This is a genomic window from Pseudomonas sp. S2_H10 (assembly GCF_054668285.1).
Map to the genome: position 1 here is coordinate 1,551,128 of NZ_CP162754.1, position 230,686 is coordinate 1,781,813.

174 protein-coding genes and 9 pseudogenes (2 of these 183 cut by a window edge) are annotated in these 230,686 nt (G+C 62.4%); 81 read left to right on the plus strand and 102 right to left on the minus strand.

Annotated elements, in window-relative coordinates:
• The 3 genes from AB4O16_RS06820 to AB4O16_RS06830 all read left to right on the plus strand — a co-directional run.
• Nucleotides 1–4 carry the 3' portion of a 2Fe-2S iron-sulfur cluster-binding protein gene (locus AB4O16_RS06820; protein ID WP_460157351.1) on the plus strand. Its footprint begins 1,079 nt before the window's first position, so 4 of the gene's 1,083 nt are visible here — the last part of the coding sequence; the start codon falls outside the window, past its left edge; the stop codon is at nucleotides 2–4.
• A gap of 207 nt (nucleotides 5–211) precedes the next feature.
• Complete coding sequence (locus tag AB4O16_RS06825) at nucleotides 212–958, plus strand: SDR family NAD(P)-dependent oxidoreductase (protein ID WP_460157352.1); 747 nt, start codon at nucleotides 212–214, stop codon at nucleotides 956–958.
• Nucleotides 959–1,030: 72 nt separating this feature from the next.
• The gene (locus AB4O16_RS06830; RefSeq protein ID WP_160389985.1) at nucleotides 1,031–2,611 is read left to right on the plus strand and encodes a FadD3 family acyl-CoA ligase; all 1,581 of its coding nucleotides are present in this window, start codon (nucleotides 1,031–1,033) and stop codon (nucleotides 2,609–2,611) included.
• Nucleotides 2,612–2,770: 159 nt separating this feature from the next.
• Here AB4O16_RS06830 and AB4O16_RS06835 read toward each other — a convergent pair whose 3' ends face one another.
• The gene (locus AB4O16_RS06835) at nucleotides 2,771–3,649 is read right to left on the minus strand and encodes an SDR family NAD(P)-dependent oxidoreductase (protein ID WP_460157353.1); all 879 of its coding nucleotides are present in this window, start codon (nucleotides 3,647–3,649) and stop codon (nucleotides 2,771–2,773) included.
• Complete coding sequence (locus tag AB4O16_RS06840; protein WP_460157354.1) at nucleotides 3,646–5,388, minus strand: FAD-binding protein; 1,743 nt, start codon at nucleotides 5,386–5,388, stop codon at nucleotides 3,646–3,648. Before AB4O16_RS06840 ends, AB4O16_RS06835 begins: the two co-directional genes overlap by 4 nt.
• 265 nt (nucleotides 5,389–5,653) lie before the next feature.
• On the opposite strand from AB4O16_RS06840, the gene AB4O16_RS06845 reads away from it, so the two are divergent.
• From AB4O16_RS06845 to surE, 3 genes are all read left to right on the plus strand, one after another.
• Nucleotides 5,654–7,231 (plus strand): DUF1302 domain-containing protein, encoded by a 1,578-nt coding sequence (locus tag AB4O16_RS06845; RefSeq protein ID WP_160389982.1) that lies wholly within the window; start codon nucleotides 5,654–5,656, stop codon nucleotides 7,229–7,231.
• A 23-nt stretch (nucleotides 7,232–7,254) separates the two neighbouring features.
• Nucleotides 7,255–8,634 (plus strand): DUF1329 domain-containing protein, encoded by a 1,380-nt coding sequence (locus AB4O16_RS06850; RefSeq protein WP_160389981.1) that lies wholly within the window; start codon nucleotides 7,255–7,257, stop codon nucleotides 8,632–8,634.
• A 79-nt stretch (nucleotides 8,635–8,713) separates the two neighbouring features.
• Complete coding sequence (surE, locus tag AB4O16_RS06855) at nucleotides 8,714–9,691, plus strand: 5'/3'-nucleotidase SurE (RefSeq protein WP_460157355.1); 978 nt, start codon at nucleotides 8,714–8,716, stop codon at nucleotides 9,689–9,691.
• Nucleotides 9,692–9,936: 245 nt separating this feature from the next.
• On the opposite strand, the gene AB4O16_RS06860 is transcribed toward surE, so the two are convergent.
• The 4 genes from AB4O16_RS06860 to AB4O16_RS06875 all read right to left on the minus strand — a co-directional run bounded on the left by AB4O16_RS06860 (nucleotide 9,937) and on the right by AB4O16_RS06875 (nucleotide 13,510).
• Nucleotides 9,937–10,395 (minus strand): REP-associated tyrosine transposase, encoded by a 459-nt coding sequence (locus tag AB4O16_RS06860; RefSeq protein ID WP_460157356.1) that lies wholly within the window; start codon nucleotides 10,393–10,395, stop codon nucleotides 9,937–9,939.
• 250 nt (nucleotides 10,396–10,645) lie between these two features.
• Nucleotides 10,646–11,761: a 3,4-dihydroxy-2-butanone-4-phosphate synthase gene (locus AB4O16_RS06865; protein ID WP_460157357.1), complete on the minus strand. Its 1,116-nt coding sequence runs from the start codon at nucleotides 11,759–11,761 to the stop codon at nucleotides 10,646–10,648.
• Nucleotides 11,758–12,684: an alpha/beta hydrolase gene (locus AB4O16_RS06870; protein ID WP_160389977.1), complete on the minus strand. Its 927-nt coding sequence runs from the start codon at nucleotides 12,682–12,684 to the stop codon at nucleotides 11,758–11,760. Before AB4O16_RS06870 ends, AB4O16_RS06865 begins: the two co-directional genes overlap by 4 nt.
• A complete protein-coding gene (locus AB4O16_RS06875; protein WP_160389976.1) occupies nucleotides 12,671–13,510 on the minus strand; it encodes an SDR family NAD(P)-dependent oxidoreductase in 840 nt (279 codons plus the stop codon). The genes AB4O16_RS06870 and AB4O16_RS06875 overlap by 14 nt, the downstream gene beginning before the upstream one ends.
• Nucleotides 13,511–13,656: 146 nt before the next feature.
• Here AB4O16_RS06875 and AB4O16_RS06880 point away from each other — a divergent pair, with 146 nt between their 5' ends.
• From AB4O16_RS06880 to AB4O16_RS06895, 4 genes are all read left to right on the plus strand, one after another.
• Entirely contained in the window at nucleotides 13,657–14,700 is a 1,044-nt protein-coding gene (locus tag AB4O16_RS06880) for a Rieske 2Fe-2S domain-containing protein (RefSeq protein WP_160389975.1), read from the plus strand.
• 135 nt (nucleotides 14,701–14,835) lie between these two features.
• Nucleotides 14,836–15,966, plus strand: a complete 1,131-nt coding sequence (locus tag AB4O16_RS06885; protein WP_160389974.1) for a helix-turn-helix transcriptional regulator — start codon at nucleotides 14,836–14,838, stop codon at nucleotides 15,964–15,966.
• A gap of 87 nt (nucleotides 15,967–16,053) precedes the next feature.
• Entirely contained in the window at nucleotides 16,054–16,602 is a 549-nt protein-coding gene (gene nudE, locus AB4O16_RS06890) for an ADP compounds hydrolase NudE (RefSeq protein ID WP_150715887.1), read from the plus strand.
• Nucleotides 16,603–16,824: 222 nt separating this feature from the next.
• The gene (locus AB4O16_RS06895; protein WP_178120803.1) at nucleotides 16,825–16,992 is read left to right on the plus strand and encodes a hypothetical protein; all 168 of its coding nucleotides are present in this window, start codon (nucleotides 16,825–16,827) and stop codon (nucleotides 16,990–16,992) included.
• Between the two features lie 64 nt (nucleotides 16,993–17,056).
• On the opposite strand, the gene dmpG is transcribed toward AB4O16_RS06895, so the two are convergent.
• From dmpG to AB4O16_RS06915, 4 genes are read right to left on the minus strand one after another with little or no spacing between them, the layout of a single operon-like run.
• On the minus strand, nucleotides 17,057–18,091 hold the full coding sequence (gene dmpG / locus AB4O16_RS06900; RefSeq protein WP_460157358.1) for a 4-hydroxy-2-oxovalerate aldolase: 1,035 nt from the start codon (nucleotides 18,089–18,091) through the stop codon (nucleotides 17,057–17,059).
• A 13-nt stretch (nucleotides 18,092–18,104) separates the two neighbouring features.
• Entirely contained in the window at nucleotides 18,105–19,013 is a 909-nt protein-coding gene (locus AB4O16_RS06905) for an acetaldehyde dehydrogenase (acetylating) (RefSeq protein ID WP_150715885.1), read from the minus strand.
• 18 nt (nucleotides 19,014–19,031) lie between these two features.
• Nucleotides 19,032–19,823 (minus strand): fumarylacetoacetate hydrolase family protein, encoded by a 792-nt coding sequence (locus AB4O16_RS06910; RefSeq protein ID WP_460157359.1) that lies wholly within the window; start codon nucleotides 19,821–19,823, stop codon nucleotides 19,032–19,034.
• The gene (locus AB4O16_RS06915) at nucleotides 19,820–20,650 is read right to left on the minus strand and encodes an alpha/beta fold hydrolase (protein WP_160389970.1); all 831 of its coding nucleotides are present in this window, start codon (nucleotides 20,648–20,650) and stop codon (nucleotides 19,820–19,822) included. Before AB4O16_RS06915 ends, AB4O16_RS06910 begins: the two co-directional genes overlap by 4 nt.
• A 292-nt stretch (nucleotides 20,651–20,942) precedes the next feature.
• Here AB4O16_RS06915 and AB4O16_RS06920 point away from each other — a divergent pair, with 292 nt between their 5' ends.
• Nucleotides 20,943–21,719 (plus strand): SDR family oxidoreductase, encoded by a 777-nt coding sequence (locus tag AB4O16_RS06920; protein WP_460157360.1) that lies wholly within the window; start codon nucleotides 20,943–20,945, stop codon nucleotides 21,717–21,719.
• 13 nt (nucleotides 21,720–21,732) lie between these two features.
• Nucleotides 21,733–22,230, plus strand: coding sequence for an SRPBCC family protein (locus AB4O16_RS06925; RefSeq protein WP_460157361.1), 498 nt, complete (start codon nucleotides 21,733–21,735; stop codon nucleotides 22,228–22,230).
• A gap of 297 nt (nucleotides 22,231–22,527) precedes the next feature.
• Here the strand turns inward: AB4O16_RS06925 and AB4O16_RS06930 are convergent, their stop codons facing one another.
• The 7 genes from AB4O16_RS06930 to AB4O16_RS06960 are packed head-to-tail and all read right to left on the minus strand — an operon-like array spanning nucleotide 22,528 to nucleotide 28,202.
• Nucleotides 22,528–22,962, minus strand: a complete 435-nt coding sequence (locus AB4O16_RS06930; protein WP_160389967.1) for a nuclear transport factor 2 family protein — start codon at nucleotides 22,960–22,962, stop codon at nucleotides 22,528–22,530.
• Nucleotides 22,959–23,348, minus strand: a complete 390-nt coding sequence (locus AB4O16_RS06935) for a steroid Delta-isomerase (protein WP_160389966.1) — start codon at nucleotides 23,346–23,348, stop codon at nucleotides 22,959–22,961. Before AB4O16_RS06935 ends, AB4O16_RS06930 begins: the two co-directional genes overlap by 4 nt.
• Entirely contained in the window at nucleotides 23,349–24,551 is a 1,203-nt protein-coding gene (locus AB4O16_RS06940) for an acetyl-CoA C-acyltransferase (RefSeq protein WP_160389965.1), read from the minus strand.
• Between the two features lie 31 nt (nucleotides 24,552–24,582).
• A complete protein-coding gene (locus tag AB4O16_RS06945) occupies nucleotides 24,583–25,041 on the minus strand; it encodes a MaoC family dehydratase (RefSeq protein WP_160389964.1) in 459 nt (152 codons plus the stop codon).
• Between the two features lie 2 nt (nucleotides 25,042–25,043).
• Nucleotides 25,044–25,826: an SDR family oxidoreductase gene (locus AB4O16_RS06950; protein ID WP_460157362.1), complete on the minus strand. Its 783-nt coding sequence runs from the start codon at nucleotides 25,824–25,826 to the stop codon at nucleotides 25,044–25,046.
• A gap of 13 nt (nucleotides 25,827–25,839) precedes the next feature.
• Entirely contained in the window at nucleotides 25,840–27,033 is a 1,194-nt protein-coding gene (locus AB4O16_RS06955; RefSeq protein WP_460157363.1) for an acyl-CoA dehydrogenase family protein, read from the minus strand.
• Nucleotides 27,030–28,202 (minus strand): acyl-CoA dehydrogenase family protein, encoded by a 1,173-nt coding sequence (locus AB4O16_RS06960; protein ID WP_460157364.1) that lies wholly within the window; start codon nucleotides 28,200–28,202, stop codon nucleotides 27,030–27,032. Before AB4O16_RS06960 ends, AB4O16_RS06955 begins: the two co-directional genes overlap by 4 nt.
• Before the next feature lie 171 nt (nucleotides 28,203–28,373).
• On the opposite strand from AB4O16_RS06960, the gene AB4O16_RS06965 reads away from it, so the two are divergent.
• A complete protein-coding gene (locus AB4O16_RS06965) occupies nucleotides 28,374–29,018 on the plus strand; it encodes a YceH family protein (protein WP_150715873.1) in 645 nt (214 codons plus the stop codon).
• Nucleotides 29,019–29,181: 163 nt separating this feature from the next.
• Here AB4O16_RS06965 and AB4O16_RS06970 read toward each other — a convergent pair.
• Nucleotides 29,182–29,367 (minus strand): annotated as a pseudogene (locus AB4O16_RS06970) (cupin domain-containing protein); the annotation flags it as partial.
• 14 nt (nucleotides 29,368–29,381) lie between these two features.
• Nucleotides 29,382–30,200 carry a shikimate 5-dehydrogenase gene (locus AB4O16_RS06975; protein ID WP_160389960.1) on the minus strand — a complete coding sequence of 273 codons (819 nt, stop codon included), beginning with the start codon at nucleotides 30,198–30,200 and terminating at the stop codon, nucleotides 29,382–29,384.
• A 246-nt stretch (nucleotides 30,201–30,446) separates the two neighbouring features.
• On the opposite strand from AB4O16_RS06975, the gene AB4O16_RS06980 reads away from it, so the two are divergent.
• The 3 genes from AB4O16_RS06980 to AB4O16_RS06990 all read left to right on the plus strand — a co-directional run bounded on the left by AB4O16_RS06980 (nucleotide 30,447) and on the right by AB4O16_RS06990 (nucleotide 31,963).
• Nucleotides 30,447–30,812, plus strand: a complete 366-nt coding sequence (locus tag AB4O16_RS06980; RefSeq protein WP_160389959.1) for a hypothetical protein — start codon at nucleotides 30,447–30,449, stop codon at nucleotides 30,810–30,812.
• A gap of 649 nt (nucleotides 30,813–31,461) precedes the next feature.
• Complete coding sequence (locus tag AB4O16_RS06985) at nucleotides 31,462–31,656, plus strand: hypothetical protein (protein ID WP_007988042.1); 195 nt, start codon at nucleotides 31,462–31,464, stop codon at nucleotides 31,654–31,656.
• Between the two features lie 115 nt (nucleotides 31,657–31,771).
• Nucleotides 31,772–31,963, plus strand: a complete 192-nt coding sequence (locus AB4O16_RS06990; protein ID WP_150715869.1) for a hypothetical protein — start codon at nucleotides 31,772–31,774, stop codon at nucleotides 31,961–31,963.
• Here the strand turns inward: AB4O16_RS06990 and AB4O16_RS06995 are convergent.
• Nucleotides 31,960–33,021, minus strand: a complete 1,062-nt coding sequence (locus tag AB4O16_RS06995; protein ID WP_160389958.1) for an AI-2E family transporter — start codon at nucleotides 33,019–33,021, stop codon at nucleotides 31,960–31,962. The genes AB4O16_RS06990 and AB4O16_RS06995 overlap by 4 nt on opposite strands.
• 159 nt (nucleotides 33,022–33,180) lie before the next feature.
• Between AB4O16_RS06995 and AB4O16_RS07000 the strand changes: the two are divergent.
• Nucleotides 33,181–33,285, plus strand: a pseudogene (locus AB4O16_RS07000) (hypothetical protein); the annotation flags it as partial.
• Between the two features lie 43 nt (nucleotides 33,286–33,328).
• Here the strand turns inward: AB4O16_RS07000 and AB4O16_RS07005 are convergent.
• On the minus strand, nucleotides 33,329–34,192 hold the full coding sequence (locus AB4O16_RS07005) for a LysR family transcriptional regulator (RefSeq protein ID WP_160389957.1): 864 nt from the start codon (nucleotides 34,190–34,192) through the stop codon (nucleotides 33,329–33,331).
• 96 nt (nucleotides 34,193–34,288) lie between these two features.
• Here AB4O16_RS07005 and AB4O16_RS07010 point away from each other — a divergent pair, with 96 nt between their 5' ends.
• Complete coding sequence (locus AB4O16_RS07010; RefSeq protein WP_460157365.1) at nucleotides 34,289–35,200, plus strand: DMT family transporter; 912 nt, start codon at nucleotides 34,289–34,291, stop codon at nucleotides 35,198–35,200.
• A 670-nt stretch (nucleotides 35,201–35,870) separates the two neighbouring features.
• Here AB4O16_RS07010 and AB4O16_RS07015 read toward each other — a convergent pair.
• Nucleotides 35,871–36,581: a FadR/GntR family transcriptional regulator gene (locus tag AB4O16_RS07015; RefSeq protein WP_150715864.1), complete on the minus strand. Its 711-nt coding sequence runs from the start codon at nucleotides 36,579–36,581 to the stop codon at nucleotides 35,871–35,873.
• Between the two features lie 279 nt (nucleotides 36,582–36,860).
• Here AB4O16_RS07015 and AB4O16_RS07020 point away from each other — a divergent pair, with 279 nt between their 5' ends.
• The 3 genes from AB4O16_RS07020 to ampC all read left to right on the plus strand — a co-directional run bounded on the left by AB4O16_RS07020 (nucleotide 36,861) and on the right by ampC (nucleotide 40,816).
• Nucleotides 36,861–38,207 (plus strand): MFS transporter, encoded by a 1,347-nt coding sequence (locus tag AB4O16_RS07020; protein WP_460157366.1) that lies wholly within the window; start codon nucleotides 36,861–36,863, stop codon nucleotides 38,205–38,207.
• A gap of 12 nt (nucleotides 38,208–38,219) precedes the next feature.
• Nucleotides 38,220–39,563: a glucarate dehydratase gene (gudD, locus tag AB4O16_RS07025; protein WP_460157367.1), complete on the plus strand. Its 1,344-nt coding sequence runs from the start codon at nucleotides 38,220–38,222 to the stop codon at nucleotides 39,561–39,563.
• Nucleotides 39,564–39,706: 143 nt separating this feature from the next.
• Entirely contained in the window at nucleotides 39,707–40,816 is a 1,110-nt protein-coding gene (gene ampC, locus AB4O16_RS07030; RefSeq protein WP_460158039.1) for a class C beta-lactamase, read from the plus strand.
• Nucleotides 40,817–41,007: 191 nt separating this feature from the next.
• Here ampC and AB4O16_RS07035 read toward each other — a convergent pair whose 3' ends face one another.
• Nucleotides 41,008–41,559, minus strand: a complete 552-nt coding sequence (locus AB4O16_RS07035; RefSeq protein ID WP_460157368.1) for a DUF4174 domain-containing protein — start codon at nucleotides 41,557–41,559, stop codon at nucleotides 41,008–41,010.
• Nucleotides 41,560–41,691: 132 nt separating this feature from the next.
• Between AB4O16_RS07035 and AB4O16_RS07040 the strand changes: the two are divergent.
• A pseudogene (locus AB4O16_RS07040) lies at nucleotides 41,692–41,769 on the plus strand (VOC family protein); the annotation flags it as partial.
• 20 nt (nucleotides 41,770–41,789) lie between these two features.
• Here the strand turns inward: AB4O16_RS07040 and AB4O16_RS07045 are convergent.
• Together AB4O16_RS07045 and AB4O16_RS07050 are read right to left on the minus strand one after the other, a co-directional pair.
• Nucleotides 41,790–42,575 carry a sulfite exporter TauE/SafE family protein gene (locus tag AB4O16_RS07045; protein ID WP_110659362.1) on the minus strand — a complete coding sequence of 262 codons (786 nt, stop codon included), beginning with the start codon at nucleotides 42,573–42,575 and terminating at the stop codon, nucleotides 41,790–41,792.
• A 99-nt stretch (nucleotides 42,576–42,674) separates the two neighbouring features.
• Nucleotides 42,675–43,424 (minus strand): hypothetical protein, encoded by a 750-nt coding sequence (locus tag AB4O16_RS07050; protein WP_460157369.1) that lies wholly within the window; start codon nucleotides 43,422–43,424, stop codon nucleotides 42,675–42,677.
• A gap of 205 nt (nucleotides 43,425–43,629) precedes the next feature.
• Here AB4O16_RS07050 and AB4O16_RS07055 point away from each other — a divergent pair, with 205 nt between their 5' ends.
• Together AB4O16_RS07055 and AB4O16_RS07060 are read left to right on the plus strand one after the other, a co-directional pair.
• Complete coding sequence (locus AB4O16_RS07055) at nucleotides 43,630–44,451, plus strand: aldo/keto reductase (RefSeq protein ID WP_460157370.1); 822 nt, start codon at nucleotides 43,630–43,632, stop codon at nucleotides 44,449–44,451.
• Nucleotides 44,452–44,480: 29 nt separating this feature from the next.
• A complete protein-coding gene (locus AB4O16_RS07060) occupies nucleotides 44,481–44,951 on the plus strand; it encodes a DUF1810 domain-containing protein (RefSeq protein ID WP_460157371.1) in 471 nt (156 codons plus the stop codon).
• Here the strand turns inward: AB4O16_RS07060 and AB4O16_RS07065 are convergent.
• On the minus strand, nucleotides 44,916–47,276 hold the full coding sequence (locus AB4O16_RS07065) for a DNA polymerase II (protein ID WP_460157372.1): 2,361 nt from the start codon (nucleotides 47,274–47,276) through the stop codon (nucleotides 44,916–44,918). The genes AB4O16_RS07060 and AB4O16_RS07065 overlap by 36 nt on opposite strands.
• A gap of 227 nt (nucleotides 47,277–47,503) precedes the next feature.
• Here AB4O16_RS07065 and AB4O16_RS07070 point away from each other — a divergent pair, with 227 nt between their 5' ends.
• Entirely contained in the window at nucleotides 47,504–47,944 is a 441-nt protein-coding gene (locus AB4O16_RS07070; RefSeq protein WP_046042792.1) for a CBS domain-containing protein, read from the plus strand.
• Nucleotides 47,945–48,137: 193 nt separating this feature from the next.
• On the opposite strand, the gene AB4O16_RS07075 is transcribed toward AB4O16_RS07070, so the two are convergent.
• Nucleotides 48,138–48,761 (minus strand): glutathione S-transferase family protein, encoded by a 624-nt coding sequence (locus AB4O16_RS07075; protein WP_460157373.1) that lies wholly within the window; start codon nucleotides 48,759–48,761, stop codon nucleotides 48,138–48,140.
• Between the two features lie 244 nt (nucleotides 48,762–49,005).
• On the opposite strand from AB4O16_RS07075, the gene AB4O16_RS07080 reads away from it, so the two are divergent.
• The gene (locus AB4O16_RS07080; RefSeq protein ID WP_460157374.1) at nucleotides 49,006–49,485 is read left to right on the plus strand and encodes a phage infection protein; all 480 of its coding nucleotides are present in this window, start codon (nucleotides 49,006–49,008) and stop codon (nucleotides 49,483–49,485) included.
• A 678-nt stretch (nucleotides 49,486–50,163) separates the two neighbouring features.
• Here AB4O16_RS07080 and AB4O16_RS07085 read toward each other — a convergent pair.
• Complete coding sequence (locus tag AB4O16_RS07085) at nucleotides 50,164–51,258, minus strand: DUF1615 domain-containing protein (protein WP_460157375.1); 1,095 nt, start codon at nucleotides 51,256–51,258, stop codon at nucleotides 50,164–50,166.
• Between the two features lie 281 nt (nucleotides 51,259–51,539).
• On the opposite strand from AB4O16_RS07085, the gene AB4O16_RS07090 reads away from it, so the two are divergent.
• Both AB4O16_RS07090 and AB4O16_RS07095 read left to right on the plus strand, forming a co-directional pair.
• Nucleotides 51,540–53,750: a TonB-dependent receptor gene (locus AB4O16_RS07090; protein ID WP_460157376.1), complete on the plus strand. Its 2,211-nt coding sequence runs from the start codon at nucleotides 51,540–51,542 to the stop codon at nucleotides 53,748–53,750.
• Nucleotides 53,751–53,941: 191 nt separating this feature from the next.
• Nucleotides 53,942–55,477, plus strand: coding sequence for an FAD-dependent oxidoreductase (locus AB4O16_RS07095; RefSeq protein WP_460157377.1), 1,536 nt, complete (start codon nucleotides 53,942–53,944; stop codon nucleotides 55,475–55,477).
• A gap of 52 nt (nucleotides 55,478–55,529) precedes the next feature.
• Here AB4O16_RS07095 and AB4O16_RS07100 read toward each other — a convergent pair whose 3' ends face one another.
• The gene (locus AB4O16_RS07100) at nucleotides 55,530–56,240 is read right to left on the minus strand and encodes a glutathione S-transferase family protein (protein WP_460157378.1); all 711 of its coding nucleotides are present in this window, start codon (nucleotides 56,238–56,240) and stop codon (nucleotides 55,530–55,532) included.
• Between the two features lie 368 nt (nucleotides 56,241–56,608).
• On the opposite strand from AB4O16_RS07100, the gene AB4O16_RS07105 reads away from it, so the two are divergent.
• Nucleotides 56,609–57,280 (plus strand): histidine phosphatase family protein, encoded by a 672-nt coding sequence (locus AB4O16_RS07105; protein WP_460157379.1) that lies wholly within the window; start codon nucleotides 56,609–56,611, stop codon nucleotides 57,278–57,280.
• Between the two features lie 138 nt (nucleotides 57,281–57,418).
• Here AB4O16_RS07105 and mnmH read toward each other — a convergent pair whose 3' ends face one another.
• The 4 genes from mnmH to AB4O16_RS07125 all read right to left on the minus strand — a co-directional run bounded on the left by mnmH (nucleotide 57,419) and on the right by AB4O16_RS07125 (nucleotide 61,495).
• On the minus strand, nucleotides 57,419–58,522 hold the full coding sequence (gene mnmH, locus AB4O16_RS07110) for a tRNA 2-selenouridine(34) synthase MnmH (protein WP_460157380.1): 1,104 nt from the start codon (nucleotides 58,520–58,522) through the stop codon (nucleotides 57,419–57,421).
• A complete protein-coding gene (gene selD, locus AB4O16_RS07115; RefSeq protein WP_460157381.1) occupies nucleotides 58,522–59,556 on the minus strand; it encodes a selenide, water dikinase SelD in 1,035 nt (344 codons plus the stop codon). The genes mnmH and selD overlap by 1 nt, the downstream gene beginning before the upstream one ends.
• Before the next feature lie 97 nt (nucleotides 59,557–59,653).
• Nucleotides 59,654–60,610: a quinone oxidoreductase family protein gene (locus AB4O16_RS07120; protein ID WP_460157382.1), complete on the minus strand. Its 957-nt coding sequence runs from the start codon at nucleotides 60,608–60,610 to the stop codon at nucleotides 59,654–59,656.
• A 105-nt stretch (nucleotides 60,611–60,715) separates the two neighbouring features.
• Nucleotides 60,716–61,495, minus strand: a complete 780-nt coding sequence (locus AB4O16_RS07125) for an AraC family transcriptional regulator (RefSeq protein ID WP_460157383.1) — start codon at nucleotides 61,493–61,495, stop codon at nucleotides 60,716–60,718.
• Nucleotides 61,496–61,642: 147 nt separating this feature from the next.
• On the opposite strand from AB4O16_RS07125, the gene AB4O16_RS07130 reads away from it, so the two are divergent.
• Together AB4O16_RS07130 and AB4O16_RS07135 are read left to right on the plus strand one after the other, a co-directional pair.
• Nucleotides 61,643–61,870: a DUF6555 family protein gene (locus AB4O16_RS07130; RefSeq protein ID WP_253559699.1), complete on the plus strand. Its 228-nt coding sequence runs from the start codon at nucleotides 61,643–61,645 to the stop codon at nucleotides 61,868–61,870.
• 33 nt (nucleotides 61,871–61,903) lie between these two features.
• Complete coding sequence (locus AB4O16_RS07135; RefSeq protein ID WP_460157384.1) at nucleotides 61,904–62,182, plus strand: hypothetical protein; 279 nt, start codon at nucleotides 61,904–61,906, stop codon at nucleotides 62,180–62,182.
• 41 nt (nucleotides 62,183–62,223) lie between these two features.
• Here AB4O16_RS07135 and AB4O16_RS07140 read toward each other — a convergent pair whose 3' ends face one another.
• The 5 genes and pseudogenes from AB4O16_RS07140 to AB4O16_RS07160 form a co-directional block, all read right to left on the minus strand.
• Nucleotides 62,224–62,379, minus strand: coding sequence for a metallothionein (locus tag AB4O16_RS07140; protein WP_460157385.1), 156 nt, complete (start codon nucleotides 62,377–62,379; stop codon nucleotides 62,224–62,226).
• 94 nt (nucleotides 62,380–62,473) lie between these two features.
• Nucleotides 62,474–63,139: a C1 family peptidase gene (locus AB4O16_RS07145; protein ID WP_460157386.1), complete on the minus strand. Its 666-nt coding sequence runs from the start codon at nucleotides 63,137–63,139 to the stop codon at nucleotides 62,474–62,476.
• A gap of 242 nt (nucleotides 63,140–63,381) precedes the next feature.
• Nucleotides 63,382–64,203, minus strand: a complete 822-nt coding sequence (locus AB4O16_RS07150) for a methyl-accepting chemotaxis protein (protein ID WP_411741588.1) — start codon at nucleotides 64,201–64,203, stop codon at nucleotides 63,382–63,384.
• A gap of 36 nt (nucleotides 64,204–64,239) precedes the next feature.
• A pseudogene (locus AB4O16_RS07155) lies at nucleotides 64,240–65,064 on the minus strand (cache domain-containing protein); the annotation flags it as partial.
• Nucleotides 65,065–65,199: 135 nt separating this feature from the next.
• Nucleotides 65,200–66,516 carry a Na+/H+ antiporter family protein gene (locus AB4O16_RS07160; RefSeq protein ID WP_460157387.1) on the minus strand — a complete coding sequence of 439 codons (1,317 nt, stop codon included), beginning with the start codon at nucleotides 66,514–66,516 and terminating at the stop codon, nucleotides 65,200–65,202.
• A gap of 533 nt (nucleotides 66,517–67,049) precedes the next feature.
• Between AB4O16_RS07160 and AB4O16_RS07165 the strand changes: the two are divergent.
• From AB4O16_RS07165 to AB4O16_RS07175, 3 genes and pseudogenes are all read left to right on the plus strand, one after another.
• Nucleotides 67,050–68,120, plus strand: a pseudogene (locus tag AB4O16_RS07165) (methyl-accepting chemotaxis protein); the annotation flags it as partial.
• 264 nt (nucleotides 68,121–68,384) lie between these two features.
• Nucleotides 68,385–68,978, plus strand: a pseudogene (locus AB4O16_RS07170) (methyl-accepting chemotaxis protein); the annotation flags it as partial.
• A 315-nt stretch (nucleotides 68,979–69,293) separates the two neighbouring features.
• Nucleotides 69,294–70,967 (plus strand): MFS transporter, encoded by a 1,674-nt coding sequence (locus tag AB4O16_RS07175; RefSeq protein WP_460157388.1) that lies wholly within the window; start codon nucleotides 69,294–69,296, stop codon nucleotides 70,965–70,967.
• 128 nt (nucleotides 70,968–71,095) lie between these two features.
• Here AB4O16_RS07175 and AB4O16_RS07180 read toward each other — a convergent pair whose 3' ends face one another.
• Genes AB4O16_RS07180 through AB4O16_RS07195 form a run of 4 tightly spaced genes read right to left on the minus strand, consistent with a single transcriptional unit; the run spans nucleotide 71,096 to nucleotide 73,706 of the window.
• Nucleotides 71,096–72,409, minus strand: a complete 1,314-nt coding sequence (locus AB4O16_RS07180; RefSeq protein WP_460157389.1) for a sensor histidine kinase — start codon at nucleotides 72,407–72,409, stop codon at nucleotides 71,096–71,098.
• The gene (locus AB4O16_RS07185; RefSeq protein WP_150715834.1) at nucleotides 72,406–73,074 is read right to left on the minus strand and encodes a response regulator transcription factor; all 669 of its coding nucleotides are present in this window, start codon (nucleotides 73,072–73,074) and stop codon (nucleotides 72,406–72,408) included. The genes AB4O16_RS07180 and AB4O16_RS07185 overlap by 4 nt, the downstream gene beginning before the upstream one ends.
• A 3-nt stretch (nucleotides 73,075–73,077) precedes the next feature.
• On the minus strand, nucleotides 73,078–73,398 hold the full coding sequence (locus tag AB4O16_RS07190) for a PepSY domain-containing protein (RefSeq protein ID WP_460157390.1): 321 nt from the start codon (nucleotides 73,396–73,398) through the stop codon (nucleotides 73,078–73,080).
• Nucleotides 73,398–73,706: a PepSY domain-containing protein gene (locus AB4O16_RS07195; RefSeq protein WP_160387601.1), complete on the minus strand. Its 309-nt coding sequence runs from the start codon at nucleotides 73,704–73,706 to the stop codon at nucleotides 73,398–73,400. Before AB4O16_RS07195 ends, AB4O16_RS07190 begins: the two co-directional genes overlap by 1 nt.
• Nucleotides 73,707–73,932: 226 nt before the next feature.
• On the opposite strand from AB4O16_RS07195, the gene AB4O16_RS07200 reads away from it, so the two are divergent.
• The 4 genes from AB4O16_RS07200 to codA all read left to right on the plus strand — a co-directional run bounded on the left by AB4O16_RS07200 (nucleotide 73,933) and on the right by codA (nucleotide 77,802).
• Entirely contained in the window at nucleotides 73,933–75,012 is a 1,080-nt protein-coding gene (locus AB4O16_RS07200; RefSeq protein ID WP_460157391.1) for a patatin-like phospholipase family protein, read from the plus strand.
• A 75-nt stretch (nucleotides 75,013–75,087) separates the two neighbouring features.
• Nucleotides 75,088–75,444 (plus strand): 6-carboxytetrahydropterin synthase QueD, encoded by a 357-nt coding sequence (queD, locus tag AB4O16_RS07205; protein ID WP_003223505.1) that lies wholly within the window; start codon nucleotides 75,088–75,090, stop codon nucleotides 75,442–75,444.
• A gap of 207 nt (nucleotides 75,445–75,651) precedes the next feature.
• The gene (locus AB4O16_RS07210; protein WP_460157392.1) at nucleotides 75,652–76,485 is read left to right on the plus strand and encodes an alpha/beta fold hydrolase; all 834 of its coding nucleotides are present in this window, start codon (nucleotides 75,652–75,654) and stop codon (nucleotides 76,483–76,485) included.
• Nucleotides 76,486–76,557: 72 nt separating this feature from the next.
• Nucleotides 76,558–77,802, plus strand: coding sequence for a cytosine deaminase (gene codA / locus AB4O16_RS07215; protein WP_460157393.1), 1,245 nt, complete (start codon nucleotides 76,558–76,560; stop codon nucleotides 77,800–77,802).
• Nucleotides 77,803–77,930: 128 nt separating this feature from the next.
• Here codA and AB4O16_RS07220 read toward each other — a convergent pair whose 3' ends face one another.
• Nucleotides 77,931–78,923 (minus strand): diaminopimelate epimerase, encoded by a 993-nt coding sequence (locus AB4O16_RS07220; RefSeq protein WP_460157394.1) that lies wholly within the window; start codon nucleotides 78,921–78,923, stop codon nucleotides 77,931–77,933.
• Nucleotides 78,924–79,088: 165 nt separating this feature from the next.
• Between AB4O16_RS07220 and AB4O16_RS07225 the strand changes: the two genes are divergently transcribed.
• On the plus strand, nucleotides 79,089–80,240 hold the full coding sequence (locus AB4O16_RS07225) for an MFS transporter (RefSeq protein WP_160387611.1): 1,152 nt from the start codon (nucleotides 79,089–79,091) through the stop codon (nucleotides 80,238–80,240).
• Between the two features lie 113 nt (nucleotides 80,241–80,353).
• On the opposite strand, the gene AB4O16_RS07230 is transcribed toward AB4O16_RS07225, so the two are convergent.
• The 3 genes from AB4O16_RS07230 to AB4O16_RS07240 all read right to left on the minus strand — a co-directional run bounded on the left by AB4O16_RS07230 (nucleotide 80,354) and on the right by AB4O16_RS07240 (nucleotide 84,403).
• Nucleotides 80,354–82,780 (minus strand): TonB-dependent siderophore receptor, encoded by a 2,427-nt coding sequence (locus AB4O16_RS07230; RefSeq protein ID WP_460157395.1) that lies wholly within the window; start codon nucleotides 82,778–82,780, stop codon nucleotides 80,354–80,356.
• Nucleotides 82,781–82,878: 98 nt separating this feature from the next.
• On the minus strand, nucleotides 82,879–83,862 hold the full coding sequence (locus AB4O16_RS07235; RefSeq protein ID WP_460157396.1) for a FecR family protein: 984 nt from the start codon (nucleotides 83,860–83,862) through the stop codon (nucleotides 82,879–82,881).
• 40 nt (nucleotides 83,863–83,902) lie between these two features.
• Nucleotides 83,903–84,403, minus strand: coding sequence for a sigma-70 family RNA polymerase sigma factor (locus AB4O16_RS07240; RefSeq protein WP_008049809.1), 501 nt, complete (start codon nucleotides 84,401–84,403; stop codon nucleotides 83,903–83,905).
• Nucleotides 84,404–84,638: 235 nt separating this feature from the next.
• Here AB4O16_RS07240 and tynA point away from each other — a divergent pair, with 235 nt between their 5' ends.
• The 3 genes and pseudogenes from tynA to AB4O16_RS07255 all read left to right on the plus strand — a co-directional run.
• Nucleotides 84,639–86,927, plus strand: a complete 2,289-nt coding sequence (gene tynA, locus AB4O16_RS07245; protein WP_460157397.1) for a primary-amine oxidase — start codon at nucleotides 84,639–84,641, stop codon at nucleotides 86,925–86,927.
• A 179-nt stretch (nucleotides 86,928–87,106) separates the two neighbouring features.
• A pseudogene (locus AB4O16_RS07250) lies at nucleotides 87,107–87,343 on the plus strand (copper amine oxidase); the annotation flags it as partial.
• Nucleotides 87,344–87,516: 173 nt separating this feature from the next.
• Nucleotides 87,517–87,753: pseudogene (locus tag AB4O16_RS07255) on the plus strand (copper amine oxidase); the annotation flags it as partial.
• A gap of 135 nt (nucleotides 87,754–87,888) precedes the next feature.
• Here AB4O16_RS07255 and feaR read toward each other — a convergent pair.
• The 3 genes from feaR to paaY all read right to left on the minus strand — a co-directional run bounded on the left by feaR (nucleotide 87,889) and on the right by paaY (nucleotide 90,566).
• The gene (gene feaR, locus AB4O16_RS07260) at nucleotides 87,889–88,803 is read right to left on the minus strand and encodes a transcriptional regulator FeaR (protein ID WP_460157398.1); all 915 of its coding nucleotides are present in this window, start codon (nucleotides 88,801–88,803) and stop codon (nucleotides 87,889–87,891) included.
• A gap of 86 nt (nucleotides 88,804–88,889) precedes the next feature.
• On the minus strand, nucleotides 88,890–89,813 hold the full coding sequence (gene paaX / locus AB4O16_RS07265; RefSeq protein WP_150715821.1) for a phenylacetic acid degradation operon negative regulatory protein PaaX: 924 nt from the start codon (nucleotides 89,811–89,813) through the stop codon (nucleotides 88,890–88,892).
• Nucleotides 89,814–89,969: 156 nt separating this feature from the next.
• Entirely contained in the window at nucleotides 89,970–90,566 is a 597-nt protein-coding gene (paaY, locus tag AB4O16_RS07270) for a phenylacetic acid degradation protein PaaY (protein ID WP_160387621.1), read from the minus strand.
• A gap of 348 nt (nucleotides 90,567–90,914) precedes the next feature.
• Here paaY and paaF point away from each other — a divergent pair, with 348 nt between their 5' ends.
• From paaF to paaZ, 15 genes are all read left to right on the plus strand, one after another.
• Nucleotides 90,915–91,688 (plus strand): 2,3-dehydroadipyl-CoA hydratase PaaF, encoded by a 774-nt coding sequence (gene paaF / locus AB4O16_RS07275; RefSeq protein ID WP_460157399.1) that lies wholly within the window; start codon nucleotides 90,915–90,917, stop codon nucleotides 91,686–91,688.
• Nucleotides 91,689–91,727: 39 nt separating this feature from the next.
• Entirely contained in the window at nucleotides 91,728–92,519 is a 792-nt protein-coding gene (gene paaG, locus AB4O16_RS07280) for a 2-(1,2-epoxy-1,2-dihydrophenyl)acetyl-CoA isomerase PaaG (RefSeq protein ID WP_160387625.1), read from the plus strand.
• 3 nt (nucleotides 92,520–92,522) lie between these two features.
• Nucleotides 92,523–94,040, plus strand: coding sequence for a 3-hydroxyacyl-CoA dehydrogenase PaaH (paaH, locus tag AB4O16_RS07285; RefSeq protein WP_460157400.1), 1,518 nt, complete (start codon nucleotides 92,523–92,525; stop codon nucleotides 94,038–94,040).
• Entirely contained in the window at nucleotides 94,033–94,482 is a 450-nt protein-coding gene (paaI, locus tag AB4O16_RS07290; RefSeq protein ID WP_160387629.1) for a hydroxyphenylacetyl-CoA thioesterase PaaI, read from the plus strand. The genes paaH and paaI overlap by 8 nt, the downstream gene beginning before the upstream one ends.
• Nucleotides 94,475–95,686 carry a 3-oxoadipyl-CoA thiolase gene (pcaF, locus tag AB4O16_RS07295; protein ID WP_160387631.1) on the plus strand — a complete coding sequence of 404 codons (1,212 nt, stop codon included), beginning with the start codon at nucleotides 94,475–94,477 and terminating at the stop codon, nucleotides 95,684–95,686. The genes paaI and pcaF overlap by 8 nt, the downstream gene beginning before the upstream one ends.
• A gap of 99 nt (nucleotides 95,687–95,785) precedes the next feature.
• A complete protein-coding gene (gene paaK / locus AB4O16_RS07300) occupies nucleotides 95,786–97,111 on the plus strand; it encodes a phenylacetate--CoA ligase PaaK (protein WP_460157401.1) in 1,326 nt (441 codons plus the stop codon).
• A gap of 1,508 nt (nucleotides 97,112–98,619) precedes the next feature.
• On the plus strand, nucleotides 98,620–99,609 hold the full coding sequence (gene paaA / locus AB4O16_RS07305; RefSeq protein ID WP_160387636.1) for a 1,2-phenylacetyl-CoA epoxidase subunit PaaA: 990 nt from the start codon (nucleotides 98,620–98,622) through the stop codon (nucleotides 99,607–99,609).
• Between the two features lie 28 nt (nucleotides 99,610–99,637).
• Entirely contained in the window at nucleotides 99,638–99,919 is a 282-nt protein-coding gene (gene paaB, locus AB4O16_RS07310) for a 1,2-phenylacetyl-CoA epoxidase subunit PaaB (protein ID WP_007943393.1), read from the plus strand.
• Between the two features lie 8 nt (nucleotides 99,920–99,927).
• Entirely contained in the window at nucleotides 99,928–100,689 is a 762-nt protein-coding gene (paaC, locus tag AB4O16_RS07315; protein ID WP_160387637.1) for a 1,2-phenylacetyl-CoA epoxidase subunit PaaC, read from the plus strand.
• Nucleotides 100,676–101,209 (plus strand): 1,2-phenylacetyl-CoA epoxidase subunit PaaD, encoded by a 534-nt coding sequence (gene paaD, locus AB4O16_RS07320; protein WP_160387639.1) that lies wholly within the window; start codon nucleotides 100,676–100,678, stop codon nucleotides 101,207–101,209. The genes paaC and paaD overlap by 14 nt, the downstream gene beginning before the upstream one ends.
• Before the next feature lie 34 nt (nucleotides 101,210–101,243).
• A complete protein-coding gene (paaE, locus tag AB4O16_RS07325) occupies nucleotides 101,244–102,320 on the plus strand; it encodes a 1,2-phenylacetyl-CoA epoxidase subunit PaaE (RefSeq protein ID WP_460157402.1) in 1,077 nt (358 codons plus the stop codon).
• A 181-nt stretch (nucleotides 102,321–102,501) separates the two neighbouring features.
• The gene (locus AB4O16_RS07330) at nucleotides 102,502–102,810 is read left to right on the plus strand and encodes a DUF485 domain-containing protein (RefSeq protein WP_160387643.1); all 309 of its coding nucleotides are present in this window, start codon (nucleotides 102,502–102,504) and stop codon (nucleotides 102,808–102,810) included.
• Entirely contained in the window at nucleotides 102,807–104,453 is a 1,647-nt protein-coding gene (locus AB4O16_RS07335; RefSeq protein WP_460157403.1) for a cation acetate symporter, read from the plus strand. Before AB4O16_RS07330 ends, AB4O16_RS07335 begins: the two co-directional genes overlap by 4 nt.
• 33 nt (nucleotides 104,454–104,486) lie before the next feature.
• Nucleotides 104,487–105,740, plus strand: a complete 1,254-nt coding sequence (locus tag AB4O16_RS07340; RefSeq protein WP_460157404.1) for an OprD family porin — start codon at nucleotides 104,487–104,489, stop codon at nucleotides 105,738–105,740.
• A 58-nt stretch (nucleotides 105,741–105,798) separates the two neighbouring features.
• Nucleotides 105,799–107,853, plus strand: coding sequence for a phenylacetic acid degradation bifunctional protein PaaZ (gene paaZ, locus AB4O16_RS07345; RefSeq protein ID WP_460157405.1), 2,055 nt, complete (start codon nucleotides 105,799–105,801; stop codon nucleotides 107,851–107,853).
• A 221-nt stretch (nucleotides 107,854–108,074) separates the two neighbouring features.
• On the opposite strand, the gene AB4O16_RS07350 is transcribed toward paaZ, so the two are convergent.
• The 3 genes from AB4O16_RS07350 to AB4O16_RS07360 are packed head-to-tail and all read right to left on the minus strand — an operon-like array spanning nucleotide 108,075 to nucleotide 111,546.
• Entirely contained in the window at nucleotides 108,075–108,983 is a 909-nt protein-coding gene (locus AB4O16_RS07350) for a helix-turn-helix domain-containing protein (protein ID WP_460157406.1), read from the minus strand.
• Nucleotides 108,980–110,398 carry an aminotransferase gene (locus AB4O16_RS07355; protein ID WP_460157407.1) on the minus strand — a complete coding sequence of 473 codons (1,419 nt, stop codon included), beginning with the start codon at nucleotides 110,396–110,398 and terminating at the stop codon, nucleotides 108,980–108,982. Before AB4O16_RS07355 ends, AB4O16_RS07350 begins: the two co-directional genes overlap by 4 nt.
• Nucleotides 110,399–110,439: 41 nt before the next feature.
• Nucleotides 110,440–111,546 (minus strand): polyamine ABC transporter substrate-binding protein, encoded by a 1,107-nt coding sequence (locus tag AB4O16_RS07360; RefSeq protein WP_160387655.1) that lies wholly within the window; start codon nucleotides 111,544–111,546, stop codon nucleotides 110,440–110,442.
• A 214-nt stretch (nucleotides 111,547–111,760) separates the two neighbouring features.
• Here AB4O16_RS07360 and AB4O16_RS07365 point away from each other — a divergent pair, with 214 nt between their 5' ends.
• On the plus strand, nucleotides 111,761–112,543 hold the full coding sequence (locus tag AB4O16_RS07365) for an enoyl-CoA hydratase-related protein (protein WP_460157408.1): 783 nt from the start codon (nucleotides 111,761–111,763) through the stop codon (nucleotides 112,541–112,543).
• Nucleotides 112,540–113,721 carry an acetyl-CoA C-acyltransferase family protein gene (locus AB4O16_RS07370; RefSeq protein WP_008049801.1) on the plus strand — a complete coding sequence of 394 codons (1,182 nt, stop codon included), beginning with the start codon at nucleotides 112,540–112,542 and terminating at the stop codon, nucleotides 113,719–113,721. The genes AB4O16_RS07365 and AB4O16_RS07370 overlap by 4 nt, the downstream gene beginning before the upstream one ends.
• 151 nt (nucleotides 113,722–113,872) lie before the next feature.
• Here AB4O16_RS07370 and AB4O16_RS07375 read toward each other — a convergent pair whose 3' ends face one another.
• Nucleotides 113,873–114,994, minus strand: coding sequence for an MFS transporter (locus AB4O16_RS07375; protein WP_460157409.1), 1,122 nt, complete (start codon nucleotides 114,992–114,994; stop codon nucleotides 113,873–113,875).
• A 99-nt stretch (nucleotides 114,995–115,093) separates the two neighbouring features.
• Between AB4O16_RS07375 and AB4O16_RS07380 the strand changes: the two genes are divergently transcribed.
• Genes AB4O16_RS07380 through AB4O16_RS07390 form a run of 3 tightly spaced genes read left to right on the plus strand, consistent with a single transcriptional unit; the run spans nucleotide 115,094 to nucleotide 118,667 of the window.
• Complete coding sequence (locus AB4O16_RS07380; protein WP_160387664.1) at nucleotides 115,094–115,918, plus strand: AraC family transcriptional regulator; 825 nt, start codon at nucleotides 115,094–115,096, stop codon at nucleotides 115,916–115,918.
• Between the two features lie 38 nt (nucleotides 115,919–115,956).
• Entirely contained in the window at nucleotides 115,957–117,078 is a 1,122-nt protein-coding gene (locus tag AB4O16_RS07385) for an HlyD family secretion protein (RefSeq protein WP_460157410.1), read from the plus strand.
• Nucleotides 117,075–118,667 carry a DHA2 family efflux MFS transporter permease subunit gene (locus AB4O16_RS07390; protein WP_460157411.1) on the plus strand — a complete coding sequence of 531 codons (1,593 nt, stop codon included), beginning with the start codon at nucleotides 117,075–117,077 and terminating at the stop codon, nucleotides 118,665–118,667. The genes AB4O16_RS07385 and AB4O16_RS07390 overlap by 4 nt, the downstream gene beginning before the upstream one ends.
• A 12-nt stretch (nucleotides 118,668–118,679) precedes the next feature.
• Here AB4O16_RS07390 and AB4O16_RS07395 read toward each other — a convergent pair whose 3' ends face one another.
• From AB4O16_RS07395 to AB4O16_RS07415, 5 genes are all read right to left on the minus strand, one after another.
• Nucleotides 118,680–119,120 (minus strand): carboxymuconolactone decarboxylase family protein, encoded by a 441-nt coding sequence (locus AB4O16_RS07395; protein WP_046043133.1) that lies wholly within the window; start codon nucleotides 119,118–119,120, stop codon nucleotides 118,680–118,682.
• Nucleotides 119,121–119,212: 92 nt separating this feature from the next.
• Entirely contained in the window at nucleotides 119,213–120,655 is a 1,443-nt protein-coding gene (locus AB4O16_RS07400) for a mechanosensitive ion channel domain-containing protein (protein ID WP_460157412.1), read from the minus strand.
• 199 nt (nucleotides 120,656–120,854) lie between these two features.
• Nucleotides 120,855–121,481 carry an isochorismate family cysteine hydrolase YcaC gene (gene ycaC, locus AB4O16_RS07405; protein WP_460157413.1) on the minus strand — a complete coding sequence of 209 codons (627 nt, stop codon included), beginning with the start codon at nucleotides 121,479–121,481 and terminating at the stop codon, nucleotides 120,855–120,857.
• A 56-nt stretch (nucleotides 121,482–121,537) separates the two neighbouring features.
• The gene (locus AB4O16_RS07410; RefSeq protein ID WP_460157414.1) at nucleotides 121,538–122,221 is read right to left on the minus strand and encodes an isochorismatase family protein; all 684 of its coding nucleotides are present in this window, start codon (nucleotides 122,219–122,221) and stop codon (nucleotides 121,538–121,540) included.
• Between the two features lie 92 nt (nucleotides 122,222–122,313).
• Nucleotides 122,314–123,165 carry a pirin family protein gene (locus AB4O16_RS07415; protein WP_460157415.1) on the minus strand — a complete coding sequence of 284 codons (852 nt, stop codon included), beginning with the start codon at nucleotides 123,163–123,165 and terminating at the stop codon, nucleotides 122,314–122,316.
• Between the two features lie 104 nt (nucleotides 123,166–123,269).
• On the opposite strand from AB4O16_RS07415, the gene AB4O16_RS07420 reads away from it, so the two are divergent.
• Both AB4O16_RS07420 and dkgB read left to right on the plus strand, forming a co-directional pair.
• Complete coding sequence (locus AB4O16_RS07420; RefSeq protein ID WP_160387676.1) at nucleotides 123,270–124,178, plus strand: LysR family transcriptional regulator; 909 nt, start codon at nucleotides 123,270–123,272, stop codon at nucleotides 124,176–124,178.
• 267 nt (nucleotides 124,179–124,445) lie between these two features.
• On the plus strand, nucleotides 124,446–125,249 hold the full coding sequence (dkgB, locus tag AB4O16_RS07425) for a 2,5-didehydrogluconate reductase DkgB (RefSeq protein ID WP_460157416.1): 804 nt from the start codon (nucleotides 124,446–124,448) through the stop codon (nucleotides 125,247–125,249).
• A gap of 3 nt (nucleotides 125,250–125,252) precedes the next feature.
• Here dkgB and AB4O16_RS07430 read toward each other — a convergent pair whose 3' ends face one another.
• From AB4O16_RS07430 to AB4O16_RS07455, 6 genes are all read right to left on the minus strand, one after another.
• A complete protein-coding gene (locus tag AB4O16_RS07430; protein ID WP_460157417.1) occupies nucleotides 125,253–128,480 on the minus strand; it encodes a transporter substrate-binding domain-containing protein in 3,228 nt (1,075 codons plus the stop codon).
• A complete protein-coding gene (locus AB4O16_RS07435) occupies nucleotides 128,481–129,107 on the minus strand; it encodes a response regulator transcription factor (protein ID WP_160387682.1) in 627 nt (208 codons plus the stop codon). It abuts the gene before it with no gap.
• 109 nt (nucleotides 129,108–129,216) lie between these two features.
• Entirely contained in the window at nucleotides 129,217–129,618 is a 402-nt protein-coding gene (locus tag AB4O16_RS07440) for a chemotaxis protein CheY (protein WP_460157418.1), read from the minus strand.
• A 188-nt stretch (nucleotides 129,619–129,806) separates the two neighbouring features.
• Nucleotides 129,807–132,521 carry a magnesium-translocating P-type ATPase gene (gene mgtA, locus AB4O16_RS07445; RefSeq protein WP_460157419.1) on the minus strand — a complete coding sequence of 905 codons (2,715 nt, stop codon included), beginning with the start codon at nucleotides 132,519–132,521 and terminating at the stop codon, nucleotides 129,807–129,809.
• A 561-nt stretch (nucleotides 132,522–133,082) separates the two neighbouring features.
• Nucleotides 133,083–134,420 carry a lysine N(6)-hydroxylase/L-ornithine N(5)-oxygenase family protein gene (locus AB4O16_RS07450; protein ID WP_160387688.1) on the minus strand — a complete coding sequence of 446 codons (1,338 nt, stop codon included), beginning with the start codon at nucleotides 134,418–134,420 and terminating at the stop codon, nucleotides 133,083–133,085.
• 147 nt (nucleotides 134,421–134,567) lie between these two features.
• The gene (locus AB4O16_RS07455; RefSeq protein WP_460157420.1) at nucleotides 134,568–135,050 is read right to left on the minus strand and encodes a sigma-70 family RNA polymerase sigma factor; all 483 of its coding nucleotides are present in this window, start codon (nucleotides 135,048–135,050) and stop codon (nucleotides 134,568–134,570) included.
• Nucleotides 135,051–135,437: 387 nt separating this feature from the next.
• Between AB4O16_RS07455 and AB4O16_RS07460 the strand changes: the two genes are divergently transcribed.
• Genes AB4O16_RS07460 through AB4O16_RS07470 form a run of 3 tightly spaced genes read left to right on the plus strand, consistent with a single transcriptional unit; the run spans nucleotide 135,438 to nucleotide 139,989 of the window.
• Nucleotides 135,438–136,613 (plus strand): efflux RND transporter periplasmic adaptor subunit, encoded by a 1,176-nt coding sequence (locus AB4O16_RS07460; protein ID WP_460157421.1) that lies wholly within the window; start codon nucleotides 135,438–135,440, stop codon nucleotides 136,611–136,613.
• On the plus strand, nucleotides 136,614–138,587 hold the full coding sequence (locus AB4O16_RS07465; protein WP_460157422.1) for a MacB family efflux pump subunit: 1,974 nt from the start codon (nucleotides 136,614–136,616) through the stop codon (nucleotides 138,585–138,587). It abuts the gene before it with no gap.
• Between the two features lie 7 nt (nucleotides 138,588–138,594).
• Entirely contained in the window at nucleotides 138,595–139,989 is a 1,395-nt protein-coding gene (locus AB4O16_RS07470) for an efflux transporter outer membrane subunit (RefSeq protein WP_460157423.1), read from the plus strand.
• 433 nt (nucleotides 139,990–140,422) lie between these two features.
• Here AB4O16_RS07470 and pvdP read toward each other — a convergent pair whose 3' ends face one another.
• Complete coding sequence (gene pvdP, locus AB4O16_RS07475; RefSeq protein WP_160387716.1) at nucleotides 140,423–142,042, minus strand: pyoverdine maturation tyrosinase PvdP; 1,620 nt, start codon at nucleotides 142,040–142,042, stop codon at nucleotides 140,423–140,425.
• A 252-nt stretch (nucleotides 142,043–142,294) separates the two neighbouring features.
• Between pvdP and pvdM the strand changes: the two genes are divergently transcribed.
• The 5 genes from pvdM (at nucleotide 142,295) to AB4O16_RS07500 (ending at nucleotide 150,277) form a co-directional block, all read left to right on the plus strand.
• The gene (gene pvdM / locus AB4O16_RS07480; protein ID WP_160387718.1) at nucleotides 142,295–143,644 is read left to right on the plus strand and encodes a pyoverdine-tailoring dipeptidase-like protein PvdM; all 1,350 of its coding nucleotides are present in this window, start codon (nucleotides 142,295–142,297) and stop codon (nucleotides 143,642–143,644) included.
• A gap of 31 nt (nucleotides 143,645–143,675) precedes the next feature.
• Nucleotides 143,676–144,956, plus strand: a complete 1,281-nt coding sequence (gene pvdN, locus AB4O16_RS07485; protein WP_460157424.1) for a pyoverdine-tailoring periplasmic protein PvdN — start codon at nucleotides 143,676–143,678, stop codon at nucleotides 144,954–144,956.
• A gap of 30 nt (nucleotides 144,957–144,986) precedes the next feature.
• Entirely contained in the window at nucleotides 144,987–145,871 is an 885-nt protein-coding gene (gene pvdO / locus AB4O16_RS07490) for a dihydropyoverdine dehydrogenase (protein WP_160387722.1), read from the plus strand.
• A gap of 211 nt (nucleotides 145,872–146,082) precedes the next feature.
• The gene (locus AB4O16_RS07495; RefSeq protein ID WP_160387724.1) at nucleotides 146,083–147,732 is read left to right on the plus strand and encodes a cyclic peptide export ABC transporter; all 1,650 of its coding nucleotides are present in this window, start codon (nucleotides 146,083–146,085) and stop codon (nucleotides 147,730–147,732) included.
• A gap of 127 nt (nucleotides 147,733–147,859) precedes the next feature.
• Nucleotides 147,860–150,277: a TonB-dependent siderophore receptor gene (locus AB4O16_RS07500; protein ID WP_460157425.1), complete on the plus strand. Its 2,418-nt coding sequence runs from the start codon at nucleotides 147,860–147,862 to the stop codon at nucleotides 150,275–150,277.
• A 318-nt stretch (nucleotides 150,278–150,595) separates the two neighbouring features.
• Here AB4O16_RS07500 and AB4O16_RS07505 read toward each other — a convergent pair whose 3' ends face one another.
• Nucleotides 150,596–152,530 carry a hypothetical protein gene (locus AB4O16_RS07505; RefSeq protein WP_460157426.1) on the minus strand — a complete coding sequence of 645 codons (1,935 nt, stop codon included), beginning with the start codon at nucleotides 152,528–152,530 and terminating at the stop codon, nucleotides 150,596–150,598.
• 362 nt (nucleotides 152,531–152,892) lie between these two features.
• Here AB4O16_RS07505 and AB4O16_RS07510 point away from each other — a divergent pair, with 362 nt between their 5' ends.
• The gene (locus AB4O16_RS07510) at nucleotides 152,893–154,506 is read left to right on the plus strand and encodes a sensor domain-containing diguanylate cyclase (protein WP_460157427.1); all 1,614 of its coding nucleotides are present in this window, start codon (nucleotides 152,893–152,895) and stop codon (nucleotides 154,504–154,506) included.
• Between the two features lie 30 nt (nucleotides 154,507–154,536).
• Here the strand turns inward: AB4O16_RS07510 and AB4O16_RS07515 are convergent, their stop codons facing one another.
• From AB4O16_RS07515 to relB, 6 genes are all read right to left on the minus strand, one after another.
• Entirely contained in the window at nucleotides 154,537–154,815 is a 279-nt protein-coding gene (locus tag AB4O16_RS07515) for a hypothetical protein (RefSeq protein ID WP_160387755.1), read from the minus strand.
• Nucleotides 154,816–154,904: 89 nt separating this feature from the next.
• Nucleotides 154,905–155,411 carry a PaaI family thioesterase gene (locus AB4O16_RS07520; protein WP_460157428.1) on the minus strand — a complete coding sequence of 169 codons (507 nt, stop codon included), beginning with the start codon at nucleotides 155,409–155,411 and terminating at the stop codon, nucleotides 154,905–154,907.
• A 66-nt stretch (nucleotides 155,412–155,477) separates the two neighbouring features.
• The gene (locus AB4O16_RS07525) at nucleotides 155,478–156,014 is read right to left on the minus strand and encodes a glyoxalase superfamily protein (RefSeq protein WP_160387734.1); all 537 of its coding nucleotides are present in this window, start codon (nucleotides 156,012–156,014) and stop codon (nucleotides 155,478–155,480) included.
• Between the two features lie 206 nt (nucleotides 156,015–156,220).
• Entirely contained in the window at nucleotides 156,221–156,670 is a 450-nt protein-coding gene (locus AB4O16_RS07530) for a hypothetical protein (RefSeq protein WP_460157429.1), read from the minus strand.
• 268 nt (nucleotides 156,671–156,938) lie between these two features.
• A complete protein-coding gene (locus tag AB4O16_RS07535) occupies nucleotides 156,939–157,388 on the minus strand; it encodes a GNAT family N-acetyltransferase (RefSeq protein WP_160387738.1) in 450 nt (149 codons plus the stop codon).
• Nucleotides 157,366–157,566 (minus strand): type II toxin-antitoxin system RelB family antitoxin, encoded by a 201-nt coding sequence (relB, locus tag AB4O16_RS07540; protein ID WP_110663123.1) that lies wholly within the window; start codon nucleotides 157,564–157,566, stop codon nucleotides 157,366–157,368. The genes AB4O16_RS07535 and relB overlap by 23 nt, the downstream gene beginning before the upstream one ends.
• Before the next feature lie 536 nt (nucleotides 157,567–158,102).
• Here relB and AB4O16_RS07545 point away from each other — a divergent pair.
• Nucleotides 158,103–158,384, plus strand: coding sequence for a DUF6124 family protein (locus tag AB4O16_RS07545; protein ID WP_460157430.1), 282 nt, complete (start codon nucleotides 158,103–158,105; stop codon nucleotides 158,382–158,384).
• Between the two features lie 64 nt (nucleotides 158,385–158,448).
• Here the strand turns inward: AB4O16_RS07545 and AB4O16_RS07550 are convergent, their stop codons facing one another.
• The 8 genes and pseudogenes from AB4O16_RS07550 to AB4O16_RS07585 all read right to left on the minus strand — a co-directional run bounded on the left by AB4O16_RS07550 (nucleotide 158,449) and on the right by AB4O16_RS07585 (nucleotide 187,158).
• Complete coding sequence (locus tag AB4O16_RS07550) at nucleotides 158,449–159,414, minus strand: alpha/beta hydrolase (RefSeq protein WP_460157431.1); 966 nt, start codon at nucleotides 159,412–159,414, stop codon at nucleotides 158,449–158,451.
• Nucleotides 159,415–159,555: 141 nt separating this feature from the next.
• On the minus strand, nucleotides 159,556–160,986 hold the full coding sequence (locus tag AB4O16_RS07555) for an alpha/beta fold hydrolase (RefSeq protein WP_460158040.1): 1,431 nt from the start codon (nucleotides 160,984–160,986) through the stop codon (nucleotides 159,556–159,558).
• Between the two features lie 144 nt (nucleotides 160,987–161,130).
• A pseudogene (locus tag AB4O16_RS07560) lies at nucleotides 161,131–171,359 on the minus strand (amino acid adenylation domain-containing protein); the annotation flags it as partial.
• Nucleotides 171,356–174,454 (minus strand): non-ribosomal peptide synthetase, encoded by a 3,099-nt coding sequence (locus tag AB4O16_RS07565; RefSeq protein ID WP_460157432.1) that lies wholly within the window; start codon nucleotides 174,452–174,454, stop codon nucleotides 171,356–171,358. The pseudogene AB4O16_RS07560 and the gene AB4O16_RS07565, both read right to left, overlap by 4 nt.
• An 11-nt stretch (nucleotides 174,455–174,465) precedes the next feature.
• Complete coding sequence (locus AB4O16_RS07570; RefSeq protein WP_160387748.1) at nucleotides 174,466–175,524, minus strand: TauD/TfdA family dioxygenase; 1,059 nt, start codon at nucleotides 175,522–175,524, stop codon at nucleotides 174,466–174,468.
• Between the two features lie 52 nt (nucleotides 175,525–175,576).
• Nucleotides 175,577–184,810 carry an amino acid adenylation domain-containing protein gene (locus AB4O16_RS07575; protein ID WP_460157433.1) on the minus strand — a complete coding sequence of 3,078 codons (9,234 nt, stop codon included), beginning with the start codon at nucleotides 184,808–184,810 and terminating at the stop codon, nucleotides 175,577–175,579.
• 243 nt (nucleotides 184,811–185,053) lie between these two features.
• Entirely contained in the window at nucleotides 185,054–185,788 is a 735-nt protein-coding gene (locus AB4O16_RS07580; RefSeq protein WP_460157434.1) for a thioesterase II family protein, read from the minus strand.
• 197 nt (nucleotides 185,789–185,985) lie between these two features.
• A complete protein-coding gene (locus AB4O16_RS07585; RefSeq protein ID WP_160388302.1) occupies nucleotides 185,986–187,158 on the minus strand; it encodes an MFS transporter in 1,173 nt (390 codons plus the stop codon).
• Between the two features lie 254 nt (nucleotides 187,159–187,412).
• Here AB4O16_RS07585 and AB4O16_RS07590 point away from each other — a divergent pair, with 254 nt between their 5' ends.
• On the plus strand, nucleotides 187,413–189,236 hold the full coding sequence (locus AB4O16_RS07590; protein ID WP_160388303.1) for a glycoside hydrolase family 15 protein: 1,824 nt from the start codon (nucleotides 187,413–187,415) through the stop codon (nucleotides 189,234–189,236).
• Nucleotides 189,237–189,640: 404 nt separating this feature from the next.
• Entirely contained in the window at nucleotides 189,641–190,540 is a 900-nt protein-coding gene (locus AB4O16_RS07595) for an alpha/beta fold hydrolase (protein ID WP_460157435.1), read from the plus strand.
• Here AB4O16_RS07595 and AB4O16_RS07600 read toward each other — a convergent pair.
• Entirely contained in the window at nucleotides 190,509–191,492 is a 984-nt protein-coding gene (locus AB4O16_RS07600; RefSeq protein ID WP_460157436.1) for a GlxA family transcriptional regulator, read from the minus strand. The genes AB4O16_RS07595 and AB4O16_RS07600 overlap by 32 nt on opposite strands.
• An 88-nt stretch (nucleotides 191,493–191,580) precedes the next feature.
• Here AB4O16_RS07600 and inhA point away from each other — a divergent pair, with 88 nt between their 5' ends.
• Entirely contained in the window at nucleotides 191,581–192,267 is a 687-nt protein-coding gene (gene inhA, locus AB4O16_RS07605; protein ID WP_160388306.1) for an isonitrile hydratase, read from the plus strand.
• A gap of 270 nt (nucleotides 192,268–192,537) precedes the next feature.
• On the opposite strand, the gene AB4O16_RS07610 is transcribed toward inhA, so the two are convergent.
• Together AB4O16_RS07610 and AB4O16_RS07615 are read right to left on the minus strand one after the other, a co-directional pair.
• Nucleotides 192,538–193,353 carry an aminoglycoside phosphotransferase family protein gene (locus tag AB4O16_RS07610; RefSeq protein ID WP_460157437.1) on the minus strand — a complete coding sequence of 272 codons (816 nt, stop codon included), beginning with the start codon at nucleotides 193,351–193,353 and terminating at the stop codon, nucleotides 192,538–192,540.
• Nucleotides 193,346–193,834: an SRPBCC family protein gene (locus AB4O16_RS07615; protein WP_160388307.1), complete on the minus strand. Its 489-nt coding sequence runs from the start codon at nucleotides 193,832–193,834 to the stop codon at nucleotides 193,346–193,348. The genes AB4O16_RS07610 and AB4O16_RS07615 overlap by 8 nt, the downstream gene beginning before the upstream one ends.
• Before the next feature lie 198 nt (nucleotides 193,835–194,032).
• On the opposite strand from AB4O16_RS07615, the gene AB4O16_RS07620 reads away from it, so the two are divergent.
• Both AB4O16_RS07620 and AB4O16_RS07625 read left to right on the plus strand, forming a co-directional pair.
• Nucleotides 194,033–194,431, plus strand: coding sequence for a GFA family protein (locus tag AB4O16_RS07620; RefSeq protein ID WP_160388308.1), 399 nt, complete (start codon nucleotides 194,033–194,035; stop codon nucleotides 194,429–194,431).
• 63 nt (nucleotides 194,432–194,494) lie between these two features.
• A complete protein-coding gene (locus AB4O16_RS07625; RefSeq protein WP_160388309.1) occupies nucleotides 194,495–194,896 on the plus strand; it encodes a lysozyme inhibitor LprI family protein in 402 nt (133 codons plus the stop codon).
• A gap of 138 nt (nucleotides 194,897–195,034) precedes the next feature.
• Here the strand turns inward: AB4O16_RS07625 and peaD are convergent, their stop codons facing one another.
• The 4 genes from peaD to peaA form a co-directional block, all read right to left on the minus strand.
• On the minus strand, nucleotides 195,035–196,153 hold the full coding sequence (gene peaD, locus AB4O16_RS07630; RefSeq protein WP_460157438.1) for a quinohemoprotein amine dehydrogenase subunit beta: 1,119 nt from the start codon (nucleotides 196,151–196,153) through the stop codon (nucleotides 195,035–195,037).
• Nucleotides 196,154–196,177: 24 nt separating this feature from the next.
• A complete protein-coding gene (qhpC, locus tag AB4O16_RS07635) occupies nucleotides 196,178–196,501 on the minus strand; it encodes a quinohemoprotein amine dehydrogenase subunit gamma (RefSeq protein WP_008016081.1) in 324 nt (107 codons plus the stop codon).
• A gap of 1 nt (nucleotide 196,502) precedes the next feature.
• Nucleotides 196,503–197,933: a quinohemoprotein amine dehydrogenase maturation protein gene (peaB, locus tag AB4O16_RS07640; RefSeq protein ID WP_460157439.1), complete on the minus strand. Its 1,431-nt coding sequence runs from the start codon at nucleotides 197,931–197,933 to the stop codon at nucleotides 196,503–196,505.
• Between the two features lie 83 nt (nucleotides 197,934–198,016).
• A complete protein-coding gene (gene peaA / locus AB4O16_RS07645; RefSeq protein WP_460157440.1) occupies nucleotides 198,017–199,597 on the minus strand; it encodes a quinohemoprotein amine dehydrogenase subunit alpha in 1,581 nt (526 codons plus the stop codon).
• A gap of 528 nt (nucleotides 199,598–200,125) precedes the next feature.
• On the opposite strand from peaA, the gene AB4O16_RS07650 reads away from it, so the two are divergent.
• Complete coding sequence (locus AB4O16_RS07650; RefSeq protein ID WP_057713922.1) at nucleotides 200,126–201,616, plus strand: aldehyde dehydrogenase family protein; 1,491 nt, start codon at nucleotides 200,126–200,128, stop codon at nucleotides 201,614–201,616.
• A gap of 13 nt (nucleotides 201,617–201,629) precedes the next feature.
• On the opposite strand, the gene AB4O16_RS07655 is transcribed toward AB4O16_RS07650, so the two are convergent.
• From AB4O16_RS07655 to AB4O16_RS07700, 10 genes are all read right to left on the minus strand, one after another.
• Nucleotides 201,630–202,613 carry an acyltransferase family protein gene (locus tag AB4O16_RS07655; RefSeq protein ID WP_460157441.1) on the minus strand — a complete coding sequence of 328 codons (984 nt, stop codon included), beginning with the start codon at nucleotides 202,611–202,613 and terminating at the stop codon, nucleotides 201,630–201,632.
• Between the two features lie 93 nt (nucleotides 202,614–202,706).
• The gene (gene qhpG / locus AB4O16_RS07660; protein ID WP_460157442.1) at nucleotides 202,707–204,002 is read right to left on the minus strand and encodes a flavin-dependent monooxygenase QhpG; all 1,296 of its coding nucleotides are present in this window, start codon (nucleotides 204,000–204,002) and stop codon (nucleotides 202,707–202,709) included.
• Nucleotides 203,999–204,676 (minus strand): subtilisin-like serine protease QhpE, encoded by a 678-nt coding sequence (gene qhpE, locus AB4O16_RS07665; protein WP_460157443.1) that lies wholly within the window; start codon nucleotides 204,674–204,676, stop codon nucleotides 203,999–204,001. The genes qhpG and qhpE overlap by 4 nt, the downstream gene beginning before the upstream one ends.
• Nucleotides 204,666–206,384 (minus strand): ABC transporter ATP-binding protein, encoded by a 1,719-nt coding sequence (locus AB4O16_RS07670; RefSeq protein WP_460157444.1) that lies wholly within the window; start codon nucleotides 206,382–206,384, stop codon nucleotides 204,666–204,668. Before AB4O16_RS07670 ends, qhpE begins: the two co-directional genes overlap by 11 nt.
• Complete coding sequence (locus AB4O16_RS07675; RefSeq protein WP_460157445.1) at nucleotides 206,384–208,288, minus strand: sigma-54-dependent Fis family transcriptional regulator; 1,905 nt, start codon at nucleotides 208,286–208,288, stop codon at nucleotides 206,384–206,386. The genes AB4O16_RS07670 and AB4O16_RS07675 overlap by 1 nt, the downstream gene beginning before the upstream one ends.
• A gap of 232 nt (nucleotides 208,289–208,520) precedes the next feature.
• A complete protein-coding gene (locus AB4O16_RS07680) occupies nucleotides 208,521–209,546 on the minus strand; it encodes a histone deacetylase family protein (protein ID WP_460157446.1) in 1,026 nt (341 codons plus the stop codon).
• Between the two features lie 120 nt (nucleotides 209,547–209,666).
• Complete coding sequence (locus AB4O16_RS07685) at nucleotides 209,667–210,896, minus strand: Zn-dependent hydrolase (protein WP_460157447.1); 1,230 nt, start codon at nucleotides 210,894–210,896, stop codon at nucleotides 209,667–209,669.
• A 126-nt stretch (nucleotides 210,897–211,022) separates the two neighbouring features.
• Nucleotides 211,023–212,333: an MFS transporter gene (locus AB4O16_RS07690; protein ID WP_460157448.1), complete on the minus strand. Its 1,311-nt coding sequence runs from the start codon at nucleotides 212,331–212,333 to the stop codon at nucleotides 211,023–211,025.
• Between the two features lie 284 nt (nucleotides 212,334–212,617).
• Nucleotides 212,618–223,567, minus strand: coding sequence for a peroxidase family protein (locus AB4O16_RS07695; RefSeq protein ID WP_460157449.1), 10,950 nt, complete (start codon nucleotides 223,565–223,567; stop codon nucleotides 212,618–212,620).
• 221 nt (nucleotides 223,568–223,788) lie between these two features.
• Complete coding sequence (locus AB4O16_RS07700; protein ID WP_460157450.1) at nucleotides 223,789–224,118, minus strand: hypothetical protein; 330 nt, start codon at nucleotides 224,116–224,118, stop codon at nucleotides 223,789–223,791.
• Nucleotides 224,119–224,190: 72 nt separating this feature from the next.
• On the opposite strand from AB4O16_RS07700, the gene AB4O16_RS07705 reads away from it, so the two are divergent.
• The gene (locus AB4O16_RS07705) at nucleotides 224,191–225,699 is read left to right on the plus strand and encodes a sensor histidine kinase (protein WP_460157451.1); all 1,509 of its coding nucleotides are present in this window, start codon (nucleotides 224,191–224,193) and stop codon (nucleotides 225,697–225,699) included.
• 59 nt (nucleotides 225,700–225,758) lie between these two features.
• Here AB4O16_RS07705 and AB4O16_RS07710 read toward each other — a convergent pair whose 3' ends face one another.
• The 5 genes from AB4O16_RS07710 to AB4O16_RS07730 form a co-directional block, all read right to left on the minus strand.
• Nucleotides 225,759–226,454, minus strand: a complete 696-nt coding sequence (locus AB4O16_RS07710; protein WP_160385435.1) for a response regulator — start codon at nucleotides 226,452–226,454, stop codon at nucleotides 225,759–225,761.
• A 386-nt stretch (nucleotides 226,455–226,840) separates the two neighbouring features.
• Entirely contained in the window at nucleotides 226,841–227,674 is an 834-nt protein-coding gene (locus tag AB4O16_RS07715; RefSeq protein WP_460157452.1) for a class I SAM-dependent methyltransferase, read from the minus strand.
• Entirely contained in the window at nucleotides 227,668–228,825 is a 1,158-nt protein-coding gene (locus AB4O16_RS07720; RefSeq protein ID WP_460157453.1) for an acyltransferase family protein, read from the minus strand. Before AB4O16_RS07720 ends, AB4O16_RS07715 begins: the two co-directional genes overlap by 7 nt.
• Nucleotides 228,822–229,688 carry a class I SAM-dependent methyltransferase gene (locus tag AB4O16_RS07725; protein WP_460157454.1) on the minus strand — a complete coding sequence of 289 codons (867 nt, stop codon included), beginning with the start codon at nucleotides 229,686–229,688 and terminating at the stop codon, nucleotides 228,822–228,824. The genes AB4O16_RS07720 and AB4O16_RS07725 overlap by 4 nt, the downstream gene beginning before the upstream one ends.
• Nucleotides 229,685–230,686, minus strand: the 3' portion of a protein-coding gene (locus tag AB4O16_RS07730; protein WP_460157455.1) for a glycosyltransferase. Its footprint extends 303 nt past the window's final position; only the last 1,002 of its 1,305 coding nucleotides appear in the window; its start codon lies off the right edge, out of view — the gene reads right to left on this strand; it ends in the stop codon at nucleotides 229,685–229,687. The genes AB4O16_RS07725 and AB4O16_RS07730 overlap by 4 nt, the downstream gene beginning before the upstream one ends.

Genomic DNA, 230,686 nt, shown 5'->3' on the forward strand with positions numbered 1-230,686 from the left:
CTAATGTTCATTGTAGGAGCGAGCCTGCTCGCGATGGACGTCAACGATAACGCGCCCTGTCTGAATGAACGCGGTGCCCAGGCGTTTTTCGCGAGCAGGCTCGCTCCTACAGGGGGCTTTGTCGCCTTAGTCTCAACGGACGATCACCCAGGCCCGGTCTGCGGTTAGACTCGGCCACAGCATTAGCCCACAACAATAAAGAGGTGCAGTTATGGCTCGTTTGCAGAATAAGGTCGCGGTGGTCACCGGCGGCGCTTCGGGGATCGGTCTGGCCTGCGTGCGCAGTTTCGCCGAGGAAGGCGCGCAAGTGGTCGGGCTGGACATCGGCAGCGCACCGGCAGACTTTCCCGGCCTGTTCATGACCCTGGACGTGCGCGACGAAGCGCAGGTGCAGCAGGTCATGCAAGAAGTCATCAGCCGCTTCGCTCGCATCGATATATTGGTCAACGCCGCCGGCGTCGCCGACCAGGGCAGCGTGACCCAGACCACCACCGCCAACTGGCAACGGGTGATGGACATCAACCTGACCGGCAGCATGCTCACCAGCAAATACGCACTGGCGTCGATGGTGGAACAACGCGGCGGTTCGATCATCAACGTCGGTTCGATCTTCGGCCTGCAAGGCTGCGACGGCAACGTGGCATACAACGTGTCCAAGGGCGGCATCAACCAGCTGACCCGCTCGATGGCCATCGACTACGGCTACGCCAACGTGCGCGTCAACGGCCTGTGCCCGGGCCTGATCGAAACACCGATGACCAGCATGGTCCGTGACAATGATGCGTTCCACGCGTTTTTCGCCTCGCAGCACATGCTCAGCCGCTCCGGGCAACCGGAAGAAGTGGCCAACGTCGCGCTGTTCCTGGCCTCGGACGAAGCCTCTTTTGTCAGCGGCCAGATGATCGCCGTGGACGGTGGTTTCTCCGCCGGCCGACGTTTCGCCCCGCCCGCCCAGTAATTCGCATTCCGGCCGGGCGCCCTGCCCGGCCTACTCCCTTTTTCGCAACTGTCTTCTAACCGGGGAGGCCCCATGCCGCCTGTCGCCACCGCACTGACCTTCGCTCAACTGTTTGCCAACGCTGCCCAGGCCTACGGCGATCGCCCGGCCATCGAGGACGCGGGCCACACCATCAGCTACCGACAACTCGACCAGTTGCGCCGCCAGGCCGCCCGCGCACTGCTGGCCCTCGACGTCCAGGTCGGGGACCGCGTGGCGATCTGGGCGCCCAACGTGTGGGAATGGATCGTCGCCGCCGGCGCCCTGCAAAGCGTAGGCGCCGCGCTGGTGCCGCTCAATACACGGATGAAGGGCAGCGAGGCCGGCTACATCCTGCGCGAAAGCGGTACCTGCGTGCTGTTTGCCATCGGCCAGTTCCTCGGCGCGGACTACCCCGGCATGCTGGCGGCGGAAGACCTGCCTGAGCTGCGTCACATCGTCAGCCTGCGCGGCGCCAACCCGGGCACCCTGGCGTGGGAGCGGTTCATGGACCTGGCGGCCGACGTGCCGCAACTGGCGTTGCGCACCCGCGAGCAGAGCGTTGGCCCGCAGGCCCTGTCCGACGTGTTGTTTACCTCGGGCACCACCGGCAAACCCAAAGGCGTGATGACCAGCCACGGCCAGAACCTGCGCATCGTGCGCGACTGGAGCGATATCGTCGGGCTGCGCGAGAGCGATCGCTACCTGATCGTCAATCCGTTCTTCCATTCGTTCGGCTACAAGGCCGGCTGGCTGGCAGCGCTGATGCGCGGCTGCACCATCCTGCCGCAGCAGGTGTTCGACGTGCAGGCCGTGCTCGAATGCGTGCAGCGCGAACGCATCACCGTGTTGCCTGGACCGCCGACGCTGTATCAATCGTTGCTGGCCCATCCGCAACGCAACGAGTTCGACTTGAGTTCCTTGCGCGTGGCGGTGACCGGGGCGGCGGCGATTCCGGTGGAGATGATCCACCGCATGCGCGATGAACTCGGCTTCGCCACCATCGTCACCGCGTATGGCCTGACGGAAGTCTGCGGCTTCGCCACGATCTGCCGCGCCGGTGACTCGGCGGAGCTGGTCGCCAATACCAGCGGCCGGGCCATGCCTGGGGTAGAAGTGCGCTGTGTCGGCAACAACGGTCGCAGCCAGCCGGCGAACATCCCCGGTGAAGTGCAGATCCGCGGCTACAACCTGATGCAGGGTTATCTCAACAACCCCGAAGCCAGCCAGGAGATTCTCGACGCCGACGGCTGGCTGCACACCGGCGACATCGGCATGCTCGACGAACAGGGTTACCTGCGCATCACCGACCGCCTCAAGGACATGTTCATCACCGGTGGCTTCAACGTGTACCCGGCGGAGATCGAACAGTGCCTGCTGACCTATCCGGGCGTGGCCCAGGCAGCGGTGATCGGCATCCCCGACGAGCGCATGGGTGAAGTGGCGATGGCGTTCCTGCTGCCCGCGCCGGGCATCGAGATCGAGCAGGCGGGCTTCCTCGCCTGGTGCCGTGAGCAGATGGCCAACTACAAGGTGCCGCGCCGGGTGCAGGTGCTGCAGAAGATGCCGATCAATGCGGCGGGCAAGGTGACCAAGAATGTGTTGCGCGAGTGGGCGCTGCAGCCCGCTGACTAAACGCAATCCCTGTGGGAGCGGGCTTGCCCCGGGCGGCGTTCCGACGATGGCGGAGTGTCAGCCAACATCAATGTTGAAGCTGATGCCCTCATCGTCGGAACGCCGCCCGGGGCAAGCCCGCTCCCACAGGTTCTTGTGTATGCCTTGACGATTGTGAACTCAGACCACCCGCGCCGGATGTTGCTGGCGTGGATCGCCGAGCATGGCGCGATGGGACGGTGGTTGGCGGCCTTCGGCTTCGCTGATGCCGTAGCCGGGAGCGATTTCGGCGGTGATCAGGGTCTGCCCGGACAGCGCCATCAACTGCGGATCATTGAGCAAGGCATGAATCACCCGCCCGTTGAATTGCGGGGTTTCGGCGTGGGCCAGGAACGCCTGGTACTGCTCGCCATGCTGCTCGCCGGCAATCTTCGTGCGCTCGGTCAGTTGCGGGCCGAGCCATAGCGATAACGCCGCCACGCCCTGCCCTTCGAAATCGATCGCCATGTCCGCCGCCAGCTTGTCGACACCGGCCTTTTGCGCGCCGTACGCCGGGCCATGCATGTAGCAGCCGGCGCCGAACGACGAGGTAAAGCAAATCAGCCCTTGGGCACTTTTCAGCAACAACGGCGCAGCGTAGAAGCTGGCGATATAGGCCGAACGCAGACCGACGTCGAGAATGCGCACCAGCTCCAGCGGCTTGGCCCAGAACGGCCCCGGTTCGATCAATTGGTCATGGATGAACGCGGCGTTGTTCACCAGCAGATCCAGATGCCCGCACTCCGCCTCGACTTGTGCAAACAAAGCCTGAACCTGCGCATCATCGGCATGATCACAGACCACCGCGATACCGCGCCCACCGGCGGCGGTGATCGCGGCGGCGGTGTCCTCCAGCGAACCGCTCAAGGCATGCCCGTACAAATTCGACCCGCCCTGCGCCGGGGCACGACCGGTGACGTACACCGTCATGCCCGCCGCCCCGAGAGCCAGGGCAATGCCCTGCCCCACTCCGCGACTGGCGCCGGTAACGACTGCGATTTGTTGACGTGGCTGATTCATTCGACACTCCCGAACAAGGTTTTGACCGAAGCGGTTTCGCTCTGGCGCTTGATGTGATTGGCCGCCAGGTAACCGAAGGTCATGGCCGGGCCGATGGTCGAACCGGCACCCGGATAGGTGCGGCCCATCATCGAGGCGGCGCTGTTGCCGATGGCGTACAGGCCGTTGATCGGTTCACCGTCTTCATGCAATACGCGGGCGTGCACGTCGGTCAGCAGGCCACCCTTGGTGCCGATGTCGCCGGCGTCGATGCGCACGGCGTAGAACGGGCCCTTGAGCAACGGCGCCAGGCACGGATTGGGTTGCACGTTCGGGTCGCCGTAGTAGCGGTCGAACAGCGAGTCGCCTTTGTGGAAATCCTCGTCGACGCCCTGCACGGCCATGCCGTTGAAACGCTGCACGGTGCGCAGCAGTCCGGCGCCGTCGACGCCGATTTGCGTCGCCAGCTCTTCAAGACTCGATGCTTTGTGGAAGTAGTCGCGCAGATGCTCGGGCAACTGCCAATCGCGCTGGGCATAACCGGGCAGCAAGGCGCCGCACGGGTATTTGCGGCGGAACTCGGCGTCGAACACCATCCAGCACGGCACGCTCGCGGCGCCTTCGCGATTGTTGGCGTACATCGCGTAAACGATATCGGTATAGGGTGCGGCTTCGTTGACGAAACGCTCGCCCGCCGCGTTGACCATCACGCACCCCGGCAAGGTGCGTTCGACGAACAAGGCGCGCTGTTTTTCTTCCCCGCGCACGTGAGTGGTCGGCGCCCACCAGCTGTGCTCCATCAGCGCGGTCCGCGCGCCGATTGCCTGGCCGGCGCGGATGCCGTCGCCGGTATTGTTCGGCGGCGTGGCACTCCAATCCGCTTTGGACGGTTGCGGCAAATACTGCTCGCGCATCGCCTGGTTTCGCTCGAAACCACCCGCAGCGATGATCACGCCGTAACGCGCCTTGACGTTGAGCAACTGACCGTTGCGATTGACCCGAGCACCGCCAACCCGGTCACCGACCAGCAGCAATTCTTCCAGCGCACAGTTGAGCCACAGCGACTTGCCACGATCCTGCAACGAACAGCGCAAGGCACCGATCAAGGCGTTGCCCAACGTCAGGAAACGGTCGCGACGGGACAAGCGCCGGCCTTCGCGGTCCTTCCAATAACGCCACATCACCCGCAGGGTCAGGCGCAACCAGCCGGGGCCACGACACAGCAGCACCTGCGCCTCTTTCATGGTCATCGCCATGCGCCCCATCATCAGGGTGCCGGGGGACGGTGCGCGCATGCGCAAAAATTCTTCACCCAGCTCGGCGGCATCGAACGGTTGCGGATCCATCGAGCGATAGCCCGGTTTACCGCCCTCGACTTCCGGGTAGTAATCGGCGTAGCGCGGTTGCGCCTCGAAGCGTACGCGGGAATGTTTTTCCAGGTACTCGACCATCTCCCGGCCGTGTTCGACATAGGCTTCGATGCGCCCGTCGTCGATTTCGCCGTGGGTCACGGCGCGGATGTAGGCAATCGCTTCGGCCGCCGAATCGCTGCCGCCGAGGGCCTTGATCCGGTGGTTGTTCGGGATCCAGATGCCGCCGCCGGACACCGCCGAAGTGCCGCCATATTCGCCGCTCTTTTCGATCAACAGCGCATTCAGGCCCAGGTCATGGGCACGCAGCGCAGCGGTCATGCCCCCGGCTCCCGAGCCAATCACCAATACATCACAGCACTCGTCCCATTTGATCCCGGCAGCGTTCATGCGATCACCCTTGTTCAGCGCCCATCAGGCAGAAACCGCCACCGCCGGATCTTCGCCCGGTGCAGTCGGTCTCGGGATTGTTCGCCGCGCACGCCGGGTGTTCATCGTCCGATAAGACTAAGGCCAGGACAGTGGTCGCCCCGTACAAATCGCTTAGTCCGCTTGGACGATGTTGCGCGCAAGTCGTGACTCCATAGTCGCCCACAGCACTAACCCCCCCCTGAAATGCAGGTCGGGCAGGTCTGACCTGGGCCATGAGGACGACATGATAAAAACAATAATCGCCCCACCAACACAGCACCCTCGTGTACAACTCGCATTGCTGTTGCTGGCTGGCGGACTAAGCGCTCACGTTAACGCGATGAGCTTTCAGCCAAGCGAAGACTTGAGCATCGACTGGGACACCACACTGACGTACAGCCTCGCCTGGCGGACCGAGGCTCGCGATCACAAACTGACCGCCAATGCCGACGGCAACGATGGCGACAACGCGTTCGACAAAGGCAGCCTGATCAACAACCGCAGCGGCTTTCTCACCGAAGCCAACATCAAGTGGCAAGACAACTACGGCGTGTTTGTCCGGGCGACGGGCTTCTACGACAACGTCTACGATCAGGACAACGACAACACCACCGGCACTTCCAACTGCTTCGCCGGCGGTCATTGCAGCCAGCCCGACCGTTTCTCCCAGGACACCATCGATCAGCATCGCAATGAATTGCGCATGCTCGATTACTACGCCTATGGCACCTGGGACGTGGGCGGCCATGCCCTCAACGCGCGCCTGGGCAACCAGGTGGTGAGCTGGGGCGAGAGCCTGTTCTACCCGGGCATTTCCGCGGCCCAGAGCCCGGTGGACGCGACCAAGTCGACCACCCCGGGTGTCGAGGTCAAGGAAATCCTGCTGCCGGTCGGCCAACTGTTCACCCAGTTCGCCCTGACCGAAAGCCTGGGCATCCAGGCCTACTACCAATACAAGTGGGAAAAGACCGAGCTGTTCGGCGTGGGTAGCTACTTCTCCACCACCGACTTCATCGACGAAGGCGGCTTCAACGACGCCTCCGGTTTCGTCACCCGCCTGAAGGACGACAAGCCGAGCGACAGCGGCCAGTACGGTCTGGCCTTCACCTACGCCGCCGAATCGTTGAACAACACCGAGTTCGGCATCTACTACTCGCGTTATCACGACAAGACCCCGTCGCTGGACTTCGCCTCGACCCTGGGCCGTTACCAGGTGCGCTACTTCGACAACATCGACCTGTTCGGCGCGAGCTTCGCCACCGTGCTGGGCGATGTCAGCTGGGCCGGTGAAGTCAGCTACCGCGACGGTGCGCCGGTGATGGTCAACAACGGGTTCTCGAGCCCGGTGCGCGGCAAAACCCTGCAGGCGCAGACGTCGATGATCTACGTGGTCGGCCCGACGTCCTTCGCCGACAACACCACCCTGACCGGCGAGCTGGTCTACAACACCGTGATCAGCAACGACAAGTCGCAGCCGGTAACCCTGGCGCCGGGCTTCTCGCTGCCGGGCACCGACAGCCTGGTCTATGACCAGGATGCCTGGGGCTACACGGTGCAGGCGAGCTTCGACTACAACGACGTGTTCAGCGGCTGGGACATGTCGGTGCCGATCACCTACAGCGCTGCCGCCAACGGTGACAGCTCGACGGTTGGCTCGATCAACTCTGGCCAACACGACGACCGCGCCAGCATCGGCAGCTCGTGGCGCTACCTCGGCAACTTCACCGTAGAAGCCCGCTACAACGCCTACCTCGGCAATGCCAACAACAGCCCGTTGGCTGACCGCGACAACGTCGCGCTCAACTTCAAGTACCGGTTCTGATTCCCCAATCGGAGGAGCACAGCATGTCCAGATTCACCCAAACATTATTGAGCACCGCGCTGACCGTCGGCCTGCTCGGCAGTGGCCTGGCCTACGCCAAGGTCAGCCCCGAAGAAGCCGCCCGCCTGGGCCAGGACCTGACCCCGATGGGCGCGGAAAAGGCCGGCAACGCCGATGGCAGCATCCCGGCCTGGAGCGGCAAATGGCTCGGCCTGCCGCCGGGCCTCAAGTTCGACGGCCCCGGCACACCGTACCCGGACCCGTATGCGGCGGAAAAACCGCTGTTCGTGATCGATTCGAAGAACATGGACAAGTACGCCGACAACCTCACCGATGGCCAGAAGGCGTTGCTCAAACGCTACCCAGACACCTTCAAGATCCCGGTGTACCCGAGCCACCGTGACTTCCGCGTTGATCCGAAACTGGTCGAGGCGGTCAAGCACAACGCCGTAAATGCCGAACTGGCCAACGATAACAACGACACGAAAAACGCCTGGGCCGGTTCGCCGTTCCCGATTCCCAAGAACGGCAGCGAGTTGATGTTCAACCACACCCTCGCCGGCCGTGCCGCCGCCGAAGAGGCCAACTACCGGCAGGCCGTGGTGTACTCCAACAAGGAGCGAGTGCTCGAAGAGGTCAACTACAAGATCTTCTCGATCTGGTCCAACCCGGACAGAACCCTGGAGACATCCAACGGCATTCTCACCAACTTCCTGATCACCACGCTGGAACCGGTGCGCAAGAAAGGCGAGATCGTCGTCGGTCACGAGTTCATCAACCCGACCGCCTCCCCGCGCCAGGCCTGGCAGTACAGCCCGGGTCAACGCCGGGTGCGTCGCGCGCCGACCGTGGGCTACGACTCGCCGACCGGTGCCGGTGGTTTCCGTGTGTACGACGAAGACCGTTTGTTCAACGGTGCGCCGGACCGCTACAACTGGACCATCGTCGGCAAAAAGGAAATCTACATTCCTTATCACAACTACAAGATCGATGATCCGAGCGTGAGCACCGATCAGATCCTGGCCACCACCGGCCACATCGATCCGCAGTACATGCGCTATGAAAAACACCGCGTCTGGGTGCTGCAAGCCACCCTCAAGGAAGGTGCCCGCCACGTGTACGCCAAGCGTGTGATGTACCTGGACGAGGACACCTGGGCCGCAACCCTGGCCGACAACTACGACAGCCGTGGCCAACTGTGGCGCACCAACATGCAGACGTCGATCTACGCCTACGAGATGCAGCGCTACCACGCCCGCCTCGGGATCTATCACGACCTGATCGCCGGTTCGTATCTGGTTGACCGGATGCTGATCGATCAGAAACCGGCCAAGCTCAACGCCACCGCCTTCACCGAAGACGAATTCACCCCTGGCAACCTGCGCAAACTCGGCACCCGCTAAACTCACCGCGCCCCGACCGAATCATTCGGTCGGGGCGTCGTGCTTTGTAAAATCCGCTCCTTCCACGGAAGACTCCGCCATGAACAAACTCCTCACCGGCGTCATCGCCATGGCCAGCGTTGGCCTGTCGATGCAAGCCAACGCCCTGAACATCCTGCTGACCAACGACGATGGCTGCCGCGCGCCCGGCATCGATGCGATGTACCGCGCCCTGACCGCCGCCGGGCACAAGGTCACCCTGGTCGGCCCGTTGAACGACAGCAGCGGCATCAGCGCCGCCAGCGTGGTCGTGCCCGGCCAGGCGCTGGCAGTGACCGAACTGGCACCGGGGAGGTTTTGCGTCGGGCCGCCTGAAGGCTACACCCCGCCTGCCGGCAAGACCTCTGCCATCGGCACGCCGGTGGATGCAGTCAACGTCGGCCTCGACGTGATCCTCAAGGACACGCCGCCAGACCTGGTGGTATCGGGCAGCAACTTTGGCGAAAACGTCGGCCCGCTGACGCAGATGTCCGGCACCCTCAACGCGGCCGTACGTGCGATGTTCAAAGGGATTCCGGCGGTGGCCGTGTCCACGGGTATCGACATGGACCTGATCATCCGCGACCAGCAGGCAGGTTTTCGCAAGACCCTTGGCGCCATGGACGACACGGCGCGCTTTGCCGTGAAGGTGATCGAGCAGGCAAGCCTGGCCTGCGCCGAAGCCCGACAGGCCTGCGCCAAAAGCAAACACTCGTGCGAGCTGAACGTGCTCGGCCTGCCGGGCGTCAACGGCCTGAACCTCAACTACCCGCCCCTGCCACCCAGCGAAGTCAAAGGCGTGAGTTTCGCCCCGATCGGCAACTGGGACCGGGTGAATTTCACTTCACAGCGCGGCACCGACGGCGTGGTCCATGTCAACCTGGCCCCGCCTTCGACACCGACCGAAATCCAGCAAAAGGCCGATGCCTACCAACTGTGGCAAGGCCATGCGGTGATCACCGTGATCGACGGCAACATGACGGCACCCGAGGCGGTGCAGGATCAGGCGAAGAAGATGTTGCGCGACATCAAGCCTTAAGCCAATGCAGCCCTCGCAGGTGTACGCAACATCTACGGGTATCCAACAATCATTGTGGGAGCGAGCTTGCTCGCGATAAGGCCGGCACATTCAAAATAGATGTCGACCGACACTCCGCCATCGCGAGCAAGCTCGCTCCCACAGAGCTAGCGGGTGTAAGCAATCTCTGCGGATATCCAACAATCATTGTGGGAGTGAGCTTGCTCCGGGCGGCGTTCCGACGATGGTGGCAACGCGGTTACGGATCAAACCCATATCGCGTCCCACAGCGGATAATCGCCCAGCTTCCCCACCAATCCCGCGCGCAGCGGGTTGGCGACGACATATCGAGCAAGCTTTACCAGGTCGTCATCCCGCCTCAACGCCCGATCGTGATAGCCCTGCTGCCAAAGACTGCCTTTACGCCCGACGGACATGTTCACGGCTCGCGTACTCAATGATTTGGTTTTTTGCATCAGTTGACTGAGTGAGCACCGCTGCAGTTCGATCAACCAATGAAAATGGTCGGGCATGACGACCCAGGCTAAAGAGTTCGCCCGGTATTGTTCCTGTGCATATTGAAATTGCTTGACGACCAGCCTGCCCAAACCGAAATCCTTGAAAACCGGTTCTCGGCCCAGCGTGTTGCTCGTCAGCAGGTAAATCCTGTTGGGTTCAGGATAGCGGCCTGTGCGCAGGCGATGTGAGGCGGGTAAATCCGGCATTCCTTTGCCCTCTACATGGTGAGTTCAGGAGGAAGGCTAGACCGGTGGATGCTTGAGAGTTGGGTCAGTTTTTGACTGGATGTGTCTGATAGATCGCCATCGCGAGCAAGCTCGCTCCCACAGGGTTCGTGGGTGCACACAAAATATGCAACCAACCGAAATTACTGTGGGAGCGAGCTTGCTCGCGATGAGGCCGGCACATTCAACATCGATGACGCCTGACACTCCGCCTTCGCGGGCAAGCCCGCTCCTACAGTGCCGGTTGAAACGGCACGAATTCCGTCACTTCCAGATCAAACCCGGACACGGCCTTGTACGGTACCGGCGAACTCATCAGGCGCATTTTGCGTACGTTCTGATCGCGCAGGATCTGTGCGCCGACGCCCAGGGTTCGTTGTGGAAACTGCGGTGTGCGCTGCTTGCCGCCACTGCGCTGGCGCAACTGTTCAAGCACCCCGTCGGCGCTTTCCTTTTGGGCCAGCAGCACCAGTACGCCGTTACCGGCGGCGGCGATGCTCGCCAGTGAGCGATCCAGGCTCCACTGCTGCGCCCCGCTCTCGCTTTCACACCCCAGCACATCGCGCAGCGTCTCGATGCCTTGCACCCGCACCAGCACCGGTTGCGTGCTGTCGATCCGGCCCTTGACCAGCGCCAGGTGCAGCGAGCCCTGGTAGGTGTCCTGATAGGTCGTCACGCGGAACTCGCCATGACGGGTATGCAAGGGGTATTCGCCGCCGCGCTCGATCGTGCCTTCATGCAGGATGCGGTAGTGAATCAGGTCGGCGATGGTGCCGATCCGCAGGCCATGCCGGTGGGCAAATTCATGCAACTCGGCACCACGGGCCAGTTCACCGTCCTCGTTGAGAATGCCCACCAGGGTTGCCGCCGGTTGCAGTCCCGCCAGGCGTGTCAGGTCGCACGCGGCCTCGACATGGCCGGCCCGCTGCATCACGCCACCGGGCAAGGCCTGCACCGGGAAGATATGCCCGGGCTGCACCAGGTCCGCCGGGCCGCTGGCCGGGTCGACCGCGACCTGGATCGAACGCGCCCGGTCCGCCGCCGAGATGCCGGTGGACACCCCGGTGGCGGCTTCGATCGAGCGGGTGAACCCCACGCCATGCTGCGCCCGGGAGTTGGGCACCATCAGGTCCAGGCCCAGCGCACGGCAGCGCTGCTCGGTCAGGGCCAGGCAAATCAGCCCGCGCGCCTGCACCGCCATGAAGGTGACCGCCTCGGCGCCGGCCTGTTCGGCAGCCATCAACAGCGAGCCTTCGCCGTTGTGTTCGTCGTCGGTGATCACCACCATCCGACCGGCGCCGATGGCTTCGATCAGTTGCGGTACCGTATTGAACGCCAGGCCGCTCATTGGAGTGCCCCGCGCAGGTCGGCCGCCGCATCGGTCAGGGCTTGTGCCGCCCCTTCGACAAACGGCGCCATGCTGATAAACCCGTGGATCATGCCTTCGCAACGTTGCAACCGCACCGGCACACCGGCCTCGCGCAACGCCTGGGCAAACGCCTCGCCTTCGTCACGCAACGGGTCGAACCCGGCAGTGATCAGGGTGGTCGGCGGCAAACCGTCCAGCGTCTCTGCGCGCATTGGCGAGGCCAACGGGTCATCCGCCTGCCCGGTCTCTTGCAGATATTGTTGCCAGAACCAGCGCATCATTCCCGCGGACAGCAAATAACCGTCGGCGAATGCTTCGAACGAAGGGCTGTCGCAGCCCGCGTCGGTCACCGGGTAAAACAGGCACTGATGACGGATCTTCGGGCCCCGGTGCTGTGCCGCCAACTGACTGACCGCCAGCGCCAGGTTGCCCCCGGCACTGTCCCCGGCCAGGGCCAGGCGACTGCCATCGACCCCAAGGCTGGCGGCATGCTCGACCAGCCAGCAGGTGGCCGCATAACAATCGAGAGGCGCTGCCGGGAACGGGTGTTCCGGCGCCAGTCGATAGGCGACCGACACCACCACCGCCTCGGTCTGGCGCGCCAGAGAGCGGCAAAGATTGTCATGGGTATCGAGATTGCCCATGACAAAGCCGCCGCCATGGAAAAACACCAGCAACGGCAGGTCGAGGTCTTCCGATGGCCGGTACAGCCGCGCATCCAGATCGCCGTCCGCGCCGGCCACTTTCAGGTCACGAACCTCGCTCATCGGGTCGCCCGGAATGGCCGGCAGCAGGTTGTCGGAGAACTGCCGGTATTGCGCGGCGTCGACCTGGCTGAAATCGGGTTCCGGGAGGTCGCGAAACTGCTGGAGCACCCCAGCGATCTGTTTATCGAGCGGCATGGGCATCGTCCTCTACGTCGACCATTTGGAACTGCGGATTGGTCTCGCCCAGGATGCTTTGCACCCGGCGCTCCAGAGCCGGTTTGAAACCTTTGTGCGGCAGGATCCAGAAGCGTTTTTCGGCGACGGCGGCGAACACCTGCGCGGCCAGTTCGGCCGGGGTCATGCCCTGGCGAATGGTGCTGTCGAGCAGTTGACTGAAGTCGGATCCAGCGCTGTCGACCACCTGGTTCGAGGCCATGATTTCACTGGCCACCGGCCCCGGGCACAGCACCGAAACCGACACCGGTGCACCGATCATCGCCAGTTCGTAATGCAGGGTTTCCGAGAGCGCGACCACGGCCTGCTTGGTCACGTTGTACGGCGCCATCAACGGGCTGCTGACCAGACCGGCAAGGGATGCGGTGTTGATCACGTGGGCTGGCCGGCCCTGACTGAGCAACAAAGGGACAAAGCTGCGAATGCCGTTGATCACACCGTTGAGGTTGACGTCGAGCATGCGCTGCCATTGCGCGTCAGTGATTTCCCAGCTGAAACCGGTTTGCATCACCCCGGCGTTGTTGAACAGCAGGTCGACCCCGCCGAAGTGCTCGACAGCCTGGTCACGCAGGCGCTCGACCTGCTTCACATCACCCACATCGGTGGCGCAGGCGATCGCTTGCACGCCGCGGGCTTTCAATTCGTCGCACAGACCTTGCAGGCCCGCCGCATCCCGATCGGCCAGCACCAGGCGCATGCCCAGCGTCGCCGCGTGTTCGGCCAGGCCTCGGCCAATACCACTGGCCGCCCCGGTAATCACCGCTACCGGCCCTAGTTCATCATTCATCGCCAACTCCTGCCATGGGTCCAATGGCGCCAGTAGAGCGGGCCTGTTTAAACCGGCCATCGTCCATTCAGACGATGCCCGCTTTTACAGGGGCGGCAGAATCCGTTACATGCGCCAAACCCGTGATCCCTTGGGAGAATAATAAGATGAGTACCCTGCACCGCATCGAAGCCAAACTGCTGGAAGACCGCTACGCCCGTGGCTGGCATTGCCTGGGCCTGGCCGCGCAATACCGCGACGGCAAAGCCCACCGCCTGGAGGTGTTCGGCACCCGTCTGGTGGCGTTCCAGGGTGAAGACGGCGACCTGCATATCCTCGATGGCTACTGCCCGCACATGGGCGCCGACCTCAGCACCGGTTGCGTCGAAGGCAACTCGATCCGCTGCCCGTTCCACGCCTGGCGCTGGGGCGCCGACGGCGTGTGCGATGACATCCCTTATGCCAAGCGCATTCCGCCACGGGCCAAAATCAAAAGCTGGCCGATCATGGAAGAGAACCAGCTGCTGTTCGTCTGGAACGACCCCGAAGGCAATCCGCCGCTGCCCGAACAACGCATCCCGCGCATCGACGCCTGCTACAGCGACGAATGGGCAGCCTGGGAAGTCGCCGAACTGCAGATTGGCACCAACTGCCGCGAACTGATCGACAACATCGCCGACATGGCGCACTTCGGCACCGTACACGGCGCGCCGGTCGATGAGTTCATCAACATTTTCGAAGGCCACCTGGCGACGCAGATCATGCGTGCCCGCAGTGAGCGCCTGTCCGGCGACAGCGTGCTGAGCACCGAAGCCACCTACTTCGGCCCGGCTTATCAGATCACTGACATGAAAGGTGCGATGAACGGCCAGCCAATCCATTCGATCCTGCTCAACTGCCACGTGCCGATCGATCTCGACAGCTTCACCCTGCGCTACGGCGTGCTGGTGAAAAAGATCCCGGGCTTGAGCGAAGAGCAAAACCAGGAAATGGCCAAGGCCTACGTGGCGCAAGCCCAGGCAGCCTTCTACGAAGACGTGGCGATCTGGCACAGCAAGACCCGCGTCGACAACCCGCTGCTGTGTGACGGCGACGGTCCGGTCTATCAGTTGCGCCGTTGGTACGAGCAGTTCTACACAGACGTCCAGGCGCTGTCGGCGGACGTCGGCGAACACAAGAAGTTTGTCGTGCGCGCCAGCGAACGGGTCTGACGCCAGCGGCCTTTCGCCCGCCCCGGGCCTGAGCGGCAGCCGCCGGTCAGGCCCGGAGCCCGAGCGTTGCAAGGAGTCGATACCGGCGCTTATCCTCGGCCACCGCCAACGCTAATAATAAAAACGGTTTTCCCTATGCAGCAGAGCCTCAGCCTCGATACGTTCAGTGATTTGATCGGCAACCTCTATCAGGGTCCGCTGGAAAACATTCCCTGGGCCACTTTCCTCAATCAGCTCAACGTGCACCTGAACAGCAAGTACGTGACCTTCATCCTGCGTCCGCCCAGCGCTCATGTGGACGGCTTGATGGTCAACACCACCGGCACCTCGACCGAGGCGACCGCGTCGTACAACACACATTTTTTCAGCCTCGACCCCTTTGTCGACCTGCCCAACCGCCAGGTCGTGACCCTCGCCGAGTTCGTCTCCAACGACGACTGGCAGCATTCCGAGTTCTACAAGAACTTCCTTGAACCGGTGGACGTGTTCCACATCCTGGGTGCCGACATCAACACCGTCGATGGCGCCCAGTGCCGCATTCGCATCAGCCGCGGACGTGATGACAAAGCCTTCGGCGCCGAAGAAAAAGAGCTGCTGACGCACTTCATTCCGCATCTGGAACGCTCGATCAAGATCCACATGCAGCTCAACCGCATCGAAGCCGAGCGCAACCTGTACGCCGGTGCGGTGAATCAGATGGCGGTCGGGACGATCATCCTCGACGAGGCCGGCAAGGTGCTGCAAACCAACCAGGTCGCCGACCGACTGATCCAGGAAAAGGACGGGATCAAGCTCGTCAACGATGGCCTGCAGGTCGGTACGGCTCGCGACACCCAGGAGTTCCGGCGTCTGGTCAAGCAGTCGCTGCTGTCGCAAAAGAGCGGCAATCCGTCGGTGGTCGAGGCCCTGCGTGTACAACGGCCGTCCGGCAAATCGGATCTCGGGATCATCGTGCGTTCGGTACCCTTGAGCGACTGGAGCGAAGGCAAGCAGTGCCCCACCGTGGTGATTTTCATCAGCGACCCGGAGCAGCAATCCACCGCGCCCCAGGACATCGTCCGCGCACTGTTCGATTTCACCCCGGCGGAAACCCAGCTGGCGATGCTGTTGGCCAACGGTCTGACCCTCGACGAAGCCTCTGAAGAACTGGGCATCAGCCGCAACACCTCGCGGGCCCACCTGCGCTCGACCTTCTCCAAGACCGGCGTGACCCGCCAGACCATGCTGGTGCGCCTGATCCTGCGCAGCGTGGCGACCCTCGGTTAACCCTCATTGCCGCCCTCGTCCGCTCGGACGATGGCGGCGCCCGTTGTACAGCGCACAGTGACTTAATCCCAAACAGGGGACTGCCCCATGCGCAACTGCCCAACCATCCTCAAGACTGAACTGCTGGCGCAAAGCGGCCACTTTCAGATCGAAGCCCTGCACCTGCAATTCAGCAACGGCCAGCAGCGGGTCTACGAACGCCTGCGCGGCACCGGTTATCGCTCGGTGATGCTGGTGGCGATGCCGGATCCCGCGCATGTGTTGCTGGTGCGCGAATACGCGGTCGGAGTGGAAAAAACCATCCTCGGCCTGCCCAAGGGCGGCGCCGAACCCGATGAAGACTATTTGCAGGCGGCCCAGCGCGAGCTGAGCGAAGAAGTCGGCATGCGCGCCGAACGCCTCACCGAACTGGGCGAGCTGACCCTGGCACCGGGGCATTTGTGCCACCGCTACCGGGTGGTGTTGGCTGAACAATTGAGCCCCTGCCAACTCGAAGGCGACGAACCCGAACCCCTGGAATGCCTGCGCGTACCGATGGCGCAGATTCCCGAACTGGTGGCGCGTGGTGAACTGCATGAAGCGCGGGCGATTGCTGCGCTGTTCATGGCAATAGCCGCCCTCGCCCAACGAACCTGACACCACACAATACCTGTAGGAGCGAGCCTGCTCGCGAAGAACACAAGGACACCGCGTTTCTCCAGAGTTCACGCGTTATCGTTGACGACCATCGCGAGCAGGCTCGCTCCTACAGGGGGTTGTTGAATATCCAATTCATCACCTAGTCCATTCGGACGAAGCCACTCGCGAGCCACCGCCATAACCTGTCTCTACAACAATAAAACCGTGTCGAGACCCATCATGCGCAAATCTACTTGTGCTCTGTTCATCATCCTCTGTGCCGGCAGCACCGCCAGCCTCTGCCAACTGTTCAAGAACGAAGCCTACCGACCGACCACGGCCTACTTCAGCTGTTCGAACGCGGCGATCAATTGCTATCCGCCCGTGGTGCGCAATCTGCTGCCTTGAGCACGGTTTCCACGGCCATAAAAAAACCACCGAATCATCGGTGGTTTTTTCGTTGCCGCAATAATCAGGTCGGCAGTACACCCCTGGCCCGGGACAAGGTCAACGCCAGGTCTTCGATCATATCCTCCTGACCACCCACGGTTCCGCGCCGGCCCAGTTCCACCAGCAATTCACGAGCGGCAATCCCGTACTTCTGCTCTGCCCGCTTGGCAAACAGCAGGAACGAGCTGTACACCCCGGCATACCCCAACGTCAGCGCATCGCGGTCGAGACGGATCGGCTGGTCCATCATCGGCACCACCAGGTCTTCGGCCACGTCCATGATCTTGTACAGGTCGACGCCGCTGTTGACGCCCATGCGCTCCAGCACCGCGACGAACACTTCCAGCGGCGTGTTGCCCGCCCCAGCGCCCAGGCCCGCAACCGAACCATCGATGCGCGCAGCACCGGCCTCGATCGCGGCCAGAGAGTTGGCGATGGCCATGCCCATGTTGTGGTGACCGTGGAAACCGACTTCAGTCCCGGCATTCAACCCCGCACGCAGGGCTCCGATCTTTTGCGTCACTTCATCGGGCAGCATGTAGCCGGCCGAGTCGGTGCAGTAGATGCAGTTGGCGCCGTAGCTTTCCATCAGGCGCGCCTGCTCCAGCAGTTTCTCCGGGCTGACCATGTGCGCCATCATCAGGAAGCCGACGGTGTCCAGGCCCATCTTCGCCGACATGCCGATGTGCTGGCCGGACACGTCCGCCTCGGTGCAGTGGGTCGCCACGCGAATGGTCGACACGCCGTGTTCGTGAGCCATCCTCAGATGGTCGAGAGTGCCGATCCCCGGCAACAACAGGGCCGAGACCCTGGCCTGTTTCATCTGCGGGATCACCGCAGAGAAATACTCCTCGTCGCTGTGGGCCGGGAAGCCGTAGTTCAGCGACGCCCCGCCGAGGCCATCGCCATGGGTGATCTCGATCAGCGGCACGCCGGCCGCATCGAGGCCGGTGGCCACCGAGACCATTTGTTGAATGCTGATCTGGTGCTGTTTGGCGTGCATGCCGTCGCGCAGGCTCATGTCGTGCAGACGGACGCTCTTACCTTGTAGATTCATCGGGATTCTCCACTCAACGGACGGGCAGTTGCAGGGCGCCCTTGTGGGCTTCTTCGGCGAACATCTCGGCCGTGCGCAAACCGGCGGCGGTCATGATGTCGAGGTTGCCGGCGGACTTGGGCAGGAAATCGCCGAGGCCTTCGACCTCGATGAAAATCGACACCTTGCGCCCGTCGAACACCGGCCCGTTGATCAGCTTGTAGCCGGGCACATAGCGCTGCACTTCGCGGACCATCTCCAGCACCGAGGTGCGGATCGCGTCCTGGTTTGGCTCGTCATCGGTCAGGCAATGGATGGTGTCGCGCATCATCAACGGCGGCTCGGCCGGGTTGATCACGATGATCGCCTTGCCGCGCCGGGCGCCGCCGATCTTCTCCACCGCACCGGCGGTGGTGCGGGTGAATTCATCGATGTTCTGTCGAGTGCCCGGGCCGACCGAGCCCGAGGACACGGTGGCGACGATTTCGCCGTAGCTCACCGGTTGCACCCGCGACACCGCCGCCACCATCGGGATGGTCGCCTGGCCACCGCAGGTGACCATGTTGACGTTCATCGCCAGGCTCGAGGCGTGCTCCTTGAGGTTGACCGGCGGCACGCAGTACGGGCCGATGGCCGCCGGCGTGAGGTCGATCATGATCACCCCGAGTTCGTTGAGCTTGCGGCTGTTTTCCGCGTGCACATAGGCCGAGGTGGCATCGAAGGCGATGCGAATGTCATCGTCGAGCACGTGCGGCAGCAAGCCGTCGACACCACCGGCAGTGGTTTTGATGCCCATTTCCCGGGCACGCTTCAGGCCTTCGGATTCAGGGTCGACGCCGACCATCCACACCGGCTCGATCCACTCCGATCGGCACATCTTCATCAGCAGATCGGTGCCGATGTTGCCCGGGCCGATAATGGCCGCTCTGAGTTTTTTGCTCATGGGGTCAAACTCCAAAAGTCAGGCGCAGAAAGACACCCGGGCACTGCCCAGGCCATCGATAGTCAGCGAAAAATGGTCGCCGGCACGGGCCGGTTCCAGCGGTACCAGGGATCCGGACAGGATGATTTCCCCGGCCTTGAACGGAATGCCGAAGGCGCCCAGGGTGTTGGCCAGCCAGGCCACGGCGGTCAGCGGATTGCCTTGCACCGCCGAACCCAGGCCTTCGCTCAGGGGCTCGCCGTTCTTGGACACGCGCATGCGCAGGTTCGGCAGGTCCAGCTCACGCGGATCGACCTGGCTGTCGCCCAACACGAACACGCCGCAGGAGGCGTTGTCGGCCACGGTGTCCTGGATGCGGATGCGCCAGTCGTGAATCCGCGAGTCGACGATCTCGAAGCACGGCATCACGTATTCGGTGGCAGCCAGTACGTCGGCTTCGGTGATGCCGGGGCCGACCAGATCATGCTTGAGCTTGAAGGCGATCTCGCCCTCGGCGCGGGGCTGGATCAGTTTGTTGGCCGACAGGGAAATCTGCGCATCGTCAGCGAACGACATCTGCCGCGTGATGAAGCCGAAATCCGGCTGATGCACGTTGAGCATCTGCTGCACCGCCGCCGAGGTCACGCCGATTTTCTTGCCGACGATCTGGTCGCCGGCCGCCACCCGACGCTCAATCGCGTAGAGGGAAATGTGGTAGGCGTCTTCGATGCTGATCGACGGCCAGCGTTCGGTCAGCGGTGCCAGGGTGGAGCCGCTGAGCAGCGCCTGATAAAGCTCTTCGCCGAACTCACGGCGCAATTGCACGCTCATCCGCGGGCCTCCTGAAGGAATGCCAGACACTGGCTATTGAAGAAGTCACGGTGTTCGACCTGGACCCAATGCCCGCACTCGCTGAGCATCACGAAACGGATACCGGAGCAGTTTTCGAGCATGGTCCGGGCTCCGGAGGACGGGCAGAACTTGTCGTTCATGCCCCAGAAACCGAGGATCGGGCATTGCAGTTCGGCCAGGCGCGACGTCATGTTCGGCACCTGCATGGTCGACAGCACACACACCGGCTGCTGCTGCACCACGGCCACGCGCTCGTTGACCGTTTCGTCGCTGATCAGGCTTTCATCGAACAGTTGCAGAGCCAGCAGGCGACGCATGCCCGCTGCATCGTTCAGCTCACCTTTGGCGAAGGCCGCGCCCATTTTCTGGATGCCTTCCATCTGCAGGTAGTACTGCTCCTTTTCCATCAGGCCACCGGGGGCCATCAGCACCAGACGGCTGACACGCTGCGGTTGGTCGAGGGTCAGCTTGATCGCGATCGCACCGCCCAGGGAGTTGCCGACCAGCACGCAGCGCTGGATGTCCAGGGCATCGAGCAGACCGCTCAGCGCGGCGACGAAGAAATCCAGGGTGTAGAGGGTCTCGGGTTTGTCCGAAGCGCCGTAGCCCGGCAGGTCGGGAACGATGACCCGGTAACCGGCCTCGGCGAACACCGGGTAGTTCTGCTTGAAGTTGCTGTGACCGCTGGCGCCCGGCCCGCTGCCGTGAATGAAAATCACCGGTTCGCCGCTCCCGCCGGTGTCTTTATAGTGCAGCTGCAAACCATCCGGCAGCGTAACGAAGTGCCCTTGCGCTGAAGCGCCCATAAGGTGTCCTCCCGGCCTGTTGTTGTAGCTCGGATTATTCCGAGGGCCCGGGAAATCAACATCGTCCGACAAGACTACGCCTGCTCTCCTGAACTACGCCTCCTCTCCTGTAGGAGCGAGCCTGCTCGCGAAAAACGTCAGCACACCGCGGGGCATCAGGCTTTGCGCGTTATCGTTGACGTCCATCGCGAGCAGGCTCGCTCCCACAGTCTCTAGTCCCATCGGACGTTGGATTACACGGTCGGCAGACCTAGCATCGAAGGCATTCCCGAGCGACAAAAAGAGAACTCGAATGGCTGATCCAATGGACTTTCACGGCAAAGTGGTACTGGTCACAGGCGGCGGCAAAGGCGTCGGGCGCGGTATCACTCAGCGCTTTCTCGACTGCGGTGCCGAGGTGGTGATCTGCGGTCGCGAAGCCCCGCAGACCTTGCCTGCCAGCGGCGGACGCGAGGCATTGTTCGTGGCCTGTGACCTGCGCGATGTCGAGCAATCCGCAGGCCTGATCACGAAGATCGTCGAGCGCTTCGGTCGCCTCGATGTGCTGGTCAACAACGCCGGCGGTTCGCCGAATGCCAATGCCGCCACGGCCTCGCCGCGTTTCAGCGAAGCGATCATCCGCCTGAATCTGATCGCGCCGCTGAACCTGTGCCAGCAAGCCAACCAGGTGATGCAGGCCCAAGCCGACGGCGGCGCGATCATCAACATCTGCAGCGTCAGCGCCACCCGCCCTTCCCCCGGCACCGCTGCCTATGGCGCGGCCAAGGCCGGGCTGTTGAACCTGACCACCTCACTGGCGGTGGAATGGGCGCCGAAGGTGCGAGTCAACGCCGTGACCGCAGGGCTGATTCTCACCGAGCAGGCAGCCATGCATTATGGTGACGATGCCGGCATTGCCCGGGTGGCGGCGACCATCCCGCTGCAACGCCTGGCGAATCCGGAAGACATCGGCGATACCTGCCTGTACCTGGCCTCGAAACTGGCCCGTTACGTCAGCGGCGCGGACATCGCGGTGCATGGCGCGGGCGAACGCCCGGCGTTTCTCGATGCAGCCCAATCCCATTCATGACAGGAGCCCCGACATGTCCGCAATTGCCAGCCACAGCGTACGACTTGAGCTGTCTCCCCAGGTGGCGTGGGCCAAACTGCGCGACCTGAGCCTGGCCCCGCACTATGTGCCGGGGCTCACCGGTTGCCACTTTCACCCCGGCGCACACGAAGGCGTGGGCGCCAGTCGCCGAGTGCTGCGCAAGGGCGACCAGTATCTGGATGAAAGCGTGATGCAATGGCAGGAAGGCACCGGCTTCGAATTGCTTTTGCATAAAGGCACCAATGGCTCGCCCTTCCCGTTTCGCGAAGCCACGTTCAGCTACGCCTTGCAACCCGAAGGCAATGCGACCCGCATCACCCTGCAAATGCGCTACAGCCTGCGCGGTGGCAGGCTGTTTGAGAGGTTGTTGGCCAAGGCCTTCAACAAGGTCGTGCGGCAGATCACCGAGAACCTCAAGGCCTACTACGAAACCGGCCGGACGCAGAATCCGGATATGGCGTTGAGCACCTCCCGCATAGATGTCGCCTGACACACCGCCATCGCTGGCAAGCCCACAGGGAATCGGGTCGTCCGCAAATGCCAGGCTCACCACAAAAACTGTAGGAGCTGGCTTGCCGGCGATGAGGCCAGCACATCCAACATTGATGTTGCCTGACATGTCGCCATCGCTGGCAAGCCAGCTCCCACAGTGAATTGGGTCGTCCGCAAATTCCAGGCTCACCGCAAAAACTGTGGGAGCTGGCTTGCCGGCGATGAGGCCGGCACATTCAACATTGATGTTGCCTGACATGTCGCCATCGCTGGCAAGCCAGCTCCCACAGGTGCTTCAGGGACGCGCTACTTCCGAGTGAGCGGTAAAGCAGGTGGCGATGATCTTCCATTGGCCGGCGATGCGCTGGTAACGGTCCTGATAGAACCCGCCCAGCTGCCGCGTCGCCCCGCTCTCGCCATCCACATTGAAATACCACAGGGCCCAACGGCCCTGGGCCTGATCCTCGCTCAGCACTTCGATTTCCGGGTTGGCGCCGTGATGCAGGTCGATCACCCGCGCATGGCAGGCCAGTTCGCGGTACAGCGCGACAAAACTGTCGCGCTCGCGAAAGATCCCCAGCGGCCCGTAATCGATCAGCACTTCACCTTCGGCGAAGCAATCGGCAATCACCTCGACCTGCTTGAGGTCGCAGGCATTGAGGTAGCGATGCTTGAGCTGGCGGATGTCCTCCAGCGCTTCCAGGCGGGCGACCCGCTGCTCCAGATTCATGCTGCACCTCGCGCCGTCACGTTGACTTCACTCCAGAAGGCTTTCATCGAACGGATCTTGCCGTCGGCATCGAACTCCATCACATCGATCACGTGCAGCGAGCAGGGCTGCCCGCCCCACTCCATGTCGACCCGGAACGGCATCGCGCCGCAACCGTTGAGCGTCGCGCGCACCGGGCCGGTTTGGGTGGCGCAGACGTTCATCGCCCCCAACCCTTCACGGTAGAAACGCGCGATAGCGTCGATGCCCTGCAACGGCGCCTGGCCGACCGGGTCTTCCACGGTAGCGTTACTGGCGTAGAGCGCGAGAATGCCGTCGATGTCGCCGGCATCCACCAGCTCGACATAACGCGCCATGGTCGCCTGAATCTGCTGTGCGCTGATCATTCAGACCACCTCGAACAGGGCTGCCGCGCCCATGCCGCCACCGATGCACATGCTCACCACCACATAACGCAGACCGCGGCGCTGGCCTTCGATCAATGCGTGGCCGACCATCCGCGCCCCGGACATGCCGAACGGATGGCCGATGGAAATCGCCCCGCCGTTGACGTTCAGACGCTCGGCCGGAATGCCCAGGGTGTCGCGGCAGTACAGCACCTGACAGGCGAACGCTTCGTTCAACTCCCACAGGCCGATATGATCCATGGTCAGGCCGTGGCGCTTGAGCAGCTTGGGAATGGCGTAGATCGGGCCGATGCCCATCTCGTCGGAGTTGCAGCCGGCGACCGCCATGCCGCGATAAATGCCCAGCGGTTCCAGGCCACGTTTCTCGGCCATTTTCGCGCTCATCAACACTGACGCCGACGCACCGTCGGACAACTGCGAGGCATTGCCGGCAGTGATGAAACGCCCCTTTTCGCTCCACTGACCGCCCGGCCATACCGGCTCCAGCGCCTTCAGGCTCTCGAGGGTGGTGTCGATGCGGTTGCACTCGTCGCGCAGCAAGGTGAGAGTTTCATAACTGGTTTCACCGGTGGCCTTGTCGAACAGTGCCTTGCGGCTGGCCAGCGGTGCGAGCTCACGGTCGAAGCGCCCGGCGCTCTGGGCTTGTGCGGTACGCAGCTGGCTCTGGTAGCTGTATTCGTCCTGCTCGTCGCGGGAGATGCCATAACGCGCGGAGACGATCTCGGCGGTTTCGATCATCGGGATGTAAGCGTGTGGATCGAGGTCGAGCACCAGGCTGGACTGGTTGCGATACAGGTTTTTGTGCTTGTTCTGCACCAGGGAAATCGACTCCAGGCCACCGGCCACGGCGATGTCGATTTCGTCGCACATGATGCCTTTGGCGGCCATGGCGATGCTCATCAGGCCCGACGAGCACTGGCGCTCGACGGCCATCCCGGCGACGGAAGTCGGCAAGCCACCGGCAATCGCGCACAGGCGCCCCAGGTTATACGACTGGGTGCCCTGCTGCGCCGCGGCGCCGATGATCACGTCGTCCACTTCTCCCGGCTCGATGCCGGCACGACGCACGGCTTCGCGCACCACGTGGCCGCCCAGTTGTGGGGCTTCGGTGTCGTTGAAGGCTCCGCGAAAGGCCTTGCCGATCGGAGTACGGGCGGTCGAAACGATGACGGCTTCTTTCATGCTCAATTCCTCGAAAATTCTGCTGACAGGCTTAGGCTGGGTAGTAACGGCTGATGGTGTCGACCACACAGCCTGGACGTTCCTCGCCGTCGATTTCGACGCTGACGCGAATGGTCACCTGCACGCCGCCCTTCACTTCCTCGACCGCAGTCAATTGCGCACTGCCGCGCACCCGCGAACCGACGCGCACCACCGAAGGGAAGCGCACCCGCTCGCAGCCGTAATTGACGCCCATGGCCAGGCCACGGACCTCGACGATCTGCGGCAAGAACAGGTTCACCAGTGACAGGCTCAGATAGCCGTGGGCAATGCAGGCGCCAAACGGACCGCTGGCGGCCTTGACCGGATCGACGTGAATCCACTGGTGATCACCGGTGGCGTCGGCAAACAGATTGATTCGGGCCTGATCCAGCAGCAGCCAGTCGCTGACACCGAGCGCCTGCCCCACGGCGTCGAACAAGGCCATCGGCGTATCGAAAATACGTGGCATGGTCACGCCCTCTGGCTGGACACCGACAACACTTCGCCGGTCATGTAGGAGCTGTAGTCGCTGGCCAGGAACATCATCACGTTGGCCACTTCCCAGACTTCGGCGGCGCGGCCGAACGCTTCGTTGGCGGCGAGTTGATCGAGCACCGCCTGGGGCGCGGATTTGCGCAGGAAATCGTGCAGGGCAATGCTCGGGCTGACCGCGTTGATGCGGATGCCGTAGTCGGCGGCCTCGACCGCTGCACAGCGGGTCAGCGCCATCACGCCGGCCTTGGCGGCGGCGTAGTGCGCCTGTTCTTTCTGCGCGCGCCAGCCCAGCACCGAGGCATTGTTGACGATGACTCCAGCACGCCGCTCCATCATTTTCGGCAGCATGGCGCGGGTCATGCGCATGGTGCCGGTGAGCGTCACGTCGATGACCCGATTCCACTCTTCGTCGGCCATGTCCACCAGCAGGCGCGAGCCGCCGAGACCGGCGTTGTTGATCAACACATCGACCCCTTGCAGGTCGCGCTCGGCGCAGGCAATCAGGTTTTGCACCTGGGCTTCGTCGGCGACGTTGCAGACCTGGCCGAAGACCTGTTGCAGCCCGGTGGTTTCGCGGATTTTCAGCACCGCTTCGGCCAGCCGGCCTTCGTGGATATCGCTGATCATCAGCGCGCGGCAACCTTCTTCGGCGGCGCGCACGGCGGCGGAAAAACCGATCCCGGCGCCGGCGGCGGCGGTGATCAGCACCGACTTGCCGCGCAGCAGGCCGCGACCTTCAACATATTGAGGTACAGACATGAACTCTCTCCTTTCAGGCGCGCGGACGCGGCTCTTTGGGCATGCCCAGGGCACGCTCGGCGATGATGTTGCGCTGGATTTCGTTGCTGCCGCCGTACAGGGTGTCGGCGCGGCTGAACAGGTACAGCGACTGCAAACGGGTCAACTGGTAAGGCGCGGCTTCGAGCAGTTCCGCCTCGGCGCCAAGCACGTCCATCGCCAACTTGCCGAGGCTGGCGTGCCAGGTCGACCAGAACAGCTTGTAGATGGTCGCCTCTTTGCGCAGCGAACCGTCCTGGCTACCCGAGAGCATGCGCAGCGAGTTGTAGCGCATGATCCGCAGCCCGCTCCAGGCTTCGGCCAGGCGCTGACGCAGGATCGGATCGCGGTCGGCGCCGTTGGCCTTGGCAATGGCGATGATTTCGTTGAGTTCGTTCTGAAACTGCATCTGCTGGCCGAGGGTCGACACGCCCCGCTCGAAACCCAGCAGCGCCATGGCGATCTTCCAGCCATCGCCCGGCGCGCCGATGATGTTGGCGGCGTCGGTGCGGGCATCGTCGAAGAACACTTCGTTGAATTCCGAGGTGCCGGTCAGTTGCTCGATCGGGCGTACGCTGATTTCAGCCTGGGCCATCGGCACCAGCAGGAACGACAGGCCGCGATGGCCGACGCTGCCCGGTTCGGTGCGGGCGATGACAAAACACCAGTCCGATTCGTGGGCCAGGGAGGTCCAGACTTTCTGGCCATTGATAATCCAACTGCCGGTGGCTTCATCCAGCGTTGCGCGGGTCTTGACGTTGGCCAGGTCGGAACCGGCGCCCGGCTCTGAATAGCCCTGGCACCAGAACGACGTACCGCTGACGATCCCCGGCAAAAAGCGCTGTTGCTGCTCGACCGTGCCGAACGCGGCAATGGTCGGCCCGGCCAGGCCTTCGCCGATGTGGCCCATGCGACCGGGGCCGCCAGCGCGGGCATACTCTTCGTGGAAGATCACTTGCCGGGTGATCGACAGGCCACGCCCGCCATGCTCCGGCGCCCAGCCGACGCAAGTCCAGCCACCCTCGGCGAGTTTGCGCTCCCAGGCTTTGCGCTCTTCGGGAAACATGTGCTCGTCGCCCGGACCGCCGCGAAAACGCAGGGCTTCGAATTCGCCGCAGAGGTTGGCGCTCATCCAGTCGGCGACTTCCTGGCGGAAGCGTTCGTCTTGCTCGCTGAAACTGATTTTCATGGCTGCTCTCCCAGAATCACCGAAGCAATGCGCTCGCGATGCCAGGCCGGTAGCCCGAGGAAGCTCTCGCTGGCGCGGGCGCGCTTGAAGTAGAGGTGCGGGTCGTATTCCCAGGTGAAACCGACACCGCCGTGCAACTGGATGGATTCGGAGGCGCAGTGGAAATAGGTTTCCGAGCACTGCGCCTTGGCCAGCGCCGCCGCCAGCGGCAGTTCGGCCGCGACCTGCGGATCGCCCTGCGGGTCGAGGACTTCCTGGGCCACGCACGCGGCGTAGTAACTGGCCGAACGCGCACACTCGACTTGCAGCATCATGTCGGCGGCGCGGTGCTTGAGGGCCTGGAAGCTGGCAATCGGACGGCCGAATTGCTGGCGTTCCTGCATGTAGGCCACGCTGAGGTCGAGCACCTGTTGCGCGCCGCCGGTCTGCTCGGCAGCCAGCCCGATGCAGGCCAGTTGCAGGACCCGCTCGAGGTGCGGCCAGCCACTGCCGAATTCTCCCAGCAGGCAGTCGGCTTCAAGGTACAGGCCCTTGAGCTGGATCCGCGCCTGGCGTCGGGTCTGGTCCATGGTCGGCAGCATCTGCCGCTCGATGCCGGCCCGCTCGGCGCTGACGGCAAACAGGCTGATGCCGGTTTCACCGGTCGAGCCGGGTTGCCGCGCGGCAATGATCAACAGGTCAGCACCCTGCCCGTCGAGCACATGCTTGAGGGAGCCGTGGAGGACAAAACCGTCGCCCTCCGCCACCACCGTTGCCTGGACGTCGTCGGCGGACCAGCCATTGGCACTGCTGAACGCCAGGGTCGCGGTCACGCTGCCGTCGGCGATCGACGGCAACCAGCGCTGCTTCTGCTCATCATTGGCCGCCAGCAATAGCGCGGGCGTGGCCATGCAGGCGGTGGCAAAAAATGGCGAGCACAGCAAACGCCGGCCCATCTGCTCCAGCAGGATCGTCAGCTCGACATAGCCGAGGCCCAGACCGCCGTAGGTTTCGGGGATATGAATGGCCGGCCAGTACATTTCCTGGCACAACCGCTGCCAGAGGGCTTCGTCGAACCCCCGTTCGCTGACCATTGCCGCGCGCACGGCGGCAGAATCCGAGACATCGGCGAGGAATCCCTCGGCCGATGCGCGGATCATTTCCTGTTCGTCGCTGAATGCAAACTCCATCGCGGCGCCTTCTGCTCGTTTGGCGGGGCGCGCGTGGCGCAACACCCCTTTGAGCATGAAGTCTGGCGCCGCCCGGGCGCGGCAGAATCGTTAGCCTTGCCTAGTCCGAACGGGCGATGTCAAAGTGCGTCTACGCAAGTGAAAAACATGAATCGGCTAAGGACGCAGAACATGAGCACCGAGCAAGAGACGACGTTCGACGAGCCGCGGCTCAACAGCACGGAAATCCGCATTCTGGGGTCGTTGATCGAGAAACAGGCCACCAGCCCGGAAACCTATCCCCTGACCCTCAATGCCCTGGTGATCGCCTGCAACCAGAAAACCAGCCGCGAGCCGGTGATGAACCTGACGCCGGGCCAGGTCGGCCAGAGCCTGCGCGCCCTCGAAGGACGCGGCTTCGCCAGGCTGGTGATGGGCAGCCGCGCCGACCGCTGGGAGCACAAGGTCGACAAGGCGCTGGAACTGGTGCCGGCGCAGGTGATCCTGACCGGGCTGATGTTCCTGCGCGGCCCGCAGACCGTCAATGAACTGCTGACCCGCAGCGGCCGCATGCATGAATTCGAAGACGCCGAACAGGTGGTGCATCAACTCGAACGCCTGATTGCCCGGGGTCTGGCGGTGCTGATTCCACGTCAGGCCGGCCAGCGCGAAGACCGTTATACCCACGCTTTGGGTGATCCGGCGGATATCGAGGCGATCATGGCGGCCCGAGGGAACCCTTCCGAGCGCGGCAGCAGCGGGGTTTCGGTGGAACGGATCGAAGAGCTCGAAGCACGGATTGCGGCGCTGGAAGAGCGCTTGGCGCGGCTTGAATAAAGTGATCCGCCATTTACTTTGGTGTTGGATGTACTGTCGACATCGCGAGCAAGCTCGCTCCCACAGGGTTTTATGGCGTTCACAAATGCCATGTACCTTTACAAATTACTGTGGGAGCGAGCTTGCTCGCGATAGCGGTTTGTAAGGCACCTTGTAATGCGTGCTACTCACCATCCCAGTAATCCACCCCATCCGCCTGCCGGGCCACCGCAACAAAGCCTGACGCGTTACCCTCGGCATCCACCTTGAAGTCATCCATCACCGCATACTTGCCGGAATCCGGGTACTCGCAGATCTGCGGTGACTGCTGGGTGCTGACGGCCAGGTAGCGCAACTCGCCGTGACTGGATGCATGGACACCTCCTAGCTGCGGGCAAACTCGACGGCCTTGTGGAATTGCTCATCCGTCGGCCGCACACCGGTATAGAGCACAAATTGCTCCAGCGCCTGGATCGCGATCACTTCCAGCCCGGTGATGACCCGCTTGCCTTCGGCACGAGCTCGCACGATCAGTGGCGTTTCCGAGGGAATCGCCACCACATCGAACACGGTTTGCGCTTTTTCGATCACGTCAGGTTCAAAGGCCAGTTGCCCGGCCTCCGCTCCGCCCGTCATGCCGATCGGGGTGACGTTGACCAGCATCTGCGGGCGACGATTGCCCAGCTCCGCCTGCCATTCATACCCCAGCGACTGCGCCAGCGCCTGCCCGGCGCGTTCGTTGCGGGCGACGATCAGGCCGTTTTCATAGCCGCCATCGCGCAAGGCGCTCGCCACGGCCTTGGCCATGCCACCGCTGCCGCGCAGGGCAAAGGTCGAATCCCTGGGCACCTGGTGTTTTTCCAGCAACTGGGCAACGGCGATGTAATCGGTGTTGTAGGCCTTGAGATGGCCGTCGGTGTTGACGATGGTGTTGATCGATTGAATCGCGGCGGCAGAAGCGTCGAGTTCGTCCACCAGGGCAATGCAGGCTTCCTTGAACGGCATCGACACGCCACAGCCACGGATGCGCAGCGCGCGAATGCCGGCAACGGCGCCCGTCAGGTCCTGGCTGGCAAAGGCCTTGTAGTAAAAATTCAGGCCAAGCTGTTCATACAGATGATTGTGAAAACGCAGGCCAAAGTTCCCGGGACGCCCTGAAAGGGACATGCACAACTGGGTGTCTTTGTTGGGGTTCATCTGCATGGGCAAGCTCCTTCGAATGCACTTTTCGGATGGACGGGATTAGCCCCCCATCGGGTTCTGATCGATCATATAAGCCTGATTACACGGGCTTACACGGCTCGGTAAGAAAGTCGGTACAGACCTTACACAAAATTTACCCAACGGCCGTGCCGATTTTCAAAAAAACGCTGTCTTAGAAGTAACCCCGCGACAATCCCTGGGTCTATTGCAGGCACAGGCGCCGGGCTGAAGAACCGAGGAACTATCATGATCCGTAAAATCCCCACAGTAGCCTTGCTGATCGGCGCCCTCGCTATCGCAGGACAGGCGCAAGCCCATGGTGGTGGCAATTACTGGCAGGGCCCGGCGGTGTTTGGCGCAATCGTCGGTACGGCCATTGTCGGCTCGGCTCTGATCAACGCCAACCGCCCGGTCTATGTCGCACCGCAACCGGTGTACGCAGCACCGCCTCCGGTTTATTACGCACCGCCGCCTCCGGTTTACTACCAGCCGGCCCCGGTCTACGTGCAACAACCGATCTACTACCGTCCGGCCCCGGTCTACTACGGACCACCCCGTGGTTACTACGGCCCGCCACGCGGCTACTACGGCCCACCACACGGTCGCTGGTAACGAACCCATCAAGCCCCGCTGAATCAGCGGGGCTTTTTTGTCCGTCACGGATTCCCGAAAACCTGTAGGAGCCGGCTTGCCGGCGATGGTCGTTAACGAAAACGCGTGTAAACAGGATAAACGCGGCGCACTTGAGTCCATCGCCGGCAAGCCGGCTCCTACAGGTTTTGCGTGTTTCGACCAGGACGCGGTCCCTTGTAGGAGCTGGCTTGCCAGCGATGGTCGTCAACGATAACGCGTGTAAACCGGATAAACGCGGCGCACTTGAGTCCATCGCCAGCAAGCCGGCTCCTACAGGTTTTGCGTGTTTCGACCAGGACGCGGTCCCTTGTAGGAGCTGGCTTGCCAGCGATGGTCGTCAACGATAACGCGTGTAAACAGGATAAACGCGGCGCGTTTGAGTCCATCGCCAGCAAGCCGGCTCCTACAGGGATCGCATGAAGAGCCTTTTTCATGCCCGTCTGTCGACGCAGGTCTGGATAAATCTCGTCAAGGTCGCTATCGGGACAGTGCACGCGGCGAAAGCGGGCAAGATGGACTCGACCGGTTTTCTGCCGTGCGGCATCAAGCGGTCATATTTTTGTCATGACAGATGCCCAAGCTCGGTGCTGTCCGTCGAAAACAGGTTGATAACAACAAGGACGACCACATGCCAACGCAAAACCCGCACCGCATCGTCGGTCTGTGCACCTCCAGCAAGGTGTACAACGCACTGACCGAACTCAAGCACCTGGAAGGCCATCGCAGCGCCAAGTTTCTTTCGCTGCTCACGCAAAACCTGGTGCGCAAGGGCCTGCTCAACGAGCAGGAAGTGGTTCATATGCTCGATCAGGTGGTCAGCTGACCGACCAACGGTCGTTTGCCCCCGCTGGCATTAATGACCACTATTGAAAACGTTGATTACCCCTCAAGGTACCCGGACCTTACAGTAGCTCCACAGATTGATGGAGGTACTTGTCATGTCCCAGGTTCAGATCATGTCCGTTATCGGCAGCGCCGTCCCCGCACAGCTCAGAGAGCTGGGCATGCTCGCCTGCTGGTATCTGGTGCAGGACGGCGTGCAGATCAGCGGCCCGCTCACTTCGCTGCCCGCAGCAAAGGAGCTGTCGCAACGCATCGGCACCGGGCAGTCCGGCAGGCTCAGCGCCTAAGGCAGCTGCACCCGCGGTTTGGTTTCAATGAAAATGGCCCAGCTCGACATGAACAAGGCCGCGATCAACGGGCCGATGACAAAGCCGTTCAGGCCGAAAATCGCCAGGCCACCGAGGGTCGAGATCAGGATCATGTAGTCCGGCATCCTGGTGTCCTTGCCCACCAGCAATGGCCTGAGCAGGTTGTCCACCAGCCCGATCACGAAGACCCCGAACAACACCAGCACAACGCCCTGCCAGATTGCCCCGGTGAGCAGGAAAAACACCGCCACCGGCACCCAGACGATCCCCGCCCCCACCGCCGGCAGCAGCGACAGAAACGCCATCAACACCGCCCAGAGCAACACGCTGTGGATGTCCAGAAACCAGAAAATCAGGCCACCCAGCGCGCCCTGGGTGATCGCCACCACCAGGTTGCCTTTCACCGTGGCCCGTACCACACGATTGAACTTGAGCTGCAAACGGCGCTTCTGCTGCTCCTGCAATGGCACCGCCTGGCGCACCTTGCGCGCCAGCTCCGCACCGTCGCGCAGGAAGAAAAACAGCAGGTACAGCATGATGAAAAAACTGACGACGAACTCGAAGGTGCCCTGGCCGAAAATGAAGGCCTGCGCCGCCAGCTCCTGACCGCCGGTCATCGCGCTTTTGACGATTTTCTCTCGCAGCCCATTCAACTCGCCCATGCCGAAACGATCCAGCAGATGCTGGAAATACGGCGGCAGGCTGTGCTTGAACTGCGACACGTACCCGGCAATGTCGAGTTCGCCGCTCTCGATGCTTTTGTAGAGCGTCGCGCCTTCCTGAACCAGCAAGGCGCTGATGATGATCACCGGCAGAATCGCAATCACCAGGCAAATGCTCAACGTGCACAGCGACGTGAGGTTGCGTTGCCAGCCAAACTTCAGTTGCAACCGGGTCTGCAGCGGCGCAAAGAGGATGCCGAGGATCACCGCCCAGAACACCGCGCCGTAAAACGGCAGCAGGATCCAGATGAAGGCGGCGCTCACCAGCACCAGCAAAACCGTCAGCGATCTGTCTTGCAGGGTCGTTTCTTTCATGTCCGGTCCATGCCAGCGAGGACGAAAAACTTCCGCCTTGATGTTTAGTCCGCTACGGCTCGCGCGAGTGCCATCGCTTTGTTGAACTATCATGGATTCAGGTCAATAAACCTCGCCACCGAAGGTTTACCCTGCGCGGCTTTTGCGACCGACACCGCCATGCCCCCCAGCGCGCCAGAACTGCTCGCCCCCACCGGCACCCTGAAAAACATGCGTTATGCCTTCGCCTACGGCGGCCCGGGGGTCAAATACACACAAAAACCTGTGGGAGCGAGCTTGCTCCCACAGGTTTCCCACAGGTTCTGCGTCAGGCAAACTCTTCGCGCAGCATCGCCACGAACGCCTCACGCGCCGGGTGCACCCCGGCGTTTTCGTGCCAGTAGAACAGGCTCTCGATGGCCGTCAGTTCGGGAAACTCGAACGCCACGCACCCGGCGCCCTTGGCGTATTGATCGAACACCCCTTTCGTCACCAGCGCCACGCCGGCCCCGGCGCTGACGCAACCGACAATCGCGCCATAGCTGGCCAGGCTGACAATCGGCAGTGCCAATCCGTTGCGCCATAACCAGTGCTCCATCGCCGCCCGGTACGGACAGCCTTGGGGCCAAAGGAAAACGGTCTTGTCATGCAGGTCCGTCACGTCGCGCAGCGGCCCGAGGGAAGTCGAGGCGATCAGCAGCAACTCTTCGCGGTACATCGGCGTGCGCTTGAGATGCGAACGCTCGACGTCGACCGCGACGATTGCACCGTCGAGCTTGTGATTGAGCGTGTCGTCGAGCAACTGGGCCCAGGTGCCGGTGGTCAGCTCCAGCGCGACCTGCGGGAAACGCTTGTGGAATTTCGCCAGCAGGCGCGGCAAGCGCCCGGTGGCCGACGACTCGATGGCGCCGATGCGCAACGCGCCGGACGGTTCGGAGCCTGGATCAACCGCGCGCTTGGCTTCGGCGGTGAGGGCAAGAATTTTCGAAGCGTAGGCCAGGAAGGTCTGCCCGGAAGGGCTGATGCGCAGCCCGCGGCCCTCACGCAGGAACAGCGCGACGCCGAGTTCGGCCTCCAGGGCCTTGATCCGCGCGGTGATGTTCGACGGCACGCAATGCAACAGCTCGGCCGCGCGGGCGATGCTGCCGACCTCGGCCACGGTCTTGAACATGCGAATCTGTGCCAGCTCCATACATCACCCATAGTGAACGATCAGCACAGTATAAGTCAGTTGTGGTGAACGGTACGCTTTCTGATACTCGCTGCATCCGCCCACAGGTGCACGACCATGACGCCGCTCACGCCCTCCCCCGTTTCACCCTGGAAAATCATCCTGGCCATTTCCTTTGTCGTGGCCTGCTGGGGTTATTCCCCGACCGGCATTCATATCGGCCTGCTGGCCTACGACCCCGTGCACCTGGCGCTCCTGCGCTTCCTCCTGGCTTCGCTGTTCATGGCCGTGATCGCAGCATTCAAAGGCATACGCCTGCCGAGCCTGCGCGATCTGCCACTGATGTTCGGCCTGGGTTTCTTTGCGGTGAGCCTGCACCACGTGGCGATCAACTTCGGACAACAGGGTGTCAGCGCTGGCGCCTCGAGCGTCCTGGCCCAGACCACACCATTGTTCAGCACGCTGATCGCGCGCTTCGTGCTCAAGGATCAGGTGAGCCTGTGGCGCTGGGGTTGCGTGCTGCTCGGGTTGTTCGGCGTGGTGATTGTGGTGGCGGGCGATCATGGCCTGGGCAGCATCGACGCCCACGGCTTGCTGATCCTGCTGGCGGCGGTGTCCTGGAGTCTCTACTTCGCCCTGCAAAAACATCACACCGGGCGATACGACGGGCTGACGCTGGTGTGTTACACGGTGTGGTCCGGGACGGCGCTGTTGCTGGTTTTCCTGCCCGGCCTGGTGGACCAGATCGCCCAGGCGCCGCTGCGCGTGCAGCTCGCCGTGTTCACCCTGGGTGTATTCCCCAGTGCCCTGGCGTACCTGGCCTGGGCCTATGTGCTGGCGCACGTCGATTTGAGCCGGGCGACGATGACCCTGTACCTGACGCCGCCGACGGCAATGGTCATAGCGTCCTGCGCGCTCGGCGAGCGGCCGACGCTGATGATCGTGGTCGGCGGGCTGGTGGTGCTGGCGAGTGTGCTGGCGTTGAATCTGGAGCGGCGGATTGTGGTTGTTCAGGCTGTCAGGGTCTGATTCAGGTTTTTCGCTGTCAGGTCTGGCGCTATCGCGGGCAAGCCCGCTCCCACAGGATTCTTGGGTTGCCGCAGTTCTTGAGTACAGCCGCAGAACCTGTGGGAGCGCGGCTTGCCCGCGATGAACGATAACGCGGTATCCCTGACCATCAACTGGGCGAAAAGCGGTCGCGGCTATTGGTCAGGTGCAACCACATCGCCGCCCGCGCCACATCCGGGTCCTCCCACAGGGTTTTAGGGTTGCCGCAGTTCTTGAGTACAGCCGCAGAACCTGTGGGAGCGCGGCTTGCCCGCGATGAACGATAACGCGGTATCCCTGACCATCAACTGGGCGAAAAGCGGTCGCGGCTATTGGTCAGGTGCAACCACATCGCCGCCCGCGCCACATCCGGGTCCTCCCACAGGGTTTTAGGGTTGCCGCAGTTCTTGAGTACAGCCGCAGAACCTGTGGGAGCGCGGCTTGCCCGCGATGAACGATAACGCGGTATCCCTGACCATCAACTGGGCGAAAAGCGGTCACGGCTGTTGGTCAGGTGCAACCACATCGCCGCCCGCGCCGCATCCGGGTCCTCCCACAGGGTTTTAGGGTTGCCGCAGTTCTTGAGTACAGCCGCAGAACCTGTGGGAGCGCGGCTTGCCCGCGATGAACGATAACGCGGTATCCCTGACCATCAACTGGGCGCAAACCGGTCACGGCTGTTGGTCAGGTGCAACCACATCGCCGCCCGCGCCGCATCCGGGTCCTGGCGCTTGATGGCGTTGAGGATCGCCTCGTGTTCAAGGTTGGCCAACTGACCCAGCTTGCTCAAATCCACCGCGCCGCGCTCGGCGGCATTGACCCGGGTGCGCGGAATCATCGCATTGCCCAGGTGCTGCATGATCTCGGTGAAGCACAGGTTGCCGGTGGCTTCGGCGATCAACAGATGAAAACGCCGGTCGGCTTCGACGCAGCTGTCGTTGTTGGCCAGCAGGCTTTGATAGTCGTCCAGCGCTTCACGCATCTGCAACAGGTGCAGGTCGCTGCGACGGCTTGCCGCCAGCGCGGCCGCCTGGGTTTCCAGGCCCATGCGCAACTCCAGAATGCTGCGCACCCCCAACGCCGTGTCGACATTCAGGCGCAGCCCCTGCTCCGGCGCACGCTCGATCACGAACGTGCCAATGCCATGGCGGGTTTCCACCAGCCCCGAGGCCTGCAACTTCGAGATCGCCTCACGCACCACCGTGCGACTGACCCCGTGCTCTTGAACGATGGTGTTTTCCGACGGCAACTTGTCGCCGGGCAACATCTGCCCGAGCAGGATGCGCTGGGTCAGTTTCTCCACCAGGTCATGGGCCAGGTTATGGCTGCGCTTGCGAGCAGGTACTTCGAGGTCTTCTTGCATGAGGCTGTCCACCAATCAGGGCTACCGAATCGTAGCACCGCGCCTGGCGGGAATCCTGAAAAATCTCGCTCAACTTGTATGACAACACTCAAGATCAAGCCAATTTTGAGGCGAAAACACGCGAGCCAGCACTGACAAAAATATAAAAACACCCCTATAAAGCACCATTTTGTTGGATAAGCATGGTTGCGCGATGAAAAAATCTAGTTGTATGATGTCTATCAACAACGCAGCACTCAGCTTCACCCCGCATAAAAATAACGAGTGGGAGAAAACGCAGTGAATACATCCATCTCCGGGATGCGCGACGACGCCGATTCAGCGCTGAAGTCCGCCATCGCCAAAGTCAAACGTCACGTCTTGCCGCTGTTCGTCATCATGTTCATCGTCAATTACATTGATCGGGTGAACATCGGTTTCGTCCGCGCCCACATGGAACACGACCTGGGCATTGGCGCTGCCGCCTATGGCCTGGGTGCCGGTCTGTTCTTCATCGGTTACGCGCTGTTCGAAGTGCCTTCCAACATCCTTCTGCAAAAAGTCGGCGCGCGCATCTGGCTGACCCGGATCATGCTGACCTGGGGCCTGGTGGCCGCATGCATGGCATTCATCCAGAACGAAACCCACTTCTACATTCTGCGTTTTCTGCTGGGTGTGGCCGAAGCCGGGTTCTTCCCCGGGGTGATCTACTACTTCACCCGCTGGTTGCCTGGCGTGGAGCGCGGCAAGGCGATCGCCATCTTCCTCAGCGGTTCGGCAGTGGCCTCGCTGATCTCCGGTCCGCTGTCCGGCTTGCTCCTGCAAATCGAAGGGCTGGGCATGCACGGTTGGCAGTGGATGTACTTCATCGAGGGTATGTTTTCGGTGGGGTTGTGCGTGTTCGTCTGGTTCTGGCTGGACTCCAAACCCCACGACGCCAAATGGCTGAGCCGCGAAGAGCAGGACGCGCTGGTCAAGGCCATCGACGACGAACAACTGGCCCGAGAAGCCGCCACGCCGATCAAGCCATCACTGGGCAAGTTGCTCAAGGATCGCCAGATCATCCTGTTCTGCCTGATCTACTTCTTTATCCAGCTGACCATCTACGCCGCGACGTTCTGGCTGCCGAGCATCATCAAGAAGATGGGCGACCTGAGCGACGTCCAGGTCGGGCTGTTCAACTCGATTCCGTGGTTGCTGTCGATTGTCGGCATGTACGCCTTCGCAACCTTGTCGGCCAAATGGAAACACCAGCAGGCCTGGGTTGCCGCCGCGCTGCTGATTGCAGCCACCGGGATGTTCATGTCCACCACCGGCGGGCCGGTGTTCGCCTTCGTTGCGATCTGCTTTGCCGCGCTGGGCTTCAAATCGGCCTCGTCACTGTTCTGGCCGATTCCCCAGGCCTACCTGGATGCACGCATTGCCGCTGGCGTCATCGCGTTGATCAACTCGGTGGGCAACCTCGGTGGTTTCGTTGCGCCGACCACTTTCGGTCTGCTGGAAGAACGCACCGGCTCCATTCAGGGCGGGCTCTACGGCCTGGCCGCGACCTCGATCATCGCCGCCATCATCGTCTTCGCCGCCCGCAACACCCCCAAATCCGCGCCTGCCGTCGAATCGGCCAAAGCTGCGCCACGTCACGCCTGAAAGGATAAGAAAATGACCGCACAAGAAATCGCCAAGGCCCCGATCATCACCAGCATGCAGATTGTTCCGGTGGCCGGCCACGATGGCATGCTGCTCAACCTGAGCGGCGCCCACGGCCCGTTTTTCACCCGCAATATCGTGATCCTCAAGGACAACGCCGGCCACACCGGCGTCGGCGAAGTGCCGGGGGGCGAGCGCATTCGCCAGACCCTCGAAGACGCGCGCAGCCTGGTGGTCGGCAGCCCGATTGGCACTTATCAGAAGATTCTCAATCAGGTACGCCAGACCTTCGCCGACCGCGATGCCGGTGGCCGCGGTTTGCAGACCTTCGACCTGCGCATCACCATCCACGCCGTCACCGGCCTGGAAGCCGCCTTGCTCGACTTGCTCGGCCAGCACCTGGACGTGCCGGTGGCCGCCCTGCTCGGCGAAGGTCAGCAGCGCGATGAAGTGAAGATGCTGGGTTATCTGTTTTATGTCGGTGACCGCAACGAAACCGACCTCGCCTACCGCAGCGAACCGGACGCCGACAACGACTGGTTCCGCGTGCGCCATGAGCAAGCCATGACCGCCGACGCGGTGGTGCGCCTGGCCGAGGCAGCCCATGCCCGTTACGGTTTCAAGGATTTCAAACTCAAGGGCGGCGTGCTCAGCGGCGACGCCGAAATCGAAGCGGTCACCGCCCTCGCCGAACGTTTCCCCGATGCGCGCATCACCCTCGACCCCAACGGTGCCTGGTCACTGAAAGAAGCCATCCGCCTGTGCCGCGATCAGCACCGCGTGCTGGCCTATGCCGAAGACCCGTGCGGCGCGGAAAACGGTTACTCGGGACGCGAAGTCATGGCCGAGTTCCGCCGGGCCACAGGCCTGAAAACCGCGACCAACATGATCGCCACCGACTGGCGGGAGATGGGTCACGCGATCCAGTTGCAGTCGGTCGATATCCCCCTGGCCGACCCGCATTTCTGGACCATGCAGGGCTCAGTGCGCGTGGCGCAGATGTGCCACGAATGGGGCCTGACCTGGGGTTCGCATTCCAACAATCATTTCGACATCTCCCTGGCGATGTTCACCCATGTCGCGGCGGCCGCGCCGGGCGAAATCACCGCCATCGACACCCACTGGATCTGGCAGGACGGCCAGCGCCTGACCAAGGCCCCGCTGCAAATCGTCGACGGCTGCGTGCAGGTGCCGCAGAAACCGGGGCTGGGTGTCGAGCTGGACATGGATCAACTGACTAAGGCTCACGAACTGTACAAAGGCATGGGCCTGGGGGCGCGGGATGACAGCGTGGCAATGCAGTTCCTGATTCCTGGCTGGAAGTTCGATAACAAGCGGCCGTGCCTGGTGCGTTGAATCAACGGTTGCGCGTGGCCGCCTGTTGGCGGCCGATTTTAAAAAGCGCTCGGAGCATGGCGCTTAAGCCCCTAAAATGACGCGCTACTGAATCAACGACGGATGAAACCAACATGGACAGGCTGAAAACCATCGCCGCTTGCATGGCGATGCTCGCCGCTGGCCAATGCGTGGCGCAGGATCAAATCGAGACGGTTGTGAACGCCGCAGTACAACCGGTGATGCAGGCCGAGGGTATTCAAGGCATGGCCGTGGCAGTCACCGTCAACGGCCAGGCGCACTACTTCAACTATGGTGTCGCCTCGAAAGAAACCGGCAGCCCCGTCACACAGGACACGCTGTTCGAGATCGGCTCGGTCAGCAAAACCTTCACCGCCACCCTCGCCGCCTACGCCCAGGCCACGGGCAAGCTGTCGCTGTCGGACAAGGCCAGCCAGGTCCTGCCGGCCTTGCGCGGCAGTGCCTTCGACCACATCAGCGTGCTGCAATTGGGTACCTACAGTGCCGGCGGTTTGCCCCTGCAATTTCCTGCCGAGTCCGATTCGGCCGACAAAATGCTCGGCTACTACCAACAATGGAAACCGCTCTACGCCCCCGGCAGTCACCGACTGTATTCGAACCCCAGCCTGGGCCTGTTCGGCTACCTCGCCGCCCACAGCATGGGCCAGCCGTTCGATGAACTGATGGAGAAAACCCTGCTGCCGAAACTGGGCCTCAAGCACACCTACCTGCATGTTCCGCAGGACCGGATGGCGCTCTACGCCCAGGGCTACAACAAGGACGGCAAACCGGTACGGGTCACTCCGGGTGCGCTGGATTCCGAGGCGTATGGCGTAAAAACCAGTGCCGCTGACTTGCTCGCTTACGTCGAGGCCAACATGCACCCGGCGTCTCTGGAAAAGCCGTTGCAGCAAGCCATCGCCCTGACTCACAGCGGCTACTACACCGTCGGCGACATGACCCAGGGCCTCGGTTGGGAGATGTATCGCTACCCGATCACACTGGATCGCTTGCTGGACGGCAACTCCACGCCGATGGCCATGCAGGCGCATGAAGTCCAGTGGCTGAACCCGCCACAAGCGCAGCCGCAGGACGTGCTGATCAACAAGACCGGCTCGACCGGTGGTTTCGGTGCTTACGTGGCGTACGTGCCATCGAAGGACATCGGCATTGTGATTCTGGCTAACAAGAATTATCCGAATGCGGAGCGGGTCAAGATCGCTCATCAGGTTTTGAGTGCCCTTACTCGGTAAGCCTTGTTTGCTTTCCCAGAGAAAAAGACGACATCTAGAAGTTAATACTGATCATCTGATACACGAAACCTGTGGGAGCGAGCTTGCTCGCGATGACGGCCTGACATTCAGCATTTACATCGACTGTTACGGCGCCATCGCGAGCAAGCTCGCTCCCACAGAAAAACGTTCCATCGCCACAAGATTGAGGATCAATCATCCGGCATTTCCGGCGGCTTGGCCGGTTTGCCCGGTTTTGCAGGTTTGGCGCCCTTGGCACCTTTGACCGCCGGCTCGGCTTCCGTAACGGGAGCGGCCACGGTCGCCGTGAATTCTTTCTCGGCTGCCGGCAACTGATCGACCGCGCTGAAAATCTCGTCCAGCTTGATGGCGTCCGATTGATCAAGTTTCTTTTCGCCATCCTTGCCGACCAGGATCACCTTGGTCTTGGCGCCGGCGCCCAGCTTGAGCGAGCGGATCAGCGCCGCCGTGTCCTGGGGCCCGAGGTCCTTGCCGTCGCGCTGGCCCATCAGATTGAGCACGGTGTAGAGCACCATGTTGCGGTCGGTGAAGCCCTTGCGGTTGGCCGGCTCATCCAGCGCCTTTTTCAGGTTGACCCAAGCCGGATCAACAGTACTCGGAGCGATGACGATCAGAGGTCGGGCCCTGCCCTTGTCCATGTCCAGCGGTGAGTCGCCATCGGCGGCGAATAATGGGCCGGCAATCGCCAGCAAGGTAGCCAGGGTCAGTGACCTGATGAGCATGCGCATCTCCTTTTTGATATCCACGCTCTAATGATTGCGCATCGCGGCGATCGTTCCGGTTGACGTCCCGCAAATGTTTTCCGCCTTGCCCCAAGCTTAGGTCAGGGCGGTCATTGCGCAACAGGTCGGGCTAATCATCAGGCGGGAGGACGGCGGGTGTATTTCGATGACCCGGACGGGCATCTGTTGGAAATACTCACCCGCGAATGACGCTGGCGTGGCGGATGGAATCAGAACGCCAGCTTGTAACCGATCAACAACAGCATGGTCGCCAGGCAAGGGCGCAGCAGTTCGTCGGAGATGCGCCCGGTCAGGTGGCTGCCCAGGTAAATCCCCGGCAACGAGCCCACCAGCAAGTAACCCAATACGTGCCAATCCATGTTGCCCATGCTCGCATGGCCAAGGCCCGCGACCAGGGTCAGCGGCACGGCGTGGGCGATTTCGGTGCCGACCAGGCGGCGGGTCGGCAGCATCGGATAGAGAATGAACAGGGCCACGGTGCCCAGTGCACCGGCGCCGATGGACGTCAGCGCGACCATGGTGCCGAGGACCAGGCCAGTGATGACCGTCAGGACATTGAGGCGCGAGCCGCTGGGGTTGTAGTTGCCGCCCGCACGTTTGTGGGCGAAATCCAGCAGACGTTTCTTGAACAGAATCGCCAGCGCCGTGGCGAACAACACAAAGCCGAGAGCCTGCTTGATGATCGCGTTCATTGCATCGGGGCTGGAGTGCAAGCTGCTCAGGAACCACAACGTCAGCGCCACCGCGGGCACGCTGCCAAGGGTCAGCCAGCCGGTAATCGCCCAGTCGATGTTGTTGTTCTTGCGGTGCACCAGCACGCCGCTGGATTTGGTGATGGCAGCGTACAGCAGGTCGGTACCGACCGCGGTCGCCGGGTTGATGCCGAACCACAGCAGGATCGGGGTCATCAATGACCCGCCACCCACGCCAGTCATGCCGACGATAAAACCCACCACCAATCCGGCAACGACCAACCCGATGTTCACTAAATCCATGAATACGTCCACAACGATCGCAGGGAAAATCTGGCCCGCAGCATAGCGATATTTCTTATAACCAGTTATATCGATACGATCTATCTTTATGCCCTGAACTCACTGCACCGGCAGGAAATTCAGGAACAGCAGGCTCTGCGCATAATTCAGGCCGATGCGCCGGTAGCGCTCGTCGAGCATCTGGGTCAGCAGGTCCAGGCGGGCGACGATCTTGCCGAACTCGACGGCAAAGCTCAGGTTGCTGCCCTCCTCCGAGATTTCGTTGGAAAACAGCAAGGGCTGGCCTTCCCTGTTTTGGCGCTGGCTGAGGATCCAGGTGGCGATCTCGATGTTGCGCGCGGCATTGCTGACGAACACCGGATTGATCGTATCGGTCATGTAGAACTCGGTGCGGTTGCCGTGGGCGGTCACCAGCATGCTGCCGATGGCATAGATGAACGCTCCGACCCGATCACCCAGAAATTCCGGACTCATGGCGAAGCGCAGGGCCGCCAGGTCCTTTTTGCCGCCCAGGGTCGGTAACGGCTCCTGCTGTTCGATGGCCATGCGCACTTGCTTGCCGGCCGTGCGGGCATCGAGGAAACCGGACTTTTTCAGCTCGTCGGGGTTGCGCAGGTACAGCTTGCCCATGAGCAGGTAAAGGCTGTCGAGGTTGTCGCGCATGGTCAGGGTGGCCATGCGGTCGACACTGGTTTGCAGGAACTCCCGGGGGTTGCCTTCGCGCATCTGGGTGAAGATGTCGCCGCCCTGCTGCTGGCTGCAACCGGTGACGAAGAACATCGACAGACCTGCCAGCAGCAGGCAGTGACGGCGGAATATTGAGTTGATCGCAGGTAAAACTCGAGCCATGGGGTCTTGGACTTGGGCATGGGCCGACGGTGGGGATCGCCGCAGGCTGCCATGGATAGAGCCGGACATTTGGAAAAAGTGCGGTATCGGCACAAGGCAATCGATCACCGGCAAGGTCCGCCTCAAGGTTCGCAGCCTGCGGGGAACCGATGGACTATTCTGCTGCCCACTGAAATAACCATCGGCATTCATCAGGGAGGTTTGCATGCGCACACTTGAATTGGCTGGCGCCACAGTGCCTGTCATTGGCCAGGGCACCTGGCAGATGGGCGAAGACCGCTCACGACACGCGCAGGAAGTCGCGGCACTGCGCCTGGGCATCGAACTGGGCATGACCCTGATCGACACCGCCGAAATGTACGCCGAAGGCGGCGCCGAGGAAGTGGTCCGCGATGCCATCGCCGGCCAGCGCGACAACGTCTTCGTGGTCAGCAAGGTGTACCCGCACAACGCCAGCCGCCAGGGCATTCCCGAGGCGTGCGAGCGCAGCCTGCGCAGGCTGGGTACCGATCACATCGATCTGTATCTGTTGCATTGGCGCGGCCAGTATCCGCTTGCGGAAACCGTCGACGCCTTCGAGCGTCTGCGCGAAGACGGCAAGATCGGCCGTTGGGGCGTGTCCAATTTCGACCTCGATGATTTGCTGGAACTGGGCACCCCGGCCTGCGCCACCAATCAGGTGCTCTACAATCTGGAGCAGCGCGGCATAGAATTTGACTTGTTACCCTGGAGCCAGCAGCAGCCGCTGCCGGTCATGGCATACTGCCCGATCGGTCAGGGCGGCAAAATGCTCGCCAATGCCACGCTCAAGCAAGTGGCCGCCCGCCATGGCGTCACACCGGCACAGGTGGCGCTGGCCTGGATACTGCGTCAGGACGACGTGATCGCCATCCCCAAAGCGGTCCGCCCCGAGCATGTGCAGCTCAACGCCCAAGCCGCCACGTTGCGGCTTGAACCCGGGGATCTGGAGGCGCTGGACCAGGCGTTTCATGCGCCACAACGCAAACAGCGGCTGGCGATGGTCTGAGCCAACGCAGTCTGTCAGAGAGCTTCGCCATGAGAAGCAGCGACCACCTGGACCCGTTCAATCTGCAACGCTTTCTCCAGGCTCAGGACCCGGTATTCGACCGGGTCCAGACCGAGCTGAACAATGGACACAAGCGCAGTCACTGGATGTGGTTCATTTTTCCGCAGTTTGCCGGGCTCGGCGACAGCGAGATGTCGCGCCGCTTTGCCATCCGCTCGCGCGAAGAGGCCCTGGCCTACCTTGAGCATCCTTTGCTGGGCGCCCGCCTGCGCACCTGTACCCAGGAAGTGCTGAACATCCGGGGGCGCTCGGTGGCCGGGATTTTCGGTCACCCCGACGACCTGAAGTTTCACTCCTCGATGACCCTGTTTGCCCAGGTCGCGGTCGCCGACAGCCCTTTCCAGCAAGCCCTGAACCAATACTTCCACGGCATCCTGGATGACTGGACCTTGTCGCTGATGGACTCAAAACAGGCCCAGTTGCCCCCCAACCAGGGTTGAGAAGTCGTCGTCGACAAACGGCAGGATCGCGTCCGCCACCGGTTGCAGCTGCCGGGTGATGTAGTGGTCGTAATCGATGGGCGCGCTGCGCACTTCCAGCGGTTCGGGTCCGGCGACGGTGATCACGTAGCTGATCCAGCCGCCGTTCTGGTATTGCCGCGGGCGACCCTGGCGGTCGTTGTACTCGTCGGCCAGGCGCGCCGCACGCACATGGGGCGGCACGTTACGCTCATAGTCATCGAGGCTGCGGCGCAGGCGCTTGCGGTAGATCAACCGGTCATCGAACTCGCCGGCCAGGGTCTTGCGCACATAGTCACGCACATAATCCTGATAGGGCTTGCGCAGGAAGATCCGCGAGTACAGCTCCTGCTGGAACTGCCGGGCCAGCAGCGACCAGTCGGTGCGCACGGTTTCCAGGCCTTTGTAGACCATCTCGTCGCTGCCATCGGCGCGGGTCACCAGGCCGGCGTAGCGCTTTTTACTGCCCTCTTCGGCGCCGCGAATGGTCGGCATCAGAAAGCGCTTGTAGTGGGTTTCGAACTGCAGTTCGAGAACGCTCTGCAAGCCGTACTCCTGCTGCACATGCTCGCGCCACCATTGATTGACGTGCGCCACCAGCGCGTGGCCGATCTGCGCCGCCTCCTGCTGGCCGTGGGCGCGACGCAGCCAGACGAAGGTCGAATCGGTGTCGCCGTAAATCACCGCATGGCCCTGGGCTTCGATCAACTGCCGGGTGCGCAGCATGATCTCGTGCCCGCGCAAGGTGATGGACGACGCCAGGCGCGTGTCGAAGAAGCGACAACCGCTGGAGCCGAGCACGCCGTAGAAGGCGTTCATGATGATTTTCAGCGCCTGGGACAGCGGTGCGTTGTGTTCACGCTTGGCGGTTTCCCGTCCTTCGGCCACCCGGGCGACGATTGACGGCAGGCAGTGGCGGGTGCGAGAAAAACGCGCGCCACGAAAGCCCGGCACGGACTCGCTGTCGTCCGGGTGCTTGAGCCCTTCGATCAGCCCCACGGGGTCGATCAGGAAGGTGCGGATGATCGACGGGTAGAGGCTTTTGTAGTCGAGCACCAGCACCGACTCGTACAGCCCCGGTTGCGAATCCATGACAAAACCGCCCGGGCTGGCTTGGGGAGGCTTGCCACCGAGGTTGGGCGCAACAAAACCCTGGCGGTGCATCAGCGGCATGTATAAGTGAGTGAAGGCCGCCACCGAACCGCCCATGCGATCGGCCGGCAAACCGGTGACGCTGGCCCGCTCCAGCAGGAAGGTCAGCAACTCGGTCTTGGCGAAGATCCGCGTGACCAGTTCGCAGTCCTTGAGGTTGTACTTGGCCAGCGCCGGCTTGTCCTCGGCGAACATGCGATTGATTTCGTCCATGCGCTGGTACGGGTTGTCGATGGACTTGCCCTCGCCGAGCAGGGTTTGCGCGACGTTTTCCAGGCTGAACGAGGGGAAGCTCCACGTCGCCGAGCGCAGGGACTCGATACCGTCGATGATCAGGCGGCCAGCGGCAGATGCGAAGTAGTGGTTGCCGTTGCCGTGTTCGCGCCACTGCATTTCCTCGCCGCCACGCCCCAGTTTCAAGGGCACCGCCAAGCGTCGGGCGTGCTCATGCAGCACGCGCAAGTCGAACTGCACGACGTTCCAGCCGATGATTGCGTCGGGGTCGAAGCGGGCGAACCATTCGTTGAGTCTTTTCAGCAACAGCGTGCGCGAATCGCAGTATTCGAGCTGGAAGTCCACCTGGCTATCGTCGCCATTGGGCGGACCGAGCATGTACACCTGACGCTCGCCGCAGCCTTCCAAGGCGATGGAATACAGCTCGCCCCGGGCGGTGGTCTCGATGTCCAGGGACACCAGCTTCAGGCTCGGCCGGTAGTCGGGATCGGGCTTCATCTGTGCGTCGAGCAGCAGGCCCTCGGCATTCGGCGTGCCGCTGAAACGCACCGGCGCGGTGATGAAGCGCTCCATCATGTAACGTTCCGGCGGGCGCACGTCGGCTTCGAACACTTCGACACCGGCCCGGCGCAGCGTGGTTTCCAGGCGCATCAACTGGCCATGTTGCTGGCAGTAGAGGCCGAGGACCGGGCGATGTTCGAAATCCTGCAGGGCCAGGGGCTTGAGCTCGACGTTCTTCTCGTCATGCAAAACGCTTTCGGCCGCCTGACGCTGCTCAGCAGGGATGAACGCCACCGACGGTTGGTGAGGCAGGCGGATGCGCCGGGGACCGCTGTCGGTCGCCAGCCAGAACTCGACTTCCGTACCGGCCGGGGTGTCGCGCCAATGCCGGGTCAGGACGAAGCCCTGCTGTAAATCCACCACTGCAAACCTCGAAACTGATTCAGAGGGTGATTCTACCCGTCATCGGCAGGGATAGCAGACCTATCAGGCAGCCCCTGTGGGAGGGTGCTGGCCGGAAATGTGAGGTTTACCGAAGAAAAACCGCCAAATGACGTTTTTTGCGTGTTATCTGCCGCTTTCGCCCTTGCCCTGAACGCCTGCGTCTACGATTCTTCAAGAACAACGACAACACCCGAGTAACCACCATGAAAACCGTCGCCCAACTGCTCAAGCTCAAAGATCAGAAAAATCAGGAAGTGCACCAGATCAAACCCGATCACATGGTGCTCGAAGCGCTGATGAAGATGGCCGAGAAAAACGTCGGCGCCTTGTTGGTGGTGGAGAACGATGAAGTGCTGGGCATCATCAGCGAACGGGACTATGCACGCAAACTCGTGCTGCACGGCCGCTCTTCGGTGGGCACGCCGGTGCGCGACATCATGGTGTCACCGGTGATCACCGTCGACACCCATCAAACCGTGGACACCTGCCTGGGCATCATGTCCGACAGGCGCCTGCGTCACTTGCCGGTGGTGGAAGGTGGCAAGCTGATCGGCCTGCTGTCGATCGGTGACCTGGTCAAGGAAGCGATTGCCGAACAGGCGGAGCTGATCAAGCAGCTGGAGCAGTACATTCGCGGGGAGTAAGACGACACGCCGAAGATCCCCTGTAGGAGCGAGCTGTGGCGAGGGGGCTTGCCCCCGTTGGGTTGCGAAGCAGCCCCAAAATCTCTGATGCACCAAAGATCTTGTGAGTGCTACGCACTCAAACGGGGCGGTGCGGCGTTACGACAAGCCCCCTCACAACAGGGCTCGCTCCCACATTTGGGTTTCAGTGTGTTCAGGCTGGCCAATGCCGGGCGAACACCGGCGCCAGTGCCGGGTGGCGGTCGATGCGTTCCAGCCAGGCGAAAAACCCGGGCCGCGCAGTGCGCAAATGTTCCCGACTGCCCGCCCATCGCGAGACCACCGCCGTCAGCACATCCAGGGCCCCGGGCCTCTCGCTGCCCAGATACAACTCGCCCGAGAACTGATCGGCGAACACCTCCCAACTCCAGTGCAGGCGTCGGCGGGCTCCCTCCATGAGGTTCTGCCTGGATGATTCATCCGCCTCGGCCAGCCAGCGCTCGGGGTAATCGATGATGCCGATGGCCGCATAGCAATTGCTGACGATGTAAGCCATGGCGCGAATGGCCTGGTCGCGCTCGGCCGGATCCTGCGGCAACAACCCCGACGCGGGAAACGTCAGCGCGAGATGAATCAGGATCGCCGCGCTCTCGGTCAGGACGCTGCCATCGGGCAGCTGCAAGGTCGGAATCTGCTTGAGCGGGTTGAGTTTCTCCAGCGCATGGGCCGCCTCTGCAGACGTATCCACATCGATGAAGCGATAAGCGACATCACAGAGTTCAAGAGCGGCCTCGATGGCCGCGGCCCCGGAGTTCTGATGGCCGTAGAGCTGGTACATGATCGTCTCCTTACACACCTCATCAAGCGTCTCGGCACAGGAACACGCCAGCTATCCAGTGTAGAAGCCGCCACCTGCCACACAGCGACCATCCGACGATCGCACCATCACGCCCACAAGAGGCATGCCGCCGGTCCTATCATTGCCATCGATGTTCACCATCACTTCAATGAAGTTCTCTTAAAAATTCCCCGGCGTAACATCAGCTCCATACCAACCCATAAGCACCCCGGAGCACACCATCATGAAACGCCAAACCCTCCTCAGCATCGCTTTCTCGGTTTTCGCAGTCAACGCTTTCGCCGCTACCTCCGCTCAACCTGTGGTCGCTGAAGGCGGCTCGGATCGTCTGATTGAAAGCCGTGTGGCCGAGGGTGGTTCCGACCGCCTGATCGAAAACCGCGTCGCTGCGGATGGCTCCGACAAGCTGATGCAGAATCGTGTTGCTGAAGGTGGCTCTGACAAACTGCTGCAGAACCGCGTCGCTGAAGGTGGCTCTGACAAACTGCTGCAGAACCGCGTTGCTGAAGGCGGCTCTGACAAACTGCTGCAGAACCGCGTTGCTGAAGGTGGTTCCGACAAACTGCTGCAGAACCGCGTTGCTGAAGGTGGTTCCGACAAACTGCTGCAGAACCGCGTTGCTGAAGGTGGTTCCGACAAACTGCTGCAGAACCGCGTTGCTGAAGGTGGTTCCGACCGTCTGATCGAAAGCCGCGCTGTCTGAATGCAGTGCTTCACAGCAGGACTCGACGAAAACCCGGCCTCACCCGCCGGGTTTTTTTATGCTTTTTTTTTGGGGCTTACACTGGTTTGGAGGTCACTTCATTTTCAGCGTGGACATGGCCCCTTGTAGGAGCCGGCTTGCTGGCGATGGTCGTCAACGATGACGCGGTAAACCGGATAAACGCGGCGCACTTGAGTCCATCGCCGGCAAGCCGGCTCCTACAGTTTGGCGTTCACATCATTTCGACTGGAACACGATCCCTGTAGGAGCTGGCTCACCAGCGATGGTCGTCAACGATAACGCGCATGAACCGGATACACGCGGCGCACTTGCGTCCATCGCCAGCAAGCCGGCTCCTACAGTTTGGCGTTCACATCATTTCGACTGGAACACGGTCCCTGTAGGAGCTGGCTCGCCAGCGATGGTCGTCAACGATAACGCGTATGAACCGGATAAACGCGGCGCACTGGAGTCCATCGCCAGCAAGCCGGCTCCTACAGTTTGGCGTTCACATCATTTCGACTGGAACACGATCCCTTGTAGGAGCTGGCTCGCCAGCGATGGTCGTCAACGATAACGCGCATGATCCGGACAAACGCGGCGCACTGGAGTCCATCGCCAGCAAGCCGGCTCCTACAGTTTCCCGGGATTGCGTGGACAACCTTTTTTTCGCCGTGATTACTTCCCTGCCCGCGCCATGCAGCGCTGGTAACGCTCATCGACCCGTTTGGCGAACCACGCGGTGGTGAGTTTGCGGGTGATCTTCGGGCTTTTCAGCACGATGCCGGGCAACACTTCACGGGGCAATGGCCGGCCTTCGGCCCGTTCGGCCAGCTCGAAAACCCGTCGATAGAGTTTGCTGTCTTCGAACGCCAGGGTATTGCCCTCCTCCAGTTGCTCGCGGATCGTCGGGTTGCGCATGTCCAGTTGCCTGCCAAGGGTACGCACGGCCAGTTCCGTGGTGCCGGGCATGATCGAGCCGTGGCGCACCAGGTCGCCATCCAGCGCCAACGGTATCCCCGAAGCCCGGCTCACCGCGTTCTGAAACGCGGCGTTGCGGCTGGCGTACCAACCCGCGTTGAAGTCCGCAAAGCGGTACAGCGGTTGTGGGTAGCTCGCCGGATAGCCGAGCAGATGCGCGATGCCGAAATACATGCCGCCGCGGCGGGTGAACACCTCATGTCGAATCGAGCCCTGCACCGGGTACGGGTAGCCCTTGGCCTGCTGCTCGGCAAAATCGATGCTGACCTGCATCGGCCCGCCGGTATGCACCGGGTTGAAGCCGCCGAACAGGGTCTTGCCCATCGGGGCCATGCCAATGAAATCGTCGAAAATGGCGCTCAGCTCCTTTTCGCTGCGCGCGGCATTCAGGCGGTCGCTGTAGCTTTTGCCGTTGGGCGAATCGAGCTTCAGCGCACCGCTCACCAGCAGGCCGGGGATGTGTGCGCTGGCGGCGCGACGGTCAATTTCGTCGCGGGCGATCTTGCCCAGGCCGGGGACGCTCGGATCGACCTGAAAGGTCGACTCCTGCTCGGTCACGGCCAGCACCGAACACAGGTTTTGCGTGGTCGGCGAGAGGTCCTGCGCGGTAAACGCCACCTGGATATCCCTGGCCCAACCCTGGGGATCGGCGGCTTTCGCCGGCAGCAAACGCACAATCTCGGCCTGCACCTGGGCCGGACTGCGCGTTGCCTGTTCCTGCGTCCGCTGGCTGCCGCAACCGGCCAGTAGCAACAAAGCGGCGATGCTTGAGATCAATCGATTGGCTTGCATGTCGTTCCATCTGGTCCATTGGTCCGGCGTAACCATACGAGCAATGGCATGGCACAGGCTACGGCCGTGACCACCACTTGCCTTTATAGGCCGCTAAAACGGCCCTGAATCACCGACATCCGACCTCTGCGCTTGCAGAAAATGCCTGCGTACCTTGCACAAAAACGCATTGCACAACGTTAAAGAGAACAACTACCATTTGCACCTGGAGTCGTATTTGCGCAAGGAGTTCCCGCGCAGCCCCTTTTTCCAATCGGCCGCGCGCCGCCCAGGAACGAACCATGACCACTCCAGCCCGACTCCGCGTGCCTTTTCGTCCTACGCTAGCCGCCCTGTTTTGCTCCTTGTCCCTGACGGCCCATGCCGCCACGGACGAAACAACACAGAACCAGGGAAAACCGCTGGTGCTCGGCGACGTCAATGTCAACGCCCAGGCCCCGACTCCCTCCGACCTGCCCCCGGTGTACGCCGGCGGTCAGGTCGCACGCGGCGCTCAACTGGGAATCCTGGGCAACCAGGACATCATGGACGTTCCGTTCACCATGACCTCCTATACCGAAGAGTTGATCCGCGACCAGCAAGCCGAAACCGTCGGCGACGTGCTGCTCAACGATTCGTCGGTGCGTCAGGCTTCCGGTTTTTCCAACCAGGCGCAGACCTTCATGATTCGCGGCCTGCCGCTCAACGGCGATGATATTTCCTTCAACGGCCTGTACGGCATCCTGCCGCGGCAGATCATTTCCACCGATGCCCTGGAGCGCGTGGAAGTCTTCAAGGGGCCGAACGCCTTCATCAACGGAGTCACCCCGACCGGCTCCGGCATCGGTGGCGGCGTCAACGTGCAACCCAAGCGCGCCGGTGACGTGCCACTGCGACGCTTCACCACCGACATCAGCGACGACGGGCGCATCGGCGAACACCTGGACATCGGTCAGCGCTTTGGCGAGGACAACCGCTTCGGCGCCCGCCTCAACCTGTCCCAACGCGAAGGCGACACCGCCATCGACGACGAGAACCAGCGCTCGAAACTGTTCGCCCTCGGCCTCGACTACCGCGGCGATGCGCTACGCCTGTCCGGTGATTTCATCTATTCGAAGGAACGCGTCAACGGCGGGCGCAGTTCGGTCAACCTTGGCGACGCCACGCACATCCCCGATGCCCCCTCTGCCGACACCAACTACGCGCAGAAGTGGGGTTTCAGCGAGATCGAAGACACCTTCGGCATGCTGCGCGCCGAGTACGACCTGAACGACAGCTGGACCGCCTACGCCGCTGCCGGCGCCAAGCACAGCCGCGAAGTCGGCAACTACGACTCCACCACGCTGGTGGGCAACGACGGCAGCTCGGTGACCAGCGGTTCGTTCATTCCCCACGATGAAGACAACACCAGCGCCATGGCCGGCCTCAACGGCCGCTTCGCCACGGGCCCTGTGACCCATAAACTCAACTTCGGCCTGGCCGGGATCTGGACCCAACAGCGCAACGCCTTCGATTTCGACCTGACCCAATACCCGAACAACATCTACCACCCGATCGACGTTCCGGCACCAAAGGGCGGCTTCTCCGGTGGCGACCTGGGCGATCCGGGCATCACCGGCAAAACCTTCATGCGCAGCGTCGCCGTGTCCGACACCCTGGGCTTCATCGATGATCGCCTGCTGGTCACCCTGGGCGTGCGCCGTCAGCAACTGGTCGTGCAAGGCTACGACTACAACACGCAGAACCGCACCTCCAACTACGACAAGTCGATCACTACGCCGGTGTACGGCATCGTGTTCAAGCCGTGGGATCACGTGTCGTTCTACGCCAACCGGATCGAGGGCCTGGCGCAAGGGCCGACGGCTCCGACGACCTCCGGCTCACGGGTCGTGGTCAACGGCAATGAAGTCTTTGCCCCGTCGCGTTCCAAACAGGTTGAAGCGGGTGTCAAAGTCGACATGGGCACCTACGGTGCGACCCTGGGCGTGTATCGCATCGAACAACCGGCTGACGGCTACACCCAGGTCATCGACGACACCACCGCCGTGTTCATTCATGACGGTGAGCAGGTCAACAAGGGGGTGGAACTCAATGTGTTCGGCGAACCCATCGACGGCCTGCGCTTGCTCAGCGGCCTGACCGTGATGGACACCGAGCTGAAGAAAACCCAGGGCGGCCTCAACGACGGCAATCAGGCCATCGGTGTGCCGAGCTTCCAGTTCAATGCCAGCGTGGACTGGGACGTACCGGGCCTGCCCGGCGTAGCCCTGAACGGACGCATGTTGCGCACCGGCGGCCAATACGCCGACGCGGCGAACAACCTCAGCCTGCCGACCTGGAACCGCTTCGATGCCGGCGCGCGTTACGCCTTCAAGGTCCAGGAAAAAGACGTGACCCTGCGTTTTAACGTGGAAAACGTCGCCAACAAGAGCTACTGGGAATCGGCCCAGGGTGGTTACCTGACCCAGGGCGAACCGCGCACGGCGAAGTTGTCGGGGACCATCGACTTCTAATTGAGGTCCCTCTGCCCTGTACCTGTGCCTCTGTACCTGTAGGAGCGAGCTTGCTCGCGATGGACGTCAACGATAACGCGTACTTTTAGGATTAACGCGGCGCCCATTAGTCCATCGCGAGCAAGCTCGCTCCTACAGGGCCGAGTCGTCCATAGTCCATACTTGTCCTACCCAGCGAGGAGGACAGGCTCATGCACAGAAGCGACGTGTTGATCATCGGCGCCGGCCCGACCGGGCTGGTCCTGGCGTTGTGGCTCTGCAAACTGGGGGTTCGCGTGCGGATTGTCGACAAGGCCTCGGCGCCCGGCACCACGTCCCGGGCGCTGGCCGTCCAGGCGCGGACACTGGAACTGTATCGCCAGCTCGACCTTGCCGACGCGGTTGTGCAAAACGGCCACCGGGTGGCGGCCGCCAACTTCTGGGTCAAGGGTGAACCCGTGGCGCACTTGCCACTGACCCAGGTTGGCGAGGGGCTGACGCCTTACTCGTTCCTCGAGATTTTCCCGCAGGACGAACACGAACGGCTGCTGATCGAGCGCCTGCAAGCCTTCGGCATCTCGGTGGAACGCAACACCGATCTGGCAAGCTTCGAGCAAACCGCAGACGGCATCACGGCCACGCTGCATCTGCCCGACGGCCAGCAGGAAATCTGCCAGGCCTGTTACCTGGCCGGGTGCGACGGCGCCCGCTCGATCGTGCGCAAGGCCCTGGACACTGGATTTCCCGGTGGCACCTACCAGCAGATTTTCTACGTCGCCGACGTGCAGGGCAGCGGCCCGGCGTTCAACGGCGAACTGCATGTCGATCTCGACGAGGCGGACTTCCTCGCAGTGTTCCCGCTGGCAGGCAGCGGTCGCGCGCGCTTGATCGGCACCGTGCGCGACGAGCGTGCCGAACACGCCGAGACCCTTTGCTTCGAGGACGTCAGCAGCCGGGCCATCGAGCATATGAAGGTGAAGATCGAGCAACTGAACTGGTTCTCGACTTACCGCGTGCATCACCGGGTGGCGGATCACTTTCGCCACGGCCGGGCGTTTTTGCTCGGTGATGCCGCACACGTGCACAGCCCGGCGGGCGGCCAGGGCATGAACACCGGGATTGGCGACGCCATCAACCTGGCCTGGAAACTCGCGGCCGTGTTGAGCGGCGGCGCCGAGGCCGGATTGCTCGACAGCTATGAAACCGAGCGCATCGCCTTCGCCCGCAAACTGGTGGCCACCACCGACCGGGTCTTCACCTTCGTCACCGCCGACGGGCCGATTGCCGATTTGTTGCGTACACGCCTGGCCCCGTTCCTGATACCGAAAATGACCTCGTTCGAAACCTCCCGCCAGTTCCTGTTCCGCACGGTGTCGCAGATCACCCTGAACTATCGGGGCATGCCATTGAGCACAGGCGTGGCCGGGCACGTGCATGGCGGTGATCGCCTGCCCTGGGCCCATGACGGCGAGGGGGATAATTTTGAATCGCTCAAATGCCTGACCTGGCAGGTGCATGTCTACGGCGACACCAGCGACGAGATGATCGCCTGGTGCCACGAGCACCATCTGCCGCTGCATGTGTTCGCCTGGCGACCGGCGTTCGAAGCGGCGGGCCTGGGGCGCAACGGCTTTTATCTGTTGCGCCCCGATACCTATGTAGCGATTGCCGAGACCTGCTCGGACCCGAAAGTGATCGAACGGTATTTGCGCGATCACGGGATCCGGCCGTTTTTTGGCGCGCCCTGAAAACACCACGCCCTTGTAGGAGCTGGCTTGCCAGCTCCTACAAGGAATGTGTTCAACCAGCGACCGGGTTGGGGATCTGCAACCCGCGCACCACCGCCGGCCGCGCCAAGAAGCGTTCCAGCACCCGCGTGACGTTAGGGAAATTCTCGATGCCCACCAGATCGCCGGCTTCATAGAAACCGATCAGGTTGCGCACCCACGGGAAGGTGGCGATATCGGCGATGGTATAGCGCTCGCCCATGATCCAGTCGCGCCCTTCGAGCCGGCCGTCGAGCACCTTGAGCAGGCGCTTGCTCTCCTCGACGTAACGGTCACGGGGACGCTTGTCCTCGTAGTCCTTGCCGGCGAACTTGTTGAAAAAACCGAGCTGGCCGAACATCGGACCGATGCCGCCCATCTGAAACATCAGCCACTGAATCGTCTCGTAGCGCGCCGCCGATTCCTGGGCCAGCAGTTGCCCGCTCTTGTCGGCCAGGTAGATCAGGATCGCTCCCGACTCGAACAAGGCCAGCGGCCGGTCGTCGGGACCGTGGGGGTCGAGGATCGCCGGGATCTTGTTGTTGGGATTCAGAGAAAGAAATTCCGGGGACATCTGGTCGTTGGTGTCGAAGCCTACCCGGTGAGGCTCGTACGGCAGGCCGATCTCTTCGAGCATGATCGAAACCTTGACGCCGTTAGGGGTCGGCAAGGAGTACAGCTGAATCCACTCAGGGTACTGGGCAGGCCATTTGCGGGTGATGGGGAATGCGGACAGATCGGTCATGGGCTGGATCCACGAAGACATTGAGAGTGACGATGATAATGGAGATATCGGCTCTGCGATCCCTTGAAGCCATCAATATCGCTGATAGAGGAGATCAAAAGAGATCAGGACCCGCCTCAACGCAGTTCGGTTAGTGTGTCCACAAATCCGCAACATCCTGTCGATAACCTTCACTGCAATCCGTTAAAGGTTACCGGTACATTGCTGCGCTCCTGGCCGGAATCGAACCAAACGGGCTCATGGGACTCTGAGCACCACTCCCTTGAAAACGGACCGGCTTCAACGACATGGAAAACACCCGACGCAGGAAAGTCGTGGTGTAAAGGTTTGTCAGCCTTAACCGAATTGCGCTGAAGAACCTTTTATTCATGAATCTGTTCAATTTTACCCGACGTTTTAAACACCGCGCCTATCTGCTGTTGCCCGTCTTGCTGGCGGTCAGTGCGGTGTTCCTGTTGCTGGAGTCCGGCCTGAGTCGCGCTCAACCGATGGATGGCACCCAGACGCTGGTGTTCCTGCGCCACGGGGAAAAACCCGACGGCGGCCTGGGCCAGCTCAATTGCCAGGGGCTGAACCGCGCCATCGACCTGGCCACGCTGCTGCCGGAAAAGTTCGGCAAGGCCAACTACGTGTTTGCGGCGAACCCGACCCGCAACGTCGAGGAAGGCGAGTTCGACAATTCCTACAGCTACATCCGCCCCCTGATGACCATCAGCCCCAGCGCGATCAAGCTCGGCCTGCCGGTGAACATCAATTTTTCCGCCAATGACACCAGTGACCTGGCCGATGAACTGCTGCACGACAAGTATCACAACTCGGTCATCTACACGGCCTGGTCCCACGGCTACCTGCCGGAACTGATCAACAAGGTCGCCGGCGACGCCACCGGCAAAAAAATGAAGATCACTGAAGACTGGGAGTCCGGCGACTACGACTCGCTGTACGTACTGACCCTGACCTGGCACAACGGCAAGGCCAGCTTGCAGAGCAATGTGTACAAGCAGGGGCTGGATAACGGCGCTGAAACCTGCCCGACCTGAGATTTTGCATTGTTTGATCGGGCCCCTTCGCGAGCAGGCTCGCTCCCACATTGGATTTGCGCCATACACAAAACCTGTGATCACTGAAGATCTACTGTGGGAGCGAGCCTGCTCGCGATGGGGCCAGCGAAGACTGCATCAATGGCGCAGACTGCCCCGCTCACGCAGATACTCGAGAACCGCCCCCCGCTCCCCCGCAAACTCGATCCTTGCGCCCTTCTTCTCCCGCTGAAACGCATACATCGGATCGTAATACTCGCGCAGCAAGCCTTCGATCCAGCCGCGGTGCAGATCCACCGCGCCACTGCGGCCCTGTTCCGCCAACGCCTCCTCCATCAAAATCAACATGCGCCGGTGACGCTCGCCACCCAGGCGTTTCTGCACATTGTTCAGGCTCGCCAGCAACCGCTCGGAAAACAGCGCAAAGCCCTCCTCGCCATGCACGCCGATGAATTCGGCGCACAGATCCACCACGTAATCGCGCAGGATCCGCTCGACCCGACCTTCCAGGCTGTCTTCGAGCCAGACCATCGGAAACTGCTGCATGCCCTGGTACAGCGGTAACGGCAACGCGCAACTGCCCACCGCACGGCTTTCGTCTTCCAGTACGAACTGCTCGATGCCCCGGGCGCGTTTTTTCAGCACGTCCACCGCCAAGCGGTTTTCGAAGTCGATATTCGAAGGCTGGCCCGTGGCGCGCTTGCCGAAACTGGAGCCGCGGTGGTTGGCATGGCCTTCAAGGTCCACGCTGTTGGCCAATTGCGTGAGCACCTCGGTCTTGCCGGTGCCGGTCATCCCGCCCAACAGGACAAAATCGCACTGGGCAATCGCCTGATCGAGGGTATCGAGCAGGAAGGTGCGCATGGCCTTGTAGCCGCCGCCCACCCGTGGATAGTCTATGCCCGCCTCGTCCTTGAGCCATTGCTGGACGATCTGCGAGCGCAGGCCGCCGCGAAAGCAATACAGATAACCGTCCGGGTGCGCCCGGGCAAAATCGGCCCAGGCCTGGATGCGTTCGGCCTTGACCGCGCCCGACACCAGTTGATGCCCGAGCACGATGGCTGCTTGCTGACCGTGCTGCTTGTAGCACGTGCCGACCCGTTGGCGTTCAAGGTCATTCATCAACGGCAGGTTGATCACGCCGGGAAACGAGCCTTTGCTGAATTCGACGGGCGCGCGGGCGTCCATCATTGGCCGGTCGTTGAGGAAGATGTCGCGGTAATCAGTGCAGTCGACGAACATCAAAACACCTCGACTGCGTTGCTCTGTCGCTCGACCAGTTCACCGATCGGTTCCAGGCTCAGGCCCAGTTCGGCGGCCACAGAAAGGAATTGCTCGTTGCCTTCGGGCGTCACCGCAATAAGCAGGCCACCACTGGTCTGCGGATCGCAGAGCACGCGTTTGTGCAGTTCCTGAAGGCGCCCGAGCTTGCTGGCGTAGCTGTCGAAGTTGCGCAGCGTCCCGCCCGGTACGCAGCCCTGTTCAAGGTAATACTCGACGCCCGGCAGGCGCGGTACGCGCTCGTATTCGATGCGTGCGGTGAGCTGGCTGCCATCGGCCATTTCCACCAGGTGCCCGAGCAGGCCGAAACCGGTGACGTCGGTCATCGCGGTGACACCTTCGAGCTTGCCGAAACGACTGCCGGGTTTGTTCAGGGTGCACATCCAGTCCCGGGCCAGGCCGATGTCGGCATGACGCAACTTGCCCTTTTTCTCGGCCGTCGTGAGGATGCCGATGCCCAGGGGCTTGGTGAGATAAAGCAGGCAACCGGCGGTGGCGGTGTCGTTGCGCTTCATGTGGCGCTTTTCCACCAGACCGGTGACGGCCAGGCCAAAGATCGGCTCAGGTGCGTCGATGGAGTGCCCGCCTGCCAGCGGGATGCCCGCCTCGTCACACACCGAACGGCCGCCGCGTATCACTTCCCGGGCAATCTCCGGGGCCAGCACGTTCACCGGCCAGCCGAGAATCGCAATCGCCATCAACGGATCGCCACCCATGGCGTAGATGTCGCTGATGGCATTGGTGGCGGCAATCCGGCCGAAATCGAAAGGGTCGTCGACGATCGGCATGAAAAAATCCGTGGTCGAGACCACGCCGCGCTCTTCGTCGATGGCATAGACCGCGGCGTCGTCACGCGAGGCGTTGCCGACCCAGAGTTTCGGGTCAAGGTTCTGCGCCCCGCTGCCGGCCAGGATCACTTCCAGCACCTGGGGGGAGATTTTGCAGCCGCAACCGGCGCCGTGGCTGTATTGGGTCAGGCGAATCGGCTCGCTCATGGGTGTACCTCGCAAAGTCCAGGTAACCAATCCTACAGCAAGCGCGCCTTTTTCTTATGCAGGAGATGCCACGGACGACATCTCCCCGGGGCCGCAATCAAGGCAACAGAATCACCTTGTCACCGCTGCCCTGATTCACTTCGGCGTAACGCTCCAGGCCTTCGGCCAATGGTGACTCGAACAAACCCTGGGGCAACGGCAACAGGTCCTGATCGAAGAACCGGCCAAACTGCTCGAGCATCGCCGCACAGGCCTTCACCCCGTACAGCAACGAGTTGATTCCCACCACCGAACCACCCTTGCGATACAACGCCAGGGCCGGCAACTGCACGTGACCGTCCACGGGCGCGGCGATGATCGCGATGCGGCCGAACGTCGCCAGGGCTGGCACCGAGGCCGGCAGCCAGAAGCCGGTGGTGTCGAAAATCACGTCGGCACCGCCAGCGTAGACCGCGTTGACCTGCGCCCCGAGGTCTTCGGGTTTATCCAGTTGCAGGGTCGGGTAGCCCTGGTCCTGCAAATCCTTGACCTGCTCAGGACGCCGCGCGGCCGCCAACACCCGGGCACCGCGCACCTTGGCCAGGGCCAGCGCGGCACTGCCGACGGCGCCGCCACCGATGACCAGCAATCGGGTTTCGGCGGTTACCAGGCTGCGTTCCAGCGCATCCCATGCCGTGGTGTACGGCACACCGAGGCTGGCGGCCTGGGCGAAGCTCAGGTGGGTGGGCTTGAGTGCCACGCCATTGGCCGGCAGCTTGACGAACTGGGCGTGGGAGCCGTCGGCGAAAAAGCCCAGTTCCCGGCCCGTGCCCCAGACTTCCTGGCCGATCAGCGCCTGCGGGCCGGCCACGACCACCCCGGCGAAATCACGACCGGGAATGCGCGGCAAGGTGGTGTAGGGAAAACGTCCCAGCACGTTCTTCACGTCGCTGGGGTTGAGACCGGCGGCCTTGATCTCGACCAGCACTTCATCGGCGCCGGGCACGGGGGTCGGCACCCCGACGTAGCGCAGGGCCGAGAGATCACCGGTCTTATCGAATTGCAGAGCTTTCATGGCAGATTCCGGGGCAGTTGAGGTATGCGCCGAGTCTAGAGGGCGACGCCTGTAAGCATCGGTCAAGTGCTTCTGGATATCGGCCAAAGCATGGCGGCGGCCAATTCAGCCCTGGTGTTGCGCCGCAGGAAACTGCGAAGGGGCAACACCCAGTTCACGACGAAACATGTCGCTGAAACTGCTCGGCGAATAGCCCAGCTCCCGGGCAATCGCGCTGACGGGCACGCCCTGGATCAACCCGGCCACCGCCGTCGCCAGTTGCACCTGGCGCCGCCACTCGGCGAAGCCCATGCCCAGGCCATCCTTGAACAGCCGCGCCAGGGTGCGCACGCTGGCACCTGCAGTTTCTGCGTGCTGTTCGAACGGAATATCCAGCGAAGGCGCAGACATGACCGCCTGACACAGATTCATCAGCCGCCGGTCGGAATCGTCCGGCAGCGGGATTTTCAACAGCGAACGCCGGGCACGCTTGAGCTCCAGCAGTGCCAACCGCACCAGCGCGTCGTAATACTCGGGCGGCCCGTCGTTGCCCTGCTCCACCAGACCGACAATCAGCTCGCGCAGCAAGCCGCCGACCTCGATGACCTGCACGCTGTCATCCAGGGTCGCCGCCAGGGTCGGGCGCAGGTAGATGTTGCGCATTTGCAGGTCGGACACCACACGAATCCCGTGGGGCACGCCCGGCGGCAACCACACCGCCCGCTGCGGCGGCACCACCAGCGCCTCGTGCGGCGTCTCGACCCACATCACCCCGCTCATCGCATACAGCAACTGGCCCCAGACGTGCTCATGCGGCTCGATGAACAACCCGCGCGGATAGGTGCGGGCCAGCGGTTGCACCGGCACATCGGTGTCACTCAGGTCGGGCGGTACGGCGAGGGCCATGGTCTATGTTCATTGGGGGATCGGGGAAGCCACATGGTAACGAGGCAAGGAACTTGTCGCCAGCAACCGCCGCCTTGCGAAAATCCGAATGAATTTTCCCGATGGCGCGCGATCCTTTTATGTACAACAGGGAGGAACCGGGGCTTTATGAACAGTGCAAAATTATTCGTCATCGAGTACACACTCCATGGCACTCCAAAGTCTTTCATTATCCGACTGGAAAAAATGGATAACGCAGAAGCCTGGCATTGGGCGAGCTGTGATGCGGGGGTGGGGCGAATCCCGCGCTTTGGACGCGAGAAGGTGCAAAAGACCAGCAAGCCGATGGCGGAAAAATTCGGCGTGGAAAACGTCACGTGGCGGCCGGCGAACTAATCTCTGGCGACGATCAGGTTCGGGGGAAGGGAAATGAGCACAACATCCGTCACCAGCCCTGCGCAGCTGGACTACGGCCTGGACACGTTGTTCGGCCGCGTGACCAAAAGCGCGGAGTGCCGGATCGGACTGGAATCGATCGAAAACGACCCGTTTTGCTTCGCCATACGCGTCCCGGCGCCGCTGCCGGAAGATCTCGAGCAGGCCAAGACCCTGGTGCTGCGGGTCGAAGGGCGGCGCTTGCAGGGCACCGTTCGCCACAGCGAGCGCCTGGAGGATGACAGCCTCAGGCTGGAAGTGGAGCCGGACTAGGCTCCACCCTGGCGTGTGCGGGCTGGCGTGTGCGGGGGAGCTCAGTGAGCACACTTGCAGCCTTGGGAAGCGCACTCCTCGCCATGCTCGTGATGCTTGGCACAGGCTTCACAGCAATAGTGCTTGCCGTGACGCACGATCGGATGTTCACCGAGTTTGCAGGAACACTTCGGACAATCGCATTTACGCTCGGTCATGGGTTTGACTCCTGTGGGTGGTGGTCGTCGGGGGGAGATGAAAACAACCCGTGCTTTTCAGTGTAGGGGTCGACCGCAACACCGCAACAGCGCACTACTTGAGTCCTTGATGTATGACCCGTTTCGCGAGGACCGGGAATGACGCGTAAGAGGCGATGCCACACTGGTTATCCTTGTTTCTGGACATCCTTATATACCCGGCCTCCCCCCACTCCGGGCCCCTGCTGTTTTTCACCAGCCAAAAATCTTCACCATCTTCGGTACCATAACCAACGATAAGCACGGCGTAATTCAAATCATCTTCATCGCAACTTTCATCATTCAATACCCCGCCGGAGTATTTTTGAAAGTTGTCGGATGCGTCGATCGCCGCCGCTACCGGCCCTCTGGCTACGGCCTGGCGCAATGCCTCCTCGTCGCCATGAGGGATATTCGTATAGGTCACCGTATTGGCGGCGACAGCCTTGATCATGCCGGCACCACAGCGTCCTCCGTCCCCTGTGTAAGGGTAATATTCTGCTGACTGAATACCGTTTTGCTTGACGTAGTCATAGGTGTAATCCATCAGCCCGCCATCACAGCCTTGATTACCTTGCTCACTGCTGCAATCAAGAATCTGTTGCTCGGAAAGCTCGACCAGTCTTTCGGTTTGCAAAAACAATGCGCCCTCTAGGGCACCGACGGCTGAAAAAGCATAACCGGAGCCACAAGTCCCTAGATGCTTGACTCTGGTGACAGCGCCCTGGGTGCGCCAGTCCATTGAGCTGGGTATCTCCAGGGCCTGTGCCGTCACGGTAACGACACAGCCGCCAACCAGGATGAAACATGAGAGTTGCCAGAACCTCATACTTAGCCCCTGTTTCTAAATGGTTTTTCTGTTACCTCGCTATGTCATTGAAATGAAAGACCAATAAGCCAAAGGCAACAACTGTCAAATATGACAGTTGTTCAATACTATTTAGTTATAAAAACCAAGCCGTTTCGCGTTGTTAAACATAACTGTCAGATACGGAACTGCCCAACCAGGCTGCCCAGGCGCTGGCCGAGGTCGGCCAGGCTGCGCGAGGTCTGCGCGCCGAGTTGGGTTTCGTCGGCGACGTTGTCCACGGCCACGGCAATCTGATGCACGCTGCGGTTGATCTCTTCGGCCACGGCGGTCTGTTCCTCCGCCGCACTGGCGATCTGCGCGTTCATCGAATTGATGGTCGCGATCAACTGAGCCATGGTGTCCAGCGAAGCGCCCGCCTCGTTGGCCTGGGCCGAGGTGCCGTCGCCCGCCTCGCTGGAGCGGCGCATCGCCTCCACCGCCGACTGGGTGCCGGCCTGCAGGCGGTCGATCATGCCCTGGATTTCCTGGGTGCTGATTTGCGTACGGCTGGCCAGCGCCCGCACCTCATCGGCCACCACCGCAAAACCACGCCCGGCCTCGCCCGCGCGGGCCGCCTCAATGGCGGCGTTGAGTGCCAGCAGGTTGGTCTGTTCGGCAATCGAGCGGATCACCCCGAGCACGCTGACAATCGACGACACGTCTTTTTGCAGGCTGTCGAGGGACACACCGCTGCTGCGGATGTCGTCCACCAAGGCATGGATCTTCTCGATGCTGCCGGCCACCACGCGCTTGGCCGCCTGCCCTTCTTCGTCAGTCTGCTGGGCTGCCACTGCGGCGTTTTGCGCGCTCTTGGCCACTTCCTGGGCCGCTGCGGACATTTCGTTGATCGCCGTGGCCACCTGATCGGTCTCATGGCGCTGGCGCTCCATGGCCTGGTCCGAGCGATTGGCCTGGTCGGACACCTGATTCACCAGCCCGGTCAGTTGCGAGGTCATTTCGGTGATCTGCCGCACCAGTCCGTGGATCTTGTCGACAAAACGGTTGAACGAGCCGGCCAGTTCACCGAGTTCGTCCTGGCTGGTGATGGTCAGGCGACGGGTCAGGTCACCCTCGCCCGCGGCGATGTCGTCGAGGTTGGCTTTCATCAAATGCAGCGGACGCAGAATGGTGTTGGCCAGCAACATCCCGGCAGCGGCGATCACCAGCAGCACCACGAGCGCCACGCCGACGATGCTCAGCACCATGCCTTGCATGCGCTCCTGAACCTTGGCCTCGACCACGGCCACCTGTGCTTCGATGCCGTCGAGGTTGACCGAGGTACCGAACGCCATGTCCCACTTCGGCAGGTATTCGGTGTAGCCGAGCTTGGGCACCAACACCTGGGTGTTGCCGGGCAATGGCGAGCTGTATTGCAGATAGTGCGTACCGTCCTTCGCCACCTTCACCAGGTCGCGGTTGACGTAGACACCGTTCGGGTCGCGGTTGTCCTTGAAGCTCTGGCCCACGCCTTCGGGGCTGTTGGCCTTGAACAGGCGCACGGTATTGGAGTCGTAGCCGAAGAAGTAGCCGTCCTTGCCATAGGTGATGCTCGACAGCAGCTTGATCACCTGGGCCCGCGCCGCCTCATCGCCGGGAGCGGCCGCGTCGTAGAGCGGTTTGATCGTGGTCATGGCCACGGCCACGTAGCTCTGCAAGGTCGCCTTGGCATCGCTGAGCAGGCGTTCGCGGGTCTGCTCGACTTCCTTGCGCGCCTGATCCTGAAGAATGAACAGCGTGGTCAGGCTGATGACCAGCGCAAACAGCAACACCGGGAGGACGGCAAGGGACAGGACTTTGGCCTTGAGGCTCATGCGCATGACGTTCACTCTTTTGATTTTGTTGGCGTGGTTAAAGGCTTTAACGGCACCAAAAATCAAAACTGTAGAGCCGGCTTGCCGGCGATGGCGCCCCAGGAATCGCCATCGCCGGCAAGCCGGCTCCTACAAGTGAAGTTACAGCACCATCGCGGCCACCCAGCCAAACGCCAGCAGCGGCAGGTTGTAGTGCAGGAAGGTCGGGACCACGGTGTCCCAGATGTGATGGTGCTGGCCGTCGATGTTCAGGCCGGAGGTCGGGCCGAGGGTCGAGTCCGAAGCCGGTGAACCGGCGTCGCCCAGGGCTCCGGCGGTGCCGACGATGCACACGATCGCAATCGGGCTGAAGCCCAGTTGCACGCACAGCGGCACGAAGATCGCCGCGAGGATCGGCACGGTGGAGAACGACGAACCGATGCCCATGGTCACCAGCAACCCCACCAGCAACATCAGCAAGGCGCCAACGCCTTTGCTGTGATCGATGTACGCCGCCGACGACTCGACCAGCGTCTGCACTTCACCAGTGGCCTTCATCACTTCGGCAAACCCGGAGGCGGCGATCATGATGAAGCCGATCATCGCCATCATTTTCATGCCTTCGGTGAACAGGTCATCGGTGTCGCGCCATTTGACGATGCCCGACACCGAGAAAATCAGGAAGCCGACCAGTGCACCGATAATCATCGAGTCCAACAACAGCTGAACGATGAACGCCGCCGCGATGGCCACACCAGCCACCATCAGGCTCAGCGGGTTGTATTGCACCGCCACCTGCTCGACCTGTTCGATCTTCGCCAGGTCGTAGACACGCTTCTTGCGATAGCTGACAAACGCGATCAGCAGGCCCGCCACCATGCCCAGCGCCGGAATGCCCATGGCGTGGGTCACGTTGATGCCGCTGATGTCCACACCGCTGCGGGCGACGTTGGCCAGCAGGATCTCGTTGAGGAAGATGTTGCCGAAGCCCACCGGCAGGAACATGTAGGGCGTGATCAGGCCGAAGGTCATGACACAGGCGATCAGGCGACGGTCCAGTTGCAGCTTGGTCAGCACATAAAGTAGCGGCGGCACGAGCAACGGAATGAACGCGATATGGATCGGCAGGATGTTCTGCGAGGCGATGGCCACGACCCAGAGCAGGCCGATCAGCAGCCATTTGACCTGGCCACCGCCGCTGGCGTGCTGGCGATCGACCATCGCCAGCGCCTTGTCGGCCAGCGCATGGGCCATCCCGGACTTGGCAATGGCCACGGCAAAAGCACCGAGCAAGGCATAGGACAACGCCACCGTCGCGCCGCCACCGAGGCCGCTGTTGAAAGCCTTGAGCGTCGCCTCGATACCCAGGCCACCAGTCAGACCACCGACCAGCGCACCGACGATCAGGGCGATCACCACATGCACGCGGGACAGGCTGAGTACCAGCATGATGCCGACCGCGGCAATTACTGCATTCATTGTCATACCTCTGGGCAAGCGAAAAGAGTCCGGCCGGCAGTCTGCGAGAGCCGCCAGCGGATAAAAGGAATGGGTCTTATTAGAGGGCGCGCACTTTGCCGGACCGCTGCCGCCTTGTCAAAGCCCACACCCCCTGTAGGAGCCGGCTTGCCGGCGATGGGGCCGTGGAACATGGCGGTGATCTTGAGGCCGCTATCGCTGGCAAGCCGGCTCCTACAAGGGGTGATTCGATATTCAACGGGCAGCATAAAGAAAACCTGATCGCGGCCGTTACAGGGCAAAGTCTCAGATATTTATCGAATAAGGACGCCTCCATGTCGCTCAGACAACTCTCCATTCAATGGAAAATCACCCTGCTGGCCGGGCTGTGCCTGGCGGGCATCGTGACCCTGTTGGTGGGTCTTTCGCTGTATCGCATGGAGCACAGCTCCGCGCTGGTGAAAGCCTCGAGCATGGAGATGCTGACTGACGCGGCCCAGGCGCGGATCGAGTCCCAGGGCGAAAACCAGGCGCTGGGGATTCGCCAGCAGTTCATGGACGCCTATCAGTACGGCCACGGCTTTTCGCGGCAGGTGCTGTTTTTGCGCGACCAGGCCGAAAAACGCTTTCTCGATGCCTTCGACCTGCGCGAAGACCTGACCCGCCAGGTCAAGTCGGCCCTGCAGGCCAATCCCGAGTTGCTCGGGCTGTCCCTGGTGTTCGAGCCCAACGGCCTTGATGGCAAGGACGAACTGTTTGCCGGGCAAGCGGAACTGGGCAGCAACGACAAGGGCCGCTTCGCCCTCTACTGGTCGCAGCCGACGCCGGGCAAGGTCACCTCGATGGCGCTGCCGGAAAAAGACATGGCCGACACCAGCACCGGCCCCAGCGGCGAAGCGGCCAACGCCTGGTTCACCTGCCCGCGCACCACGCTCAAGCCATGCGTGATCGAACCCTACTTCTATGAGATCGACGGCCAGAACGTGCTGATGACCAGCATCGTTTTCCCGCTGATGGTCAACGGCAAGGTCATCGCCTCGCTGTCGGTGGACATCAACCTCAACAGCCTGCAGGCCATCAGCCTGGGCGCCAGCAAGAAGCTCTACGACGGCCAGACCAGTGTCAGCATCATCAGCCCGGCCGGCCTGCTCGCCGGCTACAGCCCAGACGCGAGCAAGCTCAGCCAGCGCCTGGACGCCGTGGACAAGGCCAGCGGTGCCGAACTGCTGCGGATGCTCGGCGCCAGCAGCAAAACCGCCAGCCTGCACAGCAACCAGCAACTGAAAGTGCTGGCTCCATTCCAGCCGATTCCCGGCGGCAAGTCCTGGGGCGTGCTGCTCGACGTGCCGGAGAAAGTCCTGGTCGGCCCCGCCGAAGCCCTGAAAAAGCAGCTGGACGAGAGCAACACCGCCGGTACGCTGATCGAGCTCGGCCTTGGAGTTCTGGCCGCCCTGCTCGGCCTGATGCTGGTGTGGCTGATGGCCCGCAGCGTCACCAGGCCGATCCTCGGCGTGGCACACATGCTCGAAGACATCGCCAGCGGCGAAGGTGACCTGACCCGCCGCCTGGCCTACGACAAGAAAGATGAGTTGGGCCAGTTGGCCGGCTGGTTCAACCGTTTCCTCGACAAGCTGCAACCGATCATTGCCGAAGTGAAACGCTCGGTGCAGGACGCCCGCAGCACCGCGGACCAATCGTCCGCCATCGCCACCCAGACCAGCGCCGGCATGGAGCAGCAATACCGCCAGGTGGATCAGGTCGCCACCGCCTCCCACGAGATGAGCGCCACTGCCCAGGATGTTGCCCGCAGCGCCGCGCAGGCGGCCCATGCCGCCCGCGATGCCGATCAGGCGACCCGTCAGGGTTTGACCGTGATCGACCGCACCACCGCCAGCATCGACAACCTTGCCGCCGACATGAGCGCGGCGATGATCCAGGTCGAAGGCCTGGCCGCCAACAGCGAGAAGATCGGCACGGTACTGGAAGTGATCCGCGCGATTGCCGAGCAGACCAACCTGCTGGCCCTCAACGCCGCGATCGAAGCGGCCCGTGCCGGAGAGGCCGGACGCGGTTTTGCCGTGGTCGCCGATGAAGTGCGCAACCTGGCGCGGCGTACCCAGGAGTCCGTGGAAGAAACCCGCCTGGTGATCGAGCAACTGCAAAGCGGCACCCAGGATGTGGTGGGTTCGATGAACAACAGCCATCGTCAGGCCCAGGGCAGCGTCGAGCAGGTTGGCCAGGCCGTGACGGCGCTGCGCCAGATCGGCGACGCGGTGACCGTGATCAACGACATGAACATGCAGATCGCCAGCGCCGCCGAAGAGCAAAGCGCGGTGGCCGAGGAGATCAACAACAACGTGGCGACCATTCGCGACGTGACCGAATCACTGTCGGGCCAGGCCAATGAATCGGCACGGGTCAGCCAGTCGCTCAACAGCCTGGCGAACCAGCAACAGAGCCTGATGGACCAGTTCCGCGTTTAAACCTTGCAAGTCGCACAAAATACCTGTGGGAGCGAGCTTGCTCGCGATGGCCGAGTGTCAATCAACAAAGATGTTGTCTGACCCACCGCCATCGCGAGCAAGCTAGCTCCCACATTTGTTTCTACGCGCACCTCAATCAAATGATGGCGAGTGGATATCTAGCAGAACCTGATTATGCTTCAGGGAACCTGGCAACAATCCGGGACGTCAACTTCAAAGCAAGCTTTGCGCAATCCGACGACATCAGCCCCAGGGCCAGGGTGCGGCAACATATGAGAGGTGCTCCGGCCTACACAATAACAACGGAGAACACTCATGGCGGCCATCGACACCACCACGGGCAGCACGCCCAACCGCGGCATCACCCGGGAGGAGCGCAAGGTCATTTTCGCGTCGTCCCTGGGCACCGTGTTCGAATGGTATGACTTCTACCTGTACGGTTCCCTCGCGGCGATCATCGCCAAGCACTTCTTCGCCGGCGTCAACGAAACGACCTCCTTCATCTTCGCCCTGCTCGCCTTCGCCGCCGGCTTCGCCGTGCGGCCGTTCGGCGCCATCGTGTTCGGCCGGCTGGGCGACATGATCGGGCGCAAGCATACGTTCCTCATCACCATCGTGATCATGGGTGTCTCCACGGCGGTGGTAGGCCTGCTGCCCGGCTATGCGAGCATCGGCGTCGCGGCTCCGGTCATCCTGATCACCCTGCGCTTGCTCCAGGGCCTGGCCTTGGGTGGCGAGTACGGCGGAGCGGCGACCTATGTCGCCGAACATGCCCCCAAGGGCAAACGCGGCTTCTTCACCTCATGGATTCAGACCACCGCCACCCTCGGCCTGTTTCTGTCGCTGCTGGTGATCCTCGCCTGCCGCACCGTCCTCGGCACCGAAGCCTTCGAGGCCTGGGGCTGGCGGATTCCGTTCCTGCTGTCGATCCTGCTGCTGATCGTCTCGGTGTACATCCGCCTGCAACTGAGCGAATCACCGGTATTCCTGAAAATGAAGGCCGAAGGCAAGGCGTCCAAGGCACCGTTGACCGAATCCTTCGCCCGCTGGGACAACCTGAAGATCGTCATCATGGCCCTGCTCGGCGGTACCGCCGGCCAGGCGGTGGTCTGGTACACCGGGCAGTTCTATGCGCTGTTCTTCCTGTTGCAGACGCTGAAGATCGACCCGCAGACCGCCAACCTGCTGATCGCCGGTTCGCTGCTGATCGGCACGCCGTTCTTCGTCATTTTCGGCAGCCTGTCCGACCGCATAGGGCGCAAGGGCATCATCATGGCCGGCTGCATTCTGGCGGCCGCGACCTATTTCCCGATCTTCCATGCGTTGACCCAGTACGGTAACCCCGACGTGTTCATTGCGCAGGAGAAGAACCCGGTCACGGTGGTCGCCAACGCCGACCAGTGCTCGTTCCAGTTCGACCCGGTGGGCAAGGCCAAATTCACCAGTTCCTGCGACCTGGCCAAGACCGTGTTGGCGAAACGGGCCATCCCCTACAAGAACGTCAACGCCGAGCCTGGCGCTGTTGCGCAGGTGCGCATTGGCGACAAAGTGATCGAGAGCTTCGAGGGCACCGGCATGCCGGCCGCCGACTTCAAGGCCAAAAACGACGCCTTTACCGCCACCCTCGCCACCGCCCTCAAGGACGCCGGCTACCCCGAGAAGGCTGACCCGGCGAAGACCAACTACCCGATGGTGTTGCTGCTCCTGACGATCCTGGTGATCTACGTGACCATGGTCTACGGCCCGATCGCCGCCTGGCTGGTGGAACTGTTCCCGGCGCGCATCCGCTACACCTCGATGTCGCTGCCCTATCACATCGGCAACGGCTGGTTCGGCGGCTTCCTGCCGACGGTGGCGTTCGCCATGGTGGCGGCCACGGGGGATATCTACTACGGGCTGTGGTATCCAATCGTCATCGCGGTGATGACGGCTGTGCTGGGCATTTTCTTCATGCCGGAAACCAAGGATCGGGAGATTCATCACACCTGAGGTAGACACAAATCACTGTAGGAGCGAGCTTGCTCGCGATGAACGCAAGGGCGCCGTTGTGAATCAGAAAGGGCGCGTCATCGTTAACGATCATCGCGAGCAAGCTCGCTCCTACAGGGGGGCGAGTTTCAGTGTCTGGGTAGCTCGATGACCACCTTCAATCCGCCCCACTCGCTGTCCAGCAATGCCAATCTACCGTCCCAGCTATCGACGATGTCGCGCACGATGCCCAGGCCCAGGCCATGCCCTTCGGTCTGTTCATCCAGCCGCGTGCCCCGGCTGAACACCTGATCACGCCGCTCTTCGGGAATGCCCGGGCCGTCATCTTCCACGCTGAGTTCAAAGCCCTGTGCGTTCTCGGCCACACTCACGCGAACCTCGGCATCCGCCCATTTGCAGGCGTTGTCCAACAAGTTGCCCAACAGCTCCAGCAGGTCCTCGCGATCCCAGGGCAATTGCAGGCCGGCGGGTGCGCGGTAGCTCAGCGCCAGGTGTTCACCGTGGATCATGTTCAGGGTCGCCAGCAATCCCGGGAGCTCGGCATCGCAATCGAACAATGCGCCCGGCAATGCATCGCCGGACAACCGCGCACGATTGAGCTCCCGATTGAGCCGCTGCTCGACCTGTTGCAGTTGCTCCTTGAGGACCTTGCGCAATTGCGGGTGCGCATCGAGCTGCTCGCTTGAAGCCAGGCTCAACAGCACCGCCAGCGGGGTTTTCAAGGCGTGGCCGAGATTACCCAGGGCATTGCGTGAACGCTTGAGGCTGTCCTCGGTGTGGGCCAGCAAATGGTTGATCTGCGCCACCAGCGGCTCCAGCTCCACCGGCACCTGGTCATCGAGTTGCGAGCGCTGGCCCTGTTGCAACTGCGCGATCTGCTCGCGGGTCTTTTCCAGCGGGCGCAAGGCGCGGCGCACCGTGATCCGTTGCAGCAGCAGAATCAGCAGCAGCCCGGCCACACCGAGGGCCAACCCGAGCTGCTGCATGCGCCGGAAGCTTTCGCGTATGGGCGTGTAATCCTCGGCGACGCTGATGGAGATCGGCACCCCCATGCGTCGATAATCCGTACGCAGTACCAGAAGCTGTTGGCCTTCCGGCCCCAGTTGCAGGTTGTCGTGCAGGCCGGGGTGATCGAGCGGCGGCAGTTCCTGATCCCATAAGGAACGGGAACGCCAATGGCCGTCGGTGAAATCAATACGGAAATAATGCCCGGAAAACGGCCGCTGATAGGCCGGTGACAGGCGTCGCTCATCCAGTTGCAAGCCCTGGGGCCCGCGCACCAGCGCCGCCAGCAGGTTCTCGCTGTCATTGCGCAAGCCGGCTTCGAGGTAGCGCTGCAAACCCAGTTCGAACAGCCACAGGCTGGTTTGCGCCAGCACCAGGCCTACGACCACCATCACGCTGATCAGGCCCAGGCTCAAGCGACGCTGGATCGATCTCACCGGGCTTGCCCGCCGAACAGATAACCCTGGCCGCGACGGGTTTCAATCACGTCTTTACCGAGCTTGCGGCGCAAATGGTTGACGTGGACCTCCAGCACATTGGAGTCGCGCTCGGTTTCACCGTCGTAGAGGTGTTCGGCGAGGTGGCTTTTGGAGAGGATCTGTTCGGGGTGCAGCATGAAGTAGCGCAGCAGGCGAAACTCCGCGGCGGTCAGTTGAATGTCGGCACCGTCGCGGACCACGCACTGGCGACCTTCGTCCAGATGCAGCCCGGCGGCCTGGAGCGTCGGCTGGTTGACCTGGCCATGGGAGCGGCGCAACAACGCCTGGATGCGCAAAAACAACTCTTCGGGATGAAACGGCTTGGTCAGGTAGTCGTCGGCACCGGCCTTGAGGCCCTCGATGCGCTCGGACCAGGAACCCCGGGCCGTGAGGATCAGCACCGGCGTGGCCAGCCCCGCTGCGCGCCATTGCGCCAGCACCTCGAGCCCCGGCACGCCCGGCAAGCCGAGGTCGAGGATGATCAGGTCGTAAGGTTCAGTGCTGCCCTGATGCACCGCGTCGCGACCATCGGCCAGCCAGTCCACCGCATAACCCTGGCGGTTGAGACCGGCCAGCAGTTCGTCGGCCAGGGGTACGTGGTCTTCCACCAGAAGCAAACGCATGGATCAGTCTTCCTTGTCTTTCAATAGGCGGCCGTTGGTGGCATCGATGTCCAGCTCACGGACCACGCCTTCAGGGGTCAGCAACTCGACTTCATAAATGTAGACGTCGTGTTTTTCTTCGAGCTCGGCTTCCAGCAGTTTCGCGCCCGGATAACGATCCATGGCCTGTTGCAGCAGTTGCTCGAGCGGCAGGATCACACCCTGTTGGCGCAGGCGCAGGGCTTCATCCTGGTCCAGGTCGCGGGCCATCACCACCGAGCAAAATGCCAGAAGCACCAGTGCCATCCGGCTGCCGGTGCAGCGTTTTAATAAAAACACCTTCATTACCAATCCTGATGATCCTTGAGAACCTGCCCGCTGACAGCGTCTAATTCCAGATCCCACTCGATGCCCTGGGGATCGCGCAGCTCGACCTTGTACAAGTACTTGCCGTAATGCTGTTCCAGCTCGGATTCACTGACGGTGGAACCTGGATGCCTGGCCAGCGCGCGGGCATTGAGTGTCTCGAACGCGACAATGGTACCAGCGTCGCGCAGCCTCAGCGCTTCATCCGGGCCAAGTTCCCGGGCATGGGCGATGCCCGCGGTCAGGCCGAGGATGGACGCGGTGAACAGGGCTGTCAGGGTTTTCATGGGTGTCTCCGGATTTCAGGTGTTGCCTGGGCGACACCTTAACCGGATGAACTTAATTGAAACTGAATGGCCATCATTGCCACCCCCAACCCTGTAGGAGCTGGCTTGCCGGCGATGGCGGAGTGTCAGGCAACATCGATGCTGACTGATACACCGCCATCGCCGGCAAGCCAGCTCCTACAGGGGTTGCGTATAATTCCACCGCAGGCCACACATCGAGACCGTAATGACCGCCATCCACATCAAATTCCCTTCCCTGACCCTCAAGGCCGGCCCGCGCGCCCTGGCGCACATCCGCGCCAACGGCCTGAACGCGGCCGAGGTCGGCACCCTGCCCGGCGCGGCGGGCGGGCCGAAGGCGCTGGGAATCCAGGGTCTGGACCTGGCGCTGTTCGGCGAGTGGCTGCCGGCGGCGCCGCGCGAACGCTCGCTGATCGGAGCCTCGGTGGGTTCCTGGCGCTTCGCCAGCGCCTGCCTGCCGGATGCCGCCGAAGGCATCCGGCGCCTGGGGGAACTGTACACCGAGCAGCATTTCGCCAAGGGCGTGACCATGACGCAGATCAGCCAGAGCTCGCGGCGCATGCTCAATGACCTGCTCGACGGTCGCGATGCCTCGATCCTGGCCAACAGCGATTACCGCCTGAACATCATGGTGGTCAAAAGCCACGGCCTGCTCGCCGACGATCATCGCGGTCGTCTCGGGCTGGGCCTGTCATCGGTCATCGCCGACAACCTGCGCGGCCGGGCGCGGCTGGCCCGGCACTTCGAACGCCTGATCATCCACGATCCGCGCCTGGCCCCGCCGGTGGATGCCTTGAACGACTTCCCTTCACGCTTCGTCGCCCTCGATGCCGGCAATCTGCGTCAGGCCCTGCTGGCTTCGGGTTCGATCCCGATGGTGATGGAAGGCGTGCGCAACCTGCCGGGCGCTGGCGCCGGCACCTTCCGCGACGGCGGCCTGCTGGACTATCACCTGGACCTGCCCTACAGCGGCAACGACATCGTGCTCTACCCGCACTTCACCGACAGGGTGATTCCCGGCTGGTTCGACAAGACCCTGCCATGGCGCCGCGCCTGCCCGACACGCCTGCAAAACGTGCTGCTGCTGTCACCGTCGAAGGAGTACCTGGCGCGCCTGCCCTACGGCAAACTGCCGGACCGCAACGACTTCAAGCGCTTCATGGGCGACGCCGCGAGCCGGCAGAAATACTGGCGCACGACCATGGATGAAAGCCGCCGCATGGGCGACGAATTCCTCGAACTGGCCGCCAACGGTCGCCTCGGCGAACGCTTGCTGACCCTTTAGTCAGGACAAACTGGTAAACTCGCCGCCTGCCCGAATCGCTGCGGCGAACGCCACCTGAACAGAGCTGAAAACACTGTGGAAATCTTCAAGGAATTTACTTTCGAATCCGCCCACCGCCTGCCCCACGTACCGGACGGCCACAAGTGCGGGCGCCTGCACGGTCACTCGTTCAAAGTGGCGATCCACCTGAGCGGCGACCTCGACCCGCATACCGGCTGGATCCGCGACTTCTCGGAAATCAAGGCAATCTTCAAGCCGCTGTACGAGCGCCTGGACCACAACTACCTGAACGACATCCCCGGCCTGGAAAACCCGACCAGCGAAGTGCTGGCCAAGTTTATCTGGAATGAGATGAAGCCCTTGCTGCCGGAGCTCAGTGCGATCCGCATCCACGAGACTTGCACCAGCGGTTGCATCTATCGCGGCGAGTAAGTCAAACATTACAAATAACCTGTGGGAGCGAGCCTGCTCGCGAAAGCGGTGTGTCAGACAACATGTACCGTGACTGACACGCCCTCTTCGCGAGCAGGCTCGCTCCCACAGGGGAACAGCGTTTTGTCAGAGAAAAAGAAAACAGCCTTCATCGGCTGTTTTTTTATGCCTATGCTTTTCCCCTCGCCCCGCCAAGAGGACAAGCCCATGACTGACTGGCCGCTGGATCAGGTCTTTGACTTCAACGGACACCCGGTCCGTTACGCCGTAGGCGGCGACGGCCCGCCGCTGGTGTTCGTGCATGGCACACCCTTTTCTTCTTATGTATGGCACCGGATCGCGCCGCATTTCATGGCCACTCACCGTGTCTACTACTTCGACCTGCTGGGTTATGGACAGTCGGCACAACCGGATGCCGATGTCTCGCTTGGTGTGCAAAACCGGCTATTGGCGCAACTGCTGGAGCACTGGGGCCTGGATCGTCCCGATGTGGTGGCCCACGACTTCGGCGGCGCCACCACCCTGCGCACGCACCTGCTCGACGGCAAGGATTACCGCAGCCTGACGCTGATCGATCCGGTGGCATTGACGCCCTGGGGTTCACCGTTCGTGCAGCATGTGCGCCAGCATGAAGCGGCGTTCAGCGGACTGCCTGACTACATCCAGCGCGCCATCGTGCCGACCTATATTCGCGGGGCCATCCAGCGCGACATCCCCGATGCCGAACTCGCCCCCTACGTGCAGCCATGGCTGGGGGAGCCGGGGCAAGCGGCGTTCTACCGGCAGATCGCGCAAATGGACGAGCGTTATACCCGCGAGGCCGAGGGTTTGTATCCGGCGATCCGCTGCCCGGTGCAGATTCTCTGGGGGCAAGACGACCAGTGGATTCCCGTCGAACGCGGACGCGCCTTGCAGCAGATGATTCCCGGCGCGCAGTTTCATCCGATCCCCAACGCCGGGCACCTGGTTCAGGAAGATGCACCTGAAGCCATAGTCGCTGCGCTGCTGCGTTTTTTGCCTGAGCAACATTCATCCAATTGAACTGGCAGGAGTTGCCGCCAGCGAGCTAACGTAGAGGTATTGCCAATACGATTCGCCAAAAGGATCTGCCCGATGCACATCATCAACGCCCGTCTGCGCAACCAGGAAGGCCTGCATGAGTTGAACCTGGAAAACGGTCTGATCAGCAGCATCGCCCGCCAGACCGAAGCCCCGACCCTGGGCCCTGACGATCTGGACGCCGGCGGCAATCTGGTGGTGCCGCCCTTTGTCGAGCCGCATATCCACCTCGACGCGACCCTGACCGCCGGCGAGCCGCGCTGGAACATGAGCGGTACGCTGTTCGAAGGCATCGAGTGCTGGGGCGAGCGTAAGGCGACCATCACCCTGGAAGACACCAAGACCCGGGCCAAAAAAACCATCCAGGCCCTCGCCGCCCACGGCATCCAGCATGTGCGCACCCACGTCGACGTCACCGACCCGCAACTGACCGCGCTCAAGGCGATGCTCGAAGTGCGCGAGGAAAGCCGGCACCTGGTCGATCTGCAAATCGTCGCGTTCCCTCAGGAAGGCATCGAGTCTTACCGCAATGGTCGCGAGTTGATGGAGGAAGCGATCCGCATGGGTGCCGATGTGGTCGGTGGCATTCCGCATTTCGAGTACACCCGCGATCAGGGCGTCAGCTCGGTGAAGTTCCTGATGGACCTGGCCGAACGCAGCGGTTGCCTGGTCGACGTGCATTGCGACGAAACCGACGACCCGCATTCGCGCTTCCTCGAAGTGCTCGCCGAAGAGGCCCGCAGCCGCGGCATGGGCTCGCGGGTGACGGCCAGCCACACCACGGCCATGGGCTCCTACGACAACGCCTACTGCGCCAAACTGTTTCGCCTGCTCGGGCATTCGGGGATCAGCTTTGTCTCCTGCCCCACCGAAAGCATCCACCTGCAGGGTCGCTTCGACAGCTTCCCGAAACGCCGGGGCGTGACCCGGGTCAACGAGTTGCTGGAAGCGGGCATGAACGTGTGCTTCGGCCAGGATTCGATCGTCGACCCGTGGTACCCGCTGGGTAACGGCAACATCTTGCGGGTACTGGAAGCCGGGCTGCACATCTGCCACATGCTCGGCTATCGCAACCTGCAAAGTGCGCTGGATCTGGTGACGGACAATAGCGCCAAGGCCATGAACCTCGGCGATCGTTATGGCCTGGAGCGCGGCCGGCCGGCGAACCTGCTGATTCTGTCGGCGGACAGCGACTACGAAGTGATCCGCAGTCAGGGATTGCCGCTGTATTCGGTGCGCGAGGGCAAGGTGCTGATGAAGCGGACGATGCAGGTGGTGGAGTTTGGTGGGCTGGGCTGAGTCTGGTGGTGACCGGGCTGACGCCATCGCTGGCAAGCCAGCTCCCACAGTGTTTTTTAGTGGCCACGATATTGGTGTACGGCTGCGATCCTGTGGGAGCGGGCTTGCCCGCGATGGCAATCTAAAAATCAATCCACCATTCGAGCCGTACCAAACAGACTGACCCGCCTCAACTCCCCCCGCTCTTCCTCCAGCAGGATCGGCGCCGTGCCACCCGGCATCGTCACCTTCACCTCTCCAGCACTGACCCAACCCACCCGCCAAGCCGCACAGGCCACCGCACTGGCGCTGGTCCCCGACGACGCCGTCGGACCCTCGCCGCGCTCGAACACCCGGGCAGCGATGTGCCCTTCGGCCAGGCGCATCGCCCATTGCAGGTTGATCCCCGCCGGACACGGCCGTCCCGCCCCGGTCGGCATCGCGTAGGCGATTTTCGTCAGACCTTCGGCCAACCCCGGTTCGCGCATCTGCTCATTGCTCGGCAAATCTTCGGCGTTTTCGACCAGCGTCACGCAATGCGGATTACCGACCCGGGCGAACTGACTGCGTGACCAGGCCCCGTTGAGTACCGACAATTGTTCAATGTGGCTGAGTTCACGACCGTTCAACATCGCGCTTTCAACGCCATGCGCGCTGACCGCTGCCGGCCCGAATCCCGGTTGACCCAGGTCGAGCCAGAAACCGTGAACACCATCGATTTGTGCGGTTTTCACTGAAGTCTGCCCCGGCGAAGGCGTATCGGCCTTGTCGTGATGAACCCTGAGCAGACAAGCTTCGTCCTTCGGCAACAGCCCTTGATCGCTCAGTGCCTGGGAAAAGATCGTCAAGCCGTTGCCACTGCGCTCGGCCAGGGTGCCGTCGGTATTGACGATCAACAGGTCAAAGGGTGGCGACGACTGGAAAGGCCCGACCAGCAAACCGTCGCTGCGATGATCCTTGCTGCCGGGTGGTTGAGTACCAGGCGCCCAGCTACAGCAAGCTTCGATGGCCGCGAGCGCCCAGGCTTCAAGGGTTTGCGCGGCCTGGCTGGCCTGATCGGGCAAGTCGATGCCCTGAAGGCGCAATTCGTCGGGTGCCACCACGATGTAGATGTTGCCCCGTGCATCGTACCGCTGCGCCATGGCGCCCTCCGTGTGTCATTGGAATGGCCCAACATATCGCGAAACACACTGGCGCTGTGCAACGATATCGCCCTGTTTGACCGCAAAACTTTGCGGACATTGATCGAACCCACACCGGTCGATCACTGTCCGTTGAGGACGCGACGTTTTTTGCCAGGAATTGATATGAGTAGCCTCAACAGCCAGACCACCTTCGTTCCCGGCCGCCTGGAACAGATGTCCACGCGCATCGCCTTTTTCATCGCCGGGGTCGGCATCGCCGCGTGGGCGCCGCTGGTGCCCTATGCCAAGGCACGGGCCGGGCTGGATGAAGGCACCCTGGGTTTGCTGCTGCTGTGCCTTGGGGTGGGTTCGATTCTGGCGATGCCGTTGGCCGGAATCCTGTCCTCACGTTTCGGCTGCCGGCGGGTGACGACTGGCGGAGCCTTGCTGATCTGTACCGCCCTGCCGCTGCTGGCGACGGTGTCGTCGATTCCGGCCTTGGTCGCTGCCTTGTTCATGTTCGGCGCGGGCCTGGGCACCGTGGATTCGACGGTCAACCTGCAAGCGGTGATCGTCGAGCGCGCCAGCGGCAAAAACATGATGTCGGGGTTCCATGGCCTGTTCAGCCTGGGCGGGATTGTCGGTGCAGCGGGCGTCAGCGGCTTGCTTGGCCTGGGAATTTCCCCGCTGGGCGCCACGCTGGTGGTGATCGTGATGCTGCTGATCGCGTTGGCCAAGGCCGTGCCGCATCTGTTGCCCTACGGCAGCAAGGGTTCGGGGCCGGCGTTCGCGGTGCCCCATGGCATCGTCCTGTTTATCGGCGGCATGTGCTTTATCGTGTTCCTCGCCGAAGGCGCGGCGCTGGACTGGAGCGCGGTGTTCCTGGTGCAGGAACGTGGCATCGACACGGCATATGCTGGCCTCGGTTATGCGGCGTTTGCCTTGACCATGACGGCCGGGCGTTTGACCGGTGACAAAATCGTGCGACGACTGGGCGCGACACGAGTGATTGTGTTCGGCGGGCTGACGGCCGCCGCCGGCTTGTTCCTGGCGACGTTTGCGCCGGACTGGAAGGCGGCGCTGGTGGGATACGCGCTGCTGGGCGCCGGTTGCTCGAACATCGTGCCGGTGCTGTACACCGCAGTCGGCAAGCAGACGGTCATGCCCGAAAGCATCGCCGTGCCGGCAATTACCACACTGGGTTATGCGGGCATTCTCGCGGGCCCCGCCGTCATCGGCTTCGTCGCCCATGGCAGCAGTCTGAGCTTTGCCTTTGCCTTGATGGCGCTGTTGCTGGTGGCGGTGGCGATTGGCGGGAGAGTTTTGAAGGTCTGAAGAGCATCGCCAGCAAGCCGGCTCCTACAAGGGATCCTGCGAACACATTATTGGTGTACGCCGCTGATCAACTGTAGGAGCTGGCTTGCCAGCGATGAAGTCCACTCGGTCTATCAGAACCCGACACTGGCCTGCACAAAGAACGTGCGCGGCGCGCCGACGTACATGCCCGAGTTGTTGTCGCTGGAGCGGGTGAAGTACTGCTTGTCGAAGATGTTTTTCACCCCGGCGCCAACCTTGAGGTTCGACACCTGCGGACCAAAGTCATAGCCACTGCGCACGTTCCAGGTCACGTAACCCGGAATGTCGCCGTACTGGCCGTCGGCGGTGCCTTCGGTGATGTAGTTGTTGCTGAAACTACCGTCGGCGTTCACCGCCACGCCTGGCGAGCGCTGCTTGGACTGGGCGAAGGCGTCGAGGTTGTAAGTCCAGCGGTTGATGTCGTAACGCAGCCCGGCAGTCGCTACCTGACGCGAGTAGAACGGCAGGTCGCGGCCCTTGAAGTCGGGAATATCGCCTTCATAGACAGCGCGGGTGTAAGTGAAACCGGCATTGGCGGTCAGGCCGTCGAGGCGTGGGTCCAGTGCCGCCATGTCGTAGTGCACCGACGCTTCGATCCCCCGGTGGGTGGTCGCGCCGAGGTTGGTCCAGCCCGCATCGTTGCTGATGTATTGCAGTTCTTTATCGAAGTCGATGTAGAACAGCGTCACTTCACCGCCCCACACATCATCGTTGTAGCGCGTGCCGATCTCGTAGGTCTTGGCCTTCTCCGGCTCCAGGCCATTGGCGGGGTTGTCACCCGAACCGCCCTGGCCGAGCTGGAAATACTGCAGGGCGCCGAACGAGGTTTCGTAGTTGGCGAACAGCTTCCAGGCATCGGACATGTGGTACATCACGCTCAGGGCCGGCAGCGGCTCGTTGCTTTCGATGCTGCGTTTCTTTTCCGGTACACGCTTGCCGGCGGTATCGAGTACCGGGCGATCATGCCAGTCGGTGCTGATGTGCTCGAAACGGATACCCGGCGTGACGGTCCAGTTGCCGACGTCGATCTTGTTATCGACATACACCGAGTTGGCCTCGGTGCCACCGGTACGGTCCTGATACACGTGGCCGTCCGAGGCCTTGGTCACGACCGGCTCGTTGTTGCTGTTCAGCCCGAGGCGGCTGGCCTCCTCGTGCATGGCCTCCTTCAGGTAGCGATAGCCGACACTGACTTCCTGGGTGGTGGGGCCGACGTCGAACACATGGGACACCCGCGGCTCGATGCCGAAGGTGTAGTAGGTCCGCGGAAACGAGCCGAGGGTCTTCTGATCGCGTGCGGCAATGTTGCTGCCACGAAAACTGTCGGTGTAGTAAGTCAGCACTTCAGCCTGGGTGCGGTCGTCGATCTGTCGCGCCCACTTGAACGACACGTCCTTGCGGCGGCCGCTGAAGTTGTCGTTGTTGCGGTCGGACTGGAACGGATCGGCGTCGTACTGCGCCTGGGTCAGGCCACCGGGCATGTCGGCCTTGGCATCGTAGTAGTGAAAGTTAAGGCTGAAATCGTCGTAATCGGTCGGTGCCCAGTGAGTCTTGAGGATCACGTCGTCGATGTCGTTGCCGTTGTTGCTTTCACGGTAACCGTTGCCGTTCACGCCGGAGTACAGCAGCGCCACGCCCATGCCGTTGTCGGCGGTGCCGCCCATGAACGCGGTGTCGATGTGCTTCCAGCCACCGTGCTGCGAGGTTTCCAGGGTGGTGCCGATTTCAGCGGAGGCTTGTTCCGGGATCGCGCGGGTCACGAAGTTGATCACGCCACCGACGTTTTGTGGTCCGTAGCGTACGGAACCGGCACCGCGCACCACGTCGATGCTGTCGAGGTTGCCCGAGGAAATCGGCGCCATGGACAACTGCGGCTGGCCGTAAGGGGCGAACGCCGCCGGCACGCCGTCGATCAGCACGGTGGAGCGCGGCGACAGGCGCGAGGTCAGGCCACGCACACCGACGTTCAGGGAAATGTCACTGCCACCGGTGCCATTGGCTTCTTGCACCTGTACGCCCGGCACGCGTTTCAACACGTCGCCGACGTTCATCGCGCCCTGCTCGATCATGGCTTCGCGACGGACCACCGTTCGTGCGCCCGGATGGTTCTGTACCAAGGCCGCATCGGCATTGTCGAGCCAGTCGCCGACGACCTTGATGTCAGTCACGCCCAGTTCCAATGGACCGTTGGCCGCGGCAGTCGGCGCCGGCATCAGGGTCACCGAACCTTCATCGATCTGGTATTGCAGGCCGCTGCCTTGCAGCAACTGGCGCAGCGCGTCTTCCGGGGAAAGGTTGCCATCCACCGCCGGGGCCTGCTTGCCAGCGACCAGTTCAGGGCTGAAGAACACCTGAAGCGAGGTTTGCTGGCCCAACTGACTCAGTGCCTGTCCCAATGGTTGCGCCGGGATATGGATGCCGTCGGCCGCATAGGCCTGGGGCAGCGCAACGTTGACCGCCAGCGCGAGGGCCAGCGGCAACCAGGGGAGTTTGTTGTTTTTAGCGGTGGAGTTTTTCACGTCGAACGTAGTCCTGTGGATCGCAAGAGTGTGCGCTTGTTAATGCAAACCAGTTGCAGTTGAACAGGAAGACGATGAACTCGAAAAAAACCTGAATTTTATTTTGAAATTATTTCCTGGCTGCCATCGCCAAGGGTGCGCACGGCCACCGGCAGGATGTTCGGCAAGGCCTTGAGCAGCGCGTCGGTGTTGTCGGATTTGAACACGCTGGTCAGGCGCAGATTGCCCACTGCCGCGTTGCCGACTTTCAGCGGCCTCTCCCGATAACGCGAGACCTGCTCGGCGACGTCGGCCAGGCTGGCGTTGTTGAACACCAGCTTGCCGCTGCGCCAGGCGGTCATTTCCGCCGGGTTGGCCGCGTAGGCGGCGGCAACCTTGCCCCGGGCATCGACGTGGGTGCCAAGGCCTGCGGTCAGATTGATGAAATCGTTGTCGGCGGCCTCGCGTCCCTGGACCCTGACGGTGCCCTGCTCCACCACCACCCGGGTTTCGCCGGCACCGCGACGCACGTCGAAGCGGGTGCCGGTGACCGTGACCTTGCCACTGCCCGCCGCGACCACGAATGGCCGGCGGGTGTCGTGCTCGACGCTGAACATCGCTTCGCCTTCGCTCAGCTCGACGTTGCGTCGGTCCTTTTCAAAGCGCACCTGAATCCGGCTGCGGCTGTCCAGGTCCACCACCGAACCGTCCGGCAATTCCACCTGGCGCCGCTCATTCAGGGCCGTCGAAAACTCCGCCGTGTAAGGCGCCGGACCACTCAAGCCACTGAACAAGCCCAGGCCGAGCGCCACCGCGAGCACGCTGGCGGCAACCGCATAACGCAGCACCGGACGAGGTTTTTTCAGGGCTGGCGGGGTTTCACACAGGGCACGCAAACGCGCCGACGGCACCAGGTCGGCGGCGCTCCACAAATCCTGGAGCAGTTCGAATTCGTTTCGGTGCTGAGGGTGTTCGTCCAGCCAGGCCTGAAACCGGTGACGCAGTTCGACATCGACGACAGGTTCCTGCAAACGCACAAACCACTGCGCCGCCTCATCGCGCACCGTCGTTTGCCCGCACGCACAATCACGAGTATCCATCATGGAAGTTCCTGTTTGGCCGGGGAGGAGAAGGCAGGGGCAATCATGATTGCAACCCGTCCAGGCGATCACGCAGGTGCCGAAGCGTGCGGATCATATACTTTTCCACCATGTTCTTGGACAGTCCCAGTCGTTCGGCGATTTCGGCCTGGGTCAGGCCCTCGATTTTCTGCCAGACAAACACCTTGCGGCAGTTGACCGGCAGCTCGGTAAGCGCCCGTTCGATGGAATCCGCCAACTGGATCGCGTGCATGAAATGCTCCGGGTCGCCGGTCGGCGACTCACTGAGATCAATCGCCTCTGACTCCATGGCGCCCCGCCGGTCCTCACGCCGATAACCATCCACGGCGATGTTGCGCGCGGTCTGGTGCAAATACGCCCGAGGCTGTTGCACCGCCGCCGAATCGGACTCAAGCACCCGCACGAAGGTATCGTGGGCCAGGTCCTCGGCCTGCTGACGATTCCTCAGGCGACGGGTCCAGGTGCCAACCAACTCTTCGTAGTGCTCGAAAAAGCCGTGTCTGCGGGGCAGCTTGAGGGTCATTGCGGTGTGCTGTGGAGGCTGGGCGCGAATAGTAATGCTTCCTATTAACTTGAAGCAATGGTTAGCAGTCCCCCTTGGTCGGGCACTTTGTCTGCTTGCCATTGTGCATTTCGTCAGCAAAGCTCAATGGCGGCACGCAACCAAAGAAATCTGGCAGGCATTCAAAAGCATCCATTGACCAGTTGTAACAAAGTGCATGAGTGCCCGTACCCGGCTTTTCCCCAGGAATTCACCCATGTTCAGCGCCAAAGCATCGCCCAAAAGAACACCGCTTGCCCGCCTCGCCCTGGCCGTCACCCTGAGCGCCCTCGGCCTGCCTTTCTGGGCGAACACGGCCCAGGCCCACGGCGGTCACGCCGACATGGTGCCGCTGCAGGCGGGTCTGGAGGCCTTTGGCGCCACGGTGAAATGGGACGATTACGCCAACCTGTTCACCATTGCCAAGGACGGGGTCTATCTCAAGGTCAAGCCCGACAGCAAAGTGGCGATGCTCAACGGCAAGCGCATCGAGCTGACCGTGCCGGTGGTGTTCAAGGACCATACGGCGTTCATGTCCACCGACTTCATCAACCAGGTGTTCCAGTCCGGGCTGGACAAGACCTTCGTCGTCGAGACCCGCCCCAACCCGCTCAATCCCCTGAGCGCAGGCGAAATCACCACGGCCGTGGACATCGTCAAGCAATCGGAAAACTACAAACCCGGTTTTCGCTTCACCGAAGTCTCGGTCAAGGAGCCGCCGAAGGATCAGGTGTGGAACTTCGTGTTCACCGGGCAGAACGTCGCGCAACCGCGCCAGGCGAGCATCGTCGTGCTCGACGGCAAGCACGTGATCGAAGCGCTGGTCGACCTCGACAAGAAAGAACTCAAGTCCTGGAAGCCGATCGAAGGCGCCCACGGCATGGTCCTGCTGGATGATTTCGCCACGGTGCAATCAGCCGTCGAGTCCAGCCCGGAATACGCCCAGGCCCTCGCCAAGCGCGGCATCAATGACGTGAAGAAGGTCGTGGCCACGCCGCTGACCGTCGGTTACTTCGACGGCAAGGATGGCCTGGCGCAGGACAAGCGCCTGTTGAAAATCGTCAGCTACCTCGACACCGGTGACGGCAACTACTGGGCGCACCCGATCGAGGGCCTGGTGGCGATTGTCGACCTGGAACAGAAGAAGCTGATCAAGATCGAAGACGAAGCGCTGATCCCGGTGCCGATGAAACCTACACCGTATGACGGTCGCGGACGCCAGGGCGTCGCCGTCAAGCCGCTGGAAATCATCGAGCCCGAGGGCAAGAACTACACCATCAGCGGCAACAGCATTCACTGGCAGAACTGGGACTTCCACGTTCGCCTCGATTCGCGGGTCGGCCCGATCCTGTCCACCGTCACCTACGACGACAAGGGCAAAAAACGCAAGATCATGTACGAAGGCTCGCTGGGCGGCATGATCGTGCCTTACGGCGACCCGGATATCGGCTGGTACTTCAAGGCCTACCTCGACTCCGGCGACTACGGCATGGGCACCCTGACTTCACCGATCGCCCGTGGCAAAGACGCCCCGGAGAACGCCGTGCTGCTGGACGCCACCATCGCCGACTACACCGGCGCACCGACCGCGATCCCGCGCGCCATGGCGGTGTTCGAACGCTACGCCGGCCCCGAATACAAGCACCAGGAAATGGGCCAACCCAACCTCAGCACCGAGCGCCGTGAACTGGTGGTGCGCTGGATCAGCACCGTGGGCAACTACGACTACATCTTCGACTGGGTCTTCCAGCAGAACGGCACCATCGGCATCGACGCCGGCGCCACCGGCATCGAAGCGGTCAAGGGCGTGAAATCGAAAACCATGCACGAAGACACCGCCAAGGAAGACACGCGCTACGGCACCCTGCTCGATCACAACATCGTCGGCACCACGCACCAGCACATCTACAACTTCCGCCTCGACATGGACGTGGACGGCGAGCAGAACTCACTGGTGGAAGTGAACCCGGTGGTGTTGCCGAACGACCGTGGCGGCCCGCGCACCAGCACCATGCAGACCGAGACCAAAGTGGTCGGCACCGAGCAACAGGCGGCGCAGAAATTCGACCCGTCGACCGTGCGCCTGCTGACCAACTTCAGCAAGGAGAACAAGGTCGGCAACCCGGTTTCCTACCAGTTGATTCCTTATGCCGGCGGCACGCACCCGGTGGCCAAGGGCGCCAACTTCGGCAAGGACGAATGGCTCTACCACCGCCTGAGTTTCATGGACAAGCAGCTGTGGGTGACGCAATACAACCCCGAGGAAAAATACCCGGAAGGCAAGTACCCGAACCGCTCGGACAAAGACTCGGGCCTGGGCCAGTTCACCCAGGACAACCACTCCATCGAGAACACCGATGACGTGGTCTGGCTGACCACCGGCACCACCCACATCGCCCGCGCCGAAGAATGGCCGATCATGCCGACCGAATGGGTGCATGTGCTGTTGAAGCCGTGGAACTTCTTCGATGAAACGCCGACCTTGAACCTCAACGCACCGAAGTAACCGGGCAATACATATAACCTGTTGGAGCGGGCTTGCCCGCGATGACGGAGTGTCAGTCGATATCATTGTCACTGATCCACCGCTATCGCGGGCAAGCCCGCTCCCACAGGGTTATTCGGTGCTCAGGCAACCGATCAGGCATACCGCTTGCGATACTCCCCTTTTGAACGCCGTGGAGAGAATGGCTGTACCACCGCCTGAGCTTCATGGACAAGCAACTATGGGTGACGCAATACAACCCCGAGGAAAAATACCCGGAAGGCAAGTACCCGAACCGCTCGGACAAGGACTCGGGGCTGGGCCAGTTCACCCAGGACAACCACTCCATCGAGAACACCGACGACGTGGTCTGGCTGTTGAAGCGGTGGAACTTCTTCGATGAAACGCCAACGTTGAACCTCAACGCACCGAAGTAATCGGGCAATACATATAATCTGCGGGCTTGCCCGCGATGACGGAGTGTCAGTCGACATCATTGTTACTGATCCACCGCTATCGCGGGCAAGCCCGCTCCCACAGGGTTATTCGGTGTTCAGGCAACCGATCAGGCATTCCGCTTGCGATACTCCCCTTTTGAACGCCGTGGAGAGAATGGCTGTACCACCGCCTGAGCTTCATGGACAAGCAGCTGTGGGTGACGCAATACAACCCCGAGGAAAAATACCCGGAAGGCAAGTACCCGAACCGCTCGGACAAGGACTCGGGCCTGGGGCAGTTCACCCAGGACAACCACTCCATCGAGAACACCGACGACGTGGTCTGGCTGTTGAAGCCGTGGAACTTCTTCGATGAAACGCCAACGTTGAACCTCAACGCACCGAAGTAATCGGGCAATACACATAACCCTGTGGGAGCGGGCTTGCCCGCGATGACGGAGTGTCAGTCGACATCATTGTCACTGATCCACCGCTATCGCGGGCAAGCCCGCTCCCACAGGGTTATTCGGTGCTCAGGCAACCGATCAGGCATACCGCTTGCGATACTCCCCCGGCGCAATGCCGAAGCGCGTTTTGAACGCGGTGGAGAAGTAGCTCGAATCGGAGAACCCCCACGAATAACCCAACACCGACAACTTCTGTTCCTTGCCCGATTGGCGCAGGGATTCGGCGCACAGGTCCAGGCGGCGGTTCTTGATGTAACGCGCCACCACCAGTCCCTTCTTGGCAAACATCCGGTACAGGCCGCGGGTGGACATGCCGACTTCCCGCGCCAGCCATTCCGGGCAGAGGTCTTCGGAGCGGATGTGTTCGTCGATGAACTTGAGCGTCTTGCGGAAGATCCGCTCGTGGGAATCCTCGCAATCGTCGGTCTGGCTGATGGCCGGGCGCAGCAGGCTGACGATCGCCTCAAGGGTCGCTTCGCTTTCCTGTCGGGTCAGGTGCTGCTGGCGGGTGGCATCGAGGATCAGCCGGTGCGAGAGCATGGCGATGGGCGAAGTCGCGGCAATCCGGTGGCCGCACTTGACCTGATTGAAGCGCAGGGTTTGCTCGACCAGTTGGTACGGCAGGATCAACGACAACTGCCGGGAGTTTTCGCTGTAGGTGAAGTCGCTGGGTCGCGCGGCATCGATCAGCGTGATGTCGCCGGGGGACAGCAAGACCTTGTCGTCGCCCTGGGCCATGCCCGCCGTGCCGTCGAGCTGGAACACCGCAAAATACTTGCCGCCCTCGCCCGCCGCGACTTCCTGGGGCGTGCGGTACAAACGCGCCTGGCATGCGTCGACGAAACTGAGTTTGAGCGCATCGCTCTGGTATTCGCGGATGCGCCCGGCAAACTCGCTGCCCAGGGGTTGTGCATTGAAGGCGCCGCAGATCTGGTTGATCTGATGGATCCACTGATCGAACCCATCATGGCGCTGTGCGTTTGTAGAAATCATGTCAGGCCTCACGCAGGCTTATTTTTATTGTCTACGTCAAAACACAGGTTCTCCTGAACAGCGACTCTCCCTGATCGGCGACGGGCTTACTTCAACCCGCCAAACCGCCGATAAAAACTCTCGCCCACATCCGGCAACGGTCCGTCGGCGGTTTCCAGTGCACTGTTCAGCCATTCCTCGGCCTTGGCATAGATCAAACGGTAAATGTTGCGGCACAACTGCCGGGCCGCACGGCCTTCCCAATCGCCGGGCAACAATTCGTCCGGCAGCTGCGGGTCGCGCAGCAGCAGCTTGCGGTATTCATGAATAAGCAGGATCCGCGCCAGGAAGCAGTCGGACGGTTGCAGGTTTTCCTGCTCGCGAAGCGCCTGCCAGAGCGGCCGGAACAGCTGAATGAATTCACTGTAGTGGGTTGCCAGTTCCTCGATGTTCCAACTCTCGCGCACTTGCAGGCGCAGCGCCTTGGAGGCCAGCACGTCTTGCGCGGTGGTTTCGAAGACGATGGTGTCTTCCTGGGCGCCGAGGTCGAGCAGCGTCGCGTTGACATCGGAACGGTCACTGCGCGGACAGGCCAGCACCATCGGCGAAATCGCACCAAAACCTTGCCACTCCAGCTCCTCGCGCACCTGTTTGCGTTTGTCCTGGGTCAGCTGCGAGAGCATCACCAGGCACCAGGAACCATCCCAGGCCGGCATCGTGGTGCTGTAGACCCGCTTGAAGGCCTTGTCGAAACGCCGGCGACCGGTGCCGGTCAGGCTGTAGTAGCTGCGGCGGCCGACTTTCTCGGCGGTCAGCCAGCCTTCCTTGGTCAGGCGAAAAATCGAGGTGCGGATCAGCCGTTCGTTGATGCCGATCGGTTCGAGCAATTGAATCAGGCTGCCCAGCCACACGGTGCCGCCATGGGGTTCGATGGCATCCCCGTACAACGTGATGATCAAGGAGCTGGCGCGGATCGGCGTCTGTTCCTGGAAGCGGGTAATCAGATGGTTCAAGGGAGTCAGGGACGACATGGGCGTTCCGTGGAAAAAAGAAAAGGAATATACCGAAAGCCGGCCGGTTAAGCCCAACCCCTTGTAGGAGCCGGCTTGCTGGCGATGGTGTGTCAGTCAACGCCAAGGTAGCTGACCCACCTTCGCCAGCAAGCCGGCTCCTACAAGGGTCCGTGTTCACAGGCTGCTGCCTTTCGGCCGCAACCCGCTGTCGCTGATCCGCGGGCGATCCGGCTCCGGTTCGCTCAGCGGTTCGCAGACCTGCATCTGCGTAAGGCAACGCTGGGCCAGTTGCTGATATTCCCGAGTACCGGCCTGTTTCCACGCCACTTCCTGATCGCTGAGGGTGCGCTTGACGCTGGCCGGTGCGCCCATGACCAGTGACTGCTCTGGGCATTCGAAGCCGGCCTTGACGAACGCCGCCGCCGAAACGAATGAACGCGGACCGATCCGGGCGTTGTCCATCACCACCGCATTCATGCCCACCAACGCGTCGGCGCCGATCCGGCATCCGTGCAGCACCGCGCCATGGCCGATGTGGCCGTTGCGCTCGACCACGGTGTCGCTGTCGGGGAAGCCGTGCATCACGCAGGTGTCCTGCAGGTTGGCGCCCTCCTCCAGCACGATCCGCCCGAAGTCGCCGCGCAGGCTGGCCAGCGGACCGACATAGCAATGCGGACCGATGATCACGTCACCGATCAATACGGCGGATGGATGCACATAGGCGCTCGGGTCAACCACCGGAGTCAGGCCACCAAGGCTGTAGCAGGTCATGAAAGCGTCCTTCACAAAGCGATGCAAATAATTACTCATTTTGTATCACATCACTTTTACAATCACAAAGACTAAAAAGCGTATCACTTGAAACAGCAATTTCCGACGAATGCAAACGGCACACAAAAATCAGGCTAAAATCCAATAAACGCTGGGAAAAAACCACTAAAAGCGCTCATACACCAGGAGACGCTCAAATCAAAATCATCACCAATAAGACACATTAAATCTATTTTCATATTGCATTTACGTATCACGTTGCAGCTATACTTGGGCAAAACCGGCCCCTGCGGCCGATCCAATAACGAGCCGGCACCACGCCGAGCCTGCACCGTGAGAGCATCCGCCATGCCTCTAACCCTTGCCGTCGAATTGATCGAGCCTGGCGTCCGCCTGATTACCCTGCAGCGCCCGCAGGCCCTGAACGCCCTGACCACCGAGTTGCTGGGCGAACTGGCCGACGAACTGAATGCCGCGCAAGCCGACCCGGACACCCGCGCCGTGGTCCTGACCGGAAGCCGCAAGGCCTTCGCCGCCGGTGCCGACATCAAGGAGATGGCCGAGCGCAACCTGGTCGGCATCCTCGACGACCCGCGCCAGGCCTCGTGGCAAACCATCACGCGCTTCAGCAAACCGCTGATCGCCGCCGTCAACGGCTTCGCCCTCGGCGGTGGCTGCGAACTGGCGATGCACGCCGACATCATCATTGCAGGTGTTGACGCGCGCTTCGGCCAGCCGGAAATCAACCTCGGGATCATGCCCGGCGCCGGTGGCACCCAACGCCTGCTGCGCGCCGTCGGCAAGTCCATGGCCATGCAGATGGTGCTCACCGGCGAGCCGATCGATGCCCGCCAGGCCCAGCGCGCCGGCCTGGTCAGCGAAGTGACCCAGCCGGAGTTCACTGTCGAGCGCGCCCTGCACATCGCCCGCAGCATCGCCGCCAAGGCACCGCTGGCCGTGCGCCTGGCCAAGGAGTCGCTGCTCAAGGCCATGGACACCGACCTCGCCAGCGGCCTGCGTTTCGAGCGCCACGCCTTCACCGTGTTGGCCGGCACCCGCGACCGCGACGAGGGCATCGCTGCCTTCCAGGCAAAGCGCACGCCGACCTTTACCGGTCAGTAATCCCAGAATTCGAACGACCGCCAAGAGAGCGCCAAGACCATGAACTTCGAACACATCCTGTTTTCCATCGAGGCCGGCGTCGCCCTGCTCAGCCTCAACCGGCCGGACCAGCTCAACAGCTTCAACACCCAGATGCATGGCGAAGTGAAGGAAGCGCTCAAGCAAGTGCGGCAGAACCCGGACGTGCGCGTCCTGCTGCTGACCGGTGAAGGTCGCGGCTTCTGCGCCGGGCAGGACCTGAGCGACCGCAATGTCGCGCCGGGCAGCGCCGTGCCGGACCTGGGCGAGTCCATCGAGAAGTTCTACAACCCACTGATCCGCCAGTTGCGCGACCTGCCGCTGCCGGTGATCTGTGCGGTCAACGGCGTGGCGGCCGGCGCCGGCGCCAACATTCCGCTGGCCTGCGACCTGGTCCTGGCCGCGCGCTCTGCCAGCTTCATCCAGGCGTTCTGCAAGATCGGCCTGATCCCCGATTCCGGCGGCACCTGGACCCTGCCGCGCCTGGTTGGCATGGCTCGGGCCAAGGCCCTTGCACTGCTGGGCAACCGCCTGAGCGCCGAACAAGCCGAGCAATGGGGCTTGATCTACCAGTGTGTGGACGACGCCGATTTGCGCGACGAAGCACTGAAACTGGCGCGCCACCTGGCGACTCAGCCGACTTACGGCCTGGCGCTGATCAAACGCAGCCTCAACGCGAGCATGAGCAACAGCTTCGACGAACAACTCGAGCTGGAACGCGACCTGCAACGCCTGGCCGGGCGCAGCGAGGATTACCGCGAAGGCGTCGGCGCCTTCATGGAAAAACGCACCGCCGTTTTCAAGGGACGCTGAGTCATGAGCGCACTGAACACATCTGCACGCATCGCCGTGATCGGCGCCGGCGCCATGGGCGCAGGGATCGCCCAGGTCGCGGCCCAGGCCGGTCATCCGGTGCTGCTGCTGGACAACCGCCCTGGCGCTGCCGCTCAGGCCATTGAAGGCATCGACCGGCAACTGGGCAAACGGGTCGAGAACGGCAAACTGGCCGCCGAGTCGCGCAATGCAACGATTGCCCGCCTGCAAGCCGTGGAAGCTATCGAGGCGCTGGCCGATTGCGATTTGATCATCGAAGCGATCGTCGAGAATCTCGAGGTCAAGCGTGCGCTGTTCCGCCAGCTCGAAGGCATCTGCGGCACGCATTGCATCCTCGCCAGCAACACCTCGTCGCTGTCGATCACCAGCATCGCCGCACAGCTTGAGCATCCAGAGCGCCTGCTCGGCCTGCACTTCTTCAACCCGGCGCCGGTGATGGCGCTAGTGGAAATCGTTTCCGGCCTGGCCAGCGATCCAGCCCTTGCCGAATGCCTGTACGACACGGCCAAGGCCTGGGGCAAAAAACCGGTGCACACCCGTTCGACGCCGGGCTTCATCGTCAACCGCGTGGCCCGGCCGTTCTATGCCGAGAGCCTGCGTCTGTTGCAGGAAGGTGCTGCGGATTCCTCGACCCTGGATGCGCTGATGCGTGAGGCCGGTGGGTTTGCCATGGGTGCTTTCGAGCTGACCGACCTGATCGGCCACGACGTCAACTATGCGGTGACCTGTTCGGTATTCGACGCCTATTACCAGGACACCCGCTTCCTGCCGTCGCTGATCCAGAAAGAGCTGGTGGACGGCGGGCGCCTGGGACGCAAGAGCGGTCAGGGTTTCTACAGCTATGCCCAAGGTGCGGAGCGCCCGCACGCCGCTGAAATCAACAGCGCTGCGAAGGTCGAGGTTTGTGCTGTGGAAGGCGACCTCGGTATCGCTAAAGGCATGCTCGCACGCTTGCATGAACAAGGCGTCGAGATCATCCAGCGCGATGGTCAAGGCTTGCTGCGCGTCGGTGACGCCGTGCTGGCCTTGAGCGACGGACGCATGACCTGCCAGCGCGCTCGCGAAGACGGGCTGCGCAACCTGATCCTGCTGGATCTGGCGCTCGATTACGGTAACGCCAAACGCATCGCCATCAGCCATGCGGCAGGTATCGATCCGCTGGCACTCGAACAAGGCGTTGCCCTGCTGCAACAGGCTGGACTCAAGGTCAGCCTGCTCAGCGACAGCCCGGCGCTGGCAGTGCTGCGCACCGTCGCCATGCTTGCCAACGAAGCCGCCGACGCCCTGCTGCAAGGCGTGGCCTCGGCCGCCGACATCGACCTGGCCATGCGCGCCGGGGTCAATTATCCACAGGGGCCGCTGGCCTGGGCGGATGCGATCGGTCTGGCGCACATCCTCAACGTGCTGGAAAACCTGCAAGCCAGTTATGGCGAAGAACGCTACCGGCCGTCGCTGTTGCTGCGCCGTCGGGTTGCCGAAGGGAGAAACTTCCATGACTAACCATGAAGCCATGTCGCTGGCCAGCGACTGCGCACAAACACTGTTCCAGCGCGACGCCGCCAGTCAGGCCATGGGCATGCGCCTGCTGTCGGCCGGCCCCGGTTGCTCCCGGGTCGGCATGACCGTGCGCGCCGACATGGTCCAGGGCCATGGCACCTGCCACGGCGGCTACCTGTTCGCGCTGGCCGACTCGGCGTTCGCCTTTGCCTGCAACAGCTACAACGAAGCCACCGTGGCCATCGGTTGCAGCATCGACTACATCGCCCCGGCACGCCTGGGCGACACGCTGAACGCCGACTGCATCGAGCAGAGCCGTTCCGGGCGCACCGGCAACTACGACGTACGCATCGAAAACCAGCAGGGCCAGTTGATCGCCCTGTTCCATGGCAAATCCTACAAAGTGCGCGGCCCGGTGCTGACGCAGGAGAACCCGAATGAATGACGCCCTGATCATCGACGCCGTCCGCACCCCCATCGGCCGCTACGCCGGCGTCCTGAGCAGCGTGCGCGCCGACGACCTCGGCGCGGTGCCGCTGCGCGAACTGCTGCGCCGTCACCCGCAGGTCGACTGGAACACGGTCGACGACGTGATCTACGGCTGCGCCAACCAGGCCGGCGAAGACAACCGCAACGTCGCGCGCATGTCGGCGCTGCTGGCCGGGCTGCCGGTGAGCGTGCCAGGCACCACCCTCAACCGCCTGTGCGGCTCCGGGCTGGATGCCATCGGCACCGCCGCCCGCGCCATTCGCAGCGGCGAAACCGGGCTGATGCTGGTCGGTGGCGTCGAATCCATGTCCCGCGCACCGCTGGTGGTGGGCAAGGCCGAGCAGGCGTTTTCCCGCGCAGCCGAGATGTTCGACACCACCATCGGCTGGCGCTTCGTCAATCCGTTGATGAAAAAGGCCTACGGCATCGACTCCATGCCGGAAACGGCGGAGAACGTCGCCGAACAGTTCAACATTTCCCGGGCCGACCAGGATGCCTTCGCCCTGCGCAGCCAGCAGCGTGCAGCGGCCGCCCAGGCCAATGGGCGCCTGGCGAAAGAAATCGTCGCCGTGGAAATCCCGCAGCGCAAAGGCCCGGCCAAAGTGGTCGAGCACGACGAACACCCGCGTGGCGACACCACCCTTGAGCAGCTTGCCAAACTGGGTACGCCGTTCCGCGAAGGCGGCAGCATCACCGCCGGCAACGCCTCCGGGGTTAACGACGGCGCCTGCGCATTGCTGCTGGCCAGTCCAGAAGTCGCCAAGCGTCACGGTCTGACCGCACGGGGCCGCGTTGTCGCGATGGCCACCGCTGGCGTTGAACCGCGCATCATGGGCATCGGCCCTGTCCCGGCCACGCGCAAAGTGCTGGAAGTGGCCAACCTGAGCCTGGCCGACATGGACGTGATCGAGCTCAACGAAGCCTTCGCCGCACAGGGCCTGGCGGTATTGCGCGAACTGGGCCTGAGTGACACCGACCCACGGGTCAACCCCAACGGCGGCGCCATCGCCCTGGGCCACCCGCTGGGCATGAGTGGCGCACGCCTGGTCACCACCGCCCTGCATGAGCTTGAGGAACGCAATGGCCGCTACGCCCTGTGCACCATGTGCATCGGCGTCGGCCAGGGGATCGCGCTGATCATCGAGCGTCTATCCCACTAAAGAATCGCGATTCCCAGGGAGCCGAGAGGTATCCTTGGGGCATGCACTCAAAGCCCTTGTGCAAAAGGGCTGGAACACAAAAACAATTCGAGTGAACACATGAACATGCCAATAGCCAAAGCCGCCCTCGGCCCAATGCTGGACCCGCTGGAAACCGCCAGCATCGACGAGTTGCGCCAGCATCAGCTGGAGCGCCTGCGCTGGAGCCTGAACCACGCCTACAACAACGTGCCGCTGTACCGTCAGCGTTTCGATGCGCTGGGCGTGCATCCGGATGACATCAAGTCCCTCGACGACCTGGCGAAGTTCCCTTTCACCACCAAGTCCGACCTGCGCGACAACTACCCCTACGGCATGTTTGCCGTGCCGATGAACGACATCGTGCGCCTGCACGCGTCCAGCGGCACCACCGGTAAACCGACCGTAGTCGGCTACACCCAGAACGACATCGACACCTGGGCCAACGTGGTGGCGCGCTCGATCCGCGCCGCCGGTGGCCGACGCGGCGACAAGGTGCACATTTCCTACGGCTACGGCCTGTTCACCGGCGGCCTCGGCGCGCACTACGGCGCCGAACGCCTGGGTTGCACGGTGATCCCGATGTCCGGCGGCCAGACCGAGAAGCAAGTGCAACTGATCAAGGATTTCCAGCCGGACATCATCATGGTCACGCCGTCCTACATGCTCAACATCGCCGACGAAATCGAACGCCAGGGCATCGACCCGCACAAACTGGCCCTGCGCCTGGGCATCTTCGGCGCCGAGCCGTGGACCGCCGAACTGCGCAGCGCCATCGAGCAACGCCTGGGCATCACCGCCCTGGACATCTACGGCCTGTCGGAAATCATGGGCCCGGGCGTGGCGATGGAATGCGCCGAAACCAAGGACGGCCCGACCATCTGGGAAGACCACTTCTACCCGGAAATCATCGACCCGGTCACCGGCGAAGTACTGCCGGACGGACAGATGGGCGAACTGGTGTTCACCTCGCTCAGCAAAGAAGCCCTGCCGATGATCCGCTACCGCACCCGCGACCTGACGCGCCTGCTGCCGGGTACGGCGCGGCCGATGCGCCGTATCGACAAGATCACCGGACGCAGCGACGACATGCTGATCATCCGCGGCGTCAACGTGTTCCCGACGCAGATCGAGGAACAGGTGCTCAAAATCAAACAACTTGCCGAGTGCTACGAGATCCATCTGTATCGCAATGGCAACCTGGACAGCGTTGATGTGCATGTCGAGCTCAAGGCCGAGCACCAGCACCTGACCGACGAACAGCAGAAGGCTGTTTGCGGGGAGTTGAGCAAGCACATCAAGACGTACATCGGGATCAGTTCGCGGATCGTCTTGCAGCCCTTCCATTCGATCAAGCGATCCGAGGGCAAGGCTTGCCACGTGGTGGATAAACGCCCGAAAGCATGACCTCCCAAAGCATGACTGCTGCACCCCTTATGGCCCCGCTTTTGCGGGGCTTTTTTTTGGTTTTTGAGTGCACACCCATCAGCGTTTCTGTGGGAGCGAGCCTGCTCGCGATGGATGTCAACGATGACGCGAGAGAGCCGGAAAAACGCGGCGCTCTGGAGTCCATCGCCGGCAAGCCGGCTCCTACAGGTCTTGTGAGCGGCACATATCCCTTGTGGGAGCGAGCCTGCTCGCGATGGTCGGCAACGATGAGGCGAGAGAACCGGATAAACGCGGCGCACTGGCGTCCATCGCCGGCAAGCCGGCTCCTACAGGTCTTGTGAGCGACACATATCCCTTGTGGGAGCGAGCCTGCTCGCGATGGTCGTCAACGATGACGCGCGAGAACCGGAAAAACGCGGCGCACTGGCGTCCATCGCCAGCAAGCCGGCTCCTACAGGTCTTGTGAGCGACACATATCCCTTGTGGGAGCGAGCCTGCTCGCGATGGTCGTCAACGATGACGCGCGAGAACCGGATAAACGCGGCGCACTGGAGCCCATCGCCAGCAAGCCGGCTCCTACAGGTCTTGTGACCGGCACATATCCCTTGTGGGAGCGAGCCTGCTCGCGATGGTCGGCAACGATGACGCGCGCGAACCGGATAAACGCGGCGCACTGGCGTCCATCGCCAGCAAGCCGGCTCCTACAGGTCTTGTGAGCGGCACATATCCCTTGTGGGAGCGAGCCTGCTCGCGATGGTCGTCAACGATGACGCGCGAGAACCGGAAAAACGCGGCGCACTGGCGTCCATCGCCGGCAAGCCGGCTCCTACAGGTCTTGTGAACGACACATATCCCTTGTGGGAGCGAGCCTGCTCGCGATGGTCGTCAACGATGACGCGAGCTGTCTGGAAGCACGCGTTGTCCGGACGTTTTTCGCGAGCAGGCTCGCTCCTACAGTGGATCCGGGTATGTCTGCGAGAGATTGGTCGGCTGTCAGGCCGCCATCGCTGGCAAGCCAGCTCCTACAGAGGGTCGGCGTACACCCATGCTCTTCACCACTCATCAGGCCGAGCGTTAGCTCGCCTGCAGCTCTTGATCTTGATCCACCCGCCCCCTCGGAAGGCTGAGTGGAGGTGTTCATCCGGGGATTGGCGCGCAGCGCCGTTCGACGCAGTCGAACTCATCGCATGTAGGTGCCAGCGAAGCCAACCGGAGGGCGATGCCCCCAGATGAATACCGGAGCGAAGGAACGCCGAGCCACAGCGAGGGGCCGGACGCAAGGGGCGAGACCTTTTGGTTCCTTTTGGGGCGTTTGCCAAAAGGGACTCGCCGTAAGGGCGAAACCATAAGCGGCCGTTACCGAAGCAACGGATATGTACACCGACCATCCTGCCCCCAAAAAACGACCACCCACCCAAAGCGATACAAAAAACAAATACGACACGTCATTTTCCGTTTGATATTAATTTCTGTATCGCTTATAAAGTTCCCAATGCCCCAGAACAGATTCAAGGCGGGAACTCAAAATGTACGCACAGCTAGTAGAAACAGGCGTAAAGCGCATCAAGGACCTCTCGGAAATGTCCGAACAGGAACGCGCCTTCCAGGAAAAAATCGATTCAGAAATCAAGATCGAAGCCAAGAACTGGATGCCAGATGCCTACCGCCAGACCCTGATCCGGCAGATTTCCCAGCACGCCCACTCCGAAATCGTCGGCATGCTGCCCGAAGGCAACTGGGTCACCCGCGCACCGAGCCTCAAGCGCAAACTGCAGTTGATGGCCAAGATCCAGGACGAAGCCGGCCACGGCCTGTACCTGTACAGCGCCATGGAAACCCTGGGCGCCGACCGCGATGAAGAAATCGCCAAGCTGCACAGCGGCAAGGCCAAGTACTCGAGCATCTTCAATTACCCGACGCTGAACTGGGCCGACATGGGCGCGGTGGGCTGGCTGGTCGATGGCGCGGCGATCGTCAACCAGGTGGTGCTGCAGCGCACCTCCTACGGCCCCTACTCCCGGGCCATGGTGCGCATCTGCAAGGAAGAGAGCTTCCACCAGCGCCAGGGCTACGAAATCCTCCTGACCATGATGCGTCACGGTACCCAGGCGCAAAAAGACATGGTCCAGGACGCGATCAACCGCCTCTGGTGGCCGTCGCTGATGATGTTCGGCCCAAGCGACGAACACTCGCCGAACAGCGCCCAGTCCATGGCCTGGAAAATCAAGCGCCAGAGCAACGACGAACTGCGCCAGCGCTTCGTCGACCAGACCATCCCGCAGCTGGAACTGCTGGGCTGCACTTGCCCCGATCCGGACTTGAAGTGGAACGCCGAGCGCGGCCACTACGACTTCGGCGAAATCCAGTGGAACGAATTCTACGAAGTGCTCAAGGGCAACGGCCCGTGCAACCAGGAACGCGTCGCCACCCGCCGCAAGGCGATTGAAGACGGTGCCTGGGTTCGTGAAGCCGCCGTCGCCCACGCCCGCAAAAAACAAAACAAGAACGCCGCCTGATCCGGCCACCTGATGTGGAGTAACTGAAATGTCCGAGTGGACCCTCTTCGAAGTTTTCGTGCGCAGCAAGCACGGCCTCAACCACAAGCACGTCGGCAGCGTGCATGCCGCCGACACCACCATGGCGATCGAGAACGCCCGCGAGCTCTACACCCGTCGCAGCGAAGGCGTGAGCCTGTGGGTCGTGCCTTCGGCATTGATCACCGCTTCGTCGCCGGATGAAAAAGACCCGCTGTTCGATCCGTCGGACGACAAGGTCTACCGCCACGCCAGCTTCTACGAGCTGCCGGCCGAAGTCGGGCACATGTGAGGTCGACCATGAATAACAAGACCGATCTGATCGAATACCTGCTGCGCCTCGGCGACAGCGCCCTGATCCAGGGCCAGCGCCTGTGCCAGTGGTGTGGCAAGGCCCCGGCACTGGAAGAAGAGCTCGCGCTGATGAATGTCGGCCTCGACCTGGTGGGCCAGGCGCGCAACTGGCTGGAATACGCCGCCGAACTGCTGGACGACGGCCGCAACGCCGACGACCTGGCGTTCCGTCGCGACGAGCGCGCCTACCGCAACCTGCTGCTGGTGGAACAACCCAACGGCGACTTCGCGGTGACCATGCTCAAGCAGTTCCTCTATGACGCCTGGCACTTGCCGGTGCTGCAGGGCCTGAGCCAGTCCAGCGACGAACGCATCGCCGGGATCGCCGCCAAGGCCGTGAAGGAAGTGACCTATCACCTGCGCCGCTCCGGCGAGTGGATCGAGCGTATGGGTGACGGCACCGAGGAAAGCCACAAGCGCATGCTCGCGGCCATCCCTGAAGTCTGGCGCTTCACCATTGAACTGATCGCCGCCGACGACAGCGAACAGCGCCTGTGCGAAGCCGGCATCACCCCGGCCATCGCCAGCGTCGCCGTTCAGTGGCAGGCCAAAGTCGAGCAGATCTTCACCAGCGCCACCCTGCCCGTTCCCGCGGCGCCGAACTACTTCTACCTGAATGCACGCAAGGGCCTGCACAGCGAACACCTGGGCATCCTGCTCGCCGAAATGCAGTTCCTGCCACGAGCGTACCCCGATGCAACCTGGTGAGCTGATCGCCAGCGACCTCGGCGCCCGGCCGGCTCAACCGACCGACCTGGCCGCCGCCTGGGCGATCCTGTGCGAAGTCATGGACCCGGAAGTGCCGGTGGTCAGCGTGGTCGACCTGGGCATCGTCCGCGACCTCGACTGGCAGGCCGGCCACCTTCACGTGGTGGTCACGCCGACCTACTCCGGTTGCCCGGCCACCGAAGTGATCGAGGGCGATATCCGCGAAGCGCTGGAACTGGCCGGATTCAAGGCGCCGCAACTTGAGCGCAAATTGACCCCGGCCTGGACCACCGACTGGATCAGCGACAGCGGCCGCGAGCGCCTGCGCGCCTACGGCATCGCGCCGCCCGAGGGCAGCACCAGCAAGCGCAGCCTGCTCGGCGACAGCCCGCAGGTGATCTGCCCGCAATGCGGCAGCGCCCACACCGAGGTGCTCAGCGAGTTCGGCTCCACCGCGTGCAAGGCCCTGTACCGCTGCGTCGATTGCCGGGAACCGTTCGACTATTTCAAGTGCATCTGAGCGGCGAATCGGCCGTCCCAGCTGGAGAACAACAATGAGCAAATTTCACAGCCTGACCATCAAGGACGTGCGCACCGAGACCCGTGACGCGGTGTCCATCGCCTTCGAGATTCCGCAGGACCTGCAAGACAGCTTTCACTTCACCCAGGGCCAGCACCTGGTGATGCGCACCCAACTGGACGGCGAGGAAGTGCGCCGCTCGTACTCGATCTGCACCGGGGTCAACGACGGTGAGCTGCGCGTCGCCGTCAAGCGTGTGGCCGGCGGGCGCTTCTCGGCGTTTGCCAACGAACAGCTGAAAGCCGGGCACACCCTGGAAGTGATGCCGCCGGCCGGGCATTTCTGCGTCGAACTCGACCCGGTTCGCCACGGCAACTACCTGGCCGTGGCGGCGGGCAGTGGCATCACGCCGATCCTGTCGATCATCAAGACCACCCTGCAAACCGAGCCCCACAGCCGCGTCACCCTGCTGTACGGCAACCGCTCCAGCTCCGGCGCACTGTTCCGCGAGCAGCTTGAAGATTTGAAGAACCGCTACCTGCAACGCCTGAACCTGATTTTCGTATTCAGCCGCGAGCAGCAGGACGTCGACCTGTACAACGGCCGGATCAACGCCGAGAAGTGCGAGCAACTGTTCAGCCGCTGGCTCGACGTCAAGGCCCTCGACGCCGCCTTCATCTGCGGCCCGCAGGAAATGACCGAGACCGTGCGCGACAGCCTCAAGGCCAAGGGCATGCAACCCGAGCGCATCCATTTCGAACTGTTCGCCGCCGCCGGCAGCGAGCACAAGCGCGCCGCCCGTGAAGCCGCCCGGCAGGTGGATGCGGCGGTCAGCCAGATCACCGTGATCAGCGACGGCCGCGCCCTGGCCTTCGACCTGCCACGCAACAGCATGAGCATCCTCGAAGCGGGCAACGAGCAAGGCGCGGAACTGCCCTACTCGTGCAAGGCCGGCGTGTGCTCGACCTGCAAGTGCAAGGTCATCGAAGGCGAAGTGGAAATGGACAGCAACCACGCCCTGGAAGACTACGAAGTGGCCGCCGGTTATGTGCTGTCGTGCCAGGCCTTCCCGATCAGCGACAAAGTGGTGCTGGATTTCGATCAGCTCTGAAACAACACAAAACCCTGTAGGAGCGAGCCTGCTCGCGATGGTCGTCAACGATAACGCTGTTTGCCTGATACCCCGTGGCGATCTCGGGTCCATCGCGAGCAGGCTCGCTCCTACAGGGGTCCGGTGATCGACCCGAATACACCGTTTCACCCAAAACAAAAACAACAAAGGAGCGCGCGTCATGACACCCCAGGAAATAGAACTCATCGGCCAGCACCCGGATTTCATCCAGTTGGTTCGCCGCAAACAGAAGCTGTACTGGTCACTGAGCCTGGCCATGCTGGTGATCTACTTCGGCTTCGTGCTGCTGGTGGCATTCTCCCCTTCTACCCTCGGCCAATCCCTGAGCGGCGGCGTGACCACCGTGGGCATGCTGGTGGGTGTCGTCATCGTCGGGCTGGCCTTTGCGCTGACCGGTTTCTATGTCTATCGCGCCAACAACGTGATCGATCCGCTGAATGAAAAACTCAAGCAGGAGTGCGCCCGATGAACCGCCTCCTTGCACTGTTCCTGCTGCCGCTGGCAGCGGTCACTGATGTCGCGATGGCCGCCGACGGCGCGTCCCGCCCACTGAACTGGAACGCCATCGGCATGTTCCTGGTGTTCGTGCTGTTCACCCTCGGCGTGACGCGCTGGGCGGCACTTCGCACACGCTCCGCCAGCGACTTCTACACCGCCGGTGGCGGCATGACCGGGTTCCAGAACGGCCTGGCAATTGCCGGCGACATGATCTCGGCAGCCTCGTTCCTCGGCATTTCCGCGATGATGTTCCTCAATGGCTACGACGGCTTGCTCTACGCCCTGGGCGTGCTGGCCGGCTGGCCGATCATCCTGTTCCTGATTGCCGAACGCCTGCGCAACCTGGGTAAATACACCTTCGCCGACGTGGTCTCCTATCGCCTGGAACAGACCCCGGTACGCCTGACCTCGGCCTTCGGCACCCTGACCGTGGCCCTGATGTACCTGGTGGCGCAGATGGTCGGCGCCGGCAAGCTGATCGAACTGCTGTTCGGCATCGACTACCTCTACGCGGTGATGCTGGTCGGCGTGCTGATGGTGTTCTACGTGACCTTCGGCGGCATGCTCGCCACCACCTGGGTGCAGATCATCAAGGCGGTGATGCTGCTGTTCGGCACCACCTTCATGGCGTTCATGGTGCTCAAGCACTTCGGTTTCAGCACCGAGGCGATGTTCGCCGGCGCCACCGCCGTGCATGCCAAGGGCAACGCGATCATGGCGCCCGGCGGCTTGCTGTCCAACCCGATCGATGCGATTTCCCTGGGGCTGGGCATGATGTTCGGCACCGCTGGCCTGCCGCACATCCTGATGCGTTTCTTCACCGTCAGCGATGCCAGGGAAGCGCGTAAAAGCGTGTTCTACGCCACCGGTTTCATCGGCTACTTCTACCTGCTGCTGATCATCGTCGGCTTCGGCGCCATCGTCATGGTCGGCACCGACCCGACGTTCCGCGACGCCAGCGGCGCGATCATCGGCGGCGGCAACATGGTCGCCGTGCACCTGGCCCATGCGGTAGGCGGCAACCTGTTCCTGGGCTTCATCTCGGCGGTCGCCTTCGCCACCATCCTGGCAGTGGTTGCCGGGCTGGCACTGTCCGGCGCCTCGGCGGTGTCCCACGACCTGTATGCCTGCGTGATGCGCAAGGGCCAGGCCAGCGAGCAACAAGAGATGCGCGTGTCGCGAATCGCCACCCTGTGCATCGGAGTGCTGGCGATCATCCTCGGCCTGCTGTTCGAGTCGCAAAACATTGCCTTCCTCTCGGGCCTGGTGCTGGCCATCGCGGCGTCGGTGAATTTCCCGGTGCTGTTCCTTTCCATGTACTGGAAAGGCCTGACCACCCGCGGCGCCGTCCTCGGCAGCCTGTCCGGACTGGTCTCGGCGATTGTGTTGCTGGTACTGAGCCCGGCGGTGTGGGTCAACGTGATGCATCACGACAAGGCGCTGTTCCCGTACTCCAACCCGGCCCTGTTTTCCATGAGCCTGGCGTTCTTCAGTGCATGGCTGTTCTCCGTTACCGACACCTCGCCCCGTGCAGCCCTTGAGCGTGGCCGTTACCTGGCGCAGTTCATCCGCTCGATGACCGGCATCGGTGCCTCCGGCGCCAGCAATCACTAACAACGACCGACCAGTTGGCAGGGAATAAAAATAATGAGACCCGCTCGTACTGCACCTTTTGAATCACTGTTTTCGCTGGCCGCCGCATTGAGTCTGCCCATGGTCGCGCCCAGCGCCATGGCCGACTTCATCGGCGACAGCAAGGCCCGTATCGAAATGCGTAACCACTACATCAACCGCGATTTCCGTCAGGACAACGCCCCGCAGTCCAAGGCCGAAGAATGGGCCCAGGGCTTCACTGCGCGCGTGGAATCCGGGTTCACCGACGGCACCTTCGGTTTCGGCCTCGACGCACTCGGCGAGCTGGGGCTGAAACTCGACTCCAGCCCGGACCGCCGTGGCACCGGCCTGCTGCCGTTCGGCCCGCAGAGCCATGAGCCCGACGACGAGTACAGCGAACTGGGCCTGACCGGCAAAGTGCGAGTATCCAAGAGCGTGTTGAAACTCGGCACCCTGCAACCCTTGTTGCCGGTGGCGACCTACAACGACACACGCCTGCTGGGCTCGACCTTTGAAGGTGGCTTGCTGACCAGCCAGGAAATCGACGGCCTGACGGTGAATGCCGGTCGCCTGACCAAGGCCAACCTGCGCGATTCCTCCAGCAACGATGACATCGGTTACGCCGCCGCCAGCAGCGATCACTTTGACTTCGGTGGCGGCAGCTACGCGTTCAGTCCGCAACTGAACCTGAGCTACTACTACGGCAAGCTCGAGCAGATCTATCGCCAGCAATTCGCCGGACTGGTGCATACGCAACCACTGGGCAACGGTTTCAACCTGCGCAGCGACCTGCGTTATTTCGACAGTCGCGGTGACGGCGCGGAAAAGGCCGGGCGCATCGACAACCGCAACTTCAACAGCATGTTCACCCTGTCCCACGGTGCCCACAAGGTCAGTGCCGCCTACCAGCAGCTGTCCGGCGACAGTGCCTTTCCGTTCCTCAACGGCGGCGATCCGTACGTGGTCAACCTGGTGACGTTCAACACCTTTACCCGCGCCGAAGAGGATTCCTGGCAGCTGCGTTACGACTATGACTTCGCGGCGCAAGGCATTCCCGGCCTGACCTTCATGACCCGCTACACCGACGGCAGCCACGTCAAGGCAGGCAGCGTCGACAATGGAAGCGAATGGGAGCGCGACACCGATATCAGCTACGTCATCCAGAGCGGCGTGTTGAAGAACGTCAGCCTGCGCTGGCGCAACGTGACCTTCCGTTCCGGCGATGGCTTGACGACCGCCCTCGATGAAAACCGGCTGATCGTCGGTTACACCCTGGCGCTTTGGTAATTCCGCAAGGGCGCGGTCGCGACCGCGCCATAACCGTTCACAATCAGGAGCATTCGTGATGTCCCACGCCCCTACCCTGCAAAGTTTCATCGCCGGCCGCTGGATCGGCCAACACGGCGCACAAGTGCTGCGCAGCGCCCTCGACGGCCATGAAATCTTCCGTACCCACGAAGAGCGTCCGGACTTCGCCGAAGCCATCGAACACGGTCGCCGCCAAGGCATCAGCGGCCTGATGGCACTGGACTTCCAGCAGCGCGCCCAGCGTCTCAAGGCCCTGGCCCTGTACCTGAGCGAGCGCAAGGAACAGCTCTACGCGATTTCCCACCACAGCGGCGCGACCCGTGCCGACAGCTGGATCGACATCGAAGGCGGCAACAGCACGCTGTTCACCTACGCCAGCCTCGGTTCCCGTGAACTGCCCTCGGGCAACGTCGTCCACGAAGGCCCGGCGCTGCAGCTGAGCAAGATGGGCACCTTCGCCGGCACCCACATCCTCGTGCCGCGCGGTGGCGTGGCCGTGCACATCAACGCCTTCAACTTCCCGATCTGGGGCATGCTGGAAAAATTCGCGCCGAGCTTCCTCGCCGGCATGCCGTGCATCGTCAAGCCGGCCAGCGCCACCAGCTACCTGACCGAAGCCGTGGTGCGCCTGATCGATGAATCCGGCCTGTTGCCGGCGGGCAGCCTGCAACTGATCATCGGCGGCACCGGCGACCTGCTCGACCGCCTGCAGGGCCAGGACGTGGTGACCTTCACCGGTTCCGCCGACACCGCGGCCAAGCTGCGGGTCAACCCGAACCTGATCCGCAACTCGGTGCCGTTCACCGCCGAAGCCGACTCGCTGAACTGCGCGATCCTCGCCCCGGACGTGACCCCGGACGACGAAGAGTTCGAGCTGTTCATCAAGGAAGTCGCCCGGGAAATGACCACCAAGGCCGGGCAGAAATGCACCGCCATCCGCCGTGCCATCGTGCCGGCCAAGCACATCGACGCAGTCGCTGCTCGCCTGCGTGATCGCCTGGCCAAGGTAGTGGTCGGCGATCCGTCGGTGGAAGGCGTGCGCATGGGTGCACTGGCTTCCCACGACCAGCAGAAGGACGTGGCCGAGCGTCTGGAAGCCCTGTTGCAGAGCAGCGACATGCTGTTCGGCGCCCGCGACGGTTTCGAACCCCGTGGTGTAAATGTCGACAAAGGTGCGTTCTTCGCCCCGACCCTGTTGCAGGCCCGCGACCCGCATGCCGAGGGCGGCGCCCACGACATCGAAGCGTTTGGTCCGGTCAGCACCCTGATGGCCTACGACGACCTCGACGAAGCGCTGGCCCTGGCCGCTCGCGGTAAAGGCAGCCTGGTGGCCAGCCTGGTGACCAAGGATCCGCAGATCGCCGCCAAGGCGATTCCGGTGGCGGCAGCCCTGCACGGGCGCCTGCTGGTGCTGGATCGCAACTGCGCCGGCGAATCCACCGGCCACGGCTCGCCGCTGCCGCAACTCAAGCACGGTGGCCCGGGTCGCGCCGGCGGCGGTGAGGAACTCGGCGGCCTGCGCGCGGTGAAGCACTACCTGCAACGCGCCGCGGTGCAAGGTTCGCCGACCATGCTGGCGGCGGTCACCGGCGAGTTCGTGCGCGGCGCCAAGGTCATCGAAACCGACGTGCATCCGTTCCGTCGCCACTTCCAGGACCTGCAGATCGGCGAATCGCTGCTGACTCACCGCCGCACCGTCACCGAGGCGGACCTGGTGAACTTCGGCTGCCTGTCGGGCGACCACTTCTACATGCACTTCGACGACATCGCCGCCAAGGAATCGCAGTTCGGCAAGCGCATCGCCCACGGCTACTTCGTACTGTCGGCCGCGGCTGGCCTGTTCGTCTCCCCAGGCGTCGGCCCGGTGCTGGCCAACTACGGCCTCGACACCCTGCGCTTCATCAACCCGGTGGGCATCGGCGACACCATCCAGGCGCGCCTGACCTGCAAGCGCAAAATCGACCAGGGCAAGAAGAGCCCGCAGGGCGTTCCGCAAGGGGTGGTGGCTTGGGATGTGGAAGTGACCAACCAGTTGGGAGAGTTGGTGGCGAGTTATGACATTCTGACTTTGGTCGTGAAGCGCGAAGACTGATGCTCATCCGGAATCTCTGTGGGCTGTGCTGGCCTCATCGCGGGCAAGCCCGCTCCCACAGGGTTCTCGGCTGGATAAAAAATCTGCGGCACCCACAAATCACTGTAGGAGCAAGCTTGCTCGCGATGATCGTGAACGATGGCACGCGCTTTCTGGATGAACGCGGTGTTCTTGGTTTTTTCGCGAGCAGGCTCGCTCCTACAGTTGATCTGCGTTACCTGCTAATGCCTGCGCAACCACTCGATAAACAGCGCAAACAACTCCGACTGCGAACCCACCTCCAGTTTCAGGTACAGGTTCTTGCGGTGCATGCGCACGGTTTCCGGTGAGATGCTCATCTGGCTCGCCGTGGATTTCACCGAATGCCCACGCAGGATCATGTGTGCCACTTGCCGCTCGCGCTCGGTGAGCAAGTCACTGCCGAAATGCTCGAACGCCGACTGCACCCGGTGCTTGAGGTCATCGCGCAGGCCCTGGTCTTTATCGCACTGGATCTCGTGACTGCGCAGCATCCCGCGCTGACTGAATTCGCTGATGAATTCACGCACCAGAGGTTCCACGGCGCGCAGCAGGTTCAACTGTTCGGCGCTCAGGCATTCGCCGCCGAAGCCCTGATAGAGGCTGACGGAAATCTTCGTGTCATTGCCGATATCAACGATGTAGTAGCTGTCTTCCGAGCAGCCCGCCTTCAGGTAATAGGACTTGTAGTAGTCACTGTCGAAGAAGTTGTCCGGGGCAATTTCCTCCAGGTGATAGAACCCTTGCGCCAGCCCCTGCTCCACCGCCAGGCAGAACGGGTCGAGCAAATAGCCCCCGGCAAAATAGCGCTCAAGAATCGAGACCTGATACTCCTGGGCAATCCCGCGTTGATGCAGCAGCTGCGGTGCGCGGTCCTTGCGCTCCAGGCTGATCATCATCGACTCGACGGATACCAGCTGCGCCAAGGCCGACGCCAGGTGTTGCAGGGCGTCGGGCTCATCGATATGGACGAATGCCTCGCGCATTCCCCCATGCCATTTGTGCAATGCCCCGAAGGGCATCGCGATCAGCGTATCGTCGTCTGGTTTGTTCATGCCCCGCAGTCTAGCGGGAGTACAGCCCCTTGGTAACAGCCTGTGTGGCGAATTCATTGGCCGCCATACTGACCGCTGGCCTGAAGCTCCGCTGCCACCTCGACAATGCATTCGCGCAGGGTCTCGACGATTTCATCGACCTGGGCAAACGTCAGGATCAGCGGCGGCGACATCACGTTGAGGTGCATGATCGGCCGTACCAGCAAGCCCCGGGTCTGCGCTCGAGAGTGAATCATCTCGCCAATGTTGATCTCGTCGGCAAACAATTCCTTGGTGAGCTTGTCCGCGACGAACTCAACGCAGGCCATCAGTTTCAGGCAGCGCACATCCCCCACCAGCGGCAAGTCGCGCAGGGTTGCCAGGCGCTCCTCCAGATAAGCGCCCACCGTGTCGACATGGCCCAGCAGGTTTTCCCGCTCGATGATCTCGATGTTCTTCAGCGCCGCCGTGCAGCACACTGGATGCCCGCTGTAGGTAAAGCCGTGGGTGAAGCAGCGGCCCTTGCCCGGCTCGGCGATGACTTTCCAGATGCGGTCGGAAAAGATGCACGCGCCCAGCGGCAGGTAGGCCGAGGTCAGGCCCTTGGCGGTGGTGATGATGTCCGGCTGCACGTCGAACACATCATAGGAGGCGAAGAACTTGCCCAGGCGCCCGAACGAGGTCACCACTTCGTCGGCGACGAACAGGATGTCGTAGCGCTGGCACACGTCCCACATGCGCTTGAGATAGCCCCGTGGCGGAATGATCACCCCGCCCGAGCCCATGATCGGCTCGGCGAAAAAACCGGCGACCTTGTCCGCGCCGATCGAGAGGATCTTGTCTTCGAATTCCTTGACCAGGAACTCGAGGAACTGCGCTTCATCCATGCCGTCCGGCGCGCGGTACGGGTTCGGGTTGGAGACGTGGTGGATCAGCGGGTTGGCGTAATCGAACTCCGGCACCCGGTCGGCGGCCTTGTTGCCGATCGACATGGTCAGGGTGGTGGAGCCGTGATAGGCGTTGAACCGCGCGATGACGTGCTTCTTCTCGGGTTTGCCACGGCAGTTCTGGTAGTACTGGATCAGCCGGTACGCGGTGTCCACGGCGGTGGAGCCGCCGGTGGTGAGGAACACATGGTCGAGGTCGCCGGGCGCCAGGCTGGCGAGTTTTTCGCACAGCTGGATCGCCACGTTGTTGGACATGTCGGAGAACGGATTGGAGTAGGCCAGCTGACGCACCTGATCAGCGATGGCCTCGGCCATTTCCTCGCGGCCCAGGCCGATGTTGGTGCACCACATGCCGCCCACCGCATCAAGGAAGCGGTTGCCCTGGGTGTCGTAGATGTAGGCGCCATCACCGGCGACGATGTTCAACGAGCCCTGCTCCGCGTGTTCGTCGAACACGTGATAGCCATGCATATGGTGAGCCTTGTCGGCCTTGACCAGCCGGGACTCGTCCGCTGGGGAGAAAACGGTGCGTGTTGGCGTCGCCATAAATAAACCTCTAACCGAAATTGACTAACGATCGAAACAAATCAGATGCCGCTTTTCACGGTGCTCCAGACCCGGGTGATCGCCCGCATGTCCTTGGCATCCTGGGTCTTCTGCGGGAACAGGCGCTCGCGGGTCTGTGCATCGGGGTAGATCGCCGGGTTGTCGCGCACAGCGGCGTTCAACAACGGCGTGGCCGCCGCGTTGCTGTTGGCGTAGTTGATGTAATCGCTCACATCGGCCATCACCTGCGGCTGCATCAGGTATTCGAGGAACTTGTGGGCATTGGCGACGTGTGTCGCATCGGCCGGGATGTACATGTTGTCGAACCAGATCAGCGAGCCTTCCTTGGGAATGAAGTAGGCCAGGTCGATTTTCTTCTTGGCTTCGGCGGCGCGGGCCATGGCGGTGGCGTAGTCGCCGGACCAGGTCATGGCCATGCACACGTCGCCGTTGGGCAGGCTGGTCAGGTAGTTGACCGAGTCGAACTTGCGGATGTAGGGCCGCACCGACAGCAACAGTTCCTGGGCGGCTTTCAGATCCTCCGGTGCGGCGCTTCTCGGGTCGCGCCCCAGGTAAGTCAAGGCCATGGGGATGACTTCAGTCGGCGCATCGAGCAGGGTCACGCCGCAATCGGCGAAGCGCGAGACGATTTTCGGGTCGAAGATCATCGCCAGCGAGCCGATCGGCGCGTCCGGCATGCGCTCCTTGATCTTGTCGACGTTGTAGGTCACGCCGTTGCTGCCCCAGGTGTACGGCGCAGAGTACTGGGTGCCCGGGTCATAGCCCTGCAGGTCCTCGAGGATCTGCGGATCCAGGTTGGTCCAGCCCGGCAACTGCTTTTTATCCAGCGGCTGGAACACCTTGGCCTTGATCAGCGGCGGCGCCAGGGAGGCATTCAACACGATCAGGTCATAACCGGAATGGCCGGTGAGCAATTTGGCCTGCACCGTTTCATACGAATCGAAAGTGTCGTAGACCACCTTGATACCGGTGGCCTTTTCGAAATCGGCGATGGTTTTTTCACCGATGTAGTCCGCCCAGTTGTACAGCCGCAGCGTATTGCCGCCGTCCACTTGAGCGGCGTAGGCGTTCAATGTCAGCGGTACAACAAACAGACTGGAAATCACCTTAAGCAGTGTCTTGCCCATAGCAAATGCACCTTATAGCGAGTTCGGCTCTGGATGAGCGGATGCCCTCACTATTGGTCGATTCAGCCGGCGCAACCATACCCCGAATGGGTGTGTGTCGTTTTTGGCACACCGGCATGGCAAAAAGCGGCAGCGCAGTTGAACCGTTTTGCCATAGATCGGGGTGGGTCCGGCGCTTAAAGTGGCAGCCTGAACCGACCCTGCGGAGCCTGCGATGACAGATTTGATCAAACACGAGCAACGCGACGGCGTGTTGACGCTGACCATCGACCGCCCGGACAAGCTCAACGCGCTGAACAACGCCATGTACACGCGACTGGCCGACCTGCTGCAGGCCGCCGACGAAGACGAGCAGACCGGCGTGATCATCATCACGGGCGGCCCGACCTGCTTCACCAGCGGCAATGACCTGGTGGACTTCCTGCAGAATCCGCCGACTCATCTGGACGCCCCGGCGTTCCACTTGATGAAAGTCGTCACGCGCCTGCAAAAACCGCTGATCGCGGCAGTCTGCGGAGCGGCCATCGGCATCGGCACTACATTGCTGCTGCATTGCGACCAGGTGCTGGTCACCCGCAACGCCAAGCTGCGCATGCCGTTCGTCAACATCGGCCTGTGCCCGGAGTTCGGCGCCAGCCTGCTGCTGCCACGCCGCCTCGGCCATGCCCGCGCTGCGAGCCTGCTGCTGTTGGGCAACGGCCTGGACGGCAACGAAGCGGTCAATTGGGGCATTGCCAACGAAGCGTTTGACGACGGCGAGCAATGCCTGGCAGCGGCCCTCAAGATCGCTCAGCGCTTTCTGGCCATGCCGCAACAAGCCTTGCGCCAGTCCCGTCAGTTGATGAAACAGGGGTCCCTGGCCGAACTGGAAGCCACCCTGCGCGAAGAAAACACGCTGTTCATTCAGCGCCTGAACACCGACGAGGCGAAAACCGCCTTGAACGCCCTGCTCAATCGCAGTACAGACAAGAATCCACCGAAAGGAAACCAGTCATGAACACTCCAGAAATCTACGTCGTCAGCGCCGCCCGTACCGCCATCGGTACCTTCGGCGGTTCGCTCAAGGACGTGCCACTGGCCGACCTCGCGACCACGGCCGTGAAAGCCGCCCTGGAGCGGGCCGCCGTGGACCCGGCACTCGTCGGCCATCTGGTAATGGGCAACGTGATCCCGACCGAAACCCGCGATGCCTACATCTCCCGCGTCGCGGCGATGAACGCCGGCATCCCGAAGGAAACCCCGGCCTACAACGTCAACCGCCTGTGCGGTTCGGGCCTGCAGGCGATCATCAACGCCGCCCAGACCCTGATGCTCGGCGATGCCGACATCGTCGTCGGTGCCGGCGCCGAATCCATGAGCCGCGGCCCGTACCTGATGCCGTCCGCCCGTTGGGGTTCGCGCATGGGCAACGCCCAGGTCATCGACTACATGCTCGGCATCCTGCATGACCCGTTCCATGGCATCCACATGGGCATCACCGCCGAGAACGTCGCCGCGCGCAACGGCATCACCCGCGAAATGCAGGACGCCCTGGCGCTGGAAGACCAGAAACGCGCGGCCCACGCGATTGCCAACGGCTACTTCAGCGAGCAGATCGCGACCGTGGAAATCCAGGATCGTAAAGGCGTCAAACTGTTCAGCGTCGACGAGCACCCACGCGCCACGTCCCTGGAACAGCTGGCGGCGATGAAGCCGGCGTTCAAGAAGGATGGTTCGGTCACCGCCGGCAACGCCTCGGGCCTCAACGACGGTGCCGCCGCACTGGTCATGGCCAGCGGCAACGCGGTCCAGGCCAACAACCTTAAACCCCTCGCCCGCCTGGTCAGCTACGCCCACGCCGGCGTCGAGCCGGAATTCATGGGCCTGGGCCCGATCCCGGCCACCCGCCTGGCACTCAAGCGCGCCGGCCTGACCGTCGCCGACCTCGACGTGATCGAAGCCAACATCGCCTTCGCCGCCCAGGCCTGCGCCGTCAGCCAGGAACTCGATCTTGACCCGGCCAAGGTCAACCCGAACGGTTCCGGCATCGCCCTGGGTCATCCGGTGGGCGCCACCGGCGCAATCATCGCCACCAAGGCCATCCACGAACTGCACCGCACCGGCGGCCGTTACGCGCTGGTGACCATGTGCATTGGTGGTGGTCAGGGGATTGCGGCGATTTTCGAACGCGTCTAAGCAATAGCCGCAAAAAAGGCCGGTGACCGCGCAGATCACCGGTCTTTTTTTCATTTCCGCGCGCCGATTGTTTGATGACTTTTATCCGCGAACGGTTCGTAATCCGTCATTACCGCAGCCGCGGCAAGAAACCTCGGGATGACTAGGTCTTTTATCGCTTGATCCACGCCAACATCCAGGCCACCACCGCACATACCATCAAGGTCGCGCCCAGTGCCTGCCCCCAGGCCGCCAGCATCAGCCCGCCACCGATCAACAGGTAATACAGCAACCCAAACAGCGCGCCGGCCGTACCCAGTCGATCACCGTAGTTGACCAAGGCCGAGCCGAGGATGTTCGGGATCGCCATGCCGAAGGCCAGTACCACCAACACCATTGCCAGCACGAAAAGAACACTGTCCTCCATCAGCCAGACGAAACCGGCACCCACCAACATCAGTATTCCCGACACCTGGATCAGCTGTGCACCACTCCAGCCTCGTTGCAGCAGGCGTTTATTGAGCGCGGCCCCAAGGCCGGAGCCCAGGGCCAGGATGACGCCACTGTAGCCGAACATTTGCGCACTCAGCCCGAGCCGCTCAAACATGAAGGGCGCCAGGCTGTAGTAGCTGAACAGGCCGATGTTGAAGACTGCCACCAGTAACGTCGAACGCCAGATATCGCGATCCCGGAGCATTTGCCACAGCGTCTCGAACAGCGCCGGCGAAGCCACAGGCTGAGGTCGGGTTTCCGGCAAAACCCGCAGGCACCAGCACCACAGTCCAACCGATAGCACCAGCAGCCCTCCCGGCGCGCCTGGATAACCGAAGCCTTGCACCAGGCTTGCTCCGGCGAACAGCCCGATGGCCGGGCTGGCGGCCAGTGCGATGCCCATGAGCGAAAACACCTGGGCCAGTGCCACCCCCTTGAAGCGGTCGCGCAACACCGTTTGCGTAACGACCGAGCCCACCGCTGCGCCAAATGCGGCGAGGCCTTGGGCCGCCAACAGTGCATCGAACGTGCTGACACCGAGCGCCATCAACGAAGCAGCGGCGTACAGGGCGAACCCGGCAAGCATCGTCGGGCGACGCCCGATCAGGTCGCACATCCGCCCCCACACCACCACGCCGAACGCGAACGCCAGGAAATAGATGGAAAGCATTTGCGCCGCCGCCTGCGGCCCGACGGCAAAGGCCCGTCCGATGTCCGCCAGCGCCGGGCTGTAAATGGATTGTGCCAACTGCGGGAACATCAGCAGCGCGACGGCCAGTACCACGATTTTCTTGTCATTCATCACGGCTTCACTTTGAAAGGAGATTGCCGTGCAGATTAAGAAATCGTGACTGTCGTACTATCAGAACCCTGCCAATTTATCGCTGAAATCGGACAACCCATGGCCTGGCTCGACGCCCACGCACATTTCGATCCCGACAGCTTCACCGCACCGGTCATCGGCATCGCCGCAACCCTCGGTGACCACGATTCGGGCCTGCATCAACATCAACGCGGGCAACTGCTGTTTACCCGCCAGGGCTGCACGCGCATTACCCTGGCGCAGCAGCTGTGCCTGTTGCCACCCTCGCGCGCGGCGTGGATTCCTTGCGGTGTGGCCCACCGCGCCGTGATGCAACAGAGCGTCGACTACCGTTCCATCTACCTCAGCCCCGAGTTATGCGCAGACCTGCCGCAACAGGTCTGCGTGATTGAAGTCAGCCCGTTGCTGCGGGCCGTGCTCGAGTCGATAGCCCACGCCCGCTTCGACACCGCCTGGCAGCAGGGAAAATACGTCCATCTGCTGGGGCTGTGCCTGAGCGAAATTCGCGACGCGGCCCGCCAGCCCATGCTGCTGCCGCTGCCGTCGGACAAACGCCTGGCACCGCTGCTCGCGACCGTCGACAAGCTGCCGCCGAAACTTCAGGCACTGCAGGCACGCATAGGCGCCAGCGGCCGCACCATTGGCCGAATATTCCAGCGCGAGACCGGCATGAGTTATCAGCAATGGCGGCAACAGTGGCGGCTGATGCGCGCCATCGAACTGCTCGCGACCGGACGAAACATCGGCTACAGCGCTTTTGAACTGGGATTTGCCAGTGACAGTGCCTTCATCGCCTTCTTCAAGGACATGACCGGTATCACCCCCGGCGACTGGCTGAAACAGGACCTGACGACCGGCAGCATAAAGCATTTGCCACAAAATATTACATGCGTCATATTATAGTCATCATAATTAACCGCCGCCCTGACAGGTATCCCTCCATGACCAGCATGCCCACCGTTGAACCCGACCTGGCTGCCCCGGTGACTGCCGCCAAACCGCCCCTGCTCAGACGCCTGCTGCTGCCAACCGTGGGCATCGCAGCACTGGTTCTGGCCGGTATGTATGGCGCGCATTGGTGGACTGCCGGACGTTTCATCGAGGAAACCGACGACGCCTACATCGGTGGCGATGTCACAGTGATCGGGTCGAAAGTGGCGGGTTACATCGACGAAGTGCTGGTGACCGACAACCAGAAGGTCAAGGCCGGCGACGTGCTGATTCGCCTCGATTCGCGCGACTACCGCGCCAACCTGGCCAAGGCCGAAGGCGCAGTGGCCGCCCAGGAAGCCCTGCTGGCCAACCTCGACGCCACCGAACAACTGCAACAGGCCGTCATCGGCCAGGCCCGCGCCGGCATCGACGCCGCTGGTGCCGAAACCGCCCGCTCCCGGGACGACGACAGCCGCTACAAAAAACTGGTAAGCACCAACGCCGTCTCGGTGGAGAGCGCGCAGCGGGCCAACGCCACGTTCAAGACGGCCCAGGCCCAAAGCAACCGGGCCCAGGCTGAACTGCTGGCCGCGCAACGCCAGTTGAATGTGATCGACACCCAGAAACAGCAAGCCCGGGCCGCCCTGATCCAGGCCAGGGCCGAGCGCGACCTGGCGCAATTGAATGTCGGCTATACCGAACTGAAGGCACCGGTCGACGGTGTGATCGGCAATCGCCGGGCACGGGTCGGCGCTTATGCCCAGGCCGGCTCGCAATTGCTCTCGGTGGTGCCGGCCAGCGGTCTGTGGGTCGATGCCAATTTCAAGGAGGACCAACTGGCCCGCATGGTGCCGGGGCAACGGGTGGTGATCCATGCCGACGTGCTGTCGGGTCAGGAGTTCCACGGTCACCTCGACAGCCTGGCCCCTGCGAGCGGCTCGCAGTTCAGTGTGTTGCCGCCGGAAAACGCCACCGGCAACTTCACCAAGATCGTGCAGCGGGTGCCGGTGCGGATCCACCTCGACCCGGCCGACAGCGTGCTCGGCCACTTGCGTCCGGGGCTGTCTGTGACCGCTGAAGTCGACACCCGCAAGGAGCCTGAAGCGCCAGCCGTTGCGAGCGCGCCATGAGCCGCGCCCTCGCCGCCCCGGCGCAGCCGTTCGATGCCGCGAACATGGCGACGGCGACCAAGGTCTTCGCCTTTGCCAGCATGTGCATCGGCATGTTCATTGCGTTGCTGGACATCCAGATCGTCTCGGCTTCGTTGCGTGACATCGGCGGCGGGCTCTCCGCCGGCACCGACGAAACCGCGTGGGTGCAAACCAGCTACCTGATCGCCGAAATCATCGTGATCCCGCTGTCCGGTTGGCTGTCGCGGGTGTTCTCGACGCGATGGTTGTTTTGCGCATCGGCGGTGGGTTTCACCCTGACCAGCCTGCTGTGCGGCGTGGCCTGGAACATCCAGAGCATGATTGCCTTCCGCGCCCTGCAAGGGTTTCTGGGCGGCTCGATGATTCCGCTGGTGTTCACCACCGCGTTCATTTTCTTCACCGGCAAGCAACGGGTGATTGCCGCCGCGACCATCGGCGCCGTGGCCTCGTTGGCACCAACCCTGGGGCCGGTGATCGGTGGCTGGATCACCGACATTTCATCCTGGCACTGGCTGTTCTACATCAACCTGGTCCCCGGCATCTTTGTCGCCGTGGCCGTGCCGATGCTGGTGAAAATCGACCAGCCGGAACTGTCGCTGCTCAAAGGCGCGGATTACTTGAGCATGGTGTTCCTGGCGCTGTTCCTCGGCTGCCTGGAATACACCCTCGAAGAAGGCCCTCGCTGGAACTGGTTCAGCGACCGCACCATCCTGACCACCGCGTGGATCAGCGGCCTGGCCGGCCTGGCGTTCATCGGCCGGACCCTGCACGTGGCCAATCCGATTGTCGATCTGCGTGCCTTGAAGGATCGCAATTTTGCCCTTGGCTGTTTCTTCTCGTTCGTCACCGGCATCGGCCTGTTCGCCACCATTTACCTGACGCCGCTGTTCCTCGGCCGGGTGCGTGGCTACGGAGCGCTGGACATTGGCCTGGCGGTTTTCTCCACCGGGGTGTTCCAGATCATGGCGATTCCGCTGTATGCCTTTCTGGCCAACCGCGTCGACCTGCGCTGGATCATGATGACTGGCCTCGGGCTGTTCGCGTTATCGATGTGGGATTTCAGCCCGATCACCCATGACTGGGGGGCCAGGGAGTTGATGCTGCCGCAAGCCTTGCGCGGGATTGCCCAACAATTGGCGGTGCCACCGACGGTGACATTGACCCTCGGCGGCCTGGCGCCGGCGCGGCTCAAACATGCGTCGGGGTTGTTCAATCTGATGCGCAACCTGGGCGGCGCCATCGGCATTGCCGCCTGCGCGACCATTCTCAACGACCGCACCAACCTGCATTTCACCCGGCTGGCGGAGAACCTCAACAGCACCAACGAGGCGCTCAACCAGTGGCTATCCCAGGTCGGCAACAACTTCGCCGCCCTCGGCCAGAGCGGTGACGCCGGGGTCACCGCCAGCCTGCATCATCTGTGGCTGCTGACCTACCGCGAAGCCCAGACACAAACCTATGGCGACGCGTTTCTGATGATCGGAGTGTGCTTCGTCATCGCCACGGCGATGGTCCCCTTGATGCGCAAGGTGCAACCACCGGCCGCGCCGAGCGCCGATGCGCATTGATGCGTGTGCGGGTCAGGCCTGAGGCATTTTGCGGAAGCCGATGGCCAGGCGGTTCCAGGCGTTGATGGTGGTGATGGCGACGGTCAGGTCGACCATTTCCTTGGCATCGAACTGGGCGGTAGCCAGTTCATAGTCTTCGTCCGGGGCATGGGTCTGGCTGATCAGGGTCAGGGATTCGGTCCAGGCCAGTGCGGCGCGTTCACGTTCGGTAAAGAACGGCGTTTCGCGCCAGGCCGACAACGTGGCCAGACGCCGCTCGGATTCACCGCCCTTGCGCGCGTCGGCACTGTGCATGTCCAGGCAGAAGGCGCAGCCGTTGATTTGCGAAGTACGCAGCTTGACCAGTTCGATCAGGTTTTTTTCCAGCGGCAGTTTCGACACTGCGGTTTCCAGAGCGATCATCGCTTTGAGGGCATCAGGGGACGCGGTGTAGAAATCGATACGGGTTTTCATGGTGTGTTTCCAGGGCAAATGGGTGTGTCACTAAGTTAGTCCCGCGACCGGTCTGCACAAATAGCCAATCTTGCAGAAGTCGAGGAGGCCATTCACACCCGATTGCGCAACCACTGCAAAAAGCCCTTTTTCGCCGCCACCACCGGCAGGTCCTCACTCAGGATTTTCGCTTTTTGCAGCCGGTAATCGAGCAAGGCTGTCATCGCATCGTTGATATCGTGACGGGCATCCAGGCACGGCTTGAGGTATGACTTTTCGATGCGGTACAGGCCACAGAAGGTCTTGGCGGTAAACTGCGCAGGCAGCGCGCTCTCGGTGAGAATGCCCGCTTCGCCGATCACCTCTCCCGGGCCCATGCGCCCGGATTCGTAGGGCGCTCCGTGGCGCATCAAGGTCACCGAGATCACGCCGGACTCGATAATGAACAAGTGATCGCTGACCTCCCCCGCTTCCAGGACCACCTCGCCGGCGCGGAAGGTTTGCAGGGTCATGTTCTGGCTGAACGTGTCTTTCTCTTCCTGGCGCAAGGTGGAGAAAATCGGCGAGCTGTCCAGCAACGACCGCTGTCGTGTCAGGTTGATCGGCGGGCTGGGCTCCACGCTCGACAACAGATTCACCCCGGATGCCTGCAAGTGCCGATAGGCCAGGTCGTACAGCTGGTTACGCACCGAGCGTTTCTCGTCCATCGACGCGACAAAGCCGTTGATTTCGTAGGTCGCGCCGGTGTTGCTGGCGGTTTTCAGGCCGACGCTTGGCGACGGTGTATCCAGCAGCGCGCGGCAACCCTGCATGGCCCGCTCCAACGCCTCGATGACGGTGTTCGGCCGCGCGTGGGGGCTCACTTCCAGGGATACGGAAATGCCGAACATGTCGTTCGGCCGGCTGAAATTGATGATCTTGGCCTTGGCCGCCAAGGAGTTGGGAATCACCGCCATGCAACCCTGGGAGGTTTGCAGGCGCGTGGCACGCCAGTCGATGTCGGTGACCTTGCCCTCCATGCCGTCGATGGAGATGTAGTCATCCAGTTGATAGGGTTTGGTGGTGTTGAGGACGATCCCGGAAAACACGTCACTGAGGGTACTTTGCAAGGCCAGGCCGACAATGATCGCCAACGCACCGGAGGTCGCCAGCACGCCCTTGACCGGCAGGTCCAGCACATAGGCCAGGGCGGCAATGACCGCGATCAGGAAAATCACCGCGCCGAGCAAATCCTGGAGCAAGCGCCCGGTATGCCCGACCCGCTGCATCATCACCGCACCGATCAGCACGGTCAGGGTCCGCGCGCCGAACAACCACCAGCCGATCTGCAACCCGGTGGCCGCCAGGTGCAGCGGCACATTGTCGGCCCAGGGCGGGGGCTCCATCGGGTTCAGGCCCTCGTTGAACAGCAGGAGGCTGAACAACGAAAAAATCACCACCCGCACCAGCAGCCGCCAGGCACTGCCAACGGCGCTGAGCAAGTACCACAACCCGAGGTCGATCAGGATCAGCGCCATTGCACAGATCAGTGGGTGTTCAGTGAGCAATGACAGCATCAAGCAACTCCAGCCAGGGCCAAGAACGCGAAGATCGCATGGATTGGCCATAGTGTAGGAGCAATTGATTTGGCTGGATGAACACGCCTGCCTGGACACCCAAAAAACCTGCAGGAGCTGGCTTGCCAGCGATGGCGGTTAGCCTGGCAAACCGGGTTGCAGCCATCGCCGGCAAGCCGGCTCCTACAGGGGGACGGGATTATTTGCTGTTGGTCAGCGTGCTGTAGCTGGTCATCAGGTTGCGGTAATCCGGAATATGGTTGGAGAACAGCGTGCCCAACCCTTCGATATCGTTGCGCCAATCGCGATGCAGTTCGCAGGCCAGGCCGAACCAGGTCATCAATTGTGCGCCCTGGGCGGTCATGCGGCTCCACGCCGATTCGCGGGTCAATTCGTTGAAGGTGCCGGACGCATCGGTGACCACGAACACCTCAAAGCCTTCGGCCAGCGCCGAGAGGGCCGGGAATGCCACGCAGACTTCCGTCACCACACCGGCGATGATCAGCTGTTTCTTGCCGGTGGCCTTGATCGCCTTGACGAAATCCTCGTTGTCCCAGGCGTTGATCTGGCCCGGGCGAGCGATGTACGGCGCGTCCGGAAACAGTGCCTTGAGCTCTGGCACCAGCGGTCCGTTGGGACCGCTTTCGAAGCTGGTGGTGAGGATCGTCGGCAGCTTGAAGTACTTGGCCAGGTCGGCCAGGGCCAGCACGTTGTTCTTGAAACGATCAGGGTCGATGTCGCGAACCAGAGACAGCAGGCCGGTCTGATGATCCACCAGCAAAACGGCGGCGTTGTCCTTGTCCAGACGCTTGTAGGAAGTGCTCATTGCAGTAGTCCTCGCAGGTTATCGATGCCGAATGGAAATCGGCGTGGGTTGACCGGTCAGCGCTGAGAGTCCAGCACTTCGTGCTCGTTCGCCACTTGCTGGGCCTTGAGGTAGCTCTCGATCAGCAATTGGTAATGCGGCATGGCCTGGGCGTAGACGGCGGCCCACTGCTCGGCATCCGGGCGGTTCCACGAGCCTTGCAGCTCAGAAAGCGTCGCCATGATGTCGATCGGCACCACCCCGGCCTGGGCCAGGCGGGCAACGGTCAGATCAGTGGCCAGTTTCGAGTGGTTGCCGGAGGCGTCGACCACGGCAAACACCTTGTAGCCTTCATGCACGGCGGCAATGGACGGGAACGCCAGGCACACGCTGGTCAGGGTGCCGGCGATCACCAGGGTTTTCTTGCCGGTGGCCTTGACCGCCGCGTGGAACTCCGGGTTGTCCCAGGCGTTGATTTCACCTTTGCGCGCCACGTACTGCGCATGGGGCGCGACTTCGTGGATTTCCGGAATCAACGGCCCGTTCGGTCCCTGTGGAACGGAAGCCGTGGTGATCACCGGCATCTTCAGCAGGGTCGCAGCCTTGGCCAGGGCGATGGCGTTGGCGCGCAGTTGGGGCACGTCCATGTCCTTGACGATCTGGAACAGTCCGCTCTGGTGGTCGATCAACAGCATCGCGCTGTCGTTGGGGTCGATGGTCGGTTTCTGGCCGTTGAAGTTGGCCGCGTAGATCGTGTTCATGTGCGTTTCCTCTTTATTTCAGGCAACAGCCATCCCTGGCCTCGGACCGGCCTACGCATCCTGTGTAGAGCGGGTTGTTGAAACGAAGCGGGTTAGAAGCGCCCGGACTGGAAGTCGGCGAAGGCCTGGTGGATTTCCTGCTCGGTGTTCATCACGAACGGCCCGTGACCGACGATCGGCTCGTCGATCGGCTCGCCGCTGAGCAACAGCACCACCGCGTCTTCGCTGGCTTCGAGAGTCATGCGGTCGCCCTTGCGATCGAACAGGGCCAGTTGCCCCTGGCGCACCGGTTCCAGGCCATTGACCTGAACCGTGCCGCGCAAGACCACCAGTGCGGTGTTGCGCCCGTCATGCAGATCCAGGGTGAGCAACTTGCCGGCATTCAAACGAATGTCCCACACGTCGACCGGGGTGAAGGTGCGCGCCGGCCCCTTGTGACCGTCGAACTCACCGGCGATCAGGCGCAGGCTGCCGGCGTTGTCCTTCAGGGCGATGCTCGGGATGTCGCCGTCGAGAATCGTCTGGTAGCCGGGGTCGGCCATTTTGTCCCTGGCAGGCAGGTTGACCCACAGTTGCACCATCTCCAGGGTGCCGCCGCTCTTGGCGAAACCTTCGGAGTGGAACTCTTCATGCAGGATTCCCGAGGCTGCGGTCATCCATTGCACGTCGCCGGGGCCGATCTTGCCGCCACTGCCGGTGGAGTCCCGGTGCTCCAGTTCGCCCTTGTAAACGATAGTCACGGTTTCGAAGCCGCGATGCGGATGCTGACCAACGCCACGTCGTTCAGTGGTCGGGGTGAACTCCGCGGGGCCGGCGTGATCGAGCAACAGGAACGGGCTGATGTGTTTGCCCAGGTTGTCGTAGGAAAACAGCGTGCGAACCGGGAATCCGTCGCCGACCCAATGGGTCCGTGGACTGGTGTAGATACCGATGATGTTTTTCATGGTGTCTCCTGATGAGGTGAGTGAAGCCATGGACAAAGCTTAAAACCGTGACCATTGCTGCGCTAGACTGCAAAAATCAGCTATAGCGTTCTATTTGGAGAACGATGGTGGAAGACCTCAACACCCTCTACTACTTCACCCAGGTGGTGGAGCATCACGGTTTCGCCGCTGCGGGCCGGGCACTGGACATGCCCAAGTCGAAGCTCAGCCGACGCATTGCCGAACTCGAAGAACGCCTCGGCGTGCGCCTGTTGCACCGCACCAGCCGGCATTGCTCGTTGACGGAAATCGGCCAGGCCTATTACCAGCGTTGCCTGGCCATGCGCGTGGAAGCGGAAAGTGCCGCCGAACTGATCGAACGCAATCGCTCCGAACCCCAGGGCATGGTGCGCGTCAGTTGCCCGACGGCGCTGCTCAATTCCTGGGTCGGGCCGATGCTGACCCGCTACATGCTCAAGTACCCGCTGGTGGAATTGTTCATCGAGAGCACCAATCGCCGGGTCGACCTGATTCACGAAGGTTTCGACGTTGCCCTGCGGGTACGTTTTCCGCCGCTGGAAAACACCGACATGGTGATGAAGGTGCTGGGCAACAGCACCCAGAGCGTGGTCGGCAGCCCGGCCTTTTTATCGCGCCTGTCGACTCCGCCCTCCCCGGCCGACCTCAGCGGCTTGCCGAGCCTGCACTGGGGGGCGGCGCAACGTGAGTATCAGTGGGAACTGTTCGGTGCCGATGGCAGCACCGCGATGATCCGGCATGCGCCGCGCATGGTCACCGATGACCTGCTGGCCCTGCGCCATGCGGCGCTTGCGGGGATCGGCATCGTGCACCTGCCCAGTGTGGTGGTGCGCGATGAGATTGCTGCCGGGCAACTGGTGGAACTGGTGCCGGGCTGGGCACCGAAGAGCGGCGTGATTCATGCGATCTTCCCTTCGCGCCGGGGCTTGCTGCCGTCGGTGCGCACGTTGATCGATTTTCTTGGGGAGGAGTTCAGTCGCAGTGATATTGCCTGAAGGCAGTAAGGATTCAGACCGAGTCGCGGCCATCGCTGGCAAGCCAGCTCCCACAGGATCCAGTTGTGAAAACAAATCCTGTGAACACCACTGATCATTGTGGGAGCTGGCTTGCCAGCGATGGCGTCAGACCAGACACCCTCAAAACATCGGTCTGACCCGATTGTTGATTTGCGGTAAACATTGCTTTGCCGCTCCAGCGGTTTTTCTCACGGATGCAGGCGCGGATACTGCCGCCCATTCCCACTGCAACCCCTGGAGTCATCAATGTCTATCCCCGCTTTCGGTCTGGGTACGTTTCGCCTGCAAGGCCAGGTGGTCATCGATTCGGTGAGCACCGGCCTGCAGCTCGGCTACCGGGCCATCGATACCGCGCAAATCTACGAGAACGAAGCCGAGGTCGGCGAGGCCATCGCTGCCAGCGGCATCGCCCGGGAAGAACTGTTCATCACCAGCAAGATCTGGGTCGCCAACCTGGCCGGTGATCGCTTGATCGACAGCCTGAAGGAAAGCCTGCGCAAACTGCAGACCGACTACCTGGACCTGACCCTGATCCACTGGCCGTCGCCAGACGATCAAGTACCCGTCGCAGCATTCATGGGCGCCCTGCTCGAAGCCAAACGCCTGGGCCTGACCCGACAGATCGGCGTGTCCAACTTCACCATAGAGCTGATGCAGCAAGCGATTGCCGCCATCGGTGCCGAGCACATCGCCACGAACCAGATCGAACTGCACCCCTACCTGCAAAACCGCAAAGTCGTCGAGTTCGCGCAGAGCCAGGGCATTGGCATCACCTCATACATGACCCTGGCCTACGGTGAAGTCCTCAAGGACCCGCTCATCCAGCAGATCGCCGAGCGCCTGCAAGCGACACCGGCCCAGGTCACCCTGGCGTGGGCCATGCAATCGGGTTACGCGGTGATCCCGTCTTCCACTCGGCTGGCCAACCTCGAGAGCAACCTGAGCGCTCGCGAACTGACTTTGAGCGAGGCCGACATGGCGCTGATCGCGACCCTGGATCGCGGCCACCGGTTGACCAGTCCAAAAGGTATCGCGCCGAACTGGGATTGAGCCTCAGCCCTGCCCGATACTGTGGTCCAGGCGGGTCATGGCTTGCTGCAACTGATCGACGGCGTCGTCGATCAGTGCCGCGCTGCCTTCATTGCACGCTCGCTCCAGCTGTTCGCAAGATTCGACCAGGCCCAGCGCTCGCACCATCAGTGCTCCGCCCTTGATCCGGTGTGCCAGCGTCTGCAAACCCGAGCGATTGCCGCTGGTGTGCAAGGCCAGCAGATGCACGCGGTCCTCGCGGTTGGTCAGCGCCAGATCGTGCATCAGTTGCTCGATCAAACCAGGCTCCGTATCCGCAAAACGTTCCAGCCCGCTCAAATCGAACTCGGCGAAGCCATGGTCATCGATTGAAGCCGAGGGCGTGCCGGCAAAGCGTTGGGCCAGCCACACCTGCAAGTCCACCAGGCGAATGGGCTTGAACAGGCAATCGTCCATGCCCGCCGCTTGGCATCGGGCCTTCTCCTCGGCCTGCGCATTGGCGGTAAAGCCCAGAATCAAGGTCGGCGACAGCCCCTGCACGCGCTCTTGCTCACGTATTGCGCCCGCCAGTTCATAGCCACTGAGCACCGGCATATTGCAGTCGGTAATGACCAGGTCGAAGCCCTCTGCGCGCCACTGTTCAAGCCCCTGTGCACCGTCCTCCGCCAGTACCACCCGGTGGCCCAGGTAGCTCAGTTGGCGCGAGAGCAACAGGCGATTGGCCGGGTAATCGTCGACCACCAGGATCGACAACGCGCGGGTCGCCAGCGGCGCCGAATCCCCGGCCATCTCCCCCGCAGGCAACGCTTGCAGGGCGGGCAGCAGCAGGCTGATGTCCACCCGCGTGCCGCGCCCAAGCTCACTGTCGAGTTGCAACTGGCCGCCCATCGTTTCGCACAGGGTCCGACTGATCACCAGGCCCAGGCCGGAACCCTGCCGGGCGGTCTGTGCACTGTTGTCCGCCTGGACGAAAGGGCTGAACAGGCGCTGCTGGTCGAATGCGCTGATACCGATGCCGCTGTCCTCGATCCGCACGCTGACGGCGAGATGCGCCGGGGCTTGGGGCTGCACTCGCAGAGTCAGGCTCACCTGGCCCTGGCGGGTGAACTTGATCGCGTTGCTCAGCAGATTGGACAGCACTTGCTTGAAGCGCACGGGATCGAGCATCACGTCGCGGTCACTGTGCTCGTCGAGCTCGACTCGCCACTGCAGGTTCTTCTGCATCGCCAGCCCTTCGAAAACCCGGCAGACCGATGCCACCAGCGCGTGCAGATTGACCCGCTCCGGTGCCAGCGACAAATGCCCGGACTCGATCCGCGCCACGTCGAGAATGTCGCCGATCAAATCCAGCAACTGCTGCCCGGCGTTGGACGCCACCTCGATGGCGGCGCGGTCGGTCTCCCCTTCATCGGCCCGTTTCAGCGCCAGTTCGAGCATGCCGATCAAGGCGTTCATCGGCGTGCGGATTTCATGGCTCATGGTGGCCAGGAACGTGGTCTTGGCCCGGTTGGCGTCGTCCGCCGCGTCCTTGGCTTCCTGCAACTGCCCGAGCAATTGCTGACGCTGGCGAATCTGCCGGCGCTGCCAGACGATCCCGGTCAACGCCAGCAACAGCAAGACACCCGCCAGCGCAAACGCCTGCACGATCGCCTGCCGGTGTCGCAGCCAGTAACTCTGCTCGACCATCGAGTCATACCGCCAGGGTTGCGTCAGCTCGTCTATTTCTTCGGGCGGGATGCTCAGCAGCGCCTTGTCCAGGATCGAATGCAGTTCGGCGGCCTCGCGACTGGTTGCCAGTGTGCTTCTTGCAGGGTCGGTGCCCACGGTGCTGGTCACTTGCAGGCGATCGCGATACTGCCGGGAAATCAGGTAACGGGCGCTGATCAACGAGTTGATGCCGCCCTGGGCCTTGCCCTGGGCGACCATTTCCATGGCGTCCGTGGACAGCGGCGCATCCACCGGCTGGATCAGCGGGTAATGCTGGCGAAGGTACTCGCCGGCAATGTTGCCCTGGGTCAGGGCAAGGGTTTTTCCCGCCATGTCATCCAGCGTCCGGGGGCTGTCCGCGGCTGCACGGGTCACCAGCACCGAAGGGCTGCTGAGGAACGCGCGGGTGAACAGCAGCTCATCTTCACGCTGGGAGCTGAGGCCGATGCCGGCCAGCACATCGATCTGCCCGCTCTTGATGCCGGCCATCATCTCGGCCACCGACTTCATGCCCCGGATGTCGAATTGCAGCCCGGTACGCGAACTGATTTTCGCCAGCACATCGACGCCGATACCGCGAAAATGGCCTTCGCTGTCGATGAATGTAATCGGCGGGATGTTTTCATTGATCGCCACCCTGACCCGCGGGTGACGTTCGAGCCAGTGCTGTTCGGCCACGCTCAACTGCAATGACTGGGTGCCCGGGATGGACGCCCCGTTTGCCCCCCAGCGGCGCAGGATGTTCATCTGTTCATTGGTGCTGACGGCCGCCAGCGCCTTGTTGACGACGCGCAACAGCGAGGCGTTGTCGCGGGCCATCGCAAAGGCAAAACGCCCGGACTCCATGGGCGAGAAGTCCGTCAGCTGCACGTTGTTCAGGTAGTTCTTGCTGATCAGGTAGTGAGCGTTGATCGCATCGCCCAGATAGACATCGGCCTGGCCGAAAGCCACGGCCCCGATCGCCGCCAGTGTCGAGGGAAACAGCTGGACCTGCGCCCTGGAATAGAACTGTTGCACGCTGTATTCGGGCAGGTAGTGATACAGCATCACCAATCGCTTGCCGGCCAGAGTCGGGTCGCGCACCGGTGGAAAATCGGTACGCGTGACCAGCACCGGTTGATCAACCGCGTAGGCGCTGGACATCTGCAGCAGCGGATCTTCGGCTTCGTAGCGATTGGCCGTTCCCAGCAGGTCTGCCTGCCCTTGCTTGATGGCCTGCACTGCGGCGGCCCGCGACGGATAACGCTGGACCTCAATGGCGACGTTCAACAATTGTTCGAGCAACCCGGCGTAATCGGCGGTTATGCCTTCGAACACCTTGCCCGCCGTATTGAACTCGAAGGGCGGATAGTCCGGAGCCGAGACGGCCAGTACCAGTCGGCCCTTTTGCCGTAGCCAGCGCGACTCGGTGTCCGACAGGCTGACGCTCAGGCCTTCGACACTCGAACGTCCCAGCAGGGTCAGCGACTGTTGCGCACAGGCCGTCGATGCCCATAGAAGAAGGCCCGTCAGCGCCCAAACTGTCAGTCGTCTCAGGGCGTTCATTCAGATCAGATGATTGCGCAGGGCGAAATCCCTCAAGTGCACCGACGAGCTCATATTGAGCTTGAGGGTGAGCCGGGTCTTGTAGGTACTGACGGTCTTGTAGCTCAGGTGCATGATCTCGGCGATTTCCAGGTTTTTCGAGCCCCGGGCCAGGTACTGCAGAATGGTCAGTTCACGATTGGAGAGCTTGTCGATCAACTGCTTTTCACTGCGTTGCAACTCCCCCATCGACACGGAACTCGAGGGGATCTGGGCGTAATAGGTGTAGCCGGCCATCACCGAATTCACCGCTGCCTTCAGGTCATCCAGGTCCCGGCTCTTGGAAACATAGGCCACAGCCCCGGCACGCATGCAGCGGTCCTGATAAAACTGCGCCTCCAGCGAGGTGAACACCACCACGCGGCAGCGCGTGTGTTCCGCCTTGATGCGGTCCATCACCTCAAGCCCGGCCACACCGGGAAGGCCCAGGTCCAGCAGCACGACATCCGGTTGATGCTCGCGGATCAACGACAGGACCTCATCGCCACGGGAGGCCTCGTAAATCTGCTTGAACCCCTCACCATTGAGTACGAGTTTGATCATGGAGCGAACCACCGGATGATCTTCCACAATCAGTGCTGACTTCATGACAACTCCCGTGCAAAACCACACGATCGGGCAAAAAAATGCCCTCCAGGCCCCGCAGCCGTTGGGCATAACGCTGCGCATAAACTCTTGCATGGAAGGCGGCAAAGAACTACCTGACAGAAATGACAGTTCCGACGAACGGTAAGCGACGTTCAACGACGCTCATCAACTGCGTAATCGACGCCAGATCAGGCAGGGCGGCCTGGCTGACCCGGACTTTGCCCGCGACGGGCGGCATCGGCGCTTGCGGTTCGTTGAAGATAAACCCGTGATGAACCTGCGGGTTGTCGGCAAGGAAACCCGGCAGGTCCAGCGATCCGTTGGCCATCGCCCCATTGACCAGCACCAGATCCAGAGGCTCGCAAGCGTACTCCACCAGTGGCAGGAGCTCGCCGAGGCTCTGAACCGGCGCCACCCGGAAGTAACCGAGCTGGTTGAACAGCCGCTCGATCCGCAGGCGGTTGAAGTGCTGCTCATCGGCGATCAGGATGCGCAAGGATTTGTTCGGCAAGGTGACCTCCAAAAGGATGTCGGTTTCAAGAGGTCGCAAAGCCTACGGAAGACCACCTTAGGTTTATGTAGGAATATTCCTAAATGAATGCCGGTTAATCTGACGCTTGCCAAGGAAACCCTGGCCCCCTGTGGGAGCGAGCTTGCTCGCTCCCACAGGGATTGTGTTGATTGGCCAGCCTCGCGGCCTTATTGCCAGCCAAACCGGCGAATGTAGAAGCCCTTCACCGCCTGGGTCAGCGCCATGTACGCCAGCAGGATCACCGGCAGGAACACGAAGTACAGCGACGGCAAGGCCTGCAGCTTGAAGTAGTGCGCCAGCGGTCCCATCGGCAGGAAAATCCCCACGGCCATGATCAGCCCGGTCATCACCAGCAACGGCATGGCCGCGCGGCTCTGCAGGAACGGGATCTTCGGCGTGCGGATCATGTGCACGATCAGCGTCTGGGTCAGCAGCCCGACCACGAACCAGCCGGACTGGAACAGGGTCTGGTGATCCGGCGTATTGGCATCGAACACGTACCACATCAAGGCGAACGTGGTGATGTCGAAGATCGAACTGATCGGCCCGAAAAACAGCATGAAGCGCCCGACGTCGCCCGGCTGCCAGCGCTGCGGTTGCTTGAGCATTTCCTCGTCGACGTTATCGAACGGAATGGCGATCTGCGAAATGTCGTAGAGCAGGTTCTGCACCAGCAGGTGCATCGGCAGCATCGGCAGGAACGGGATGAACGCACTGGCCACCAGCACCGAGAACACGTTGCCGAAGTTCGAACTGGCAGTCATCTTGATGTACTTGAGCATGTTGGCGAAGGTACGGCGGCCTTCCAGCACGCCCTCCTCCAGCACCATCAGGCTCTTTTCCAGGAGGATGATGTCGGCCGCTTCCTTGGCGATGTCCACCGCGCTGTCCACGGAAATACCGATGTCGGCGGTGCGCAGGGCCGGGGCGTCGTTGATGCCGTCGCCCATGAAGCCGACCACATGGCCGTTGCCCTTGAGCAGGCGGACGATGCGCTCCTTGTGCGACGGCGTGAGTTTGGCGAAGACGTTGGTGGCCTCCACCGCCTTCGCCAGCTCGGCATCGCTCATGCGTTCGATGTCGTTGCCCATCAGCAGGCCTTGCTGTTCCAGGCCGACTTCACGGCAGATCTTCGCCGTCACCAGCTCGTTGTCGCCGGTCAGCACTTTCACCGCCACGCCATGGGCCGCCAACGCCTTGAGGGCTGGCGCGGTGCTTTCTTTCGGCGGATCGAGAAACGCCACATAACCGATCAGCGTCAGTGCCTGCTCATCGGCCAGGCTGTAGGTGTCGCGGCCTTCGATCATCGGCCGTGCCGCTACCGCCACCACCCGCAAGCCTTCGGCGTTGAATGCGGCCGTGACCTGACGGATGCGTGCCAGCAGTTCTTCGCTCAAGGCTTCATCGACCGCGCCATGACGCACCCGCGAGCAGACCGCCAGCACCTCTTCCACCGCGCCCTTGCAGATCAGCAGGTGCGGTTGATCGTGCCCGGCGACCACCACCGACATGCGTCGGCGGGTGAAGTCGAACGGGATCTCGTCGACCTTGCGAAAGGCCGTGCCGACTTTCAGCTCACGGTGGATCTCGACGTGTTCGAGCACCGCCACATCCAGCAGGTTTTTCAGGCCGGTCTGGTAGTAGCTGTTGAGGTAGGCCATTTCCAGCACGTCATCCGAGTCGTTGCCCCAGACGTCGACGTTGCGCGCCAGGAAGATCCTGTCCTGGGTCAGGGTGCCGGTCTTGTCGGTGCACAGCACGTCCATGGCGCCGAAGTTCTGGATGGCGTCGAGACGCTTGACGATGACTTTCTTGCGCGACAGGAACACCGCGCCCTTGGCCAGGGTCGAGGTGACGATCATCGGCAGCATTTCCGGGGTCAGGCCCACGGCAATCGACAGCGCGAACAGCAGCGCTTCGGTCCAGTCGCCCTTGGTGAAACCGTTGATGAACAACACCAGCGGCGCCATCACGAACATGAAGCGGATCAATAGCCAGCTGACTTTGTTGACCCCGGTCTGGAACGACGTCGGCGCCCGGTCGGTGGCGCCGACCCGCTGGGCCAGGGCGCCGAAATAGGTGCTGTTGCCGGTGGTGACAATCACCGCCATGGCCGTGCCGGACACCACGTTGGTGCCCATGAACAGGATGTTGTCCAGGTCCAGGGGGTTGAGTGTGTCGCGGTCCTGCTGGCGGGGAAATTTTTCCACCGGCATCGATTCACCGGTCATTGCTGCCTGGCTGACGAACAGGTCCTTGGCGCTGAGTACCCTGCAATCGGCGGGAATCATGTCACCGGCAGACAGCACGATCAGGTCGCCCGGCACCAGTTGCCTGATCGGCAATTCGATGCGCTGCGCGCCATGTTCCTCAAGGTCGCGGCGCATCACCGTGGCGGTGTTGCTGACCATGGCCTTGAGGGCATCGGCGGCCTGGTTGGACTTGGTTTCCTGCCAGAAGCGCAGCAAGGTCGAGAGCACCACCATGGAGAAAATCACGATGGCGGCTTTCATGTCTTCGGTCAGCCAGGAGATGACCGCCAGCAAGGTCAGCAGCAGGTTGAACGGATTCTTGTAGCAGTGCCACAGGTGCGTCCACCACGGCAGCGGCTGTTCGTGCTCGACTTCATTGAGGCCAAATTGCTCGCGCAGGGCATCGGCTTCGAGTTCGCTCAAGCCGTCGATGTGACTGCCCAGGGTGTTGAGCAATTGACCGGTGTCGCTGCCGGCAGCGGCCACCAGTGTTTGCGCCAGGGTGGGTGGGACTTCACGGCTGACCGTGGTGTCGGTGAAGGTTTCCAGCAACGCCAGGCGGCGGAAGTGCCGGGCGATGTGGCGGTTACGCAGGAAACCTGCGAAGAATTCCTTGAGGGTAAGTTTCATGGCCGGTGCCCCTTTGGTCAGCCGGGAAACCGTCGAGCAGGCAGGTCCGCGCCGCTGCCGCCGGAACAACCGGCAAAGCAAGGCCTGGCGCCCCGGTCACGAATGACAGGCGTGTCGATAGAGCGGCGGCCACGACAAAAAGTCGAAACCACGCACTGTTCAGCGTCGATGAGAGGGACGTCGGGACACGGCCGGGACTGGCCATGATCAGGATGCCGCTGCTCGCTTGTCGGCGAGACAACGGCACAGGAGACTGCGCGTTATCTTGCCGAGAAAATGCCGGTTACCGAGACCGGCCGACAACTGTCACTCGAACAAGTACCCACTGTGGGTCTCCGTAATGGATGAAAACGCGCGAAGCTTACGCCCCGATGTTTGCAGAGTAAACCCGATACAAAATATTGCAGGGGCAATCTCGGGGATCTTCAGGAAGGGTTCAGGAATCAATGTATGTGGTGCTTTTCAGACCGCCATCGCGGGCAAGCCCGCTCCCACAAGGATCACTCCAAACCTGTGGGAGCGGGCTTGCCCGCGATGGCAATTTTGTAGGCGCCGCAGGACTCAACTGGCCGTGGCCAACAACAAATCCACCACCGACCGCCCCTGCCCGCGATGCTTGCCGTGCTCATACAAGGAGCCGGCAATCTCGTCCGCACGAATCGGCAGGATCGACAGCAAGGTGTCGCTCAGCCCGTGGCTGGCCTGGCAGAAGCCCTGCATGTAGAGGCCGGCCTTGCAGCGTTCGTCGGTGATCAGTTTGTAGTTGCGATCGACCTCGAAATCGCCCAGGTACTCTTCCAGCGGCGCCAGCAACTTGCGGTGCATCTGCCGCTCGTAACCGGTGGCCAGGACCACGGCATCGTAGTGACGAACCGAGACTTCACCGGTGGCGTTGTTGCGCAACAGCAGTTCGACGCCGCGCTCGTTGGCGGTGGCTTTTTCGATAGTGGTCAGGGTGTGGAACGCATGCCGGGCGATGCCCGAGACCTTCTGCCGGTAGAAGATGCCGTAGATGCGCTCGATCAGGTCGATGTCCACCACCGAGTAGTTGGTGTTGTGGTACTCGTTGACCAGTCGTTCGCGCTCGCTGTCAGGCTGCTGGAACACCAGGTCGGTGAACTCCGGCGAGAACACTTCGTTGACGAAGGGGCTGTCGTCGGCCGGCTTGAGTGCCGAGCCGCGCAGGATCATGTCCACCTGCACCGACGGGAAGCTGTCGTTCAGATCGATGAAAGCCTCTGCCGCGCTCTGCCCGCCACCGATGATCGCAATGCTCATCGGCTGGTTGTTCACGCACGGCTGCTTGGCCATCTGCGCCAGGTACTGGGAGTGGTGGAACACCCGGCCGTCATCCTTGAGCGCCTTGAACACCTCGGGAATACGCGGCGTGCCACCGGCGCTGACCACCACCGCACGGGTGGTGCGCACATGCTGATGGCCGCTTGTATCGCGGGAAATCACCCGCAACGCCTCGACCTGATGGTTGTGCAGCACCGGCTCGATGGTCAGCACTTCTTCACCGTAACGGCTTTGCGCGGTGAACTGCCCGGCGACCCAGCGCAGGTAGTCGTTGTACTCCATGCGGCACGGATAGAAGGTGCCCAGATTGATGAAGTCCACCAGGCGCCCGTGGGCCTTGAGGTAATTGACGAACGAGTAAGGGCTGGTCGGATTGCGCAGGGTCACCAGGTCCTTGAGGAAGGAAATCTGCAACTCGCTCTGGGTCACCAGGGTGTTGCCGTGCCAGCGGTAGTCGGCCTGCTTGTCGAGAAACAGCACATCCAGATTGCCCTGGCTCGCCCCGCGCTCTTGCAGCGCGATGGCCAGTGCCAGGTTCGACGGGCCGAATCCGACGCCGATCAGGTCGTGAACGAGGGGCGATGCAATTGCCTGTGTCATTTCCAGTGTCCTCTGGATGTTCCCCGCTAAAGCGGGGCATTGAACCTAAGTGACCTGACAGGCTTTGGGTCGCACAACAGGTCGTCTGTTGAGTAGGAACGAGGACAATGAAACAAAATTTAACAAGGCTTGATGAATCCGCCGGAATCAGTGCTCTTCCCACTGACGCATCCGCACACGGCAATGCTTCATGGCATTGACAATGTGTTTTTCCACCAGGGCCCTGGAAATACCCAGTTGCCCGGCGATCTCCGAATGGGACTGGCCGTCGATCTTGCGCAGCAGAAAGCTTTCTCGGCACAGCCGTGGCAGTTCCGCCAGGGCACGCTGGAGCATGTCCAGGCGCTGGCCGTGATCGAGGACCTTGTGCGGCGAAGGCGTGAAGCAGCTTTCTTCGCTGTCGAGTACGTCCAGCGGCTCGGTGCGCCGCAAGGCGTTGCGCCGATGGTCATCGACGACCAGGTTCAGGGCGGTGCGATAAAGGAATGCCCGGGGCTGCTCGATCGGCGTCTCGCTGGAACGCTCCAGGACCCGCAGGTAAGCGTCATGCACCACATCTTCGGCCACCTGACGGTTGCCCAGCCTGGCGTTCAGGAAACACACCAGCTCGCGATAGTAGTTTTCCAACATGACTCCCGTCCGCACGGGGGTGCGGTTACTGTCCTTGAGCCCTTTGTGCCAGCGTTGAAATAAACGGTGGCACGATAGTGGCAATTCGTATCGCGTAATTTATAGTAATTCTCATATAGATTTAAAGTACCGCGTCGCCTTGCCCGATAAATAGTCGTGGACTATGTGGGAGCGAGCCTGCTCGCGATGGCCGTGAACGATGATGCGTACTTTCTGATTTAACGCGTCGTCCTTGCGGCCATCGTCGGAACGCCGCCCGGAGCAAGCTCGCTCCTACAGTGGTTTGTGTTGTCGGCTAAATTCTCTGCTCCGTTCAACGTCTACAGGACAGCTTCCCGTCTCTGCGCCGCTCAACGACGGGCCGATATCCTTTGGCCGGAACCCTGCATGAAACGTCCCCGACAGACCCGCCGCGCGCTGCTTGCAACACTTTGCCTGATCCCTGTAGTAGTCGCCGTCGCCGCCTGGCAGTTCATCCCGCCGGGCCGCGACCAGTTCGCCACCGTCCAGGTCAGCCGCGCCGACATCGAAAGCAGCGTCACGGCCTTGGGCACCCTGCAACCGCGGCGCTATGTCGACGTCGGCGCCCAGGCTTCCGGGCAAATCCACAAGATCCACGTGGAAGTCGGCGATCGGGTCAAGGAAGGCCAGTTGCTGGTGGAAATCGACCCGTCCACGCAACAGGCCAAACTCGATGCCGGGCGGTTCTCCATCGAAAACCTCAAGGCGCAGCTGCAGGAACAACGGGCGCAACACGAACTGGCCCGGCAGAAATACCAGCGCCAACAGAACCTCGCCGCTGGCGGTGCCACCCGTGATGAAGACGTGCAGACCGCCCAGGCTGAATTGCGCGTGACCCAGGCGCGCATCGACATGTTCCAGGCGCAGATCCGCCAGGCCGAAGCCAGCCTGCGCAGCGATCAGGCAGAGCTCGGCTACACGCGGATCTATGCACCGATGGCCGGCACCGTGGTGGCCCTGGATGCTCGCGAAGGCCAGACCCTCAACGCCCAGCAGCAGACACCGCTGATCCTGCGCATCGCCAAGCTGTCGCCCATGACCGTATGGGCCGAGGTCTCGGAGGCCGACATCGGCCACGTCAAACCCGGCATGCACGCCTGGTTCACCACCCTGAGCGGCGGCACCCGGCGCTGGACCAGCACCGTGCGACAAATCCTCCCTGTCCCGCCCAAGCCGCTGGACCAGACCAGCCAGGGCGGTGGCAGCCCCGCCAACACCAGCAAAAGCGGGAGTGCCCGCGTGGTGCTGTACACCGTGTTGCTGGACGTCGATAACGCCGACAACGCGCTGATGGCGGAAATGACCACCCAGGTGTTTTTCGTCGCCAACCAGGCGCAGAACGTGCTCACCGCACCGATCGCCGCCCTGCAGGCCGGCACGCAGCCAGACCTGCAGACCGCGCAAGTGGTCGCCGGCAATGGCCGCATCGAACAGCGCAACGTGCGCACCGGCATCAGTGATCGCCTGCGGGTGCAGATCCTCGATGGCTTGCAAGAAGGCGATCACCTGTTGATCGGCCCGGTCGACGGGAGTGACGGCTGAATGCACACGCCCCTGATCGACCTTGCGGACATCCGCAAAGCCTACGGCGGTGGCGACGCGCCTGAAGTTCATGTGTTGCGCGGCATCGACCTGTCGATCCATGCCGGTGAGTTCGTGGCGATCGTCGGCGCTTCCGGTTCCGGCAAATCGACGCTGATGAACATCCTCGGTTGTCTCGACCGCCCGACCTCGGGCGAATACCGCTTCGCCGGGGAAAACGTCGCCGCCCTCGACAGTGACGAACTGGCCTGGCTGCGTCGCGAAGCCTTTGGTTTCGTGTTCCAGGGCTATCACCTGATTCCGTCCGGTTCGGCCCAGGAAAACGTCGAGATGCCGGCGATCTACGCAGGCACCCCCGCCGCCGAACGCCACGCCCGCGCCGCCGCCCTGCTCGACCGCCTCGGCCTGGCTTCGCGCACCGGCAACCGTCCGCATCAGCTCTCCGGCGGTCAGCAGCAACGGGTGTCGATTGCCCGCGCGCTGATGAACGGCGGCCACATCATCCTGGCCGACGAACCCACCGGCGCCCTCGACAGCCACAGCGGCGCCGAGGTCATGACCCTGCTCGACGAGCTGGCGAGCCAGGGCCACGTGGTGATCCTCATCACCCATGACCGCGAAGTGGCGGCCCGGGCCAAACGCATCATCGAGATTCGCGACGGCGAGATCATCAGCGACAGTGCCCGGGATAATCCCGCCGCGCAAAACTCGGCCAACCCCGGCGCCCTGCAAGCCGTCGATTTGCGCAAGCGCCTGAGCGAGGGCGCCGAAGCCACCGGCGCCTGGAAAGGTGAATTGGTCGATGCCGTGCACGCGGCGTGGCGGGTGATGTGGATCAACAAGTTCCGCACCGCGCTGACCCTGCTCGGGATCATCATCGGCGTGGCCTCGGTGGTGGTGATGCTGGCCGTGGGCGAAGGCAGCAAGCGCCAGGTGATGGCGCAGATGGGCGCGTTCGGCTCCAACATCATTTACCTCAGCGGCTCTGCGCCCAACCCGCGCACGCCAATGGGCATCGTCACTCTCGATGAGGTCGCGGCGATTGCAAGCTTGCCGCAAGTGACGCGGATCATGCCGGTGATTGGCCAGGAAGCCGGGGTGCGCTTTGGCAACCTCGACCATTTGAGTTATGTCGGCGGCAATGACACCAATTTTCCGACGATCTTCAACTGGCCGGTGGTCGAAGGCAGTTACTTCACCCACGCCGATGAACAGAACGCCGCAGCGGTCGCGGTGATCGGGCACAAGGTGCGGACCAAACTGCTCAAGGACGTGGCCAACCCGATCGGCCAGTACATCCTGATCGAAAACGTACCCTTCCAGGTGGTCGGCGTGCTCGCCGAAAAAGGCGCCAGCTCCGGCGACTCCGACAGCGACGACCGCATCGCCATCCCCTACTCCGCCGCGAGCGTGCGCCTGTTCGGCACGCACAATCCCGAGTACATCGCCATCGCCGCCGCCGACGCGCGCAAGGTCAAGGAAACCGAAAAAGCCATCGAGCAATTGATGCTGCGCCTGCACGACGGCAAGCACGATTTCGAACTGACCAACAACGCGGCGATGATCCAGGCCGAGGCCCGCACGCAAAACACCCTGTCGCTGATGCTCGGTTCGATTGCCGCCATTTCGCTGCTGGTGGGCGGGATCGGCGTGATGAACATCATGCTCATGACCGTGCGTGAACGCACCCGCGAGATCGGCATCCGCATGGCCACCGGCGCCCGCCAGCGCGACATCCTGCGCCAGTTCCTCACCGAAGCGGTGATGCTCTCGGTGGTGGGCGGCCTCACCGGGATCGCCCTGGCGCTGATCGTCGGCGGCGTGCTGATTTTCAGCGAAGTGGCTGTCGCGTTCTCCCTGATAGCGGTGCTGGGCGCCTTCGGCTGCGCCCTGGTCACCGGTGTTGTTTTCGGCTACATGCCGGCCCGTAAAGCTGCCCGGCTCGACCCGGTCACGGCCCTTACCAGTGAATGATCGATTTATGAAGCCGTCACTCAGTTTGCTCACCCTGTGCCTGTTGCTCGGCGCCTGCGGCACTCCGGTGCAGCGCCCCGACAGCGGCATCCGGCCGCCGGCCGCCTGGCACTCGCCGCACACCGTCGGCGCGATCCATGACAACCAGCAATGGTGGAACCGCTTCGGCAGCCCGCAACTGGGGCGCCTGATCGAACAGGCGCGGCTCGGCAGTTACGATCTGGCCGCGGCCATCGCCGGGGTGCGCCAGGCCCAGGCCGACACGGTGATTGCCGGCGGCTCGCAACTGCCGGAGGTCAAGGCCGGGCTCAACGCCAACCGCCAGAAGCTGATTCGGGGCAGCGGCTACAGTCAGCTCGATGCCGACAGCAACAATGACGCCGTCGACTACTTCACGGCGAACCTGGTCGCCAGCTATGAAATCGATTTCTGGGGTGGCCAGCGGGCCGGCCGCGACAGTGCGCAATTCAGTCTGCAAGCCAGTGAGTTCGACCAGGCCACCGTGGAACTGACGCTGCTCAGCGGCGTGGCCAGCGGCTATGCGCAGGCCTTGTCGTTGCAGGAGCAGAGCCGCATCGCCGAGTTGAACCTGGCCAATGCGCAAAGCGTGTTGAAACTGGTGCAGACCCGCTTTGATTCGGGCTCGGCCACGGCCCTGGAGCTGGCGCAGCAAAAAAGCCTGGTGGCGGCGCAGCAACGCCAGCTGCCGCTGGTGCGGCAGCTGGCCGAGGAGGCGCGAATCAGCCTTGCCACCCTGCTCGGCCGGCCGGTTCAGGCGCTGTCGTTGGGGCAGGAACACTTCGACCAACTGACCTGGCCCGCCATCGATGCCGGGGTGCCCAGCCAGTTGCTCAGCCGCCGCCCGGACATTGCCCGCGCCGAAGCGCAACTGGCCGCCGCCCAGGCCGACGTCACCGTCGCCCGCGCCGCAATGCTGCCGACCGTGACCCTCACCGCCGAAATCGGCTCCGGCGCCGACCGGGCCAACGACATTCTGCGCAGCCCCTTCTACAACCTCACCGCCGGGCTGCTTGCGCCAGTGTTCAACAACGGCCGCCTCGGCGCCCAGCGCGACAAGGCCACGGCGCGTCAGGAAGAGCTGTTGGAGACCTATCGCGGCACGATCATCAACGGTTTCGCCGACGTCGAAAAAGCCCTCAACAGCATTCGCGGGCTGGATGAACAGCGCGGGTGGCAAAGTGAAGAGCTGAGCCAGGCGCAGACTGCCTTCAACATTGCACAAAGCCGCTATCAGGCCGGGGCCGAGGATTTGCTGACGGTACTGGAAACCCAGCGCACGCTGTATGCCGCGCAGGATCTGAACGTGCAACTGCGCCTGTCGCGGATGCAGGCGAGTATTGCGTTGTACAAGGCGCTAGGGGGTGGCTGGCAGGTTCTTTAATTGTGGTGTGCGAAAGGACGCCATCGCGGGCAAGCCCGCTCCCACAGGTTATGCGTCGTACCCGGATCATGCGGCAAACGCAAAACCCTGTGGGAGCTGGCTTGCCAGCGAAGAGGCCGGCACATCCAACATCAACATTGCCTGACAGGACGCCATCGCGGGCAAGCCCGCTCCCACAGGTTATGCGTCGTGCCCGGATCATGCGGCAAACGCAAAACCCTGTGGGAGCTGGCTTGCCAGCGAAGAGGCCGGCACATCCAACATCAACATTGCCTGACAGGACGCCATCGCGGGCAAGCCCGCTCCCACAGGTTATGCGTCGTGCCCGGATCATGCGGCAAACACAAAACCCTGTGGGAGCTGGCTTGCCAGCGAAGAGGCCGGCACATCCAACATCAACATTGCTTGGCAGCGATTGAACGATAACGCGGTATCAAGCCTGGTTCTGTTTAGCCTTCAGATGTCGCGCATACCACGGCCGTTGCGGCACCTTGCGGAACAAGCCGGCCAGTTTCGTCTCGTCCTCGCCAAAGGTGATACGCAGCGCCAGCTTCATGGTTTCCGAGTCCATTTCCACTGACTTGCCCGCCTGCAACCCGGGCGTGGTGCTGCACCCGTGAGTGCTCGGGCCGAGCCACGGGTCATCGATTTCCACCCAGCGCCCCGGCGCAAACCATGGCACGCCGTTGACCTGCAGCCGACTGACCTGCCCCGGATGGAAGCGCTCGTGGGCGCGGAACCAGTCCTCCAGGCGATCGTCGATCCAGCCGTGGAAATGCCAGAACACCGGGTTCACATGGGAGGAGAACGGGTCGCCGAGGAAGTCGTTTTCCGCCGCGAACCAGCGTGCGGAAAAGTCCGCCGGATCACGGGCGAACGGCACCGGCTGACCGTTGGACGGGTCACGCGGCACCGAAGCCCAGCGCATGTGCAGCCAGTCGTGCAGGCCCAGTTCGACCTCCGAGCCGAACTGGCCGAGGGTCAGCGTCGACAGGTAACGCGGATCACGGTAGCGCGACTCCCAGACCTGGAAATTGCTGGAGTACGTCTCGCCGGTCTTGATGTCGCTGACCCATTGCGTGTACTCGTCATCGTCCTCGGCCAGCCAGGTCGGCGGCAACGCCGTGCCGTCGTGGTTGTCGTAGTAACGCGCGAAGCCGGGCCGATCGCGCATCAGCTCCGGCTGCGGCAACGGAAAGTGCGTCCAGGAAGGCAGGTCCTGCATCGACCGCGCAGTGCCGAGCATGTGCCGGTGCATGAAGAAAAAGTCCACGCCAGAACCGTTGCGATCCTTGCGCGCGCCACGGGCATCGCGTTCCTGATCCCGAGGGCCGGGCTGCCAGCCGAGCCCGCGCAAGGCACCGCGCTGGTCTTCGGACAGTTTGTGCCACTTGTCCCGGGAGGCATGCCAGAGCTGGTGGAACAATCGGTGCTCCGGCGATACCAGCCACGCCAGCAGTGTCGGATTGAGGCCCGTGCGCTCGCGCGCTTCCGGGAATACCCGTTTGACGGCAATGAAGCGATTGTCCTGGGCCGTCAGCATCAACGGGCGCTTGAGGTCCAGCACGCGCCCGCTGAGACTGCCGCTGCCGGCGTTGCCGAAACCGGCCCAGACCTCGTCCAGGCTCATGTCGAATTCGTATTCGCAGCAGCCGCTGGCACCCAGCAATCGCCAGGCGAGCTGCTTCGGGTCGGCCCCGGACAGATCGCCCAACACTCGGTAGCGAGGCTCTTCGCTGGAACGCAAACGCTCGGTGGTATCGAGATAACCGCTGACACCTCGCCCCTTGTGGCCGATATCAATGAACACTTCCAGGCCCTCCAGCGGCAAGCCTTCGATCCCGGCGTCACGACCTTCGAAACGAATCTGCCAGACCCCGCGCAAGGAATCGGCCAGGCGCTGACCGGCGACATCCGCCACGTCGAACGAGGCTTCGCCCGGGGTGATCGTCGGGTCCGGCCTGGTCAGTTCGCGATGCCTGTAATACACCGCAGGCACGGCGGCACCGGTCAGCGCCAGACCCGCGAGGAACCATCGTCGAGAAATCGTCATTGCCCTACCTGTGTCAGCCATGGAGCAGGCTTTATCCAAGCTAGAACGTTTGTTACCCGGACAAATTTAAAAGCATCGCTGGCAAGCCAGCTCCCACAGGGATCTTCAGTGCGACACAGATCCAGTGTGGGAGCGGGCTTGCCCGCGATGGGGCCATCAGCTTCGCTAAGTTTTCCGGCCAGCCACTCGTTCCCCCCAGATAGCAAAGGCCCCCGCGCCTGACCCTCGACGGCGAACCTGACTGAGACGGCAATGACAAAACCACGTTCGAAAAAGGCTCTTTCCATCGGCCTGCCGCTGGCCCTGGCGATCAGCGCGGGTGCAGGCTACGCGGCCTGGGACTACTGGTTTCGGGACAACCCCGGCTACCCGGTCAAGGTGATGAAACAGGCCGACCAGTTGCAGGAACGCATCCTCTCGTTCGACAGCCACATCACCGTGCCGATGGACTTCGGCACCGCCGGCAACGAAGTCGACAAGGATGGCGAAGGCCAGTTCGACCTGGTCAAGACCGGACGCGGGCGCCTGTCCGGTGCGGCCCTGACAATTTTCGGCTGGCCGGAAATCTGGAACGGCCCCAACGCCCCCCATCGTCCCACCGCAGGCTTCATCGACGAGGCCCGCCATGAGCAGGAAACCCGCTACAAGATCATCAGCGCGATGGTGCGTGACTTCCCCAACCAGACAGCCATCGCCTACACCCCCGACGACTTCCGTCGACTGCACGGCGAAGGCAAGTTCGCGATCTTCATCAGCATGCTCAACGCCTACCCGCTGGGCAACGACCTCAACGCCCTGGACAAGTGGGCCGCGCGCGGCATGCGCATGTTCGGCTTCAGCTATGTAGGCAACAACGCCTGGGCCGATTCGTCGCGGCCGCTGCCGTTCTTCAACGACTCGCGCGATGCCCTCGGCGGGCTGTCGGACATCGGCAAGCAAGCGGTGCAGCGCCTCAACGACCTGGGCGTGATCGTCGATGTGTCGCAGATGTCCACCAAGGCCCTGGAGCAGGTCGCGCACCTGAGCCGCACGCCGATGGTCGCCTCGCACTCGGCACCGCGAGCGCTGGTGGACATCCCGCGCAACCTCAGCGACGCGGAAATGCAGTTGATCAAGAACAGCGGCGGTGTGGTGCAGATTGTCGGTTTCCCGACCTACATCCGCCCGCTGAGCCAGGCCACCCGGGACAAGCTCAACGCCCTGCGCGCGCGCTTCGACCTGCAACCGCTGCAAGGCTTGGAGATGGCCCTGATGCCGGGCGATCCGGTGATCACCGTCTGGCCGGAGCAGCGTTTCGGCGAATACGCCAGCCAGCTCTACTCGATCCTCGACGAAGAACCCAAGGCCTCCCTCAAGGACTACGGCGACGCCATCGATTACGCCGTGAAGAAAATCGGCATCGACCACGTCGGCATCAGCTCCGACTTCAACGACGGCGGCGGCCTCGACGGCTGGAAAGACGTCAGCGAAGCCCGCAACGTGACCGCCGAACTGATCAGCCGCGGCTACAGCGAGGCCGACATCGCCAAGCTCTGGGGCGGCAATTTCCTGCGGGTCTGGGACCAGGTGCAGAAGTCCTCCCGGCCTGTGGTCCAGAACTGATTTTGTCCTTTTGCCAAAGCGAACCGAACCCATGACCAACCGTCGTTCATTCCTCAAGCAGGCCGGCATTCTGGCGGCCGGCATTCCCCTGGCCTCCACCGTGAACCTGCCAGCACTGGCCGCAAGCCCGGCGCCACTGCCCAAGGACAAATGGGACCAGTTGCGCCAACTGTTCACCCAGGACCCGAACTACCTGCACTTCGCCAACTTCCTGGTGACCTCGCACCCGCGCCCGGTGCGTGAGGCCATCGAGATGCACCGCGAGAATCTCGATCGCAACCCGGGCCTGGCCATGGACTGGCATCGCGGAGAAACCGAGCGGCGCGAAGAAGAGGTGCGCGTGTGGGCCGGCCGTTACTTGAAAGCCAAGCCGTCGCAGATCGCCCTGACCGGCAGCACCACCGAAGGCCTGGCGATGATCTACGCCGGCATCCACGTACGCCCGGACCAGGAAATCCTCACCAGCGAACACGAGCACTACGCCGCCAACAGCGTGTTCGAATACCGCACCCAGAAAGACGGCACCCAGGTGCGCAAGATCAAATTGTTCGAAGACCCGTACAAGGTCTCGACCGCCGAAGTGCTGGCCGCGATCGAGCGCAACATTCGCCCCGAGACCCGCGTGCTGGGCATGACCTGGGTGCATTCCGGCAGCGGCGTGAAGCTGCCCATCGGCGAGATCGGCAAACTGGTGGAAAAGGAAAACCGTGGTCGCGAGGACAAGGACCGCATCCTCTATGTGATCGATGGCGTGCACGGCTTCGGCGTGGAAAACGTCGACTTCCCGGACATGCACTGCGACTTCTTCATCGCCGGCACCCACAAGTGGATGTTCGGCCCACGGGGCACCGGGATCATCTGCGCCCGCTCCGACGAGCTCAAGGACGTGACCCCGACCATCCCGACCTTCTCCGAAGCCACGCAGTTTTCCACGGTGATGACCTACGGCGGCTATCACTCGTTCGAACACCGCTGGGCATTGACCGAAGCCTTCAAGCTGCACCTGGACCTGGGCAAGGCCGAGGTCGCGGCACGCATCCATGAAATCAACAGCTACCTGAAAAAACGCTTGCAGCAGCATCCGTCGGTGGAGCTGGTCACGCCGCTGTCACCGGAATATTCCGCCGGGTTCACCTTCTTCCGCATCAAGGACCGGGACTGCGAAGAAGTCGCCAACTACCTGATGGATCAGCGCGTGGTGTGCGATGCCGTGGACCGGGATGTCGGGCCGATCATTCGTGTATCGCCGGGGCTGCTCAATAACGAAGCGCACATCGACAAGTTGATGGAGCTGATGGCGAGCAAGCTCTGACCCACCGATTTCAATGGACGAGAATTTTTTATGAAAAACACCCTGAAAAACCTCGGTGCCCTGATGTTGCTGGGGGTGCTCGGCAGCGCCGTGCCCGGCCTCGCCCAGGCCTACACGGCACCACTGCCGGGCAAAGTCTTCAAGGATTGCCGCAACTGCCCGGAAATGGTGGTGCTGCCCGCCGGCACCTTCATCATGGGCACCCCGGACGACGAAATCGGCCGCGAGCCCGATGAAGGCCCGATGCATGAGGTGACGTTCGACAAACCATTCGCCATGAGCCGTTACCAGATCACCGCCGGCGAATGGAACCAATACATGAAGGAAACCGGCATCACCCTGCCCGATGGCGACACCCGCCCCGGCCGCGCCTGCACCAATGGCAAGCCGAGTTACCCCCAGGGCCCGCGCCAGCCGGCGGTGTGCATGAACTTCGCCGAGGTCAGCGCCTACGTCGCCTGGCTGTCGATGAAAACCGGCCAGCACTACCACATCGTCAGCGAAGCCCAGCGCGAATACGCCGCCCGTGGCGGATCGACGGGCGCCTTCCCCTTCCCGTTCGACCCCGGCACCGAGTACAGCATCGCCACCCACGCCAACACCTACGGCCCGACCGACGGCTACAGCTATTCCTCCCCCGTGGGCAGCTATCCGGCGAATGCCTTCGGTATGTACGACATGCACGGCAACGTCTATGAGTGGATCGCCGACTGCTACCACCCGGACTACGTCGGCGCGCCCACTGACGGCAGCGCCTGGACCGAACCGAACTGCGACACCTTGCGTATCCGTGGCAACGACTGGGGCGAAGCGCCGGTGTTTTCCCGCTCGGGCAACCGCAATGACATCGACCCGCAAACCCGTGGCGACTGGATCGGTTTCCGTGTCGTACGCGACCTGACCCCCAATCTCTAACCCCTCCACAACCCACCTGTGGGAGCGAGCTTGCTCGCGATGGCGGCAGCACATTCAACATCAATGTGACTGACAAATCGCTTTCGCGAGCAAGCTCGCCCCCACAGGGTTTATGTAACGCCCCCGCCACCCGTCTCCCACCTTTTAAATTAAGCCCTCCACCAGACGTTCTACTGGGTATCTGCCTCAAGACCCAAGGAACCCTCTGCTCATGACCCAGCCAACGCGCGGTGCAATTCATGAATTGTTCAGCCTCCTGAAACCGTTCCGGCTCGTCGTCAGTCTGTCGATCCTCATGGGCATGGTCGGTGGCCTGAGCGTGACGGTGTTGCTGGCCACCATCAACAACGCGCTGCACTCGCCGGACGGCCTGACCCAGGGCGTGGTCGCGCTGTTCGCCGGCCTGTGCGTGCTGGCCCTGGGCAGTTCGATCTGCTCGGACATCGGCACCAACTACGTCGGCCAGCACATCATTGCCAAGCTGCGCAAAACGCTTGGGGAGAAAGTCCTTTCCGCGCCCATCGAGCAGATCGAGCGCTACCGCAGCCACCGGCTGATCCCGGTGCTGACCCACGACGTCGACACCATCAGCGACTTTGCCTTCGCCTTCGCGCCGCTCGCCATTTCCCTGACCGTGACCCTCGGCTGCATGGGTTACCTGGCGATGTTGTCGTGGCCGATGTTCCTGATGATGGTGCTGGCGATTGCCATCGGCACCGGCATCCAGTTCTACGCGCAGGGCAAGGGCATCCAGGGTTTCATGGCCGCCCGCGACGCCGAAGACGAGCTGCAAAAGCACTACAACGCCATTGCCGGCGGCGCCAAGGAGTTGCGCATCCACCGCCCGCGCCGCCAGCGCATGTTCGTCAAGGGCATCCAGGGCACCGCCGATTTCATCTGCGACACCCAGGTGCGTTCGATCAACACCTTCGTGATCGCCAAGACCCTGGGCTCGATGCTGTTCTTCGTGGTCATCGGCCTGGCGCTGGCCCTGCAATCGTTCTGGCCCAGCGCCGACAAGGCGGTGATGAGCGGCTTCGTGCTGGTGTTGCTGTACATGAAAGGCCCGATCGAGCACCTGGTCAGCACCTTGCCGATCGTCAGCCGCGCGCGCATCGCCTTCCGCCGCATCGCCGAACTGTCGAGCCGGTTTTCCTCGCCGGAACCGCACCTGCTGCTCAACGACAAAGGCACCCAACCGGTCGTGGTCGACAGCCTGCAGCTGAACAACGTCAGCTACGCCTTCCCCGCCGCACCCGGCAGCGACCCGTTTCGCCTGGGCCCGGTGAACCTGACCATCGAGCAAGGCGACATCATTTTCATCGTCGGCGAAAACGGCTGCGGCAAGACCACCCTGATCAAGTTGCTGCTGGGCCTCTACGCGCCGCAACAGGGGGAAATCCTGCTCAACGGCCAAGGCATCGATGCGCAGAATCGCGACGACTACCGCCAGTTGTTCACCACGATCTTTGCCGATTACTACCTGTTCGATGACGTGGTGCAGGGCGACCAGCACATCCCCGAAGACGCCAACAAATATCTGCAACGCCTGGAGATCGCGCACAAGGTCAGCGTCCGCGACGGCAGCTTCACCACCACCGACCTGTCCACCGGCCAGCGCAAGCGCCTGGCGCTGGTCAATGCCTGGCTGGAAGAACGCCCGGTACTGGTGTTCGACGAATGGGCCGCCGACCAGGACCCGACCTTCCGCCGCATCTTCTACACCGAGCTGCTGCCGGACCTCAAACGCCTGGGCAAAACCATCATCGTGATCTCCCACGACGACCGCTATTTCGACATGGCCGATCAACTGGTGCGCATGGAATCGGGCCGGGTCGTCACCGAGCGTGCGACCGCCTGACGCTCGTTGCCGCACGCAGATCATTGTTTTTTTGAAGTTTGTTTTCCGGTTTAGGCAAAGTGGTCCGTCTAATAATAATTATCATTAACTAAAAAACTGCACACACCCTTCTGGAGCGATTCGAGCAATGCAAAGCCTTACTCTGTCCCGCGCACCTTTGGCACTCGCCATCGAACGGCAAAAGAAATTCCGCACGGTCGTGCCGGGCGCGCTGCTGACCCTGTTGCTGCTGGGTACTTCCCAGGTCGAGGCAGCTCCGGTCAACGTCAATGTGCCGTCTCAGTCCTTGGCCAGTGCATTGCGCCAACTGGGCCAGCAGACCAACCTGCAGATTCTCTATAGCCAGGACATGGTCAACGGCATCAAGTCCACAGCGGTGTCCGGCAACATGGAACCGGAACAGGCACTGAAAACCTTGCTGCTGGGGAGCGGCATCAATTTTCAGTTGAATGGCAACACCGTGTCGCTGGTGCCATCGGCCGGTGATTCCAGTGCATTGCAACTGGGCGCGACGTCCATCACCGGCGTCGCGCTGGGGCCGACCACCGAAGGCACGCACTCCTACACCAGCGATGAAGTGTCCATCGGCAAGGGCAACATCAAGCTCAAGGACATTCCGCAGTCGGTGTCCGTCGTCACGCGCCAGCGCATGGACGACCAGAACATGAACAGCCTGCAGGACGCCATGCGTCAGGTCACCGGCGTGACCATCAAGACCTACAACTCCGGCTCCAGCCTCAACGACGTCTACATGCGTGGCTTCCTCGTCGACCAGGTGCAGGTCGACGGCGTCTCGCAACCCACCGGCCAGGGCGACATGGCCACCAGCTTCGACCTGGCGATGTACGACCGCATCGAAGTGCTGCGCGGCCCGTCGGGCCTGTACCAGGGCGCGGGCGAACCCGGCGGTACGATCAACGTGGTGCGCAAGCGCGCCCTGGGCAAATTCGCCCTCGGTGGCGAACTGGCCGCCGGTTCCTACGATCACTACCGCTCTTCGGTGGACGTTACCGGCCCGCTGAACGACCAGGGCACCGTGCGCGGTCGCTTCATCACCGCCTACGAGAACAACAAGTCGTTTGTCGACTACGCGCAAAACGAACGCCCGATGGTCTACGGTCGCCTGGAATTCGACCTCGACCCGGCCACCACATTGTCGGTCGGCGGCGCCTACCAGAAGAACGACTCCACCCCGGCGTTCGGCTTGCCGGCCTATGCCGACGGCTCGTTGCTCGACGTTCCGCGCTCGACCTTCGTCGACGCCAAGTGGAACACCCTGAACGAAAAAGTCTGGGAGAGCTTTGCCGAACTCGATCACGAGCTGGACAACGGCGGTCAGTTCAAGACCACCGTGACCTACCGCGACGCCGAAACCCCGCAGCGTAACTTCACCTGGGCCGATGGCGCTGTCGACCCGGCCACCGGTGACAGCTGGGCCGTGGCCTACGACTACTACACCCACATCAAGACCGTCGGTGTCGACAGCTTCGTCACCACGCCGTTCGAGTTCGCCGATCGCCGCCACGAATTCACCGTGGGCGCCGAGTACCAGCACCTGGACAAGGAGTTCACCTACGGCGGTGGCGAGTACTTTCCGATCAACGTGTTCAATCCGGGCAGCATCGACATTCCCCGCAACGACTACGAGCACGTCAACGGCAACTGGTCCAAGTCCGACCAGTACGGTGTCTACACCCGTGCCAAGCTCAATGTCACCGACTGGCTCGACGTCATCGGCGGCAGCCGTGTGACCTGGTACGAAAGCGACGCGAAGAACGCCAACGCCTTCTTCAACAACTTCGGCGAAGCCCACACCAGCATCAACCGCAAAGTCGTGCCGTACGGCGCCATCATCGGCAAGATCACCCCGGAGCTGTCGACCTACTTCAGCTACACCGGCGTGTTCAAACCGCAGAGCGAAATCGGCACGGACGGCGAGCCGGTCGGCCCACGCAAAGGCAAGCAGTACGAAATCGGCCTCAAGCGCGAGTTCTTCGACGGTCGCCTGAACGCCAGCATCGCCGCGTTCCGCATCTACGATGAAAACCGCGCCGAATACGACAACAACTCCGGTGCCTACATGACCGAAGGCAAGGCGCGCAGCGAGGGTTGGGAAACCGAGCTGAGCGGCAACCTGACGGACAACTGGAGCATCGTCACCGGCTACGCCTACACCTCCACCAAGTTCCTGGACGCCGATGAGGCCAACCAGGGCAAGACCTTCAGCACCATCACGCCCAAGCACAACTTCAACCTGTGGACCAAGTACGAGTTCACCGACGGCCCGCTCAAGGACTTCAGCGTCGGCGGCGGCGTGCGTGCGGTCAGCGACACCTACTACCAGCGTGACGTGAAGTTCCAGCAAGGTGGCTATGCAATCACCACGGCGCAGGTCGGCTACAAGTTCAACGAAAACCTGTCGTCGACACTGACCGCCAACAACCTGTTCGACCGCAAGTACTACGATCGTGTCGATGCCTCCTGGGGCACCAACTTCTACGGCGACCCGCGCACCGTGACCCTGAGCCTGAGCGCGCAGTACTGATAACCGTTGCTTGATCCGCAACAACAATCCGGGCCGCAAGGGCTAATGCCAGTCAGTCAAGCTGACTGGCATTTTTATTTATGATCGGATACTTCGGTGATTTCCGATGGATAAATAAACAGCCCTTTAACCATTAAGAAACAATCGGCACATCTAACCCGCCTTATGGCTGGAACAAGGCGTGATAAAAGCTCTGATTTTCTTGCAAATACAATATCAATGTAGCGTCAACTTTTAACATTTACAGGAAATCTGCCATGGTCTACCCAGTGACCGCAGTTGCTCTCATCAGGCTTTGCAGCAGATTACTCTCAACCTTCAGTCAGGCCGATGAACCATTTGAAAAAAACCCACCATCTCGCGTTTCGAGTCCGAAGCCTCATGATAGAAGATCACCGAAGCTGCTGTCCAATGACTATACCGACCCGTAACTTGCCAAGTTTCACCTTCCACTGGATCGACCTCCTGAAGGACCTTGTCGCCTGGAATTGCCGTTACATCAGAGGTTTCGATCCACACTCTCTCAGGCCTCAGTATGTTATGTTTAACTATAACAGTGTGCGCAATGCCATGGGGTGCTACTACCCACCCACCATGACGAACAGGCTTACCATCGAACAACATGATCACCCGTTCCTCTTCAAAATCCGACATTATCCTGCAAACCGGCATATACAGCACTGAATTCATACCGTCAGCTTCAACTCCCAGTTTAAACATACCATTCCCGGTTGCTCCCATGACGTCCCACTGGAAATCGGTTTGCGCCACACCAAAATCAGGTTCACTGACAAGTTGGACGTCGTCGCCTTCAACAACCAGATAACTCAGCTTCAACGGAACAGTCGCCAATGGACTGTTGTTCTTGACTCTCAGCGAAAGCGATTTTTTTTCACCTGCTTTGAAAATAAAACCCTCGGGAAAGACTTCACCATCAATCAAGGCATCAGCCTCGTCGGCCAGGTCCGTCGACAACAGCTTGCAGAACGTAAGCTGAATTGAACTCGCCGCCCAGAAACCTAGATTCAAGCCAAAAGTACCGCTTTGGTTAAATCCGGTTACGGTCCAGCGGTGGGTTAATACTGTACCAGCAGGTTCCGTCACCACATTGTCTGGTTCAACGTCACCACCCGGTTGTCGAGTCAGCCCGACTGGATAGTCGCCAATCGGACTGCCACGTTTGGGTACCAGCGTGATGATTCGAGGTTGGTCGCGAAAAAACCAGATGAAATCAGAGGTAACCGGTACACCGTCAACTTCAACATCCGCCTCTTCGGCCAGTTTGTCCGACATCACCCAGCAACGAAGCTCTAGCAACAGGCCCACGCCTGGATACTCTGCACTCAAGGTGAGATGGCCGCGAACGGGATCAGCCTGCGTAAATTCCCATTCGGCCGCACCATCAGCATCAAGCGTCACCAGCGCATTGAAATCGGGGTTCGCCTGGATTTTTAACGCTGCTGCTTCCTCGCCGTTGAGGCGGATCTGCCCTCCCTTTAATTGTGGCGCTATCAATTTCACCTTGTTTGTCTGCCCCAGCGGCAATCGGGCAGGCACGAACTCATACGACTCGTTTCCGTTAATGAACCATCGAGCGCCTTCCCAGGGACTTTCGGAAATAACGCTTAATTTAAATTCCTGAGCAATCACTTTGTCATCAAACGGATTGTGGACTTTTGCTGCAATGGTCAGTTCACCCACCGTGTCGACAATATGGGTAAACTTGCTTTTGCCAGAATCCGATGTCGGTTCGGTAGCCACCTTCTCCCCCCCAACCCACCACTCCACTTCAATGCTTTCCAACAATTTTCCCGGAATGTAGAACGACTCAACGGCAATTTCGGCCGTTATTTCATCGCCCTTCGTCACAACACCGGGCGGGGCGAGTTCGACCAGAATTTTGCGTCGATAGTGTCCTACCGTCATGGATATTTCGTAAAGCGGGGCAGTAAATTCACTTTGCAAGCGTAATCTAAAGTTATGATCCGTGCCTTCCTTTGGGCAATGAATTCTGAACTTTGCCCCTTCAATAAGTGGCATTTCCTGAAGTTCACCAAATCCAGGCGCAACTGTAATCGGAAACGGCTGTGTACCGCCGCCCTCAAAAAGGATGTCGCGAAAACTAAATTTCTGATTGGCCCACGGATTATCTGCAAAAGGCATTAGAGTGCAAGTATGAGAAAGTTCGCCTTCGGCCCCATGACAGATCAGCAAAGGGTTTAGTTGGGTTGTTCCGGATATAGTGTCAGTCATGATTTGGTCTCGATAATCAGAATTGCCATTTAACGACGTGGCGCTCTAATATCGATGAACGCCTGCCTCATTAAAACTGTTATAAATGACAGTTCTTTAGAACCAATTACTATAAAAAACAGAACTATCCAGAACATGGCCGGCGTGGTGCTGTACTTGGCAGCTATACCACTCGGGGTTTCGTTGAGTGCGGATGGTAGGTTCCTGTCCTGATTCCGAGTCCGAGAAAAAAGGCAGTCCATTGACTGCCGCAAGGGCCAGATTCTGTTTTCTACGCCGGGTATGTGACAACTCCGCGCGCTCTGCCTATCCTGCAAGGCAGTCTTTACCCCCCTCACGCCACTCCCATTCACGGACCGAAAATGGCGACGCCAGCGGATGAACCCAACAGCGCCATCAACGAGCAAGGCAGCCGCGCGAAGCTGTCCAGGCCCTTGCCCATCGACCTGCGAGGGCTGATTCTTTTCTTCGTCCTGCTGTCGGTCCTGGCGACGCTGTGCAACAGCCTCTACGTCGCCTACCGGGTGCAGCGCCAGTCGCTGATCCATACGACGCTTGAGGCCAACGCCGCCTACGCAGCCAAGGTCGCCTCCAGCATCGGTGAGTTTCTCAACTCGGCGCACAGTCGTCTGAACTACAGCGCCAATACGCTCGGCCAGCACTGGAACGACCCCGAAGTGCTGCGCAAGGAAGCCATTCGCCTGCAAGCACAGGACTCCGATTTCAACTCCATTGCCATCATGGATGCAGCCGGCAAAGTGCTGCAGGCCTATCCCGACACCGCGCAGATTGTCGGCGCCACGTTGACTTCGCAAGGTGTCCAGCAGCTACTCAAGGAGCGCCGTCCATCGGTCAGCGCGGCCTATACCTCCATGGCGGGCAACCTGGTGGTGTTCATTTCACAGCCGGTTTTCAACGCTTCGGGGGAATTCCTCGGGGTCGTCGGCGGCTCTGTCTACCTGCTCAAGCAAAGTGCCTTTCATACGGTCATCAGCCGGCATTTTCATCGCGAAGGGACCTTTGCTTTCGTCGCCGACGGCAATCGTCGGCTGCTGTATCACCCGGACCAGAAGCGCATCGGTGAAGTCCTGGGCTGGAGCCTGACGGTCGATGCGGCCTTGCGCGGCGAACATGGCTCCCTGGAAGGCCCGAACTACAAAGGTGTTCCCATGCTCGCCGGATTTGCCCAGGTACCGGATTCCAACTGGGCGGTCGTCGTGCAACAACCCAGGGACCGCAGCCTCGCCCCGCTGGGCCAACTCATGCGCGACATGGTGCTGGGCATGATTCCCGCCGGGCTGTTGGGGCTCGGGCTGATTCTGGCGGGTACGGCATTGATCGCCCGCCCGCTGCGCCAGTTATCGGCCGCCGCCGACCAGTTGGCCGCGCCGCAAACGACGCAGCAACTGCAGCAGATCCATGCCTGGTACCGCGATGCGTCGGCCATTCGCCAGGCCATGCTGACCGGCGTGCAGTTGCTCCAGCAAAAGCTCGGGCAGCTCAGCCATCAAGCGCAAAGCGATCCCCTCACCGGCCTGGCCAATCGAAGGGCCATGGGCGGCGTTCTCGAACTGCTGGAAAAAACCGGGCAAGCGTATTCGGTGCTGGCGCTGGATATCGATCACTTCAAAAAGGTCAACGACACCTTCGGCCATGACGCCGGTGACGTGGCACTGAAAACGGTCGCCGACATCCTCAAGCAGAACTCGCGGACCGGCGACCTCGCCTGCCGCTCCGGTGGTGAAGAGTTTGCGCTGATCCTGCCGGACACGCCGCTGGATACCGCCAGGACCATCGCCGAACGGATACGCGAACACATCGAGAAGACCGAGGTGCCGCAGGTTGGCCGGCTGACCATGTCCATCGGCGCGGCTTGCTGGGACGCAGACACCCCGACGCCCGAAAGCGTGCTCAAACGCGCCGATGAGCGTCTCTACCTTGCCAAACAGAGCGGGCGTAACCGCGTGATGGCCTAGGCCCTGCGCGAATCCTGGCGACTCAAGCCACTAGGGTTTGGGCTGTTTTTCATCGTCCATCGAGCCGCTTGAGGTCGCGGCGTCCTTTTCCATCTCATGGGATTCGGCGCCAGAGTTTGAACCCGAGGCTTCCTCGCCCTTTTTGTCGGCCTTCTCGTTTTTGGGTTCATCGCCCCGAGGCTGGTTGATACCGGGAATGGCAGCCGGTGGTGCGGCTGAGCCCGCCATCGCGTTCTCGGTGACCAGTGCAAAAGACGAAGCCGTCGACAGCAGGCCCGCAGCCATGAGCGCGAGCATTTTTCTGTTGATCATTGGAGTCATCCCGGTGAGGTATAAAACCTTGGAAGACCCGGCATCGGCAAAGGTGCAGACGTGCTGACGAACGGCAAAGGTCGGGGTCAGAGATCTGCCTTGTTGTCGTGCGCGGCGGCCCGCAGTTGCTCGGTGTCGACGCGAACGAAAACCGAGTCGCCGACAGCGGTCAGCACATCCCCGGCGAAGACCTCGCAGATGACCCGGCTCTTGCGCCCGACCTCACCTTCGACCTTCGCCCGCAATGTCAGCAGAACGCCCATCGGCGTAGGCTTGATGAACTTGATGCCGAGGTTGCCGGTGACGCAGGTGATGTGCGGCAAGCTGCCCACTTCACGTTGTTCCGCGCGGTAGTGATAAGCCATCGCCGCCCAGTTGGAATGACAATCGACCAGCATCGCGATCAAACCGCCGTAGACCAGGTCCGGCCAGCCGCAAAACTGTTCGTCCGGCAAATGCTGCGCCATGACATGCACGCCGTCTTCATGCCAGAAGCTCTTGATGTGCAGCCCGTGTGGGTTCTGGCTGCCGCAGCCATAACAAACGCCTTCTGGCGCGGCGATGTCTTGAAGCGAAATGTCCTGCGTGCTCATAGCCTGTTCATCCTTAATGCCGGGTGATTGAAAGCGGACCGGGTCGCCCCGGTCCGCTGCGCCTGATCAATATTGGCAGAAGCGAATCCGGTTGCCGAACGGGTCGTAGACTTGCAATTCCTTGCCCCAGCCCTGCTGAACAATATCCGGGCGTCCGTAGCCGTAACGCTTGCCCTGCAATTCGTCCCTGAGCAGTTCGATGTTGTGCATCGGCACGAACACCGTCGCTCCCGGGCTGGCATCGCCATGATGTTCGGAAAGGTGCAGTTGCAGCCCGTCGCGGCTGATGCCCAGGTACAACGGCAGGTCAGCCTCGAAACGGTGCTCGAACTCGACGCTGAACCCGAGGAAATCCAGGTAGAACTCGCGCGCCTTGGCTTCGTCGAAACTGCGCAGGATGGGGATCGGTTTATCGAAGGTAATGCTCGGCACTGGCGGGGTGTTGGCCTCGGCCAGCAACGCCGATGCGGTGTTCCAGTCCTTGTAGCCCAGTTGCTGCGCGACCAGTTCCAGCGCGGTGGAATGGCTCACCGCCTGATTGCGCTCCTCCAGCGAGGCGCGCAACTGTTTGGCCATTTGCTTGGCTTGCTCGATTGAAAACATGGCTACTCCTGTGGCCGAGATGCTCTGGTGCTCGCATTGCCAAACCTCGACCGTCAAGAGAGGCGATTGGGTTCGCATGAAAAGGCGATGCTTTCACCTTTCCCAACGGGAGCGAGCGGCGGGCAGCATCGGGCCGGGGTCGATGATACATAGCCGATACGGGATGCGGAAGATGGCTCGGCAGAACCCTGCCCGAGGCCTGAGGACTATTCCCTCAGACGTGAAAGTTGCTGAAGCACAAATGCCCCGACGGTCACTGCGCTGGCTGCCCATGCGCAAGCCACCTGCCAATGCCTGAGCGGACCGAACGTATCGCCCATCAGGAAACCGCTCGAAAGCACAAACAGAAACAACGCAATGGCCACCAGGACAACGCGTGGAATCGCCATCAGCCATCGCCACCAGGCACCGGGTTCAAAGCGCCGCGTGCCCCAACGAGTCAACGCTGTCAGCCCCGCCAGCAATGGCGCGGCAATTACCAGCAGGATCGGAATGATAACGAGCGCCAGCGTGGGTTCCACTTCGCCGCCGTCCTCGCCGGGCGTGTAGAAGCTTTCCATCCAGATATCCTTGCACAGGGCGAAAGTGAGATAAATGACGGCGACAGGGGCGATGGGGAATATCAGGCAACTGATGAGGTTTTTTAGGGCTTTCACTGGTTTGGAGATCACTTGATCTTGTAGGAGCTGGCTTGTCGGGTCGCCGCATCGCAGCGATGGTCGTTAACGATAACGCGTGTGAACTGGATAAACGCGGTGCACTTGAATCCATCGCCGGCAAGTCGGCTCCTACAGGCATTGCGTTATCGGTGTTTCCCGGAATTGCGTGAAAACCTTTTTTGATGCCGCCAATTAACGGGCAGTTTTTTCGTACTTCGCAGTGCTTTGCCTCTGGCAAGGCACTTGATCGGTGACTTCGTATTGGCTATGTGATCTCAACCAATGACTTCATATGCGTCGCATGTTCAGCGTGTATCGGCTGGAACCCGCAGCGAAGGTAAAAGGCAGCGCCCTCGGGCGTGTCCGTGGACAGTCGCACAACGCGAAAATGCCCAGACGCCAGTTCCAGTAGCTGCTGCACCAGCGCTTTGCCCACATTCCGACCCCTTGATGCAGGGGCGACGTACACCCGCCGTAATCTTCCTACGCCCGGTTCGGAAAATGGATCGGATGAAAGACCTCCAACGGCTATCAGCCGTCCGTTGCGAAACACCCCCAAAAGGCACTCACCTTGCTGATCGAATCGATTGGCGCCGCTTTCCCATTCCGCAATCAACCGGGTGAGGAACCTGAAGCCTTCTGCAACGGCCTGCTCTTCCAGCTCGCGGATTTGCGGTGCGAGCCCGGAGATTTTACATATCACCCATTCGTCCATTGATATTGCTCTTTGACTCGATGAGGGCTCGCATATCTTCCATCATCCGATTATGCGGGACATTCGGGCGCGGGTCGTCAATCGAAGCTTGCACCTTGGCGCGGAACCAACGGTCATGGCTGGCGACTTGCTCTTCGGTCTCCAGACCGGAAACGATGGGGGAAAGTTCGGCGTTCATTTTGGCCTCCAGAGCCGCTGTCGTCATTGGCAATGATGAATGTCATTGGATTAACCGACCATTGCGTCGCGTCAGATCGTAAGGGCTGTACGTCCGAGGGCCAACCGCAAACTTTCGTAGGACTCTTCCTGCCGACTCCGAGGAGTTCAACGCTCTTTGACAAGGTAAAACAGCAGGTTAAAGACCACTCGATAGTGCTTGTTTAAGCGGCCTACAGGTTACTTCGTGAAAGCCACAACGCCTTGCGTCGTTGCCTACAGGTACGCCAGAATCCGCCGGCTTGTGCGCCTTGGGGGGTGTCGGTAACTTGAGTCCGTCACTGATTATCAGTGATCGGGTTTAGTAGCCCGATGAGGTTGAACGGTTGCACAAGTTTCATCCAGTCGGACATTCGTCTGCACTTGATGGTGGCTGTGTGCATGGCGCCCTCGGGCGCGCCGGTTCGCTTCCTCACCGGTCTACTAACTTGCGCACAGCCGCCACCCTTTCGTTTAGTAGCGAGATGGTTGTGGGCTCCCTACTAGAGGAAGATTTTTATGTTCAAGGTTACTCCAAATCCGCCGGACTCCGACCCGGGCCCCAACATCATGGCCACCCCGCGCACACCGAGCTCCATGTTCATCGTCAATCCCGAACTCAGTACCGAAACCCTGCTGGTGCACGCCTGCGAATCGCTGGCGTCGGCCAATGTCATGGCCAACGATCTGGTGGATCATCTGCAGGGGACGAGTCGCAATGCACTGTTGGGGATTGCGCAGGTGATCATGCTGGGGGAACTGGCGGTGAATCGGGCGCTGGATCGGCTTGATCCGCCCTGACCACAATTTCCAGATCACTGGAAAACCTGTGGGAGCGAGCTTGCTCGCTCCCACAGGGGGGCAGTCAGGCCAGACTCTCGCTGATCTGCGCCGCCAGTTGCACCAGCATCCCCGGCACTTCCTGGACCATCTCGCCCATGCGCGCAAAGTCGTGGGTCATGCCGGCCTTTACCTCCAGCACCAAGGGTTGCCCCGCGGCGCGAAGTTTCTCGGCCCAGGCCAGGCCTTCATCGAGCAACGGATCGTACTCGGCCAGCCACAGCACCGTCGGCGTCAGCCGTTGCACGCTTTCGGCGTACAGCGGTGAAAAACGCCAGTCGGCACGGTCCGCTTCGCTGCGCTGGTATTGCTGGTAGAACCATTCCAGCGTGGTGGCTTCGAGCAGATAGCCTTCGGCGAAGCGCGCAAGAGACGGACGTTTTTTGACCGCGTCGATCACCGGGTACAGCAACACTTGCAGGCGCGGTACCAGCGGCCATCCCAACGGGTTCCGGGCAATGGCGATGCACAACGATGCCACCAGGCTGCCGCCGACGCTGTCCCCGGCCAGCGCAATACGCTTCGCGTCCAGCCCCAATGCCTGGGCACCGGTAGTTGCCAGCCAGCGCGTCACGTCTTCGGCATCGTTGTAAGCGGTCGGAAAACGATGTTCCGGCGCCAGGCGATAGTCCGCCGACAACACGGCAAACTCCCCTGCCAGCGCCAGGCGCTGGCACAGGGTGTCGTGGGAGTCGAGGCTGCCGACCACGTAACCGCCGCCATGGAAATACAACAACACCGGGCGCGACTCGCTGTCCGGTTGCGCTTTGGTGTACAGCCGCGCGTTGAGCAAATGCCCGTCCCGCGCAGGAATGCTGACCGCCGTCACCGTCAACGCGCCCGTCGGGGCCGCATCGAGCAATTGTGAGGTCTGTTCGAATTGCTGTCGCGCGTCCCGAGGGCTCAGCTCATGCATGGGTTGGCTTTTGCCGCTGAGGCGGCCGAACTCGGCCAGCTCCAGAAAACCTTCGATGTCCGGGTGCAGTGCCATGGGCGGTAGTCTCCAAAAAATAAAAAGCTCGCCCAATAAACGAACCGGGAGGGGCGTTCATTAGGGCGAGCCTGTTAAACCAAGAACTTCACAGACTGGAGCGAACTCCTGTGGCGAGCCCCCTCGCCACAATTTATCGGCTTAGAACTCTGGCACCATCTCCAGACCCAGCGCAGCCACCACCGCACTCAGACACTCATCCCGCTGCAGAATATCGAAGTGCCCCGCCGTCACCACCTGCACCTTGCGCAACCGTGGCTGCTGGCGCTCCAGGGTCGCGCGTTCGGCCGTCGGGTTGCCATCGGCCCACCAGCAATGCAGCCCGGCTTGTGGGATCGGCAAGGTTTCGACCTGCCGCGACAGCGCCTTCAAGCGCGTGCTGACCATGAACGTGTGAGCCAGCTCATCGGCACCGAGCAGCGCATAGCCGCTGGCCTGATCGCTTTGGCCGTCGATCACCGCGCGAATGATCCGCGCGACGGCGTCAAAGTCCCCCGCCGACTCGCTGCTCAACGCCCGGGCAATCACCTCGCCATCCATGCCCAACGCGGCACCGAGGAACTCGGCCAGATCCACATGCCACTCATCCGCGCTGGCGACAGCATTGGCCTGGGTCGGCACGAAGCTGTCCACCAGACCGACGAACGCCACACGCTGGCCCTGCTGTTCGAACAAGTCACTGACCAGCAACGCCAACGCTCCGCCCAACGACCAGCCCAGCACGTGGTACGGTCCCTGGGGCTGCCGGGCGCGGATCGCCTCGACGTAGTCGGCGGCCATCTGCGCCAGCGAGGTGTCGTGCCACTGGCGGTCGAGCAGCATCCGGCATTGCACGCCGTACACCGTGCGCTCGCCATCCAGGCGCCGGGCCAGCGGTTCATAGTCGAACACCGTGCCGAAACCGGCGTGCAGGCAGAACAGCGGCGGCTGATCGCCTACCACCTGATTGAGCAACAACAGCGGTTGCGGACTCTGGCGCACGGGTTGCTCATCGACACCGGACAACCCGGCGATCGTCGGCTTGGCCATCATGTCGCGCAGCTTGAGCTGGAAGCCCGGCTCGTTCAGGGCACGGACTTTCGAGATCACCTTGAGGGTGCGCAACGAATCACCGCCCAACTCGAAGAAGTTGTCGGTGATGCCGACCTTCTCGATGCCCAACACCTGTTGCCAGATATCCGCCAGCGCCCATTCCAGCGGCGTGCGCGGTGCCACGTAGTCGCGGCCGGTGAAGGCCGGATCCGGCAAGGCCTTGCGGTCGAGCTTGCCGTTGGGGGTCAACGGGAAGCGCGGCAACACCACGACCTGCGTCGGCACCATGTAGTCGGGCAGGCTCTCGCGCAATGCCACCTGGCAACGCGGACCGAGGCCATCGTCTTGCGCCGCCACCACATAACCCACCAGTTGCGGCCCCTGGCCGTTGTCGCGCACCACCACCAGTGCATCGTTGATCCCGGCCTGCTCGCGCAGGCGGGCTTCGATTTCGCCCAGTTCGATGCGGAAGCCGCGCACCTTGACCTGATGGTCGATGCGCCCGACGTAGTCGAACACGCCATCCTCGCGACGGCGCACCAGGTCACCGGTGCGATACAGGCGCCCGCCTTCGCTGCTGAACGGATCGGCGACGAAGCGCTCGGCGCTCTGCCACGGGTGACGATGGTATCCGCGCGCGACACCGCGCCCGCCGATGTACAGCTCACCGACCATGCCCACCGGCAGCGGGTTGAGGTCCATGTCCAGCACGTGCAGGCTGCGAGTGCCGACGCGTTGGCCAATCGGCGCGTACATCGCCTGGCAGTGGCCGTCGGCGGCGATTTTCCACAGCAGCGGCGTGACCACTGTTTCCGTAGGGCCGTAGCCGTTGACCAGGTATTGCGGCTTGAGGGTGTGCTTGACCCTTTCGAAGGTGGCGTCCGGCACCGCATCGCCACCGAAGCAGTAGATGCGCACCGGCGGCGGATCCCCCCCTGCAACTCGGCGTGTTCGGCCAATTGCAGCAGGTACGCCGGCGGGAAGCACGCGACGCTGATGCGCTGGCGATGCAGCACCGCCAGGGTCTGTTCGGCGGTCCACAAGCTGTTGTCACGAATGACCAGGGTCGAGCCGCTGATCAGCGCGGTGATCCAGCGTTCATGGGCACCGTCAAAGGCGAACGACATGAAGTGCAGTTCGCGATTGTCCGGGTCCATCTCGTACAGCTCGGCGATGGCTTGCACGTGCATGCTCAACGGCCCGTGGGCCACGGCGACGCTTTTCGGTTTGCCGGTGGAGCCCGAGGTGTAGATCAGGTACGCCAGTTGCTCGGCATGCACGGAACACGAAGGCAGCGTCACCTCGACATCGAGGTTCAAGCGGTCCACCGCGACCATCGCCGTGCCCGGATTGAGCTGCGCCGAATCGCGCAGACGCTCCTGGGTCAGCAGCAGGCGCATGTCGCTGTCGGCCATCATGTAGCGCAGGCGTTCCTGCGGGTATTGCGGGTCCAGCGGCACGTAGGCGGCACCGCACTTCATCACCGCCAATAGCGACACCACCAGCTCCAGCGAACGCTCCATGAACACGCCGATCACGTCTTCGGCTTGCACGCCCTGCTCCAGCAGATGCACCGCCAGGGCATCGGAACGCCGGTCCAGTTCGGCGTAGCTCAATTGTTCGGCGTCACGCTCGGCATAGCTCAGGACCAGCGCCGTGTGATCAGGTTGCAGGCGCGCTCGCTGACGGATCAGCTCGTGCACCGGGGTCTCGTCGCCGTCCGCCACCACCGGCAGTTCGCCGTCCAGCGCCCGGCCTTCGTCCAGGGTCAGCAAGCCCAACTCACCGACGGCACGTCCGGCGTCGTCGCACAGGCGCTGCATCAGGCTTTCCATGTGGCTGCGCAGGACCTCGACGGTCGCCAGATCGAACTGGTCGCGCTGGTGCATGTATTCGATGCGCAGCCCTTCGTCGAGGCTGACCATCAGGTCCATGGCGAAGCTGGTCAGGCCGAAGTCGGAAACGTCCTCGAAGCGCAGCGAGTCGCCGTTCCACTCGCGCAGGGTGCGGTCCACCGGCTGGTTTTCGAAGACGATGATGCTGTCGAACAACGCCTGCCCGCCCTGCCCGGCCCAACGCTGGATGTCGCTCAGCGGGGTTTGCTGGAAGTCACGGATGTCGAGGTTGTAGGCCTGGATGTCCCGCAGCCAGTCACCGACGCTGACCTCGGTCGGCACGCTGTTGACCACCGGCAAGGTGTTGATGAACAGGCCGAGCATGTTCTCCGAGCCGTTGAGGGTTTCCGGACGCCCGGACACCGTGGCACCGAACGTTACCGTGCGCTGGCCGGTGTAGCGTTGCAGCAGCAACAGCCACGCGGCTTGCACCAGGGTGTTGAGGGTCACTTGCTGCTGTTGGGCAAAAGCCTGCAACCGCCCGGTCTGCCCGGCACTCAGGTGCGTATAGATCGCGTGGTAACCCGCCTGCGGCGCCTTGACCGGCAAGGCGCGGGCCAGATGGGTGGCGCCTTCGAGGCTGGCGAGCTTGCCTTTCCAGAACGCCTCGCTGGCTTCGGCGACTTGCTGGCCGAGCCAGTCGATGTAGTCGCGATAGGCGGCCACCGGCTCGTGCTCGTCGCCACTGTAATGGCGCAGCACTTCGCCGATCAGGCGCGACACGCTCCAGCCGTCCATGAGGATGTGGTGGTAGGTCCAGATCAGGCGATAGCGGTCGTCTTCCAGGCGTACCAGCAACAGGCGCAACAAAGGGGCGCGGTTCAGCGAGAAGCCGCGTTCGCGCTCCTCCAGAGCCAGTTGGCGGACGCGCTCTGGCTGATCATCCAGCCCGCGCCAGTCCAGTTCGGTCAGCAGCGAAGGTGCGTCACGCAGCACCACTTGCAGCGGTTCCTTGTCGCCTTCCCAGAGGAACGCCGTGCGCAGAATCGCGTGACGCCGGGCGGCATCGGCCCAGGCTTCACGGAAACGCGGACCATCAACGCCGCGCACGCCCACTTCGATCTGGTTGACGTACAGCCCCGAATCGCCGTCCTGCACCGAGTGGAACAGCATGCCCTGCTGCATCGGCGACAGCGGATAGACGTCCTCGACTTCGTCCGCCGCCAATTCCAGCGTCTGATATTGTGCTTCGCTCAGTTCGATTTTCGCCGCCATTGCAGCGACCGTCGGCACGGCTTCATCCGCCGCGACCGGTTGGGCCACCGTGGCCAGTTCGGCCAGGGTCGGATGGCTGAACACATGCTTGGGCGAAATGCTCAAGCCGGCCTTGCGTGTACGGCTGACGGCCTGGATCGAGACGATGGAATCGCCGCCCAGTTCAAAGAAGTTGTCGTGCATGCCCACTTGCGGCACTTCGAACAACGCCTGCCACACCGCTTGCAATGTCGACTCCACGGCATTGCGCGGCGCCACGTACTCGCGCACCTGCTGGTCCGGTTGTGGCAGCGCGCGGCGGTCGAGTTTGCCGTTGGGCGTGACCGGCAACTGATCGAGCAGCAGCACATGGCTTGGCTGCATGTGCTCGGGCAGTGCGTTGCGCAGGTGTTGTTTGAGTGGCTCAAGGTCGGCATCACCGATGACGTAGGCCACCAGTTGCTTGGACTTGCCGACATCGAGGGCGATCACCACCGCTTCGCGCACCGACGGATGTTCCAGCAGGCAGGCTTCGATTTCCCCCAGCTCGATGCGCAGGCCGCGGATCTTCACTTGATGGTCGATGCGCCCGACGTATTCGATCACGCCGTCCTCGCGGTAGCGCGCCAGGTCGCCGGTGCGGTACAGGCGCTCGCCCCGCTCACCGAACGGGCTGGCAACGAAGCGCTCGGCCGTCAGCTCCGGACGATTGTGATAACCGCGAGCCAGGCCGATGCCGCCCAGGTACAGCTCACCGACGCAACCCTGCACCTGCGGTTGCAGGCTGTCGTCGAGGATATAGGTGACCAGGTTGGCGATCGGATAACCGATCGGCACGCTGACGGCGCCGTCGTCGATGCAGGTCCAGTGGGTCACGTCGATGGCCGCTTCGGTCGGGCCGTACAGGTTGTACAGGCCAACGTTCGGCAGCACGCGGAACAGGCTGTGCTGCAAGTCCGCCGACAAGGCTTCGCCGCTGCACATGATCTGCCGCAGGCTGGCGCAACGCTCGAAGCCTTCGCCCTGGACAAACGCCTGCAACATCGACGGCACGAAATGCAGGGTGCTGACCCGGTACTGCTCGATCAGGCTGACCAGTTGCGCCGGATCGCGATGGGCGCCCGGTGCGGCCACGGCCAGGCGTGCGCCGGTCATCAATGGCCAGAAGAACTCCCAGACCGACACGTCGAAACTGAACGGGGTTTTCTGCAACACGGTGTCGCGCCCGTCCAGCGGATAGGCGCCCTGCATCCACGCCAGGCGGTTGTACAAGGCCTCATGGTGGTTGGCCGCGCCCTTGGGTTTGCCGGTGGAGCCGGAGGTGTAGATCATGTAGGCCAGCGATTGCGGCCCGACTACGCAGGGCAGGTTTTCGTCGCTCAGGCCGTCCAGCAGTCCGCCCATGTCGTCAAGGCAGATCGCCGTGGTGACGGGCGGAATCGGCAGTTGCCCAAGCAGATGACGCTGGGTCAGCAGCAGGTGCACACCGCTGTCGTCGAACATGTGTTCCAGGCGTTCACGCGGGTAGTCCGGGTCGAGCGGCACGTAGGCGCCACCGGCCTTCATGATCGCCAGCAGGCCGATCACCAGTTCCAGCGAGCGCTCGGCGGCGATGCCCACCAGCACTTCGGCGCCCACGCCCTGGCTGCGCAGGTAGTGCGCCAGGCGGTTGGCCTGTTGGTCGAGCTGGCGATAGCTGAGGGTCTGGCCGGCAAACACCAGGGCCGGGGCCTCCGGGGTTTGCAGTGCCTGGGCTTCGAAGCACTGGTAGACCGGGCGCACATCCGCCCAGCTCTGCGCGGTGCGGTTGAAGCCCTCGACCTGCCGAGCGGTTTGCGCGGCATCGAGCAGGTTCAAGCGGCCCAATGGCTGTTGCGGCGCGCCGACCATGGCATCGAGCAGCGCCAGCAGACGTGCGCTCAATCCGGCGATGGCCTCGGCGCTGAACAGCGCCGTGTCGTAGTTGAAGCGCAGGTCCAGGCATTCGCCCAGTTCGGCGGCGATGGCCAGGGGGAAACTGGTTTGGTCGTGGTGACTGATGCCGGAGAACTTCAGCGCGCTGGTATTGCCCTCCTCCAGCGCTTGCGCCACCGGGTAGTTTTCGAACACCAGCAGGGTGTCGAACAGCGCCTCGCCGGAGTGACCGGCCCAGCGCTGCACATCCGCCAGCGGTGTGTATTCGACTTCGCGCAGCTTGAGATTGAGCGCCTGGACTTCATCGATCCATTGGCTGACCGTGCGCTCGGGGTGCGGCGTGGCGATCACCGGCAAGGTGTTGATGAACAGGCCGATCTGCTGCTCGATGCCTTGCAGTTCGCTCGGACGCCCCGACACGGTGGCGCCGAACGCCACGGTCGACTGGCCGGTGTAGCGTTGCAATATCAGCAGCCATGCCGCTTGCAGCAGGGTGTTGGGCGTCACGCGGGCCTGACGGGCAAACCCGCTCAGGCGCTCGGTGGCTGCGCGGTCGAGGCTCAGGTGCAAGGTGCGATGACCGCCGCCCTGCCCGGCAACCGGCGCCGGCAAGGCACCGGCCAGACGGGTCGGCTCGGCGAACGAGTGCAATTGCTCCAGCCAGAACGCCTCGCAGGCGGCACGGTCGCGCGTGCCCAGCCAGCTCATGTAGTCGCGATAGCGGCCAACACCGGGCGCCGGCGTGACGCCCGCGTAGCGTTGCAGCACTTCGCCGAACAACTGCGAGGTGCTCCAGCCGTCCAGCAGGATGTGGTGGTTGGTGAAGATCAGGTGATGGCTGTCATCGGCGGTCTGCACCAGGGTCAGGCGCAGCAACGGCGCCGCCGCCAGGTCGAAACCGCGCAGGCGGTCGTCCTCGGCCAGGCGCTCAAGCGCCTGCGGCAGATCAGGCCGGTCGCGCCAGTCGAGCAGGCTCATCGGCAGCCTGGCGTCGGCCAGGATCACTTGCAGCGGACGCGAACCGTTGCTTTCGCTGAAGAACGCTGCGCGCAGCACTTCATGGCGCGCCAGCGTCTGCTGCCAGGCATTGCCGAACGCCTCGACGTCCAGCCCCTGCACGTCCACGCGCATCTGCGGCACGTAGGCACCGGCATCCGGGGCGAACAGGCTGTGGAACAACATGCCCTGTTGCATCGGCGACAGCGGCAGGATGTCCTGGATCTGGCTGGCCGCGAGCGGCAAGGCATCCAGTTGCGCCTGATCGACGTGCACCAGCGGCACGTCGCTCGGGGTCAGGCCGCCGGCACCGCCCAGGCAATGCTCGATCAGCCGTTGCAGTTCCAGGGCGTAGGCATCGGCCAGCTGCTGCACGGTTTGCGCTTTGAACACTTCACCGCTGAAGGTCCAGCTCAGGCGCAATTGCCCGGCGTAGACCTGGCCGTTGATGCTCAAACCTCGGTCCAGTTCGGCAGACGCACCCTGTTCGGCACCGCCGCTTTCCTTCGCCGGACGCCATGGCGCCTGCTCATCGAAGCTGGCGTCGAACTGGCCCATGTAGTTGAAGGTGATTTGCGGTGACGGCAGGTCCTCAAGGCCGGCATTGGCCAGATAACGCAGGATGCCGAAACCGATGCCTTTGTCAGGCACCGCACGCAGCTGTTCCTTGACCGCCTTGATGCTGTCGGCCAGGCCGCCGGCCGGGTTGAGCTTGACCGGGAAAATCGAGGTGAACCAGCCCAGGGTGCGGGTCAGGTCGATGTCATCGAACAGGTCTTCGCGGCCGTGGCCTTCCAGTTTGACCAGCGTCGAAGCCTGACCGGTCCACTGGCCCAGCACACGCGCCAACGCCGTCAGCAACAGGTCGTTGACCTGGGTGCGGTACGCCGCCGGGGCGTCTTGCAGCAGTTGGCGGGTGAAGGTGCTGTCGAGCACGGTTTGCACGCTCACGGCATGCTGGCTGGCCAGGCTGCCTTGCGGGTTATCGGCAGGCAGCTGCACCGCCACGTCGTGGAATTGCGCTTGCCAGTAAGCGGCTTGCTGCGCCAGCTCCGGGCTTTGCGCATGGCGTTGTAAACGTGCAGCCCAGGCTTGATAGGCGCTGGTTTTGGCCGGCAAACGCAACGGTTCGGCCTGACGTGCCTGAGCGTAAGCGGCTTGCAGGTCTTCGAGCAGCAGACGCCAGGACACGCCGTCCACCGCCAGGTGATGCACCACCAGCAGCAGGCGCTGGCCTGCCGTGCCCATGTCCACCAGCAAGGCTCGCAGCAACGGGCCGTCCTGCAAATTCAGGCTGGCCTGTGCGGCGTTGCACAGCGTCAGCAGTTCATCGGCGTCTGCCGCCTGACGCTGCCACAGCACTTCGGCGCTGCTCCATTGCTCAGCTTGCGCTTGCCGCCACACGCTATCGACCTGATGCCAGCGCAAACGCAGGGCATCGTGGTGCTCCAACAAGGCCGCCAGCGCTTGCTGCAGGCAGCCGCTGTCGAGCGGCTCGCGCAGTTCCAGCAATACCGACTGGTTCCAGTGATGACGAGCGTCGATCCGTTGTTCGAAGAACCAATGCTGGATCGGTGTCAGCAACACCTCGCCGCGCACCGGTCCCTGATCGATGACCAGCCCGGCGCTGCGCACCGCCACCTTCGCCAGGCTCTGCACGGTCTGGTGCTGGAACAGGTCACGCGGGGTGATGCGGATCCCGGCCTGGCGCGCACGGCTGACCACCTGGATCGAGATGATCGAGTCGCCGCCCAGTTCGAAGAAGTTGTCGTCGATGCCCACGCGCTCGAGCTTGAGCACGTCTTGCCAGATCGCCGCCAACTCGCTTTGCAGCTCATCGATGGGCGCCGTGTAAGCCTGCTGCGCCAGAGCTGCGTCGGGCTTGGGCAGCGCGTTGCGGTCAAGCTTGCCGTTGCTGGTCAGCGGCCAGTGCTCGAGCTTGATCAAGTGCGCCGGCACCATGTAGTCCGGCAAACCGGCCTGCAAGTGTTCGCGCAGGGACTGGCGCAAATCCTTGTCGTCGCCGCTGGCCGTGAACCATGCGACCAGTTGCTGGCTGCCGTTGACCTGCGGCGCCAGCACCAGTGCCTGCTCGATGGCCGGATGGCTTTGCAGGCGATCCTGGATTTCTCCCAGCTCGATGCGGAAACCGCGGATCTTCACCTGATGGTCGATGCGCCCGGCGTACTCGATGCTGCCATCGGCGCAGTAACGCGCCAGGTCGCCGGTGCGGTACAGGCGTGCGCCCGGCTCGGCGGCGAACAGGTCCGGGACAAAGCGCGTGGCGGTCAGGTCGGCGCGCTGGTGATAACCACGGGCCAGGCCGGCACCGCCGACGTACAGCTCACCGACGCAGCCCTTGGCCACCGGGTTCAGGCGCGGGTCGAGCACGTACCAGCGCAGGTCGGCGATCGGTTCGCCCAGCGGCGAGCTGTTGGCGCCATCGAGGTCGGCGCGCGACAGCGGGCGATAAGTCACGTGCACCGTGGTTTCGGTGATGCCGTACATGTTGATCAGCCGCGGTTGCTCGTCATCAAAGGCGTCGTACCACGGCCGCAGGCTGGCCACGTCCAGCGCCTCGCCGCCGAACACCACGCAGCGCAGGGCCATGCCTTGCGCGTTGGCGCAGGCGAACGGCATCAACTGGCGGAAGGCCGAGGGGGTCTGGTTGAGTACCGTGACACCTTCCTCACGCAGCAAGCGGGCGAAGACTTCCGGGGAGCGGCTGACCGCGTGCGGCACCACCACCAGCTTGCCGCCGTAGAACAGCGCGCCAAAGATTTCCCATACGGAAAAGTCGAAGGCATAGGAGTGGAACAGGCTCCACACATCGTCCGCATTGAAACCGAACCAGTGTTCGGTGGCGCTGAACAGTCGGGTCAGGTTGCTGTGGGGCAGCAGCGTCCCCTTGGGTTTGCCGGTGGAACCGGAGGTGTAGATGACGTAGGCCAGGTTCGCTGGCGCGGTCAGGTTCGCCAGGTTATCGGCGCTGGCCTCATCGAGCCAGTCGCTGGCGTGATCGAGGCAGATCACCTCAATGCCTTCGTGCAACGGCAGGCGCGGCATCAGTGCCGAATCGGTCAGCAACAGGCGCGTGCCGCTGTCGGCGAGCATGTAGGCCAGGCGATCCTGCGGGTAGTCCGGGTCCAGCGGCACGTAGGCGCCACCGGCCTTGAGGATCGCCAGCAGGCTGACGATCATCTCCGGCGAACGCTCCAGGGCGATGCCCACCAGCACGTCCGGGCCGACGCCGCGCTCGCGCAGGCGATGGGCGATGCGGTTGGCGCGGCGGTTCAGTTCGGCGTAAGTGAGGGTGATGGCGCCGCAGGTCACGGCGATGTTGTGCGGGTGCGCGGCGGCTTGGGCTTCGATCAGTTGATGGGCGCACAACGCGTTCGCCTGATCGTTGTTCGATACCGCGCGGCGGTTCCAGTCGAGCAATGTGACCTGCTGCTCGCAGGCGTCGAGCATGGACAGATCCGCCAGGGCAACCGTGCTGTCGGCGCAGATCGCCTGCAACAGGTTCAGCCAGTGCCGGCCGAGGCGCTCGATGGTCGCGGCGTCGAACAATTCGGTGGCATACACGAACGAGGCATGGATGCCATCGTCACTTTCGACGGTGTCGAGCATCAGGTCGAACTTGGTGGTTTTCTCGTCCCAGATCAGCGGTTCGACGCTCAGGCCCGGCAAGTCCCAGCGTTGCGCACCGTTGCTGTCGCGCTGGTGGTTGAACATCACCTGGAACAGTGGCGTGTGGCTCAGGCTGCGTTCGACGCCCAGGCCATCGACCAGTTGCTCGAACGGCAGGTCCTGATGGGCCTGTGCGCCGAGCGCCGCGGCCTTGATCTCGGCGAGCAATTGCACAAACGGCTGGTCGGCCCGGGGCTGGCTGCGCAGCACCTGGGTGTTGACGAAAAAGCCCAGCAGGTTTTCCACATCCTGGCGGGTGCGGTTGGCAATCGGCACGCCGACGCGAATGTCCTGCTCGCCGCTGTAGCGGTGCAACAGCGTCTGCAAGGCCGCCATCAGCAGCATGAACAGGGTGCAACCTTCGCGGCGGGCCAGCTCGCGCAGGTGAGTGGTCAACGCGGCAGGTATCTCCAGCTCGACGCTGGCGCCCTGCTGGCTCGGGATCGCCGGGCGACGACGGTCGGTCGGCAGGTTCAGCGGCGGGTGCTGGTTGCCCAACTGGCCGCGCCAGTAATCAAGCTGACGCTCGGCCTCGCCGGCCTCCAGCCACAGGCGCTGCCAGCGGGCGAAGTCGGCGTATTGAATGCCCAACGGCGGTAGCTGCGTGGCCTGCCCGGCACTGAGCTGTGCATACAACTGCGTAAACTCTTGCAGCAGGATCGGCAGCGAACCGCCATCGGTGACGATGTGATGGAAGGTCAGCACCAGCACATGTTGCCGGGCATCGAGGCGGATCAGGCGGCAACGCATCAACGGGCCGTGCTGCAGGTCGAACGGCTGCTCGGCGTTGAGGGCGATCTGGCGTTGCAGCTCGATGTTGTCGGCGGCAGTGGCCTCGACCAGCGGGGTGTCCATTTGCGGGTGGATGCGCTGCAGCACTTGCTGTTCGTCGAAGACGAACGTGGTGCGCAACACCTCATGCCGCTGCACCAGTGCCGCCAGGGTTTGCGCCAGTGCGTCGCGGTTCAGCTCGCCGGTCAGGCGGAAGGCACCGGTCAGGTTGTAGGCGGTGGCCTGGGGCTGCATCTGCCAGAGGAACCACAAGCGCTGCTGCGCGTAGGACGCCGGCAGCGTGTCGACGGCGCGGTCCCGTGGCGGGATCGGCAGCAGTTCCAGGGTCAGCCCCTGGGCGTGCATCTTTTCTTGCAGCGCGCGCCGGGCGTCTGCGCTCAAGCCGCAGAAACGCTGGGCCAGGGTCATCATTCTGTCCGGTGCAGCACTCATCGCGCGTGTTCCTCATCCACTTCGTCGAACAACGCTTCGAGGGCGTCTACATCGTTTTCCTGGTGTTCGCTTTGCTGGCGGAATTGCTCGATTTCCGCCGCCAGGCGCTCCAGGGTGTCGCCGTCGAAAAACAGCTTGAGCGGGATCGCCAGGTTCAACTCTTCCTGGATCCGTGCACGAATGCGCGTGGCCAGCAGCGAGTGTCCGCCGAGTTCGAAGAAGCTGTCGTGCACGCCGACACGCTCTACGTGCAGCGCTTTGGCCCAGATCGCCGCCAGGTTTTTTTCGAGGTCGTTGCGCGGCGCGACGAAGGCGCTGCGGCGCACATCGAGATCGAGCAAGGCCTGGCGATTGAGCTTGCCGTTGGGCATCAGCGGGAAACGCTCCAGCACCTGCAAGCGCGCCGGCTGCATGTGCTCGGGCAGCGCCTCGGCCAGGTGGCTGCGCAACTCGTTGAGGCGGATGTCGGCGGTGTCGGCCGGGGACACCACAAAGCCCAGCAGTTGCGGACCGGTCGGGGTTTCCCGGGCAATCACGGCAGCGTCTTCGATGCCCGGCGCGTTGCGCATGGCCGACTCGATTTCGCCCAGCTCGATGCGGAAACCACGGATTTTCACCTGGTGATCGACCCGCCCCAGATACTCGAGCACGCCATCGGCGCGATAGCGCCCCAGGTCGCCGGTGCGGTACAGGCGCTGACCCGGCGCCTTGGCGAACAGGTCGGGAACAAAGCGTTCGGCCGTCAGCGGGCCACGCTGCAGATAACCCCGGGCAATGCCGGCACCGCCGACATACAACTCGCCTTCGACGCCCACGGCCAGCGGTTGCAGGTCCGGGCCGAGTACGTGGATGCGCATGCCGGCAATCGGCTGGCCGATCGGGATGCTGTAATCGTCCTGGTCAAGCGGCAGTTCCCAGGCCGAGCACCACACGGTGCCTTCGGTCGGGCCGTATTCGTTGACCAGCGTCACCCCCGGCAGCGCTTCGCGATGTCGCTGCACCAGGGCATGGCTGCAGGCTTCGCCGGCCACGATGACGCAGGCCAGGGCCTGTTGGTCGAGATGCTCGAGAATCTGCGCGTGGTACGACGGCAGCGTCAGGTAGTGGGAAATCTCTTCGCGCTGAATCAACTCGGCCAGTCTGGCCGGATCCTTGTAGCTGTCTTCGTCCGGCAGGCACAGGGTCGCGCCCTGCCCCAGCGCCCAGAAAACCCCGGCCACCGAGCTGTCGAAGGAGAACGACGAGAGCATCAGGAACCCGCGCAGCGGCTGGCGATAAAACGCAGTACGCGCCAGGGTCGAGGCCACGGCGTTGGCATGACTGATCATCACGCCCTTGGGTTTGCCGGTGGACCCGGAGGTGTAGATGACGTAGGCCAGGTTGGCGCTGTCGCCCTGAGGCGCAGGTTCGGTTGGCGCGGCGGACCAGACTTCGGCCCCCGGCATCAGGGAAACCACACGCTCACTGTGCAACGCGTCCGGCAGCGGCTGGCAGGCCAATACCTGGCGCGCGCCAGTGTCGGCGAGCATGAACGCCAGGCGCTCGATCGGGTAGTTCGGGTCCAGCGGCAAGTACGCAGCGCCGGCCTTGAGCGTGCCCAACAACGCAATGACCATTTCCAGAGAACGTTGACCGTAGACCGCAACGATTTCATCCGCCGCCACCGCTTGGGCGCGCAAGGTATTGGCCACCTGGTTGGAGCGCGCATCCAGCTCGGCATAGGTCAGGCGCTGGCCGTTGACGCTCAGGGCGATGCGTTGCGGATGCAGGCGCGCCTGTTCGCTGAACAATTCGTGCAGGAACCGGCACGGCAAAACCTGCCCGGTGGCGTTCGGATTGAAGCCTTCGATCAGGCGGGTCCGTTGCGCGGCGCTGAGCAGATCAGCCTGAGCCAGGGTCAGTTCGGGCGACGCCAACAGTTGGCGACTGAACTCGGCGAACTGCTGCAGCCACTCGGCCAGCATCGATTCGGGCAGCGCACCGTCCAGACACGACAGCTGCAACTGATTGCCCAGCACCCGCAGGCGCAGGACTTCGGGGTTGCCGTCGTCGACCTCGATAGCGGCCTCCTCGCCAGCCTGATGGACGAAGCCGTAACGCAGCGGCGCGGTACCTTCGGCGCTCAGTCCGAATTCGTTTAGGCAATCAAGCCACGACAGCGACTGTTCGACGCTGGCGGCAAAGCTTGCCAAGGCTTGCGCCAGAGTCTGCTGGCCGCGGTATTCGAAGGCCACCGGCAAACGCCGGGCGAAACGCCCGAGGGTGGCGGCGGTCTGCTCGTTGCGACCGTCCACCTGCCAGCCCATCAGGCCTTTTTCCTGTTGGCCGATGCGCGCCACGAAGGCGCTCCACAGCAGCAACGCGACTTGCTGCGCCTCGACGTTCGACTCATCAGCCAGCCGTTGCACCCCGGCGTACCAGGTGGCATCGGTGAGCGTGGCCTGACGGCGAGCCAGGGACACTTCCACGGCTTTTTCGAACGGCAAGCGATGGGCCACGGCGAACTGCTGTTGCAGGTTGCGCCAGAACGCGGCGCCCTGCTGGCCGATGTCTTCTTCGCGCAGTTCTTCCTGCCAGGCGCTGTAGTCCAGGTATTGCAGCGCGTCCTCGTCTTCGACCAGGGCTTCACCGCGCAACAGACTGGCAAGCTCGGCCGCGAGCACCCGCAGCGAAGCCTCGTCGAAGCTGCACGCCGGGGTCAGCAGGGTGATGAAACACTGCCCTGCCTGGTCTTCAACCTGCGCCACCACCAGCGCCTTGCTCGAATCTTCAACCATGACTTCACGGCTGCGGCTCAAGGCCTCGGCCAGCGAAGGCTGGATGCCCAGCAACGTGACCGGCAATGCATCGCACAGGCTTTGCACCGGCCACTTCATGCCTGGCAAGCGGCGGTAGACCGTGCGCAGGGTTTCATGACGCTGGCCCAGTGTCTCCAGCGCCGTGCGCAACGCCTGGGCCTCCACCGGCCTGGCGACCGGCAATGTCAGCGCGGCGAACAGTGGCCGGGCGTCCAGTTCCTGGACCCGCAAATAAAAGGCCTGCTGGGCCGAAGTCTGGAATACGTCTACCGAAGGTTCGAGGGCGGTGGTGTTCATGTCGGGTGTCCTTATTCCTGATCCAGGTCGGCGCTTTTCTGCGCGATGGCCATGGCCGTGAGGATTTTTCTGTAGCCGGTGAATTCGTTGCGCGCATGCACGCTGAGGATGTTGTCGAGCAGGACCACGTCGCCCTTCTCCCAGGCGAACTCGACCATCACCTCGCGGTAGATGCCTTGCAGGTGGCGAATCACATCGTCGGGAATCGGCGAGCCGTCGCCGAAGAAGGTGTTCTGCGGCAGGTCTTGCGGGCCGAACTCACGCAGCAGGTTGTCGCGGATGCTGTCCGGCAGGGTCAGCGCATTGAAGAAGGTGCCGTGGTTGAACCAGATGCGCTCGCCGCTCAGCGGATGACGCACGATGGCCGGGCCGTTCTGCCGGGTACGCAGGCGGTTGCCGGGTTTCCACTCGGCCTGGATGCCGATTTTCGCGCAGTAGGCTTCGACCTCGGCACGGTCCTCGCTCTGGAACACGGTCTGCCATGGCAGGCCCATGCCGTCGCCGTAGTTGCGCACGTACATGATGCGTTTGCGGGCAAACTCTTCGCGCACCTGCGGGTCGATCCGCGCGAGGATCTGGCGGGTGTCGCCGAACGGCGTTTCGCCGCCGGTGGTCGACGGGGTGTCGCAGTAGAAGTACAGGTGACGCGGGAACACCGGCGAGTACGAGTGTTCGTTGTGCGGGAAGATTTTCTCCGGCGCCGGGTAATCGGTGGAGCTGTAGATCTTGAACTGACCGGTGATCTGGGTGCGTGGCGAGGCGCGGAACAGGTACTCCAGCGCACCGCCGGAAATCGCATCGACACAGCGGTTGAACTCGCCGATGTCGGCCACCTGGAAGCCACGGAACAGGATCACCGCGTGTTCCAGCAGCTTGCTTTCGATCAGCGCGCGGTTCTGGCTGGCCCATTCCACCAGGCTCACGCCGGACACGGCCGGGCGGCACACCAGTGGCATGCTGTGGCCTTCGAACATCGGCGCAAAACTCACCAGCCGCGTCGGATCGGTGGACAGGCTTTTGCGGGCACCACGACCCATCTTGGGAATGGACTTGGTCGTTGAAACGGTCATAAACCCCTCCAGAAAATGATCACGGCGGCGCTAAAGGGCGCCGCCGCCTGAATCAGTCAGCTGCGGTTTGCGCTGTCGGCGCAGCCCGGTTCGCCGAGCGGCGCTTGATCGCCATGGCCCCGCCGAGCAAGGCCTTGCGTTGCTCGTTCAAGCGCGCATCGGCACGGCGCTGGACATCGCTGGCCAGGTTGAGCAAATCGCCGACTTGCAATCCACCAGCGCCAATCAACGCTGCGAGCACCGCCTGAATCTGTTCGGACAAACACTCAAGCGTGCTCGGCAGGTACTGACCGGCCGGTGTCTCGAAGCTCAGGTGGATGTGCTGCGCGTCGTTGTAGAACGCAGCGACCATGCCGATCTCGGCGGCCTGGCGCCCGGACGGGAAGTCCTCGACTTGCAGGCCCTCCATCGACGGCAGGCGACCGACGCCTTCCTGGTAAATCAGCTTGATGTCGAACAGCGGCGAACGTCCGGCCCGGCGCGGCAAGCGCAAGGCCTCCACCAGGCGCTCGAACGGCAGGTCCTGATGGTCCGAAGCCTCCAGCACCGCCCGGCGACAAGCGTCCAGCAACTGCGCCACCGGCTGCCCGGCATCGACTTCCACTTGCAGTACTAGTTGGTTAACGAAGAAGCCGACCATTTCTTCAAGCTCGGCTTGATTTCGGTTGGCGATATCGGTGCCGATGCGCACGCGATTGACCTCGGTGCGCTGGCGCAGGACCAGGGTGAAGCCGGCCAGCAGCAGCATGAACAGCGACAAATCGCGTTGCTGGGCAAAGTCGCGCAGCTGCTGGCTGAGTTCGGCACCGAAGGTGAAATGCGCGCTGGCGCCTTCCTGTGCAATGCGCCGGTCGCCATCGGCGGGCAACTCCAGCACGGCCAGCGGCTCGGCGAGGCGCTGCTGCCAGTAGTCGAGCTGGCGTTGCAATTCGCCGCCCTGCTCCAGCCACTGGCGCTGCCATTTGGCGAAGTCGGCGTACTGCACGCTGTGCGCCGGCAGTTGCGGGACCTGGCCACGGTTGAGGGTTGGATAGAGCGTGACGAACTCGTTGATCAGGACGCGGAACGACCAGTCGTCGGCGACGATGTGATGCACGGTCAGCAACAACACATGCTGGTCATCCGCGACCCGCAGCACCCGCACCCGCAGCAAGGGGCCATGGCGCAGGTCGAATGACCGCGCGACTTCCTCGCGGGCCAGTTGTTGCGCGGTGTCGTCCGGCGCCGGCAGATGCCGCAGGTCGTTGGCCTCGAAGCTCAACGGCAATTGCTCGTGCAGCCGTTGCCAGGCCTGGCCGTCTTCTTCGTAGAAGGTGGTGCGCAATACCGTGTGGCGCTGCACCAGGGTTTCGAAGGTCTGGCGCAGGGCCTCAAGATTCAACTCGCCACGCAGGCGCAAGGCACCGGGCATGTTGTACATCGAACTGTCCGGTTCCAGGTTCCACAGGAACCACAAGCGTTGCTGGGCAAAGGACAACGGCGAGCGCTCGCCAGAGGTGTCCGCCACCAGCGCCGGGCGTTCACAGCTGTGTTGCAGGGTTTGCACCTGTGCGGCGAAATCCTCGAGGCGCGGGTGTTCGAACAGGCTGCGCAGGCTCACCGACAGGCCCAGGCGCTGGCGAATCTGCGAGACGATCTGCGTCGCCAGCAGCGAGTGCCCGCCCAGTTCGAAGAAGCTGTTTTCGCGGTCGACGCGACTGACCTGCAACACCTGCTGCCAAATCTGCGCCAGCTCGGTTTCCAGTGCACCCTGTGGTGCGCTGCCGAGTTCAGCTTCCCAGACTTGCGGGGCCGGCAGCGCTGCGCGGTCGAGTTTGCCGTTGCGGTTGAGCGGCAACGCGGCGAGCAACACCAGTTGCGCCGGGAGCATGTAGTCCGGCAGGCGTTCGCCCAGGGCACGGCGCACGGTGTCGGTGAGTTGCCGCGCATCAGCGTCCAGCAGTTCATCCGAGGCCGGCACCACATAGCCGATCAACTGCTTGCCGCCGACACCTTCGTGCACCAGCACCGCGGCTTCGCTGATCATCGGCAGGCCTTGCAGGTGTGCTTCCAGCTCACCCAGTTCGACGCGGAAACCGCGAATTTTCACCTGGTGATCGATGCGCCCCAGGTATTCCAGCGCACCGTCCTCGCGATAGCGCGCGAGGTCGCCGCTGCGGTACAGCCGCGCGCCCGGTGTGGCGGAAAACGGATCGGCGATGAAACGCTCGGCGCTCAGGCCCGGTCGCTGGTGGTAGCGCTGGGCAAGGCCGGCGTCACCGCCGATGCACAACTCGCCGACGCAACCGGTCGGCAGCAGGTGGCCTTCGCTGTCCAGCACGTACAACGCGCGACCCGGCAGCGCTGTGCCGATGGGCACGCCAATGTGATTGCGGGTATCGGCCAGCGTGCATTCGTGGGTACTGGAAACGACCGTGGCTTCGGTCGGGCCATAGGTATTGAGCAGGCGCACATCGCCCAGACCGGCGACGTGCCACAGCTTCAGGCCTTCCAGCGACATGGCTTCGCCGCCGACGTGAACCTGACGCAAGTGCCCTTTCTCACGCTGCGGTTGCGCGGCCCACTCCTGCGCCAGGAGGAACCAGTAGGCCGCCGGCAAATCCGCCAGGGTCACGCCCTGCTCGATGATCTGCCGATAAAGCCTGTCGGTGTCCCACAACTCATCGCCGCGCATCACCAGCGCCGCGCCCACGCACAGTGGCGGGTAACACTGCTCGACAAAGCCGTCGAAGCTGAAGCTGGCGAATTGCAGTACGCGGTCTTGCGCCGTGAGTTGCGAATAATCCGCCGCGATCACGCAAAACTCGCGCAGTGCGGCATGGGCCAGGCACACGCCTTTCGGCCGTCCGGTGGAGCCGGAGGTGTAGATCAGATAGGCGAGGTCTTCGGCGCTGGCGAGGTTGACCGGGTTATCCGCGGAGAAACCGTCGGCACTCGCCTCCAGCGCCAGGCGCGGCAAACCTTGCGGCAGCGCTACATCGCCGAGCAATCCCGGTTGCGCCAGCAGCAGGTGCATGCCGCTGTCTTCGATCATGTAGGCCAGGCGCTCGGCCGGGTAATCCGGATCGAGCGGCACATAACCGGCGCCGGACTTGAGGATCGCCATCAAGCTGACGATCATCTGCGCATTGCGCCTAACCGCCAGGCCGACCCGCTGCCCCGGTGCCACACCGTGGGCGCGCAGGCGATGGGCGAGCTGGTTGGCTTGTGCATTGAGCTGCGCGTAGCTCAGGCGCTCGTCGCCAACCAACACCGCGAGGGCATCGGGCGTGCGTGCCGCCTGCTGTTCGAAACGCTGGTGGGCCAGCAACGGGCTGTCGAGTTGCGGCACCGCTGGACGTGAGCCGGCCAACACGCTTGCCCGGGCCTGTGCATCCAGCAAGCTGACCGCGCCCAATGCCTGTTGTGGCTGCGCGACGAATTGCTCCAGCACCTGCAACAGGCTGGCGCCCAATTGGTTGATCTGCGCGGCACTGAACCGGGTGCGGTCGAAACTGAAATCCAGGCGCAGGGTGGCTCCGACTTCGATGCCGAGGGTCAGCGGGTAGCTGGTGATTTCATGATTGTGCAATGCGCCGAAGGTCAGGCCCGCCGGTGCCCCTTGTTTGAGGGCTTCGGCCACCGGGAAGTTCTCGAACACCAGCAGGCTGTCGAACAGCGCCCCCTGTTGCCCGGCCCAGCCCTGGATGTCGTACAGCGGCACATGTTCGAACTCGCGCAGGCTCAGGTTCAACGCTTGCAGGTCGTTGAGCCACTGGGCCACCGACTGCCCGGCTTGCGGCGCGGCGATGATCGGCAAGGTGTTGATGAACAGCCCCAATTGCTGCTCGATGCCCGGCAGCGGCGCGGAACGCCCGGCAATGGTTGCGCCGAAGGCCACGCAGGATTGGCCGGTGTAGCGCTGCAACAGCAGGCCCCAGGCGCCTTGCAGCAGCGTGTTGAGGGTGACTTTCTGCCGGCGGGCGAAATCGCTCAGGCGCTGCAGCGCGGCGCTCTCGAGGGTCAATTGATGTTCGCCCATGCCGCGCCCTTCGGCGGGCGTGGGCAAGGCTTGCGCCAGCAACGTCGGCGTTTCCAGGAGTGCCAGCGCCTGCTTCCAGAACTGCTCGGCGGCCAGCAGCGGTTGCTGTTGAATCCAGCCCAGATAATCGCGGTACTGCCCCAAGGGCCCGGCCAGCGTCTGGCCGGCATAGTGCTGGATCACTTCGCCGAGCAACTGCGCGTTGCTCCAGCCGTCCATCAGGATGTGGTGGCTGGTATGGATCAGGTGCCAGTCTTCACTGCCGCGGCGTACCAGCAGCAGGCGGAACAACGGTGCAGCGCTCAGCTCGAAGCCACGGCTGCGCTCCTCGGCGGCCAAGGCATCGAGGTCAAGGTCCGTCGCTTCGATCACTTGCAGTTGCAGGTCGATCTGGCGATGAATCACCTGGTGCGCAGTTTCCAGGCCCAGCCAGTGGAAGCTGCTGCGCAGGATGTCGTGACGGTTGATCGCCGCCTGCCAGGCCCGGCCGAATGCCGCCAGCTCCAGCCCCTGGATGTCCAGGCGCAACTGATTGATATAGGCCTCGGCCTGGGGTTCGTACAGGGTGTGGAACAGCATGCCCTGTTGCATCGGCGTCAGCGGGTAAACGTCCTCGATGGCCGGCGCCGGGACAGGCAAGGCATCGAGCTGCGCCTGGGTGATGCGCGCCAGCGGGAAGTCCGACGGCGTGACCTGGCCTGCCACGGTCGTGCAGCAATGTTCAATCAGCGCCCTGAGCTCTTCGACATAGGCATTGGCCAGGTGCTGCACCGTGGATTCGGCGAACATGTCGCGACTGAAACCCCATTGCAGCGAGAGCTGCCCGCCATACACCTGGCCTTCCACGGTCAGCCAGTTGGCCAGCGGCGCTTCGTTGCCCTGGGCCTGGCCGCCGCTTTCCACAGCCGGTTTGAACAGTGCGGCGTCATCGAACTGACGGTCGAACTGCCCCAGGTAGTTGAAGGTGATGCGTGGCGTCGGCAAGCCTTGCAGTATCTCGCGCTGCGCCGGTTCGCCGAGATAGCGCAGCAGTCCATAACCCAGGCCTTTGCCGGGAATGGCGCGCAGTTGCTCCTTGATCGACTTGATCGAATTCTCCGCCCCGGCTTCGGGTTGCAGACGCACAGGGAACAGGCTGGTGAACCAGCCGATGGTGCGGCTCAGGTCGAGGTCGTCGGACAGGTCTTCGCGGCCGTGGCCTTCGAGTTGGATCAGCGTCGAGCCCTGCCCGCTCCAGCGGCAGATGACCCGCGCCAACGCGGTGAGCAACAGGTCGTTGACCTGGGTGCGATAGGCCGCCGGTGCCTGTTGCAGCAACTGGCGGGTCAGTTCGGCGTCGAGTTTCGATTCGATCTTGTGCCCGTGGCGCTGCTGCAAACTGCCTTGGGGGTTTTCACACGGCAGGTCCCGGGCATCCGCCAATTGCGCCTGCCAGTACGGCATTTGCCCAAGGAGGGTGCCGGCATGCTGTTGCAGCTGTGCGGCCCAGTCTTGATAAGCGCTGGTTTTTTCCGCCAGCGCCACCTGTCGGTATGCCTGCTGCAGGTCTTCGAGCAACACCCGCCACGACACCCCGTCCACCGCCAGGTGATGGACCACCAGCAACAGGCGCTGGCTGCCATCGTCGAGGCTGACCAGCAAGGCACGCAGCAGCGGCCCGTTCGCCAGATCGAGGCTGCGTTGCGCTTCATTGCACAGGGCGGTCAAGGCTTCGCTCGAAAACGCCCGGCGCTGCCACAGTCCAGCACTCTCGACTGGCGCGGCATGGCGCTGCTGCCAGCCTTCGGCAGCGTCGATGAAGCGCAGGCGCAAGGCATCGTGATGGTTGATGACAGTGACCAACGCCCGTTCCAGCGCCTCGGGATTCAACACTTGCCGGGGCGTCAGCAGCAGCGACTGATTCCAGTGCTGGCGCTGGGCGATGGCCTGTTCGAAGAAGTAATGCTGCGCCGGGGTCAGGACCACCTCGCCGCTGACCGGGCCTTGATCGATGCAGCTGCGGCTGTCGAACGCCGCGACCAGTGCCAGGCTGCGCACGGTCTGGTACTGGAACAGGTCGCGCGGACTGAGGCGGATGCCGGCCTGACGGGCGCGGCTGACCACCTGGATGGAAATGATCGAGTCGCCGCCGAGTTCGAAGAAGTTGTCTTCAAGCCCCACGGGGTCGGTGCCCAATACGTCCTGCCAGATCTGCGCCAGCGCAGTCTGCATCGCATCCTGCGGTGCGACGAATGCCTGCTGCGGCGCGGCGTCGGGTGGCGGCAAGGCCTTGCGGTCGAGCTTGCCGTTGGCGGTCACCGGCAAGGCGTCCAGCGGCATCAGGTAGGTCGGCACCATGTATTCCGGCAGGCTGCCGAGCAGCCAGGCCTTGAGGGTTTGCGGCCACTGCCCGTGGGCGTCGGCGTTTTCCAGCACAAGGTACGCCACCAGATGCTTGCCGCCCTGCACCAGCACCACGGCCTCGCGCACCAGGTCATGCTGCATCAGGCGGGTTTCGATCTCCCCCAGCTCGATGCGCAGACCGCGCAATTTGACCTGATGATCGAGGCGCCCGAGGTATTCGATCACGCCGTCCGCACGTTGGCGCACGCGGTCGCCGGTGCGGTACAGGCGCGCGCCGTCATGGAACGGGCACGGCACGAAACGCTCGGCGGTGAACGCCGCACGCCGGTGATAACTGCGCGCCAGGCCGGCACCGCCAAGGTACAACTCCCCCGCCACGCCGGCCGGAACCGGCAGCAATTGCGCATCCAGCACATGGGTGCGCAGGTTGGCGATGGGCCGGCCGATGGGCACGCTGTCGGCGCCCTCGTCGACGCAGGTCCAGTGGGTCACATCGATGGCCGCCTCGGTCGGACCGTACAGGTTGTACAACCCGGCAGCCGGCAGCTTTTTGAACACCTGCAATTGCGCATCCAGCGGCAAGGCTTCACCGCTACAGGCGATGCGCTTGAGGCTGGTGCAGGCCTCGACACCCGGTTCGTGGATGAACGCCTGGAGCATCGACGGCACGAAGTGCAGCGTGCTGATGTGGTAGTCCGCAATGAGGCGGATCAACTGCGCCGGTTCACGGTGCGCGCCCGGCGGCGCCACCACCAGGCGCGCGCCGGTCATCAGCGGCCAGAAGAACTCCCAGACCGACACGTCGAAACTGAACGGGGTTTTCTGCAATACCGAGTCGCTGCCATCGATTGCGTAAGCCTGTTGCATCCAGCACAAACGGTTGACCAGCGCCGCGTGACTGTTGCCCGCGCCCTTGGGCTTGCCGGTGGAACCGGAGGTGTAGATCACATAGGCCAGGTTCAACGGATGCACGTCCACCTGCGGGCAGGTGTCGCTGTAGCCGTCGAGCCAGTCTTGCTGCTGATCCAGGACGATGACCTTGACGCCGTCGGTGGGCAAGACGTCGAGCAGAGTGCCTTGCGTGAGCAGCAGGCCAATCGCGCTGTCGTCGATCATGTAGGCCAGGCGTTCGGCCGGGTACTCCGGGTCGAGCGGTACGTAGGCGCCACCAGCCTTGTGAATCGCCAGCAGGCCGATGACCATTTCCAGGGAACGCTCGACGCAGATCCCCACCAACACATCCGGGCCAACGCCCTGCTCGCGCAGGTAATTAGCCAGTTGACTGGTGCGGGCATCGAGTTGCGCGTAGCTGAGCTGGCGCTCGCCAAACACCAGCGCTGGTGCTTCGGGCGTACGTCGAGCCTGGGCCTGGATCAGTTGATGCATGCACTGCTCGAGCGGATAGACCTCGGCAGTGCGATTCCAGTCGTGCACCAGCACCTGTTGCTCGTCCGTCGTCAGCATCGGCAACTCGCCGATTTTTTTCGTCGAGTCGTCGACTATCGCCTGCAACAGACGCGTCCAGTGCGCGGCCATGCGCGCGATGGTCGCGGGCTCGAACAGGTCGCTGGCATAGGTCAGCGCGGCGTGCAGCTTGCCGCCCTTCTCCCAGGTGTCGAGGGTCAGGTCGAACTGGGTGGTGCGGCTTTGCCAGTCGATGCTGCCCAGCACCAGGCCGGACGCGGTGCTGACCGAAGCCATGTCGGCCACCTGCGGCTGGTGGTTGTACATCACCTGGAACAGCGGCGTGTGGCTGAGGCTGCGTTCCAGTTTCAGCGCTTCGACCAGGCGTTCGAACGGCAGGTCCTGATGGGCCTGGGCGCCGAGGGCGGTTTCCTTGATGGCGCGCAGCAGCTCGTCGACTCGGGTCTGGCCGTCCAGCTGTGTACGCAGTACCTGGGTGTTGACGAAGAAGCCGATCAGGCCTTCGATTTCCGCACGGTTGCGGTTGGCGATGGGCACGCCGACGCGGATGTCGGCTTGCCCGGTGTAGCGATGCAGCAGCACGTTGAAGGCGCCGAGCAGCAGCATGAACAGGGTGATGTTGTGCTTCTGCGCGGTGCCGCGCAGTTGCTCGGCCAGTTGCGCCTCGACCGCGAATTCGTAGCGGGTGCCGCGATAACTCGGCATCGCCGGGCGCGAATGGTCCAGGGGCAATTCCAGTACCGGATGCTCGTCGCCCAACTGTGCCTGCCAGTACGCCAGTTGCCGGGCCTGCTCGCCCGCCTCCAGCCAGCGGCGCTGCCACAGGGCGTAGTCGCTGTACTGGATCGGCAGAGGCGCCAGATTCGCTTGCGCGCCCGCATCGAAGGCGTCGTAGCAGCGGATGAATTCGTCGATCAGCACGTTCATCGACCAGCCATCGGAGACGATGTGGTGCAGGGTCAGCAGCAGCACGTGCTCTTGGTCGGCGAGCTTGAGCAGGGTGACCCGCAGCAGCGGCCCGCTCGACAGATCGAAGGGCAGCAGCGATTGCTGCTCTGCGGTTTGCGCCACGGCCCGTTCGCGTTCTTCGGCGGGCAGTGCGCTGAAATCCACGTGTTCGATCAGCAGCGGCGCCGTGATGGGGACTTGCTGCAAGCTGTCGTCGGCCTGGCGCTGGAACACCGTGCGCAAGGTTTCATGCCGCGCCACCAGGCTGGCGAATGCCTGCTCCAGCGCGGCCAGATTCAAGCGTCCGCTCAGCCGTACCGCGCCCGGCAGGTTGTAGGCGCCGCTACGGGGGTCCAGTTGCCAGAGAAACCACATGCGTTGCTGGGCGTAGGACAACGCATGGCGATCCTCGGCCTCAATGCCGGCCGGAATCGGAAAACGGGCGAAATCCACGCCCTCCTTGTGCAAGGCCGCAAGGAACATCTGGCGCTTTTCCAGGGGCAACCCGATAAACCGGCGAGCAAGTTTCAAGGAGTCTTCAGCATTCATCTATCGGCATCCGCATCAGTAGGCAGCAGGCGCAAAGGCGCGTCGTCCCTATAAAACGAATGCAGGCGGGAAAAATTAGCCAATCCGGCGGGAGGTGAAACGCGGAATGCAGAACGATGAAAACCACTGTGGGAGCGAGCTTGCTCGCGATGGCGGAGTGTCAGTCACATCCATGCTGAATGTGCCGCCGTCATCGCGAGCAAGCTCGCTCCCACAGGGATCGGGTGAAATTTGGGAGTGGTGTTAACCCACGGCAGCCATGGAATGCCGCCGACGATGCACCTCCAACTGATCCTTGATCACCCGCAGCACCTTGGCCTCCTGCTCATGGATGAAGAAGTGCCCACCGGCCAGCATGTCCACCGAGAAATTGCCGTGGGTTTCCTGGCTCCAGCCGATCAGTTGCTCGGTGGTGGCGCGATCGGACTTGCCGCCGAGCACGTGCACCGGGCATTTGAGCAACGGGCGCTGGATCGGCTCGAAACGCCCGCACAGCAGGAAGTCCGCGCGCAGCACCGGCAGGGTCAGGCTCATCAACTCTTCATTGGCGAGGACCTCTTCGCTGGTGCCGTTGAGGGTGCGCAATTGCTCGATCAGCTCGACGTCGGTTTTCGGCTGGGCAAAGCCGCGGTCGTAGTCGGCGCGCAGGGTCGGCGCGGCGGTGCCCGAGGCGAACAGCGCGACCGGCTCCGGGCAGCCCAGCGCGCGAAACGCATGGGCCATCTCGCAGGCCAGCAACGCCCCCATGCTATGGCCGAACAACGCATACGGCGCCTTGAGCGTGGCTTTCTGTTCGTGGGCCAGTTGCAGCGCCAGACGGCGCATGTCGGTGTGCAGGGGCTCGCCATACCGCGCACCGCGCCCCGGCAATTCCACCGGTTGCAGCTTGAGCCACTCCGGCAGCTTGCGCCGCCAACGGCTATAGACCATGGCACTCGCGCCCGAATAGGGCAGGCACAGCAATGTCAGCGGGGTCACCGGGCTTTCCTCGAAAGTTGTCTGTTTGGAGAACGGATGAGGTGCGCCGGGAATTAGTCGTACAGAGATCCCTTGTGGGAGCGAGCCTGCTCGCGATGGTCGTTAACGATTACGCGTGCTTACCGGCTAAACGCAGTGCTCTTTAGTCCATCGCGAGCAGGCTCGCTCCTACAGGGGCTGTTGCCACCATTTGATCTTCATTTCAAATGGCGATAACTCGGGATCGCGGAGCCGAGCACCACCGCCCCCGCCGCAATCGCCAGCCAGAACCCGCTGCGCGCGCCGAAGGCGTCCACCAGCCAACCGGAGCCGGCGGCGCCGATCGCCACGCCGATGCTCAGCCCGGTGACCAGCCAGGTCAGGCCTTCGGTGAGCTTGGCCGGCGGCACGATCTGTTCCACCAGGGCCATGGCGACAATCAGCGTCGGGGCAAAAAACAGACCGGCAACAAACACCGCCAAGGACAGGCCGAAAACGTTCGTCGCCAGCAGCAACGGCAAGGTCGTCACCGCCGTTGCCACGCCGCCGTACAGGAACAGGCGCGCCAGCGGCACTTTCGAGCGCAGCGCGCCGAAGGCCAGCCCGGCCATGCACGAGCCGATGGCGTATACCGACAGCACGATGCTCGCCGCCGCCGGCTGGCCCTGGTGCTGGGCGAAGGCGACGCTGACCACGTCCACCACACCGACGATGGTGCCCATGGCGACCATCAACAACATCAGCAATTGAATGTCGCGGGAACGGATGATCGAGCCCTGGTGATGCTCCTCATGGGGATGCACCGGCGGCTCCGTGCTGCGCTGCAACACGAACGCAGCGACGCCGATGGCCAGCGCCAGCAAGGCCGTCAACGGCCCGGCCTCGGGAAACGCCACCACGCACAGGCCCACCGACAGCGGCGGCCCGACGATGAAACAGACTTCATCGAGCACCGACTCCAGCGCGTAGGCGGTCTGCAACTCGGGGCGACCGCGATAGATCTCGGTCCAGCGCGCCCGCACCATTGCCGACATGCTCGGCATGCAACCGGCCAGCGCGGCGAACACAAACAGCGTCCAGTGCGGCGCCTGCAAACGTGTGCACAGCAACAACAGCAACAGCGCCCCGCCGCCGATCAGCGCCGCCAGCGGCAGAACCCGCCCCTGGCCATATCGATCCACCAGCCGCGAAACCTGTGGCGCACAAAACGCCGTGGCCAGGGCGAACGTCGCCGCCACCGCACCCGCCAGACCGTAGCCACCCTGCAACTGCGAAAGCATGGTGATCAGGCCGATACCGGTCATGGAAATCGGCATGCGCGCGAGCATTCCTGCCAGCACGAATGCGCGGCTGCCGGGGGCTTTGAATAGTTCGCGGTAGGGGTTGGCCATGGGACTGGTCTCATCAGGGGAGTGCACGTTGCCACAACGTCAGATTGCGGGGGAAGCAGGGAATTGTTGGTTGAATGTGAAGGCCCCATCGCGGGCAAGCCCACTCCCACAGTAGATCGGTGTACGCCGTCCAGGGTGGGAGCGAGCCTGCTCGCGAAGAGGCCCTCACAGCCACCTCGGCATCCCGCCAAATGAACTCTCGCCGCCCCCGACCAGTCAGCTGAATAGACCCTGGCTCCCGGAGTTTCGCGACAATGGCTGATCACCTCGAACGCCAAAGCCCCATCGACGCCCACGGCATCATCGGCGACATGCGTAGCGCGGCGCTGGTCAACGACAAGGGCAGCGTGGATTTTTTCTGCTGGCCGGAATTCGATAGCCCGTCGATCTTCTGCGCGCTGCTCGATACCCCCGAAGCGGGGATTTTCCAGTTGTCGCCGGACTTGCCCGACGCCCGCCGCGAACAGATCTACCTGCCCGACACCAACGTGCTGCTGACCCGCTGGCTGAGTGATCGCGCCGTGGTCGAAGTCACCGATCTGCTGCCGGTCGGCGACACCGAGGATGATTTGCCGCTGCTGATTCGGCGGATCCGGGTGGTCAGCGGGCGCGCCACTTTGCGCATGCGCTGCGCCGTGCGCCATGACTATGCGCGCGCCGACACTCGCGCATGCATGGACAAGCAGGATGTGGTTTTTGAGGCCGCCGACCAGCCGACGCTGCGGCTCTCTTCGGATCAGGCATTGCGCATCGACGCCAACGTGGCGGTCGCCGAGTTCACCCTCGAACAAGACCAGACCGCCGAGTTTTTGCTCGGCGGCCTCGACGATCCGCGCTTCAAGGAAGGCGCAGCCGAACTGTGCCTGCAACGCACACTGAAGTTCTGGCGCGACTGGATCGGCCAGTCCAGCTACCGCGGCCGCTGGCGCGAGATGGTCAACCGCTCGGCCCTGGCCATGAAGCTGCTGACTTCGCGCAAACACGGCGCGATTCTCGCCGCCGCCACCTTCGGCCTGCCTGAAAGCCCCGGCGGCGAACGCAACTGGGACTACCGCTTCACCTGGATCCGCGACGCCTCGTTCACGGTCTATGCGTTCATGCGCCTGGGTTTCGTCGAAGAGGCCAACGCCTATATGCGCTGGTTGCGCGGACGGGTCAGCGACTGCCAGGGCCACTCGATGAAACTCAACATCCTGTATGCCATCGACGGTCGCCAGGAGTTGCCGGAGATCGAGCTTACGCACCTGGCCGGCCACGGTGGCGCGCAACCGGTGCGCATTGGCAATCAGGCTTATGAGCAGGTCCAGCTGGATATCTTCGGCGAACTGATGGACGCGATCTATCTGGTCAACAAGTACGGCGAAGCCATCTCCCACGAGGGCTGGAAACACACGGTGGAAGTGATCGATCAGGTGTGCGCAACCTGGGAGCAGAAGGATGTCGGCATCTGGGAAATGCGCGGCGAGCAATACCATTTCCTACACTCGCGGCTGATGTGCTGGGTCGCCCTGGACCGCGCCATCCGCCTCGCCTCGAAGCGCTCGCTGCCCGCCCCGTTCGCCCGCTGGGACCAGACACGCCAGGCGATCCATGCCGACATCTGGGAGAACTTCTGGGATGAAGAGCGCGGGCATTTCGTCCAGCACATCGGCGGCACCGGCCTGGACGGCTCGATGCTGCTGATGCCGTTGGTGCGCTTCGTCAGCGCCCGCGACCCGCGCTGGCTGGCGACCCTGCAAGCCATCGAAAAAAGCCTGGTGCGCGACGGCATGATCTACCGCTACCGCAACGACGACAGCCGGATAGACGGCCTGCCCGGCAGCGAAGGCGCCTTCGCCGCGTGCTCGTTCTGGTACGTCGAATGCCTGGCCCGCGCCGGCCAGCTCGACAAGGCCCACCTGGAATTCGAACAGTTGCTCAGGTACGCCAACCCGCTGGGGCTGTACGCCGAAGAGTTCGACAGCCATGGGCGGCACATGGGCAACACGCCCCAGGCGCTGACGCATCTGGCGCTGATCAGTGCGGCGTGTTTTCTGGATCGCAGGTTGAGTGGGGAGAAGGTTGTCTGGCAGCCGTAAACACCAACTTCCAACACTACCCTCGCCTACACACCTTAAACAAAATCGCTTGCCGGTCGGCGAAATACCTTGTTGCCTGCCGACACATCCCCCCCTAACATCGACGCTCAACGGGTACAGCGGAGCTGTCTTGCGCGGGGAAGACCTGGACGTGGACCTGGCGCAGGAACGTGCGCTGACGTGCTCACGGACAGGCATGGTGGTGACGTTTACGCCGGATCGGGCGAAGTATTTTAATCAGGTGACGGAAGCGGAAGCCTGATAGTGCCGACGACGCAGCCCGAAAACCCCATCGTCTCGGTACTGCTCCATGCGCGATCCGTGGGGCAACTGCATCGGACTCAGGCAAAGAGCTTGATCAATGCGCCAGGCTTGCAAGAGCGTCCAGACAACTTGGGGATGTGATGATTGATCAACCGCTAAAGACCGTCCGCACGACACAACTCGACATTGCCTACGAAGAACACGGCCCCGCCACCGGCGACCCGGTTATTCTGCTCCATGGTTTTCCCTATTCGCCACGCGCTTACGACGAAATCGCCCCCGCTCTCGCTGCTACCGGTTACCGCGTGATCGTCCCGTATCTGCGGGGTTACGGTCCGACGCGCTTCATCAGCACCGATACACTGCGCTCCGGCCAGCAGGCCGCCCTTGCCCAGGATTTGCTTGACCTGATGGATGCCCTTGCCATCAAACAAGCGTCCCTGTGCGGCTACGATTGGGGTGGGCGAGCGGCGTGCATCGTCGCGGCACTGTGGCCGGAACGGGTGCGCTGCCTGGTGACGGGCGACGGCTATAACCTTCAGGACATCCCCCATTCGATACAGCCATTGGCCCCGCAGACCGAGCATCGCTATTGGTATCAGTACTATTTCCACACGCCGCGTGGCGTCGCGGGCCTGACTGAAAATCGCCGGGGCTTGTGCGAATTGCTCTGGAAGCTCTGGTCACCGACCTGGGCCGAAAACGCTGCACGCTATCCGTTGAGCGCCCCGGCCTTCGATAACCCGGATTTCGTCGACGTGGTGATTCACTCCTACCGCCACCGCTTCATGTATGCCCCTGGCGACCCGGCGCTGGAATGGATGGAGCAGGCCCTGAGCAAACAACCGAACATCAGCGTACCGACGATTTCCCTGTGCGGTGCCGATGACGGTGTCGGGCCTGCACAAGACGTCGACGAAGATATCGAGCACTTCACCGGCAGCTATGAACGTCGGATTTTGCCAGGCGTTGGCCACAACATTCCCGAAGAAGCGCCAGAAGCAACACTCAAGGCGTTACTGGATCTACTGCGGCACTGACCGAAAACCGCTCCCGATAAGCCTGCGGCGTCACGCCCATGGCCCGCAGGAAGCTGCGGCGCAGGGTTTCTTCGCTGCCGAAGCCGCATTGCACCGCCACCCGCTTGATCGGCACGCCGGTATCGCTGAGCAGGCGCCGTGCGGTTTCGACGCGGATCAGTTCGATGGCCCGGGCCGGGGTCTGGCCGGTGTCGATGCGGTAGTGGCGCACGAAGCTGCGCTCGCTCATGCCGGCCTGCAAGGCCAGGGTCGGGATGCCCAGGTCCTGGGTGAGGTTTTCGCTGATCCAGGCGTGAAGTTCGTCGAAACGGCTGCCTTCCTGTTGCAGTGACAGGGTCACGCTGAATTGCGCCTGACCGCCCGGGCGTTTGAGAAACACCACCAGTTGCCGGGCGACGTCCAGGGCCATGTTGCGCCCCAGGTCTTGTTCGACCATGGCCAGCGCCAGGTCGATGCCGGCCGTCACGCCGGCCGAGGTCCAGACCGGGCCGTCATTGATGAAGATCGGGTTGGGCTCGACCTGCAATTGCGGGTGCTGCTGCGCCAGTTGCTCGCAACGGGTCCAGTGCGTGACCACGCGCCGGCCATCGAGCCAGCCGCTGGCCGCCAGCAGGAACGCACCGGTGCACACCGAGGAAACACGCCGGCAGCCACGGGCATGTTCGCGCACCCAGGCAACCAACGGCGCATCTTGCGCCGCAGCGTAGACACCCCAGCCACCGGCGATGATCAGGGTATCGGTGCCGTCATCCGGTAACGGTTCGGCCAACAGCGCCAACCCCGCCGAGGACATCACCGCCCCGCCGCCGCTGGCGATCACCTTCGGATCATAGGGTGGCGGCAGGCCCTGTTGGCGGGCAATGTCGTTGGCCGAGGCGAACACCTGCAGCGGCCCGGTGACGTCGAGCAGTTGCACGTTGGCGAAAGCGAGCACATGGATGGTTTTCGACATTTGGCGTAATTCGTGGGCAGATTGGCGTATACGCCAAAGACTACGAGCCTAGAGTCAAACCGTCCACCTACCTCGTGAGAAAAACACCATGACGTTGCAGATCGGCTTTCTGTTGTTCCCACAAGTCCAGCAACTGGACCTGACCGGCCCGTATGACGTGCTGGCCTCGCTGCCGGATGTGAAGGTGCATCTGATCTGGAAGGACCTGATGCCGGTCACCGCCAGCACCGGCCTGCTGTTGAAACCGACCATCTCTTTCGACGATTGCCCGGCGCTGGACGTGATCTGTGTGCCCGGTGGCGGCGGCGTCGGGCCGTTGATGGAAGATGAGCAGACCCTGGAATTCCTCAAGGCCCAGGCCGCCAGCGCCCGTTACATCACGTCGGTGTGCACCGGCGCGCTGGTGTTGGGCGCGGCGGGATTGCTCAAGGGCAAACGCGCCACCACTCACTGGGCGTATCACGAATTGCTCAAGCCGCTGGGGGCAATCGCGGTGAAGGACCGGGTGGTTCGTGACGGCAACCTGCTGACCGGCGGCGGCATCACCGCCGGTATCGACTTCGCCCTGACCCTGGCCGCCGAACTGTTCGACCAGGCCACCGCCGAGCTGGTACAGCTGCAACTGGAATATGCCCCGGCTCCGCCCTTTAGCGCCGGTAGCCCCGAGACAGCTCCGGCGAGCGTGCTGGAAGAAGCTCGCCAGCGGGCTGCCAGCTCGTTGAAGCTGCGGGCGGAAATCACCGAACGGGCAGCGGCGAAACTCGATCGGCAGTAAAAGGAAATGGCGGCCGGAACCCGGTTCCTGTCGCCACGACTTTCCATGCGCCCACAAAAAAACCCGCCGAAGCGGGTTTTTCCAAGACCATGACGACTCCTTGTCGCAGCGTTCCTTGCCTATGGTCGATCATCCATGATCCTGAGCACATCCTGTGCTTCAGTGGATGGGGTCAGAATACGCATAGGATCCAATTTGTAACAGGCGATATCGCTACCAGCGCGTGTAAGACATTCGCTATAGAGCACCTTCCGAAAACCCTTAGGCGCCTCAGGCTTCAAGTCTGGAGGCGGCGAGTTTCGCGACTTCCAGCTGGCCTTGTGCCGCCAGGCTGTTGCCGTCTTCGACAAACCAGGCCGCCGACAGCCCGGCAAACGCCAGCACCCATTGCAGCAACCGCCGCGGATCAAAGTCAGCGGCCTGCGCCACGACGGCGAGTTGCCGATCAAAACGCCCGGGATCGGTGGCCGTAGGCAGGTCAGGATTGCAGATCAGGTTGGCGTAATCGAAGCCGCGCTCGCCGCTCACCCGCTTGGGGTCGATGGCCAGCCAGCCGCGTGCGCCGAAATCGAGGACATTGTCGTGATGCATATCGCCGTGCAGCACCACCACTTCCTGCGGGTCGGCAAGCAAGGCCTCGGCGCTCGCCAGACTGAGGGAAAACGCGCCGCCCTGCTGGGCTGCCGCCAGCCGCAGCGAAGCAAACCAGTGCGGCAGAGACACCAGTGGCGGTGGCGCAGAAAGACGTGGCGCATGCAGCCGGGCCAGTGCCGCACAGAGGATGCGGCTGGCGTCATCGTCCTGCCCCCCGAGGGCCATGCGCATCAGCGATTGCCGACCCACGGCGCGTTCCATCAGCAGCCCGTCGCCGTGATGGGCGAAGACCCGAGCGGCGCCATCGCCCTCCCACCAGGTCATCAGCAGGTTGCCGAATTTCTCCTCGGCATCGACGGCGATTTTCAACATGGCCGGCACATCACCCAGACGTACCGGTAACAAACGGCTGCCAGGCGTGATGATCGGCTCGCCGTCCGGCACCAGCGCCCAGCGTTTGACCCATGAATCGAACAGGTCGATTTCAGCCACTCTGTTGCTCATGGGCTTTGGCATTGTCGATCAAGAACTGCTCGATATTGTTCATTTGCTCTTCCCAGCCGCGACTGTCCATGCGGAACGCCTTTTCGCGACGAGCCTGGGGAACGTGATCGAAACCGGACTCGGAAACCTTGAGCAACGTGCCGTCGTCCATGTCTTCGAGTTCGAATTTCACCAGTGTGGTGGGTTCCTGGGAATAATCGACTTCCGGGTTCACGGCATAAGGGTGCCAGCGAAACGAAAACAGGCGCTCCGGCTCAACCCGCTCTACCAGTACGTTCCAGCGCAAATGTTCATAACCGGGATAGGTAATCTGCCCCTGGGTCCACTCGCCTGCCACAAAACGCTTGCCCTCCAGCGCCACGCCAAACCACTGTCCGAACACTTCGGCATTGGCCAGCACGCGCCAGACCTGTGAGCGCTTGGCCTTGAGCAGGACTTTCCTTTCGATGCGATCAGATGCTGGGTTCATAAGTCACCTCCTGTACTTGAACAGTAGGTCAGTAAGACCACAAGACCAACCCTAAAGTTGTACCAATCGGGATGTTCAATCAACCGTGCCTGCGATATTCGGTTGCATTTGCCGGGATAAGTTCTGGGGCGAGCACGAAGTCAGAGGGTCGAAACTGCTAACGTTCGCCCTCGGAACAGCATCGAAAAGGATAGCGACATGAAAAAACTGCGCGGCAGTTGCCTGTGCAAGGCCATCGAATACGAACTCGACAACCTCGATATGCCCATCAGCCACTGCCATTGCCAAACCTGTCGCAAGGCACACGCGGCGGCTTTTGCATCGACCGCCGGGGTGATGCGCGAGCATTTTCGCTGGATCAAGGGGCAGGATCGGCTGACGAGCTACGAATCGTCGCCGGGCAAGCTTCGGTATTTCTGTTCGGCCTGCGGTTCACATCTGATGGCCGAGCGGCCGGCTCAGCCTCACGTGATTGTTCGTGTGGCGACACTGGACGCTGATCCGCAGATGACGCCCCAGGCGCATATCTGGACGTCGCATGATGTGCCCTGGCTTGACTACCAATCGGTGGAAAAACATTCGCAATGGCAAGCGTGACGGGCTGAATCCGTCACAACGCTACACTGCATCTCAACATTCGGTCACAGCGAGCACTCCGGCATGAACCCACGTTTACTTTTGGCATTGACGCCACTGCTGTTCAGCCCCATGGCTTTCGCCGTGGACTGCGACAACGCCAGCGACCAGGCGACGATGAACCAGTGCGCGGCGCAGCAGCATGCGGCCGCCGACAAGGAATTGAATGCGCTTTACCAGCAGATCACCGCGCGATTGAAGGGTAATCCCGACAGCAAGAAACTGCTGCTGGGGGCACAGCGTGCGTGGATTGCATTCCGCGATGGCGAATGCAGGTTTTCGGCGTCCGGGGTCGAGGGCGGCAGCGTTTATCCGCTGATCTACAGCAATTGCGTGACCGAGTTGACCAAGGCGAGGGTGGAGACGTTCAAGAACTATCTGAAGTGCCAGGAGGGGGATATGAGTTGCCCGGTGCCGGGGGGGTGATTCTTTAGCGTCTGCCAGGGCCCTATCGCGAGCAAGCTCGCTCCCACATTGATTTGTGTGATGCCAGAGATTGCGGCTTCACCACAAAACCTGTGGGAGCGGGCTTGCCCGCGATGGCGTCAGCCCAGGCGCCGCAATTTACCGGACAAATATCTGCGCCGTGGTAATCGCCATATCCCCGCCCGGCAACTTGATGCTGCCCGTCTGCTTCAGGCTGTCGGCATCGAAGATCGCCACGTCGTTGAACGTCCCGGCCAGGTAGATCTTGCTGCCGTCCTTGTTGAAGGAAATGCAGTAGTACGAGTGTTCGAGCGTGGCGGACTGGAGCATCTTCTTCTGTTTGATGTCGTACTTGGCCAGGCGGTTGAGCACGCCAAACATCAGGTTCGGGTCCTTGGGCGAGCGCATGCCGCTAAAGTAGATTTCCGTCAGAGGGCCGAAATCGGTGGTTTCGGTCTTGCCGGTCTTCAGGTCGACACTGAACAGGCCGTACAGGTATTCGGCGGTGGCCGGGTCCTGTTTCTTGTCCTTGAACTTCGCCGCGGTGTAGAGCAGCGAGAAGTCATGCCGATACGTCTGCTGGTTCCACACGTAGAGCACGTCCGGCGCGCTGTAGTTCGGGCGTTTCCAGTGACGGCTGGGGATCAGCACGTCGAACTTGCCGGTTTGCACATTGACCTTGTAGACGTCCGCCCCCGCCACATACAAGGTGCCGTCGTCGCCACTCTGCATGATGGTCAACTGGCGCGGTGCCGGGAAACTGCGTACCGGCTTGGCGTCCATGCCGGCGTCGGTCTTGTACACGTCGAGCCGTGGCTGCTGCACCTCGTAGCGGTCGTTCATCATCAACGTCGGGTTGGCGATGGTGAACAGTTCCCTGCCGTCGTGGCTGAGGGTGAAGGCGAACATCGACTTCGCCTTCTCCCCCGGCTTCTGGGTGATGCTGGCGTGGAACACCTGCTTGCAGTTGTCCAGTTCGACGCCGTAGACATCGGCATAGTGGTTGTTCAACACGTAGGCGGTCTTGCGGTCCGGCGACAGTTGCACGGTGCCGGGGCCGAAGGCGTCGGGCATCTTGCAGGTCTTGAACAGGGTGTCGGTGGCCAGGTCGATCACGTGCAGGTTGTTCGGGTAATTGGTGGTCACCATGTACTCGTGACCGACTTGCAGTGCGCTGTTTTCATCGGCCAGAACACTGACCGAACAACTGCTCAGGACGGCGAAAGCGGCCAGGCCGCAGGCTTTGATGCTGTGCATGCTGGAATCCTTCTTATTATCTGATCACTTGTCTTTGGGGAAGACAGTGCCGAGGTTGCGCCAGTTGTCGTTGGACGCCTGGGCATCCTTGTTCCAGTCCGGGTAGGTGCTCATCATGTCGGGCACCTGGGCCGGCCACCAGCACGGGTCGGAGCAACCGTAGAGATCGGCCTCCATCGGCTGGCACAGCGACGACACGCCACCAAACGCATCGATTTCCCAGCCCGGGTCGGTGGTCGAGGCACAGCCCGCCACGGAACTCATGGCCACCACTTCTTCAATGCGGTTCTCGTCCGCGGCCTGATCCAGCTTCAACGCTTTGTTATTGATTGCCTTGAGATGTTTCATATCAGTGAGCCTTGCGCGGAGTGATGTAACTGCTGATGAACGCAGGGTTATTGGCCATGATCCGGGTGTAGACCTCGATGCCGAAGTCGACCCAGTCACGCATCAGTTCGCAGTAGTGATAGGTCGGGTGGGTCGGGTCGCCGTAGCGGGCGTAGCTCTCGTGGTAGCAGCCGCCGGAGCACAGGTTGCGGATCTGACAGTCTTCGCAGCCGGTGTTGGTGCGGTCCAGGCGCTGCGAAAGGAAGTCGTTCAACTCCACCTGTTTCACGCCGCTGTGGACGTTGCCGAAGGTCGGCAGGCTCGAACCGGTAAAGCGATGGCACAGGTTCAGCTCGCCCTTGTGATCCACGGCCAGCATCTTCAAGCCCGCGCCGCACGGCAGGGCTTTTTTATGGCCTTCATGGATGTCGGTGATCAACTGGTGCAGGTTGGAGAAGCCGATGTTGCGATGCTCCAGCGCCGCCTCCAGGTAACGCCGACCGAGGCGTTTCATGCTGGCGAAGACTTCGATCAGCTCATCGCTGGTGAGATTGAAGCTGCTGATGTCGCCGGAGGTCACCGGGGCAAAGCCGACTTCGGCAAAACCCAGTTCGTTGAACAGGTGATCCCAGATGGTTTCGACGTCGGTGACGCCAGTGGTCAGGGTCACCCGCGCGCCCACCGGACGGCTGTTGTAGCGCGACAGCAGCATCTCGGCCTTGCGCCGCACCACGTCGTAGGTGCCCTGCCCGCCCACGGTGATGCGGTTGCGGTCGTGCACGGTCTTCGGCCCGTCGATGCTCACCGACAAACCAAAGCGGTGGGCATTGAGGTAGTCCACGGTGTCTTCGGTGAGCAGCGTGGCGTTGGTGGTCATCACGAATTCGACGAACTTGCCCGCCTCGCGGAAACGCTTCTCACAGTAGTCGACCATGTACTCGATCAGCTTGCGGTTGCTCAGCGGTTCGCCGCCGAAGAACACCACGGTGAAGCGCTCTTCGTCCGGGGATTCGCGCAGCAGCATTTCCACCGAGGCAATCGCCGTTTCCACGTCCATCTTCTTGCCGGCCGACGGCTTGTCGAGGTCTTCCTTGTAGCAATAGGTGCAACTCAGGTTGCAGCCTGTGTTGACGTTCAAGACCACGGTGTTGATCGCGGTGCGCTCGACGCGTTTGGTGGCGATGTCCGGGGTCAGCGGCGAGCCGTCGCTGACCAGTTCCAGGGCCATCAGTTCACGCAGGGTCTCGGTGACTTCCTCGCCGTTGAAACGCGCGGCCAGGCGCTGGATCAGGTCGTCCGAGGAGCAGCCGGGGCCGCGCAGGGTATCGATGATGGTGCCCGTCAGTTCATCGCTGGCGAACAGCGAACTGCTGGGGATGTGAAACAGCATGCGGTCGGCATCGACCTGCACTTCGTGCAGATTGCGTTCGACCAGATTCAAGATAGCGCCCATAACCAACCTCCTGTGCAAGCCCCGGTCTGCGAGGCCTGCGATCATTCCGAAAAAAGTGTCTGAAGCCTGTGCTGTCAGCCATCTCAAGGAATGGGTGGATTGTTCCAGCGTTGCACGGTCACGATCATGTGGCCTTCGCCGGTCAGGGATTTGCCTGCGTCGTCGACGGCGGCGATCACCTTGAGGTTGCCGGCATTGTTGGTGGACATCTTGCGTGCCGGGTTTGGCCCGGCATCGCCCGGGGTGAACACGCCGGTTTCGGCCTGCATGGTGCCGGCGAACTTGACGTCTTCGTCCTCCCTGGCGCGGTCGTCGAAGGCCTCGACCTTCCAATGCGCCGGGAACACGCCGATGCGATACGGCTTGCCATCGGCGCCCTTGCCCCAGGCTTCCGCGTCGAAACGGCCCTGGACCTTCGGCGTCGAGCCGCCGCCCTCGCCGATCCGCGCCACCGAGAACTCCGGCACGACCTTGACCTCGGCAATCTTGTTGTAGACCGACAGGCTCGGGCCTTTCAGCATGCCGACAGTGACTGCCCGCAGGCCCGGTTGGGCGTTGGCGGCAGCCTTGAGTCTGACCTTGATCTGCTCCGGGCTCTGCGAGACGACTTCGAGCACTTCCACGCCTTTGCCGAAGTTCGGCTTGCCGGTCAGGCCGCTGCCGATCAGGGTCACTTCGGTTTCGCTGCCGGCCTTCACGTAACCCGGCTGCACCGCCAGCAATCGCTGGGAGCCCTGTTTGGCCGCGACGAAATCCAGGCCGCGCTCGTCGTGCTCGGCCTCGAACATGCGGCCCTGCATGGCATTGCCCTGGGCGGCGAACACCTGGCGCATGGTCACGCCATCGATGGTCACGTTGCCGCGCCATTCGTAGCCGGTGTAGAGAATCGCGCTGCCGTCGCCATCGAACGGGCTGCCGTCGGCGTACTGGCCTTTGACGCTGACCTTGAAGGTGTCGCTGCCATCGGCGGTCACGCTCATCACGCCGGCCAGTTCACCCTTGCCCGGCAAGTGGCCGCTGAAGCTCCAGTCGCCCACCAGCGCATCGGCCTTGGGCGCCGCGCTCTGCCATTTTTTCCAGGCCGGGTTGTCCAGCGCATAACGCTTGGCCAGCAGCGGCACCATTTCTTTACGGGCGAGATCGAACCAGTCGCGGTCGCGGGACAGCGCCTGATACTCCAGGGACGGCCATTGACCGAGGTGGAAGTTCACCAGGCGTTCCCACTCCTGTGCCGGACGCCGTTGCAGCGCGACCCGCGCACCGGAGTGGCAGCGGCCGCACATCTGGCGGGTTGGGTCGTCGAAATGCTCGACGGTATTGAGCCGGCGCTCCAGCGCATAGCGCACGCCGTCGGTTTCGCTCGGCGCCAGGCCCTGGGTGTCGGCCAGGTACTTGACCAGCGTGCGACGGTCGTCATCGCTGATCTGCAAACCGTGCATAGTCTGCATGCGGGCGATGCTCATCAGCCAGCCTTCCGGCGTCTTGCGCTGGTGGCTGATGCGGCTCAGGGCGTTATCGGCTTCGGGGGTGTGACAGCCCTGACAGGTTTCCTTGAGGATGGTCTGGGCATCGCGGGCTGCCAGGCTGTGAGGCGAATGCAGCGCTACGCAAGCGGCTACGGCCAGCAGGCTGGCGCTCATGCCTGATCGGAGTTTTCTCTTCATCAACGTCGAACCTCGCACGGTGCGTTCTTATTGTTGTGGCTTATCGTTTTTATGGTTTCTGCCGCCGGCGTTGATCCGCTGACGGAGGCAAGAGAAACGTCTGCGATGAGCAATACACGGAGCGTGCCAGCTTACGAATACCTCAATGAATCAATGGCTTGCCAGAATCGGCGGGAGTTTTGCCAGTCATGCCATCGCGGCAACACGTTCAATTTCGCGACAACTGTTGCAACCTGAGACAAGCATAGTTCTGCTCTCTGTGGGAGCGAGCCTGCTCGCGATGGACGCCAACGATAATGCGGGGGTGTCTGAATGCCTTGGTTGTCTGGAGGTTTTTCGCGAGCAGGCTCGCTCCTACAAGGGTGTACTGATGTCTCACGTCGTCGCAATTTGCGACGCTTGCCCACGCCGAGGGCCATTCGAAAAACAACCCGCAAGCCCGCTCGTTCGGGCTCGAAACAAAAAAAATCAACAACTGGCACAGCCATTGCGAATGACCTCGCCACACGAACAAGACGAGGTTTCATCATGTCGCTCCCAAACCTGCTTCCCGCCACTTCGGCATTCATCCAGCGCGCCCCGCGCATGCTGATCGGTGGTGACTGGGTCGAGGCCGCCGACGGCCAGACCATGCCCCTGCACAACCCGGCCACCGGTGAGGTGTTGTGCGTGGTGCCACGGGCAACGCCGGAGGATGTCGATCGCGCGGTGCTCGCCGCCCGCCAGGCGTTCGACGATTCGGCCTGGACCCGCACCCGTCCCCGGGAGCGGCAGAACCTGCTGTGGAAACTCGCCGACCTGATGCAGCGCGACGCCGAGCTGCTGGCGCAGCTGGAATGCCTGAACAACGGTAAAAGCGCGGCGGTGGCCCAGGTGATGGACGTGCAACTGGCCATCGACTTCCTGCGCTACATGGCCGGTTGGGCGACCAAGATCGAAGGCTCCACGGTTGACGTGTCGGCACCGCTGATGCCCAACGACCAGTTCCACAGTTTCATCCGTCGTGAAGCGGTGGGCGTGGTCGGTGCCATCGTCGCCTGGAACTTCCCGCTGTTGCTGGCCTGCTGGAAACTCGGTCCGGCCCTGGCCACCGGTTGCACCGTGGTGCTCAAGCCCGCCGACGAAACCCCGCTGACCGCCCTGAAACTCGCCGAGCTGGTGCTGGAAGCCGGGTATCCGGAAGGTGTGTTCAACGTGGTCACCGGCACCGGCATCACCGCGGGCTCGGCCCTGACCCACAACCCGCTGGTGGACAAGCTGACCTTCACCGGCTCCACGGCGGTGGGTAAGCAGATCGGCAAGATCGCCATGGACTCCATGACCCGGGTCACCCTGGAGCTGGGTGGCAAATCACCGACCATCGTCATGGCCGACGCCGACCTGAAAACCGCCGCGGCCGGGGCTGCCAGCGCGATTTTCTTCAATCAGGGCCAGGTCTGCTGCGCAGGTTCCAGGTTGTATGTGCAGCGCAAGCATTTCGACAATGTGGTGGCGGACATCAGCGACATCGCCAACGCGATGAAACTCGGCAACGGCCTGGACCCGAGCGTCGACATGGGCCCGCTGATCTCGGCGCGCCAGCAGGAGCGCGTCTACGGCTACATCGAAAAGGGTCGGGAAAGCGGCGCGACCATCGCCTGCGGTGGCGAGCAGTTCGGTCCGGGGTTCTTCGTCAAGCCGACGGTGATCGTCGACGTCGATCAGAAGCACTCGCTGGTGCAGGAGGAAATCTTCGGGCCGGTGCTGGTGGCGATTCCATTCGATGATGAGGCCGATGCGCTGCGCATGGCGAACGACAGTCCGTATGGATTGGGCGCGAGCATCTGGTCGAATGACCTGGCGGCGGTGCACCGGATGATTCCGCGAATCAAGTCAGGGTCGGTGTGGGTCAACTGCCACAGCGCCCTGGACCCGGCGCTGCCGTTCGGCGGCTACAAGATGTCCGGGGTCGGGCGGGAGATGGGGTATGCGGCGATCGAGCATTACACCGAGTTGAAGTCGGTGTTGATCAAGTTGTGATTTGTAGCGTCCTTCAGGTCGCCATCGCGGGCTTGCCCGCGAAGGCGCCGGCCCGAAGCCCGTGACGAAGCTTCAGGGCCGGCCGTTCGACGCAGCAGTACGAAACGCCGCTGAGCAGCAACGACAGGGCCAGCACTGTTGCAACAATGGCCCCATCGTAGGCAACCGACCAGATAGCGTGCAGGAAGTACATCACCACATAGTGATTCAGGAATACGCCGTAGCTGATATTGCCGAGGAACTCGTCAATCCGGTGAAACCTGAGCTTTGTCAGCAGGTACACGGCGGGTACGCCCAGCGCTATGCCGAGGGTCACTTCGGCATTGAACGGCCGGCGCTCTATCCATCCCGCCATGATGGCCGCAAACATCAGGGCCGCCGACAAGGCGGTGCCGGCAGCGATCGCCAGACCCTTCGGCCGCGCTTTGTACAGGTAGCTGCCGCACAGGAACATGAACAGCACGCCCGGCAATAGCCGGTAGCCGTAAAGGTCGGCGTTGATGAAACCCAGGCACGCGGCCATGAAGACGACGACGGACAGAGCAAACGCAACGCCCCGCGCCCTGTAGATGATCAGGAAAGGGATCAACAGGTAGAAGCACATCTCAAGCCCCAGGGACCAGGCCGGCGGCAAGATCCACGAACCCGCCGCTCCGAACATGTAGAAGCCGAGGGGCACGATGGTCAGGCTTGCGGCGATGTTGCGCAGCGTCAGCTCGGCGGCTTGAGGCGTACCGGGCAGCAGGAAATAGATCACCGCACAGGAAACTGCGAAGTAGAACAGGAATTGAGGGTAAAGCCGCAGGGCGCGGTCCAGGTAGAACAGGCCGACTTTCTCCGGCGTCTTGTAGTTGCGCTCGATCAGCGAGGTCATCACGAAACCGCTGATGATCAGGAAGGAAATCACGGCAATCACGCCGGGGTTTAGCCCCATGAACGTCTTGCCCATATGAGAAACGGCCACCAGAACGGCCAACAGCAGACGATAAGCTCCCACTTACACCCCAAAATTCCTTGTCGTTATGGCGCGTAAATTACGATGCTTTACGCTGGGAGAACAGGCTTTTCGCCGGATCCGGACGTTCTTCATTCAGGGTTTGAAACCCTGACCCAGCAACCAGCTGCGAACCATCCGCCCCTGCTCAACCGTCAAACCGGCCAACGCCTGCTCCGCCGGTTCGCTACGCAAGCGTCGCAACAACGGCGCCAGCTCAACCCCCTGCACATGCCAGATGCCCAACGGCTGATCCGACGTAATCACCACCTCGGCCTCATCGACAAAACCGTCACGCAGCACCGGCGCCCGTTCGATTTTCAGGGCTGCAAAATCCGCCTCGGCATGGGCCACCTCGGCATCCGGCCAGTTCCGTCGTGCCTGCCAGAACGGCTGATCCAGCCAGCGCTGCTCATCGGCATAAAAATCCCGGCCGATCCGCGCAAAACGCAAAAACAACTGCTCAACCCGTTGCTGGTGGAAACGCTGGGCCAGAGCCGCGCGTTCGGGCTTGCACAACAGCGTGTTGATCACCGCCGGCGCCTGCAACGCCGACGACAACGACTGAAAGATGCCATTGCCCGACAGCGGGTCGACGGCCATTGCCGCATCACCAACCCGGATCCAGTTGTCGCCACACACCTGCGGGCTCAGAATCGCCGTGCTGCTGCGAGCGTGCAGTTGTAGATCCGCTTCCTCTTCACCAGCAAAGAATGCCTCGGCAAGACGAGATCCCTGGCGCCGCTGCCGGCAGTAATCGAGCAATTGCGCCTTGCCCGGCAAGCCGGCACTGGCCACGTCCACCGTCCATTGCCAGTAGCACTGGCCGTCGGCGCGCCGCGCCATCCATGCCCAGCCGTCCTCGAGGCTTTCCACGGCACTGGCGGTATCGCCCGGCGAGCCCTGCCAGCGATTGAGCAGGCTGACCGTCTCGGGGCCGCGCAAACCCTTGCCGATAGCGGGGGCCTGCCTGCCACGGGCCTCGACGAGAAATTCAGCGAGCAACGGTTCGCGTCCGTCGATTTCGATGCGATGACCAGTGGCCGATGAGTGAACCGTGAGCACCCGGCCTTCGATCAGTTCAACCCCCGCCAGGCGCAAATCCTCGCGCAGGCCGCGGTCAAACACCGGTCGGTCGAGCAAGTATTCAATGTTCTGCGCATGCTGCTGGCCATTCCATGAAACCTGGCGCTGGGAGGGTAACGTCGCATCCGCCAGTGCGTGCTGCAGGCCGGCGCTGCGCAAGGCCTCCAGTACCCGCACCGAGACGCCTTCGAGCGCTGCAAACCGGCGCCATTCGCTGATCAGCGTGACGCCGTGGCCCAGCCGCCGCAACCCCAACGCGACCGCGGCACCGGCCGGTCCGGCACCCAGAATGACGATGTCGGTCATGGCCCGAAACGCCGTTCCGGGCCACGGTAACGCGCATGTTCGCGCAACCACTCGATGACTTGCGCATTGCTGGCGTCAGGCTGTTCGGCGAGGAACCCGGCGATGTGCCCGCTCAAGGCGGCACAACCGAGGCTCGCCCCGGATTGCCCCGGGTAGGTGCCATGCACACACGCAGCGAAATCCGCCTGGGCGCTGTTGAGCCACGACCATTCCTGCTCGGCGCAGCGCGCATCGCCGGTCACCCGCAACACCTGCGGATAGTTCGCCGGAAACACCCCTTCGCCCTGGGCCGGGCTCGACGCGCACAGCAGCACGCCCCGCGCCACCGCCGCTGCACAGGCCGCGCGCAACAGGCTGCGATCCTGGCGCAGGCCAAGGCTCAAATTGATCAGTCGCACGTCCTGCGCCACCAGCCAGTCAATCGCCGTGGCGATCTGCAAGGCGCTGGTGACGCCGCGCTGGTCGAACACCTGGGCGACGCAAAACAGCGCCGAGGGTGCGCGCCGGCCGATCGCCTCGATCACCGCGCTGCCATGCCCCAGCGGATCGTCGCGCAACTCGCCCTCAGCCAGGCCGTCTTCAAGCAATGAAAAGCGCCGACCGGCAATCACCTGCACCCGCTGTGCCGCCGAATGGCCGCTGTCCACCACACCAATGCGCAGCTCAGGCTTCATGCGGCACCGCTTTCGAGGTCAGTACGCCGTCGAGCAATTCAAAACGCAGATCGGCATCGGCCAGGGTTGAAGGACGATGGCTGATCAGGATGCGTGTGCGTCCGGCAAACAGGCGGTCGATGGCGTCGATGACTTCGCGCTCGGTGGCCTCATCCACCGCGGAAGTGGCTTCATCGAGCACCAGGATCAGAGGGTCCTGCAGCAGCGCCCGGGCAATCGCGATGCGCTGCTTTTGCCCGCCGGACAACTGCTGGCCGCGCTCACCCAGCGGACTGTCGAGACCTTCGGGCAAGGATTCGATCAGGCTGTCGAGTTGCGCCAGCCGCGCCACTTCGGCAATCGCCTCGCGGCTGGCGTCCGGCACGGCATAGGCCAGGTTGTCGGCGAGGCTGCCGCGAAACAGCACGATGTCCTGGCTGACGATGGCAATGCGTCGACGCAGCTGGAACAGATCCAGTTCGCGCAGATCGACGTCGCCCAGCAGGACCCGGCCCGATTGTGGATCGTGATGCCGTTGCAGCAGATCGATCAGGGTCGATTTACCCTCGCCCGAGCCGCCGCTGAGGGCCACTTTCAGACCGTAGGGAATCCGCGCTTCGATGCCGCGCAGGGTCGATTGGCGGCCGGGATGGGCAAAATGCACGTTGTCGAACCACAGATCGCCGCCAGTGGGCATCGCCCGTGGCGTGGCGGGTGTCAACACGGTCGGATGTTCGCCACGCAACTCCATGACCCGGCCGAGGCTGACGGTCATCCGCTGGATCGCAACGTAGAGCCCGAGCAAGCTCTGCACCGGCCCCACGGCCATACCCAGATAAGTGGAAAACGCAATCAGGGCGCCCAGCTGCCAGGTGCCCTGCACCACCCAGTAACCGCCGATCAAGAATGCGCAGGCCCGGGACAGCGAGGTCAGGGTACCGGGCACGGCCTGGGTGAAAAACTCGGTGACCTGCAGGCGCAGCAACTGGCTCATGTAGCCCTGCCCCAGCGTCTCGAGGCGCCGCGCTTCGCGCTGTTGCTGGCCGGCGGACTGGATGAACTTCATCACCGGCAGCGTCTCGACCATGAATGACGACATGTCCGCCGAACGCTCGCGCAACTGCCGCACATCGCGCTCGACCTTGCGCCGCATCCAGCGCAGCCAGAGGACATCGAGGGGAATCAGCACCAGGGCCAACAGCGATAACTTCCAGGACAAGGTCAGCAGCATCGCCACGGCCACCACCAGGCCGATCACACTCGACACCGCCGAGAACAGCGAGTCCACGGCAAAGCGCTGGATTTCCGCGACGTCGCCATCGAGGCGCGACATCAGGTCGCCGATGCGCCGCTGGCCGTAGAAGCCCGGCGACAGGGTTTGCAAATGCCGGTACAGGTCATCACGCAGGGCAAACAGCATGCGCCCGGAGAGGCGCGTGTGCAGGTAGCGGTTGATGCCTGAAAGCGCCGTGCCCAGCAGCCCGGCGACGATCATCAGGCCGGCGATCAACACCAGCATCGGGAAGTCGCGCGCCAGCAGGCCGTCGTCGATCAACAGTTTGGTCAGCCACGGCTGCACCAACACCAGCGCCGAAGCGCAGACCGACAGGCCCAGCAGCCCGGCAATCGCCAGGCGATGGGGGCGCACAAAGCTGTACAGCCAGCGCAGCGACGCTTGCAGGGCCTCGGGGTTCTGGCTGTCGATCAGCCGAACGATCAGGCGCTGCATCACGAACGCAACTGTTTGAGCTTGCGATACAGGGTCGCGCGGCTGATGCCCAGGGCGTCGGCGGCGGCCGAAACGTTGCCCTGGTGCGTGTCCAGGGACTGACGGATCAACTCCAGTTCGTTTTCCCGGATGCTGCCGGACTGAGGCCGTTCGCTGGCGGTCAATTCGTCGAGCATGCTGTCGGGCAAGTGGTCGAGGGTCAGCACGGTGTCACCCGGTTCGCGCATGGCCAGCGCGGTGCGCAGGACCATCTCCAGTTGGCGGATGTTGCCGGGCCAGTGATAACCGCCGAGCAAGCGATTCAGATCGTCGTGCAGGACCACGGTGGGTGCGCCCAGTGTCGTCAGCATGCGAGTGACCAGTGCGCTGAAATCCTCGCGTTCGCGCAGGGCCGGGAGCATCACGCTGATGCCGTTGACCCGGTAGAAGAGGTCTTCGCGAAAGTGTTTTTCTTCCACCAGACGCTTGAGGTCGCGGTGGGTGGCGCAGATCAGCGCGACGTCGATGTCCTGCTCTTCGCCGGCGCCCAGCGGCGCGACCTTGCGATCCTGCAGTACGCGCAACAGCCGGGCCTGCAAGGCCAGGGGCATGTCGCCGATTTCATCGAGGAACAAGGTGCCGCCATGGGCCTGCTGCAGGCGCCCGACCATGCCGCCACGGCGTGAACCGGTGAATGCGCCTTCGCGATAGCCGAACAGTTCGGACTCGATCAGGCCTTCGGGAATGGCCGCACAGTTCACCGCCACGAAGGGTTTGTCGCAGCGCGCTCCGGCCATGTGCAGGGCACGGGCGATGACCTCTTTACCGGTGCCGGTTTCACCCAGCAACAAGACCGGCAATTCATTGGCCAGGCCTTGACGGGCCATGCGCAAGGCACGGGCGTAGCGGGTATTGCTGCCGGCGAGCGCTTCCAGATCCGGTTGCGCCTTGGCCGGTTTCGCGGTTGTGCGTGGTGGGCTGCTGACGTTGATCGAGCGCTGCGGCGCGCGCAGGGTCTTGTAGAAGAATTCGCCTTTGGCGGTTTGCAGGCTGCCGACACCGCCCTGATGCAGACGCGCCAGCAACTGCAGGCCATCGACGCCGAGAAACTCCTCGCAGCGCCGCCCGACCAGGGCCGAGCGTTCGGCGTGAAGCAACTGACAGGCCTGGGCGCTGACCGCGAGGATCTGTCCGCCAAGGCTCACGGCCAGCAGGCCTTGCCACGGGGACTCCAGGTATTGCCTGCGGCTGTGGAACGCGAGGACGATTTCGTCCGGGTAGCTTGAGTTAAAGACGCGGCTTTCGATCTGGCTGACCGCCATCGCCAGCAACGCAGTGCTGTCGTGGGCGCGGCCGAGGGGGCCTTCGCGGGTCAGGTCGAGGACGCCGAGGATGTCGCCCTGGGGGCAATGGATCGGCACCGAGGTGCAGGAGAAATCACTGAGGCGGTCCAGGTAATGTTCGCCGCAATCGATCAGGGTCGGCCGGGCTTCCACCAGCGCGGTGCCGAGGGCGTTGGTGCCGCGAACCGCTTCGCTCCAGCAGGCGCCGAGGGTGATGTCCTGCAGGCCGCTGCCCTTGAGGCGGTCGGCGCGGCCTTCGACGGCGAGGATGGTGGCGTCGGAGTTGGCGAGGATGATCAGCCCTTCCTTGCCCTGACGCTCGGCCAGGTAATCGATGGCCGGCAACGCGGCGTCGATCAGCAGGCGATTGCTGGACAGCAACAGGTCGAGGCTGGCGCTCGATTCCAGCGCCAGCTCGTGCTTGGCGTTGAAATGCACGCCATGGCTGAGGCTGCGGCGCCACGAGGCATCGATTTCCGCACGCAGGACGCCATCCGGCACTTCGCCTTCCAGGTGCAGCTTTTCCCGGGCCAGCCGGGCTTCGCGATGCAGTTTGGGGGAGTTGGTTTTTATTAGCGTCATCAAGCGCTCCGGGTCGTCCGCCCTGCGCCTTCATACGTCGGCGCCCTGCCGCAATCTTTACGTTAACGTAAGGGCTATGGCAAGTGCCGTAGGGCACTTACAGACCGCGTTATCGTTCATCGCTGGCAAGCCAGCTCCCACAGTGTCCGAGCAGAACCGCAGATATGTGGACGACGCGAAACCTGTGGGAGCTGGCTTGCCAGCGATGGCGGTATCCCGGACAGCAATTAACTCAGAGCTGCCACACCTCGGCATTCACAAAAAATGCCTTGGCATTATCCTCCAGACTCTCCAGGTGATACCCGCCCTCCTGCACGATCAGGCACGGCAACCCCAGGCTGCGAATCCGCTCACCGAGCAAGCCGAACCCTTCGCGCGTCACTGCCACTTTGCTTTGCGGGTCCAGTTCGAAAATATCGAAGCCCAGGGACAGCACCAGCACCTCGGCACCGAAGTCCGTTACTGCCTTCAACGCTACATCCAGTTGCCCGAGGAAATCCGCCTCGCTGGCACCATGGGCCATCGGCAAGTTCAGGTTGAAACCCTCACCCGCCCCGGCACCGCGCTCTTCGGCGAAGCCTGCGACCCCCGGATAGAAGTTGGTCGGATCGCCGTGCACGGAAACGTAGAGCACGTCATCACGATCGTAGAAAATCTCCTGGATCCCTTGCCCGTGATGCATGTCGGTATCGAGCACCGCCACCCGCGCAAAACCGCCGCGCAATACCTGGGCCGCCACCGCCGCGTTGTTCACATAACAGAAACCACCCGCCGCTTCGGCCCGGGCGTGGTGGCCGGGCGGACGGCACAGGGCATAGGCTGCGGGCTCGCCATCGAGCAACGCCCGGGCACCGGCGATGGCGCTTTGCGCCGACCAGTAGGCCGAACGCCAGGTCTGCTCGCCCACCGGGCAACTGCCATCGGCCAGATAGCGCGCCGCCTGGGCGAGAATCCCGCGAAGGGCATTGGGTTCACGCACGAAGATGTTCGACATGACCTCGTCGCCCCAGTCTTCGGGGATCTCTTTCCAGCGCTGATGGGCTTCCTGCAGGAACGCCAGGTACGGCGCGCCGTGCACCGCCAGCAGCGGATCGAGCCCGGCATCGGCCGGCTGCTCGACCTTGAAACCCAATGCGTGAGACGCCTGCACCAGACGCTGCGCACGCTCCGGCACTTCCTGCGGCGTGCGCATCTGGCCACGGGAGTAGTAGCTGCGTGGGTGGTGGAGCAATTGTTCGGGGTGGAAAAAACTGCGCATGGAGAGAATACCTGTCTGTGTGGGAGCGAGCCTGCTCGCGATGAGGGCAGCACATTCAATATTGATGGCGACTGATCCACCGCAATCGCGAGCAGGCTCGCTCCCACATGGGAATTGTGTTTATTCAACGATTAATGCGCGGGCCAGCACCGCGTTAAGCAGCACATCCGTACCCTGCCGCACATCTTCAGGCAGCACGTCTTCAGCTTCGTTGTGGCTCAGGCCACCCACGCAAGGGATAAACACCATTGCCGTCGGGCAGAACCGTGCCAGGTGGATCGCGTCATGCCCGGCACCGCTGACGATCGACTGCTGAGCGTAGCCCAGCCCGTCCACGGCCTGTTGCACCGCTGCCACGCAGTCAGCGTCGAAGGGTGTCGCCGGGCTGATCCAGTGCGGGGTGATCGCCAGTTTCAAACCGCGAGCGTCGGCGATCGCCTGAAGCCGCGCACGGACCTGTTGCTCCATCGCCTCGATGGTTTCATCACGGTGATGACGCAGGTCGACGGTAAAATTCACCAGCCCCGGAATGGTATTGCGCGACGATTTGTTGATGCTCAATTCACCGACCGTGGTCAGGCCTTCGGGGGCGAAGTCCGCCGCCAGGTCTTCGATGGCCTCGATCATCTGCGCCACGCCGTACAAGGCATCCTTGCGCAGCGGCATCGGCGTCGTACCAGCGTGGGCCGCCATGCCTTCGACCCGCACGTCGAGCCAGCGAATCGCCTGGCCGCCGCTGACCACGCCGATGCTCTTGGCGTTGTCTTCGAGGATCGGCCCTTGCTCGATGTGCGCTTCAAAGTAGGCATCCACCGCGCCACCCAGCGGACGCTCGCCGGCATAACCGCTGCGTTGCAGCGCCTCGGCGACGCTGATGCCGTCGATGTCGCGCACCGCCAGCGCGGCGTCCAGCGCCATGATGCCGGTGAACACCGCCGAACCGAACATGGCCGGGGTGAAGCGTGCGCCTTCTTCGTTGGTCCACACCGCCACTTCCAGCGGCTTGCGGGTCTGGATCCCCAGATCGTTGAGGCAGCGCACCACTTCCAGGCCGGCGAGCACGCCGTACACGCCATCGAACCGTCCGCCTTCGGGCTGGGTGTCGAGGTGGCTGCCCATCATCACCGGCGCAGCGTCCGGATCGGTGCCGGCGCGGCGGGCGAACAGGTTACCGATGGCATCGACGCTCAGGGTCATGCCGGCTTCGCGGCACCAGTGGGCAAACAGCTCGCGACCGGCCTTGTCCTCATCGCTCAGGGCCAGGCGGCAACTGCCGCCTCGGGCGGTGGCGCCGATTTCGGCCATTGCCATCAGACTCGCCCAGAGGCGTTCGCCATTAATCTTCAACATGAGTTTCTCCTGCAAATTAGAAACGACGATCTTTGTAGGAGCCGGCTTGCTGGCGATAGCGGTTTGTCAGGCGACATCGATGACAATTGTTCCGCCGCAATCGCCAGCAAGCCGGCTCCTACAGGGTCAATGGGTGGCTAGCTCAACGCGTTCAGCGCTGGCATGGCGACGGGCAAGGGACAATACGCAGACCAGCGAAGTCGCGGCGATCAGGCTGTAGAACACCGCCATCGGCCACCATTGGCCGGCAAACCTGTGCGCCAGCATCGTGCCAATCAACGGCGTCAGGCCACCGGCCACGGCGCCGCAAATCTGATACGCCAGGGAAATCGCGGTGTAGCGAACGCGGGTCTCGAACATGCCGCTGACGTAGCCGGCGATCACCGCGTAGAACGACGCCATGCACACCACCGCCAGGGCAATGCCGAGGATGATCAGCGGTGCCTGGGCCGAGCTGACCAGCACGAACATCGGGTATGGCGAGGCCATGGCCAGCAGCGACACAAGGCACAGGAAGCGGGTTGCACCGATCTTTTCGGCAACCCAGGCCGCCAGCGGCTGAATGCAGAACTGGATGATCGCGACGAAGAACAGGCACTCCAGGATCAGCGAGCGTGGCAGCGCAAGTTGCTGGGTGGTGTAGGCGATCATGAAGGTGTTGGTGAAATACACCCCGGCAATCCCCAGCGTGTTGGCGCCGATGCACAACAGCAGCGGACGCCACGCGGTGCGCAGCACTTCCATGACCGGCGCCTGCTCCTTGCGTTTGTTTTTGCTGGCCAGTTCGCGGCTGGCAAGAAACTCCGGCGACTCATTGACCCCCAGGCGAATCGCCAGGCCCACCAGCAGCAACAGCGAACTGGCGAGGAACGGCAGGCGCCAGCCCCAGCTCATCAGGTCTTCTTCCGGCAGGCGGGTGACGGCGCTGAAGGCCAGCAGCGAGAGGATCAAACCCGCCGGGCTGCCCAATTGCGCAAACGAGGCGAAGAAGTTGCGTCGGCCTTTCGGCGCATGCTCGCCGGCCATCAACACCGCCCCGCCCCACTCGCCACCCACGGCGATGCCCTGGACGATGCGCAACAGAATCAGCAACACCGGCGCTGCGGCCCCGATCTGTGCGTAGGTCGGCAGCAAGCCGATGCACACCGTGACCACGCCCATCATCAACAAGGTGATGATCAGCGACTTCTTGCGGCCGATGCGGTCGCCGATATGACCGAAGACGATTCCGCCCAACGGCCGCGCAAAGAAACCCACGGCGAAGGTGCCGAACGCGGCCATGGTGCTGAACAGTTTGTCGTCGGAGGGGAAGAACAGCGCGCCGAACACCAGCGCGGCAGCGGTGGCGTAAATGTAAAAGTCGTACCATTCGATCATGGTGCCGATGAAGGCAGCGGCTGCCGCACGGCGCGGCTGGGACGAAGCGGGAGGCTTCATGGGTCGGGACTCCTTTGGTTATTTTTCTGGCAGGAGAGAAACGGCAAATCCGCGGCGCTCTGACGGCGTCGGTCTGGGGATGATTTTTCGTTCCGGGACCATGATTAGTCAATTTTCTATTAGTTATTCGAAGTATTACGCCAACTTATAATCAACGCAGCCGCAGCCGAGTGCGACGTGCACCAGACGCTCGGTTCCAGCAATTGAATGGAATGAGAAAGGGAGGGCATCCATTGCCCTCCCCTCTGCTGTGCACGCTCCCTGCGACAGGACTTGCCAGGACCTCAAGAGGCCAGAATGAAGTCCGAGGCAGTGACGGTTGTTGCGTCGGCCACACCGACCAGGGTGATGGAATCAGCGCCGAAGTTGAGCAACGTATCCGCACCGAGATCGACGACGTTGACACTGCTGTTGAACGTCGCTGCCGTGATGTTCAGACCGGCGATATTGAGCAGGTCCTGGCCTCCCGCCGCATCGGTATCAAAGCCGATGATCCGATCGTTGCCGAAGGCCGCTGCGAACACGAAGACATCGTCGCCAGTGCTGGCAAACATCGTGTCGTTGCCGGCACCACCCGTCATGGCGTCGTTGCCGGCACCACCATCGAGGATGTCGTTGCCTGCACCGCCCAGCAAGGTGTCGCCGCCGCTAGCGCCGTTGAGAGTGTCATTACCCACCCCGCCGGTGATGACGTTGTTCGACGCGTTGCCGGTACCGACGAAGTTGCCGACGCCGGTGAAGATCATATGCTCGACGTTGGCACCCAGGGTGTAGCTGTTGAGTGTCGTCTGCACGGAGTCCTCACCTTCACCTGCCACCTCGGTCACCAGATCCCCGGTTGAATTGACGTTGAAGGTGTCGCCGCCGACGCCACCGACCATCCGGTCATTGCCCGCACCGCCAATGAGGAAGTCGTTGCCGGCTCCTCCGAGCAAGGTGTCGTTGCCGTCAGCGCCGCTGAGGGTGTCATTACCCGCCCCGCCGGTCATGACGTTGTTCGACGCGTTGCCGTTGCCGGTGAAGTTGCCGACGCCGGTGAAGATCAAGTGCTCGACGTTGGCACCCAGGGTGTAGCTGTTGAGTGTCGTCTGTACGGAGTCCGCACCCTCACCCGCCACCTCGGTCACCAGGTCCCCGGTCGAGTCGACGCGGAAGGTGTCGTTGCCGACGCCACCGACCATCCGGTCATTGCCCGCACCACCATTGAGGAAGTCGTTGCCGGTTCCACCGAGCAAGGTGTCGTTGCCGTCAGCGCCGCTGAGGGTGTCATTACCCACCCCGCCGGTGATGATGTTGTTCAACGCGTTGCCGTTGCCGGTGAAGTTGCCGGTTCCGGTGAAGATCATGTGCTCGACGTTGGCACCCAATGTGTAGCTATTGAGTGTCGTCTGTACGGAATCCGCACCTTCACCTGCCACCTCGGTCACCAGGTCCCCGCTCGAATCGACGCGGAAGGTGTCGTTGCCGGCGCCACCGACCATCCGGTCATTGCCCGCACCGCCATTGAGGAAGTCGTTGCCGGCGGCACCTATCAGTGTGTCGTTGCCGTCAGCGCCGTTGAGGGTGTCATTACCCACCCCGCCGGTGATGACGTTGTTCAACGCGTTACCGTTGCCGGTGAAGTTGCCGGTTCCGATGAAGATCATGTGCTCGACATTGGCGCCCAGTGTGTAGCTGCCCAGCGTGGTCTGTACGGAATCCGCACCCTCGCCGGCCAACTCGGTCACCACGTCCCCGACTGAATCGACGCGGTAGGTATCGTTGCCGGTTCCGCCCAGCATCTGGTCATTACCCGTACCGCCAATGAGGAAGTCGTTGCCCGCGTCACCATGGAGGATGTCGTTACCGCCCAAGCCGCTCAGGATGTCGTTGCCAGCACCTGCGCTGGCCACGTCGTCCCCTGCCGTGCCGGTCCATACATCGACACCGGCGGTACCGACAAACACATCACTGACCACGAACGTTGCGGCAGAGATGACTCGCTCAAGTGTGCCGAGGTCATCGGTGTACGTCGCGACGACACGCAGTTGCTGACCGACCTGCGCCTGGCCGGGCGTGAAGGTCGTGCCCGTCGCGCCGGCGATGTCGGTGAAGATCGCACCGCTGCCCATTTGCCACTGATGGGCAATCACCGAGGTCGTGGTTCCGTTGGCGTCGGTGAACGCATCCGTGGCGGTCAGGCCCGAGTCTTTCGCGGGGGTCGTATCGCTGATCAGTATCGTTCCAATCGGCAGGACATTGACGGTGCCGGTGCCGGCCGCCGTGATCGGTGCGGTCGGCGCCGAGAACACCTCTTCCAGCACACCATTGGCGTCCTTGTAGACCGCCCTGACGCGCAGGGCCAGCCCGGCTGCCACGACGAGTTCCGGGATTGCCGGTACGGCGCCAATGAGGGTCGCCGGTGGTGCGATCCTGAGTTCAGAGCCCACCGTGACGGTCGTGCCTTCCGCGCGCGCGACCTCGCCGGCGGCAAAGAAGGTGATGTCTTCGAAGACACCCGAGCCCGGGCGCGCTTCGAACTGCCAGAAGTAACTGATGGGGCCGGTGATCGCGCCGCCGGTCGCCGTGTTGTCGGCATCCGTGATGTCTGCGGCCGATACCGTCAGCACCTGGCCGGTGGCGGGTGTGGGATCGTCGATCCGCGGCGAACCGACTGGCCCGGAGTTCAAACCGCCAAGCACGATCGACTGGTCAGAGAACTGCACACGCTCGATATGGCTGAGGGTGTCGGTGCCGTCCCTGCCAGCGACACTGTCGGTGACCGTAACGGTACCGTTGGCATTTTCGACCACGGTGTAATCCACCCGATTGCCGGAGAACAGCGCCGTGTCGAAGGCGGGACCGGTCGCCGTGAGGATTTCGCGCACGATCTGGAGCTGGCCGGGGTTGTAGGTGCCGTTCATCATGAGCGGCACCAGCGGCGTCATGCTGTCGAAGGTCGCGATTTCCGGCCCGCTGCCATCGATGTTCTGCCGCACGCTGATGCGCACGTTGAGCCACTTGTCGCCGTCGATGAGGTCATCGCCGCCACGGCCTTCGATGAAATCGCTGCCGGCGCCACCCAGGATGATGTTGCCGCCGTCGAACTTATCGTCGGCGGTGCCGGCGATACCATCCGCGCCGTTGCCCGCGCTACCGACCAAGTCCCGCAGTCCGCTGATGAGGTCGAAGTTGGTGAGCACGCTGCCCTTGGCGCCAGCGATGGCGAGCAAGTCGGCAGTGGAGTCATCGCCGCTGAGGAAATCGGCGTGGGCCGACCCCGACAGCCCTTCCACCAAGTCCAGCCGGGCCAGGATCGACGCGTTGGAACCAGGCACCGCCGGCTGATCGAAGAAGCGCAGCCTGGAGTTGAGGCCCATGGTCACGCCGGCAGGATCATCCTTGTAGTCCGCCCAGTCGTAACCGGAGAACCCGATGAAACGGTCCGCCTCGCTGGGGCTGCCGATCATGATGTCATCACCGCCCTCCCCGTCGAAGTTGTCCGGCCCGCCATCGCCCATGAAGACGTCGTTGCCATTGATCGGGTCGTTGCCGAACGGGTCGAAGTTGTCGCCGGCAACACCATCGGCGGATCCACCCTGGATCCAGTCGTCGCCCTCACCGCCGCGCGCGAATTCGTTCGCCTTGCTGCCGAGGATGAAGTCGTTGCCCAGGCCGCCGCTGGTGTCGGCCGCGTCCTCGCCGGTGATGATGAAGTCCTGGCCGGCCTGGCCGAGGATCAGGTTGAGGCCGTTGCCGCCCTGGATGACGTCGTTGCCGTCCTCGCCGTGGATGACGTCGTCGCCGCCCATGTCCGTGATGATGTCGTCTCCGGTACCACCAAAGAGTTGGTCGTTGCCGTAGCCGCCATCGATCCGATCGTTACCGGCATCGCCATAGACCGTGTCGTCGTCCGAGTCGCCGGCAATGAGAATGTCATTGCCGGGCGTGCCGCCCAGCACGACCGTGTCGGCGCCGGTGTAGTGCAGGTAGTTGGTATCCGGGCCCGTTGTGTTGGGGTTGTCGCGGATCACCAGCGGCGTGAGGAAGTCAGTGCGCGGTGAGCCAATCGGGTGGTCCGACGGACCAAAGGGATCGGCATTCGCCGGCAGATCGTCGGCGGTGCCGACAATGCCGTCGGGACCGGCAATCACACTCGGGTTGTACTGGTGCGCCTGATTGACCTCCAGGGTGTAGGCCGGTGTCAGGAAAACCCTGGCCGAAAGGTGTGTTGCGTCGGTATTGGCCATCACCAGATTGGCAAACGTGTTGTTCTCCAATTCAGCGCCAAAGTCCATCGAGGCGGTGCGTTCCAGATAGTAGAAGCGGTCACCGTCCTGGAGTTTCTCCATCTGGTTCTCGAAGACGAAGTTGAAGGTCGAGCCGAGCATGCCGCCAAAGGGCATCTTCTCCTCGGCCAGCCCGCCAACCCAGAAGTCGACGGCATCCAGGCCGGTGATGGTCACATCGTCTGCCGTGTGCAACACGCCGTCCGCACCAGCGTTGCTGGCCCAGGCACCCGTGCTGTTGAGGAAGTCGACGCGGTCGGCCGGCGCGGTCGCGCCGCCTAACACCAGGTCCGCAGCCGCGGCGCGCTTGTCCGCCAGCGTGGTGGCGCCGGTGATGGTCGAGTGCGTGCCGTAGGCGGCGATGAAGTTGATCAACGATTCCGGGTGCTTTATGTGCTGCACGAAATCGGCCCAGCTCGTGTAGGGCTTGAGCTCTGCGTCGCCGGTGGGCCCATAGAACTCCCGCCGCGCCGCGTTCAGGGACGGAACGCCGGTATCGCGGCCGCGCGCCAGGTTGATGGCCGGCAGGTCGAGCGGCAGGCCGAGCAGGTTGTTGCGCAGGGCTTCGGTGACAAACTCATCGATCTCGTTGCCCACCTGGCGGGTCACGCCGCGCACGATGGCACCGGCCGCCTCTTCCGGGGTGGCGCCGCTGCCCGCGAACTCGAGCGGATTGAGGAAGGCCTGGATCAGCCCGATATCGCTCGAGGCGAAGTTCGGATCCAGCCGGTCGACCTGCTCCAGCAGCATCGAGTGCCCGAAGCGATACACGGTGTGCGCGAACTCGGCAACGATGCTCGGATCGATCGCGGTGTCGTACACCTGGCCCGGGGCGAAGAAGGGATCGACCATCGGCTGGATGGTCCGCGCGAACTCCTCGAACACCAGGTGCTGGTACTGCATCTCGGTGCCGAACTTCGCCGTCTGGAACAGGCGCTCGCCATTCCAGTCCAGAGTCGAGGTGTCGGCGGGAACGGCAGTGACGGGCGTCAGCAGCCACTCGTTGAGGAACGACACATCGCCGCTTGCCGCTGTCGCCAGGACCACCTCCTTGGTGTGATCGACCAGGCGGTTGTGCTCATGGTGGAAGATCGAATGGACGGTGGTCAGGCCGATGTTCTCGTTGACCCGACCGTCGCCGGCAATGTAGTGCGCGTCCAGCAGTTCGTTGTCGTAGAAGCCCGGCGCAGGCGTACCGCCAATGACATTGTCCGCATCGGGCAGGAGCGCTGCGCCGGTCTGGTCGTCCACCGGAACGGCGGTGTGCGCAATGTCGTTGAGGAAGGCATGGCCAGTGCGCGCGGCGTTGACCAGGCTGATGGGCGCCGCCGGATTACCTTCGACGAGCACATCGTCGGCCGTGCCGGCTATGCCGTCCGGGCCCAACATCACCACCTGTGGAAAACCGTTCGGACCCTTGATGAAATTGCCGTAGGCGTCGGTCGCCAGCAATGGCACGTTGTTGAAATCGGCATCCGTGAGATTGATCCCGAGCAGATCATGGGCTTGCGCCTTGACCACCTTCCAGGTGGCCATGCCGCCGATCTCGACGTCGTCGGCAGAGCCGAACACGCCATCGGCGCCCAGATCACGATTTTCGATCAACTTGCCGGTGGCCACCGGATCGCCCGCTGCGTTGAGTTCATAGGCGCGCAGGAACACCTGGTGCGAAGGATGCGAGCTGTAGGTCTGGTTCTGGTCGACAAACGGCGAAGTGGTGTTGGTGTTCTCGTGGATGTCATCGGGGGTGCCCAGAACGCCATCGGGGCCGGGTTGATTGGTGGCGCGCGTCAGCACCATGAAGTTGGTCGGACTACCCGGCACGAACAACGGGTCATCGGGCTGCAACGGAATGAACACGGTGCCCGAGCCGCCCTTGGTGACGAGGTCCAGGCCATGGTCGAAAAACTGCCCGAAGAAGGTCATCCATTGGTTGAAGGGCGCGGTCAGGCCCGCGTCGGGGCTCACGTTCGGATCGAAGAAGGTCTCGAACGTCGTGCCGTCGGTGCGAGTTCCGGTCACCACCTGGGCACCGGCCTTGAGCACATCGTCAGCGGTGCCGAGGACGCCATCCAGTCCGGGATCGAAGGTGGCCGCAACCGCCGCCGGGTTGTTCGCAGTCTGGTCGACGATCAGGTTACTGATGGTGCGCGGCGCCGAGTCGATCACCAGGCCGCTGGTCTGGGTGTAGCTCGTGCCGGCATCGGCCGGGCGGAAGTCCGGCGTGGTCAGGCGCGGGAATACGTTATCGGCGGCACCGAACTCGGGATGGAGCAGGTTGTTTTCCGTCCCTTCGACCGTGCGCAAACCGTACGGCACTCGTATGTTCGGCAGCAGCGAGTTCAGGTTCTCACCTGCCGCGTGATGTTCCGCAATCTTGATCTGGTCAAGGATGAACGCCAGGTCGGATTGCGTGTAACGCACACCGTTGCTGGGGGCCGTGGTTTGCGGATCGATCAGCGAAGGTGCCGCTGCTGGGGCCGGCGCCCCGGCCACTACGGCCGTGGTCGGTGCCGAGAATACCTGCTCGGTCACGCCATGATCGTCCGCATAGATGCCTTTGACACGCACTGCCAGGCCGGCAAGATCCGCCGTCACCGTGAGCGTGGGAGCGTCTGCTCTTGTAAATCCGATACCGATGCGGCCTGGGCCGAGGATGATGTCCTCGAAGACGCCCGAGCCCGGTGTCGCTTCAAACTGCCATATGTAACTGATGGAGTTGTGGATCGCCCCGCCTGCGTTGTCGCCATCGGTGAGGCCGGCCGCCGACACGGTCAGTATCTGGCCAACGGTCGGTGCGGTGTTATCCACCGTCAGCGCGCCCACCGGCTCGGCGTTGAGCCCGGGCACGAGGACCATGGACTGATCGGAGAACTGCAGCCGCTCGATGTGGGTGAGACGGTCGGTTTCTTCCTTGCCGACATTGTCGGTCACGGTGACGATATCGTCGGCAAAATTGAGCGCAGTGCCGTTATCGTTGACGGCGACTGTGTAGTTCGCCATCGGGCCCAGGAAGTTGACGGTGTCGAAGCCGCCCGCGCCCGACAGGATCTCACGCACGGCGACGAGCTGGCCGGGATTGTAGGTGCCGTTGAGCATGAGCGGGATCATTGGCGTCATGCTGTCGAAGGTGGCGATTTCCGGCCCGGTGCCATCGATGTTCTGACGCACGCTGATGCGCACGTTGAGCCACTTGTCGCCGTCTATGAGGTCGCTGCCGCCACGACCTTCGATGATGTCGCTGCCATCGCCGCCGAGGATGATGTTGCCCGCGCCGAACTGATCGTCGGCCGTGCCCCCGATACCGTCGGCACCGAATCCGGCGCTGCCGACGAAGGCCCGCAGGCCGCTGACGAGATCGAAGTTGGTGAGGACGCTGCCCCTGGCCGTGATGTTGGCGATGATGGCCGCGTTTTGTTCATCGCCGCGCAGGAAGTCGGAGAAGGCCGACCCCGACAGGCCCTCCACTTCCGCGAACCTGTCATAGACCGCATCGGGCGATTGCGCCACTGCGCCCACGATATTGCCCGCCGCATCGGGCACCGCGTGATAGGGGCTGAAGAACGGGACGACCATGTCGACGGTCACGCCGTACTTGTCATTCTTGTAGGTGGTCCAGTCGAACCCGGACATGCCGTCCATCTTGTCCTGGGCATCGCTGGCGACGAAGGTGTCGTCGCCGCCCTCACCGATCATTTCATCGAATCCGCCGGTGCCGATGAAGATGTCGTTGCCGGGTACATCGTCGGACAAGGTCGGGCTCATGTTATCGCCGGGCGCACCGTCCTGGGTGCCGCCCTCGATCCAGTCGTCGCCTTCGTTGCCGGTCGGCGCGAGATTGACCTTGGCGCCGAGGATGAAATCGTCGCCCGCGCCGGCGAAGGTCATGGTGATGTCTTCGGTGGTGATGATGAAGTCTTTGCCAGCGCCGCCGAAGACCAGGTTGTTGAGGCCGAGGGTCGAGTTGCCGGCCTGGATGACGTCGTTGCCGTCCTCGCCGCGCAGGGTGTCGCTGCCGCCGATGTCGGTGATGATGTCGTCGCCGGCACCGCCAAAGACGTTGTCGTTGCCGTAGCCGCCGTCGAGGCGGTCGTTGCCGGCGTCGCCATAGACGGTGTCGTCGTCCGAGTCGCCGGCAATGAGGATGTCGTTGCCGGCCGTGCCGCCAAGCACGACCGTATCGCCGCCGGTGTAGTGCAGGTAGTTGGTATCCGGACCCACTGTATCGGGGTTGTCGCGGATCACCAGCGGCGTGAAATGATCAATCCGTGGTGAGCCAATCGGGTGGTCCGACGGGCCAAAGGGGTCGGCGTTGGCGGGCAGATCGTCGACCGTGCCGACGATACCGTCGGGGCCGGCCACCACACTCGGGTTGAACTGATGTGTCGGGTCGACCTCCAGGATGAAGGCTGGCGTCTGGAAGATGTTAGCCGGCAGGTGCGTTGCGTCGCTGTTGAGCATCACCAGATTGGCGAACGAATTGTTCTCAAGCTCAGTGCCGAAGTTGAGTCCCGCAGTACGCGCCAGATAGTAGAATCGGTCGCCGTTCTGCAGATTTTCCAATTGGGTTTCGAAGACGAAGTTGAAGCTCGAACCCAGCAGGCCGCCAAAGGGCATCTTCTCCTCGGCCAGCCCGCCGATCCAGAAATCGATGGAGTCAAGGCCGGTGGTGGTCACATCATCTGCTGTGTGCAGAATACCGTCCGCGCCGGCATTGCTGCCCCAGGCACCAGTACTGTTCAGGAAGTCCAGGCGATCAGCTGGCGCCGTGGCACCGCCGAGCACGAGGTCCGCGGCCGCGGCACGCTTGTCCGCCAGCGTCGTAGCACCAGTGATGGTTGAATGTGTGCCGTAGGCGGCGATGAAGTTGATCAGCGATTCCGGGTGCTTCATGTGCTGCACGAAATCAGCCCAACTCGTGTAGGGGGTCAACTGGCTGTCGCCGGTCATGTGGTAGAACTCGCGCCGCGCCTCGTTCAGCGACGGGATGCCGACTTCGCGGCCGCGCGCCAGGTTGAGCGCGGCCAGGTCGAGCGGCAGGCCGACCAGGTTGTTGCGCAGAGCGTCAGTGACGAACTCGTCGATCTCGTTGCCGACTTGCCGCGTGATGCCGCGCACGATGGCGCCAGCCGCCTCCTCAGGAGTGGGGCCGCTCGCAGCAAACTCCAGCGGGTTGAGGAAGGCGGCGATCAGGCCGGTCTGTTGATTGCCCGGGTCAGCCGGATTGCCGTCGCCGACGACGTTGAAGTTGGGGTCGAAACGATCGACTGTCTCCAGCAGCATCGAATGGCCGAAGCGAAACACCGTGTGCGCGAACTCGGCGACGATCGCCGGATTGACGGTGGTGTCATTGCCCATAGGCGCCAGGAAGACGTCCACTTGCGGCTGGATGGTGCGCGCGAACTCCTCGAACACCAGGTGCTGGTATTGCATCTCGGTGCCGAACTTGGCGGCCTGGAACAACCGTTCGCCGTTCCAGTGCAGGCCCGCGATGTCGGCGGGCGTCACCGGTAACGCCGCCAGTTGGGCGTCGGGCATCAGCCACTTGTTCAGGAAATCGAGGTCGGCGGAGGCCAGTACCGTCTCCTTGGTCTGGTCAATCAGGCGGTTGTGCTCGCTGTGGAAGATGGAGTGCACCGTGGTCAAGCCGATGTTCTCGTTGACCCGGCCATCGCCAGCAATGTAGTGCTTGTCCAGCAACTCGTTGTCGTAGGTGCCGGGGGCTTGCGGGCCACCAATGACGGTGTCGGCGTCAGCCGTCAGGCCGCCGGTCGGATCGGCGCTGTGGGCGATGTCGATGAGGAACTGGTGACCGGTGCGCACGGCGTTCGTCAGGCTGATTGGCGCGGCCCGATTACCCTCGACGAGCACGTCATCGGCCGTGCCGGCTATGCCGTCCACGCCCTTCATCACGACTTGCGGGAGGCCGTTGGGGCCCTTGATGAAGTTGCCGTATTCATCGGTCGCCAGCAGCGGTACATCGAACACATCCGCATCGGTCAGGTTGATGCCGAGCAGATCACGGGCCTGGGCCTTGACGACTGCCCAGGTGGCCATGCCGCCGATTTCAACGTCATCGGCGGTGCCAAAATGCCCATCGACGCCCAGGTCACGATTGGTGATCAGCTTGCCGGTGGCGACCGGGTCGCCGGCGGCATTGAGCTCATAGGCGCGCAGGAAAACCTGATGCGAGGGATGCGAGCTGTAGGTCTGGTTCTGGTCGACGAACGGCGAGGTAGTGTTGCTCTGCTCATGGATGTCATCGGCGGTGCCGAGGATGCCGTCGGGGCCGGGCAGATTGGTGGCGCGCGTCAGCACCATGAAGTTGGTCGGGCTGCCCGGCACGAAAAGCGGATCGTCGGGCTGCAACGGAATGAAGACTGTGCCGCTACCGCCCTTGGTGACGAGGTCCAGGCCATGGTCGAAGAACTGGCCAAAGAACGTCATCCACTGGTTGAACGGCACGGTCAGGGCCGCGTCCGGCGTGATATTGGGGATCTGGAACACGGAGACATCGTCGGCGGTGCCGAACAGGCCGTCCAGGCCGGGACTGGTGACGAGCTGTGAATCCGGATTGGCCGCTGCGGCCGCGACTGCCGCCGGATTGTTGGCCGTCTGGTCCACGATCAGGTTGCTGATGGTGCGCGGCTGCGAATCGAAGACAAAACCGCTGGTTTGCAGATAGGAGGTCGGCGTGGTTCCGCCAGGATCGGTGGGACCGAAGAAGCCGACCGGCTGAACCTGCGCGGTATTGAACACCGGCGTCGTCATGCGCGGAAAGAAATTGTCGGCGGCACCGAACTGGGGATTGGCCAGGTTGTTGTCGATGCCGGAGACGGTGCGCAGGCCGAAGGGTACTTCTACGTTCTGCAGCAAGTCAGCCAGACTCGCGCCTGATGCATGCCGTTCCGCGATGAAAATTTGTTCGAGAATGAATTCGAGATCGGACTTGATGAAGCTGGCCATGGCTGTTTCCTCGATGCTTAACCAATCAGGAAACCACGCGCATAAAACCCGGCTGCAAACGCGTGGTTTAGTGCTGAACCCCATAGATGAAAATCGAAAGTTGAACGACGGGACCTGGTACTACGGGCGCACCGAACCCTTGCCAAATTGCGTGCAATCAGCAGTGCTCGACTGAGGATCAATTCCCCATGACAACCGTATCTACAGGCAGGTATTGCGCCTCAGGGAGGCGACGGCCCATGAGCGCGGATTGAATAGAAGGTGCAACTGTCATTGGCCGGAACAGGCTCGCGAAGCTCACCATGGTCCGGGACTTCCTGAAGGGTGATGGCACGGTTCTGCGTCCATGCGGCTTCATCAACAAGCCTTTTGTCCATGAGAAAGCTGGCATCGACTACGAGTTGACTAGTATGTATTGGAGAGGGATTCCACACGTTCGGTGAAGCAGTCAGGAAATCATTGAAACCCACGCTATTGGTCATAACCCCCGGCTGTTGTTGCCGGAAGTAGCGATTATCCAGACTGTTTGAGAATCTTTTTAAAACACTCATCACGCCTCCCACCTTCAACTTCAAACGCCAGCTTTACACTCCATTGAAAATGAGTATTGAGGGGCTACCCGGATGTGTACAGAGACGAAAGCCCAGTCAAATTCCGAGACCTTGGTCAACGAATCGGATCAGACCTTGGTCGAATCAGACACTGACCAAAAGTCCAGTGGCGCGGTGTCAGGGAGACAGGGCACCGGTGCGAAATTGCGCCATTTAAGCCGCTCAATCCAGTTCGTAATCTGCGCCACAATCATTCTGGGTTTGACCATGACGTTCGTTGGCAACCTTGTAAGCCAGAGCATCGAAGATGCAACTGTTCAAACGGCGGCAGAGACGGGCGCGCGTTATATGCAGAACTTTCTCGAACCTTTCGTCCAGGGATTAACCACTGCCAAAGAACTCCCCGATGAAACTATCCAGACCATTGATCGCCTGCTGTCCAGCACCTCGCTCAGTACACATGTTGTCTCGGTGAAGATCTGGTTTCCAGACGGCACGATTGTCTACAGCACTGACAAATCCACGGTCCGGAAAACCTTTCCGACAGAGGAAATCTCACAGGCGTTGGCGGGCAAGATCCATACAGAGCTGGACAATGATCTTGAAGGTTATACGGTGGATGATATTGAGGATGCCTTTGAGCGAAGCCTGAATATTCCGCTCTATGAAATTTTTGCTCCACTGCGCGAAGCGGGGACTGGAAAGATTATTGCGGTTGGCGAGTTCTACGAAACCGCGGAAGCATTACAGCGCGAGATCAATAACGTTCGCAAGAAAGTATGGGTAATTGTTGGCACTGCAACAACGGCGATGATTTTGCTGTTGTTTTTTATTGTTCGGCGTGACGACAAGATAATAAAACAGCATGAAGCAGCACTTAAATGGCGAATGAATGAGCAAGCCAGGTTGCACTCAAACAATGCTGCCCTTCAGCGCAAAGTCACTAAGGCCAATCGCGAATTCTCCAGAATCAATGAACTCACCCTGCGTCGGATCGGGGCAGATCTTCATGATGGTCCTGCCCAGCTGTTGTCTCTCATTCTCCTTCGCCTTGAAGAGCTCGGAGATTCGCAAGGCGTCGCCGATGTAGAAGCCCTCGAAATGATCAAACGTGCCGGTGAGGATGCTTTGAACGAAGTCCGGGAAATATCACTCGGCCTGGCACTTCCGGAAGTCAATGACCTGACCCTGCACGATGCACTGGTATTGCTTGCCGAGCGGCACGAAGAGCGAACCGAGACGCGCGTGGATCTGGCGCTTGATACTCTTCCGGACGACGTACCGATCGCGCTTAAAATTGGTATTTACCGCTTCGCCCAGGAAGCGTTGAACAATGCCTATATTCACGCAGGAGGCATAGGCCAAAAACTCAGCGCCTCTCATACCGAAGGGCTGCTGGAAGTACAAGTCGAGGATGCGGGAGTGGGCATTTCAAGCGAGAAACCAAGTGTGCCAGGTCGGGGTAAAACTCATCTGGGCCTTGTCGGCATGCGCTATCGCGTCGAATCCCTCGGAGGAGTATTCATCATTGAATCGGCACCCCAAGCCGGAACCAAAGCCAGGGCGCAGTTCAAAATCTGATGCCCTGGACACGAATGATCGTTGTGCTCAAGTCCTCGCAAGCGCATATGGCTCGTTATTCAGCTTCCGTTGTCATTCAAATCGCGGCGTTGAAGAGCACCGCACAGGCTGGATACATGGTCACCCTCCCAATGCCGTAGCACTGCTGCGACCGCCTGCGTGCGGTTACGAACGTGTAGCTTGTACATGACATTCGTCATGTAGTGCTTGATGGTCTTCTCGCAGAGCTCAAGCTTGATAGCAACCTCGCGGTTGGTCAGGCCCTTCGATACTTCCCGGATAACCTGTTCTTCACGATGGGTCAGCTCGAACTTTTGCTTGTCCCCCGTGTGCTTTCTGATATTGCTTAACAGCTTGCTGGCCAGTTTGGTTGTGATGAAGGTTTCACCCCCGGCAACATTTCTGATGGCCTGTACAAGCTCAAGACCGCTTATGCCTTTCAACGCATATCCCTGCGCGCCCGCTTCGAGGGCGGAATAGGCGTCCTCGATGGACTCGGATACCGTCAGCATCAAAATTTTAACGGCCGGCGAAGAGGCCGAAATCGCTCGCACGGCAGCAAAGCTGTCGCCCGGCATATTGACATCCATCAGCAACACATTCGGAGCAAAACGAGCGGCAATGTCCAAGGCATCATCGGCGGACCCGCCCTGCTCGACCACCTCAAAATCCGCTATTTTCTTCAGCGCCATTGTGACCCCATCCCTTAACAGCGGGTGATCGTCAACAATGCCAATCTTGATTATGGAACTCATAAGAAGCTCCTCATGAGAGGCGATGTAGCTGCATGGTGGCGTCGCGCGCGTTTCATTTTTCACCCCTCGCGTCATGCCGAATCCGGCAGCGCCATCGTCTCCATGATGCCCGCGAGGACAGTTATTGGGGCTCCAGAGGGAATGCAACAAATGAGCCATTACCTCAGGGAGAAGATAAAGCCCAGATGAATGAACACAATGTTTCTTAATGTTTCAAACGAGAGAAAGGATGAGGGGGGGATTTTCCTCAAACCTGGTGGTAACCGCCCGGTGGAGTGGGTGTAATGCCCCATTTATGGAGGCAGTAGCGGCCCTGTGATGACGGGACGGCATCGAAGGCTGTGCCGGACGGCCCGTTGCAGGCCGTCGCTTCCACAACGCTTCGATCAGGGTTTACGCGCAATGATCACCTGGCTCTTGGCGACCACCGCATCCAGCGCCTGCTTGATCTGTGCGCCCCGTGGCGAGGCCAGGATCGCTTGCCAGGTGTCCGCCCAATGGTTGAGCAATGGATGGTCAGGGTTGCTGAAATCGACCTTGGCTTCCCAGAACAACAGCATCCACATCGACCAGTAGAATCCGTACTGGCTGTGGCTGATCACTTCCAGGCCGGCATCGCTGACCATGGCCTTGAACTGCTCTTCGCTGATGATGCGGATGTGGTTGGGTTTCTGGAAATACACAGGCGCGGCGATATCTTTTTGCAGATCTTCCGAGCTTGGATGCGGGACGCTCAGCAGGTACAGCGCGCCCGGTTTACCGACGCGCACCAGTTCAGCGAGGAACTGCGCCGGATCATCCACGTGCTCGATGACCTCGGTCGACACCACCCGCGTGGCGGTCGCGTCGGCAATCGGCAGCGGGTTGCAGTCGGTGACGTGGCATTCGACGTCACGGGCCGGTGTATCGCCCAGGCGCTGGCGGGTCGCTTCGACCTTGGCCGCGTCGATATCGGCGATGATGATCTTCGCCCCGCGCATTCCGCAGAAATGCACGTTGCCACCGTCGCCGCAGCCGACATCGAGCAAGGTGTCCTCAGGCGTCACCTGGAAACCGGTGAACAGCTCGCCGGTCTGCTGATTGAACCAGCCGCTGAGCATCGCGTCGTGCAGGCCGAGCATGTAGGGGTCGACCTTTTCCACCAAGGCTGGCGCAGGCGGTGTCTCTGGCTGCACAGGCGCGGGCGAGCCCGCCGTGAGTTTCTTCAAAAGGCTCAGCATGAGGTGGCTCCAGAGGATGAGACGGCTGTTCGGGAGGTGCCCAGGCGCTTGACCAGCGAGGCGCCGCGGTTGCGCATGGGCATTTCGATGTAGCGATAGTTAAGTTCGCTCAGCAGCACGATCAGGCCGCCAGCCATCAGCAACATCAGAATCGGATGGCCAGCCGGACTGGGCAGCCCGGCAGCCTGTAATCGGAAAATGAATTCACGGACCAGCAAGTAGGCCGGGATATGGATCAGGTAGATCCCGTAGGAACGGCTGCCGACCCACGTCATCAGGTTCTTGAACAGGCCGCGCGGCAACAGGTAATCGCGGTTGTAGGACGCGATCCAGACCAGCACCGCGCACAGCAGCGCAATCACGCCGATCCGGTAGGAAGTGAAGGTGAAACGATCCGTCGCCATGAAACCGAGCAGCAGCGACAACGCGATCAGCGCGGTAACACCCGCCCATGGACGACGCAGGAATGTTGGCTCCCAACGCAGGTACGAAGGCTGCACGCTCCACATCGCCAACAGCACGCCAAGGGCCAGCGCGTCGGTACGCACCACCATCAGGATCGGCGTGCGCAAGGTGAACAGTTGCACCGCTACCAACGCCAGCAACGCCCACACCAGATGCTTGCGAAACAGCACGATCATCAGCGGAAACAGCAGGTAGAACTGCTCTTCGAGCGACAGGCTCCAGTAGACGAAACTGGTGCCGTACTCGTAGCGATAAAAACTGTCGGCAAAACGGAAGTTGGCGTACTGCGCGATGCCGGCCAGGGTCGCCTGAATGTTCGCGTGCAGCGTGCCGAAGGCGCCGGAGCGGTTGAGAAACAGACACGCCAGCAACATCAGCGCCAACCACAACCAGGCCGACGGCAGCAATCGAAAGGCCCGGCGCAACCAGAAATTGCGCGTCTGTTGCCAATACTCCCGGCGCGTTGTGCAGCGACGCAAGGCCGGGATCAGGCTGCGGGCAATGACGAAGCCCGAGATCGCGAAAAACAGATCCACGCCCCACCACGGCTGGCTGTACAAGGTGATGACCTGGAACAGCGGCACAGCCGCCGCGAACAGGCTGTCCTGCAGGTGATGAAACAGCACGCCAAGCACGGCAATGCCACGCAGCAACTCGATGTCCATGATCCGTTTTTCGTTGCTCATGCGCCCTCCCGGACATGAGGTTTGCGCGCAATGATCACCTGGCTCTTGGGCATGAACCGGTCGAGCATCTGCTTGATCGCCAGGCCGTCGGGCTGGGCGAGCAGGTCCTGCCAGGTTTTCGCCCAGCTCTCCATCAGCGGCGGATACGGTGCCTGGATCCGGTCACGCACCGCACCGCCCAGGTCACGCCCGACGGCCCGCTCGCTGGCCCAGAAAAAGATCATGCCCATGACCCAGAAAAAACCGCTGGCCTGACGGTGTTCAATCACCAGACCGGCGTCCTCGACCAGGGCGGCGAAGCGTTCGGCGGAAAAAATCTGCACGTGGTTGGGCGATTGGAAGTAGCTGGCCGGGGCGATGCCTTTCTGCAAATGCTCGCCCACCGGCGACGGTACGCTCAGCAGGTACTGCGCGCCGGGGCGGCCCATGCGCACCAGTTCGGCCATGAAAGGCTCTGGCTGATCGATGTGTTCGAGCACTTCCATGCACACGACTTTGCTCGCGCAGCCGTCGGCCAGGGGTAGCGGCAAACTGTTGCTGACCAGCCCCAGGTTCGGTTTGTCCGATTGCGCGGCCACTTGCCGGGCAAGATCGCGGACCTTGTCGTGCTCGCTGTCGGTGAAGATCACCGAAGCACCCTGGCGGACCGCGAACAAGGTCGCCACGCCTTCGCCGCAACCGACATCCAGCAAGGTGTCGTCGGCGGTGATGGCAAAGCCCTTGAGCAATTCGCCGCTGTCACCGAGAAACCAGCCGTCGAGCAGGGCATCGTACAAACCGATGTCCCTGGGCGAGACCCGGGGTTCGGGCGCGGTGACCACCACCGGTGCAGGCCGCAACTTCGCAAGCAGGCGCCGAATCATGTGCCCGACGCTTGTGCTGGGCTTGCTTCACGCCGTTCCAGCAACTGCTCGAACACCGCCTTCAGGCGTTGCTCGGCGACGGCCTGGCTGCAGAATCCTCGGAGGCTGCGCACGGAATGGGCCGACATCCGTTGATAGCGCTCGACGTCGTGCCTGGCGACGTCATGGCTGGCGGAAAAAGCCGTGCACAGCGAGTCCCAGTCGGTGACGTAACGCAGGGTGCGATACGCTGCGCGAGGATCGTGGGGCCAGGAGGTCAGTTCGTCGGTGCCTTCGACGATGAACGCGTTGTCACGGTCGATGTAGTCGATCATGGCAGTGTTCAGCGGCGCGATCGCCGGCTTGCCGCAGGACATGAACTCCATCAACGGCAGGCACTGCCCTTCGCCGTAGGAACAATTGACGACGTAACTGGTGGCCTCGACCAGGCGTTCGTAGTCGATGTCGGCCAGATAGCCGTGGATCAGCACGATGCGGCACTGGTACGACTGGTTCTTGTAGACGTGGTGCAGCATGTCGTTCAGTGCGTTGGCGATGTCATGGTGCGTGAGCTTGAGCACCAGGGTCGCGTCGGGCGTGTCGCGAAAGGCGGTGCAGAACGCACTGATCATGTCCTTCCAGTTCTTGCGTCCGTCGTAGGGATTGAACACCGAGGTGTAGACCACGCCCTCGAGCAGCAACTCACAGTCGCGTGGCGGTTGGTCGAAGGCAATCGGCGTGCCCTCGCGCAAGCGTTCCGGGCCATAGGGGCGCAGGTCCGCCGTGCGACTGTCGATCAACAGCCCGCGCAGGTTCAGGCGCGTGGGGCCCACGACCGGGCGTTTTTCCAGCAGCTCGCCACGGGCGGCAAAACGGTCCCAGACCGGCGCCGGGATCGCACTGATCGGGTAATCGGCGCCCATCACATCGCGCACGGCATCCACGGTAAAACTGGAGTGGGTGATCGCCGTCCCGCTGGTGCCCAACACCATCCGCCAGTCATGCCGCGGTTCGCCCTG

Coding starts and splice junctions, on each gene's coding strand:
- AB4O16_RS06825 (WP_460157352.1), top strand. CDS start 212: ATGGCTCGTTTGCAGAATAAGGTCGCGGTGGTCACCGGCGGCGCTTCG.
- AB4O16_RS06830 (WP_160389985.1), top strand. CDS start 1,031: ATGCCGCCTGTCGCCACCGCACTGACCTTCGCTCAACTGTTTGCCAAC.
- AB4O16_RS06835 (WP_460157353.1), bottom strand. CDS start 3,649: ATGAATCAGCCACGTCAACAAATCGCAGTCGTTACCGGCGCCAGTCGC.
- AB4O16_RS06840 (WP_460157354.1), bottom strand. CDS start 5,388: ATGAACGCTGCCGGGATCAAATGGGACGAGTGCTGTGATGTATTGGTG.
- AB4O16_RS06845 (WP_160389982.1), top strand. CDS start 5,654: ATGATAAAAACAATAATCGCCCCACCAACACAGCACCCTCGTGTACAA.
- AB4O16_RS06850 (WP_160389981.1), top strand. CDS start 7,255: ATGTCCAGATTCACCCAAACATTATTGAGCACCGCGCTGACCGTCGGC.
- surE (WP_460157355.1), top strand. CDS start 8,714: ATGAACAAACTCCTCACCGGCGTCATCGCCATGGCCAGCGTTGGCCTG.
- AB4O16_RS06860 (WP_460157356.1), bottom strand. CDS start 10,395: ATGCCGGATTTACCCGCCTCACATCGCCTGCGCACAGGCCGCTATCCT.
- AB4O16_RS06865 (WP_460157357.1), bottom strand. CDS start 11,761: ATGAGCGGCCTGGCGTTCAATACGGTACCGCAACTGATCGAAGCCATC.
- AB4O16_RS06870 (WP_160389977.1), bottom strand. CDS start 12,684: ATGCCGCTCGATAAACAGATCGCTGGGGTGCTCCAGCAGTTTCGCGAC.
- AB4O16_RS06875 (WP_160389976.1), bottom strand. CDS start 13,510: ATGAATGATGAACTAGGGCCGGTAGCGGTGATTACCGGGGCGGCCAGT.
- AB4O16_RS06880 (WP_160389975.1), top strand. CDS start 13,657: ATGAGTACCCTGCACCGCATCGAAGCCAAACTGCTGGAAGACCGCTAC.
- AB4O16_RS06885 (WP_160389974.1), top strand. CDS start 14,836: ATGCAGCAGAGCCTCAGCCTCGATACGTTCAGTGATTTGATCGGCAAC.
- nudE (WP_150715887.1), top strand. CDS start 16,054: ATGCGCAACTGCCCAACCATCCTCAAGACTGAACTGCTGGCGCAAAGC.
- AB4O16_RS06895 (WP_178120803.1), top strand. CDS start 16,825: ATGCGCAAATCTACTTGTGCTCTGTTCATCATCCTCTGTGCCGGCAGC.
- dmpG (WP_460157358.1), bottom strand. CDS start 18,091: ATGAATCTACAAGGTAAGAGCGTCCGTCTGCACGACATGAGCCTGCGC.
- AB4O16_RS06905 (WP_150715885.1), bottom strand. CDS start 19,013: ATGAGCAAAAAACTCAGAGCGGCCATTATCGGCCCGGGCAACATCGGC.
- AB4O16_RS06910 (WP_460157359.1), bottom strand. CDS start 19,823: ATGAGCGTGCAATTGCGCCGTGAGTTCGGCGAAGAGCTTTATCAGGCG.
- AB4O16_RS06915 (WP_160389970.1), bottom strand. CDS start 20,650: ATGGGCGCTTCAGCGCAAGGGCACTTCGTTACGCTGCCGGATGGTTTG.
- AB4O16_RS06920 (WP_460157360.1), top strand. CDS start 20,943: ATGGCTGATCCAATGGACTTTCACGGCAAAGTGGTACTGGTCACAGGC.
- AB4O16_RS06925 (WP_460157361.1), top strand. CDS start 21,733: ATGTCCGCAATTGCCAGCCACAGCGTACGACTTGAGCTGTCTCCCCAG.
- AB4O16_RS06930 (WP_160389967.1), bottom strand. CDS start 22,962: ATGAATCTGGAGCAGCGGGTCGCCCGCCTGGAAGCGCTGGAGGACATC.
- AB4O16_RS06935 (WP_160389966.1), bottom strand. CDS start 23,348: ATGATCAGCGCACAGCAGATTCAGGCGACCATGGCGCGTTATGTCGAG.
- AB4O16_RS06940 (WP_160389965.1), bottom strand. CDS start 24,551: ATGAAAGAAGCCGTCATCGTTTCGACCGCCCGTACTCCGATCGGCAAG.
- AB4O16_RS06945 (WP_160389964.1), bottom strand. CDS start 25,041: ATGCCACGTATTTTCGATACGCCGATGGCCTTGTTCGACGCCGTGGGG.
- AB4O16_RS06950 (WP_460157362.1), bottom strand. CDS start 25,826: ATGTCTGTACCTCAATATGTTGAAGGTCGCGGCCTGCTGCGCGGCAAG.
- AB4O16_RS06955 (WP_460157363.1), bottom strand. CDS start 27,033: ATGAAAATCAGTTTCAGCGAGCAAGACGAACGCTTCCGCCAGGAAGTC.
- AB4O16_RS06960 (WP_460157364.1), bottom strand. CDS start 28,202: ATGGAGTTTGCATTCAGCGACGAACAGGAAATGATCCGCGCATCGGCC.
- AB4O16_RS06965 (WP_150715873.1), top strand. CDS start 28,374: ATGAGCACCGAGCAAGAGACGACGTTCGACGAGCCGCGGCTCAACAGC.
- AB4O16_RS06975 (WP_160389960.1), bottom strand. CDS start 30,200: ATGCAGATGAACCCCAACAAAGACACCCAGTTGTGCATGTCCCTTTCA.
- AB4O16_RS06980 (WP_160389959.1), top strand. CDS start 30,447: ATGATCCGTAAAATCCCCACAGTAGCCTTGCTGATCGGCGCCCTCGCT.
- AB4O16_RS06985 (WP_007988042.1), top strand. CDS start 31,462: ATGCCAACGCAAAACCCGCACCGCATCGTCGGTCTGTGCACCTCCAGC.
- AB4O16_RS06990 (WP_150715869.1), top strand. CDS start 31,772: ATGTCCCAGGTTCAGATCATGTCCGTTATCGGCAGCGCCGTCCCCGCA.
- AB4O16_RS06995 (WP_160389958.1), bottom strand. CDS start 33,021: ATGAAAGAAACGACCCTGCAAGACAGATCGCTGACGGTTTTGCTGGTG.
- AB4O16_RS07005 (WP_160389957.1), bottom strand. CDS start 34,192: ATGGAGCTGGCACAGATTCGCATGTTCAAGACCGTGGCCGAGGTCGGC.
- AB4O16_RS07010 (WP_460157365.1), top strand. CDS start 34,289: ATGACGCCGCTCACGCCCTCCCCCGTTTCACCCTGGAAAATCATCCTG.
- AB4O16_RS07015 (WP_150715864.1), bottom strand. CDS start 36,581: ATGCAAGAAGACCTCGAAGTACCTGCTCGCAAGCGCAGCCATAACCTG.
- gudD (WP_460157367.1), top strand. CDS start 38,220: ATGACCGCACAAGAAATCGCCAAGGCCCCGATCATCACCAGCATGCAG.
- ampC (WP_460158039.1), top strand. CDS start 39,707: ATGGCGATGCTCGCCGCTGGCCAATGCGTGGCGCAGGATCAAATCGAG.
- AB4O16_RS07035 (WP_460157368.1), bottom strand. CDS start 41,559: ATGCTCATCAGGTCACTGACCCTGGCTACCTTGCTGGCGATTGCCGGC.
- AB4O16_RS07045 (WP_110659362.1), bottom strand. CDS start 42,575: ATGGATTTAGTGAACATCGGGTTGGTCGTTGCCGGATTGGTGGTGGGT.
- AB4O16_RS07050 (WP_460157369.1), bottom strand. CDS start 43,424: ATGGCTCGAGTTTTACCTGCGATCAACTCAATATTCCGCCGTCACTGC.
- AB4O16_RS07055 (WP_460157370.1), top strand. CDS start 43,630: ATGCGCACACTTGAATTGGCTGGCGCCACAGTGCCTGTCATTGGCCAG.
- AB4O16_RS07060 (WP_460157371.1), top strand. CDS start 44,481: ATGAGAAGCAGCGACCACCTGGACCCGTTCAATCTGCAACGCTTTCTC.
- AB4O16_RS07070 (WP_046042792.1), top strand. CDS start 47,504: ATGAAAACCGTCGCCCAACTGCTCAAGCTCAAAGATCAGAAAAATCAG.
- AB4O16_RS07075 (WP_460157373.1), bottom strand. CDS start 48,761: ATGTACCAGCTCTACGGCCATCAGAACTCCGGGGCCGCGGCCATCGAG.
- AB4O16_RS07080 (WP_460157374.1), top strand. CDS start 49,006: ATGAAACGCCAAACCCTCCTCAGCATCGCTTTCTCGGTTTTCGCAGTC.
- AB4O16_RS07085 (WP_460157375.1), bottom strand. CDS start 51,258: ATGCAAGCCAATCGATTGATCTCAAGCATCGCCGCTTTGTTGCTACTG.
- AB4O16_RS07090 (WP_460157376.1), top strand. CDS start 51,540: ATGACCACTCCAGCCCGACTCCGCGTGCCTTTTCGTCCTACGCTAGCC.
- AB4O16_RS07095 (WP_460157377.1), top strand. CDS start 53,942: ATGCACAGAAGCGACGTGTTGATCATCGGCGCCGGCCCGACCGGGCTG.
- AB4O16_RS07100 (WP_460157378.1), bottom strand. CDS start 56,240: ATGACCGATCTGTCCGCATTCCCCATCACCCGCAAATGGCCTGCCCAG.
- AB4O16_RS07105 (WP_460157379.1), top strand. CDS start 56,609: ATGAATCTGTTCAATTTTACCCGACGTTTTAAACACCGCGCCTATCTG.
- mnmH (WP_460157380.1), bottom strand. CDS start 58,522: ATGTTCGTCGACTGCACTGATTACCGCGACATCTTCCTCAACGACCGG.
- selD (WP_460157381.1), bottom strand. CDS start 59,556: ATGAGCGAGCCGATTCGCCTGACCCAATACAGCCACGGCGCCGGTTGC.
- AB4O16_RS07120 (WP_460157382.1), bottom strand. CDS start 60,610: ATGAAAGCTCTGCAATTCGATAAGACCGGTGATCTCTCGGCCCTGCGC.
- AB4O16_RS07125 (WP_460157383.1), bottom strand. CDS start 61,495: ATGGCCCTCGCCGTACCGCCCGACCTGAGTGACACCGATGTGCCGGTG.
- AB4O16_RS07130 (WP_253559699.1), top strand. CDS start 61,643: ATGAACAGTGCAAAATTATTCGTCATCGAGTACACACTCCATGGCACT.
- AB4O16_RS07135 (WP_460157384.1), top strand. CDS start 61,904: ATGAGCACAACATCCGTCACCAGCCCTGCGCAGCTGGACTACGGCCTG.
- AB4O16_RS07140 (WP_460157385.1), bottom strand. CDS start 62,379: ATGACCGAGCGTAAATGCGATTGTCCGAAGTGTTCCTGCAAACTCGGT.
- AB4O16_RS07145 (WP_460157386.1), bottom strand. CDS start 63,139: ATGGACTGGCGCACCCAGGGCGCTGTCACCAGAGTCAAGCATCTAGGG.
- AB4O16_RS07150 (WP_411741588.1), bottom strand. CDS start 64,203: ATGACCTCGCAACTGACCGGGCTGGTGAATCAGGTGTCCGACCAGGCC.
- AB4O16_RS07160 (WP_460157387.1), bottom strand. CDS start 66,516: ATGAATGCAGTAATTGCCGCGGTCGGCATCATGCTGGTACTCAGCCTG.
- AB4O16_RS07175 (WP_460157388.1), top strand. CDS start 69,294: ATGGCGGCCATCGACACCACCACGGGCAGCACGCCCAACCGCGGCATC.
- AB4O16_RS07185 (WP_150715834.1), bottom strand. CDS start 73,074: ATGCGTTTGCTTCTGGTGGAAGACCACGTACCCCTGGCCGACGAACTG.
- AB4O16_RS07190 (WP_460157390.1), bottom strand. CDS start 73,398: ATGAAGGTGTTTTTATTAAAACGCTGCACCGGCAGCCGGATGGCACTG.
- AB4O16_RS07195 (WP_160387601.1), bottom strand. CDS start 73,706: ATGAAAACCCTGACAGCCCTGTTCACCGCGTCCATCCTCGGCCTGACC.
- AB4O16_RS07200 (WP_460157391.1), top strand. CDS start 73,933: ATGACCGCCATCCACATCAAATTCCCTTCCCTGACCCTCAAGGCCGGC.
- AB4O16_RS07210 (WP_460157392.1), top strand. CDS start 75,652: ATGACTGACTGGCCGCTGGATCAGGTCTTTGACTTCAACGGACACCCG.
- codA (WP_460157393.1), top strand. CDS start 76,558: ATGCACATCATCAACGCCCGTCTGCGCAACCAGGAAGGCCTGCATGAG.
- AB4O16_RS07220 (WP_460157394.1), bottom strand. CDS start 78,923: ATGGCGCAGCGGTACGATGCACGGGGCAACATCTACATCGTGGTGGCA.
- AB4O16_RS07225 (WP_160387611.1), top strand. CDS start 79,089: ATGAGTAGCCTCAACAGCCAGACCACCTTCGTTCCCGGCCGCCTGGAA.
- AB4O16_RS07235 (WP_460157396.1), bottom strand. CDS start 83,862: ATGATGGATACTCGTGATTGTGCGTGCGGGCAAACGACGGTGCGCGAT.
- AB4O16_RS07240 (WP_008049809.1), bottom strand. CDS start 84,403: ATGACCCTCAAGCTGCCCCGCAGACACGGCTTTTTCGAGCACTACGAA.
- tynA (WP_460157397.1), top strand. CDS start 84,639: ATGTTCAGCGCCAAAGCATCGCCCAAAAGAACACCGCTTGCCCGCCTC.
- feaR (WP_460157398.1), bottom strand. CDS start 88,803: ATGATTTCTACAAACGCACAGCGCCATGATGGGTTCGATCAGTGGATC.
- paaX (WP_150715821.1), bottom strand. CDS start 89,813: ATGTCGTCCCTGACTCCCTTGAACCATCTGATTACCCGCTTCCAGGAA.
- paaY (WP_160387621.1), bottom strand. CDS start 90,566: ATGACCTGCTACAGCCTTGGTGGCCTGACTCCGGTGGTTGACCCGAGC.
- paaF (WP_460157399.1), top strand. CDS start 90,915: ATGCCTCTAACCCTTGCCGTCGAATTGATCGAGCCTGGCGTCCGCCTG.
- paaG (WP_160387625.1), top strand. CDS start 91,728: ATGAACTTCGAACACATCCTGTTTTCCATCGAGGCCGGCGTCGCCCTG.
- paaH (WP_460157400.1), top strand. CDS start 92,523: ATGAGCGCACTGAACACATCTGCACGCATCGCCGTGATCGGCGCCGGC.
- paaI (WP_160387629.1), top strand. CDS start 94,033: ATGACTAACCATGAAGCCATGTCGCTGGCCAGCGACTGCGCACAAACA.
- pcaF (WP_160387631.1), top strand. CDS start 94,475: ATGAATGACGCCCTGATCATCGACGCCGTCCGCACCCCCATCGGCCGC.
- paaK (WP_460157401.1), top strand. CDS start 95,786: ATGAACATGCCAATAGCCAAAGCCGCCCTCGGCCCAATGCTGGACCCG.
- paaA (WP_160387636.1), top strand. CDS start 98,620: ATGTACGCACAGCTAGTAGAAACAGGCGTAAAGCGCATCAAGGACCTC.
- paaB (WP_007943393.1), top strand. CDS start 99,638: ATGTCCGAGTGGACCCTCTTCGAAGTTTTCGTGCGCAGCAAGCACGGC.
- paaC (WP_160387637.1), top strand. CDS start 99,928: ATGAATAACAAGACCGATCTGATCGAATACCTGCTGCGCCTCGGCGAC.
- paaD (WP_160387639.1), top strand. CDS start 100,676: ATGCAACCTGGTGAGCTGATCGCCAGCGACCTCGGCGCCCGGCCGGCT.
- paaE (WP_460157402.1), top strand. CDS start 101,244: ATGAGCAAATTTCACAGCCTGACCATCAAGGACGTGCGCACCGAGACC.
- AB4O16_RS07330 (WP_160387643.1), top strand. CDS start 102,502: ATGACACCCCAGGAAATAGAACTCATCGGCCAGCACCCGGATTTCATC.
- AB4O16_RS07335 (WP_460157403.1), top strand. CDS start 102,807: ATGAACCGCCTCCTTGCACTGTTCCTGCTGCCGCTGGCAGCGGTCACT.
- AB4O16_RS07340 (WP_460157404.1), top strand. CDS start 104,487: ATGAGACCCGCTCGTACTGCACCTTTTGAATCACTGTTTTCGCTGGCC.
- paaZ (WP_460157405.1), top strand. CDS start 105,799: ATGTCCCACGCCCCTACCCTGCAAAGTTTCATCGCCGGCCGCTGGATC.
- AB4O16_RS07350 (WP_460157406.1), bottom strand. CDS start 108,983: ATGAATTCGCCACACAGGCTGTTACCAAGGGGCTGTACTCCCGCTAGA.
- AB4O16_RS07355 (WP_460157407.1), bottom strand. CDS start 110,398: ATGGCGACGCCAACACGCACCGTTTTCTCCCCAGCGGACGAGTCCCGG.
- AB4O16_RS07360 (WP_160387655.1), bottom strand. CDS start 111,546: ATGGGCAAGACACTGCTTAAGGTGATTTCCAGTCTGTTTGTTGTACCG.
- AB4O16_RS07365 (WP_460157408.1), top strand. CDS start 111,761: ATGACAGATTTGATCAAACACGAGCAACGCGACGGCGTGTTGACGCTG.
- AB4O16_RS07370 (WP_008049801.1), top strand. CDS start 112,540: ATGAACACTCCAGAAATCTACGTCGTCAGCGCCGCCCGTACCGCCATC.
- AB4O16_RS07375 (WP_460157409.1), bottom strand. CDS start 114,994: ATGAATGACAAGAAAATCGTGGTACTGGCCGTCGCGCTGCTGATGTTC.
- AB4O16_RS07380 (WP_160387664.1), top strand. CDS start 115,094: ATGGCCTGGCTCGACGCCCACGCACATTTCGATCCCGACAGCTTCACC.
- AB4O16_RS07385 (WP_460157410.1), top strand. CDS start 115,957: ATGACCAGCATGCCCACCGTTGAACCCGACCTGGCTGCCCCGGTGACT.
- AB4O16_RS07390 (WP_460157411.1), top strand. CDS start 117,075: ATGAGCCGCGCCCTCGCCGCCCCGGCGCAGCCGTTCGATGCCGCGAAC.
- AB4O16_RS07395 (WP_046043133.1), bottom strand. CDS start 119,120: ATGAAAACCCGTATCGATTTCTACACCGCGTCCCCTGATGCCCTCAAA.
- AB4O16_RS07400 (WP_460157412.1), bottom strand. CDS start 120,655: ATGCTGTCATTGCTCACTGAACACCCACTGATCTGTGCAATGGCGCTG.
- ycaC (WP_460157413.1), bottom strand. CDS start 121,481: ATGAGCACTTCCTACAAGCGTCTGGACAAGGACAACGCCGCCGTTTTG.
- AB4O16_RS07410 (WP_460157414.1), bottom strand. CDS start 122,221: ATGAACACGATCTACGCGGCCAACTTCAACGGCCAGAAACCGACCATC.
- AB4O16_RS07415 (WP_460157415.1), bottom strand. CDS start 123,165: ATGAAAAACATCATCGGTATCTACACCAGTCCACGGACCCATTGGGTC.
- AB4O16_RS07420 (WP_160387676.1), top strand. CDS start 123,270: ATGGTGGAAGACCTCAACACCCTCTACTACTTCACCCAGGTGGTGGAG.
- dkgB (WP_460157416.1), top strand. CDS start 124,446: ATGTCTATCCCCGCTTTCGGTCTGGGTACGTTTCGCCTGCAAGGCCAG.
- AB4O16_RS07430 (WP_460157417.1), bottom strand. CDS start 128,480: ATGAACGCCCTGAGACGACTGACAGTTTGGGCGCTGACGGGCCTTCTT.
- AB4O16_RS07435 (WP_160387682.1), bottom strand. CDS start 129,107: ATGAAGTCAGCACTGATTGTGGAAGATCATCCGGTGGTTCGCTCCATG.
- mgtA (WP_460157419.1), bottom strand. CDS start 132,521: ATGAAACTTACCCTCAAGGAATTCTTCGCAGGTTTCCTGCGTAACCGC.
- AB4O16_RS07450 (WP_160387688.1), bottom strand. CDS start 134,420: ATGACACAGGCAATTGCATCGCCCCTCGTTCACGACCTGATCGGCGTC.
- AB4O16_RS07455 (WP_460157420.1), bottom strand. CDS start 135,050: ATGTTGGAAAACTACTATCGCGAGCTGGTGTGTTTCCTGAACGCCAGG.
- AB4O16_RS07460 (WP_460157421.1), top strand. CDS start 135,438: ATGAAACGTCCCCGACAGACCCGCCGCGCGCTGCTTGCAACACTTTGC.
- AB4O16_RS07465 (WP_460157422.1), top strand. CDS start 136,614: ATGCACACGCCCCTGATCGACCTTGCGGACATCCGCAAAGCCTACGGC.
- AB4O16_RS07470 (WP_460157423.1), top strand. CDS start 138,595: ATGAAGCCGTCACTCAGTTTGCTCACCCTGTGCCTGTTGCTCGGCGCC.
- pvdP (WP_160387716.1), bottom strand. CDS start 142,042: ATGACGATTTCTCGACGATGGTTCCTCGCGGGTCTGGCGCTGACCGGT.
- pvdM (WP_160387718.1), top strand. CDS start 142,295: ATGACAAAACCACGTTCGAAAAAGGCTCTTTCCATCGGCCTGCCGCTG.
- pvdN (WP_460157424.1), top strand. CDS start 143,676: ATGACCAACCGTCGTTCATTCCTCAAGCAGGCCGGCATTCTGGCGGCC.
- pvdO (WP_160387722.1), top strand. CDS start 144,987: ATGAAAAACACCCTGAAAAACCTCGGTGCCCTGATGTTGCTGGGGGTG.
- AB4O16_RS07495 (WP_160387724.1), top strand. CDS start 146,083: ATGACCCAGCCAACGCGCGGTGCAATTCATGAATTGTTCAGCCTCCTG.
- AB4O16_RS07500 (WP_460157425.1), top strand. CDS start 147,860: ATGCAAAGCCTTACTCTGTCCCGCGCACCTTTGGCACTCGCCATCGAA.
- AB4O16_RS07505 (WP_460157426.1), bottom strand. CDS start 152,530: ATGACTGACACTATATCCGGAACAACCCAACTAAACCCTTTGCTGATC.
- AB4O16_RS07510 (WP_460157427.1), top strand. CDS start 152,893: ATGGCGACGCCAGCGGATGAACCCAACAGCGCCATCAACGAGCAAGGC.
- AB4O16_RS07520 (WP_460157428.1), bottom strand. CDS start 155,411: ATGAGCACGCAGGACATTTCGCTTCAAGACATCGCCGCGCCAGAAGGC.
- AB4O16_RS07525 (WP_160387734.1), bottom strand. CDS start 156,014: ATGTTTTCAATCGAGCAAGCCAAGCAAATGGCCAAACAGTTGCGCGCC.
- AB4O16_RS07535 (WP_160387738.1), bottom strand. CDS start 157,388: ATGGACGAATGGGTGATATGTAAAATCTCCGGGCTCGCACCGCAAATC.
- relB (WP_110663123.1), bottom strand. CDS start 157,566: ATGAACGCCGAACTTTCCCCCATCGTTTCCGGTCTGGAGACCGAAGAG.
- AB4O16_RS07545 (WP_460157430.1), top strand. CDS start 158,103: ATGTTCAAGGTTACTCCAAATCCGCCGGACTCCGACCCGGGCCCCAAC.
- AB4O16_RS07550 (WP_460157431.1), bottom strand. CDS start 159,414: ATGGCACTGCACCCGGACATCGAAGGTTTTCTGGAGCTGGCCGAGTTC.
- AB4O16_RS07565 (WP_460157432.1), bottom strand. CDS start 174,454: ATGAACACCACCGCCCTCGAACCTTCGGTAGACGTATTCCAGACTTCG.
- AB4O16_RS07570 (WP_160387748.1), bottom strand. CDS start 175,524: ATGACCGTTTCAACGACCAAGTCCATTCCCAAGATGGGTCGTGGTGCC.
- AB4O16_RS07575 (WP_460157433.1), bottom strand. CDS start 184,810: ATGAATGCTGAAGACTCCTTGAAACTTGCTCGCCGGTTTATCGGGTTG.
- AB4O16_RS07585 (WP_160388302.1), bottom strand. CDS start 187,158: ATGGCCAACCCCTACCGCGAACTATTCAAAGCCCCCGGCAGCCGCGCA.
- AB4O16_RS07590 (WP_160388303.1), top strand. CDS start 187,413: ATGGCTGATCACCTCGAACGCCAAAGCCCCATCGACGCCCACGGCATC.
- AB4O16_RS07595 (WP_460157435.1), top strand. CDS start 189,641: ATGATTGATCAACCGCTAAAGACCGTCCGCACGACACAACTCGACATT.
- AB4O16_RS07600 (WP_460157436.1), bottom strand. CDS start 191,492: ATGTCGAAAACCATCCATGTGCTCGCTTTCGCCAACGTGCAACTGCTC.
- inhA (WP_160388306.1), top strand. CDS start 191,581: ATGACGTTGCAGATCGGCTTTCTGTTGTTCCCACAAGTCCAGCAACTG.
- AB4O16_RS07615 (WP_160388307.1), bottom strand. CDS start 193,834: ATGAACCCAGCATCTGATCGCATCGAAAGGAAAGTCCTGCTCAAGGCC.
- AB4O16_RS07620 (WP_160388308.1), top strand. CDS start 194,033: ATGAAAAAACTGCGCGGCAGTTGCCTGTGCAAGGCCATCGAATACGAA.
- AB4O16_RS07625 (WP_160388309.1), top strand. CDS start 194,495: ATGAACCCACGTTTACTTTTGGCATTGACGCCACTGCTGTTCAGCCCC.
- peaD (WP_460157438.1), bottom strand. CDS start 196,153: ATGCACAGCATCAAAGCCTGCGGCCTGGCCGCTTTCGCCGTCCTGAGC.
- qhpC (WP_008016081.1), bottom strand. CDS start 196,501: ATGAAACATCTCAAGGCAATCAATAACAAAGCGTTGAAGCTGGATCAG.
- peaB (WP_460157439.1), bottom strand. CDS start 197,933: ATGGGCGCTATCTTGAATCTGGTCGAACGCAATCTGCACGAAGTGCAG.
- peaA (WP_460157440.1), bottom strand. CDS start 199,597: ATGAAGAGAAAACTCCGATCAGGCATGAGCGCCAGCCTGCTGGCCGTA.
- AB4O16_RS07650 (WP_057713922.1), top strand. CDS start 200,126: ATGTCGCTCCCAAACCTGCTTCCCGCCACTTCGGCATTCATCCAGCGC.
- qhpG (WP_460157442.1), bottom strand. CDS start 204,002: ATGACCGACATCGTCATTCTGGGTGCCGGACCGGCCGGTGCCGCGGTC.
- qhpE (WP_460157443.1), bottom strand. CDS start 204,676: ATGAAGCCTGAGCTGCGCATTGGTGTGGTGGACAGCGGCCATTCGGCG.
- AB4O16_RS07670 (WP_460157444.1), bottom strand. CDS start 206,384: ATGCAGCGCCTGATCGTTCGGCTGATCGACAGCCAGAACCCCGAGGCC.
- AB4O16_RS07675 (WP_460157445.1), bottom strand. CDS start 208,288: ATGACGCTAATAAAAACCAACTCCCCCAAACTGCATCGCGAAGCCCGG.
- AB4O16_RS07680 (WP_460157446.1), bottom strand. CDS start 209,546: ATGCGCAGTTTTTTCCACCCCGAACAATTGCTCCACCACCCACGCAGC.
- AB4O16_RS07685 (WP_460157447.1), bottom strand. CDS start 210,896: ATGTTGAAGATTAATGGCGAACGCCTCTGGGCGAGTCTGATGGCAATG.
- AB4O16_RS07690 (WP_460157448.1), bottom strand. CDS start 212,333: ATGAAGCCTCCCGCTTCGTCCCAGCCGCGCCGTGCGGCAGCCGCTGCC.
- AB4O16_RS07695 (WP_460157449.1), bottom strand. CDS start 223,567: ATGGCCAGCTTCATCAAGTCCGATCTCGAATTCATTCTCGAACAAATT.
- AB4O16_RS07700 (WP_460157450.1), bottom strand. CDS start 224,118: ATGAGTGTTTTAAAAAGATTCTCAAACAGTCTGGATAATCGCTACTTC.
- AB4O16_RS07705 (WP_460157451.1), top strand. CDS start 224,191: ATGTGTACAGAGACGAAAGCCCAGTCAAATTCCGAGACCTTGGTCAAC.
- AB4O16_RS07710 (WP_160385435.1), bottom strand. CDS start 226,454: ATGAGTTCCATAATCAAGATTGGCATTGTTGACGATCACCCGCTGTTA.
- AB4O16_RS07715 (WP_460157452.1), bottom strand. CDS start 227,674: ATGCTGAGCCTTTTGAAGAAACTCACGGCGGGCTCGCCCGCGCCTGTG.
- AB4O16_RS07720 (WP_460157453.1), bottom strand. CDS start 228,825: ATGAGCAACGAAAAACGGATCATGGACATCGAGTTGCTGCGTGGCATT.
- AB4O16_RS07725 (WP_460157454.1), bottom strand. CDS start 229,688: ATGATTCGGCGCCTGCTTGCGAAGTTGCGGCCTGCACCGGTGGTGGTC.